173 protein-coding genes, 4 pseudogenes and 3 riboswitches (1 of these 180 only partly in view) are annotated in these 179,934 nt (G+C 35.7%); of the genes and pseudogenes, 59 read left to right on the top strand and 118 right to left on the bottom strand.

Features of this window, described 5'->3' with window-relative positions:
• Nucleotides 1-1,746: 1,746 nt before the first annotated feature.
• The gene (locus tag QA612_RS02200) at nucleotides 1,747-2,619 is read right to left on the bottom strand and encodes a nucleotidyltransferase-like protein (RefSeq protein ID WP_278282094.1); all 873 of its coding nucleotides are present in this window, start codon (nucleotides 2,617-2,619) and stop codon (nucleotides 1,747-1,749) included.
• A gap of 153 nt (nucleotides 2,620-2,772) precedes the next feature.
• Here QA612_RS02200 and QA612_RS02195 point away from each other — a divergent pair, with 153 nt between their 5' ends.
• A complete protein-coding gene (locus QA612_RS02195) occupies nucleotides 2,773-3,126 on the top strand; it encodes a YgzB family protein (RefSeq protein WP_278282093.1) in 354 nt (117 codons plus the stop codon).
• A gap of 276 nt (nucleotides 3,127-3,402) precedes the next feature.
• Here the strand turns inward: QA612_RS02195 and perR are convergent, their stop codons facing one another.
• The 7 genes from perR to QA612_RS02160 all read right to left on the bottom strand — a co-directional run bounded on the left by perR (nucleotide 3,403) and on the right by QA612_RS02160 (nucleotide 8,431).
• A complete protein-coding gene (gene perR / locus QA612_RS02190) occupies nucleotides 3,403-3,840 on the bottom strand; it encodes a peroxide-responsive transcriptional repressor PerR (RefSeq protein WP_278282092.1) in 438 nt (145 codons plus the stop codon).
• Between the two features lie 338 nt (nucleotides 3,841-4,178).
• On the bottom strand, nucleotides 4,179-4,478 hold the full coding sequence (locus QA612_RS02185; RefSeq protein ID WP_278282091.1) for a cyclic-di-AMP receptor: 300 nt from the start codon (nucleotides 4,476-4,478) through the stop codon (nucleotides 4,179-4,181).
• A gap of 33 nt (nucleotides 4,479-4,511) precedes the next feature.
• Nucleotides 4,512-5,462, bottom strand: coding sequence for a D-2-hydroxyacid dehydrogenase (locus tag QA612_RS02180; RefSeq protein WP_278282090.1), 951 nt, complete (start codon nucleotides 5,460-5,462; stop codon nucleotides 4,512-4,514).
• A 299-nt stretch (nucleotides 5,463-5,761) separates the two neighbouring features.
• Nucleotides 5,762-6,199 (bottom strand): hypothetical protein, encoded by a 438-nt coding sequence (locus tag QA612_RS02175; protein ID WP_278282089.1) that lies wholly within the window; start codon nucleotides 6,197-6,199, stop codon nucleotides 5,762-5,764.
• A 303-nt stretch (nucleotides 6,200-6,502) separates the two neighbouring features.
• Entirely contained in the window at nucleotides 6,503-7,207 is a 705-nt protein-coding gene (locus tag QA612_RS02170; RefSeq protein WP_278282088.1) for a hypothetical protein, read from the bottom strand.
• Nucleotides 7,194-8,066: an ATP-binding cassette domain-containing protein gene (locus QA612_RS02165; protein ID WP_278282087.1), complete on the bottom strand. Its 873-nt coding sequence runs from the start codon at nucleotides 8,064-8,066 to the stop codon at nucleotides 7,194-7,196. The genes QA612_RS02170 and QA612_RS02165 overlap by 14 nt, the downstream gene beginning before the upstream one ends.
• Entirely contained in the window at nucleotides 8,066-8,431 is a 366-nt protein-coding gene (locus tag QA612_RS02160) for a GntR family transcriptional regulator (RefSeq protein ID WP_278282086.1), read from the bottom strand. The genes QA612_RS02165 and QA612_RS02160 overlap by 1 nt, the downstream gene beginning before the upstream one ends.
• Nucleotides 8,432-8,664: 233 nt before the next feature.
• Here QA612_RS02160 and QA612_RS02155 point away from each other — a divergent pair, with 233 nt between their 5' ends.
• Genes QA612_RS02155 through QA612_RS02145 form a run of 3 tightly spaced genes read left to right on the top strand, consistent with a single transcriptional unit; the run spans nucleotide 8,665 to nucleotide 11,171 of the window.
• Nucleotides 8,665-9,498, top strand: coding sequence for a hypothetical protein (locus QA612_RS02155; RefSeq protein WP_278282085.1), 834 nt, complete (start codon nucleotides 8,665-8,667; stop codon nucleotides 9,496-9,498).
• Between the two features lie 24 nt (nucleotides 9,499-9,522).
• Nucleotides 9,523-10,332, top strand: coding sequence for a hypothetical protein (locus QA612_RS02150; protein ID WP_278282084.1), 810 nt, complete (start codon nucleotides 9,523-9,525; stop codon nucleotides 10,330-10,332).
• Nucleotides 10,333-10,382: 50 nt separating this feature from the next.
• Nucleotides 10,383-11,171: a hypothetical protein gene (locus QA612_RS02145; RefSeq protein ID WP_278282083.1), complete on the top strand. Its 789-nt coding sequence runs from the start codon at nucleotides 10,383-10,385 to the stop codon at nucleotides 11,169-11,171.
• Nucleotides 11,172-11,332: 161 nt separating this feature from the next.
• On the opposite strand, the gene bcp is transcribed toward QA612_RS02145, so the two are convergent.
• The 5 genes from bcp to QA612_RS02120 all read right to left on the bottom strand — a co-directional run bounded on the left by bcp (nucleotide 11,333) and on the right by QA612_RS02120 (nucleotide 14,965).
• Nucleotides 11,333-11,803: a thioredoxin-dependent thiol peroxidase gene (gene bcp / locus QA612_RS02140; protein ID WP_278282082.1), complete on the bottom strand. Its 471-nt coding sequence runs from the start codon at nucleotides 11,801-11,803 to the stop codon at nucleotides 11,333-11,335.
• Nucleotides 11,804-11,871: 68 nt separating this feature from the next.
• Nucleotides 11,872-12,282, bottom strand: a complete 411-nt coding sequence (locus QA612_RS02135) for a potassium channel family protein (protein WP_347568852.1) — start codon at nucleotides 12,280-12,282, stop codon at nucleotides 11,872-11,874.
• 89 nt (nucleotides 12,283-12,371) lie between these two features.
• Nucleotides 12,372-13,157: an ABC transporter permease gene (locus tag QA612_RS02130; RefSeq protein ID WP_278282081.1), complete on the bottom strand. Its 786-nt coding sequence runs from the start codon at nucleotides 13,155-13,157 to the stop codon at nucleotides 12,372-12,374.
• 4 nt (nucleotides 13,158-13,161) lie between these two features.
• Nucleotides 13,162-13,962: an ABC transporter permease gene (locus QA612_RS02125; protein ID WP_278282080.1), complete on the bottom strand. Its 801-nt coding sequence runs from the start codon at nucleotides 13,960-13,962 to the stop codon at nucleotides 13,162-13,164.
• Nucleotides 13,955-14,965, bottom strand: coding sequence for an ABC transporter ATP-binding protein (locus tag QA612_RS02120; RefSeq protein WP_278282079.1), 1,011 nt, complete (start codon nucleotides 14,963-14,965; stop codon nucleotides 13,955-13,957). The genes QA612_RS02125 and QA612_RS02120 overlap by 8 nt, the downstream gene beginning before the upstream one ends.
• 312 nt (nucleotides 14,966-15,277) lie before the next feature.
• On the opposite strand from QA612_RS02120, the gene QA612_RS02115 reads away from it, so the two are divergent.
• The 3 genes from QA612_RS02115 to QA612_RS02105 all read left to right on the top strand — a co-directional run bounded on the left by QA612_RS02115 (nucleotide 15,278) and on the right by QA612_RS02105 (nucleotide 23,212).
• Nucleotides 15,278-16,573, top strand: coding sequence for a glutamate-1-semialdehyde 2,1-aminomutase (locus QA612_RS02115; protein WP_278282078.1), 1,296 nt, complete (start codon nucleotides 15,278-15,280; stop codon nucleotides 16,571-16,573).
• Nucleotides 16,574-16,870: 297 nt separating this feature from the next.
• On the top strand, nucleotides 16,871-21,367 hold the full coding sequence (locus QA612_RS02110; RefSeq protein ID WP_278282116.1) for a glutamate synthase-related protein: 4,497 nt from the start codon (nucleotides 16,871-16,873) through the stop codon (nucleotides 21,365-21,367).
• A gap of 762 nt (nucleotides 21,368-22,129) precedes the next feature.
• Nucleotides 22,130-23,212 carry an aromatic acid exporter family protein gene (locus QA612_RS02105; protein WP_278282077.1) on the top strand — a complete coding sequence of 361 codons (1,083 nt, stop codon included), beginning with the start codon at nucleotides 22,130-22,132 and terminating at the stop codon, nucleotides 23,210-23,212.
• A gap of 472 nt (nucleotides 23,213-23,684) precedes the next feature.
• On the opposite strand, the gene QA612_RS02100 is transcribed toward QA612_RS02105, so the two are convergent.
• The 13 genes from QA612_RS02100 to fabL form a co-directional block, all read right to left on the bottom strand.
• Entirely contained in the window at nucleotides 23,685-24,002 is a 318-nt protein-coding gene (locus QA612_RS02100) for a hypothetical protein (protein WP_278282076.1), read from the bottom strand.
• Nucleotides 24,003-24,121: 119 nt separating this feature from the next.
• Entirely contained in the window at nucleotides 24,122-24,460 is a 339-nt protein-coding gene (locus QA612_RS02095; RefSeq protein WP_278282075.1) for a type II toxin-antitoxin system PemK/MazF family toxin, read from the bottom strand.
• Entirely contained in the window at nucleotides 24,450-24,647 is a 198-nt protein-coding gene (locus tag QA612_RS02090; RefSeq protein WP_278282074.1) for a DUF2281 domain-containing protein, read from the bottom strand. Before QA612_RS02090 ends, QA612_RS02095 begins: the two co-directional genes overlap by 11 nt.
• A gap of 143 nt (nucleotides 24,648-24,790) precedes the next feature.
• Entirely contained in the window at nucleotides 24,791-25,171 is a 381-nt protein-coding gene (locus tag QA612_RS02085) for a VOC family protein (RefSeq protein ID WP_278282073.1), read from the bottom strand.
• 45 nt (nucleotides 25,172-25,216) lie between these two features.
• A complete protein-coding gene (locus QA612_RS02080; protein ID WP_278282072.1) occupies nucleotides 25,217-25,597 on the bottom strand; it encodes a helix-hairpin-helix domain-containing protein in 381 nt (126 codons plus the stop codon).
• A gap of 452 nt (nucleotides 25,598-26,049) precedes the next feature.
• The gene (locus QA612_RS02075) at nucleotides 26,050-26,289 is read right to left on the bottom strand and encodes a hypothetical protein (protein WP_278282071.1); all 240 of its coding nucleotides are present in this window, start codon (nucleotides 26,287-26,289) and stop codon (nucleotides 26,050-26,052) included.
• A gap of 17 nt (nucleotides 26,290-26,306) precedes the next feature.
• On the bottom strand, nucleotides 26,307-26,804 hold the full coding sequence (locus QA612_RS02070; RefSeq protein ID WP_278282070.1) for a hypothetical protein: 498 nt from the start codon (nucleotides 26,802-26,804) through the stop codon (nucleotides 26,307-26,309).
• 182 nt (nucleotides 26,805-26,986) lie between these two features.
• On the bottom strand, nucleotides 26,987-27,574 hold the full coding sequence (locus QA612_RS02065) for a GNAT family N-acetyltransferase (protein ID WP_278282069.1): 588 nt from the start codon (nucleotides 27,572-27,574) through the stop codon (nucleotides 26,987-26,989).
• A 999-nt stretch (nucleotides 27,575-28,573) separates the two neighbouring features.
• Nucleotides 28,574-30,316, bottom strand: a complete 1,743-nt coding sequence (locus QA612_RS02060; protein WP_278282068.1) for an ABC transporter ATP-binding protein — start codon at nucleotides 30,314-30,316, stop codon at nucleotides 28,574-28,576.
• A 149-nt stretch (nucleotides 30,317-30,465) separates the two neighbouring features.
• On the bottom strand, nucleotides 30,466-30,993 hold the full coding sequence (ntdP, locus tag QA612_RS02055) for a nucleoside tri-diphosphate phosphatase (RefSeq protein WP_278282067.1): 528 nt from the start codon (nucleotides 30,991-30,993) through the stop codon (nucleotides 30,466-30,468).
• A 23-nt stretch (nucleotides 30,994-31,016) separates the two neighbouring features.
• Nucleotides 31,017-31,487 (bottom strand): DUF3939 domain-containing protein, encoded by a 471-nt coding sequence (locus tag QA612_RS02050; protein ID WP_278282066.1) that lies wholly within the window; start codon nucleotides 31,485-31,487, stop codon nucleotides 31,017-31,019.
• Between the two features lie 452 nt (nucleotides 31,488-31,939).
• Nucleotides 31,940-32,149: a gamma-type small acid-soluble spore protein gene (locus tag QA612_RS02045; protein WP_278282065.1), complete on the bottom strand. Its 210-nt coding sequence runs from the start codon at nucleotides 32,147-32,149 to the stop codon at nucleotides 31,940-31,942.
• Between the two features lie 103 nt (nucleotides 32,150-32,252).
• Nucleotides 32,253-33,014 (bottom strand): enoyl-[acyl-carrier-protein] reductase FabL, encoded by a 762-nt coding sequence (fabL, locus tag QA612_RS02040; RefSeq protein ID WP_278282064.1) that lies wholly within the window; start codon nucleotides 33,012-33,014, stop codon nucleotides 32,253-32,255.
• A 254-nt stretch (nucleotides 33,015-33,268) separates the two neighbouring features.
• Between fabL and QA612_RS02035 the strand changes: the two genes are divergently transcribed.
• On the top strand, nucleotides 33,269-33,493 hold the full coding sequence (locus tag QA612_RS02035; protein WP_278282063.1) for a cytosolic protein: 225 nt from the start codon (nucleotides 33,269-33,271) through the stop codon (nucleotides 33,491-33,493).
• A gap of 84 nt (nucleotides 33,494-33,577) precedes the next feature.
• On the opposite strand, the gene QA612_RS02030 is transcribed toward QA612_RS02035, so the two are convergent.
• From QA612_RS02030 to QA612_RS01970, 13 genes and pseudogenes are all read right to left on the bottom strand, one after another.
• Nucleotides 33,578-34,120, bottom strand: coding sequence for a chromate transporter (locus QA612_RS02030; RefSeq protein ID WP_278282062.1), 543 nt, complete (start codon nucleotides 34,118-34,120; stop codon nucleotides 33,578-33,580).
• Nucleotides 34,117-34,695: a chromate transporter gene (locus QA612_RS02025; protein ID WP_278282061.1), complete on the bottom strand. Its 579-nt coding sequence runs from the start codon at nucleotides 34,693-34,695 to the stop codon at nucleotides 34,117-34,119. The genes QA612_RS02030 and QA612_RS02025 overlap by 4 nt, the downstream gene beginning before the upstream one ends.
• A gap of 247 nt (nucleotides 34,696-34,942) precedes the next feature.
• The gene (locus tag QA612_RS02020; RefSeq protein ID WP_278282060.1) at nucleotides 34,943-36,556 is read right to left on the bottom strand and encodes a gamma-glutamyltransferase family protein; all 1,614 of its coding nucleotides are present in this window, start codon (nucleotides 36,554-36,556) and stop codon (nucleotides 34,943-34,945) included.
• Between the two features lie 347 nt (nucleotides 36,557-36,903).
• Nucleotides 36,904-37,911, bottom strand: coding sequence for a sensor domain-containing diguanylate cyclase (locus tag QA612_RS02015; protein ID WP_278282059.1), 1,008 nt, complete (start codon nucleotides 37,909-37,911; stop codon nucleotides 36,904-36,906).
• 623 nt (nucleotides 37,912-38,534) lie between these two features.
• A complete protein-coding gene (locus QA612_RS02010) occupies nucleotides 38,535-38,756 on the bottom strand; it encodes a hypothetical protein (RefSeq protein ID WP_278282058.1) in 222 nt (73 codons plus the stop codon).
• A 296-nt stretch (nucleotides 38,757-39,052) separates the two neighbouring features.
• Nucleotides 39,053-39,190, bottom strand: a complete 138-nt coding sequence (locus tag QA612_RS02005; RefSeq protein WP_278282057.1) for a hypothetical protein — start codon at nucleotides 39,188-39,190, stop codon at nucleotides 39,053-39,055.
• Between the two features lie 308 nt (nucleotides 39,191-39,498).
• Nucleotides 39,499-39,750: pseudogene (locus QA612_RS02000) on the bottom strand (PTS fructose transporter subunit IIA); the annotation flags it as partial.
• 184 nt (nucleotides 39,751-39,934) lie between these two features.
• Nucleotides 39,935-40,426 (bottom strand): hypothetical protein, encoded by a 492-nt coding sequence (locus QA612_RS01995; protein WP_278282056.1) that lies wholly within the window; start codon nucleotides 40,424-40,426, stop codon nucleotides 39,935-39,937.
• A gap of 25 nt (nucleotides 40,427-40,451) precedes the next feature.
• Nucleotides 40,452-40,748 carry a hypothetical protein gene (locus tag QA612_RS01990; RefSeq protein ID WP_278282055.1) on the bottom strand — a complete coding sequence of 99 codons (297 nt, stop codon included), beginning with the start codon at nucleotides 40,746-40,748 and terminating at the stop codon, nucleotides 40,452-40,454.
• 17 nt (nucleotides 40,749-40,765) lie between these two features.
• Entirely contained in the window at nucleotides 40,766-41,164 is a 399-nt protein-coding gene (tnpA, locus tag QA612_RS01985) for an IS200/IS605 family transposase (protein WP_278282054.1), read from the bottom strand.
• Between the two features lie 146 nt (nucleotides 41,165-41,310).
• Nucleotides 41,311-42,069 (bottom strand): SDR family NAD(P)-dependent oxidoreductase, encoded by a 759-nt coding sequence (locus tag QA612_RS01980; RefSeq protein ID WP_278282053.1) that lies wholly within the window; start codon nucleotides 42,067-42,069, stop codon nucleotides 41,311-41,313.
• A gap of 78 nt (nucleotides 42,070-42,147) precedes the next feature.
• Nucleotides 42,148-43,239, bottom strand: a complete 1,092-nt coding sequence (gene mutY, locus QA612_RS01975) for an A/G-specific adenine glycosylase (protein ID WP_278282052.1) — start codon at nucleotides 43,237-43,239, stop codon at nucleotides 42,148-42,150.
• Between the two features lie 65 nt (nucleotides 43,240-43,304).
• Entirely contained in the window at nucleotides 43,305-43,613 is a 309-nt protein-coding gene (locus QA612_RS01970) for a hypothetical protein (RefSeq protein WP_278282051.1), read from the bottom strand.
• 224 nt (nucleotides 43,614-43,837) lie between these two features.
• Here QA612_RS01970 and QA612_RS01965 point away from each other — a divergent pair, with 224 nt between their 5' ends.
• Entirely contained in the window at nucleotides 43,838-44,824 is a 987-nt protein-coding gene (locus tag QA612_RS01965) for a metal-dependent hydrolase (RefSeq protein ID WP_278282050.1), read from the top strand.
• A 41-nt stretch (nucleotides 44,825-44,865) separates the two neighbouring features.
• Here the strand turns inward: QA612_RS01965 and QA612_RS01960 are convergent, their stop codons facing one another.
• Nucleotides 44,866-45,132 carry a YfhJ family protein gene (locus tag QA612_RS01960; RefSeq protein WP_278282049.1) on the bottom strand — a complete coding sequence of 89 codons (267 nt, stop codon included), beginning with the start codon at nucleotides 45,130-45,132 and terminating at the stop codon, nucleotides 44,866-44,868.
• Nucleotides 45,133-45,312: 180 nt separating this feature from the next.
• Here QA612_RS01960 and sspK point away from each other — a divergent pair, with 180 nt between their 5' ends.
• Both sspK and QA612_RS01950 read left to right on the top strand, forming a co-directional pair.
• A complete protein-coding gene (gene sspK, locus QA612_RS01955) occupies nucleotides 45,313-45,462 on the top strand; it encodes a small, acid-soluble spore protein K (RefSeq protein ID WP_278282048.1) in 150 nt (49 codons plus the stop codon).
• Between the two features lie 67 nt (nucleotides 45,463-45,529).
• Nucleotides 45,530-45,691, top strand: a complete 162-nt coding sequence (locus QA612_RS01950; RefSeq protein WP_278282047.1) for a YpzG family protein — start codon at nucleotides 45,530-45,532, stop codon at nucleotides 45,689-45,691.
• A gap of 46 nt (nucleotides 45,692-45,737) precedes the next feature.
• On the opposite strand, the gene QA612_RS01945 is transcribed toward QA612_RS01950, so the two are convergent.
• The 3 genes from QA612_RS01945 to recX all read right to left on the bottom strand — a co-directional run bounded on the left by QA612_RS01945 (nucleotide 45,738) and on the right by recX (nucleotide 48,868).
• Complete coding sequence (locus QA612_RS01945) at nucleotides 45,738-46,055, bottom strand: YfhH family protein (protein WP_278282046.1); 318 nt, start codon at nucleotides 46,053-46,055, stop codon at nucleotides 45,738-45,740.
• 188 nt (nucleotides 46,056-46,243) lie between these two features.
• The gene (locus tag QA612_RS01940; RefSeq protein ID WP_278282045.1) at nucleotides 46,244-47,914 is read right to left on the bottom strand and encodes an L-lactate permease; all 1,671 of its coding nucleotides are present in this window, start codon (nucleotides 47,912-47,914) and stop codon (nucleotides 46,244-46,246) included.
• A gap of 141 nt (nucleotides 47,915-48,055) precedes the next feature.
• On the bottom strand, nucleotides 48,056-48,868 hold the full coding sequence (gene recX, locus QA612_RS01935) for a recombination regulator RecX (protein WP_278282044.1): 813 nt from the start codon (nucleotides 48,866-48,868) through the stop codon (nucleotides 48,056-48,058).
• A gap of 423 nt (nucleotides 48,869-49,291) precedes the next feature.
• Between recX and QA612_RS01930 the strand changes: the two genes are divergently transcribed.
• The 5 genes from QA612_RS01930 to QA612_RS01910 all read left to right on the top strand — a co-directional run bounded on the left by QA612_RS01930 (nucleotide 49,292) and on the right by QA612_RS01910 (nucleotide 52,017).
• Nucleotides 49,292-50,200: a TIGR01777 family oxidoreductase gene (locus tag QA612_RS01930; RefSeq protein ID WP_278282043.1), complete on the top strand. Its 909-nt coding sequence runs from the start codon at nucleotides 49,292-49,294 to the stop codon at nucleotides 50,198-50,200.
• 73 nt (nucleotides 50,201-50,273) lie between these two features.
• Complete coding sequence (locus QA612_RS01925) at nucleotides 50,274-50,399, top strand: YfhE family protein (RefSeq protein WP_278282042.1); 126 nt, start codon at nucleotides 50,274-50,276, stop codon at nucleotides 50,397-50,399.
• Nucleotides 50,400-50,457: 58 nt separating this feature from the next.
• Entirely contained in the window at nucleotides 50,458-50,619 is a 162-nt protein-coding gene (locus QA612_RS01920) for a YfhD family protein (protein WP_278282041.1), read from the top strand.
• Nucleotides 50,620-50,822: 203 nt separating this feature from the next.
• On the top strand, nucleotides 50,823-51,029 hold the full coding sequence (locus QA612_RS01915) for a PLDc N-terminal domain-containing protein (RefSeq protein ID WP_278282040.1): 207 nt from the start codon (nucleotides 50,823-50,825) through the stop codon (nucleotides 51,027-51,029).
• 115 nt (nucleotides 51,030-51,144) lie between these two features.
• Nucleotides 51,145-52,017, top strand: a complete 873-nt coding sequence (locus tag QA612_RS01910) for a hypothetical protein (protein WP_278282039.1) — start codon at nucleotides 51,145-51,147, stop codon at nucleotides 52,015-52,017.
• A gap of 109 nt (nucleotides 52,018-52,126) precedes the next feature.
• On the opposite strand, the gene QA612_RS01905 is transcribed toward QA612_RS01910, so the two are convergent.
• Nucleotides 52,127-52,948: a FixH family protein gene (locus QA612_RS01905; RefSeq protein ID WP_278282038.1), complete on the bottom strand. Its 822-nt coding sequence runs from the start codon at nucleotides 52,946-52,948 to the stop codon at nucleotides 52,127-52,129.
• A 263-nt stretch (nucleotides 52,949-53,211) separates the two neighbouring features.
• Complete coding sequence (locus tag QA612_RS01900) at nucleotides 53,212-53,754, bottom strand: histidine phosphatase family protein (protein ID WP_278282037.1); 543 nt, start codon at nucleotides 53,752-53,754, stop codon at nucleotides 53,212-53,214.
• 436 nt (nucleotides 53,755-54,190) lie between these two features.
• Between QA612_RS01900 and QA612_RS01895 the strand changes: the two genes are divergently transcribed.
• Nucleotides 54,191-54,403, top strand: coding sequence for a helix-turn-helix transcriptional regulator (locus QA612_RS01895; protein WP_278282036.1), 213 nt, complete (start codon nucleotides 54,191-54,193; stop codon nucleotides 54,401-54,403).
• Nucleotides 54,396-54,911 carry a hypothetical protein gene (locus QA612_RS01890; protein WP_278282035.1) on the top strand — a complete coding sequence of 172 codons (516 nt, stop codon included), beginning with the start codon at nucleotides 54,396-54,398 and terminating at the stop codon, nucleotides 54,909-54,911. The genes QA612_RS01895 and QA612_RS01890 overlap by 8 nt, the downstream gene beginning before the upstream one ends.
• A gap of 125 nt (nucleotides 54,912-55,036) precedes the next feature.
• Here the strand turns inward: QA612_RS01890 and QA612_RS01885 are convergent, their stop codons facing one another.
• Both QA612_RS01885 and QA612_RS01880 read right to left on the bottom strand, forming a co-directional pair.
• A complete protein-coding gene (locus QA612_RS01885) occupies nucleotides 55,037-55,597 on the bottom strand; it encodes a DUF6944 family repetitive protein (RefSeq protein ID WP_278282034.1) in 561 nt (186 codons plus the stop codon).
• A 141-nt stretch (nucleotides 55,598-55,738) separates the two neighbouring features.
• Nucleotides 55,739-56,287: a DUF6944 family repetitive protein gene (locus QA612_RS01880; RefSeq protein WP_278282033.1), complete on the bottom strand. Its 549-nt coding sequence runs from the start codon at nucleotides 56,285-56,287 to the stop codon at nucleotides 55,739-55,741.
• Between the two features lie 289 nt (nucleotides 56,288-56,576).
• Here QA612_RS01880 and QA612_RS01875 point away from each other — a divergent pair, with 289 nt between their 5' ends.
• From QA612_RS01875 to QA612_RS01865, 3 genes and pseudogenes are all read left to right on the top strand, one after another.
• On the top strand, nucleotides 56,577-58,520 hold the full coding sequence (locus QA612_RS01875; protein ID WP_278282032.1) for a glycoside hydrolase family 127 protein: 1,944 nt from the start codon (nucleotides 56,577-56,579) through the stop codon (nucleotides 58,518-58,520).
• Nucleotides 58,521-58,696: 176 nt separating this feature from the next.
• Complete coding sequence (locus tag QA612_RS01870) at nucleotides 58,697-58,897, top strand: hypothetical protein (protein WP_278282031.1); 201 nt, start codon at nucleotides 58,697-58,699, stop codon at nucleotides 58,895-58,897.
• An 18-nt stretch (nucleotides 58,898-58,915) separates the two neighbouring features.
• Nucleotides 58,916-59,218: pseudogene (locus tag QA612_RS01865) on the top strand (peroxiredoxin family protein); the annotation flags it as partial.
• Between the two features lie 302 nt (nucleotides 59,219-59,520).
• On the opposite strand, the gene QA612_RS01860 reads toward QA612_RS01865, so the two are convergent.
• The 3 genes from QA612_RS01860 to QA612_RS01850 all read right to left on the bottom strand — a co-directional run bounded on the left by QA612_RS01860 (nucleotide 59,521) and on the right by QA612_RS01850 (nucleotide 67,551).
• Entirely contained in the window at nucleotides 59,521-65,052 is a 5,532-nt protein-coding gene (locus QA612_RS01860) for a bacterial Ig-like domain-containing protein (protein ID WP_278282030.1), read from the bottom strand.
• A 578-nt stretch (nucleotides 65,053-65,630) separates the two neighbouring features.
• Nucleotides 65,631-66,692 carry a tartrate dehydrogenase gene (locus tag QA612_RS01855; protein ID WP_278282029.1) on the bottom strand — a complete coding sequence of 354 codons (1,062 nt, stop codon included), beginning with the start codon at nucleotides 66,690-66,692 and terminating at the stop codon, nucleotides 65,631-65,633.
• 97 nt (nucleotides 66,693-66,789) lie between these two features.
• Nucleotides 66,790-67,551, bottom strand: coding sequence for an SDR family NAD(P)-dependent oxidoreductase (locus tag QA612_RS01850; RefSeq protein ID WP_278282028.1), 762 nt, complete (start codon nucleotides 67,549-67,551; stop codon nucleotides 66,790-66,792).
• 896 nt (nucleotides 67,552-68,447) lie between these two features.
• Between QA612_RS01850 and QA612_RS01845 the strand changes: the two genes are divergently transcribed.
• On the top strand, nucleotides 68,448-69,833 hold the full coding sequence (locus tag QA612_RS01845; RefSeq protein WP_278282027.1) for a sodium-dependent transporter: 1,386 nt from the start codon (nucleotides 68,448-68,450) through the stop codon (nucleotides 69,831-69,833).
• 797 nt (nucleotides 69,834-70,630) lie between these two features.
• Here QA612_RS01845 and QA612_RS01840 read toward each other — a convergent pair.
• Together QA612_RS01840 and QA612_RS01835 are read right to left on the bottom strand one after the other, a co-directional pair.
• Nucleotides 70,631-70,807 carry a hypothetical protein gene (locus QA612_RS01840; protein ID WP_278282026.1) on the bottom strand — a complete coding sequence of 59 codons (177 nt, stop codon included), beginning with the start codon at nucleotides 70,805-70,807 and terminating at the stop codon, nucleotides 70,631-70,633.
• A gap of 31 nt (nucleotides 70,808-70,838) precedes the next feature.
• Nucleotides 70,839-70,976, bottom strand: coding sequence for a hypothetical protein (locus QA612_RS01835; protein ID WP_278282025.1), 138 nt, complete (start codon nucleotides 70,974-70,976; stop codon nucleotides 70,839-70,841).
• A gap of 390 nt (nucleotides 70,977-71,366) precedes the next feature.
• On the opposite strand from QA612_RS01835, the gene QA612_RS01830 reads away from it, so the two are divergent.
• A complete protein-coding gene (locus tag QA612_RS01830; protein ID WP_278282024.1) occupies nucleotides 71,367-71,558 on the top strand; it encodes a hypothetical protein in 192 nt (63 codons plus the stop codon).
• A 212-nt stretch (nucleotides 71,559-71,770) separates the two neighbouring features.
• Here QA612_RS01830 and QA612_RS01825 read toward each other — a convergent pair whose 3' ends face one another.
• The 3 genes from QA612_RS01825 to QA612_RS01815 all read right to left on the bottom strand — a co-directional run bounded on the left by QA612_RS01825 (nucleotide 71,771) and on the right by QA612_RS01815 (nucleotide 73,825).
• Nucleotides 71,771-72,415 (bottom strand): SDR family oxidoreductase, encoded by a 645-nt coding sequence (locus tag QA612_RS01825; RefSeq protein ID WP_278282023.1) that lies wholly within the window; start codon nucleotides 72,413-72,415, stop codon nucleotides 71,771-71,773.
• A 115-nt stretch (nucleotides 72,416-72,530) separates the two neighbouring features.
• Nucleotides 72,531-73,487, bottom strand: a complete 957-nt coding sequence (locus QA612_RS01820; RefSeq protein ID WP_278282022.1) for a calcium/sodium antiporter — start codon at nucleotides 73,485-73,487, stop codon at nucleotides 72,531-72,533.
• 143 nt (nucleotides 73,488-73,630) lie between these two features.
• On the bottom strand, nucleotides 73,631-73,825 hold the full coding sequence (locus QA612_RS01815; RefSeq protein WP_278282021.1) for a hypothetical protein: 195 nt from the start codon (nucleotides 73,823-73,825) through the stop codon (nucleotides 73,631-73,633).
• A gap of 450 nt (nucleotides 73,826-74,275) precedes the next feature.
• On the opposite strand from QA612_RS01815, the gene QA612_RS01810 reads away from it, so the two are divergent.
• Nucleotides 74,276-75,556, top strand: a complete 1,281-nt coding sequence (locus QA612_RS01810) for a sensor histidine kinase (RefSeq protein WP_278282020.1) — start codon at nucleotides 74,276-74,278, stop codon at nucleotides 75,554-75,556.
• Here the strand turns inward: QA612_RS01810 and QA612_RS01805 are convergent.
• Complete coding sequence (locus tag QA612_RS01805; protein ID WP_278282019.1) at nucleotides 75,547-76,695, bottom strand: M20 peptidase aminoacylase family protein; 1,149 nt, start codon at nucleotides 76,693-76,695, stop codon at nucleotides 75,547-75,549. The genes QA612_RS01810 and QA612_RS01805 overlap by 10 nt on opposite strands.
• A gap of 614 nt (nucleotides 76,696-77,309) precedes the next feature.
• Between QA612_RS01805 and QA612_RS01800 the strand changes: the two genes are divergently transcribed.
• The 3 genes from QA612_RS01800 (at nucleotide 77,310) to QA612_RS01790 (ending at nucleotide 78,974) form a co-directional block, all read left to right on the top strand.
• Entirely contained in the window at nucleotides 77,310-77,516 is a 207-nt protein-coding gene (locus QA612_RS01800) for a helix-turn-helix transcriptional regulator (RefSeq protein ID WP_278282018.1), read from the top strand.
• An 18-nt stretch (nucleotides 77,517-77,534) separates the two neighbouring features.
• Complete coding sequence (locus tag QA612_RS01795; protein ID WP_278282016.1) at nucleotides 77,535-77,903, top strand: permease; 369 nt, start codon at nucleotides 77,535-77,537, stop codon at nucleotides 77,901-77,903.
• Between the two features lie 108 nt (nucleotides 77,904-78,011).
• Nucleotides 78,012-78,974: a D-2-hydroxyacid dehydrogenase gene (locus QA612_RS01790; protein ID WP_278282015.1), complete on the top strand. Its 963-nt coding sequence runs from the start codon at nucleotides 78,012-78,014 to the stop codon at nucleotides 78,972-78,974.
• A gap of 88 nt (nucleotides 78,975-79,062) precedes the next feature.
• Here QA612_RS01790 and QA612_RS01785 read toward each other — a convergent pair whose 3' ends face one another.
• Both QA612_RS01785 and QA612_RS01780 read right to left on the bottom strand, forming a co-directional pair.
• The gene (locus QA612_RS01785) at nucleotides 79,063-79,950 is read right to left on the bottom strand and encodes a glycoside hydrolase family 43 protein (protein WP_278282014.1); all 888 of its coding nucleotides are present in this window, start codon (nucleotides 79,948-79,950) and stop codon (nucleotides 79,063-79,065) included.
• A gap of 354 nt (nucleotides 79,951-80,304) precedes the next feature.
• Nucleotides 80,305-82,020 (bottom strand): ABC transporter ATP-binding protein, encoded by a 1,716-nt coding sequence (locus QA612_RS01780; RefSeq protein WP_278282013.1) that lies wholly within the window; start codon nucleotides 82,018-82,020, stop codon nucleotides 80,305-80,307.
• Nucleotides 82,021-82,284: 264 nt separating this feature from the next.
• Here QA612_RS01780 and metA point away from each other — a divergent pair, with 264 nt between their 5' ends.
• A complete protein-coding gene (metA, locus tag QA612_RS01775; protein WP_278282012.1) occupies nucleotides 82,285-83,196 on the top strand; it encodes a homoserine O-acetyltransferase MetA in 912 nt (303 codons plus the stop codon).
• Between the two features lie 229 nt (nucleotides 83,197-83,425).
• Here metA and QA612_RS01770 read toward each other — a convergent pair whose 3' ends face one another.
• Together QA612_RS01770 and QA612_RS01765 are read right to left on the bottom strand one after the other, a co-directional pair.
• A complete protein-coding gene (locus QA612_RS01770; RefSeq protein WP_278282011.1) occupies nucleotides 83,426-84,073 on the bottom strand; it encodes a hypothetical protein in 648 nt (215 codons plus the stop codon).
• A 222-nt stretch (nucleotides 84,074-84,295) separates the two neighbouring features.
• Nucleotides 84,296-85,648, bottom strand: a complete 1,353-nt coding sequence (locus QA612_RS01765; RefSeq protein WP_278282010.1) for an aspartate kinase — start codon at nucleotides 85,646-85,648, stop codon at nucleotides 84,296-84,298.
• A 522-nt stretch (nucleotides 85,649-86,170) separates the two neighbouring features.
• Here QA612_RS01765 and QA612_RS01760 point away from each other — a divergent pair.
• The gene (locus QA612_RS01760) at nucleotides 86,171-86,773 is read left to right on the top strand and encodes a cysteine hydrolase family protein (protein WP_278282009.1); all 603 of its coding nucleotides are present in this window, start codon (nucleotides 86,171-86,173) and stop codon (nucleotides 86,771-86,773) included.
• A 223-nt stretch (nucleotides 86,774-86,996) separates the two neighbouring features.
• Here the strand turns inward: QA612_RS01760 and QA612_RS01755 are convergent, their stop codons facing one another.
• Complete coding sequence (locus tag QA612_RS01755) at nucleotides 86,997-88,190, bottom strand: aminotransferase-like domain-containing protein (RefSeq protein WP_278282008.1); 1,194 nt, start codon at nucleotides 88,188-88,190, stop codon at nucleotides 86,997-86,999.
• 284 nt (nucleotides 88,191-88,474) lie between these two features.
• Between QA612_RS01755 and QA612_RS01750 the strand changes: the two genes are divergently transcribed.
• The 9 genes from QA612_RS01750 to QA612_RS01710 all read left to right on the top strand — a co-directional run bounded on the left by QA612_RS01750 (nucleotide 88,475) and on the right by QA612_RS01710 (nucleotide 100,238).
• Nucleotides 88,475-89,158 (top strand): futalosine hydrolase, encoded by a 684-nt coding sequence (locus QA612_RS01750; protein ID WP_278282007.1) that lies wholly within the window; start codon nucleotides 88,475-88,477, stop codon nucleotides 89,156-89,158.
• A 1-nt stretch (nucleotide 89,159) separates the two neighbouring features.
• Nucleotides 89,160-89,990 (top strand): 1,4-dihydroxy-6-naphtoate synthase, encoded by an 831-nt coding sequence (locus QA612_RS01745; protein WP_278282006.1) that lies wholly within the window; start codon nucleotides 89,160-89,162, stop codon nucleotides 89,988-89,990.
• Nucleotides 89,991-91,332: 1,342 nt separating this feature from the next.
• Nucleotides 91,333-92,847 (top strand): NarK family nitrate/nitrite MFS transporter, encoded by a 1,515-nt coding sequence (locus tag QA612_RS01740; RefSeq protein WP_278282005.1) that lies wholly within the window; start codon nucleotides 91,333-91,335, stop codon nucleotides 92,845-92,847.
• Between the two features lie 88 nt (nucleotides 92,848-92,935).
• The gene (gene nirB, locus QA612_RS01735) at nucleotides 92,936-95,365 is read left to right on the top strand and encodes a nitrite reductase large subunit NirB (protein WP_278282004.1); all 2,430 of its coding nucleotides are present in this window, start codon (nucleotides 92,936-92,938) and stop codon (nucleotides 95,363-95,365) included.
• A 17-nt stretch (nucleotides 95,366-95,382) separates the two neighbouring features.
• Nucleotides 95,383-95,706, top strand: a complete 324-nt coding sequence (nirD, locus tag QA612_RS01730; protein ID WP_278282003.1) for a nitrite reductase small subunit NirD — start codon at nucleotides 95,383-95,385, stop codon at nucleotides 95,704-95,706.
• Between the two features lie 35 nt (nucleotides 95,707-95,741).
• Complete coding sequence (nasC, locus tag QA612_RS01725) at nucleotides 95,742-97,925, top strand: assimilatory nitrate reductase catalytic subunit NasC (protein ID WP_481804403.1); 2,184 nt, start codon at nucleotides 95,742-95,744, stop codon at nucleotides 97,923-97,925.
• A gap of 125 nt (nucleotides 97,926-98,050) precedes the next feature.
• Entirely contained in the window at nucleotides 98,051-98,827 is a 777-nt protein-coding gene (gene cobA, locus QA612_RS01720; protein WP_278282002.1) for a uroporphyrinogen-III C-methyltransferase, read from the top strand.
• Between the two features lie 27 nt (nucleotides 98,828-98,854).
• Nucleotides 98,855-99,616, top strand: coding sequence for a sirohydrochlorin chelatase (locus QA612_RS01715; protein ID WP_278282001.1), 762 nt, complete (start codon nucleotides 98,855-98,857; stop codon nucleotides 99,614-99,616).
• Nucleotides 99,609-100,238, top strand: coding sequence for a precorrin-2 dehydrogenase/sirohydrochlorin ferrochelatase family protein (locus QA612_RS01710; protein ID WP_278282000.1), 630 nt, complete (start codon nucleotides 99,609-99,611; stop codon nucleotides 100,236-100,238). Before QA612_RS01715 ends, QA612_RS01710 begins: the two co-directional genes overlap by 8 nt.
• A gap of 41 nt (nucleotides 100,239-100,279) precedes the next feature.
• On the opposite strand, the gene QA612_RS01705 is transcribed toward QA612_RS01710, so the two are convergent.
• The 11 genes and pseudogenes from QA612_RS01705 to QA612_RS01655 form a co-directional block, all read right to left on the bottom strand.
• Nucleotides 100,280-101,959 carry a YndJ family protein gene (locus QA612_RS01705; protein ID WP_278281999.1) on the bottom strand — a complete coding sequence of 560 codons (1,680 nt, stop codon included), beginning with the start codon at nucleotides 101,957-101,959 and terminating at the stop codon, nucleotides 100,280-100,282.
• Nucleotides 101,960-101,965: 6 nt separating this feature from the next.
• On the bottom strand, nucleotides 101,966-102,646 hold the full coding sequence (locus tag QA612_RS01700) for a DUF4166 domain-containing protein (protein ID WP_278281998.1): 681 nt from the start codon (nucleotides 102,644-102,646) through the stop codon (nucleotides 101,966-101,968).
• The gene (locus QA612_RS01695) at nucleotides 102,643-103,545 is read right to left on the bottom strand and encodes a DoxX-like family protein (protein WP_278281997.1); all 903 of its coding nucleotides are present in this window, start codon (nucleotides 103,543-103,545) and stop codon (nucleotides 102,643-102,645) included. Before QA612_RS01695 ends, QA612_RS01700 begins: the two co-directional genes overlap by 4 nt.
• 79 nt (nucleotides 103,546-103,624) lie before the next feature.
• Nucleotides 103,625-104,176, bottom strand: coding sequence for a hypothetical protein (locus tag QA612_RS01690; RefSeq protein ID WP_278281996.1), 552 nt, complete (start codon nucleotides 104,174-104,176; stop codon nucleotides 103,625-103,627).
• Nucleotides 104,177-104,227: 51 nt separating this feature from the next.
• Nucleotides 104,228-106,447 (bottom strand): PAS domain S-box protein, encoded by a 2,220-nt coding sequence (locus QA612_RS01685; protein ID WP_278281995.1) that lies wholly within the window; start codon nucleotides 106,445-106,447, stop codon nucleotides 104,228-104,230.
• A gap of 502 nt (nucleotides 106,448-106,949) precedes the next feature.
• Nucleotides 106,950-107,759, bottom strand: a complete 810-nt coding sequence (locus QA612_RS01680) for a CsxC family protein (protein WP_278281994.1) — start codon at nucleotides 107,757-107,759, stop codon at nucleotides 106,950-106,952.
• Between the two features lie 382 nt (nucleotides 107,760-108,141).
• Nucleotides 108,142-108,414: pseudogene (locus QA612_RS01675) on the bottom strand (RNA polymerase alpha subunit C-terminal domain-containing protein); the annotation flags it as partial.
• 129 nt (nucleotides 108,415-108,543) lie between these two features.
• Nucleotides 108,544-108,882, bottom strand: a complete 339-nt coding sequence (locus QA612_RS01670; protein WP_278281993.1) for an ASCH domain-containing protein — start codon at nucleotides 108,880-108,882, stop codon at nucleotides 108,544-108,546.
• Nucleotides 108,883-109,442: 560 nt separating this feature from the next.
• The gene (gene yiaK / locus QA612_RS01665) at nucleotides 109,443-110,459 is read right to left on the bottom strand and encodes a 3-dehydro-L-gulonate 2-dehydrogenase (protein ID WP_278281992.1); all 1,017 of its coding nucleotides are present in this window, start codon (nucleotides 110,457-110,459) and stop codon (nucleotides 109,443-109,445) included.
• A 22-nt stretch (nucleotides 110,460-110,481) separates the two neighbouring features.
• The gene (locus tag QA612_RS01660) at nucleotides 110,482-111,570 is read right to left on the bottom strand and encodes a Gfo/Idh/MocA family protein (protein WP_278281991.1); all 1,089 of its coding nucleotides are present in this window, start codon (nucleotides 111,568-111,570) and stop codon (nucleotides 110,482-110,484) included.
• Between the two features lie 345 nt (nucleotides 111,571-111,915).
• Complete coding sequence (locus QA612_RS01655) at nucleotides 111,916-112,701, bottom strand: AAC(3) family N-acetyltransferase (RefSeq protein ID WP_278281990.1); 786 nt, start codon at nucleotides 112,699-112,701, stop codon at nucleotides 111,916-111,918.
• Between the two features lie 213 nt (nucleotides 112,702-112,914).
• Here QA612_RS01655 and QA612_RS01650 point away from each other — a divergent pair, with 213 nt between their 5' ends.
• From QA612_RS01650 to QA612_RS01630, 5 genes are all read left to right on the top strand, one after another.
• Nucleotides 112,915-113,445 (top strand): MauE/DoxX family redox-associated membrane protein, encoded by a 531-nt coding sequence (locus QA612_RS01650; RefSeq protein ID WP_278281989.1) that lies wholly within the window; start codon nucleotides 112,915-112,917, stop codon nucleotides 113,443-113,445.
• 11 nt (nucleotides 113,446-113,456) lie between these two features.
• On the top strand, nucleotides 113,457-114,044 hold the full coding sequence (locus tag QA612_RS01645; RefSeq protein WP_278281988.1) for a TlpA family protein disulfide reductase: 588 nt from the start codon (nucleotides 113,457-113,459) through the stop codon (nucleotides 114,042-114,044).
• Entirely contained in the window at nucleotides 114,028-114,456 is a 429-nt protein-coding gene (locus QA612_RS01640) for a hypothetical protein (protein ID WP_278281987.1), read from the top strand. Before QA612_RS01645 ends, QA612_RS01640 begins: the two co-directional genes overlap by 17 nt.
• A gap of 86 nt (nucleotides 114,457-114,542) precedes the next feature.
• On the top strand, nucleotides 114,543-115,166 hold the full coding sequence (locus tag QA612_RS01635; RefSeq protein ID WP_278281986.1) for a hypothetical protein: 624 nt from the start codon (nucleotides 114,543-114,545) through the stop codon (nucleotides 115,164-115,166).
• Nucleotides 115,167-115,287: 121 nt separating this feature from the next.
• A complete protein-coding gene (locus QA612_RS01630; RefSeq protein ID WP_278281985.1) occupies nucleotides 115,288-115,590 on the top strand; it encodes a hypothetical protein in 303 nt (100 codons plus the stop codon).
• 160 nt (nucleotides 115,591-115,750) lie between these two features.
• Here QA612_RS01630 and pssA read toward each other — a convergent pair whose 3' ends face one another.
• From pssA to QA612_RS01595, 7 genes are all read right to left on the bottom strand, one after another.
• Nucleotides 115,751-116,434, bottom strand: coding sequence for a CDP-diacylglycerol--serine O-phosphatidyltransferase (gene pssA, locus QA612_RS01625; protein ID WP_278281984.1), 684 nt, complete (start codon nucleotides 116,432-116,434; stop codon nucleotides 115,751-115,753).
• A 61-nt stretch (nucleotides 116,435-116,495) separates the two neighbouring features.
• A complete protein-coding gene (locus QA612_RS01620; protein ID WP_278281983.1) occupies nucleotides 116,496-118,451 on the bottom strand; it encodes a GTP-binding protein in 1,956 nt (651 codons plus the stop codon).
• A 196-nt stretch (nucleotides 118,452-118,647) separates the two neighbouring features.
• On the bottom strand, nucleotides 118,648-119,556 hold the full coding sequence (gene garR, locus QA612_RS01615; RefSeq protein WP_278281982.1) for a 2-hydroxy-3-oxopropionate reductase: 909 nt from the start codon (nucleotides 119,554-119,556) through the stop codon (nucleotides 118,648-118,650).
• 25 nt (nucleotides 119,557-119,581) lie between these two features.
• Nucleotides 119,582-120,838, bottom strand: a complete 1,257-nt coding sequence (locus tag QA612_RS01610) for a glycerate kinase type-2 family protein (RefSeq protein ID WP_278281981.1) — start codon at nucleotides 120,836-120,838, stop codon at nucleotides 119,582-119,584.
• A gap of 30 nt (nucleotides 120,839-120,868) precedes the next feature.
• Nucleotides 120,869-121,768 carry a 4-hydroxy-tetrahydrodipicolinate synthase gene (gene dapA, locus QA612_RS01605; RefSeq protein WP_278281980.1) on the bottom strand — a complete coding sequence of 300 codons (900 nt, stop codon included), beginning with the start codon at nucleotides 121,766-121,768 and terminating at the stop codon, nucleotides 120,869-120,871.
• 41 nt (nucleotides 121,769-121,809) lie between these two features.
• On the bottom strand, nucleotides 121,810-123,339 hold the full coding sequence (gene garD / locus QA612_RS01600; protein ID WP_278281979.1) for a galactarate dehydratase: 1,530 nt from the start codon (nucleotides 123,337-123,339) through the stop codon (nucleotides 121,810-121,812).
• A 357-nt stretch (nucleotides 123,340-123,696) separates the two neighbouring features.
• Nucleotides 123,697-124,836, bottom strand: a complete 1,140-nt coding sequence (locus tag QA612_RS01595) for a CdaR family transcriptional regulator (RefSeq protein ID WP_278281978.1) — start codon at nucleotides 124,834-124,836, stop codon at nucleotides 123,697-123,699.
• Between the two features lie 405 nt (nucleotides 124,837-125,241).
• Nucleotides 125,242-125,349, top strand: a riboswitch (cyclic di-GMP riboswitch).
• 40 nt (nucleotides 125,350-125,389) lie between these two features.
• Here QA612_RS01595 and QA612_RS01590 point away from each other — a divergent pair.
• Nucleotides 125,390-125,518 (top strand): anti-repressor SinI family protein, encoded by a 129-nt coding sequence (locus QA612_RS01590; RefSeq protein ID WP_278281977.1) that lies wholly within the window; start codon nucleotides 125,390-125,392, stop codon nucleotides 125,516-125,518.
• A gap of 29 nt (nucleotides 125,519-125,547) precedes the next feature.
• On the opposite strand, the gene QA612_RS01585 is transcribed toward QA612_RS01590, so the two are convergent.
• From QA612_RS01585 to QA612_RS01575, 3 genes are all read right to left on the bottom strand, one after another.
• Complete coding sequence (locus QA612_RS01585; protein ID WP_278281976.1) at nucleotides 125,548-126,204, bottom strand: response regulator transcription factor; 657 nt, start codon at nucleotides 126,202-126,204, stop codon at nucleotides 125,548-125,550.
• Nucleotides 126,182-127,378: a sensor histidine kinase gene (locus QA612_RS01580; RefSeq protein WP_278281975.1), complete on the bottom strand. Its 1,197-nt coding sequence runs from the start codon at nucleotides 127,376-127,378 to the stop codon at nucleotides 126,182-126,184. The genes QA612_RS01585 and QA612_RS01580 overlap by 23 nt, the downstream gene beginning before the upstream one ends.
• A 251-nt stretch (nucleotides 127,379-127,629) precedes the next feature.
• The gene (locus tag QA612_RS01575; protein ID WP_481804402.1) at nucleotides 127,630-128,568 is read right to left on the bottom strand and encodes a phosphatidate cytidylyltransferase; all 939 of its coding nucleotides are present in this window, start codon (nucleotides 128,566-128,568) and stop codon (nucleotides 127,630-127,632) included.
• Nucleotides 128,569-128,793: 225 nt separating this feature from the next.
• Between QA612_RS01575 and QA612_RS01570 the strand changes: the two genes are divergently transcribed.
• On the top strand, nucleotides 128,794-129,333 hold the full coding sequence (locus QA612_RS01570) for a hypothetical protein (protein WP_481804401.1): 540 nt from the start codon (nucleotides 128,794-128,796) through the stop codon (nucleotides 129,331-129,333).
• Between the two features lie 89 nt (nucleotides 129,334-129,422).
• Here QA612_RS01570 and QA612_RS01565 read toward each other — a convergent pair whose 3' ends face one another.
• From QA612_RS01565 to QA612_RS01535, 7 genes and pseudogenes are all read right to left on the bottom strand, one after another.
• Nucleotides 129,423-130,352: an MBL fold metallo-hydrolase gene (locus QA612_RS01565; RefSeq protein WP_278281973.1), complete on the bottom strand. Its 930-nt coding sequence runs from the start codon at nucleotides 130,350-130,352 to the stop codon at nucleotides 129,423-129,425.
• Nucleotides 130,353-130,530: 178 nt separating this feature from the next.
• A complete protein-coding gene (locus QA612_RS01560; protein ID WP_278281972.1) occupies nucleotides 130,531-131,307 on the bottom strand; it encodes a polymer-forming cytoskeletal protein in 777 nt (258 codons plus the stop codon).
• Between the two features lies 1 nt (nucleotide 131,308).
• A pseudogene (locus QA612_RS01555) lies at nucleotides 131,309-131,614 on the bottom strand (DUF4004 family protein); the annotation flags it as partial.
• A gap of 408 nt (nucleotides 131,615-132,022) precedes the next feature.
• The gene (locus QA612_RS01550) at nucleotides 132,023-132,262 is read right to left on the bottom strand and encodes a glutaredoxin family protein (protein WP_278281971.1); all 240 of its coding nucleotides are present in this window, start codon (nucleotides 132,260-132,262) and stop codon (nucleotides 132,023-132,025) included.
• A gap of 55 nt (nucleotides 132,263-132,317) precedes the next feature.
• Nucleotides 132,318-135,848, bottom strand: a complete 3,531-nt coding sequence (locus QA612_RS01545) for a hypothetical protein (RefSeq protein WP_278281970.1) — start codon at nucleotides 135,846-135,848, stop codon at nucleotides 132,318-132,320.
• Between the two features lie 15 nt (nucleotides 135,849-135,863).
• Nucleotides 135,864-136,475: a hypothetical protein gene (locus QA612_RS01540; RefSeq protein WP_278281969.1), complete on the bottom strand. Its 612-nt coding sequence runs from the start codon at nucleotides 136,473-136,475 to the stop codon at nucleotides 135,864-135,866.
• 165 nt (nucleotides 136,476-136,640) lie between these two features.
• Nucleotides 136,641-136,723: riboswitch (cyclic di-GMP riboswitch) on the bottom strand.
• 166 nt (nucleotides 136,724-136,889) lie between these two features.
• Nucleotides 136,890-138,431 (bottom strand): malate:quinone oxidoreductase, encoded by a 1,542-nt coding sequence (locus QA612_RS01535; RefSeq protein WP_481804400.1) that lies wholly within the window; start codon nucleotides 138,429-138,431, stop codon nucleotides 136,890-136,892.
• Between the two features lie 648 nt (nucleotides 138,432-139,079).
• Here QA612_RS01535 and QA612_RS01530 point away from each other — a divergent pair.
• Both QA612_RS01530 and katG read left to right on the top strand, forming a co-directional pair.
• A complete protein-coding gene (locus QA612_RS01530) occupies nucleotides 139,080-140,279 on the top strand; it encodes a DUF4085 family protein (RefSeq protein WP_278281968.1) in 1,200 nt (399 codons plus the stop codon).
• Nucleotides 140,280-140,782: 503 nt separating this feature from the next.
• A complete protein-coding gene (gene katG / locus QA612_RS01525; RefSeq protein WP_278281967.1) occupies nucleotides 140,783-142,999 on the top strand; it encodes a catalase/peroxidase HPI in 2,217 nt (738 codons plus the stop codon).
• A 94-nt stretch (nucleotides 143,000-143,093) separates the two neighbouring features.
• Here the strand turns inward: katG and QA612_RS01520 are convergent, their stop codons facing one another.
• The 5 genes from QA612_RS01520 to QA612_RS01500 all read right to left on the bottom strand — a co-directional run bounded on the left by QA612_RS01520 (nucleotide 143,094) and on the right by QA612_RS01500 (nucleotide 149,141).
• Nucleotides 143,094-145,637, bottom strand: a complete 2,544-nt coding sequence (locus tag QA612_RS01520; protein ID WP_278281966.1) for a PEP/pyruvate-binding domain-containing protein — start codon at nucleotides 145,635-145,637, stop codon at nucleotides 143,094-143,096.
• A gap of 263 nt (nucleotides 145,638-145,900) precedes the next feature.
• Complete coding sequence (locus QA612_RS01515; RefSeq protein WP_278281965.1) at nucleotides 145,901-146,227, bottom strand: hypothetical protein; 327 nt, start codon at nucleotides 146,225-146,227, stop codon at nucleotides 145,901-145,903.
• A 319-nt stretch (nucleotides 146,228-146,546) separates the two neighbouring features.
• Nucleotides 146,547-147,008 carry a hypothetical protein gene (locus QA612_RS01510; RefSeq protein ID WP_278281964.1) on the bottom strand — a complete coding sequence of 154 codons (462 nt, stop codon included), beginning with the start codon at nucleotides 147,006-147,008 and terminating at the stop codon, nucleotides 146,547-146,549.
• An 801-nt stretch (nucleotides 147,009-147,809) separates the two neighbouring features.
• Complete coding sequence (locus tag QA612_RS01505; RefSeq protein WP_278281963.1) at nucleotides 147,810-148,076, bottom strand: RpnC/YadD family protein; 267 nt, start codon at nucleotides 148,074-148,076, stop codon at nucleotides 147,810-147,812.
• A 147-nt stretch (nucleotides 148,077-148,223) separates the two neighbouring features.
• Nucleotides 148,224-149,141 carry an RpnC/YadD family protein gene (locus tag QA612_RS01500; protein WP_278281962.1) on the bottom strand — a complete coding sequence of 306 codons (918 nt, stop codon included), beginning with the start codon at nucleotides 149,139-149,141 and terminating at the stop codon, nucleotides 148,224-148,226.
• Between the two features lie 304 nt (nucleotides 149,142-149,445).
• Here QA612_RS01500 and QA612_RS01495 point away from each other — a divergent pair, with 304 nt between their 5' ends.
• The 6 genes from QA612_RS01495 (at nucleotide 149,446) to QA612_RS01470 (ending at nucleotide 153,458) form a co-directional block, all read left to right on the top strand.
• Complete coding sequence (locus QA612_RS01495) at nucleotides 149,446-149,748, top strand: YfzA family protein (protein WP_347568853.1); 303 nt, start codon at nucleotides 149,446-149,448, stop codon at nucleotides 149,746-149,748.
• A 15-nt stretch (nucleotides 149,749-149,763) separates the two neighbouring features.
• Nucleotides 149,764-150,135: a GntR family transcriptional regulator gene (locus QA612_RS01490; RefSeq protein WP_278281961.1), complete on the top strand. Its 372-nt coding sequence runs from the start codon at nucleotides 149,764-149,766 to the stop codon at nucleotides 150,133-150,135.
• A 5-nt stretch (nucleotides 150,136-150,140) separates the two neighbouring features.
• Nucleotides 150,141-151,007 carry an ABC transporter ATP-binding protein gene (locus QA612_RS01485; protein ID WP_278281960.1) on the top strand — a complete coding sequence of 289 codons (867 nt, stop codon included), beginning with the start codon at nucleotides 150,141-150,143 and terminating at the stop codon, nucleotides 151,005-151,007.
• On the top strand, nucleotides 151,000-151,608 hold the full coding sequence (locus QA612_RS01480; RefSeq protein ID WP_278281959.1) for an ABC-2 transporter permease: 609 nt from the start codon (nucleotides 151,000-151,002) through the stop codon (nucleotides 151,606-151,608). The genes QA612_RS01485 and QA612_RS01480 overlap by 8 nt, the downstream gene beginning before the upstream one ends.
• 460 nt (nucleotides 151,609-152,068) lie before the next feature.
• On the top strand, nucleotides 152,069-152,653 hold the full coding sequence (locus QA612_RS01475) for a Crp/Fnr family transcriptional regulator (protein ID WP_278281958.1): 585 nt from the start codon (nucleotides 152,069-152,071) through the stop codon (nucleotides 152,651-152,653).
• 73 nt (nucleotides 152,654-152,726) lie between these two features.
• Nucleotides 152,727-153,458, top strand: a complete 732-nt coding sequence (locus QA612_RS01470) for an SDR family oxidoreductase (protein WP_278281957.1) — start codon at nucleotides 152,727-152,729, stop codon at nucleotides 153,456-153,458.
• A 164-nt stretch (nucleotides 153,459-153,622) separates the two neighbouring features.
• Here the strand turns inward: QA612_RS01470 and QA612_RS01465 are convergent, their stop codons facing one another.
• The 5 genes from QA612_RS01465 to QA612_RS01445 all read right to left on the bottom strand — a co-directional run bounded on the left by QA612_RS01465 (nucleotide 153,623) and on the right by QA612_RS01445 (nucleotide 159,474).
• A complete protein-coding gene (locus QA612_RS01465) occupies nucleotides 153,623-154,576 on the bottom strand; it encodes a Gfo/Idh/MocA family protein (protein ID WP_278281956.1) in 954 nt (317 codons plus the stop codon).
• A 492-nt stretch (nucleotides 154,577-155,068) separates the two neighbouring features.
• Complete coding sequence (rlmD, locus tag QA612_RS01460) at nucleotides 155,069-156,475, bottom strand: 23S rRNA (uracil(1939)-C(5))-methyltransferase RlmD (protein ID WP_278281955.1); 1,407 nt, start codon at nucleotides 156,473-156,475, stop codon at nucleotides 155,069-155,071.
• Between the two features lie 151 nt (nucleotides 156,476-156,626).
• Complete coding sequence (locus tag QA612_RS01455) at nucleotides 156,627-156,830, bottom strand: hypothetical protein (RefSeq protein WP_278281954.1); 204 nt, start codon at nucleotides 156,828-156,830, stop codon at nucleotides 156,627-156,629.
• A 377-nt stretch (nucleotides 156,831-157,207) separates the two neighbouring features.
• Entirely contained in the window at nucleotides 157,208-158,491 is a 1,284-nt protein-coding gene (locus tag QA612_RS01450) for a hypothetical protein (RefSeq protein ID WP_278281953.1), read from the bottom strand.
• A 104-nt stretch (nucleotides 158,492-158,595) separates the two neighbouring features.
• A complete protein-coding gene (locus tag QA612_RS01445) occupies nucleotides 158,596-159,474 on the bottom strand; it encodes a DNA-3-methyladenine glycosylase family protein (protein WP_278281952.1) in 879 nt (292 codons plus the stop codon).
• A 126-nt stretch (nucleotides 159,475-159,600) separates the two neighbouring features.
• Between QA612_RS01445 and QA612_RS01440 the strand changes: the two genes are divergently transcribed.
• Entirely contained in the window at nucleotides 159,601-159,966 is a 366-nt protein-coding gene (locus QA612_RS01440) for a GAF domain-containing protein (protein WP_278281951.1), read from the top strand.
• Between the two features lie 65 nt (nucleotides 159,967-160,031).
• Here QA612_RS01440 and pdaA read toward each other — a convergent pair whose 3' ends face one another.
• From pdaA to QA612_RS01425, 3 genes are all read right to left on the bottom strand, one after another.
• Nucleotides 160,032-160,865 (bottom strand): delta-lactam-biosynthetic de-N-acetylase, encoded by an 834-nt coding sequence (gene pdaA, locus QA612_RS01435; RefSeq protein WP_278281950.1) that lies wholly within the window; start codon nucleotides 160,863-160,865, stop codon nucleotides 160,032-160,034.
• 173 nt (nucleotides 160,866-161,038) lie between these two features.
• Nucleotides 161,039-161,239: a cold-shock protein gene (locus QA612_RS01430; RefSeq protein ID WP_278281949.1), complete on the bottom strand. Its 201-nt coding sequence runs from the start codon at nucleotides 161,237-161,239 to the stop codon at nucleotides 161,039-161,041.
• Nucleotides 161,240-161,454: 215 nt separating this feature from the next.
• Complete coding sequence (locus tag QA612_RS01425; protein WP_278281948.1) at nucleotides 161,455-162,621, bottom strand: PstS family phosphate ABC transporter substrate-binding protein; 1,167 nt, start codon at nucleotides 162,619-162,621, stop codon at nucleotides 161,455-161,457.
• Between the two features lie 580 nt (nucleotides 162,622-163,201).
• On the opposite strand from QA612_RS01425, the gene QA612_RS01420 reads away from it, so the two are divergent.
• Both QA612_RS01420 and QA612_RS01415 read left to right on the top strand, forming a co-directional pair.
• Nucleotides 163,202-163,738 (top strand): ribonuclease H-like YkuK family protein, encoded by a 537-nt coding sequence (locus QA612_RS01420; protein ID WP_278281947.1) that lies wholly within the window; start codon nucleotides 163,202-163,204, stop codon nucleotides 163,736-163,738.
• A 99-nt stretch (nucleotides 163,739-163,837) separates the two neighbouring features.
• Complete coding sequence (locus QA612_RS01415) at nucleotides 163,838-164,218, top strand: DUF3888 domain-containing protein (protein WP_278281946.1); 381 nt, start codon at nucleotides 163,838-163,840, stop codon at nucleotides 164,216-164,218.
• Nucleotides 164,219-164,281: 63 nt separating this feature from the next.
• Here QA612_RS01415 and QA612_RS01410 read toward each other — a convergent pair whose 3' ends face one another.
• From QA612_RS01410 to QA612_RS01380, 7 genes are all read right to left on the bottom strand, one after another.
• Nucleotides 164,282-164,443, bottom strand: coding sequence for a Fur-regulated basic protein FbpA (locus QA612_RS01410; protein ID WP_278281945.1), 162 nt, complete (start codon nucleotides 164,441-164,443; stop codon nucleotides 164,282-164,284).
• Between the two features lie 269 nt (nucleotides 164,444-164,712).
• Nucleotides 164,713-164,827: riboswitch (SAM riboswitch) on the bottom strand.
• A gap of 159 nt (nucleotides 164,828-164,986) precedes the next feature.
• Complete coding sequence (locus QA612_RS01405) at nucleotides 164,987-165,445, bottom strand: DUF2512 family protein (protein WP_278281944.1); 459 nt, start codon at nucleotides 165,443-165,445, stop codon at nucleotides 164,987-164,989.
• A 198-nt stretch (nucleotides 165,446-165,643) separates the two neighbouring features.
• A complete protein-coding gene (locus QA612_RS01400) occupies nucleotides 165,644-166,033 on the bottom strand; it encodes a DoxX family membrane protein (protein WP_278281943.1) in 390 nt (129 codons plus the stop codon).
• 206 nt (nucleotides 166,034-166,239) lie between these two features.
• Nucleotides 166,240-167,781 (bottom strand): fumarate hydratase, encoded by a 1,542-nt coding sequence (locus QA612_RS01395; RefSeq protein ID WP_278281942.1) that lies wholly within the window; start codon nucleotides 167,779-167,781, stop codon nucleotides 166,240-166,242.
• Nucleotides 167,782-168,129: 348 nt separating this feature from the next.
• Complete coding sequence (locus QA612_RS01390; protein WP_278281941.1) at nucleotides 168,130-168,768, bottom strand: histidine phosphatase family protein; 639 nt, start codon at nucleotides 168,766-168,768, stop codon at nucleotides 168,130-168,132.
• A 133-nt stretch (nucleotides 168,769-168,901) separates the two neighbouring features.
• On the bottom strand, nucleotides 168,902-169,225 hold the full coding sequence (locus tag QA612_RS01385; protein ID WP_278281940.1) for a YckD family protein: 324 nt from the start codon (nucleotides 169,223-169,225) through the stop codon (nucleotides 168,902-168,904).
• A gap of 96 nt (nucleotides 169,226-169,321) precedes the next feature.
• The gene (locus tag QA612_RS01380) at nucleotides 169,322-169,513 is read right to left on the bottom strand and encodes an SE1561 family protein (protein ID WP_278281939.1); all 192 of its coding nucleotides are present in this window, start codon (nucleotides 169,511-169,513) and stop codon (nucleotides 169,322-169,324) included.
• 196 nt (nucleotides 169,514-169,709) lie between these two features.
• Here QA612_RS01380 and yfkAB point away from each other — a divergent pair, with 196 nt between their 5' ends.
• Nucleotides 169,710-170,864, top strand: coding sequence for a radical SAM/CxCxxxxC motif protein YfkAB (yfkAB, locus tag QA612_RS01375; protein WP_278281938.1), 1,155 nt, complete (start codon nucleotides 169,710-169,712; stop codon nucleotides 170,862-170,864).
• 225 nt (nucleotides 170,865-171,089) lie between these two features.
• Here the strand turns inward: yfkAB and QA612_RS01370 are convergent, their stop codons facing one another.
• The 3 genes from QA612_RS01370 to QA612_RS01360 all read right to left on the bottom strand — a co-directional run bounded on the left by QA612_RS01370 (nucleotide 171,090) and on the right by QA612_RS01360 (nucleotide 173,826).
• Entirely contained in the window at nucleotides 171,090-171,896 is an 807-nt protein-coding gene (locus QA612_RS01370) for a YfkD famly protein (RefSeq protein ID WP_278281937.1), read from the bottom strand.
• A 127-nt stretch (nucleotides 171,897-172,023) separates the two neighbouring features.
• A complete protein-coding gene (locus tag QA612_RS01365; RefSeq protein ID WP_278281936.1) occupies nucleotides 172,024-173,376 on the bottom strand; it encodes an MATE family efflux transporter in 1,353 nt (450 codons plus the stop codon).
• 69 nt (nucleotides 173,377-173,445) lie between these two features.
• Nucleotides 173,446-173,826 (bottom strand): OsmC family protein, encoded by a 381-nt coding sequence (locus QA612_RS01360; protein WP_278281935.1) that lies wholly within the window; start codon nucleotides 173,824-173,826, stop codon nucleotides 173,446-173,448.
• Between the two features lie 161 nt (nucleotides 173,827-173,987).
• Here QA612_RS01360 and QA612_RS01355 point away from each other — a divergent pair, with 161 nt between their 5' ends.
• Nucleotides 173,988-175,142: an MFS transporter gene (locus QA612_RS01355; protein WP_278281934.1), complete on the top strand. Its 1,155-nt coding sequence runs from the start codon at nucleotides 173,988-173,990 to the stop codon at nucleotides 175,140-175,142.
• A 118-nt stretch (nucleotides 175,143-175,260) separates the two neighbouring features.
• Here the strand turns inward: QA612_RS01355 and QA612_RS01350 are convergent, their stop codons facing one another.
• The 4 genes from QA612_RS01350 to QA612_RS01335 form a co-directional block, all read right to left on the bottom strand.
• The gene (locus QA612_RS01350; RefSeq protein ID WP_278281933.1) at nucleotides 175,261-176,055 is read right to left on the bottom strand and encodes a VLRF1 family aeRF1-type release factor; all 795 of its coding nucleotides are present in this window, start codon (nucleotides 176,053-176,055) and stop codon (nucleotides 175,261-175,263) included.
• A 496-nt stretch (nucleotides 176,056-176,551) separates the two neighbouring features.
• Nucleotides 176,552-176,986, bottom strand: a complete 435-nt coding sequence (locus tag QA612_RS01345) for a hypothetical protein (protein ID WP_278281932.1) — start codon at nucleotides 176,984-176,986, stop codon at nucleotides 176,552-176,554.
• A gap of 96 nt (nucleotides 176,987-177,082) precedes the next feature.
• Nucleotides 177,083-178,042, bottom strand: coding sequence for an MBL fold metallo-hydrolase (locus QA612_RS01340; protein WP_278281931.1), 960 nt, complete (start codon nucleotides 178,040-178,042; stop codon nucleotides 177,083-177,085).
• Nucleotides 178,043-178,309: 267 nt separating this feature from the next.
• Nucleotides 178,310-178,741, bottom strand: coding sequence for a ferritin family protein (locus QA612_RS01335; RefSeq protein ID WP_278281930.1), 432 nt, complete (start codon nucleotides 178,739-178,741; stop codon nucleotides 178,310-178,312).
• Nucleotides 178,742-178,912: 171 nt separating this feature from the next.
• On the opposite strand from QA612_RS01335, the gene QA612_RS01330 reads away from it, so the two are divergent.
• Nucleotides 178,913-179,050 (top strand): FbpB family small basic protein, encoded by a 138-nt coding sequence (locus QA612_RS01330; protein WP_278281929.1) that lies wholly within the window; start codon nucleotides 178,913-178,915, stop codon nucleotides 179,048-179,050.
• A 94-nt stretch (nucleotides 179,051-179,144) separates the two neighbouring features.
• Here QA612_RS01330 and QA612_RS01325 read toward each other — a convergent pair whose 3' ends face one another.
• Both QA612_RS01325 and QA612_RS01320 read right to left on the bottom strand, forming a co-directional pair.
• Nucleotides 179,145-179,474: an SCP2 sterol-binding domain-containing protein gene (locus tag QA612_RS01325; RefSeq protein WP_278281928.1), complete on the bottom strand. Its 330-nt coding sequence runs from the start codon at nucleotides 179,472-179,474 to the stop codon at nucleotides 179,145-179,147.
• Between the two features lie 76 nt (nucleotides 179,475-179,550).
• Nucleotides 179,551-179,934 carry the 3' portion of a lysophospholipid acyltransferase family protein gene (locus QA612_RS01320; RefSeq protein ID WP_278281927.1) on the bottom strand. 342 nt of this gene lie beyond the right edge of the window, so 384 of the gene's 726 nt are visible here — the last part of the coding sequence; the start codon falls outside the window, past its right edge; its stop codon occupies nucleotides 179,551-179,553.

The following is a 179,934-nucleotide window of genomic DNA, read 5'->3' as shown; positions in this document are numbered from 1 at the left end:
TCATACTGTTGCGCTGTTTTACGACAGCTAATTAATCATACCAGATTAACAACTCGTCGTCAACAACTTTTTTAAATTAAATCACTTTGTTTTTTCAGCGACTTTATCAATATAACATCTTTCCAAATACTATGTCAACATCTAAAATAAATTTTTCATTTAAGAAGCATTTATTTTTTTAGCGACGTTTAATAATTTAACATCTTTATTTTAAAAAATCAATACCTAATTTATACTCAGAAATAAAAACATTTAAAAATTATTCTTCGATCTGTTCATTAGCATACTATTGCACAACTACAAAATACTTAAACGTGAAGAAACTTATTAATGTAAAGGAATGTCCAATACCTCATCGAAGCTTTCTACTATAAGATACAACATCACACTACACATGAACTAACTTATTATACATTTTATATAAATCCTTTTTTCTACCCTCAAAATAAGAACCTTTCAGGAATGGAAGGGAGACGACTCCAACGGGAAAAGCAATAGCAGAAGACCCGACAATTCGGCACGTTAGTGCGAAGTGTGGAGACTGAGGCATTGCCTGTGCAGCCAGGATTGCAGGATTACGCCATTGCCCACTGGACGTGGGCAATGGCGTAATCGATTCGCAGAAGCGGATGAACTCCTCTTAGTAAGAATAATTTCACCCTCCATGGTGCAAGTGTTTTTTCCATGGGCAGTCTACCTGATAATAAAACCATTCAATAGTGAAATGTGATGACCCCAGCAACAAGATTATGCTTCACGAATCCACTACGAGTTGTCACTACTGATGAAGCTTTAGAGAACCACTTGCACAGGTAGAGAAAGAAGCTATCTAGACGACTGGAAAGCATGTAATAAAAAAAATGCGGTAGAATAGGGAGCTTCTATCTTCCCGGAAAATATTGTTTATGTCATTTTCGGAAAATATAGAGAGCTTCTAAATGACTCCAAAGCTACCCTGAAAATACGCAGTATAAAAGTTCAACGAAGTATGTACAAAATGCTTATTTCCATCCCCCATGGTGCAAATATCAACTTGCATCGGCGGTCTACCCTGAAAATAGCTGTTATCGAACTTATCAGGATTAACAAATAAAGGGCAAGTTAATCATTCGTTGCATCCCACTTCGCTTTCCGCGGACGACCTGCCAAGCCTCCTCGGCCGTTCCACTCCCTGCGCTGTCTCGTCTAGCTCGTTCTTCCACTGGAGTCTCACGGGATTCCACTCATTCCAATTGGATTAAAATTAATTTTCATTCTCCATGGTGTAATATCCACTTGCATCAGTGGTCTACCCTGAAAATAGAAAAGGTTCAGGAGTGGAAGGCAGCGACTCCAGTGAGATCAGCACGAGTCTGAAAATCCCCTAACACTTACCGAGTAAGTGTTAGGAAGTTGAGGCCTCACCCGCGGTAAAGAAGACACTGTGAAGCATGAACAGATGTCGCACTTATGCCTGTGGTGAAAGCTGTCACCAGTAACGTATGAACCTCCTTGATGAGTATTTTTATCCCTGCATGGTGTAAATATTTTCTTGCATGAAAATTCTATCCAAAAAAATTAAAAAACCTTTCTTTATGTCTAATATAAAGAAAGGGATTGAAAATACTATTTTTATAAACAAAGAAAACAAACGAATTTCTTGCGCGAACACTATGATTCTTTCTATCACACCCATATAGTGTACATCTTCATTTGTAATGTCGAGTCTAACTGATAAAATTTAAAAATGATAAAAATTAATTACCACTACTTCTCATTCACTTGATAGTATCGATGAAATATTATCTTTCCTTTTGTTTCTTCTTTCACTACATTTATGTAACCTTTTTGAACTAGATACTCTATAAGAATCGTTAAATCTAATGAATAATCGTGCATTCCTAGTTCTTGTTTAATTTCTTCTATTGTCCAAGGGGATTCCTTTCTCTTCATTAATTCAATAATATGCGTACTACCTAGCTTTGTCTTTGTTATTAATTCAAATTCATTTGCAAGTAGCAATAGTTCTAACTTTTTTTCAATAGACTCATTCCCTGTAACTAATTCTGAATATAGCTTATAAATTTCAGGCTCTATTTGCTTTACTTGCTGCCAAACAGTTACCTCAGGATAAAAACCATGGTCTATGATAGATACTCTAGCTAAATGATGAAGCGCATGAACAATCTGATTGTATGCATCTAAATAATGTTTTTCATAAAATAATGCTTTTCCGTCTTTAAAACGTCTTATAAGTTTAGAAAACTCTACACCAATCTTTATTTTCCTTTCTTCAATTGGGAAATCTAACATCTGGTGCCTAAAGTTTGTAATGTATTCATTACGATCATATACTACCTTCCCATTCATTAACCAATCCACAATTCTTCTATTTGAGCTATTTAAAAGCCAATCTTTAATTTGTGCTGTACTTACAAGATGCATAGCAGCTTTATAGCCATTATATGTGTAGTGTTTAATTTCCCACGTAGCTTCATTTTTAGAATTTACAACTAATAGAACAACATCAAAAAAATCTGTGTTAGAGTCTACCTTTGATCGCCGATCTATTTGAATAATACTTAAAGTTTCGTCATTGTTAGATCGATCTTGATAGAGCTGTCTTAAAAAGTTATCCATGAGGAAATGCCTCCTAAAGCGTTTTTGAACATTCTTAATACCATAAGTTCGACACCTTTCATTAAAAACCTTCTTCCAATATTCTTTGTTCGATTTTCTCCATGGTTTCGTTTCATTAAAATGTGCTATACTTTCATTTTAGGAGGGTTAAATATGGGAATAAAATATTCAAATAAAATTAATAAAATTAGGACTTTTGCTCTCGTTCTTATTTTTGGCGGTATCATTATTATGTATCTTGGATTATTTTTTCAAAGAAGTGCTCTCGTAATGACACTGTTTATGCTTCTTGGTTTTCTTTGTATTATCGCCAGTACGGTAATTTACTTTTGGATAGGTATGTTATCGTCCAAAGCTGTACACGTCGTTTGTCCAAGCTGTGAAAAACAAACGAAAATGCTTGGTCGCGTTGATGCTTGTATGTATTGTAGCGAACCATTAACCTTAGATAAATCACTAGACGGTAAAGAATTTGACGAAAGCTACAATCAAAAAAAGAAGTTTTAAGAAGGAAACCCCTTTTCGTATTTTATTTAAGCGGATTGGGGTTTTTTATTTTCCGATCGGCTAGAACACTCATTGACTACCGTGTTTACCATTTGTTCTCCTTTCCGACAGACAAGAACGATTCTTGGCTACCGCATTCCCTTTGAAATTTACCTTCAATATATCAAGTCTCTCCCACACCATTCATAACAACAATCAAAATCGAATTAACCGAAAATGTGATTTTTCAATCCAAAAAAGCACAAAAAAATAAAGCTGGATAGCTCATCCAGCTTCTTAATGTTGTTGGTGTTTATTACAATCTGGGCATAATCCATAAATCTCCATGCGGTGGTCCTTTACCTTAAAGCTTGTTACATGCTCAGCTAATGTTTCCACTTCATCTAATCCAGGATAATGAAAATCTACAATTTTACCACAATCATCGCAAATGACATGATAATGATCAGAAGTATTACTGTCGAATCTGCTGGAAGAGTCACCGTACGTTAATTCTCTAACCAGACCGACATCTTTAAACACACGTAAGTTATTGTAGACAGTCGCAACACTCATGTTTGGAAATTTCCCTTCCAACGCTTTATATATCTCATCTGCCGTTGGATGACTTTTCGCATTAAATAGAAATTCTAAGATTGCATGGCGTTGAGGAGTCATGCGAACTTTAGTGCTCTTTAAAGAATGTAACGCTTCTTGAAGTCGATGGTTTTCCATTTTCTTCACCTCTTCCAAAAAACATTCTTAAATTATAATATTTATAAATAGTATACATAATGATTATAATTTTTGTCAATGTTAACACCATTTATAAATAAGTATATATCGTAAAGCGAAATTGATTCAAAAAATATAACAATTCATTTTTATTGAATGAGTTTATGATTTAGAATCCTTTTGGATCGCGGAATAAGAAAAAAGAATACTTCCATAAATAAATTAAATCTTCAATAACGATTTATTTATTAGTGTGGTTAAACAATTAACGATTTTCACCAAGACATCAATAACATCATGTGGAAACCATCCGGCTTATTTAGGTCCCAAAGGTAAGGTTATTTCAAGTGACTCAATAAAGGAACAACATCTTTCACACAAATGACAAAGGATGTAAATCGGCTATCAGTATGTTTTAGTTTCCCTTTTTTCTCTTCTACCTTTAAACAAATTTTCTTCATTTCTTCTTTTAGCGTTCCCACATCTTCGTTTTCAAGTCCAAAGAGAAAAGTTGTGTTCCCTTTTTTGAGAAATCCGCCAGAACTAGCAAGCTCCGTCATACGATACCCTTTCCCCTTTAATTGCTCCTCCATTTTCTCTGCATAGCGATTATGAACTACACAAACCATCAACTTCATTAATAATCCCTCCTCCTTATGGATGATAAATGGTTAATACCCTTTATTTAAATCTATTTTATTAATATAGTTCTCTTGCCCTAGTAAAAATTCCTTCAAATTTAATTCAAAGATATCAATTGCTCTAGGCTGATACTCGGGTGATATTCCTGAAATATGTGGTGTAACAGTCACACTTTCCATCTCCCAATAAGGGTGGTTTTCAGGTAAAGGCTCTTCATCGAATACATCTAATGCAGCATGAGCTAGTTCACCATTATTTAATGCTTCAATAAGATCCTCATCTTTAATGACGTTTCCCCTGCCAATGTTAATTAAAATGGCTTCCTTCTTCATTAATTTAAATTCATTCATCGCAAGAAGGTCGTCTGTTTCTTTCGTTTTAGGTAAAACACCTACAATAAAATCTGATTGCTTAAGAAGAGATTCCAACCCTTTATATGTGACAATGTCATCAAAGTTCTGTACTTCTCTGCCGCTACGGTTTAAGCCAATCGTTTTCATTCCAAAAGCTTTTGAAAGACGAGCAATTTCTTGTCCGATGGATCCAGCTCCTAAAATTCCCACTGTCTTTCCGTGTAGTTCAGTCATTTTTATTTTACGTTCCCAACGCTTATTCTGTTCATTCTTTATGAACGATTTTGCCTCTCGTGCAATTTGAAGCATCATCGCTATCGTATACTCCGCCATTGGGATTTTATGAATTCCACTAACATTTGTAACAAGGATGCTGCGTTTTTTTATGGCTTCGAATGGTAATTGATCAATACCAGCAGAAATAACCATAATCCATTTTAATCGAACGCATTTTTCTATATGTTTACTCGTTACATCCTCTCCATATGTAATCAATATATCAGCATCAAGTAATTCTTTTTCCGCAGCCTCTATATTTGTGTAAAAACTAAATGAAAGCTCTGGATAATTTGTAACTAATCTCTCCCTTATATCTCTTCTAATCTTTGCAGATGAGACTACCTTCATATATATCCTCCTAACAAGCTTTTAAATAATGAAAATTATTTTTACTTATCATACCACAGCACCATCTCCAAAAAACATAGTGACGCCTTACCTATTATACATGCATGATCTATTAATCCCTTCCCCACATTAAATAGAAAAGGCGAGGCTTAAAGCCTCGCCACCAAAAGAAGCACCAGATCAATAAAAGAGGGATTGTTATTGTCACCGTTCTCCCTTTCACTATATGTATCTCACTAATAAAAGTATGGACACTTGTACCGCTAATGGAAATAATAATGAAATTACCCAGTCGTCATTTAATTGCCATCTAACGGTAATCTAAAGTGAAAAAATTCAGACCTTATTTCGCCATCTTGTCGCCAATTCATCATTAATACACCGTCGACATCGTCTGACTCTAACTCTTCACAAAAATCACAAAGCTCCGAATATAAAATTGTCTCCTCAAATTCGTCCATCTCTAGATCTTGATAAAAGAATCCACCATGGTCTGTATTCACAAAAAATTCAATTGCGTCAATCACTACATCATCGCGTTCAAATTCTAAGTGTACCCCAAGGTTCGGTAGATCCTCCGAGCTTTCTTCTAAAAATATCGTCATATCCCAATATTGGGACCATCGTTCCTGCGTACTAAATGGTTCAAAGGATTCCTCTTCATAGCTATCACCGAGGAACAGCATAGCGCCCCCCACAATTACCGCAATGACTAAAAACGGGATAAATTGCTTCAATTTGTTCACTCCAAATTATTTTATCGTCCTAGTAAATTAATATATACTACGTAATTATTCTATTAATCATGTACAAAATGAGTAATGAAAGAAGCTAATTATGAAGAAATTTCATTCTTATTCCTTATTGTATCAGATAGACTACAAGTTTTGTTGTAAAAAAATCCCTTATAAAAAGAAAATATTAATCTCTAGTAATAGAGGTGTCTGTCCTGAAAATAGAACAGTTCAGTAGTGAAGGGCAGCGACTCCAAAAGAAAAAGAAGCAGCCTTACATAAGGCCACTCCTTTCTTCCTAGATTATTAGGCTGGTTTTTCCCGAGAGAAGATTTTAATTTGTTTTGTAAAAAAATACGGGAAACTCAACAAAATTACACTACATAATAAAAGGAGACTAACTAAGCTTAGATAAGAAGCATCATATATCCATAACCCAAGGTCACGCCAATATGGGTGCATCGTAGGTAAGAGAACTGATAATAGAAAAACACCTAAAATACCATAAAGGGGAATGGTGCCAATTTGATGCCATATAATAGAAAGAATATAACTTATAGACGCAAAGAACATAAATATAGCAAAATCCATCAATAGAAAAATAAAGAAGTTAGTTTGAATATTAGCGAATTCTATTACATTATTAATGAACATCGAAATCTCCATCGTTTCTAAGAAATAGCTAAAGGAAGAAAAGACAACATTATGGACGATTGCACTTATTAAACTAAGGATCGTTAAAAATGTTACGGCTCCAATATAAATGTTTTTTCTCGTACACCCAAAGGAAGATCCATATAATAGACATACTTTAAACATACGGGCTCCAGTAATAATAAGAAAAATCATAACCGGTACGTTCGTATTCCAATTCATCACACCAGGGAACGGAATGAAAACACTGAACATAATACCTAATAGAAGAAAAAATAAAAGTATAGACCAAAATATTAATGTGGAACGACTAATTTCTAAAGAAAGAATTTTCCAAACTCCTTTAAGCTCCTTCATGTAAAGTCTCCTCTCCCACTTCTCCATCTGTTTTCCTAAGCAAATAGTCTTGCAAATCAACATTTTCATCAAATTTATCTACTAAACTTTCATCCTCAATCATTAACCGAAGCATAGGACCTATCTGTTTCCTATCTAAAATATTTTCATTATTTATATAAGATGGCAGAGTTTCTTTCTTTCCGTGAATATAGCCTGTTCTCTCCCTTATCCTTTCAAGTGACTCTTGTAAAATTAGCTCTCCATCATGGAGTACAATCAATTCTTCTATATACCTCTGCAGCTCCTGAATATAATGAGTAGAGAGTATGATTATTTTGTCACCAAGGCTATGCTCATCCATCAGTAGGTCATAAAATTTTTCTCTCAAGGAAGCATCCAAGCCATTAGTTGGTTCATCAAAAATTAACACTGGGGCTCCACTGCTCAAACCAATTGTTAACGCTAATGCTGTTTTCATCCCCTTTGACATTTGATTCACCTTTAAACTATCCTGTAACTCAAAAGTTACCAAGCACTTTTTCGCCTTTTCCCAGCTCCAATTAGGGTAAAAATAACTTGCAACTTTTAATGCATCCTTTACCTTCCATAAATAAAAAAGTGGATGGTTCTCTTGAATAAAACAAATTTTCTCTAACACTTCCCTATTCTCAAAAGGAGAAGCTTCATTTAATTGAACGTAACCTTTATTTACTTTAAGTAGACCTGTTATACATCGCATTAACGTTGTTTTCCCTGCACCGTTTCTTCCCCATAAACCGTAAATGGTTCCCGATTCTAACTGAAAACGGATGTTTTTTAAAGCTTCCTTTTTCCCATGAGTGTACGATGGAACATGAACATCTAATCGGTATGTCATCATTTATCCTCCTCCATGAAAAATTTAATGATATCTTCCTTTGTCATTTCCAACCTTTTCGCTTCATACAACATCGGTTTTATAAAGTGATCTCTAAACTGTATTTTCCGTTCATTGATCAGCTTTTCTTTCGCACCTTCATTTACAAACATCCCAATGCCCCTCCGCTTAAAAATAATTTCTTTATCCACTAACACTTGAATTCCTTTAGCTGCTGTTGCCGGATTTATTTTGTAAAAACTAGCTAACTCGTTTGTTGAAGGAACTTTGTCTCCCTCATGAAATTCACCATCTAAAATATTCTCTTCGATCATCTCACTTATTTGTAAGAAAATCGGTCTACTTTCATCTAAGTTACTTTTCATCCGTTCACCACCTTGTTGGTTAGTTACTCAACTAACTAACCAACATACTATAGCATTTATTACCAACTGTCAATGGTTTTATTTCTTATCATTCGCCCATAAGGTGTAAATATTATGTTAAAATTTTACACAAGAAAACCTTAGTAAGGAAAAAGCTTTTTACTAGTAAAAGATTTCACCACATGGTCATCAGGCCATGTTTCATATAGTCTTTTGTAAAAGGAGACATAATCATGAATAAACTTTTGATACTCTTTTTTCTCTCCATTGTCTTTTTAGGAGGTTGTCAAGCACCAGATGAAGAAGAGTTTGACTTTTCTGGACGGAGTCTCGGACTAAATTATGAGCTAAATATGTTAACAATATTTATTGAAGATAATGTATACGGGGATGAATTCCAGTATTATACACATGACGATTTTAGTATTGAAGAATATGAGGTCGAAGCATACCGGGCTTTTATAACTGAGGAAACTAAATTCATTTTAGAGGAAACTGGGGAGGAGCTAAAACTTCCGTCTAGAGAAGAAATTTACATGGGAGTTACTTATTTCGATGAGCATCTCCTCTCTCTTTTCCAAGGAACAGGTCGTCAAGTTGACGTGAAAGTAGAAGAGGATTTTTCACCTAAGAAATTAACGAATCGTTCAGACTATATTGTTTTCGATCATCATTTTATCCCAATTTATACAGCTAAAGAAATTGTCCTCTCCTCGCTAAACTTTGAAGACTTTTTATCTCAATTCTTTCTAAACTCCAGAAATGGACAAAATGATTATTTTGTTACTATTATTACTGAACCAGGAAGTGATGAGGAAAGGGAGTTTCATGCGTACTACAATAGATATGCTCAGGATCTCCAATTGCCATATCATTCACCAAACATCTATCATCACATGATTGATAGTCTTTATTTTGAATCCTTTCATCCTCCAGAGGAGTATAGGTACTACCCTATTATTTTAGTAGTACATGACTCAGAAGTAATTCATCATTCTGATAATTGGGATGAAACCGTTGAATTTATTGATGATATTGTTGATGATAGTAGTGATGAAAATTTTTAATTGTACCAAAGAGGAGACATTTGAATGACAAAACGATTATTACTAGTTTCCCTAGTTTATTTTTTCCTAATAGGCTGTGAAACTACTAATGAAGATGAATATGATTTCAATGGCCGAAGCCTAGGTATCAGTCACATGGAAAATCTAGTGACCGTTTTTGTGGAAGATAATTTCATGGGGACTGAAATTGGCCCCTTTGATCAGCAAAGTTTCAATCGAGATACATATGAAGTGGAAGCGTACCGAGTTTTATTAACTGAAGATACAAGAATCATTTTAGACGAAACAGAAGAAGAAATAGACATGATTATTAGAGAGGATGAAGCTCTAGAATTAACCCGTTATAACGATAACATCGTCTCTCTTTTTACTGGAAATGGACGGGAAATTTCTATTAAAGTAGAAGAACCCTTTTCCAATGAAACAAGTAGCAACCGTAATGACTACATTCTTTATGATCATCAATTATTACCTATTTATACAGCAGAAGAAGTAAGGATTTATCCTCTTCAATTTCAAGATTTTTTATATCGGTTTAGACACTTTGGAAATCAGTACACATTGATCGGTATATTTGAATCTGGGAGCAGTGATGAGCAACAATTCAACATGTATTATAATGACTACTTGAAGGAGATAAATGATTCAGGGTCAGGAATACAACCTATTCATTTTTTTACCTTCGACAGTGGTTATTTCGAAACATTTAATCCACCTGAAGAATACATACATTATCCATTGTTTTTAATTCTGTCCGATTCTTCAGTAGAGCATTTTTACGAATGGGAGAAAGCGATTAAATTTCTTGAAGACAATAACATAGTAGATAATTAAGGTTTAAAACATCTTTATACATTCCAATGACAGGAGAAAAAGAAAATACGATGAAAAAGATAATGTTATTATTGTTTGCCTTCACTATTTTTTTAGTAGGATGTAACGACGAGACGGAAGATGAGGACACTTATGATTTTACTGGGATAAATCTAGGGAATTTTTATATGGAGGATTCTGATTTTTTAACGATTTTTGTTGAAGACACTCTCGGTGGAAATGAGTTGAAAAGTGATTATTATTACGACTATGACATACAGGATTATGACGTAGAAGCTTATAGAGTGTTACTGACAAAGGACACAGTTTTTCTAATGGAAGAAACCGGAGCAGAGCTAGATTTACATGACATGGCCGACGAGATGTGGTTCCACATTGGTGTTACCCAACGTATAGACGTAAAAACAGTGGAAAAATTTGAACAAATAATCTCCGTTGATAGAGATGAATACATTACTTTTGAGCAGCGTTTATTACCAATGTACACGGCTGAAAAAATACGTATTCCCCCATTTACATACGAAGATTTCATTTCCATGGTCTTGCCATTTAATAACGAATTTTTAACCATCCTTATGATAGTAGAAGATTATATGGATTATGATTGGGATCTATACGATGAATACCAACAAAAGCTAGATCAGTATTCTACAAGAGATTCCCCACTCTACTTGTCTAGTATTGCAAACGATGAGTATACAAGCTATTATTTGAAACCTTTAAATATCGAAGAGTATCCTACATTCCTTGTTATTGATGAATCAGGAGAATTGTTACGTTCTACAGCCTGGGATGATGTTTCATCTTATTTAGAAGAAAATTTTACAACGGTTGACTAAAATATGAAAAAACGGCAAAATTACTTAAGAAACGCTAACCTTTAAAGTGCGACTGAACTGTTTTAAGCAGTCAGTCGCCCTTCTTTTGTGCCTTACCTCACTACGGATAGTATGGTAATATCGTTTTTTCACCTTAATCATTTCCAAACTAACTTACTTACTTACTTCACACTTTCTCGTAAAAACTCCAACGCTTCCTCTACATGTCCCTTTACTTTCACTTTTCTCCACTCTTTCATTACCTTCCCATCTGGATCAATAACAAAGGTGGACCGTTCAATACCCATATATTCCTTCCCAAAGTTCTTCTTAAGCTTCCAAACACCAAAGGCTTCCGCAAGTTCCTTTTCTTCATCTGCTAGCAATTCAAATGGAAGATCATGCTTGTCTATAAATTTCTCATGCCTTGCTACTGGGTCTGGACTAACCCCTAAAATGACTGCATTCAAGTCTTTGAAGCTTTCATGATTATCTCGGAAATCACACGCTTCCGTTGTGCAACCTGGTGTCATATCTTTCGGGTAAAAATAAAGAACCACATACTTCCCACGATAGTCAGCTAAGCTAACCTCTTTCCCTTCATTTGTCTTCACTTTTACATCTGGTACTTGTTGTCCCATTTCCACTGTCATTTTACCGATTCCTCCTTTAATGGTCATTCAATTATCTTTACCATAAGGATACCCAAACGAAACCAAACCTACAAACGTTCCGGCTTCGTTTCTCTGTAAAAAACAGTAGTGACAACAAATGCAGCAGGAAGCAAATAGCCAATCAACGCCTGAACCATGGCAATCCATCGTCCAATACCTTGAGGAATGATGTCCCCGTACCCAACCGTTAATAGGGTGACCGCACTAAAGTACATCACATCCTCCACTAAGTGTGGAAAGGATTCGTATTTTAATTCCTCCCCCTCCAATAAAACGGACAATCCTAAAAGTTCTAAGCTTAAATATAAGGCACCGAAGCCAGTCATTACCGTTGCATAAACGAGCACTAATACTATAAAATTCCGTAATGAAATTCTACGGCCTTCTGGAGGCTGATTCTTTAATAATAGAAACAAGCTCATAACAATCCCTGTTAATGCTGCTATTATAATGAACAAAATAAAGAGGTTCCCCACCTACATCACCTCAATTTAACTTATGTTAAACAAAAGCGATTTAGGACAAGGAACCTCTATTTTTTTAAAGTTTAATTCCCAGCACCCCGATACCTTTTAACACCACTATTCCAAAGAATAATTGCAATGGATAAAAAGATAACTCCCATCACTGGCGTCAAAAAGGCATAACCATACCATTCCGTTCGCCCTAAGAAAAAGGCAGAAGGATAAACACCAACAAAGGCAAATGGCAAAATCCAAGTTAATACAAAACGAATAACGTGATTATAAATATCAACAGGATAGCGACCATAGTTCCCAATGTTATACATCATTGGCATAATGTCTGTCTTACTGTCAGACCAAAAGCTAATACTAGCAAGACTAATAAATATCCCTGCATAGATGAAAGCTCCACCAATGACCATGAAAAGGAAAACAAATGGATCATACCAGCTTAATTCTAATCCAAGCTGATTACCTGCATAAAACATAATCACAAGACCAGTAACAACCCCAAACATAGACTCTAGCTCCATACGTTCAATGACAATTTGAAACAAACTATGAATGGGTCTCGTTAACACACGGTCCATTTCTCCCTTTACAATATACCGATCATTAAAATCCCAGATGTTAAAAAAGGAAGAAAAAATAGCGTATGGCACTAAGAAAAATCCATAAATAAAAATAATTTCCTCGCGACTCCAGCCGTTCAATAACGTCGTATGGCCAAAAACAACCAGTATAAATACTAGATTCACCGCTTGGAATAGGAAATCACTAAAAATCTCTACTATGAGATCTCCTCGATAGGTTAACCGTGTCTTTAAATATTGCGAAGCATATTGAAAAAAGATAGAAAAATAAAACACACCATTAACCTCCTTGCACGATCAATTGTCGTTTTGCAATTACCCACAATAGCTGAATCGGAATGATCAAGAAGAAGCACCAAAATAACTGAATACCTAATGCAGAATAAATCTCAGCTCCCGTAAAGCCTTCTGTAAAAATCATAGACGGTATGTAGCTAATTGCTTGAAACGGTAAAAACCCCATAATATCTTGCGCCCACATAGGATAAAAGGAAATTGGTAGGAGTAATCCAGAAAACAAATCAATCACTACCCGTTTCCCTCGAATTAATCCCGTATTATATAGAAGGAAAAAGGTAAGAATCCCCGTTAATAGGTTCAACTGTGTATTGACGATAAAGCTAAATATAATTGATACAATAAACAACAACCAAACCGTTATGCTATTTGAAAAATCGATAGGAAACGCTAACCCTATAATGACCATTCCTGGTACAGAAAAGAATAATAGTCTAAAGAGTCCTTCCCCTAAGCCTTGCATCGTTTTGATACCAAGGTAGTTATACGGTCTAATCATTTCAATAGCTACTTTTCCTTCTTGTATTTCCTGCGCAATCTCTCTATCAATATTATTAAAATAGAAGGCACGTGCCATCCACGCAACAGCTATGTACGTGGTCATTTGTGTGACACTCATCCCTTCAATTGATTCCTGCGATCCATAAATAGCTTGCCATAGAAAGTAATACGCCCCAATATTAATGGAGTAAATGAGAATTCCACTATAATAATTTGTCCGATATGCTAGCATCATTAAAAATCGAATGCGAATCATTTCCACATAAACAGAGAAGTTACCCATGACTCATACCTTCTTCATAAATATTACGAATAATTTCTTCTGTAGAAACGTGATTGATTTTTACATCTGTTATGGAATGATTTAGCATTACCTGACTCATAAGCTTAGAAACTGTATCATCATCTCCATCTACCATAGCGATCCACTGATGACTCCTTTCCCCTTGACGCCACTTCACATCGAACTGACTACTCACCATCTCTAAAGAACCCAGTTCCACCGGATGTTGGAATTCAAAACGTACTTCCTTTCCTTCCACCCAATTTTTTTGCAACTGGTCTAACCGACCATCGTAAATAATTTTTCCTTCATCTAATAACACCACTCGATCACACAGCGCTTCTATATCCGCTAAGTCATGTGTCGTGAGAAGAATCGTTGTTTTATACTTTTGATTGATCTTTTTTAAAAACTCTCGTATTTTCATTTTCACAAGAACATCGAGACCAATCGTTGGTTCATCTAAAAATAACAATGGTGGATTGTGAATAAGTGCCGCTGCAAGCTCGCATCTCATCCGTTGTCCAAGGGAAAGCTTACGTACAGGCTTATCCAATAACGGTTCAATTTCTAAGGTTTCAATAACCTCTTTCATATGAGTTTCATAATCTTCATCAGAAACTCGATATACCTTTTTTAATAATCGAAAGGATTCTTGTACCGCTATATCCCACCAAAGCTGAGATCTCTGACCAAAAACAACCCCGATTGTCTGAACAAACTTTTCCCGTTCCTTATGTGGATTCATTCCATTCACTCGAACCTCTCCACCAGTGGGAGTTAGAATTCCTGTTAACATTTTTATTGTAGTAGATTTCCCTGCACCATTCTCACCGATATACCCAACCATTTCCCCTTGCTTCACCTGTAGAGAAATGTCATCAACTGCACGGAGCACCTTATAATTACGTGTAAATAAATCACGAAAAGCACCACTTAACCCAGATCGACTGGAGTAAGACTTAAATTCCTTACGAAGTTCCTTCACTTCAATCACATTCATCCTCAACCCCTCCTTACATCACAACTATAATAGTTTACCTAAAGGCGTTGTTCAGTTCAAGAACGGACTATTTTAGATGGAGTTAGGAGTTTTTCGTGTGCTATGAGCAGGTTTCGAGGTTCTATGAGCAAATTTTTGACTTCTATGAGCAGGTTTCCGCTTTCTATTGAGCCACTTTCTCATTTCTATGAGCCACTTTCCACGTTCTATGAGCCCCCCACTTCAATGACCAACTCCCCCCATCCATGAATACAGACGGATAAAATGATACAATAACCTTGGATTAAACAAACCAAATTGGAGGTAGACTACGTGAATTTTTCAAAATCTGAGACTTTATATAATGAAGCAACGGAAGTAATTTTAGGTGGCGTTAACAGTCCATCTCGCTCCTTTAAAGGTGTAGGTGGCGGGTCACCTGTTTTTATGAAAAAAGCAAAGGGAGCATACTTTTGGGATGAGGATGGCAATCAGTACATAGATTATCTAGCTGCATATGGCCCCATTATTACTGGGCATGCACATCCACATATTACAAAAGCAATTCAAGAGGCTGCTGAAGATGGAATTTTATACGGAACGCCTACTATTTATGAAAACAAGTTCGCTAAGATGATTAGAGAAGCCATTCCATCTATGGAACGAATTCGTTTTGTTAACTCAGGAACAGAAGCGGTCATGACTACGATCCGCGTTGCCCGTGCATACACAGGACGAGACAAAATTATTAAATTTGCTGGCTGCTACCACGGACACTCCGACCTTGTTCTCGTTGCTGCAGGCTCAGGACCTTCAACACTAGGGAATCCAGATTCAGCAGGAGTCCCAAAAAGCATTGCTCAAGAGGTAATAACCGTACCCTTTAACGATATTCAAAGCTTTCAAGAAGCGATGAACCATTGGGGAGATCAAATCGCTGGTGTACTCGTTGAACCGATTGTAGGAAATTTCGGTATCGTAGAACCGGAGCCTGGTTTTTTACAACAGGTTAATGATCTTACCCACCAAGCTGGTGCTTTAGTTATTTACGATGAAGTAATCACTGCCTTCCGTTTCCATTACGGTGGTGCACAGAACTTACTTGGAGTAGAACCCGATATTACTGCATTGGGAAAAATAATAGGGGGCGGCTTACCAATTGGGGCTTACGGAGGAAAAAAGGAAATTATGGAGCAGGTAGCTCCACTAGGTCCTGCTTATCAAGCTGGTACGATGGCAGGAAATCCTGCATCCATCCGTTCTGGTATTGCGTGCTTAGAGGTCCTTCAACAGGAGGATACTTATACAAAACTTGAACTATTAGGAGCAATCCTTGAAAAAGGAATTATTGCTTCTGCAAAAAAATACAATATCCCGATCTCCATAAACAGGTTAAAAGGTGCTCTGACAGTCTACTTCGGAGTACACAATGTTCGAAATTATGAGGATGCAGAAAATAGTAACAGTGAAATGTTTGCTTATTTTTTCAAAGAAATGTTGAAACACGGTATAAATTTAGCCCCTTCAAAGTATGAAGCTTGGTTCCTTACCATTGCACATACGGAAGAAGATATACAAAAAACAATCGAGGCAGTAGAATCTGTTTTTTCTAAATGGGACAATGCATAAATATACATTATTTTATGAGGATTATCTTAGGATATTCCTCTTTCCTTTTTAACGCACAGAATGAAAACGTTTACAGTAACGTATTTTTATTCTTTTCCAAAACTTCACATATTGTTCACATTGTATGTTATATCCGTTTTGTTGTATAATTAATTGAAATATCTTATGAAAAGTGTTATTGTTATAAGTAATTCTGATTATTCTGTAATTGCAGATTAATCTGGGCTTTTTATGTGAGGTTTTCTCCCGTAAAAATCTTATATTCTTTTTAGGAGGTGGGTCAGGTTGACCAATAAAATGACGAAGAAAGAACATGACAAACTGATCCAATCATTCAGAGGTGCCACAAAGGTTGAACATGACAGTTGTGGAATTGTGGCTTTTATAGAAAAAGAAAATAAGGCTACAAAAGAAAACATTGACAACACGATTGACGCATTAGTGAAGATGAACCACCGAGCAGGTTTCATCAACGAAGAAGGGGATGGAGTTGGTATTCATATCGACGTCCCGAAAGCATTATGGAAAAAGAAGTTAGAAGCTGCAGGTGTTTCAGCTAATTATGCTGATGAAAAAACATTTACAGTAGGGCATTTTTTCATTGATCGTGAATATGACGCAAGTAGCATTCAAGATGAAGTCCGTAAGAAATTTAGTGACAAAGGTTTATCCTTAATTTTCGAAAGTGTTAATGAAACAAATACAGAAGCTTTAGGTCCAATCGCTAAAAAAGTAGAACCTGTTTTTTGGCAAGTTGCATTAATAGGAACTAAAAACACAAAATCCGAATCTCTTGCTTCTCTTTTGTTTGATCTAACAGTTCAAATTGAGGAAAATACAGCAATTCACGTAGCATCATTAAGTAATGAGCACGCTGTATACAAGGTAATGGGGGCTGGAGACATTTTACCAAGATTCTACAATGACTTAGCTGACCCTCTTGTAGCATCAACAGCAACATTAGGACATAATCGTTATTCAACAAACACATCATCAAATTTTTTCCGTGTTCAGCCTTTTAGTATTCTTGGACATAATGGAGAAATTAATACAATTGCTAAACTCCGTGACGAAGCGAATATGCTTGGTGTACCATTAGATGGCGGCGGAAGTGACTCCCAGGATTTAAATAGAGTAATAGATACGTTCGTTTCAAGACATGAATTAACTCTATTTGAAGCATTAGAGGTCCTGTTCCCTCCAATCGTAAATGAAATTAATAAGTTTCCAAATCATTTAAGAGATTTATATAGTTATATAAGAGAAGCTTGGGGACACTTTGCTCAAGGTCCAGCTGGAATTATCTCACGTTATAAAGATGAAGCTGTATTTAGTGTAGACGCGCTAGGTCTTCGTCCAGTATGGATGCTTGAAACAGACACAAGCTATATATTCGCATCAGAGCAAGGTCTATTTACTTCAGACAATTATTTATCTGAACCTAAGCCTTTAGCTCCTGGTGAAAAAGTAGGGCTTATCCGTAACGAACAAGGAGTTATTGATGTTTATTGGCATGACAAGCTTCAAGAAGTAGTGTATGATCGCATGTCTACAAAATTAAATATTGAAAATGCTGGTAGTCGTTTATCTACTAAACTATCAACTTCAGCAGATTCCATTCAGTTCCAACAGAACATTAATCCTTCTGTCTATGCTGCAAACGGATGGGATAGAGAGCACATTCAGCTTATTGAGCAGATGGCTGAAAAAGGAGCAGAACCAATCCGTTCTTTAGGACATGATGCACCTTTAGCTGCTTTACACCCAGGTAGAAAAAATGTAGCAGACTTTATTAAAGAAAGTGTGGCAGTTGTTACAAATCCAGCTATTGACCGAGATCGCGAAATGGAACATTTCTCAACACGTGTCGTAATTGGTAAGCGTCCTTCCTTATTTAATAAGGAGCAACTAAAAACAATTGTACAGCTTGAATCCCCACTTATTGCAGAAGGTATTGCAGGGAAAGCTTTATTAGAAAGTTATAATCAGACAACTTATGAATCATTACTTGCTAAGTATAAGAAAGCAAATGAAGCACACATCCTACCAATGGTTCGTTTTGAAAATGAATCGGTTGAGGAAGCATTAAGCAGATTAAACAGTGATTCAAGTAAAGCTATTGATGATGGAAAAACATTAATTGTATTTGATGATCACGGTACACATTCTGGAGACAAGTATTGGATTGACCCACATTTGGCTATTTCAGCAGTAGACCAAGGACTTACACACGAAGAAAAACGACGTGACTGTTCTTTCGTTCTACGTTCTGGAAGTATCCGTACCTTACACGACATCGCTGTAGTATTTGGACTTGGGGCAGATTTAATTCACCCGTATGTCATGTTCTCAACAGTTGTGGAGGAAGATGGAGAGCCAGCTGTAAAATTATACAGTGCTTTAAATAAAGGTCTTGAAAAAGTTATTTCCACTATCGGTATTCATGAGTTACGTGGTTATGGACGACTTTTCTCTTCTATGGGGTTAAATGAAGAAATTGCAGAAAAATTAAACATCGTTAATTTCCTAGGCGGAAAAGATTTAAACTACAATTTTGACAACATGAAAGAAGACAGCATTAAGCGTAAAGAAGAATATGGTAATGATAAAGCGCGCCCAGGTAAAACATTCCATATCTTCCCTCGCTTATGGAAAGCTCTTGGAGACTTAGCATCTGGTAAAGCAGATTATAGTGCATTCCGAGAAAAGCTTGCTGAGCAAGAAGAAAAGAATCCTATTAGTATTCGTCACTTAACGAAATTAAAGAATGTAGAGTCTAACGTGAACCCTGAAGATGTAGATGTTAGTGTTAAAAACCATGACCTTCCATTCTTGATTAGCTCTATGTCCTTCGGTTCCCAAAACGAAACGGCATTCCGTGCATATGCAGAAGCTGCAGATCGCCTGAACATGATCAGCTTCAATGGTGAAGGTGGAGAAATTAAGGATATGCTAGGTAAATATCCTAATACTCGTGGTCAGCAAATTGCATCTGGACGTTTCGGTGTAAATGTGGAGCTAGTGAACTCTACTAATTTATTAGAAATTAAAATTGGTCAAGGTGCGAAGCCAGGTGAAGGTGGACATCTTCCAGGTTCGAAGGTAACAGATAAGGTTGCTGCTGCACGTAACGCAACAACAGGATCTGATTTAATTTCACCATCGAACAACCATGATATATACTCGATCGAGGACTTAGCACAAATCATTACGGAGATTAAAACTGCAAATGACCAAGCAAAAGTTTGTGTTAAAGTACCTATTGTTCCAAACATCGGTACAATTGCTGTTGGTGTAGCAAAAGCGGGTGCTGATTTCATTACATTAAGTGGATTTGACGGTGGTACAGGTGCGGCTCGTGTCCATGCACTTCAACACGTTGGTCTCCCAGCTGAAATCGGTGTTAAAGCAGCTCACTTCGCCCTTCTTGAATCAGGCCTACGTCATAAAGTAGAAATTTGGGCTGACGGAGGAGTGAAAAGTGCCTTAGATACTATTAAGCTCATGCTTCTAGGTGCAAACCGAGTTGGTTTTGGTACTTTATCTATGATTGCAGTAGGATGTACTGCTTGTCGTGGCTGTCATTTAGATACATGTCACGTTGGTATTGCTACACAAATTGAATCAGAGGCTCAAGCAAAAGAGCATGGTCTTCGTCGATTTGTTCCTCGTGAATTTGATTTAGCTGTGCAAGGACTTATGAATATGTTTGGTGCATTCGGTAAAGAGCTTCAAGCATTAACTGCTTCTCTCGGTGTCAAACGTACGCAAGATCTCGTTGGGCGTGCTGATTTATTAGAGCAGGTTCAAGGCTTAGATCAAATGAACTTAAGCGAATTATTATCTACACTACCGGAGCAAGATGTTGCACCATTCGAACCAGTTCCGGCTGTAGAAACAGAATCAGCACAATTAGCTTTAGCAGTTGGAGCAGAATATTTAGATGGTAACGTAGAAGAACTTACTTCTTCTCGTGAGTTTGAATCAGTTACTGCAGAGCAACGAGTAATCGGAAGTCGTGTTGCCTGTCACCGAGTTCGTGGTAAACTCGACGGTTCCTACCGACAATTACCTGAAATTGACCTTCGTTACACAAAAGGATCGATCCTTGGTAATGGACTTGGGGCTTACAACAGTGATGGTGTAAACATTCACATTACTGGTGGAGCACAAGATGGTGTTGGTAAAACCTCATTCGGTGGAAGCTTCAAGATTCTTAAATCTAAAGGTCGTCTCGGACAATTTGTAAATGGTTCCGTTGGTAAGGGTGCTGGATATGGTGCTCAAAAAGGACTATTTATTATTCAAGGTAACGCTGATGCTCGTGCAGGTATTCGCCTATCTGGAGCAGATATGATCTTCGGTGGCCGCTTGAAAGAGACACTACCTAAAGATCGTTCCTATAACGTTGGTGTTCATGCAAACCTTAAAGGCTTTGCTTTTGAATACATGACAAACGGTCGAGGATTAGTGCTAGGTGACCCTGGTCCATGGATTTGTGCAGGTATGACAGGTGGAGTTGTTTACTTGCGACATGACCCTGAAATGGGCTTAGATGATGCAGCATTAAACTCTCGTATTGCAAAAGGTGCAAAAGTAAGTGTCGAACCTTTATCTGAAAATGGTCTTGCTGATGTTACTGAATTACTATCGTTATATTACGATGAGTTACAAAATCAAGGTCAAGACGAAGAAGTTGCTTATATTGAAAACTTGCTTAAAGATCCAGCAAGTCACTTCAAACAAGTTGTACCAGTAAAACAACAAGCTGACCCAGCTGTTTCTACTGAGTAATTTCTTTCAACTATTATAAAAGTAAGTAAAAAAGTAAGATACGGTGGTGCCCCAGACGTTCATTCGTTTTGGGGCACTTTTTCTTATGGAGAGGGGGTAGAAGGATTGGGATTTTAGCTGAATGAAGGGGATTTTGTTGTTTAGAAGGGAGTTTGAATTTGCTTGATGTTTGTAGAGGGGAGATCATTCTCAGGGCTTCAGGAACTTGCTTAAAGGATCGAGCTGCTGCTTGATCCCTTCACTCTTATGATATGTTTCCTTCCGGGGGGATAGCGGCCTCCTATGTTACCGCAAATACTATTAATGTCACTTTCCGGGAAGATAGAACTCTTTTATTTTCACTTTCCGGGAAGATAGAACCCTATTATTGATCCCGCATATAGTATAGATCCTCTTCTCAACCTCCAAATTACTGTTGAACCCAGTATATTAATATCCAGCACCAACGCTGCTACTATTTCCAGATAATTAAGCTACGCTAAATCCAAAATGATTACAAACTTGTTTTACAAAAATCGTTTTATAACAATAGTTTTTAGGAGGGAGATAAAGGTTTAGCCGTTGTTTTTTGAAGGTAATAGGATAACACATTTAATTTTTTCCAATGTAATAAAATCTACCCTTGATTGTTTTACAAAAGGGGTGTATAGTCGTTTCGGTATAATAAATTCTTAACATATTAGGAAAGAATAAATTATACCTATTATATATAGATAGCTTGTTTAATAAGAAAGATATAGAAAGAAAGGGATTTTGGACACTATGAGGCTCGGAGCCCGAATTTTTAAAACTGGTTTAGCCGTTATGTTAGCACTGTATTCATCCATGTGGTTAGGCTTTGCGACACCCGCTTTTTCAGGTTTAGCAGCATTTTTTGCCGTACAACCCTCTGTGCATAAGAGCTTTATGACAATTAAAGATCAAATTCAAGGGAACGTTTTAAGTGCAATTTTAGCAATTATTTTTGTTTTAGCCTTTGGACATGAACCCTTTGTCATAGCAGTAGTTGTTATGCTCGTTATCGCCATCCATATTAAGCTAAAGAAGGAAGCTATTATTCCTTTAGCTGTTGTTACATCCATTATTATTATGGGAAGCCCTACGGATGAATTTATTCATTTTGCTACAAATCGATTTTTCTTAATTATGATTGGGGTACTTTCTGCTTTTATTATTAACTTAATTTTTTTACCACCAAAACATGAGAACTTGCTTTACCATAAAATTGCTGATACGAACGAGCAGATCATTCAATGGATCCGATTGATTGCCCGTCACGAGGCTGAGTATCGGACCTTAAAAAAGGATTTGGAAAAACTAAAGGAGTCTCTCGTAAAAATTGAAAATTTATTTTTACTTTATAAAGAGGAACGAAATTATTTAAGAAAAAATGAATATTCACGTTTACGAAAAGTTGTATTATTTCGTCAGATGGTTCAAGGTTCTAAAAAAGCCATCTCAATCCTGAAAAGCTTAAGTAAATATGAAAATGTTATTCATCATTTTCCAGAGGAGATGCAGGATGTCATTCAAACGCAGCTGGAATATTTAACGAATTATCATGAAAGAATTCTTCTAAAATATATGGGGAAGGTCAGGGCCTCTCACAGCACGACTGATCTTTTTGATGACATTGAAACTAGAAAGCAGCATTTAACAGATTTATTTTTGACCCTTCATAACGATCCAGAAATCGATCAAAGTGAATGGATTCATTTATTCCCAGTGGTTGCCTTAATTATCGAATATAGTGAAGAGCTAGAGCATCTTGACCAATTAGTCGATGGATTCTTTAAGTACCACACATCAGAAAATGAAGTGAAAATTCGAGAAAAAGAGCTTTGATTTAATCTGTATCAACGACAAAACTTAGACATTAAGGAAGACCGGGCAGAATTAAATCGTAACGGGTTTACTTGTGAGGTGCCAAACGGTAAAACATAGACAAATTCACTTGCTTAATCACACATCTATCTCAAATAAAATCACAGTAAATTCGCATATTAAAACGGCATGAAGAACTGATTCTTCATGCCGTTGTTTTTATATTTGCTTATTGAACTAAGCACACGTTAGCACAAGAAGTATTTAATTACCTTTAGGTTTGAAAAATTTAAATAAAAGCATTCCTATTCCAATAAGTACAACTATAATCGCCACTGGTACTAAAATATTCAATATCATTTCCATGCCCCTTCGCTTTATTTCTTACAACTCTTTATAAAAGCATCCTCCCGCTATGTTGAACAAGATCGATGACAGCTTTTTGTGCTAACGCAACCCGTTTGTTGAACAGGAAACCACATGCAAATTTTATTTAGAATGGATTCTCCCCTTTTAAAAAGGGAACTGCGATTATATAAATAGAACCGATAAAAAAGAGCCAAAAAATCTTTGATGTAAGAAATCGATTATAAAATTTAACTTCCTTAAATATAAAAAATCCCATAATTGCTATATAAACTACAAAGAGAAAATATGAAATACCAAACCAATTAACCCAAATATTCCCCATATATTCAATTCCGTATCTTCCGTAGAAATTACCTGCCATATTTACAGTTAAATAGAATCCTAATGCCAAAAAGAAAAATAATTCAATTGACCTACCAACATCTTTTATAAATACTTGCAAAATAACACCACCTATATAGTTCCTGCTCCTTTACTATCGCAACCCGTTTGTTTAAGTGTACCCTTTCACAAACATCCCCAATATAAAAAGAGGACTGCAATACAGTCCTTTCTGATTCTTTATTTAATTAGCTCATTAAGTTTTGTTCGAACATCTTCCAAAACTTCAGTTTTAACTTGTCCAAATTTCTTTCTGACAATATGTTTAGATAATGTATAAACTTTGTCAGCTCTAATTGCTGATGTAACTTTAAGTTCGCCTTCTTTTAAATCTTTTGACTCAATTACTACTGAATAATCAAGATTCCTTAATTGTGAAGTAACAGCTACAACAATGATGTCGTCAGTCATTTTATTATAACTATCACCTGAAATCACAAGCACAGGGCGTTGCTTTCTATTTGTTAAATCACTGAATGGAACAGGTAACAAAACGATATCACCCTGTTTATGCATCATTCCAAACCTCATCATCAATGTCATTATCCCAAAAATCTAAGCTACTTTCACTAGCCTTTGTTAAATCCTCAGATAAGCTTTTTTCCCTTTTTATTCTTAGATACTCTGCAAAATCCAGGATTTTATCCACTTCTTGTTCAGATATTTCATCAATAATCTTAAGTAAACGCTCTTTGGCTGTATTCATATTGCGTTCACCTCTTCCATGAGTAGTTTATTATATTATATCATGAAACGTTACCTTCCTCGATAGTCCAAGATTAAAATATTCTTCAAGAAACGCAACCCCGTTAATGCAATAAGAAACGTATTTCGCTTAGCTTATTTAGATTAGATATTTTCATAAATTTCTATTAGTGAATCCGCAGGGTCTCTAAAATGAGCCACTTTAATACCCCAATCCTTTTGCTCGGTAGGCTCAGTTATAAAATTTACTTTACCTTTTAATTCTTGATATTTTTCTTCGACACTATTTACTTTAAAAATCAAGGCTGTCTTATCTCTTTTATCAGTCTTAGTTGAGTATTCAGTACCTATTGCTTCAACCATTTGTTTGCGTTCAAATATCCCTAAAGTACAACCGTTGAATTTAAAGTCAGCATAATTGGAATTTTCATTTCCCCAAGATAATTCAAATCCCAATACATCTCTATAAAAAAGAAAACATTCTTTATAGTTATCAACAAGTAAACGAGTGTGTGTAAGTTCCATTCAAAAACCTCCCATTGATTTCCATTAATAATTTTTAATCACAATTCACTCATACCAAGCATTAATGGGTCTATTTTGAGGAAAACCATTCATTCCTCTGTACGCCTTTCTTTCTTCTGTAAAATCAAACCATTGTTTATTGCTCTTGGGGTCGTTTGCATAGTTAACCACACAACGAATTTGGTCTTCAACACAACTATCAGTCCATACACCCAATTCTTTTTCTAATTGGTCAAAAAGTTGAGCTGCATTCTTATCCTTAATTTGCGATAATGAAAAAAGGTACAACTTAAAAACCAACTTTTCAGCTAATTTATAACCAACGGAGGGAACAGTTTGAAATTCAGCCAGTCCCTTTAAAACATTAGCTTTTCTAAGTTTTGATTTTTCCTCATGTGTTAGTGGCAGTTTGGTATTCGAACCCAAAAACTTCCCTCCTTTATTATTAAAGATTACTGTTCGTTAGTACAATAAAAATTACATTTACTTATAGAAGTATTCTCCCCGTTCCATAACAGTTGCATCAGCTTGTGCCACTTAACTGCGTCTTTAGCACAAGAAGGGATTACTCATAGTGAACAATTACACCATATAGTTGAAGAAGAAAATGAACTTCCATTAAAACTGTATTACTAATTCATATATTTAATCTATTATCTAAATCATCTTTTTATAGATGAGTTTAAATCGTGCTCCCAGTTTAAGCCGTCAAATGATTTTTGCCAAGAACTATGTATGGTGTCTCTTGACTCATTAATTTTCCCGATAAACCGCTGACTAAATTCTAATGGTGAAAAATCTGATGTATCCCTCCACAACTTCCAAACATCATCTTCAAAACTCATGTTATATATACGAGTTACACTTCTGGAATCAAATTAGTGTTGTAAATATTTACACGTATTAGAATCATAGTCATAAACAATCGTACTACTTGGGAATTCAGGTTGATTCATAAGGGTTCGCTGAACGATAAACTTTTCTTTTTCCATCCAATCAAAAATTGTTTCTCCACAAATTGATTTTGTTTGAAAATGTGGGGGAATTACTTCTACTTCCCATTTACCAATTAAAAATCCCAATCGTATTAACGCTTCTTCACGAACTGATTTTTTCAACAATAATCTCCGCTTGTTTAATACTCTTCCATTAAACCGTCCTCAATAAGCCCTTTATCGAAATGATATAACACTAATTTATCTAACTCTTTAAAAGTTTTAATGTTAACATCTGTTTCATGTTCCATTTCGAATAAGTCTTCGTAAAAATTATTAAACCTTACATAAACATTTTTCATTTTTTCATAATCTTCATCTTCAATAATCCCGTTATCAATGATTCTTTGGTAAAACTCAGATATTCCCCAAAAATAATCAATAGGTTTATTATGAGGATGAATTCTTAATGCTAACAAAGTATTATGTGCGATGATATTTTCTCTTAGTTCCGTTAATGTTTCTATATCTGGATTATTTTTTAATTCCTCTAATAGGCATACATCATCTTTAATTCCTGATGCAAATGTACCTACAACCCTATTTTCAAGTTCTTTTTGATTTTTAAATTGATTATAGAAAAGTAGTGAAGTTATGATTAATAAACCAATAAGTATATACACTATATATTTTTTCAATCGAAACTACTCCTTTCCCATAATATTTAAGTTACTCGTTTGAAAATGATTTCCACATAAGAAATATTAATTCCTTCTTCCACACCCCACTGTTTTTAACATTATTTTCCAATTAGTAGTGTATAAAAACGAGCTGCATTTATTACAGCCCGAATTTTAACTCTTTCCCGTGACTCTAATAATCAAACAAATTCATTAAACATATATTTCTTAATTTCGTCCCATTCAGAATGGAGAATACTAAAGTATACGTCATCTCTACTTACTCCAGATGTATCTATATAATTTGCTCTAAAAACTCCTTCTTTTGTTGCTCCTAACTTTTTAATTGCTTTTTGAGAACGAGTATTTCTTACATCAGCACTAAATTGAACTCTTCTAATTTCCAATTCTTCAAAGGCGAATTTTAATAGCTCAAATTTACAAGCTTTATTTAGTCCTGTCCCTCTAAAAGGTTTACCGTACCAAGTCCAACCAATTTCTAACCGTTTGTTATTAAATTGAATATTGCCGTACCGTGTTGAACCCGCTACTTCGTTAGTTCTTTTGTCAATTATTATAAAAGGATATGAATTTCCTTCATTTCTTTGGTTTGCAGTTTGAGTAACATACTTTTCCAACTCGCCGTCACTTTTACATTCAATTGTGTAATATACTTCCTTATCATAGATAATTTTCTTAAGCTGCTCTTTGTACTTTTCTTCAAACGGAACTAACTTAACAATATGATTTTCTAATATTATGTTGTTAGAATAAAAGTCATTCATCATTACATTTCTCCTTAATCAATCAGTTTAAATATTACAATTAATATCATAATTTCTAATATGCTTATCAAACAATCCTCCTCTTTAGTTTAACATCATTTTCCAGTCAGAAGGTGCAAAAAAAGAGCTGCAACATTGCAACTCGAAATTTTACAAACGCACTCCCGTTAGTAAAAATCACCTATGTATTACGGATTACTCATGTTGAAAATTAGATTTTTAGTACCAAAACAATGTTTGCTCTATGGTTCGTCTTGGATTTTGTTTCTAAAATTAAAGTTACAACCCCTGCAAGTTTGTTTTCAACAAAAGATCCAAATGTAAAGAAATGGTCAAATTTCAATCGGTTTTCAAAATTTTCAAGAGTATATTCCTTTTCCTCAGGGTATATTTCTTTCCATCAATGTGAATAGGTGGGCGAAATACTATGTGATTCGTGTCTGTTTAACGATAAAATACTGATATAACAACAAAAAATCACATGTGATTTCTTCTGTGAAATCGCATGTGATTTTACTTGGGATTGGCTTGTTTGTACCTCTGAAGTAAACATGTTCTATTAAACGACTCGGTCTTTTGTTGTTTAAGGTCTACCATGAAAATAAGTGTTATCGAACGTATCAGGATTAACAAATACAGTTTAGGTTAATCATTCGTTCCAATTGGATTAAATATTTTCATTATCCATGGTGCAAGATTTTTCTTGCATCGAGGACTGAAAATACGAAAGCCTTGCAAAATAATGGGAAAGTGGATTTACGGAAAAAAGTAAAGGATATCGTTCCTACAAACGGTGAAAAATCACAAATACGGGATGAATGAAGCCTATATTCTTCCCGCAATCGGTGGAAAAACATAAATGTGGGCTGAATGAAGCCTATATTCTTCCCGCAAACAGTATTAGATTGGAATTGCGGGAAGGTAGTATATCTTAGATAGAAAATTATCATCCTCATGGTGCAAATTCCAATTCCATGTTTAGTCTACCCTATAATTCCCCAATCAGTTCAACTGCTGTACTTGGAAGAGGTTATGATATGCTCCTCGTTTTGTCATGAGTTCCGTATGAGATCCCATTTCTACTAGATGCCCATTCTCGATCACAATAATTTTATCTGCATGTGTAATGGTAGAAAGACGATGAGCTACAATAAATGTAGTACGGTCTTCCGCTAATCGGAACAATGATTGTTGAATTAGGTGTTCACTTTCTAAGTCTAGTGAGCTTGTTGCTTCGTCAAAAATTAAGATTTCAGGACTTTTCAAAAACACACGTGCAATTGCTATACGTTGTTTTTGTCCACCTGAAAGCTTTACACCTCGTTCACCAATGTTTGTATCATAGCCATCAGGAAGCTCCGTTATAAAGTTATGCGCATTAGCCGCTTTTGCAGCTTCAACCACTTCCTCATCAGTGGCATCAGGATTCCCCATTAAAATATTGAATCGAACGGAGTCACTGAAGATAATATTATCCTGCAATACCATACCTATGCTATCTCGCAACGAACGCATTTGATAGTCACGAATATCTTTTCCATCAATAATAATACGGCCAGAAGTAACATCATAAAAACGAGGAATTAAGCTCATGATTGTGCTTTTTCCACCGCCACTCATTCCAACAATAGCAATGGTTTCTCCTCTTTCCGCACGGAAGCTTATGTCATGTAGAACATTTTGTTCATCATCATAGCTAAAGCTTACTCTATCAAAGATCACCTCTCCCCTTGGGAAGGTATAGGGAACAGCATTTTCTTTATCTTTAATATCATATTCTTCGTCAATCAATTCGAACATCCGATCCATGGAAGCAATCGATTGGGTTAATGTAGTAGAAGAGTTCACTAGTCTTCGTAATGGATTGTATAGACGATCCATATAGGCAACAAAAGCTACCATTGTTCCTACTGTTAAGTCCGTCTGTATAACCATTGCTCCGGCAACACCAATAACTAGTACTGGTGCAATATCCGTCAAAGTATTAATAACTGCAAAGGTCTTCGCATTCCACCTAGTATGGTCAATAGCTTTATTTAAAAAATTCTCGTTTCGACTATTAAACTGCTTCTGTTCATGGTCTTCTAAAGCAAAGCTACGAATGACATTCATTCCTTGAAGTCGTTCATGTAGGTGTCCCTGTACTTCTGCTAAGGCTTGAGATCGCCTCCTAGTTAAGGACCGGAGTTTACTATAAAAATATTTTATAGAGACACCGTAGAATGGTAATAAGGATATTGCAACAATGGTTAGCCAGAAATCCATAGTAAACATTATGATAATTGCAATAATAATCGTAAACATGTCTAACCAAATATTCATCATACCTGTAATAATAAACGTTTTCGTTTGTTCAACATCATGAATAACACGAGAGATTACCTCTCCAGATTTTCTGTTAGAATAAAACTTTAAACTTAACTTTTGTAGATGGTCAAAAAGCTGCTCCCGAATATCGTATAAAATTTTACTTCCCGTCCATTGAGCAAAATATTGACGGTAAAACTCTATTGGTGGTCTTAATACAATAAAAACAAATAAGACGATACCCATCAACCAATATAATGAGGTCATTTTTTCGCTATCCGTTAAACCTTGCCCACCTATAATATCATCTATAACAAACTTTAATATGAGAGGAATAATGAGGGGAATTCCAAACTTCATCATTCCAATGATTACAGTTAAAATAATTTGCTTCCAATAAGGCTTAACAAATAATAAATACCTTTTTATACTATCCAAATATACGACACCCCCAACATTACGTAGTATTCTCAAAATTGAAGAGAGAACACAGCAGTCTAACTATCTATTTTTAACCAAAAAGAAAGAACGGTTAAAATAAAACCGTTCTCTTGTCTCTACTCTAATATAACATTGTTTGTCCATTTTTACCTATATTGAAGAAACCTTTCATACCAATACTCAATAAAACCAGGCTCAAATGGCCCCTTTTGTTGACTAACCCACGTTACTAATTCATCTACAGTTCGACGTAAAATTAATTCCACTTCATCTGGGTAGTTCATCTGTAGTTTATGTAAAGCAAACTCATCTTCATCAAGTAGCTTATACGTCATGTCTGGGAAAACCTTTATGTCTAAATCATAATCAATATATTTTAACGCTTCTTGGTCATATGTAAATGGTGTACCTAAGTTACAGTAATAATGGATTCCGTCGTTACGTATCATTCCAATTGCATTAAACCAGTGCTTTGCTGTGAAATAGCAAATGGCTGGTTCCCGCGTTCTCCAGTGTCTTCCATCTGACTCCTGGACCATAATTCTATCGTTCCCGCCGATTACTTCATTTGAAGTACCTTTTAGAATGATCGTTTCTTCCCAAACTCGATGAAGTTGTCCATTATGTTTGTAGCTATGTACTTCTATGTTACTGCCTACTTTGGGAAAACTCACTGTTCTTCTCCTTTCTATTAAAATTATCTTGGAGATCGATGTGTAACCATTCGATCGTGTTTATGCAAAAACAGTTCGAATGGAGGCTTTTCAATTAAATAATTTTTCAACTTATAATAACTAATTTTTCGATATGGATCCCCTGGAGTAATTGGTTCCTCACCCTTTTCTAAGAAATATTGATCACATGCAATTTGACAATAATCAATAAACTTAGGGTATTCCTGATTTTCAAAGATCTCAAAAGTTTCTTTGGACATATAAAATTTTTTATCAGGTTTCCCACCTAAAAAAGAGTGGAGTAAATCAAAATCAATTTCATGATTATCTAATACGATACTTCGAAGTGATACTCCTTTTTGAAGAGTTGAGGCATAATCATTAACGGCTTTTCTAACATCATCAATCGTAGCTGAAATGATAGGTACATTGTGACTGTTTTGAGAACCACTAGTGCTTTTTTTACCATTCTTTCTCTTTTTCCAAAAGAGCATCATATCCCTCCCAATTTAGAAAGGTTATCGTACTAATTTAACCAATATATGTATAAAATAACCTATTCTCTTACCTTTTCTTTCCTCTATCCATTCCATTATACTATTGATTACCTTTTTTTAAAATAAAACCTACAAAATGATTCAAACAATTTTACTACCCTGAAAGTAGCTAATCCTGATATTGATATTCTATTCATTCGCTACACCACACTTCGCTTTTACCACAAGGGTAAGTGCGATATCGGTTCTGGCTTCACTCCGTTCGCAGTCACAGAAACGGATGAATTTATCTTTGAAATAATTTTCATCCTCCATGGTGCAAATTTTTTCACTTGCATGCCTGCCAGTTCTACCCTGAAAATAAAAGTACCCCTTTTTCCGAATTAGAAAAAGGGGTACTCCGACGACACTACTGAACACTATTCGTTACGTTAGTGCAGACAACATCTTTATTGTTGTTGTCCTTTAGAAGATGCCTGTTGTTTACGTTGAGCAGATTGTTGGTTTTGTTGACGCACTTCTTGAGCATCCGTTTCAGAAGCAAACTCAAAGTTTTGTTGTTGACCTTGCTGAGCTTGTTGCCCTTGTTGAGCTTGAGCAGATTGTGCGTTTTGCTGTCTTACTTGTTGCGCATTTGTTTTAGAAGCTCTCTTTGCCATGTGTATCACCTCCACAGAAATTATGATTTCCACGAGGTGATTTTTTATCCGAAAAAAGATCAAAACATTTTTTAACAATTTAGCGCAGTGAAATCAATCACCTTTATGTTAATAATGAAATACCACCATCAACTACAAGGGTTTGTCCACAAACCATGCTTGCCTGAGGTGACAATAAAAACATTACTGCATTTGCTAGGTCATCTGGTTCTACCAATCGTCCAGCAGGGGTACGATCTATTGCATCGTTCAATAGTTCATCACGATTTGGAAAATGTGTGAGTGCATCCGTATCCACTGCACCTCCAGAAACTGCATTTACTCGAATATTAAAAGGAGCTAATTCAACTGCTAAATATCGCGTTAGTGCTTCTACTGCTGCTTTTGATACTCCTACTGTTGTATAGTTTTTTAAATAACGTAGAGAACCTAATGAGCTTAAACTGACAATTGCTCCTCCGTTATTTCCATTTTTCATCCGTTCAGCTGCCATTTGCGAACAAAATAGCATTCCTTTGTTATTAATATCCATCGTCCAATCCCAGTGACTTTCCTCCAGCTCAAGAACTGGTCGAAGTACACCTGAAGCGGCATTATTGACAAGAACATCTAGCCTTCCAAAATGTTCATCAATTAACTTAAACATTTCCTCCACTTTTTCTTTCTTAGCAATGTTTGCTTTTACTGTTAAAACTTCCACTCCTAGCTTTCGTATTTCTTCAGCCGTGTCCTCTGCTTTGCTTTTACTTCTAGCATAATTGATAACAATATTGTAATTTTGTTCCGCTAATTTTATAGCAATTTCCTTTCCGATTCCTCTACTGCTACCAGTAATCAAAGCAACTTTTTTTAATGATGTACTCATATTTGTCTCCTCACTTTTTATAGAATATTTTAATTTTGTTTTAACCTTGAATGGGCGGTCAACCATGAAAATACAACGTTTCAAATTGCTAAATTATCCATTTATCCCACTCATTCAAGAGAATATGTATTCACTACTCTAAGGATACTATATAAAGGAATGATATTTGTCAATAAGTGTGAAACGCCCTGTAAGAACAATAAAAGTAACAACATTGTTGTGTTTTAGAATTGAAGTATAAGGAGGAAATACCCATGTATGTAGGACGTGATTTTACCGAATTATCCATGACCCCTAAGACAGATTGGTCCGATAAAGAACTAGCTTATTTCCATCATAATTTACAGCAAATGGTTCCATATTTAAATTCTGAAGGGGTAACGATTCATAAGGAGATTGTAAACGAGATGATGAATCGTGGAGGATTAAACCACAAGGAAGCAAGCTGGACAAATGGTAGCCGTATTCACTATGAATAAGTATAGAAAATCCGTCATCTTTTTGTATAAAAAAATAAAGCCATGATTGGATTAGGAAAACTCCAATCATGGCTTTGTACCAAATTATGTTGATGGTGGAGCTAGAAATAATGCCCCATAAATCAGTGCCCCCAATATAACAAACGCAGGGTGCACCTTTCTCTTTTCAAGTAAATAATAACTAACTACAATTAAAAACAACGTTTGGATCCAACCGCTTTCTAAATAGGATGTTTCCACAAAGCGAACGGTCATTAAACCCAGTAAAACAGCAATTGTTGGTCGAACAATATTGGATAGCAACTTTACCTTAGGTGAATCTTTGAAGCGATATAAAAGGCTTAATAAAATGATCATTAAAATTAATGACGGAGCAACTGTAGCAAACACACCGACAAAGGCACCTAATATACCACCTTCTTCAAAACCAATGTAGCCTGCCATTTTTGTTGCGATTGGACCTGGCAAAGCGTTACCTAGGGCCAATACCTCACCAAACTCCTCTATCGTCATCCAACCAAATCGATGAACTACTTCGTACTCAATTAATGGAATCGTGGCTGGTCCACCACCGTAGCCAATAATACCAGGTATAAAAAAGGCTAGGAATATCTCCCAATAGATCATGGAGTATCACCTTCCTTTTTCGATCCTTTAGCAGTACTTTTTTTCTCTGATCTTTTAAGTAAAACAAAAAGGATTAAAGCTCCGATAACAAAAGCAGGATGCCAACCAATAATTTGAATTATGAGAATAGAAATTACGATTAATGCAATTACGTTTAACCAACCTAAGCTTACCTTCGAGCTTTTAACAAACCCCCAAGTAAGTAAACCTAGCATAACGGCTACTACTGGAAGAACACCGTGCGTCATACCTTGAACCCAGGCATACTCCCTAAATGAAGCCAATGAAGTTAAAAGAACAATCATCAGTATCACTGTTGGCAAAACAGAAGCGATAATAGCATTTAGCATACCTGTCAGCCCTGAGACACGATATCCAATGTAACCTGCCATTTTTGTTGCGATAGGGCCCGGTAAGGTGTTTCCAATAGCTAAAACATCTGCGAACTCCTCACTAGACATAAATTTATATCTCTCTACTACTTCATTATGAATTAAAGGAATGGAGGCTGGTCCGCCTCCATACCCTAACAAACCAACACGTAAAAAAGCCATAAATATTTCCCATTGTTTCATAACCTAGTAAACCTTCTTTCATAAGAAATGCGCAAGGCGCCCCAATTACGCCTAAGTACAGCCTACGTCCTGCAGGCAACGGCGTAATATCGACATCCTGTCTCCCACTGAAATGCAAATGTTCTGGCCGTTAAAAAGTGCTTTTTACTTTTTATACGGACAGGTTATTTGACACGAGGTGATGGCGCATGGAGCTAGACATCGTTCGAAAAAAATTTATAAATTCATATCTTCTAAAATAAACCTATTAATAAACAGCGATAGCTCCGTCAGTTCTTGATTCCGTTCCACCAGCCAGTACTCCAGTGTCTGGATCTCTCCAAATGATTTGTCCACGTCCAAAGCTCCCTGATTCATGCGTTACTTGTACATTGTGCCCTCGACTAGATAATGCCATTGCAATATGATTCGGAACAGTTTGTTCAAGAAGAACTTGTTTGTCCTTCATCCACTGCCACCTTGGAGCATCTAATGCTGCTTGAGGATTTAAACCAAAGTCAATGGTATTCATAATAACCTGCATATGTCCTTGTGGTTGCATAAAACCTCCCATTACACCGAATGGCCCAATTGGAACATTCCCTTTCGTTAAAAACCCAGGTATGATCGTATGATACGTTCTTTTTCCTGGTATTAATGCGTTATCATGGTCAGGGTCTAAGCTGAAATTATGTCCTCGATTTTGTAAGGAGATTCCTGTCCCAGGTACTACAAGGCCAGAACCGAATCCCATGTAATTACTTTGAATAAATGAAACCATATTTCCTTCACCATCAGCAGTAGCTAAGTATACTGTTCCTCCTTTAGGAGGCTCTCCAGCAGTTGGAGTTAAAGCTTTATCACCAATGAGAGATCTTCTCTCTTTTCCATAGCTCTCACTAAGAAGTGCATCAACAGTTGTACTCATATTATCCTGCTCGGTAATATACTTTTCTCCATCAGCAAAGGCAAGCTTCATTGCTTCGATTTGCTGATGGAATGTTTCTTCCGAATCTCTAGCAGTAAATGTATCGTTCTTCAACATATTTAACGCCATTAAGGCAATAAGACCTTGACCATTAGGAGGAATTTCCCATACATCGTAGCCTTTATATTGAACACTAATTGGTTTTACCCATTCTGGTTTATAAGCTTTTAAATCTTCCTTAGTTAAAAATCCGTCGTATTCTTGGGAGAATGCATGCATTTTATCAGCTAATTCCCCTTCATAAAAGGACTTCCCCTTTGTTTTTGCAATAGCTTCCAAAGTAGATGCATGGCCTTCCGATTTCCATAGTTCTCCTGCCTTAGGGGCTTTCCCTACTGGCGCAAAGGTTTCAAACCAGCTATTAAACTCTTCACCTTTTAAAACTTTAGAATATGCCGCTACTCCACGTTCCCAAAAGTAGGCTAATGTAGGGCTAAGTGGGTAACCATTTCTTGCGTAGTTAATAGCAGGCTCCAGCACATCTGTTAGTGGAAGCTTACCAAACCGTTCTGATAATTCTACCCATGCAGAAGGGGCACCTGGAACGGTAACCGGAATCCAACCAAATTTAGGTATTTCTTTTATCCCACGTTCTTTCAGTTTTTCTATTGAAATAGAAGCCGGTGCTGGCCCACTAGCGTTTAAGCCATGGAGCTCACCTTTTGTCCATACAAGTGCAAATGCATCTCCACCAATTCCATTGGAGGTAGGCTCAACAACAGTTAAGCATGCTGCTGTTGCAATGGCGGCATCAATAGCATTACCACCCTTCTTTAAAATATCTAATCCTGCTTGGGAAGCAAGCGGCTGTGACGTTGCAACCATTCCTTTTTGTCCGTATGTAACCATCCGCTGTGATGTATAAGGATAGTGATAGCTGTTAAACGAGACCATTATATATACAACCTCCTACTTTTTTGATAATCATATCATATTTCGATAGTCGAAGGAATGGTTTGTATGTGGTCTATAAGCAGGTTTGCGAATTCTATAATCACTCCCCTTTTCATGTAGGAATGTGTACATACGACAAAATTATGATTGGAGAGTTTTTTACGAATCGGCTATCTAGTGAGGATTCATGAAAGCCGTCAAACCATTGTGCTAATGAGTATGGCAGCTTTTAAAAACAATGTATAAGTGGACAAAGAAAACTTTATTCCAAGGAATCTATAATAAATAAAAAAAAAACAAAAACGAGAGATAAGTAACAACACCACTCGTTTCGTCATATTAACAATCTATTTTCTTTCTTCTTTCACCTTATACATCGCTTTGTCTGCATGTTTAAGTAATGAATCTACATCTTTTCCATCTCTGCCAGCAATGCTAATTCCGACGCTGCCTGCAATATTATGCTCATTTCCATTAATAGTAATTCGGTCATGAATGTGATGATGCAGCACATTGACGAAGTCTTCGATCCCTTTTTCATCATTTGCCATAATTAAAATAGCAAATTCGTCTCCACCCATCCGCGATGCATGGGAATGCTCTGGCAGGCATCTAAGAATCTGGTTGGCAACATGTTGAAGAACTAAATCCCCTGTAGCATGTCCAAAACGATCATTAATTGATTTAAATTTATCCAAATCCATAAGTACGACAGCTAATAATGAATCCTCATCTTTTACTTTATTGTTCATCTCATGAAACCGATCATAAAATAACCGACGATTTCCAAGCTCTGTTAACGGATCATGGTAGGCTAGAAATTGAAGTTTATCTTCATTTTGTTTTTTTATCGTAATATCCCTTAGAATCAGATATGCATGCTGTTTATCCTCCAACTCCATATAATTAGACTTCATTTCCAAGATAAGTGCTTTTCCATTCTCTCGCTTCAAAAACAGTATTTTATTAATTGGAATAGATGAATGAAAAAATTCTGTAAAACTTGAAATATACTTTTCACCATCATATGCTTTCAGTAATGAGACAATATTTTTCTGCAAGAGAACTTCTCGTTCCTTTCCTATCATGTTACAAAAGGAAGGGTTTGCTTCTAAAATAACACCTTTATTATTAATTAGAATTATACCATTAGAGCTGATATTGAAAAGCAGCTTGTACTTATGGTCTGATGTTACAAGAAAGTCAAAACCAACCATCGCATAACGAATAGTAAAGGCAAAAAGCAATATACCGAATGGCGAAAGAAAAGATAAATATAGCCCATATATACTTGCAATATAAACTACAACAAAGGTAATAATGATAATCAACAAAATGATTAGAATGCTTTTCATAATAAAACTGAACCGCTTTAGAACATTTAAACTTTGACCCGGTTGTTTAACATGCTTATAGCCTTTCCTAAATATAAAGATCATCCAGAAGGTTAAGTACACCAGGGCTATTGATATGGAAACTAATAAAGGTGTACTCAATGACTCGATCCGCCGGTTTCCTACTTCCGCTATTTCGTTATAAAAATGAGATGGCATAAACACGATACCTATCAAACCCAAAAGGGGAATTAAAGAAATCAAATGCCACAAAAAGGATATTTTCAGATTGCAAATAAGTAAAATAAAGTAAATTAAACAAGTCATAATAAAATATGTATTGGCATATTTGAAGTATAATACAAAGCTAGTTGCATCTTGTATAGGTAAGAGATTCATGTTGTAATCACTTAGAAATATCATACTAAGCAGGAGTAACAGAATAGCTGTTACTTGATGTACTGTACTGTTTCTTGAACGAAAATAAACCTCACACGCCATAGCAAATAAGAGAAGAAAGGGAATAAAACTTATTAGTAAGTACATATAAAACAATGGAAGCACCTCAAATCCTCACATTACATCATTCCCTGTAATTATGTATTGGTATGCACTTATTTTACCACGCAAATGGTATTTTTCGACTAGTCCTTTTTACATAAGTGATTTGGAAACTCTTGGTGCCACCACCAGTATTGTTGGTGTCTATGAACAGGTTTGCGGATTCTATGAGCAAGTTTTCCTCTTCTATGAGCAGGTTTCACCCTTCTATGAGCAACTTTCGCACTTCTATGAGCAACTTCGCCTCTTCTATGAGCAACTTCCTCCACCCTCCTATGAACACCTTCCCCCCATTCTTTAAACACCTTTCACCCTTCTATGAGCAACGCCCCCAATCCTACGAACAATAAATAAATCGAGTAGGAGGGGGTGACTAACCCCCGACCTCTCACACCACCGTACGTACGGTTCCGTATACGGCGGTTCCCAAAGTCAGACGGTCAATGAGTATTTTTTTCATTGATCGTTATGCTTTTCTGCCTCCTTGTTCACCATCCACTCTCAACACTTCTACGGTTTTCAACAGGATTCACTGTTTATTCCATAGGGAGCTCTTTACAGACATCTGTTTCTTTGAGTGAACATAAACAAAGAGATTATTTCATCCTCCTTTGGGTTCAGCCCTTCCCAGCTTTCCTGGTACTATGGCTTCTGCTGACTTCTGACAGTTCAACGGAAGTTCATACGTCCGCTTACGATAAGAGTATCGCTTCTCTGTCAGACCTCCCAGGGTAAGCACACACTCTTCCTCCCCATGTCCTTGCTTCATTTACTCTGTGTACCCTTCTGCAGTAAGGACTTTGACTTGTTTTGCAGTCTCACCCAAGTACACCTAGCCTCGTATGAAGTTCGTGTTCCTCAAGGCAGGGATTTGCCGCCGACTTCCTTCAGATTCTGAGTCACCCCAGACACCCTTGTCTTAAGCTAACTGTTACTACTGCCTTCACAGTTCGGGACTTGAACCCTAGAGAATGCGCGCATGCCTGGCGCACAAATAAATAGACGATTGAGCAAGAAAACTCAACCGTCTAACAAATGTACCCTTCTTTATTTTAACCTTTCCTCTGCAGGCTTTTTCCAATAACCAAGCATAAGTGCTGATACAACGGCACCTATGGCAATAGCTAAGAAGTATAGAGGCCAATTTTCTACTGCAACAAAAATTACGAAGGCACCACCGTGAGGAGCCATTAATGTGTTTCCAAATAGCATAGCTAATCCACCAGCTAGAGCAGATCCAACAACAATGGACGGAATTACTCGTCCTGGATCAGCTGCAGCAAACGGAATGGCACCTTCCCTGAACCTCCACACGAATGAATTCGGTGGGTTCTAAGGTACTTAAAGGCACTTCCTCTAAAACTATGGTATCTGTTTTAGAGACTAATGCTGTTCCCTTAGACTTTCATGGACAACGCTTGTCCTATTGGACTACGTTACCGTCCTGTCGGCTCGGTTCAAAACCTTATTGCTAATGAGTGGTTTATATTCCCATACTTGCCAATGTATGTTCACTTGTTCTTAATCTATCAATCTCGATGTCGTGGGAATTCTTAAAGGTTACCCAATTTTCGTTACAATCACCAGTGTCGATTTCACATAAATTATCCTTCACATTCATAATCAAAAATGCACTATACAAATCACGCTGTATCTTCATTCCGTTAAAGTCGTTCCAACGTTCACTTACTTTTTTCTTTAGGTATTCTCCGTTAAAATGATTGAACTGACTTGCTTTTACATTAAAGGTATCTATCTTTTTCAACTCATTACCAGCATATTTCAACTTGTTATCTAAAATGTTCACAAGCATGGATGGGGCTTTATTTAATAAGGACTTTCCATAACGTTTTTTACGATTTATCCTACCTGTTTTTTCGTTAATGGTTGTCTGTTTGGTTCGCCTTTGAAGTCCTTTATAGTTCATCGTTTCTACCTTTACATCATCACCAAGAGAGAGTATCCAGTTCGCCATTTTATTGTGATCTTGCTTCCTAACATCAGCTATTTTTCTTGAAGTGATGTTGCATTGGCTTTACAAAGGCATGAATAGAGTATTCGCTTAACTCATGCTTTTTTATCAACTCTCTCAAAGCCTGAGAACGTTCCTTAGATGCTTTCTGCTGTACCCAACACCTATATTCCTTCTCTTGCTTCATACGTCTATAACGCTTCATTAACCTTCCTAGACAGGCATTATACATGTTTCTAGCAATCTCTAATCGCTTGGATAATACATCTTCTTGCCATTCCTCTGTTACGAGAGGGAGAGACAAAGTATAGGATTGTTTAGCCAATGGTATCACCACCTTACTTACACATTTTTTTGATTTTTAATATACTCCTGAACCGTTTCTTCAGAAATATGTCCTACCGTACAACTGAAATAACTCCTTGTCCATAAGCTCGGCAACCTACTTTTTAGGTGCGGGTGTTTTTCCCTAAGAATTCGACTACTAATACCTTTAAAGTCTTTAATTACTTTATGAAGCATTAGTCTAGGGTCAAACTCAATAAACATATGCACATGGTCAGGCATGACCTCTAACGATTTAATAGTTACGTCTTTTTCCTCTGCAATTTGATAGAAAGTCTTTTTCAGATCGTGTTCTACATCATCAACAAGGACTTTCCTACGATACTTAGGGCAAAATATGATATGGAATTGGTTTTTATAAACTATCCCTTTTTTATGGGTATATTCTGTAGCCATTAAATCCACCACCTCTCCACAACTAATTATACCATATGATAATTATTTTGTTACACAATAAACTAATGAAGAGCTAAAAAGAATTGGCACAATTCATCCCCATCAATGAATTAAGGGGCTTTCTTGTGCCATAGTTGTAAATGGGATCAGAAGTTGGCTCTTGATTGTCCTCCATCGACATTCAGAGTTGCTCCTACAACCCATTTTGCACGTGCTGATGAAAGAAAGACAACAACGTCTGCAATTTCTTCAACTGTACCAAATCTTCCTGCAGGAATTTCACTTTCAACAAATTTTTTCATCTTCTCAGGATCTTCATCAATTCTTTTTTGCCAATTTCCACTTGGATGAAGAATAGAACCTGGTGCAACACCATTTACACGAATACCATCTTTAACTAGTTCATCTGCTAAAGATTTTGTGAAACTGATCATTGCTGCTTTTGCACTATTATATGTTGGTTTCCCCCCAGATTCTCTCCCAAAAATAGAAGATATATTTAAAATCACCCCATATTGTTGCTTCTTCATATAAGGAACAGCTAATTGGCTAAAGTGGACGGCGGATAGGTAGTTTAATTCTATTGCCTCTTCAAATTCATCTAAAGAGGTTTCCATCGTTTTACCTCCATTACTTCCACCTACATTATTTATGAGAATATCTATACCACCGAATAATTCAGTGCATGCGTCAAAAGCCTTAGCTCTTTCCTTTTTGTCCATTAAATCAGCTTGAATGATTTCTACTGGTTCTAACTCTTTTTTTACTTCTTGTAATGCTTCTTTTCCCCTAGCAATAACAGCGACTTTTGCCCCTTCCGCAAGAAAACTCTTAGCAATACCCTTCCCAATTCCCTTAGATCCACCAGTTACTAATACTCGTTTTCCCTTTAGTTCTAAATCCATCAAATCTCTCCCCTTATAACGATTTTTATGGAACTTCATTCAATTGCCTTTATATAGCAAAAACTATAACTTACACTCTTAATTATTAATAACTCCTTTCATTATTTTTTGGTGAGAAACTGGAAACGGATACTTATGTAGACTATCTTTTTTCACTAATTGAAAGGTGCTTGAATCAAAGAGAGACTTATCCTGAATCTCCATCATTTCTCCTGTAAAAATTTCAATATCCCAAACTAAATGGGAAAAAATGTGTTTTACCTGAAATAACTGCTTCGGATGAACCGTTACTTTTAATCCACCATTATTTAATAAATACTTTTCAATATCCTCATATCCTTCTGATATTACTTCGACATTTGGAAATTGCCATAGCTTTGCTAATAAACCTGAACTTGGTCGCTGTTCAATAAGCACTTTTCCTTGATTATCAAATAAAACAACTGCCTGCATCTTTTTGACTATTGGTGCAGCTTTTTTAGCTTTTATAGGGAGCTGCTCTTGTACGCCAGCATGCTGTGCTCGACAGTGAGTTCTTACTGGGCACAACAGACATGATGGCTTCCTTGGGGTACATATGAGTGCTCCTAGTTCCATCATTGCTTGGTTAAAATCAGAAGGGTACTCTTTCGAAATAATTTCCGTTACTATCTTCTCAAATTTTTTTCTAGTGGTTACTTTTGAGATATCGTCCTCAATCAATAATAATCGGGAAAGAACTCTCATGACATTCCCATCCACTGCTGGTGCTGGCTTATCATATGCAATACTTAAAATAGCACCAGCTGTATATGGTCCTACTCCTCGCAATTTTTGAACATCACTTGGTTGATCAGGAACTTTTCCTCCATAGCTTTCTTTCACTTCTTTAACGGCTTGATGTAGATTGCGAGCACGTGAATAATAGCCTAATCCTTCCCATGCTTTCAAAACAGTTTCTTCTTCTGCATCTGCTAATGCCTCTATAGTGGGAAACTTTTCAATAAAACGTTCAAAATATGGTATGACGGTATCTACTTTTGTTTGCTGAAGCATTATCTCAGATACCCAGATTTTATAAGGATCTTTCTTTTTTCTCCAAGGTAAATCTCGTTTATTTTCCCTATACCATTCAATAAGATCCTGTTGAAATCCACTTTTATTCCAAGCCTTTATTTCATCTAACGACATATAAACAAATTCCTCCTCTATCCAATAAGAAAACACAAGGCGCCCCAATTACGCTATATAATTATTCATTTTCTTTGGACAAACGCCCAGCAATGAACTTTTTTTATTCCTCCATCTACATATTGATCTAACCTTCCAAATACAGCATGATTAGAATTCTGACGCATCTCTTTAATTGCATGATAATGGGCCATTGTAGGAAGCTTAAACATCTCCACATATAGATGTTTTTGATCAGCTGCTTCGTACCAATCAACTTCTGTAGCACTATACTGTTCCAATTCAACTAATATTTCGTTCATATGTTTTTCATACTCATTAACAAACTCAGGTTTTATCTTATACTCTAAAAAAATCTGTAGCCCTTGATTCATTTCAACATTCTCCTTTTGAAATTCAGTAAATTAGGGTAATAATATGAATAGAACGTAATTTTTTAATTAAACTTGTTTTACGATTTTTTTAAGCATCTAATGAATTGTTGTATATATATAAAATATACAATAATTTTAATATGAGATAAAATTTAAGGAGATACAATCGATATTTTTAATAAAATATATTTATTATACATTCTCATCATCAAGGAGTGAAAAATATGGATACAGGAACCCATGTGGTGATGGGGGTCGCGATTGGTGGATTAGCCACTTTAGATCCTGTTGTTTCAAGCAATCCAGCTATGACCCAAGCAGTTATGATTGGTTCCATTATCGGATCACAAGCTCCAGATTTTGATACAATTTTAAAATTTAAAAATAATTCAACATACCTTAGAAATCATCGAGGAATAACTCACTCCATACCAGCCTGGTTTATTTGGCCTACTGCAATTACGATCCTTTTAGGTATGACAATGCCAGATATAAACTTCATTCATCTATGGCTTTGGACATTTTTTGCCGTTTTCCTTCATGTTTTTGTTGATATTTTTAATGCCTACGGAACAAAGGCACTAGCTCCCATTAAAGATAAATGGATTGCTTTAGGAATCATTAATATATTCGATCCATTTATTTTTTTAACTCACATAGCTGGAATTATCCTTTGGCGTTTTGGAGCTGACCCCGGCTGGACATTTTTGTATATGTATATTTTTCTCATAGGTTATTACTTTTGGCGCATACATGAACAACGGAAGGTTTATAAAGAGTTAAAGGGGCTCCATCCAGATTCCACACATATCTTTATATCGCCAACATTCAAATGGAGTTCATGGCACGTTGTCGTACGAACAAAGGAAAAAATGTATGTTGCAAAAGTTAAAAACAAAAAGGTAAATTACTTTGAAACATATCCATTCGAACCTATTCCAGATGATCCAATTATTAATTCGGCTCGAAAGGATGAAAATTTAAGTGCATTCTTATCCTTCTCCCCTGCCTATCGCTGGGAGGTTACTTTAGAAAAACATGGGTATACAGTTAAATTTATTGATCTAAGATACAGAAGTAAAGGACACTATCCTTTTATTGCAATCGTTCGACTTGACTCTGATCAAAATATACTGTCTTCGTACACTGGATGGATATATAATAATGAAACACTCCAAAGAAAATTAGAGGTCTTTCCTCAAAGTGGATAAAATAACGGCCACAGAAGGGGTCCCTTTGTGGCCGTTTGATTTTAATGATAAAATTTTTTACTTTCAAACAATTCCTTGTATTTTGGTTTTTCAAGTAAGATTTCATGTAAATGCGATCCGTATTGATCAATCCATTCAACAAGAATTTTTTCGGTCATTTCCTTCCCTTTATATTCTCGTCCTGCTTTAGCATAAGTAGTTTCAAAATCCTCCCACATTAGCTCAATCCACGTTCTTGCATCCGAATATGACATATTTTCATTTTGCTCTAACAAACGATGAGTCAAACGTTCAAAATAATCATTCATTTTTTAGACATCCCCCTTGTCAGTATTTACAATTCATTTTACTATTCAATTTACACACAATAGTAATGCTCCATTAGAAAAGATTCTTCTTTACTTGTTTTGTGGATAGTTTTTTCTAAATTACACTTTAGAAATGAAGTAACCACTTTATTTTTATTAAAGTGCTAAGGAGGTTTTCTCTTGCGTAACAAAGCAAAAGGTTTTCCACATCGTATCTCTCTTGCTGGAGAGCCGAGAGCAAAAGCTGAATTTGCATCAAGAAGAGCAAATGATACCATTAATGACCATCCAGCAGAAAGAATGCAAGCTTCCACCAAAGAAAGAGAATAGATCAAACGAAACGTAAAAATAAATTACTTTGTATGTATTTATCTCTTTTTTGAGGAGGGCACTGGTGATGAGCAAAAAAAATCTTCCACAGTCAGGAAAGTTCCATTATAAAGATCCTTTCCATGATCCTAGAGCAAACCCGAAGCACGCTTTCCACCAAGTAAATGGAGAAACGGAGCAAAGCCTCCATAACCGAGTGCTTGAGGTTCAAACTAGAAAAAGATCTTAAATTCCCCGATTAAGGAAGGGCCATTGTGCCTTTCCTTATTTGTTATTTAGTTTAACTTACTCGTCAATAATGAAATTGGTAATGCTTCTTCTTCGTTACTATTATTACGATAACCCCACGCGAAAACACCATTCATATACGAAATTTTAAAAGTATCCTCTTTTGAATCCCGTATTAGATATGTATCCCCTGAATTAAAAACAGATGGATCCATCATATATGCTTGAGCCATTGTTATTTTTCTTTCATGCACTGCATATTCGTTAACCATTCCCATTTGTTCTGCTTTTTGTGCTTTTACCTTTAAGTCACCGATTTCGTCCATTAATTCTTTTTGTGTCATTTCGCTATAACGTTTATCCATAGTCTCCACCTCGTACATCTATATGTTTGTGATTTTTATTATAAGAAATTAAAGTTAGTAAGAAAAGAAATGAGGCTTAATATAATTAAAAATATTTTATTGTTTTAGTCTTAGGTTCTGTTAATCTTCAATGTTGATTATTGCTTCTCTATGCTAAAATTACACCTATCCTTTTAACATAACTAGTCTTAAAAAATCATGATTATAATAAATCCAACAATCCCTGAAAAGAAGGCGTAGTAAAGCATTGGGACAATTGTCATTCGTATGATCATACCTTCTTTTCCAACTAGTCCTACTACAGATGCTGCCGCAACTACATTTAATACACAAATCATGTTACCTGCATTTGCACCAAGTACCTGCAAAGAAAGAATAAGTCGAGGATCTACTGCAATTTGATCTGCTACACTGGTTTGAAATAATGCAAACATCATATTACTAAAGGTTGCACTACCTGAAATAAATGATCCCAATGCACCGATTATTGGTGCAACAAGAGGCCAAGCTCCCCCCATTAAAGTAGATACTGTATTTGCTAATTCTAGAGGCATACTTTCTAGGCCACTATTGTTCATACCTGAATTAATGAATATTCGAACCATTGGGACTGCTGTAAATAGGGTAATAGCAGTACCGACAATTGACCTACTCGAACGACTAAAAGCTTCAAGAGCTTCATTTTTGTTCATTCTATGAATAACAATGGTACATAATACAACAAGAATAAATACAAAGCCCGGTAAATAAAATGGTTCAAGGTTGGCACTAATAGAAGATCCCAATATTTCTGACCATTCAACTTGAACACGTCGTAACCATTGCTTAAAAGGAAGTACCTCTAAACGAGTCAAAACAAGGAGTAAACCTACTAATAAGTATGGGATCCATGCTAAAACTAACGGAAGTTTCTTTTTTTCCTCGTCTAAATCATCAGTGTTCATTAAGTTACCAATCCAGCCTTGATGCCAATATTCCTCCTTTGGAAAATCCCACTGTTCTTTCGGGAGCAAAAATCCTTTTTTAACTGCTGGAATTACAATTACCAGTCCAATTAATCCACCAAATATAGATGGGAATTCTGGCCCTAAAAAATTGGCAACTAAAAACGCTGGAACAGTAAAGCTTAATCCTGCAAAAATGGCAAATTTCCAAATTGATAGTCCTTCTTTCCAGGAACGGTTTTCTCCAAAAAAACGTGTAAGCATCGCAACGATTATGAGGGGCATAAACGTCCCAACAAATATATCGATCTGCATTACTTGTGCTGCAATTTCCCGAATAAAAACAAAAATCCCTCCACTTGCAGCAACGTAAGGCTCTGCAATAGCTGTCACTTGTGCACCTTCTTGTAACCCTTGTTCTATTCCAACAATTACCGGAGTTCCTACAGCACCAAAGGAAACAGGACTACTATCAGCAATTAACGCTAAAACAACAGCTGCCAATGGAGGAAATCCTAAGGCAACTAGAAGTGGAGCTCCAATTGCTGGTGGTGTTCCAAATCCTGCAGCACCCTCAATAAAAGCACCAAACAACCATGAAACGATAATAAGCTGGACTCTTCGATCACCGGATATTCCCATAAAGCTAGAACGGATAGTATCTATTGCTCCAGAAGACTTTAATGTATTTAATAAAAGAATGGCACCAAAAACGATATATAAAATGGATACACCCACTATAATACCTTCAATTATGGATGCAGCCAAGATTTGAAAAGGAACCTTCCAATATATAAATGCTAGTATCGCTGTAGCTATTAAACTTATGGTCATGGCTTTTACTGCTGACATTCGCATAACAACTAGAAATAAAAGAACTGAAATAATGGGGGTTAACGCAATAAAAGTCGTCATCTTAAACGTATCCTTTCTAATTTAAAGTGTTTTAAAGGCATACTATTAAATTAAGATTGCTTAGATTATTCTTCCCATAATTACAGTTCTTATTTTATAGACAACACGTCGGCGCAAATTTTCAATTGCATAAAGGTCGGACTATTCCAACTCTTCCTCCTGTATCCACCTTTCAATAAGCTCCATTGAAAAACCTTTTTGATATAAATTCTTTTTTAGCCTTTGATTTAATTCCCATCCTTCATATTTACTTAACTTTTTCAAAGCCTTTTCACCTTGTTTTTGTATAGCAATCCATTCCCCTGCTCCATCATCATCTTCCTGCTGAAGCTCATCAATTGCTTTATTAATAATGGAAGAAGTAAATCCTCGTTGCACTAAAAATTGGTATAGTTTCTGCTTCCGTTGCTTTTGTCCCTCCAACTTATAGCTGGATTGTTTCTTTGTTATAGCTTTGATTGCATTATCAAGCTGCTCTTCTTCCGGATATTCTAGAATTGCTTTATCAATTTGTTGTTGAGAAATTCCTTTTTCATATAGCTCTTGTTCAATTAAAAGTGGCCCTTTTTTCTGTGTATTTTTTTTCGTTCTAACAAATGCTTCTGCAAAAGCTTGATCATCCAATAAGTTCAGGTCTTTTAAACGATCAATAAGTTGCTCAGCATCCTCCTTTTGCACTTCTTGATCCAATAAGTATTGAAAAATTTCTTTTCTCGATCGCATTCGGTAGGATAGATAATTCAACACCTTTTGAAAAGCTTTATCGAGGTTATCCTCTTCACGAATTAAATCTAGGTCGTCTTCGCTGAGTTCCACCCCTTTACTTAACTGTCGTTTTACCAAAACATCCTCTGAAACAGTTACAGCATATTCATCTCCATTTCCTCTATCAACATAAATATGAAAGCGATCCTTCCTTCGTTTGGCAATACTAATTTTTGAAATCTGCGGCACATTCTCCCCCCCAATACAAATACCGACTGTTTTTCTTTATCCTATCATATTAATCGAGACTTTTAGTTTGATTTTTTTAATAAAAAGGAAAATGATAGCTATAAGTTATCCTTTAAATAGTAGGTCTACCCTGAAATAAGAACGTTTCAGGAGTGAAGGGTGCTCCAACGACGTGCATATGCTTCACGAATAAACTTCGAGTTGTCTCGACTGATTAAGCTTCAGAGCAACACAGTGCTATGCTGTGGTAGAGAAAGAAGCGTTCTAGACGACTGCAAAGCTACCCTGAAAATAGATAATACTATGTTTTGCTTGCATAGGCAGTCTACCCTGTAAATTAGATGCTTCAGAAGTGTAAGACAGTCAAAGTAAGTAAAAAGACAATCCAATAGAGAATAAACAAAAGAAAGAGGAGGTATACAAATGAAAATTGCTATTGCAGGTGGTTCAGGCTTTATTGGTAGCGAAGTGACTTCAAAGCTAAATCAATTAGGACATGAAGTCTATATATTAACTAGAAAAAAGCAAAAGGAAATTGGTGATTCAAATGTCACCTATGTTCAATGGTTATCAAATGAATTAAAACCTGAGGAGGAGCTTGAAGGAATAGAAGCGTTTATTAATTTAGCGGGAGAAAACCTTAATAGCGGACGTTGGACAACCTCTAAAAAAGAGGAAATATTACACAGTCGAATAGACGCTACAAAAGAAGTTATTCGAATTATAAAAGCATTGAAAAAGAAACCAAGTGTACTCATTAATGCTTCAGCAATTGGGTTTTATGGAACTTCAAAAACAGAGACATTTGTTGAGGACAGTCCCTATAAAGGGGATGATTTTTTAGCAAACGTCGTGCAACAATGGGAAAGGGCCGCTTCTGAAGCTTCCACTGAAGGAGTCCGTGTCGTTTATACTCGATTCGGAATGGTATTAGATAAAAATGAAGGGGCATTAAAAAAAATGAAGCTTCCCTTTCAATTGTTTGCTGGCGGAAGACTAGGTTCCGGCGAACAATGGATCTCTTGGGTTCATATTGAAGATGTCGTACGGGCCATTATTTTTTGTATAGAAACTCCTGCCGTTCATGGAGCAGTTAATGTAACTGCGCCAAATGCTGTTCGAATGAATGAGTTTGGAAAAACACTAGCTAACATCCTCAACCGTCCATACTGGTTTCCAACACCTAAATTCTTATTACGAATTGTCTTAGGTGAGATGAGTATTTTAGTTGTTGAAGGTCAACAAGTATTCCCTAAAAAACTAGAAGAGCATCAGTTTCAGTTTGAATTTAAAACATTAACTAAAGCACTAGAGAATACTCTAAAAGAATAATTGTAAAAATTTGCATACTTTATAATTTTTACGATCATACTAGTTATGAAAAATACTTTAATGGGGTGAAATGATGGAAAGCAAGAAAAGAAAAGTAAAAGAAGAGAAAAAAACATTGAGTCGTACACAAGAAGTTTTATATCAATCAGAATTTAAAGCGGCTGATCGAGCTTTTAGCAGAGCTAAGAATAACTTGTAATTAATCATAGCTACGGAATTTACGCTTTCCAACACCTTTAGATGAAAGGACGAAAGAAATGGCTAACGAAAGAAATAACAACAATAAACAACAACAAATACCTGATATTCCTGAAAATCAAAAGGTGGAGTATTCTAAAGAACTAGCAGATAGTGAAGATCGTGAAGCAATCAATCGTATGGAAGAAGCTAACCAGCGTGTTAAAAATAGTGAACAATAAATAATAAAGTATGCGAAGTCTTTAATATGTTCCTTAATATTAAAGTACTTCGCCTTTTTATTTTTCCATAGAATTAACAGCAGAGTTTAATGATATGAAAAGTTAAATAATACTGAAAAAAGTGTAAATTTCTCTTTTAAGGTGGGCAAATAACAAAAAGACAGGTATCATAGAAGTAAGAGGAGAAAAAAGGGGTTTTTAGAATGGGTGATTTTTACGGAACTATTTTTATTTTTCTTCTATTTATAGGTATCCTGTTTGTCTTAAACATCGTCACTAGTATATGGGCGTACCGGGACTCATTAAGAAATGGTAATAGTAAAGAGTATAGTATTATCGTTCTTATTGGAACATTATTTTTCCCAGTATTAGGACTTATTGTTTATTTAATCATACGAAGAGATTCTTAGAGTAACATTATCTTCCTTCTTGTTGCTTTTTGTTCTAATTATCATAACCACACATCACCTCAATACATGATGAGATTTTTTAAATTTTGATTTTTGAAAGGAATGGTGAATGTTAATGAGTATACTCCCTCCGAGCTTTTTAGGAAAAAAAGTGTATATTGATAGTACGAAACAACGATATTATGTCGTCAGGTATGAGGAACCAAGTGGACTGAAAAAGGTAAATGTGCTGCTTTTCGATCAAGATGCTCCTATTATTTTTGCTGTTTTACATCACGATGGACGATTCCTAGATTCTTTTTATCTGACTAACAAAACTACCCAAGAATCAGCCAAAGCGATGGAACGTTATAAAAAAATCGCAGAAAGAAAAAAACAACATAAAGTAACGCAGGATGATTTAAGAGATGCCTTAAAGTCTGAAGAAGATGCAAAAATGAAAAATGAGAATATTTTAAAGCACCTTGTTGACGAACACCTTGAAGACATTAAACACCTTTGGCCATCACGACTACTAACTCTCCAGAAAACTGATGGGAAATCAGATAACTCCTTAATATTAATAGCCCTTGAAGAAGCATTAGACCAAGCTAATGCCACAAAGTCCTTTCAATTTTTAGTCCAACACCGTTATGATTCCCTAATTCCAGCACTTGGGAAACACTATGAAAACCATCCCAACTTATTAGATGATGTAACAAACTATTATTTAAGTCATAACCATAGAGATATTGTTGAGCAATTCTTGGATGAAGCAACAAAAAATGTTTCTATCCATGAACATGATCTCATTGAACAGCTTTTGAATACAGCTAAACGGGTTGACCATATATACTATTCAAACACGATGCGTCATTTATTAAGTAAGTTATTTAAACGGGTTAAACACGAAACAAACGAATCTCCTAAAGAATGGTTAAAAGAAACAATTCATGATAAAAAGTTAAAACAATCCATCGTGGATACATTAAAAAAGAAAATAGGATAAGCGGGTTTAGAAAAAATAACTTTTCCTCGTATCCATATATAAATGAAATAATCCCCTTGTGTCTTTTACAAACAAGGGGATTATTTATTTCGTTCATATATGCTTATTTTTATTGTCCAACGATAGTTACTTTCTTTTGTACATGCTCATGGAGTTCATCATCCTCTATATGAATAATGATGTGATATTCCCCCAATTCCTCAAATACGTGTGAAACTGTATATAAACCAGCAGTTTCTTCCTCTGCTTCTAACCAGTCATGTACTTCATCTCCTGGCTGATACACTTCATACCTTAAGCGTCCTTCTGTCCAAGGAGCATCCTGCCATTCTACAAAGGTAGCCAATTTAACTTCCTCATGTAGCTTAACCTCTTCCCCCACTCTCCAATCTACAGCCATACTCTCATGTAGTTCATGAGAATGATGGTGGTCATCACCATGTTCATGGTCGTTATGATGGTCGTGGTCGTGGTTGTGATGGTGATCTTGGTCATCTTCTTGATAATAAGGATGATCATCAGGTACATCCCCAACCATAATCTCTCTAACAGGCATTTGATGCATGCCTCTTGCTGTCACATGTGGTTGAATTAAGTAAATGTTCACTTCTGGAAATTGATACGTTATTTCATAAACCCCATCATCTTCTGTAAGATGAGCTTCAATAAAATCACTTTCTTCCTTTTGTCCATGCTTCCAAATTTCAAATAACACTTCACTTGCATCATTTACCTTTTCTTCACCTTGTGTAACAAAGGCTTGAAGGACAACATCTGTATGAGGATCAACTTCATCTGGTGCAATAATTTCTACTCCTAGTGGATCAAAGTTGATCTCACCACTAGAGGAATTATTATTCTCTGATTGTCCACAACCTACTAATAATGTACCTATTATGGTATATATAACAACTAATAAAACACGTTTCATTATTTTCACCTCAATAATTTTGTTTCTCCCCTGAAAATAGCTGATATCAAAATTTATAGTTTTAGCAAATAAAGGTCAGGTTAAACTTTCGTTACACCCCTAACGGATGAATCTCCCTTGAAATGAAAACTTTCATCCTCCATGTTGCAAAATTTCACTTGCATTGGAACTCTACCTTATATAATATAAATGAAACATGTAACAAATACGACTAAAATGCCTAATCAAGTTCCCCTTCAAAATGTATTCTCAATGCCTCTCCATTAATCGTTCCAAATCCCCTTAACATTTACCCCTTTTTTATCTAATGTTAATAAAAATACATCTGGGTTTGTTAATAGTTTCCATTGATCAAATCCAAATTGATGATCAAAATAGTTTAAAAGTAGTGCCATTAAATTCCCATGAGTAACTATCACACTTGAATCTACATCGCTTTGTACTATATCATCAATTACTCCAACAATCCTACTCAATGCTTCTTCACTTGATTCTCCACCAGGAAATTTTAAATTCTTATTATGGAACGTTTCTTCTAATTTCTCCATCCAGTCAGGTAAGTCTTCGGTGCTCAAAACCCGTTCAACTAAGCGTTGATCGATTTCTATGTTTATATCTTTTTTATTAGACAACGGTTTGATAGAATCAACTGCCCTCGTATAAGGGCTTGAAATTATTCGGTTAACAGGAATACTCGTAAAAAACTCCGCTAATTCATAAGACTGATTAACTCCTTCATCTGTAAGTCGAGACTCAGCAGGTTGTCCTTCAGCTTTGCAATGTCTAATAATATAAATTTTCTGCATGATTTAAGGCTCCTTTTAAGCAATCTCTCACAAAATAGTATTTATTAACCTTTGTCTACATTAAAAACCATTTGTAATTTCTTTACATTTCTGATTAAGTATATCATTACTTTGAATAGTATCATAATTCACAAATGAATTGTGGCTAATAGTCCATTTTTTCTTTTATTTAAAAATATGACGTTTCTTTGAATTTTACAAATCAAATTAACTATGTCTATGAAAGCTGATAGCTTGTGAATGGCTTGTTTGCACCTTTAGTCATCCCTTTCGATTTTACGAGGACTTTTTGCGCATTTAGTAGATAAAGATTATCGTTTTAATACAAATATATATTTCCCACAAATAAATTTGTTAATAATTATTTACAAAATGTTAATAATACTTTACATTATGTATATAAAGGTTAACATTATTCCTTAGGAAGGAGTTAACAATGCTTCGGAATCGAATAAAGGAATTAAGAGCCAGACATGGTTTTTCACAAACTGAGTTAGCAAAACGAGTTGGGGTAACAAGACAAACGATCGGATTTATTGAAAAAGGGGAATTTTCACCATCAATAACTTTATCTTTACGTTTAGCAAAGCAATTGCAAATAACAGTTGATGAACTCTTTTGGTTAGAAGGAGGGGATGAGGATGAATAAAAGCGACTTGCGTGTACAATTCCCATTATGGAATATTGCTTTGTGGATAATTTTAATGATTTGGACATATGGGGTTGTTTATGCAGTAGATATGTTACTTATAGATTTTAAAGGTGTTTTTGAAAACGTAAATGGTGTGTTAATCATCAACTGGCATGTACCAGAGATTCTATCTATTTATATCGGACTCCTCTTGTCCATCATATTTTTCATTGCTTATTTCATTAGAATTAAACAGCACAATAAAGAAAATCCTACTAATAAATTGGTAGGTATTAGTTTCTTAAAACCAAGTGAATTTTTAGAGGACGACGAAATGCTTCGACAAGTAACGGAAAAGGCAACAAAAAATGTGTATGTTATGTATTCTCACGGACTACCACTAATTATTTTCTTTTTAATAGTTTTTGACACCAGTCGTTACGTATATATCCTATTGCTTTTCCTATTGTTAATCATTCATAATGCATTGTTTTACCGTGAAATTCGAAAGTTTTTAAGAGGGTAGAATAATAGTTAATGGTTTTATATGAGGAGTTATACTTCAGTTAATTTAAGATTTAATTAACTTTAACCTAACCGCAAAAGGGGAATTAGCTCTGAATAGGTTCTGCCAATAAAAGCAGTTTCAGTCTAATTTCCCTCCTCTTCTGAAAAAACTTCCTTTAATCCTGGTGTTACAGAAATTGCTTGTATGACAGTTCCAAAGCCCTGGATCCATTTCCCAATATTCCTTAATTGATCTCCTCTTGTTTCTTCATCTATTAGTATATTTAGTACACCTATCGCTTCAATAATAGCCCCGACAGATTGAATAGCATTACCAAATGCTTTTGGTGGGTTTTCGTCACTTCTTGCTACAGCTGTCACATATGAACCTAATGCTTGAAAAGAATCACTTATTATCTCTATTTGATTATTTAATTTATCATCCACATATATTTCACGATGTGCAATAATTGCATTTGAGGTAGAGGCAATCCCTTGGATCACATTACCAATTTCCGCAAGTGGATCCTCCATTTCAGCCTTCGCAATCATGAAATTACCTAAACCTTGTATACTGTCTCCAATAACTCGTATCCTTTTTCCATCAATACTGTCTTGAATCTCAATACTCACACCAGCAGCAGCAATATTGGCTCCTAGTGCCTCAACCCAGTTTCCAACAATATATAATATTGGTTTTGACACTTTTATCTCCACCTAATGACCAAATTGCAAATTGTGTTCTTATATTCTACTCGTGTCAATGCACTTTTGTTAGAAAACGTTAACAGTTTAAAGCCCTTATATCTATAGGAACAAAGCTTCACAAAATTGCTGAAGCTTTGTTTATGTTAAATATTCTCTTGTAGCTCCTACAGCTTGATACGTGGTACCAAAGGATTGTAACCAACCACCTACCATTTCGATTTTCTGCCCCGCTACACTATTGGATGATATGGCGATATAAACTCCAATTCCTTCTATAGCTGCACCAATAGATTGAAGTAAATTACCATACACCAACTTAGGATTTTGACCTAACCTTTCAATAGAAGCAAGCATAGAACCAGTTGATTGCAAAACATCACCTAAAATTTCAAGATGCTGTTCTTCTAAAATATCCATATCTAAACGGTCCTTCATGCGATATTCTGCAATGGAATTTGCCGCTGTTCCTGCAGCTTGAATCCAGTTTCCTGTTTTCGCACCATCATCTTCTACATTCGCTATTGCCTGTAAGCTATTCCCTATTCCTTGTACTGCATTACCTACACTTCCAATTTGCAATCCTACACTCATTGGACCTGTTACTTGTTTTGTTTCCCCAATGGCAGCAATCGTTGCTCCAATTGACTCAACCCAGTTACCAATAACATCTAATAATTGATCTGACATCTTCCTCGCCACCTGTTTGTTGAAACTCATACTCATACCCATACACAATATATATTTATTCAATAGTTCTTAATTAGTTAAACATACAGAAGAAAAGAAACTCAATAAAATAATTCCGAGATAGTTAACCTTTTAAATCAAATATTTTATAGGAAAGTCCACTGTTCTACTTAACACTTTATGATATGATTTTCATAAGAAAGAATAGTAAGAAGAATCAAATTACGCCTAAATACCCTGTAAACTTCATTTCATTGTTCTTAAATTAAAAGAAAAGGTGAGTGATCTTTTGAAAGGGCATGCAAAAGATATTAAACCTAAAGTGACAGTAAATGATCGTTTTTGGAAAAGAAAAATTGAGGTTGTTCAGAAAGAAGTTATTCCATATCAATGGAAAGCATTAAATGACCAACTTTCTGATGCAAAACCTAGTCATGCAATAAGAAATTTTAAAATTGCTGCTGGTGAGGAAGAGGGAGAATTTTACGGGAAGGTCTTTCAGGATAGTGATGTTGCGAAATGGTTAGAGGCTGTTGCCTATAGTTTAGAAACGTTACCGAATCCTGATCTTGAAACGATAGCAGATGAAGTAATTGATTTAATTGGACGAGCACAGCAAAATGATGGTTACTTAAATACGTATTACACTATAAAAGAGCCTAATAAACGTTGGACAAATTTAAGAGACAATCATGAACTATACGTTTCAGGCCACCTTATCGAAGCAGCTGTAGCCTATTATGAAGCAACAGGAAAGAAAAAATTTCTTAACATCATGTGCAAAAATGCAGATTACATCACCTCAGTTTTCGGGCCACATAAACACCAAATACAAGGCTACCCTGGTCATCAGGAAATAGAACTTGCTTTAATTAAACTCTACAGAATAACAAATAAGGATGCATATCTACAGCTAAGTAAATTTTTTATAGAACAACGAGGCAAGGAACCTCATTACTTTAAATTAGAAGCAAAGAAAAGAAATGATGATCGACCGTTTCGCGGTGAGTTAAAGTACAAATACAACCAGTCTCATACCCCAGTTTTCAACCAAACAGAGGCTGTTGGGCATGCTGTTCGTGGTGTTTACATGTATACAGCCATCGCTGAACTAGCCTCTATCACAGGAGATAACACATTTATTGAAACTGCAAAAAAATTATGGAATAATGTTACAAAAAAGCAAATGTACCTAACTGGTGGTATTGGGGCATCCCCTTTTGGAGAAGCCTTCAGTACAGACTATGATTTACCTAATGATACTTGCTACAATGAAACCTGCGCATCAATCGGCCTTGTTTTCTGGGCAAATCGTATGCTCCAAATGGAGAAAAAGGCTGAATATGCGGACGTTTTAGAACGAGTAATATACAATGGTACGATTAGCGGGATGGATTTAAAAGGAAATAAGTTTTTTTACGTTAACCCACTCGAAGTTACACCTGAAGTAATAGAGAACCGTCATGACCATAAGCATGTGAAGCCAGAGAGACAAACATGGTTTAAAACGGCCTGCTGTCCACCCAATCTTGCTAGAATGGTCACTTCCATTGGGAAACACATTTATTCCGTTGAAGACCAACAATTATTCATTCATTTGTATATGGGAAACGAAGGAGAATTTATAATAAACGGTACACCAGTATCAATTGTACAGAAAACAACTTACCCTTGGGAAGCTACTGTGGAAATAGAGGTATCCCCTGCTCAGCCTAATGACTTTACATTGGCGTTACGGATTCCGGGTTGGTGTCAACATGCAACTATTACTATTCAAGGAGAAGTTTTTAATATTGCTGATAATTTAAAGGATGGGTATGTTTATATTAGAAGGAATTGGAAGGAAAATGATTTGATTCAATTACATTTTCAAATGGAAGTACAACGAATTAGATCAAATCCAAAAGTTAGAGAAAACGTAGGAAAAGTAGCCCTCCAGCGTGGACCGATCGTTTATTGTATTGAAGAGTGTGATAATGGAAGTGACCTCCACGGTATTGCCCTTCCGAGTGACGCTAAACTTTCCGCTACATATGACGAAAATCTACTTAATGGCGTTGTTTATATTTCTGGAGAAGGAAAAAGAATCAGTGAGACATCTGAAAAAGAAGAGCTCTATAGCACAATCCCTATGACAACCAACAAAGTAGAGCTTAAAGCTATTCCTTACTACGCATGGTGCAATCGTAAACCAGGTGAAATGAGAGTATGGATCAATAACCAACTCCAATAACATGTAAACAAATGAAAACGCTTGAATTCAAGCGTTTTTACTATTTTTTTGTTGTACTCTAAGCTTATCGTTCTCTTTTTTCCAGGCGGAAATGTTATTATTAATATTACATTAAAAGTTTAATACAATATTTCATCTCTAAAAGGGAAATTTTATATTGTTGGGAGGATTTGAATGTGAAAAAATTATTGCTTTCGTTTTTACTAATAACCCTTTCTATTATTATTATTGGATGTAGTAACGGGAATAATGATACTACTTATGAAGCGTACAATGATGAAGATTTTAATATTTCACTAATCAATATAAACGGTGAAAATGTTAACATTTCTCCTGATCAAAAAACCATATACGCATACTTTACAGGAATTGGCTGACAACTCTGTCTTTCTCAGCTAGTTGAGTTGAGCAATAATATTGATAGAATAAACGAAATGAATATCGAAGTAATTGGTATAAGTCCATCGCCACCTCAAGATCACGCAGCTTTCAAAGAAGAAAACAATCTAAACTTTGAAATCTATACTGATTATCAATACGAATTTGGTGGTCGTTTTGGATTTATTGACTTAGGAGAAAGTACAATCCACCGTGGTTACGTTGGAGTGAATCCAGAGTCAGATAATATGATCGTTGAAGTAGATTACTTAGTTGGGCAACAGTTAAATGCTGTTTTAGAGAAGATGAAAGATCTATAATATAAGAAAAGCCCAAGGCGCCCCAATTACGCCTAAGTACAGCCTACGTCCTGTAGGCAACGGCGTAATATCAACATCCTGTCTCCCACCGATATGCAAATGTCCCGGCCGTTACAAAGTGCGTTTTACTTTTTATGCGGACAGAACATTTGACACGAGGTGATGGCGCCTGGAGCTAGCCGCTTTTTTGGCAAGTTAACCACATGAGAGAATTTTATAATTATCTAAACAAAAAAGGCGAGGATCTCCTGTATTTTAGGAGATCCCCGCCTCTTATATTTATGAAAACGTACGATTAACTGTTATACTAAATTCTTCTCTCTACGTCCTTTTACGAAGAATAAAGCTAATCCTAAAGTAATTAGGGCTAAACCAATTAATAAGAAATTGTATAGGCCACTAAATGTGTTTGGAAGTTCATCTTCTTTCGTCTCTTCTTTACTTGACTCATCTGAAGCTGTATTATCCTCATTCACATCATTAGAAGCTTCTTCACTAACTTTCGTTCCTGGGTCTACATTCTCGTCTCCAGTTCCTGGATCTACATTCTCGTCTCCAGTTCCTGGATCTACATTCTCATCTCCAGTTCCTGGATCTACGTTCTCATCTCCAGTTCCTGGATCTACGTTCTCATCTCCAGTTCCTGGATCTACATTCTCATCTCCAGTTCCTGGGTCTACGTTCTCGTCTCCAGTTCCTGGATCTACGTTCTCGTCTCCAGTTCCTGGATCTACATTCTCATCTCCAGTTCCTGGATCTACATTCTCATCTCCAGTTCCTGGATCTACATTCTCAACTTCCAATACTGTATAAATACTAAAGCTGTTTGTTGAGTATGTGAATACTCCGTTTGAGTAATCTCCACCTTCTCGTACTTCCCACTCATCCGTTGCTTCATTTAATTTAGCTACTCTTAAATTGTTTACATCAGTTACGTTATCTGAATCAACTTGGAAAGCAAGAACTACTGGATTTTCTCCAAATTCACTAATAACATTTTCACCATCAGAAATGGTAAATTTGTAGATTTTTGATCTAACTTGCTTATAAGCAGGAACAATTACATTAGTTTGCTCTTGCTCTGTTACATCAATCGTAATTCCTTTACCAGAATTAAAGTGAATTGCCGGGATGGATACTTTCACGCTACTTCTATCAATTTCCACAGTAGTACCTTTTTCTACTAAAATATCTACTTGCTCACTTGTAAAGGAAACTCTAGAAACATTTGCTGCATTTACAGCTAATTTTCCTTGTGGAGCTAGTTTTTCAATTTTTTCATTTGAAACGCTTCCTGTTTCTGGCTGATCTTCATCAACTTCAACCTCTGCTTGGACTTCAATTCCCATAAACTCGTTGTAAACCGCCCAAAGGTCACCCCATTGGATTTCACCGTCTGCATTTCTCTTAACGGATACGATTTCACCTTGATCGTTGAAATTAAAGATTTGCTGCATGCTTTCAAAAATTTCTTCTGAAGGCTCTTCTCCAGCTAAGTTAGCAGTTTGTCCTGATCTAAACATATAGTTATTATCTGCATTTAAGTGTGATGGATAGTTATCATTTGCTTTTGGTACTGCATCTGTACGTAAAGATACAAATCCATCAATCGTGAAATCAGTCGGAATGTGCGCATACGTTGTTAAGCTTAAGTTTGCACCCACGTTGTTAAAACCAATGTTGTTTCTAGTAACTAAGCCAGGGTTACTGTTACTTGTAATACCGAAGTAACCATTATCAAAAGCTAAGTTATTTTCGATAATGTGTGGTACATGTACCCCTTCTCCACCAAGTTTAAAACCATTTTTACCTGCATTTCCTTCATAACCATTCGTTAATGTACCATTACCGAATGCAATGTTATTTCTTAATGTAACAACACCAATTGGACCAGTTCCTACTTTTGTATATAAGTCCCAACCATCGTCAATGTTGTTATGAGAAACGTTTCCTTCAAATACGTTTCCGTTACCAACAGTAAGCTTTGCTGCAAATCCGTCTGCATTGTTTTCAGATGGGTCACGGTTATCGAATGAAATATTATTTAAGATTAGGTTATAAGACGGCCAGTTATCTCTATTATTTTCTGTTGTGTCTGTACGGCTGATTTGTAATCCAGTATCTCCGTGCTCATATAGACTTACGTTTTCAATAATATTGTGGCTACCACCTATTGTATATCCTTTTGTATTACCAGCGGAACGTGCAAAGTCTAGACCTTTTACATGCCAGTAACTTCCGCTATGAACAACACCTTCAGATCTTCTATCGAAGTCAATCACTGGACGTGTTGTTGCGTCTGGGTCAGCAAATAAGTGCTTCATTGCATCTTCTGTTCCATCGTTAAACTTCTTAATCTCAATGTTAGAGTTACGTACATAATTACCTTCCATTACGAAGATATGTTGTCCAGGTTTTACATAATCGATAGCAGTATCAAGATTAAGTGGATTTTCTCTAGTTCCATCACCATTTGGAGTACCAGTAGGTGATACGTAAATATCTCCACCTTCTGCAAATGTTTTGTTTGATACTGTTACGTTATGAACGATTTGATTATAAGATGTTAAGAATTGCGTATCGTCCGGTAAGAATGTTGTACTAAAGTTGGTAGTACTATTTCCTGTTAGGGTTGCAGGTACTTCAAGAATTTCTCCTGCTATTACCTCTACATCACGTGCGATTACTTCTAATCCTTGTTTTACTGTTACAACACCATTAACATTTGGTCTAATTAATAGATCATAGTTTGTAAGTGGTGTTCTACTTAATGATAAATATTCAAAGTTAGGTGTAACAGGCTCTGCCGGAGGTTCTACTCTCGGTGCATCCGTTGCTGCTGCCGTTACAGTAAACTCAATGTTATTAACTTCAATTGTTGCAAGACGAGCAGTATAGAATCCTACATACATTTTTCCATCTTGTACATTTAAAATTTCAGGTTCGAAAATTGTAGTTTCTTGACCATCATTTAATTGTCCTACAAAACCACTATTTGTTTTTGCAAGCGTTAAACGATATTCTGTCTCTGGATACGTGTTATTTGCAGCAGGTCTTTCATTGTTTAACATAATACGTTGAACACCTTGGCTACCTTCACCATCAGCTGCAACTACTCCTGTACGGGCAAATAACTGTGTACCATTTGCTTCTCTTGTACCACCACTAAATCCACCGATTGCTGCAATGTTTGAAGCAAATACACTTGCATCTTGAACATCATTAACAGCATCTCTTGCCATAATACCGAATGACTCTTGCCCATCATGTGGTGTTTTAGCATACTCCACTACCTTAATATCTGCTGATAAAACAAAGTTATCTTCTGAAGCATCAAGTTCAGTATAGTAGAATGAAATACCATCATGGTCTCCAGTAATTTTTCCGCCACCTTCTAAAGCAACAATTTCAACGGTTCCACCTTTTTCGTTAACATAGTTTCTTGCATCTGAAGTAGACTGTCCAAAACGCATGGATTTCCACTCAACTTCAACCGCTTCTCTAACTGTTACGCTAAAGGAAATTGGATTAATAGAAGTATCGTTAGGGACGACTTCCATCGCATATGTTCCAGCGTTTTCATTATCAAAAGATGAAGTTTCAACTGTATACGCATCTTTAGCTAAAACTGCACGATCTTCATTATCATACACTCTTGAAATTTCTAATTCTGTTAAAGCTAATTCCTCGCCAACAACATAAGTCGTTTGCGGATAGTTTGTTACTTCGATTGCAACTAATTCTTTCACTTTTACTTCAAACGATAACGTTGCCGTTTTCCCTTTATGAGTTAACGTAACTTCTCTTTCTCCTGGTGTTGAAGTATCTAGACTTGAAACAGTGTATTCATCAGCAGTAAGCCTTACTGAATCGCCATTGCCGTATTTAGCGTAAAGACTTAATCCTGCAAGGTCTAACTCGTCACCAATGAAATAAAGCTGTTTTACAGGTAAACGTTTAATCTCTAATCCTTCAATCTCTGTATCCTTTACATATACATTAAATGTTGTTGTAATTTCAGGAGTTTCAGTAGATTGTACTATAACCTCTGTTGTACCTGCATCTTCAAATACGAACTGATTTCCTTCCGTTAACCCTATACTATTAATAGAAAACGTATATTGCTCTGCATTTAATTGCATAGATTGTCCATTATTGTAATGAGCAATAACTGAAAATCCTTGAGGGTCAAAGACATCCCCTTTAAAGTAATCTGTTTTTGCTGGGAAGTATCGAATTTCTAAATCCGTTACAGTTAGTCCCATAATATCAAGATTTACTTGTGCAGTTTTTCCATTGTAATTAATTGTAATTGTGTTTGTTCCAACTTCACTACTATTAAAGCCAGTTACAATGTAGTCAGATTGTGATAAGGCTTGTTCACTACCATCAGAGAACTTTGCTGTAACTTTTAATCCAGTTAAATCTAAGTTTTGTCCCATTAAAATTTCTGTATTCATATCACTTGCGTCAACTACTAACTCTTCTACTACTCTAGCATCTACTTTAATATCAAAGTTGCTAAAGGTAACGTCAGCACCACGAGCTACATATAAACCAGCGAAAATATTATCAGTGAATAAGTTGTCTAATGTTAATGGATCACTTTCAATACCATTTGCAGTTACAACATACGTGTCACCAGATTTTCTAATAGAAAGGTCATACACTTCATTTTCACCTGGTACTCTTAATTGTGAAAATGGATCAAGCTTTATTTGTTCTGAACCTACTTTATAAAAACCTTTCACACCAGCGATGGATTGGTTGTTCAGATCAAGTGCACCTAAAGCTACATAGTTTGCTTCATGACCGCCACTAGTACCGTGTTCACCAATTTCATCACGTAACATTAAACCGAATGAAACTTGGTTATCTCCACCATTAATACTATTTACAGTTGCTCTTGTTGTAATTTCAAAGTTTGCATCTGCTGGTACTTTTTTATGGTAAAAAGAAATTCCATCAACTGAACTAGAAATCTTTCCGCCAGTAGCAACGATACGCACTCCATTTTCAGTAACAGTTGGATCTTGGTTTCTGTCAGATGTTCTAGTGTTGTCTCCAAAAGCACTAAATTCCCAGTCTCCAAGGTCAACTTGCCCTTCCATTTCAAAGTTGATATTGCTAAACGTTACGACTGTATTTCTTGACGTGAAAAGTCCAGCGTAGTTTATTTCACCATTGTAATCTTCAATGATCATTTCTTCTCCATTTACAGAAATAATATATAGATTACCAGACTTTTCAATAGTTAAATCGTATTGTTGATCTGCTGTTGGTACGGCTGCACTTTCAAATACGTGGTCGTTTTTCTGAATTCCAGATTCCTCGTATTTATAAAAACCTTTCATGACTTGGTCAAGAGCACCTACTGCAACATAGTCACCAGTAAATGTTCCTTGGTTTTGGTTTTCTAATATGTTTCCTCTAAGCATAAGACCAAAGGAGACTTGGTTATTTGCTGTCCATGAGTCAACATGTGCTGTTGCTGATAGTTTATAGTTTGCATCTGCAGGAACATCTTCAAAATAATATGCTATACCTTCAGAACTCCCTGCAATTTTCCCTCTATTATTAATACTTTTAAGTGTTACTGTTCCATCTCCATTTTCAGTAATTTCAAAGTTGTCACTATTTATATTTGATTGTCCACCATTATCGCCCATAACACTCCCGCGCCAATCGCTTGAAATGTTAATCATCCCTTCAAATGGATCTGGTTCTGGATCTCCTTCGCTATCTGAACCTGCAGCTAAAACAGTTAGATTCATATTAGATAAAATTAATAAAAATACCATCAATGATGCAAAAAAACGCTTGTACTTTTTCAATAAAAAAACCTCCTCGTTGTTCTAGTTAGTATTATAAGAATCAAGATAAACGTTATATCCCGAAGTTCCTCCTCCCTCTAGAATAAGAAAATATAAAATCATTGAAATCTAAACAAAATTCATATGACTTAGAAAACATAATTATAGTAATCATATGCGTTTACTGTGTTTTATAGTTTTTTAAAAAACTATTAATCTGTAATCTAAATTTTATTTTTTATTACTTTAAAAATATAATTTTCATTCTTCTAAATTATATTAAGTGACATTGTCGAGATTTGTCTAATTCAATCACCACAAAATTTATTGTAATCGTTTTCATACATATAGTCAATTTATTTTTTTACCTAGCCTTATGTTAAATAATCCCTATTATAATAGGATTTATAATCTATTAATCGAAATTTCACTTTAACAAAAATCCCTCCTATTCTATGTATCTACTATCCTTCATACAAAATTTTAGCCCTATTTCCCAAGAATCCCCCAAAAGAATAAATATCTTCATTTAAATAAAAAAAGTTGATAAAACTACTGTAAAATAGTTTTACCAACCTTTTATTTTTAATCAATTCAGATTATTTAAGCTTTTTAACTCGATCAATAATAGCATTACTCACTTCAGAAGTTGATGCTTTTCCACCAACATCTGGTGTCTTTATTCCTAATTCCGTAACATCTTCCACTATTTCAATAAGCTTTGTTCCTAGCTCTGTTTCATCAAAATGATCAAGCATCATTTTACCTGTCCAAATTTGCCCAATTGGATTGGCAATTCCTTGACCAAAAATATCAGGAGCTGAACCATGAACTGGTTCAAACATAGATGGGAAGGTCCCTTCTACATTCAGGTTAGCGGCTGGACCAATACCGATGCTTCCCATTACCGCAGCACTTATATCTGTCAAAATGTCCCCAAATAAATTACTTGCAACGATAACATCAAAATCAGCGGGGCGAGTGACTAAAAAGGCAGATAGAGCATCAATATGAGTAGACCTCGTATCTACATCTACATAATCTTTTGCTGTTTCCTTAAATACCTCGTCCCAAAATGGCATAGAGTAAACAATTCCATTGGATTTCGTTGCACTAGTAACATGATTCCGTCTTTTTTTCGCTAATTCAAAAGCGTAACGAATAGCTCTTTCTGTTGCCTTCCGAGTAAATACAGCATTTTGAATGACTATCTCATCATCCCCACTGTGAATGCGGCCCCCAATTTCACTATATTCACCTTCACTATTTTCGCGGATCACAACGAGATCAAAACCATTTGCATTAGTAATTGTTGGGTTTATACCTCGTAATTGTTTGGCATAACGGACATTCAAGGATTGCTGAAAACCTCGTCTAATTTTAATAAGAAGCCCCCAAAGAGATACATGATCAGGAACTAGTTCTGGATTACCAACTGCCCCTAGAAAAACAGCATCACTTTGAGATAGCTGATCTAAGCCATTTGCAGGCATCATTTCCCCGTGCTCTAAATAATATTCACAACTCCACGGGTATTCTTTCTTTTTGAACTGAATTCCTCCATGAACTTCAGCTACAGCATCCAATACATTTAATGCATGAGGCATAATTTCTTTTCCTATTCCATCACCAGGTATTACTGCTAATTCAATCGTTTTCAACGTATTTCCCCTCTTCCTTTTACATAATGATTTATATGTATCTCTAGTCATGTTGAATGGTTCTAGATCTGTAAGAGAAACTTTAGATTGAAAAACACTATCGCATATTTACTCCACCGTTTATATCAATTGTTTCACCTGTTAAGAAGTCTGACAAATTAGAAGCTAAATATAAGACAGCTCCAGCCACATCAAAAGGAGTTCCTTCTCTTTTCAGAGGAATCGTCTTCACTGTATTCATTCGCGACTCATCTGTAGTAAAACGATCATGAAATGGCGTATCACCTATTAATCCAGGAGCTACAGTATTTACATTGATTTTATATGGAGCTAACTCTTTCGCTAAACCTTTTGAGAAAGTTGCAATTGCAGCTTTGGAAGCCGCGTAAGCAGCTGCTCCAGGACCTCCCCCATCGTACCCTGCAAGGGAAGACATATTAATCATTTTTCCTCCCTTTTCTTTCATTAACGGGATTGCTTGTTGAGTTACTAAGAACGTGCTTGTTACATTTACATCCATAACCTTATGCCAATGCTCCTCTGACATTTCTTCAATTGGTGTTCGTGAAACCTTATCTCCTGCGTTATTTACTAATATATCTAATTCTCCGTTATAGAATTGTGATACGTCCTTCATAAAAGATACAATTTCATCCTTAATGAGAACATTTCCTTGAACAGCAAAAGCATTTGATCCAAACCCTTTTATTTTTTCAACAACCTCTTCTGCTCCAGCTTTATTTTTCCCATAATGAACAACCACATCTGCTCCAGCTTCTCCTAACATTAGGGCAATCTCACGTCCAATGCCTGTTCCTCCACCTGTTACAAATGCCTTTTTCCCTGTTAAATCAATCATATTTTTACATCCCCTTACTGATTTCTTTCATTATGTATAGTATTCTTTATTCCATTAGTATACTAATAAAACCATTACCTCACAATGTGGGATATTTTACGAATGGCTGCATTTTCAAATAAGATGTGGAGGTACTTATTGGCGTAGAGAATTACCAAAGAGCATTAGGCTCTTCGGTATGCTCTTCTTTCAGCATATTCTACACATTTGAAACAAACCTTAATTTCACTTCCTTGATCATCAATGTACTTTGTAGGTTTTTTCGCTTTGTTTTTGCAGAAGTAACATCTACCTCCAAATAATCTCTCAAACATGTAAGTTACACCATCCTTCCAAAATAACAATTCTCCAAGGGCATTCTCTTTACAGCTAACATCTCATATTTTTATTTACCCTTCAATTATTACGATTTACCTTCTTCTACTTAGTAAATAATTATAATCCTTTGACCTCATCTTACTTCTTTTATGGGGAGATTGGACAAAAAAAGGTATATAACTTGTGACTATGAATATTTATTACTAAGTTTTAATATCAAGTTTTTATAACTACTATTTATGAACAAAGCTTGAATTTTATTTAGGCCATTCGTTGCGTTGTATATGAACCCACTTCCTACTAAATTCTCGCCAAAACTCACCCTTGAATTTGGATAGAAATGTAAATATAAAATATTGGAATATAAGAAATTAATCGACTTTTATTGACATTTACTAAATTAAAAATTAATATTATTCTATGTTTTCAGACTAATCTTGTTAAAGATCTATACTATAATCAACTTTTTTAAAAAAATGTCACATTTTTTTATAAAAAGACAGAAATATCTGAAAATATATGATATATTAACTATTATATATCTATACTATTTTAACGCGCTAAAGGAGGGCATTGGTTTGAATCAATTAGACACAAATCGTGAACAATGGAACACACGCTTAGGCTTTATTCTAGCGGCGATGGGTTCTGCAGTAGGTCTTGGTAACATTTGGCGTTTCTCTTATGTTACTGGGGAAAATGGTGGAGCAGCCTTTTTATTAATTTACGTTCTATGTATTATTCTTATCGGTATTCCTATATTAATGGCTGAGTTCACAATCGGTAGAAAGGCTCAAAGTGATGTTGTTGGGTCGTTTAACAAGCTTGCACCAGGAAAGCCTTGGGTTGTTGCAGGTATTTTAGGGGTAGCATCGGCATTTATTATTTTATCCTTCTATGCTGTTATCGCAGGTTGGTCAGTATTTTACTTTATCCAATACTTAATTGGAGGCTTTAGAACAACACATGCAGATGGTTACGGTGGATTCTTTGGAGAATTTATTTCAAGTCCTATCCAACCACTTTTCTGGCAATTCCTATTCATGGCTATGACTGTTGGTATTGTATATGTTGGTGTAAAGAAAGGTATTGAAAAATCAAATCGGATTTTAATGCCTCTACTAGCAATATTAGTTATTGGACTTTCCATTTACAGTATGACTCTTGGTGGCGCTTCTGAAGCATTATCCTTCTTATTTACTCCTGACTGGAGTGCCTTAACAAATGGTGAAGTTTATTTAGCTGCATTAGGGCAAGCATTTTTCTCCTTAAGTTTAGGTATGGGTGCCCTTATTACGTATGGTAGTTATTTATCGAAAAAAGAAAGCTTACCGGGTGCAGCAGTAAGTGTTGCAACATTAGACACTGCTTTCGCAATTATTGCTGGTTTAATGATCTTCCCAGCTGTATTCGCATTCGGAATTGCTCCTGATTCAGGTCCTGGTCTAGTATTTGTTACATTACCAGGTATTTTTGAAAATATCGGTGGATTTGGTCAAGTATTCGGTTTACTGTTCTTCTTCCTACTTTCAGCTGCTGCACTATCTTCTGCAGTTTCATTACTAGAGGTTGCTGTAGCATACTTCATTAGAAAGTTTGATTGGACACGTAAAAAAGCAGCAATCATTGTTGGAGCAATTATTTTCGTATTAGGTATTCCTTCTTCTCTAGGAAATGGACCATTAAATGATATTAGTATCTTCGGGCTTGAAATCCTTGATGCTGCAGATTTCCTAGCGTCTAACATCTTCCTTCCACTTGGTGGGTTAATCATTGCCCTCTTTATTGGTTGGGGTTGGAAGAAAGCAGATGCCCTCGAAGCATCTGACTTTGGAAACACTGGAATTGGAAACGCATGGGTATTTGTCTTAAAGTGGGTAGCACCAGTCTTAATCTTTATCGTATTCCTAGCATCTACAGGCTTACTTGATGTAATTCTAGGATGGTTCGGTGTAGAAAGCTAATATATTTTTCTAAACTATAACGCATTGTAAATTCAAACTAAAACTAGTTCCCTCCTATCGTTAAACCGATTAAGGGAACTAGTTTTTTTAATGAAGTCTACCCTGAAAATACGCGGTATAAAAGCAAATTGAAGTATTGACAAAAATGATTATTTTCATACCTCATGGTGCAAGTTTTTCTTGCATGGGAGTCTACCCTGAAAATAGCAACGGTTCAGGTGTGAAAGGTGACGACTCCAGTGGGATCAGCACGAGTCCGAAAATCCCCAAGCACTTACCGAGTAAGTGCTTGGTAGTTGAGGCCGTGCCCCACGGGAGTCAGGACGACGACATTACACCGTTGCCCACAGGACGTGGGCTGATCTTAGGTGTAATTGATTCGCAAGAAACGGATGAACCTCCCAAGATGTGTAATTTTCATCTTCCATGGTGCAAGTTTTTCTTGCATGGGAGTCTACCCTGAAAATAGATTAGTTCAGCAGTAATTGTTACTGCAAACGGTGGAAAAACATAGATACGAGATGATAGAAGTCCTCTATGTTACCGCAAATGGTGGAAAAGCTGAAATGCGGGTTGATAGAAGCCGTTAGATAGAATATTTTCATCTCCCGTGGTGCAAGAATATATGCATTGTAGTCTAGCCTCGAAAATTGAAGCGTTTTAGAAGCCCGGAAAGCAGGAAAATAAGCAAATGCGGCATTCTAGAAACGGCTTGCCTACCAAAAGCAGGAAAATCAAGAAATGCGGTAGCTAAGAAGCTTTTCACTAACCCTTTGCTCCCTTTGCAGGAACGCTGGCTACTCCCCCTGTTCCTGCAAACCTCTTTTTCTCTCTTTGCAGGAACGCTGGCTACTCCCTCTGTTCCTGCAAACCTCTTTTTCTCTCTTTGCAGGAACGCTGGACATTTCCTCTGTGACTGCAAACCTCTTTTTCTCTCTTTGCAGGAACGCTGGACATTTCCTCTGTGACTGCAAACCTCTTTTTCACCCTTTGCAGGAACGCTGGCTACTCCCTCTGTTCCTGCAAATCTCTTTTTCTCTCTTTGCAGGAACGCTGGCTACTCCCTCTGTTCCTGCAAATCTCTTTTTCTCTCTTTGCAGGAACGCTGGCTACTCCCCCTGTTCCTGCAAACCTCTTTTTCACCCTTTGCAGGAACGCTGGACATTTCCTCTGTGACTGCAAGCAGTGTTTATGCAATTTGTAGTATAATAGGATCAAACTAGACGACTGCAAAGTTACAAATTCATAAGATGTGATTACTGTGTATGAATATTTTCATCCCCCATGGTGCAAATCTACACTTGCATGGGTGGTCTACCCGTAAAATAGCTGCTATCAAAAATTACTGGTATTAACAAATAAAGATCAGGTTAATCATTAGTACCATCCTACCTCGCTATCGCCACAAGGAGTCGAGGAAACAGTTTTTTTGTTATTAAACAAACGAAGCATTAGTATAACTGTCTGCCACTGCCGTTGTGTCGCTATACGTGGAGTTTAATTTAGGAAGTTGTAGAAAGGATGGGGAATAACTTGAAGTATTCGCTATTTCTTCTTGGGCTTATTACTACGATTATTTTCGGTGGATTATTTTTAAGACGTTTGTTGATAGATGGTGAATTCTATATTTTTGAGTTTATTGTTGGAATTATTGGTATCATTATTTTACTGATAGGACTATTCAAAAAAGGATCAATGAAGCCCGAAAATTCCTTCTTAAAGTAACTTTAAGCAAATATGAAAAGAACGGCATGAAGATTCTTCGTGCCGTTTTAATAGGAGAATTATACTGTGATTTTACTTGTGAATTTGTCTGTATTTTCTTGCACTTCTTATGTAAACCCGTCAATGAAAAGGGATAGATTTAAAGTGCAATCACCATAGGTATATTCGGAGCAACGAGTAACAAAAAAACATGAAGGATTCACAGATCCTAATTATAAAGAGTTTAACGCCTCATCAATGGACAATTCCCCTTTAGTAAGATCAAATGAACGATTAAACGTACCTTCTTTGTCTAGTATAGCAAATAATACTTTCGCGACATCCTCACGACTAATAGAATCTCGTTCAAGATTTTCTGCAATAGATACTTTTCCTGTTCCTGGTTCGTTCTTCAAGCCACCTGGTCTGACAATCGTATAGTTTAATCCACTGTCCATCAACACTCTATCTGCATAATGTTTAGCTACATAATAATGTGGAATAGCTTCATTCCAATTCTGTCTATTATGAGCCTGAATAGCACTAACCATAATAAAACGATCAATCCCTACTTCCTTTGCTGCCTCTATTGATTTAGCTGCACCATCTAAATCAACTAATAACGTTTTATCTGCTCCTGTTTTTCCACCAGACCCAGCTGTAAAAACAACCGCATCGCAACCTTGAGCTGCTGAAGCAATTTCGTCCACTGGTCCTTCTAAATTAGCTAATACAGATTCTACCCCCTCTTCCACAAAGGCATTTACTTGCTCTTCTGATCTTGCCATTGCTCTTACAGAGTGTTTATCACTATCCTGTAATAATTGAACAAGTTGTTTACCAATCTGGCCATTTGCACCTACAACAAATACTTTCATTGAAACCTCTCCTCTCTACAAATAGCAATATTATTGTTTTATAAATCAAGCATATTTTCATGCCATACTATTTACCCTTTTGGAAACTTCTATAAACGAAAAAAATTATCTATAATTAATTTCTAAGCACGATATAAACAAAATAAGCAACATACACTAGAACTAACGTGATACCTTCATACTTCCCTACATGATAATTTGTTCTTGAGAAAATTAATAATGCAACAGTTAATAAAATCATGACAAGGACGTCTAGAAAAATGGCATTATTTACTGGTAAAGGAGTTATAACAGAGGACACTCCGAGAACGAATAATATATTAAATATGTTACTTCCAACTATATTACCTAAGGCAATTTCGCTTTGTTTTTTTAAAGCAGCCATGATGGATGTAATTAATTCTGGAAGCGATGAACCGATTGCAACGATAGTTAAACCAACTAACGTTTCACTCATTCCCATCATATACGCAATTGTCGTACTACTGTTAACTACAAAATAGCCACCTAATATGATGGCTGTTAAGCCTCCAACAGTTAATAATATATTTTTTCCCCATTCTCGATTTGTTGTTTTAACACGAACCTCCAGAGTTTTATCACGGCTATTTCTTGCCAATTCAAATATGTAATATAAAAAAATAGAAAAAAACAACAGAAAAATTATTCCATCACTACGACTTATCGTGTTATCAGTAAAAAACTGTAAATTCATATCACTCATGACAACATATAGTACAATTGTGGCTAAAAACATGAATGGAATTTCTTTTCTTATCGTTTGACTCTCTACTTTTAAAGGAAAAATAAAAGCAGTTAAACCAATAATGAATGCCGTATTAATCATATTACTTCCAACAACATTTCCTATCGTAACCTCTGTATTCCCTTCAAGGGCCGCAATAATACTCACTGTAGCCTCTGGGGCACCTGTACCAAAAGCAACAATGGTTAACCCAACTAAGATAGGCGGGACTTGAAGTAAACTTGCTATTTTGGTGGATCCACTTACAAAATAGTTAGCTCCTTTTATTAGTAAAATAAATCCAATTAACAATAAAACATAGGTCATTTTTACAACACCAGCCTCTTAATACGTTTGTCCTTACATTATATTTTACGATAAAGAATTAATTTACTCTTTTAACTAAGAACAAAAAAAACAGCATTGCTGAGAATGCTGCTTTTTATCATCATTATTCATTCACCGTATTATTAGCTTTTCATAAATTCATTTACAAGACTCATAAAGCTGTCTTCGCTTTCTCTACACTCATCAATGTAATGACGATCCGAGCAAAAAACAGTCATAGACTTACCATTTTTAAATACTTCAACACATGAAATGTAATCGGTATAAGGAAATGTTACAACACTTAGCTCCTCTGTTAACTTTATTTCTTCTCTCATTGTTAACCCTCCCCTCACCTCATGAATTTATACAAAGCTTATTTCCGTTTGTACAGGCACTCTCCATCGGTGTATTTTCAGTATATTCTGAATTTTTGTAATTATTAATATTATACTAAACATTTAAACATATTTCAAAACAAATTTTATTTAATTGAGTACATTCGTAATTTTTCTTATATATCTATAATAACCAGTAGTGACAAAAGCCAAACTAAATACCATTATTCTATATGGGACTTTTCTATGGATCTATTATTTTCCCCACAGGTGTAACTCGTGAAAATTCAGTTGGAAAGTAATTAAGAAACAGACGAAAAAGTATTAATATATTGTTTTTTTATAATCATTTTTAACCTATTTTTAACCTTTTTATTTTTGGAATAGTATATTATTATTGGTGTAGACAATTGAAATTTCTGTAGAAGAATTGGGATGAGGTGTACTTCAATGGAATTTGATATTCAAGCTCTACTACTAAATATATTAATTTTATTATTCTTTCTACTATTTATTCCATTAATTTTAGAACAGTGCAACACATCTAATAAAAAGAAAAAATTTTTTATGCTCATCTCTGTTAATTTAGCAATTATTAGTTGTATATCTTTCCCTGTCATAGAGACTGGCGGTAAAATATTTGATTTAAGGTATGTAGCAACAATAATAGGAGGACTCTATGGAGGAATTCCAGCCTCCATATCCATTTGGATTGTTACTGTTACCTACCGTATTTTCTTTGGTGGAGATGGGATAATTCTAAACGTCCTTATAGCTTCTATGCATTTTGCTTTTTTAATTATTTTATTTAAAAAATTTACATATTCATCAAAAATCAAGAAGCTTATCATTGGAACTGGCTATTCAATCGTTACTAGTATGTTAACAGTAGCTTTTATAGGCTGGTATATTAATGAAGCTATGCTATATTTAGGTTTTACTTATATGATAAGTCTATCAATTACAGTACTCCTTATTATTTACATAACAGAAATTATGAATGAGACGTCCCGGTTAAAAATCCGTACAGAGAAGATGGATTTAGTAAGTCAATTAGCCTCTTCCATATCTCATGAGGTCCGAAATCCCTTAACGGTTGTTCGAGGATTTCTACAATTAATGAGTCAAGTTGACTTAACGAAGGAGAAAAGAGACGAATATTTAAAGATTTCAATAGAAGAAATTGATCGTGCAAATAACATCATTAAAGATTATTTATCCTTCGCTAAGCCTAATTCAATTAAAACGGAACTATTAGACGTGAATCAAGAGTTATCAAGGTCACTTGATGTTATTACACCTCTTGCAAATATGAACTCTGTATCAATAAAAACAAATATCAACACATCCTTTATTTACGGAGAAAAACAATTGTTCCAACAATGCTTATTAAATATAAAAAAGAATTGTATTGAAGCAATGCCCAATGGAGGCACATTAGAAATCGAATCCAAGGAATTCTATGATCAGGTTGTGATCTCGATTTCTGATACTGGTATTGGTATGACAGAGGAACATCTTAATAGACTTGGAGAACCTTATTTTACAACGAAAGGAAAAAAAGGAACAGGACTTGGTATGATGTCAGTGTTTCGCATAATAGAAAGTATGAACGGAACCTTACATATAACAAGTGAGCTTCAGAAAGGATCAAAATTCTCTATTCAGTTTCCTAAAATAAAAAATAATGAATCCTTTGAAGTTGCAGCAACTTCAAGCGATCAATCATAAAAGCAGGAGCTTCGTTGACGGATTGTTTTCATAATAGCTAAAGTTAATATATGAACACCATTAATTAATTCTTTTTTATTAAACGTCATATCAGGATGATGTAAGCCTGGCGTTAATCCACAACCAAGACCAAGCATTGTAGCTTTTATGTTAGGGCATTTAATAGTATAGAAATGAAAATCATCGCCCCCTGTTGTTACTAACGGGGGTCTTAACTTTCCTCCTTCTCCATAAGCTTCGAGTATTGCAGCTTTTACTATTACCTTTGCATCATTATCTACTTCTGCAGCTGCTACCTCCGCCTTCGTCTCTAAATGAATGGACACCTGAAAATAATCTTGACTGTTCTCTATAATATTAGTTACTTTTCGTATGAGCTGTTCCATTACATTATTTTTTTGAGATCGCAAATCGAGACTAAATGTTGCGGATCCTGGAATAATATTCGCGCTTTCACCACCTGCATGAAAAGAGGTCATCTTTGCAGAAAATGATTCCATTGGATTCAGGTGTATACCATTTAACATATTAACTATTCTTGCTCCTACATCGATGGCATTTGTTCCAAGATGTGGTCGTGCACCATGAGTGTCGCTACTAGAAATTTTCCCGTCAATAAAACAAGCAGCTCCATGATATAACGCTGGGGTTGCTTCTCCATCTTGCAATTCTTGAACAGGACGTAGATGAACACCATAGAGGAAATCTACATCATCTACTATCCCTTCTTCTATCATTCTCAATGCACCAGTCCCTTTTTCTTCTGCTGGCTGAAAGATAAACCGGACTGTTCCTTTATTAAATTCCGGTAGTTTTTTTAATACAATGGCTACTCCAATTACCATAGCCATATGGGCATCATGGCCACAGGAATGGTTCCCTTGAAAAATACCGTTTACCTCCTGCCATAGAGCATCCATATCAGCACGAAGAGCAACCACAGGTGAGCCTTCTCCCATCTCAGCAAGTATCCCTGTATGGTTTGGAAAGGTGGTTACTCTTAAACCTATTTCTTTTAGTAGCTCAACTATATATTTAGAAGTTTGATACTCCTTCCAGCTGACTTCTGGATTTTCGTGAAGATGTTCAAAAATTTCAAGAACTTTCGGTTCCGTTTCTCTTAAAATGTCATTTAACATTATTTACACCTTCCTCTTTATAGCTTTCCACCCTTTAAACTTTCTGCATTTAAAATTAATCATTCTTAGAGTTTAATGAATCAATTGATCATCTATTTAAGCTATATTTTACCAAACTTTATGTACTTATAGTTTAATTGGCTCCCCTGAAAATAGCTGTTATCAAAATTAATAGTATTAGCAAATAAAGGTCAGGTTAATCATTCGTTCCACCCCACTTCGCTTTCTGTGGGCAACGCCTCAGCCTCCACCCTTCGCACTTATGTGGCGAAGTGGCGGGTCTTCACCTGTTGCTTTTCCCACTGGAGTCTCGTGGGATTCCACTCATTCCAATTGGTTTTATATTTTTTCATCCTCCATGGTGCAAATTATCACTTGCATTGGAGTCTACCCTAAAAATACAACGGTTCAGGAGTGGAAGGCAGTGACTCCAGCGACGAGCATTCCCTTCACGAATCCACTAAGAGTTGTTTGAACAATAATTAACTTCATTTTTGTGTACATGGTTCGATTAGACTTGGTTCAATGTACTAGCACACACAAAATGTAAAGGAACATTGACGTAAAGTTTCCTTTACACTAAACTAGTAGGTGTACATTGGAGGTGAAACTCTGTGAAAAATAATGTAGCAGAGCTAAGAAAAAAGTATGGATACTCTCAAGATCGATTAGCCATTGAATTAGGTGTTTCAAGACAAACAATCATTTCTATTGAAAAAGGAAAATACAATCCTTCTTTGCCTTTAGCCATACAAATTGCACAAAAATTTCACAGTCACGTTGAAGATATTTTTATTTTAGAAGTTGAGGACAAAAATTAAATGAGAAGGGGATGTCATATGGAACGTTATATATTCTTCATAGGTGGTGTTTTTTTCTTATTATTAACGGGTTTTATATTCATTCTCGCTTTTTTCGTTGAAGAAAACCCCAACCAACATTTGTATTTACTAGGAATGGGAATAATGGGGGTCTGTTTAGGTTATCTCTCACCTCAATTTAGACAAAATGATGAAAGAAGTAAATTAATTAAGCAGAAAGGAATAGGCATCTCTTTTATTGCATTGTTTGCTTACTTTATTTTTTTCATGGTGTCACTTGAACTTCAGTTATTCTATTTAACAGCTCAAGAATTACTAAGTATTTTAAGTGCCCTCATGATTTCAACAGTTTTTATATCCTTTGTCATATACTCAAAAATTTATTAACAAGGAGATTATTTTCTCCTTATTTTTAAAATGTTTTCATCTAAATGTGATGGCATTGTTTCTGTTAGAATAGAATTAATCATTCTTACTCTGATTGGGGAGCTACCTATGACAAAAAGGAAACTTATTATTACTAGAAACTTAAATGACACACTTCTTAATAATATTAATGAAATCATACCAGACTGGGAAGTTGTTGTTAGTAAAGATCCAAAGGCCTGGGAACATATACTGTCGGAAGCTGAAATTATTGCAGGCTGGACGAAAGAAATTGTGTCAGAATGCATGGAGAAGGATTCAAAGCTTCAATGGCTCCAGACTTGGAGTGCTGGTGTCAACAGTGTCCCGCTGCAAGCTTTTTCAAGTAAAAAAATCTCTATTACTAGTGCAAATGGGGTCCATGCTTTTCCTATTTCAGAAACCATTTTTGCCTTACTCCTTGCATTAACACGAAAAATTCATACTTATGTAAAAAACCAGCAGACAAAAACATGGGAGAATGCCGGATTAAAGCTTGAGCTCCATCGTAAAACCATCGGTATTATCGGGGTTGGTGCAATCGGAAAAGAAACTGCTAAAATAGCTCAAGCCTTTGGAATGAAAGTACTGGGAGTACGCCATTCATATAAAGAAGAAAACAATGTAGATGAAATGTATACGACAGAAGAGTTAAACCTAGTCCTCCCCCAGTGCGATTATGTTGTCATTACTTTACCACTTACTAAGGATACCTATCGTCTTTTTGGTAAGGAGCAATTCCAGTTAATGAAGAATAGTGCATTTTTAGTTAACATTGGCCGTGGTGATATAATTGTTGAGAAGGAGCTCATAGAAGCTCTTCAGAACGATATAATTGGTGGAGTAGGACTTGATGTGTTTGAACAGGAGCCATTAAGTGAGGATAGCCCCCTATGGGAGATGGACAATGTTATTATCACTCCCCATACTGCAGGTGCAACGGAGTATTATAACGAAAGACTCATAAACGATATTTTTATTCCAAATCTGAAAAGCTATGTACGAGGAGAGAAACTCCCCATCAACGTTGTTGATTTTCAGAAAGGGTATTAATACAAAACTGGATTTTATACCAAAAAAATGGCTCAGTTGAACTTAGCCATTTTTTTTGATTAACCAAACCCGTCCCACTAGTTATCTATCAGCTTAACACTTTAATGCTACCATTTTTCTCATCGACAGGTATAAATAATGGACGTTCCTCTGGAGTTTTATTAGGAGCATGTAGCGTTAGTAGTAATTTCCCCTCAAAGGTATCAAATATCATCCCATGTCCTCCATCATTTTGATAAATCGGAGTTTCATCATGTACCCATGGCCCTGTTATTTTCCGTGATACAGATCGAGAAATCCCTTGTGCGTACTGGTTATTTTTAAAACTTGCCCAGAGCATTAATAATTCACCATTCGATTCTCTGAACATATATGTTCCATCAGTGACGTAATTATGATCTGAAGTATCTTTCGGTCGTTTTAATGGTGTTGTCCACGGAGCTTCTGAGGCACTGAACAAAATAATTGGCTCTCCAATTGCTTCCTTTAAATCCTCTGTTAGCCTTATTGCACACACTTGACCATCCTCTACCTGCACCCATTCATGACAAAATACCATCCATGGTAATCCTTCATCATCAATAAATAATGTTCCATCTAGTGAAAACCATTCTTTTGGAGTAACTGGTCCATTACTATGTGGTTGAAAGGGACCTAAAAGACTATCAGAAACGAGTATCGCTGTTCCTCTCCGTTCATTATCTTTTCGCAAAAAGGTAGCAAACATATAATATCTTCCTTTGTACTCATGAACCTCAGGAGCCCAGAAGTTTTTGTTGGAGTAGAAGTCTTCATCTGGACGAAAAACTGGGTATGGCCCGTTCCAATTTTCAAGGTCTTCTCCTATGTAAACATCAAAACCTGTTCCCGGACCCCAAATATTTTTGTCCGTGCTACCAAACAAATAATATTTCTGTTCTTTTTTATTTGGAAAAATAAATGGATCTCTAATTTGAATATTTTCGTTTTTCACCATTAAACTATCTCCTTTCTACAAGCAATAAAATCTTATTCATTTCATTCGAAGTTGATACTCCTAGGCCGTTTAAAATAATTAAATTCTAACAAATACATAAAGTTAATCATTGCTTTGTAAACATAATTAAATAGTATCACAATTCCTGGATATATTTTTAGATTTTTCAGATAAAATAAGTTCCTTTAATTTTTATTTGTACAAATACTAAGATTTTTCGTTCATATCCTTATAAGAAAAGCACATCCTGTCTCCTAGAACTTACGTAGAGTGAAAATTTTATACTTTCTTTAAAAAAGGAAGCTACACCATTGATCTGGTCAGCTTCCTTTTTATAGATAACGCCTTACTTTTTTATCTTTGATACTGTACACGATGGAGGTTTGCAAATATTCCTCCCTTGTTAATTAACTCATCATGAGTTCCTTTTTCGGCTATGCCATTCTCCGTTACGACAACAATTTGATCAGCGTTTCGTATGGTAGCTAATCTGTGGGCAATAACGAGAGTCGTCCGGTTTTTCGCAAGGTCAGAAAGTGCTTGTTGAATAATCATTTCTGTTTCAGTATCGAGGGCAGAAGTTGCTTCGTCTAAAATAAGTATTGGGGGATTTTTCAAGAACATCCGTGCAATAGCAATTCGTTGTTTTTGACCTCCTGAAAGCTTCAAGCCCCGTTCTCCAATTTGTGTTTCATAGCCATCAGGTAAGGATTGAATGAAGCCCTCTAAATGGGCACGTCGAGCAGCTTCATGAATTTCCTCGTCTGTAGCTCCGAGCATACCATAGGCAATATTTTCTCGCAGCGTCCCCGTAAATAAAAATACATCCTGCTGAACAATGCCTATTTGAGAACGCAATGATTCTTTTGTCATATGACGAATATCCATACCATCAATAGACACTGACCCCTCATTCACATCGTAAAACCTTGGAATTAAGGAGCAAATTGTTGTTTTTCCAGCTCCTGAAGGACCTACAAATGCCACTGTTTCACCTGCATTGATTTGAAGATCGATTCCATTTAAGACAGTCTTATTGCTTTCGTACTGAAAGCTTACATTCTCAAGCTTGATGTCACCACGTAGGGACGATACATGGATTGCCCCTTCCTTGTTTTTTACCTCTGGCTCTGTATCGATCATTTCTGTAAAACGCTTAAAGCCAGCCATTCCCTTTGGATAGAGCTCCATTAATGCACTAATTTTATCTATCGGTTTTAATAAAACATTGACGTATAAAATAAATGCAACTAGTGCCCCTTCAGAAAGTTGTCCAGTGAAGGTTAGCCACGCACCATAAATGAGGACCGCAAGTGTAATAAAGCGTGTTAACATATAAATACTAGATAAACTAAAAGCCATTACTTTATAAGAAAGGATTTTTGCAGTACGGAACTTTTTGTTTTGCTTATTAAATCTAGAAATCTCAAATCTTTCATTCGTAAAGGACTGAACGACACGGACACCTGAAACACTATCTTCCACACGGGCGTTTACATCAGCAATATCACGAAACATTTGCTTCCATGCCTTGTTCATTTGTAAATTACAGAATACAATTAGTCCAACTAATATTGGAACAATACAAAGAATAACCAGTGCAAGTTTTACATTAATCGTGAACATAATCCAAAAAGCACCGATGAACGTCATAATGGCGATAAACATATCTTCTGGACCATGATGAGCTAATTCCCCAATATCAAACAAATCGTTTGTAAAGCGACTCATAATATGTCCTGTTTTCGTATTATCAAAATAACGGAAAGATTGCTTTTGAGTGTGTTCAAATAACTCTTCTCGCATGTCTGTTTCAATATTGATCCCTAGCTTGTGTCCCCAATAATGAACGACATATTGTAAAAATGTACTAATACCGTATATGATAAACAGTCCAATTCCTACTAAAACGATTGTAGACCAATCTCCAGTACGAAGTAAGGAATCAACAAACCATTGAACAGCTAACGGAAATGCTAATTCTAATATAGCTACCAAAATGGCACAGCTAAAATCTGCAGCGAATAATTTTTTATGTGGTATATAATATGAAAGAAAACGACGAATCAAAGATTTTCCCCCTTCGTATGTATGCGTATAGTAGGATTATAGAAGGGTTTATTACAATAATCAATAAATTTATTTCGGATACAGAAGTATTTTATTATTGGTTACCTGTATTGTCTCGTAACTAATTCCATAACGAATAATCCATAGCTACTAGAGAAAGGTAAATAATGGAATTTACCTAATTGAATCATAAATATTGAACTATTCTATACAACTGTTATAATTATGTTTATCAAAAAATTCTAATAATTGAGGGATGTACCATTGCCTATTAAAATACCTAAGCGTTTACCTACAAGAGAAATTTTAGAACAAGAAAATATTTTTATCATGGACGATGAACGAGCAATTCAACAAGATATCCGTCCGTTAAATATAGTAATATTGAACCTAATGCCGGAAAAGGAAAAAACAGAGGCCCAATTACTGCGACTATTAGGAAACTCACCATTACAGGTTAATATTACATTTTTACGGACAACATCTTATGAGCCAAAAAACGTAAGTAGTTCTCACCTGAAAGATTTTTATACTGATTTTGATAGCATTAAATACCAAAAATTTGATGGTATGATTATTACTGGAGCACCTATCGAGCATTTTCGTTTTGAAGAAGTGGACTATTGGGAAGAAATCACGAAAATTATGGATTGGGCGGAAGAAAATGTCACTTCAACCCTTCATATTTGTTGGGGTGCTCAAGCTGCTTTGTATCATCACTATGGAATTGATAAATTTGCATTGGAGCAAAAGTGTTCAGGTATCTTTAGTCATAGGATCATTGCAAAGCAAGGTATTGAACTGCTTAGAGGGTTTGATGATGAATTCATTGCTCCCCATTCAAGGTATACGGACGTTTCAATCGAGGAAATTGAAAATGCAGAGGATTTAACACTCCTTGCATATTCTGCGGAAGCTGGCCCATTTTTAATGATGTCAAAGGATAGAAAACATATTTTTGCAACTGGCCATTTAGAATACGATACTACAACCCTTGCTGAAGAATATATAAGGGATTGTACTAGGGGACTAAATGTGGAAGTGCCATCCTATTACTTTCCAAATAATAACCCAGAGGAAAAACCTATTAACCGTTGGCGTTCACATGCCCACTTACTTTTTTCAAACTGGTTAAACTATTATGTATACCAGCAAACACCGTATGAGTGGAAATGAAATCTACAATTACAAACGTCTTGTTGACGTGCCGTTCTTTCAATGCATAGGGAGCTTCCCTATGCATTGTTTTATACTTTTTTCTTTTTCTGATAAGTGATTAGAGAAGGTGCTGGTGAAAAAGGAAAATATAATAAAAAATAGTATTAAAGTAAACATTTAAAATATCAAACTGTACCATATTGACTTCTTTCAGATAATAGTATTATACCTAAGACATAACTTTGTACTAGCTTAAATCCTCACTATCAATGGAGTCGACTACCCAGTTCTCCCCATCGTAAGCTAAATGATAAATCATATTAATATGTCCTAGCATAGGCGTATCCCGTTCTTGAATCACATGATATTCTGTCTCACTAACCTTTTCTACCTCATAAGGTTCATTTTCTGCTAAATAAGTCAATCCATCCTTAGGAATGACATATAACCCATCATCCCTTTCTTCAAAATAAGTTTCAGCAAACAACCTCCCCAATTCAACAGACATAACTGAGTTTACATGCTCTACCATATCTCGTTTAGAATCAATATCTGGAATACGTAGATCCTCGTCCCTACTTTCGAAAATTGATTCTGTCGTATTTCTATAGTCAGTCAACACTTCTACCGCATCAGGCTCAGGAACAGGATCTTCATTTTCTTTGGACCCATTTTTATGGTTTTCCTTATTATCATCAGTTTCATCGTTGTGATTATCATCTTCTCTTTGACCATATCCCGTTCTATCAACATCATCATCGTTTTGTTGGGCATTATTCTCATTCTCTTCCGTTTGCAGTGTAGATTGATTCCAATTCAGTTCATTTGATAAAATCAATATTAATGCTACTATCATACCTAACGTTAAAGCTGCTAATCCTATTTTTTTATACATGTATATCTTCCCCTTTCTTTTACTATAAAAAAAATCTCCCGCTGATATTTTGTAAGAAAGCTTTAATCCGACGTTTTTCCTTTTTACTTATATAATTCACAACTAAATCTATTTTTCAAACTTTGCATCCCATTCTGTAGAAAAAAAATAGCCCTCACCCATTGTGAGGAACTATTATATATATGAGATCAGTTCTTCAAAATAGATCTCTGCTCTTGTACCTTATTTTGTGAAAAAGGCATGATAGAGGTTTTTTACAGCAAGATCTACTTTATAGGACTCTACTCCAAACATCATGCTTACCTCAGAAGAGCCTTGGTTAATCATTTTTATGTTAACCTCTGCTTCCCCTAAGGCAGTAGTAGCCTTTGATGCTATGCCTACTGTTTTAGCCATCCCTTCACCTACAACCATAACCATGGCGAGATCCCGTTCCACTTGAACGTCATCCACTAATAGTTCCGTCCGAATTCGATGAAGAACTCTCTCTTCCTTGCCATTTTCCAGGTGATGTTGCCGTACAATGACAGAAATATTATCTATTCCAGATGGAGTATGCTCAAAGGAAATATTTTCATCTTCTAAAATTTCAAGTAAGTGCCTACCAAAACCAATCTCTCGGTTCATTAAATATTTCGTTATGTTAATACTACAAAATCCTTCGTCACTAGCAATCCCTACAACAGGATACCCATTAATTTCACGTTCTGCCACAATTCTCGTTCCAGGTGCTTCTGGGTGATTCGTATTTTTCACAACAACAGGAATTTTCTTACGAACAACAGGTTGAAGTGCTTCATCATGAAAAACAGAAAATCCTGAATAGGCAAGCTCTCTCATTTCACGATACGTTAGTTCTTTGATTTCGTTTGGATGATCTATTAGCTTCGGATTAACACTATAAATGGAATCAACATCTGTGAAGTTTTCATATTCCGTTGCTTCTACTCCCGCCGCAACAATAGAGCCAGTAATGTCTGAACCACCACGAGGGAATGTAACAACATGTCCTTTATTAGAATATCCAAAGAATCCAGGTATAACTAAAATCCCGCTTCTTTCTCTTAATTGAGAAAGTCGATCATATGCTTCAGGTAATATCCGTGCCTTCCCAGGCTGATCCGTAACCATCATCCCAGCTTCCTTTGGGGAAACATAATGTGCTTCGTGACCAAGTTTATTTAAATACTCTGCCATCAGCTTAGCATTGTTATCTTCTCCGCTTGCTTTTAATCCATCCATTAAACGATCTTCATTATCTTTATACGATTCAATAATCTGAAGTAAGTTTTCACGGATTTGATTTATTAAACTTTTATCTAAAAGGAGCTCTGAGGTAATATCCTCATATCGCTGAACAACCTTTTCAAGAGATTCTTCATCATAACCAGTAGAGGTGACCGTTTTTGCAAGACTAATAAGTAAATCTGTTGTCTTAATATCTTGATCATTTCGCTTACCAGGTGCAGAAACGACAACAACTCTACGTTCAGAATCTGATAAAATAATATTTGCTACCTTATTAAATTGCTCTGCACTTGCAACTGAACTACCACCAAATTTAACTACCTTCATTAGTATTTACTTCCTTCCTTAAACCTGTATTCACAATGAGTACATTCGTCCTCAACACATGGAATTTTAAAAATAGTATACTAGAATTTTAATAGAAAGTCACGTCAATTTTTCTAAGGATCGATTCCACAAGTGGGAAATTTTTAAACTACCAATAAAAATGTTCGTTTCCAAATAGTGTTAATCTAACTCCATAAGATCAACGGAACAAATCATTTTCCTATAGTGAAAATAGTATATGAAATTTTCTTAAATGTGAACAGGTAAACACATAACGATATATTAAATTTTCAGAATATAAAAATAATATTGATTTTATTCCATGTGTCCGTTAGAATCCAAGTGAGAGTATATGGAGATAGAGAGAAATTTTGTATTTTTTGTAAGCCGTTTATTCGTTTTTTAAAATGATTAAAAGGGGGGATTAAGAAAGGTAAGTCTAATCATTTTGGTCATATGTGGCAGGTTAGGTACATGAAAATTAACTCACAATGCACTACCCTATTAAGAATGGAGGTTATCATGGAACAGAGGATAGATCCATCAAAAACAATTCTGTTGTCACTTCATATGCAGCACGATATTGTGTCAAAAGACGGGAAATTTGCTGATTTTTTCGCAGACCAAGCAGAAGAACGAGAAGTAGTGAAAAAAAGTGCAAAATTGATTAACTCTGCTCGGTTATGTAATGTTCCAGTAATTCATGCTACAGTCTGTTTTGAGCATGATTATTCTGATTTAAACCCTAACTCCCCATTATTAGCAATGGTAAAGCAAACAAACGCCCTCAGAAAAAATACGAAAGGTGCAGAGATTTTAGAAGAGGTTAAACCATTAAAAAATGAAGTAGTTATCTCACATCAACGAGTAGGTCCTTATGAGAACACTGAATTATCGACTGTCATCAAAGAAAATGGTACTGAAAACATTATTATTTTAGGAGTTGCAACAAACATAGTTGTAGAAACATCTGCTAGAATTGCATCTGACGAAGGCTACCATGTTTATGTGGTAGAAGATTGTTGTTCTACTGATTCCATCGAAGCTCATGAAGCCACTCTTAAATCCCTCAGCTTATTAACTACTATTACTACTCTAGAAGATATAATCAGTAGTTTCCGTTAAGGAAGAACTCTATTAATTTTCATTAGATTTTTTCATAATAAGTATGTGCATTCCTGCTCATTCGATGGAACATATAGTGATTAGACTATTAGACTCTTTTTTAGATCACAAAAAGAGGCTGTCACTAAGAGACATACTACATTCCTCCTGTGACAGCCTTCCCTATTTTTTTCAAATAATGATCTAGCTTCCTAATCTATCATCATCTGATAGATAAACTAATTTAAACCTCTAAATAATGCTCTTTAATAACAGAGGTTAATAACCCCATTCCTTTTCTAAGCTTTTCTGGTGTAGCGTGAGTAAAGTTTAGACGTAGAGCATTCTTTTGCACATCCTTACCAACATAGAATGGTGCACCTGGAACGAAAGCAACTCCCTTTTTTACAGCTACATTAAGAAGCTCTGACGTATCAATCCTCTCATCTAATTGAATCCAAAAGAACATGCCACCTTTTGGAACCACATAAGAAAGACCTGGTAAATCAGCCTTTTCTAATTCTTCTAGCATGATTTCCATACGAGATTGATAGACTGTTCTTAGCTTTTCAATATGCCCATCTAAATCAAAATCCTGACACATATGATACAACGCTTGTTGTGACAGTGAATTTGAATGAAGATCGTTTGCTTGCTTTGCTTGAGACATAATCCGAATTATTTGGTGTGGACCAGCAATCCACCCTGTTCGCAGGGCTGGAACAACGGTTTTTGAAAATGTACTTGTATATAGTACATGTGTCCCATCATCTAATGCGGCTATTGGTGTATATGTTTCTTCCATATTAAATTGAATGTCACCGTATGGATCATCTTCAAAAATCATAACATGGTACTTATGTGCTAACTGAATTAAGTGACGTCTTCGTTCCATAGACCAGACCTTACCTGCTGGATTGGAAAACGTAGGGACTACGTAAATACATTTCGGTTTATATTTCTTGATTTTTCTTTCAAGGTCATCTGCTAGCATTCCGTCTTCATCAGAATCAACTGGAATGATGTTAGCTTCATACGATTCAAAAACCTGTAATGCAGCTAAATAGGTAGGGTTTTCTGTTAAAATAATATCCCCTTTGTTGAACATGACTCTCGAAAATAAATCGATTGCCTGTTGGGACCCAGTTGTAAGAAGGATTTCACTAGCATCATAATTTGTAATCCCCTTACGTCCCATCCGTTCCACTAAAACCTCTCGAAGTGGTAAGTACCCTTCCGTTTCAATGTATTGCAATGGCTTTTTGCCTGTTGCGAATGTATTCTCGAAGGCTTCACGAACGCCATCTAAAGGAAATAATTCATCGTCAGGCATTCCCCCTGCGAATGAAATGACATTCCCCTTCCCCACAACCTTTAAAATATCTCGTACAGCGGATGATTGTAAATGCCGTACCCTTTTAGCAAATGCATATCTCATTATTAACACCCCAGTATGTTAGAAAAACTACAATTTTTATATTAAATGTTACTTTATTAAAAAAGAAAGTCAATGGAATTTCGTAAAAAAGTATAAATTTTCAGAAATATATTTTATTCATGAACATAAATGGTGGGACAATGGCATGATATTAACATTCATTTAAATAATAGTGCTAGTTAAAAGAAATTACCAATTAAATATTTGAATTCCGTTTCATGATTTCATGTGTATATTCATTTATAATATAGATAACTTGTACATAAAGGAGTATTTGGTAACCAATGACGATAACGGATTTAGAAAATAAAACTCATGAGAACCATCCCCACGCATTTCTTGTTATGGTTGCGGTTGATGCTGAAAAAGAGGCGGTATTGAGAGGGCTTCAGGATGATAAGAGATTTGATGTTAAATTAGCTGGTGTTGGTCCTACAGCTGCTGCAGCTAACACTTCTGTTGCATTGGCAGAGGGTAACTATGATCTGGTTATAAGCGCTGGCATCGGTGGTGGTTTTCCAGAACGGATAGATGTAGGTTGTATTGCTGTTGCAGATGAAATGATTGCTGCAGATCTTGGTGCTGAATCCTCTGATGGATTTATTCCTATAGAAGAGCTAGGCTTTGGTTCCTCTCGAATCGCTGTTCCTTCTTCTTTATCTACAAAGATAACGGAATCTATTCGTACTTCAGACCTACCTGTGACATCTGGACAAATTGTGACCCTATCCACTGTTACAGGAACAGTGGAAACAGCTGCTGCACTTACAAATAGATATCCAAATGTAGTAGCTGAAGCAATGGAAGGCTTCGGTGTAGCTACTGCAGCACAGATTCACAGTATACCAGTAATGGAAATTAGAGCAATTTCAAACAATGTTGGTCCTCGAGATCGCAATGGTTGGAAAATAAAGGATGCGTTGCAAAGCTTAGAAAAAGCTTTCTCTGCTGTTAAGGAGGTAATATAACATGAAGATTTACTTCTCCCCATGTCCAAATGATACGTTTGTTTTTCACGGAGCAGTACATGGCCTTATACCTAGTGCCCCTAAACTAGAGGTTACCTATGCAGATATTGATATTACAAATAAGCTAGCCATGAATGACAATGGTCCTGATATTTTAAAGATTTCTTACGGTGCTTTACCTTGGGTTTTAGATAAATATACCCTTATTCCATGTGGAGGTGCTTTAGGAAGAGGTTGTGGACCTTTAGTTCTAGCAAAAGAAAATAGTGACCCTACATCCTTAGCTGGTAAGCGAGTAGCAGTCCCAAGTGAACGTTCAACTGCTTATTTATTATTTCGTTTATGGGCTAAACAGCATGTTCCAAATGGTGTCGGAGAAATAGTTGTTATGCCTTTCCATGAAATTATGCCTGCTGTACGGGATGGAAAAATTGATGCAGGATTAGTCATCCACGAGGCTCGATTTACTTATCCTGAATATAACCTTACTTTGTTAGCTGATTTAGGAAGCTGGTGGGAAGAGGACACAGGTCTTCCTATTCCTTTAGGAGCAATCATTGCTCGCCGTTCATTAGATACGGCTGCAATCGAAAAATGGATTCGTGAATCTGTGGAATATGCATGGGCTAACCCAGAAGCTTCCCACGACTATGTCATGAAGCATGCACAAGAAATGTCTCCTACTGTCGCTAAGTCCCATATTGATTTATATGTAAACGAGTTTACAGCAGCATTAGGAGATGACGGTTTTGCGGCAGTAGAATCTTTACTTGGCCGCGCCTCAGCTGAAGGGTACGTTCCCAAAATTCACCTCTCTGCATTAAAAGAATAGGTATTCTGAAAATACGTATTGGTTCAGTAGTAGAATGCGGTGACTCCAGTGACGAGCATTTGGCTCACGAATCAACTACTATTTGTCTCGACTGATGAAGCTTCAGAGAAACACTTGCAGAGGTAGAGACAGGACAATGTACTTTAGCAGTATACAAAATGTATAGTGTGGAGGCTGAGGCATTGCCGGAACCAGGACGGTGACATTACGCCATTGCCCACAGGACGTGGGCTGCCCTTAGGCGTAATTGATTCGCCTGCAACGGATAAACTCCCTGATGAGTATTTTCATCCTGCATGGTGCAAATCTTCACTTGCATGGGCGATCTACCCTGAAAAAATAAGATAGAAGCCGCTTATCTGCCTGCAATTAGTGGAAAAATTGAAATGCGGGATGAATGAAGTCGATATTCTTCCCACAAACGGCGGAAGATCACAAATACGGGAAGGGAATATACCTTAGAAAGAGATTTTCATCCTCCATGGTGCAAGCCTTCACTTGCATCGGCGGTCTACCCTGAAAATAGCTGTTATCGAACTTATCAGGATTAACAAATAAGGGTCAGGTAAGCACATTGGCGACCTTCTATGGACCTGCAAATTTGCTTTTTCCCTTTTGTAGGCTCATTGGACGCCTCCTATATGCCTGCAAAGCTCCTTTTCTCTTTTTGCAGTATTATTGGCGATCTTCTATGTGACTGCAAATCTCTTTTTCCCTTTTGCAGTCACATTGGCCGCTTCCTATATGCCTGCAAAACTTCTTTTTCCCTTTTGCAGGCTCATTGGCGTCCTTCTATGAACCCGCAAATATAGGAGTCTCGTGGGATTCCACTCATTCCAATTGGATTAAAATCATTTTCATCCTCCATGTTGCAATTTTCCACTTGCATGGGCGGTCTATCCTCGTATAAAAAGTAGTTTTATATAAAACGTAGTTTAGGTCTATTTCCTAAACTACGTTTTTTCATTTTATGAACAGGTTAATGTAAATCTTTACCATTTCCAAAACACAAATGTCGTAATTTGTCGTAATGAATGTAAAAAAAGTTTCCGCACTCGAAATAGTTATCAGAAAAATGAAATTTTTTTCTGTATTTTTTATAGCGTTTACATTATTGTAATACCAATAATTTTTTTGATTTTTATACAATCATACAGACCATTAGATGTGTTAGGTTTCCTTCCACACTTCATGTTTTACCAAACAATATGTGTAACAATAACCTTAACTTACGAAACAGAGACGACTATTTTTCTTCACTTTTTAAATATTTTAATTTAAAAACTTGACCAATGTAGCAAAAAAGATAATTTTTATGTTTACAACAAAGGAGGAATTCAAGTTGAAGATTACAGACATTTTTAAATTTAAAAACGAACAAATGAAAGTTTTACACTTAACATGGATCGCCTTCTTTATATCATTCTTTACATGGTTTAATATGGCGCCATTAGCATCAACAATGCTTGAATCTAGTAATTGGTTAACAGGAGAGCACATAGCAGCATTAGCTATTATCAATGTTGCTCTAACCATACCAGCAAGAATTGTCATAGGTATGTTAATTGATCGATTTGGACCAAGAGTCGTCTATTCAGGTTTACTAATCACCATGTCCATACCTACCTTTATGTTTGCTTTCGGTGACTCTTGGACGCAGTTGATGGTTTCAAGACTATTATTAAGTAGTATCGGTGCTAGCTTTGTAATTGGGATTCGCATGGTAGCAGAATGGTTCCCACCTAAAAATGTTGGTTTTGCAGAAGGAATTTATGGTGGCTGGGGCAATTTTGGATCAGCTGCTGGGGCAATGCTACTACCATGGTTTGCATTAACCATGTTTGGTGGAGACGATGGCTGGCGGTATGCCATAGCATTTACAGGTGTCATTTGTATCATCTACGGGATCATCTATTTCCTATGTGTGAAGGATACTCCAGAAGGAAAATCTTTTGTTGTTCCCAAAAAGACCGGGGCTATGGAAGTTAGTAGCTGGAAAGATATGATTTGGCTTATTTTATGGACAATACCACTAGGTGGTGCCTTAGCTGTTTTAGCATGGCGGTTAGAAGGTATGGGCTTCCTTTCAACAAACGTTCTTTATATGACCTACACTGTAATTGGTATCGTAATGATCTACCAAATTTATAAAATATTGCAGGTGAATATTCCGATCCTTCGCAAAGGAGTTCCAAAGGATGACCAATATAATTTTAAGAATGTTGCTGCTTTAAACAGTACTTACTTTGCTAACTTTGGGGCAGAACTAGCTATTATTTCTATGCTGCCAATGTTTTTCCAACTTACTTTTTCACTTAATGCGACAACAGCAGGATTAATCGCAGCATCATTTGCATTTATTAATCTTATAGCTAGACCACTTGGTGGAATTCTGTCAGATCGTATGGGTAATCGTAAACGAGTCATGCTCATCTACATGGTTGGTATTACGTTAGGGATGCTCGGTATGGGCTTCATTGATTCTGGATGGCCATTGATCTTGGCGGTAGCCTTAACAGTATTAACCTCTATCTTTGTTCAAGGTTCTGAAGGTGCAACCTTCGCTATTATACCGATGATCAAAAAAAGAATCACAGGGCAAGTTGCAGGTATGGCAGGGGCATATGGAAACGTTGGTTCAACTATCTACTTAACACTTTATACTTTCGTCACACCACAACAGTTTTTCTTTATTTTAGCAGGGGGAGCATTCGCCAGCTTTGTCATTTGTTTCTTCTGGTTAGAGGAACCTGAAAATTCCTTTGCTAGTGATTACTATGAATCTTCAGTAGATAAGGAAAATGCAATAAATACAGATCTGGAATATGAGGTTAAAAAAGTAGCTGTTAATAAGTAAAATTTTGCATACGTACCTAAACCAACATTATTTATACAGTCGTGCTCATTTAATCTTGAGTATTACGATAAATTTGGAGGGATATATAATGGCTAAAAGAAAGTTAATTCTCGTTGGAAATGGAATGGCTGGAATTCGATGTCTAGAAGAAATTTTAAAATTAAGCCCTGATCAATTTGAAATTACCGTATTCGGGTCAGAGCCTCATCCAAATTATAATAGAATCCTATTGTCGTCTGTGTTACAGGGTGATACATCAGTAAATGATATCGTCCTCAATTCCTATGAATGGTATGAGAAAAACAATATTACCCTTTTTACTGGAGAAACGGTAACAAAGGTGGATAAAGATTCAAAGACTATTTATACAGATAAAAATAGAGAGATGCAGTACGATGAGTTAATTTTAGCAACAGGATCACATCCATTTATGCTCCCATTGCCAGGTGCAGATAAAGAGGGTGTCATCGCCTTTAGAAATATTGAAGACTGTGAAGCGATGATTAACTCCTCAAAAAACTATAAAAAAGCTGTTGTTATTGGTGGTGGCTTACTAGGATTAGAGGCTGCTAGAGGGCTATTAAATCTTGGCATGAACGTAGATGTTGTTCATATTACAGACTACTTAATGGAACGACAGCTTGACGAAACTGCTGGAAAAATGTTAAAAGAAGAGCTGGAAAATCAAGGGATGAACTTCTTAATGAGTCACCAAACAGAAGCTATCATTGGAAGAAAACGTGTAGAAAAAGTAGCTTTTAAAGGTGGAAAAACAACAAAAGCGGACCTTGTAGTTATGGCTGTCGGTATTAGACCAAATGTTGATCTGGCTAAAACTAGTGATATTGAAACAAATCGTGGAATAGTAGTGGACGATTTTATGCAAACAAGTGTCCCTCATATATATGCTGTTGGAGAATGTGCAGAGCACCGTGAAATGGTATACGGATTAGTGGCTCCTTTATATGAACAAGGGAAAGCATTGGCGAAAAAGATTTGCAAAATAGAGGCAGAAACAGGCTATGAAGGATCTATTCTTTCTACTAAGTTAAAGGTAAGTGGTGTAGATGTTTTCTCAGCTGGTGAATTTATTGATAAAGCAAATAATAAAGCTATACGGGTACAGGATGATTTCGAAGGTATCTATAAAAAAGTAGTTATACGAGACAATCGAATCGTGGGAGCTGTCCTCTTCGGTGATACGTCAGAAGGTTCAAAACTATTAAGTATGATTAATAATGGAACAGATATCTCTGAAATTGGGAAAGTAAATATCTTACAAACTGCCGACCAAGGTACTGCCAATTTAGTAGCGGAGATGTCTGATAATGAAACAATTTGCGGTTGTAACGGTGTTTCAAAAGGAGATATTGTTACTGCAATAAAAGAGAACAACTTAACAACTGTAGCAGAAATTAGAGACTGCACAAATGCTTCTCGTTCCTGTGGTACTTGTAAAGGACTTGTTGGTGATGTTCTTGCCTGTACATTAGGAGATGAATACGAACAAGTAGATGAAAAAGAAACCATTTGTGCATGTACAGATTTATCACACGCTGAAGTTACTTCTGAAATAAGAAACAAAGGATTGACACATACAAGAGAAGTAATGAACGTCTTAGGTTGGAAAACAGAGGAAGGCTGTTCTAAATGTCGCCCTGCTATCAACTATTATTTAGGAATGGTGAATCCAACAGATTATGAGGATGAACGAGAGTCTAGATTTGTAAATGAAAGAATGCACGCAAATATTCAAAACGATGGAACCTATTCTGTCGTTCCAAGAATGTACGGTGGCGTTACAAACTCCAAGGATTTAAGAAAAATCGCAGATGTTGCAGATAAATACAATGTTCCTCTCGTAAAGGTAACGGGTGGTCAACGAATTGACCTTCTAGGAATTAAAAAAGAAGACTTACCCAACGTATGGAAAGATTTAGATATGCCATCAGGCTATGCATACGGGAAATCAATTAGAACAGTGAAAACATGTGTAGGAGAAAACTTCTGCCGTTTTGGTACACAGGACTCCATCGGCTTAGGGATTGCCATAGAAAAGAAATTCGAACGATTAAACACTCCACATAAAGTGAAAATGGCAGTGTCCGCATGTCCGCGAAACTGTGCCGAATCAGGGATTAAAGACATTGGGGTAGTTGGTGTGGAAGGTGCATGGGAAATTTATGTAGGTGGTAACGGTGGAACGGAGCTTCGTGCTGCTGATCTACTATGTAAAGTAAAAACAAATGAGGAAGTATTAGAAGTAATAGCTGCCTACCTCCAATACTACCGAGAGGATGCCCGTTATTTAGAAAGAACCTCCCACTGGATTGAACGAGTTGGTTTAGAACATGTAAAATCAGTCGTCATAGATGACCAAGACAAAAAACAGTCCCTTGTAGAAAGAATGGAAATTGCACTTTCTACATTAAAGGATCCATGGAAAGAAATTGTAGAAAGCGAAAAGCACCAAGACGAATTATTTAAAAATAAGTCCTTAGAAGTTATTCAGAACTAAAAAGGAGATGAGTTTTTGTGAATCAAACGAAGGAAAAAAAACGATTGGAAGTTGCTAAAATAGAAGATCTTCCTCTTCAAGTTGGTAAAGAAGTTAACGTTGGTGATCATGAAATTGCTTTGTTTCGTCTATCCAATGGAAAAATAAAAGCAATTGAAAATAGATGCCCACATAAGCAAGGTCCTTTATCTCAAGGAATCGTAAGTGGTGAGTTTGTATTTTGTCCATTGCACGATTGGAAGATCGATGTATCTTCAGGAGAGGTACAAAAGCCGGATGATGGCTGTGTAAAAACCTATCCTGTTGAGGTCGTAGACAATATTGTTTACTTAATCATATAACTTTTAATCGACTACCGGAAAAGGTGTGAGAGAAATTGACAGACTTTTTAAAGCATTTCCGTTCAGAGCAGCTTGAAAAAAGCACCGAAAAAGTAATGAATACACAATGCCCGTATTGCAGTGTTCAATGTTCAATGGAATTAGTAGAAGAAAGAATCATCACGCGGAAACGTTTTAAAACAAAGCCTAATAAACAAGATCCTACCTCACAAGGGAGGCTTTGTATTAAAGGGGCAAATGCCCATCAGCACGCTATTAATGGTGATCGTATTACCCATCCTCTTATTAAGATAGATGGTGAGTTTGTACAAATTCCATGGATATTAGCTTATGAGTACATTGCAGATCAAATAAAAGAAATTCAACGGGAATCAGGTCGAGATTCCATGGGGGTTTATGGTGGTGGCTCTCTTACAAATGAAGAAGCATACCTCTTAGGAAAATTTGCTAGAGTTGCATTAAAAACGAAGCACATTGATTATAATGGTCGATTTTGTATGAGTGCAGCTGCAACAGCTGGAAATGCCGCTTTTGGAATTGATCGTGGTTTAACAAACAGTCTAGCTGAAATTCCAGATGCGAAGTGTATCCTATTAGTTGGAACAAACATTGCTGACTGTCAGCCAACTATCCTACCATATTTCCGAAAAGCTAAAAAAAATGGCGCTTTTATTATCGTCATTGATCCTAGAGAAACAGCAACATCTAAGCTTGCTGACCTACATTTGCAACCTAAGCCAGGAACGGACGCCCATATTGCAAATGGAATGCTGAAGGTCATTATGGATAAGGGCTATGTTGATAAAGCCTTTATCGAAGAAAGAACAAATGATTTTCATCTGTTAAAAGAAGATATAAAAGCAATTGACTTAAAGGAAATGGCACGCTTAGCCGGTGTATCTGTGGAGGAAATAGAGCAGGCAGCAGTGGAATATGGTCAAGCAGAAACAGGCTTTATTTTTACAGCAAGAGGGGTTGAACAGCATGCAAACGGCTATGAAAATGTTCGCCAATTTATTAATTTAGTCCTTGCTACAGGAAAAATAGGTAAGCATGCATGTGGATACGGCGCTGTTACAGGTCAAGGTAATGGTCAAGGGGGTCGAGAGCACGGACAAAAGGCAGATCAATTACCAGGCTATCGTTCCATCGAAAATCCTGAGCACCGCAAATATATTTCTGAAGTATGGGGTATCGATGAAAAAGAGTTACCTAGAAAAGGAGTTTCTGCCTATGAGATGATGGAAAAAGTGGACCAAGGGGATATTACAGGTATGCTTGTAATGGCCTCTAATCCCGTTGTCTCCAACCCCAATGGAATCTTTGTTGAAAAAGCCCTAAAGAAGCTTAAATTCTTAGTGGTTGTTGATATGTTCTTATCAGAAACGAGTCGCATGGCAGATATCATCCTTCCAACTTCCAGCTATTTGGAGGATGAAGGCACGATGACAAATCTGGAAGGCCGTGTTGTCCTAAGAAAGGGTGAACGTCCACTACCTGGTGAAGTAAAGCATGATTGGCAAATTCTTTGTGATCTAGCAGACTTATTAGAATGTAAATCTGCATTTAACTTTTCTACTGCAGAGGATATTTTCAACGAACTTAGAATTGCAAGTAAAGGTGGAAAGGCTGATTATTACGGTATTACGTATAGCCGCTTAAAAGAAGAAGGGATTTTCTGGCCATGTCCACATCCAGAGCATAATGGAACAGATCGTTTATTCGATCAATCGTTCGCCCATGAAGACGAAAAGGCTGTATTTTATCCCCTTCCTCAAACAGGTTCCAACGAAAGGATCTCAGAGATGTTCCCCCTCTATTTAACAACAGGGAGAATAATGGAGCATTATTTAACTGGAGTCCAAACGAGAAGAAGTACGGAGCTAAATAAGAGAGCAAGTGAACCTTTATTAGAAATTCATCCAGAAACAGCAAATCAGTATGGAATTGAAGATGGGGTTTTAGTTGAATTAACATCGGAGAGAGGGACGATGGTAATCCGAAGCAAGTACACAGAAAAAATTAGACGTGACACTATCTTTGCACCGTTTCATTGGGGTGACTCTCAATCTATCAATAGAATTACTAGTCCAACACTAGATCCCTTTTGTAAAATGCCTGAATTTAAAATAAGTGCGGTTCGTTTAACACCCTTGACGGAAAAGCTATTAGACACAAGTAACAAGAAAACAGATAAAGAAAAAGAAATTAAGATATGACAGCTGTTAAAAAATAACATAATTACTAAGTAAATAAACTATATTATTTTTATCAGATTAATAGATAATTAATGCTTAATCGTATAATATGAAAGAAAGCTTTTGTGAAAGGGGCTAAATCAATCATGAATATAGGAAAAGTTTATCTTGTGGGTGCTGGCCCTGGAGACCCTGATTTAATTACGATAAAAGGGGTAAAAGCCATTAAGAACGCTGATGTTATCGTGTATGATCGACTTGTAAATAAGGAATTATTAGAATATGCAAAACCAAACGTCGAACTTATTTATTGTGGGAAAATGCCTGATCGCCATACGATACCGCAACATGGAATCAACGAAATTTTAGTAAAGCATGCTCTAAAGGGAAAAGTTGTTGCTCGCCTTAAAGGGGGAGATCCAAGTATATTTGGTCGAGTGGGGGAAGAAGCAGAGCATTGTGCAGAATACGGAGTCCCATTTGAAATTGTTCCAGGTATTACTTCTGGGATTGCTGCAACCTCCTATGCTGGTATTCCGTTGACCCATCGTGACTTTAGTTCATCTTGCGCTTTTGTGACAGGTCATAAGCGTACAGATGAAATTAGAAAGGATATACAGTGGGATAAATTAGCTACATCTGTAGATACCCTTGTTTTTTATATGGGGGTAGGAAACATTAAAATGATACGAGAACAGCTTATTCTCCATGGCCGTTCTTCTAAAACACCTGTTGCACTAGTACGGTGGGGAACAACAGAAGAACAGGAGACGTTAGTTGGGACATTAGAGAATATTGTAGCTAAAGTGGAAGAAGCACAATTTCGATCTCCAGCAATTATCGTTGTAGGGGAAGTTGTTACCATGCGAGAAAAAATTGCTTGGTTTAAAGAAAAAAGTAGACCTATGTTAAACTTAACTTAAATATCCTCTAACTTGAAGGTGAATAGTATGACACGTAATCACATAAATAAAGGAATATTAATCATTGCCCATGGGTCTCGTAATAAAAAGTGGATTAATTATATTGATAGCTGTGTGGAAGAAGTTCAAACAGATGTCCCTATAACAATTGGCTATTTAGAGCTCGTGGAAGGACGGAGTATAGCTGATGGCGTTCGCCGCCTTGAAAAACAGCAAGTAGATGAAATTCTAGTCATTCCATTCTTTGTTTGCTCAGGAAGTACGCACCTAGACGAGATCCAGTATGCCCTAGGGATAATTGAAGAACCGCGAAAAGAAACAGAGCTAGCATTGATTCATCCTCGTGCCGAAATCATTTGGGGTAAGGCAATGGACAATCATCCAAATATACTGCAAGTTTTACAGGAACGGATACAGGAGCTTTCGGAAAATCCAGGAAAAGAAAGTTTACTCCTCGTTGCACATGGAAGTGATCGACCTTATTTTAAAACACTTTGGGACAATACATTGGAGGAAATGGTTCACTATTTCCAAGAGAAGCTTGGTTTTTCTGAAGCTAATTACGGTACCATTTTACCGGCTACGATTACAACCGTAGCCCAATCCCTTACAAAGAATGGGACAAAAAAGGTTGTAGCGATTCCTGTTTTTATTAGTGAAGGGTATTACACCTCCAAGAAAATCCCTACTAAGCTTAAAGGAATAGCTCATATTTATAATGGATCAACATACCTCCCACATCCTGCTATCACTGCATGGATGCAAGATCAGGTGAATAAATATGTCTGAATTTACACCATGTATGGTAAAGCTAGCCAATAAACGATGTACAGTAATTGGTGGTGGAAAAGTTGCTTTTCGAAAAATAGTAGCACTCCTTTCTTCTCATTGTAAGGTAAAGGTTATTAGTCCCTTTTTATGTCCAGAATTGGAAGAAATCATATCTCAATGTGAATATGAACAACGACCTTACAAAAAAGGAGATACTGAAGGGGCTTTTATTGTTGTAGCTGCTACGGACAAAAAAGAAATAAATATGGATATATATCATGATGCTATTGATCATGTGCCCTTTTTAAATATTGTAGATGACCAATCATTAAGTAATTTTTTTATTCCTAGTATACTTCAGCGGGGACCTTTACAAATTGCAATCTCTACAACAGGGGCAAGCCCAATCGTGACGAAGAAAATTTTTGATAAGCTTGCAAATACGTTCGGTGAAGAATACGAACCATACCTAAAAAAAATAAAAGAAGTAAGAAATGAAATATTGATGCATGTGAAAGATCCTGCTGAAAAAAAAGCTATGCTTAAACGGTTATCTGAGGATGAATTATTAGATGCCTTTATGCAAAAGGACGAACAACGAATTCAATCATTTATTCGTAGCGTTTGGAAGGAAGAATAACTAAGGTTATGTCCTCTATACAGAAGGTGTAATTATCATTGTTATTTCTCCATCCAAATGCTATAGTCAATGGTTAAACATGGAAATCCCCAAAGGGTCATACTATGTTTCGCCGTTAAACGTCTCTGCCCTACCTCCTTGATATGAAACGATTCAGAAATTGGTAAACGAACCGTAATGCTTCGAAAAGTCAAATAAATTCCTTCATGACCTGTCCTGTCACGCTTCCTTTTAGTCGTTAAAATGAGCCCATTGTCCTGATCATTGTTAAAACGTAAAACACCTGTCATTACTGAACGAGGTAGTGGCAAAGCAATATTCATGTACGGAATATTCTCATGCTCATAATAAGAATAAATAGCAACAAAAATGGTATGATTTTCTTCATTATCCTTCCTAATCCACACTCTCGGATCTTCCCTTCCATCCATTTTTTCTTTGATGGGAATTACCTGCCCTATCATTTCCTGCTCTTTTAGCGAAGCTCTATGAGGCTCTAAATTAAGCTGTTCTACTGAGCTAGTTATTGTATGATATAGCTTTGACAAAAAACGAAAGCCCCTATGCCATTTCGTTTTTGCTTTCATCCTATATGCCGTTGTATTCTCATAAAAGTGTTGGATTGTAGGATGTACAGCTTCAGTATGAAAAGACTCGTTTCTATATGTATGAAACTGGTCGACTAACCCACCTTTTTCTTTTGTGTCATCTATTAAGTCACTTTGTTTTATAAAACTTTCACCAATCGCTCCTTTACCTCGCAGCTGACTTATTTCCACACTATAATAATCATCTCTTGGGTCAGGCTTCACTTTTAGCCAACCTAAAACACCAATAAATGCATAGAAGAAGGCATTACCTACACCATGAAAGAGTACCATGTCAGGAATGGTTAATAGAAATGGACCAAAGGTAATCCCATAACTGTATAAAAAGGAAAGGGCCATTGTCCCTAATAAACACATGGAGGAAAAAGCGATACAATAGTTCCCCCAACTCTTAACAGAAGATGATAGCATTATCCAAATCGTTATACCCCCTAGCCAATACAAGAGAATAACATAGACAACTACTGAGATAAACTCTAAAACCCCGCCTATCGTAATTCCTGCTGCAACCAATAATGGTCCAGCGATCATTCCGTATATAATAAACGAGTACCCTCTAATAGATAGATTGTTTTGTACGATAAACCGACCTAACATCCCTGTAAAAATTAGCACAATAAAAGAAGAATAATGAAAATGAATGGCTGTTAATAATACGATGACAGATGAAAATGGTAATCCTTCTACTCCAAACTGGTGTAATACAAGCCACCCTCCACCTAACACTAAAAAAATAAACGCAGCATCAATGACTAATTCCTCATGGGGAACACCTCCCCTATATAGCAATCTCCCTAGTCCATATCCTCCTAAAATTATCGTGTAAATCAGCCAGATTAATGAAAAAAGACCAGAAATGAATCCGGGAGAAATAAAAAGTCCTATAGTAGCTAGAAGGGCACTTGGATAGTATAAAAATTGTAAAACTCTATACAATGTAAAGATGAAGCCTTCCGCTGATCGTTCAAAGGTTAATGTTAAAACGATCGGCACAAGTACAAAAAATGAAAAAGATAGCATGGCCTCTATCAGTTCAATAGGAAAAAATAGTATAATAACTAACCATGTACTAGCCCCTATGCCAATAACCTTATTAAATGTCTTTTTTTTCACCTTCATCTACTCCCGTTTTGTGTACATTTTTGGATATACATCCTTTGGAATTTCATTACTGGAAAGGGCTTCAAAAGATAGTCGAAACAACCCTTGATAATCGATTAAACAACCAAATAGAGGATGGCTGACATTAACCTGTATAGTTACCTCCTCCGTTATTCCTAGTACCTCTTCACGAATAGTCGCTATTGGAGCCATCCATTTTGGAGCTACTATTTTTACTTTACTAATCCAGAAATATGGACGGCCAGATTGAATAATTAATCCTCCCGTATTCGTTACGTGAAAGGTGAGAGGAGATATTAATCTCTGCTTATTTCCTAAATAGTCTATAATACCTCCACTTTTTTCACTAAAAACCATGGTTGCATCAAAGCCTCTCGTCACCTCTTCAAAATGAAAACGGCGAATCCAGGCCACGGTTTCTCTTCCATATGGATCTTTAAATGCTACATTTTTAATAGTAAAAGGAATATTTGAACCTCTTTCAGGATATAGAAAATTTCTCTTTGAAGCTAAATGAAAAAAAGGCTTCATCCAGCCTCTTCCCCCTTTGATTGAAAACATCGTCCCTTCACCATATGCTATTTCTTCTCGTTCACTATTCAATGAAAACTTGCGTTGTAATAATGGATGTAACTCTTTAAATCTATCTCCTAAGTTTCGTTCATAAATTGACTTCATAATTTTCTCCTTACACAATGCTGTCCTTGCGGAAGATCCTTCCCATTTAACCAGCCAATTAACCCTAAGATGATCATTCCTATGTTTAACGTTGCTGGATTAAAGGGTTGAAAAAACACAGTATAATCTGTAAAAAAGGCTCCTAATCCTAATAAGGCCACCCCTAGACTAGTAGCTATAAATATCGGTTGCTTATTAATCGGTAATAAGAATAAAATACCTATTAGTATTTCAAGCAACCCTATGCCAAACACCATTTCCCTTTCAAAGCCTGAAAAAAAGCCTGCCTGTTGTAGTAATTGCAGTTCACCTGTTTCAGGAAATAATATTTTAGGAACTAGCCCTTGATAAATCCATATAAAACAAAGGGCTAAGCAAATAAGAACATTTGACAAAAGACGACGAATGGATTGCTCTGGTGGAATACCATCTTCAATCCATCGTTTTAAAGCATCAAAGCTCCAAGCTGTTGCCCAACCAATTAAAGGGCGGAATAAGTATTTATCAATTAGAGAACCTACAACCCCAAAGCGTGTTTCATAATCATATGATGTATAGAAACGAACGTGATCCGATTGTGGTTCGTATTTCCAAAAGCCACTTCCTTCTTTAATTAAAGATATTTTTGTATCTGATCCAAACTGTAAGGATGAAACTTTTGATCCGTCTTTAAGCTCCTTGGACCCTTTACTTCTCCCTTCTCCAGCTACTGAAATACCAAAACCGATATTTGTTTGATACAAGAAGGGCTGAACGTCCCCATCCTTGGGTAAGTATGAAATACTAGAGAAACGTAAGTCCCATCTTTCGTGGATGCTAGGTGTTTGCGTATACGACCATACATCCTCGATGGAGCCTTTAATCATTGTTTCCACATATATTGGTTTTCTTTTTATCATCGTAACATCCTTTTAAATTTATTACCTTATATTAACCCACACATAGTCTAATGAGTGAGTCATGTGTTCTATATTTTCACTATTCATATGCCCCTGTTGGTTCAGGTAATTCCTTGTACTCTTCTTTCATCATAATCATTTCACGGTGAATAGCTTCCGTCAATTTTTTTAATTTGTTATCAGGTCTACTTTGACAATAGGATGTAATCCATTCTCGTTCATATGCTTCACCATCTAATGTTAAAGTAAGTTCATTTTTCTCATGAGGATCCGCACATTGTATTTCACTGGCATTCTCCGCCGAATTCAAAATATCAGCATTGACCATTTTCTCGTAAATCCATTCCCTTTCCTCATTTGATAAACTCATCCCTATCGTTATATCTTCATCCATAATCATATTTTTTGTATACGTATTTTCATAGGTGTTTATTATATTTCTAGCTTCGTAACCATATTTTAGAACAAAGTCAAAATCCTCTGGCATTTCCTTAGGAAGTTTTTCTCCTTCTTCACTGGTACTACAAGCTGCAATTAGAATTATAAACGTAATAATTATTAGTGCTTTCCATTTCCAGATCCCATTAATTTTTATAACACTTGTACATCGTTTTAGTATATGGCTTTTCATCTTAATAGCCCCCTTTTATATGTTGACGCTATCGGTCATAAAAGGTTTCACCTAATTCTCATTTTCGGAGGCGCCACTTAAGGGTAAATACACTTCAATTTTCGTCCCAACATTTTCCTTACTCTCTACCTGTAGTGTTCCACCATGGTCTTCAATGATTTTCTTACTTACCATGAAACCGAGGCCAGTACCTTTCTCCTTCGTTGTGTAGAAAGGTTCCCCTAATTTATGTAATATATTTTTTGGAATACCACAGCCTTGATCAATAAACTGTATGCGAACCTTATTTCTCTCCACTTTTTTCATATGGAGAAACAACTTTCCACCTTGTGGCATCGCTTCGATACTGTTTTTTATAAAGTTGATACAAACCTGCTTAATTTGATTCATCTCACAATAAACATAAATATTACTTCCTTCAAATTGATCAATTATTTCTACATTATTCAAAATGGCTTGTGTCTCTAATAAAACCTTAATTTCTGAAAGGATTGAAACAATATTCGCTTGTTTGTATACCACCTCTTGGGGCTTTGCAAGAATGAGTAATTCGCTAATAATCAATTCAATGCGATCAATTTCTGAGGTAATAATATCTAAATAATCAGGTTTAGCCTTATTGCCACCTCTCATTAATTGAATAAATCCTTTTATTGCAGTCATTGGATTTCTAATTTCATGAGCAATACCTGCAGCTAATTGCCCTGCTACAGACAGTTTTTCCGAATTTCTAATAGCTTCTTCTGCAATTTTTGAATCTGTAATATCTCTTATTATGACAGCCCATGAAATGAGATTACCTTCATCATTATGAATTGGAAAGCCAGATATATCTACATGTAAAACTGTACCATCTTTTTTCAACCTAGTAGTCTCTATTCGCTTTATCTTTTCTCCTTTTTTTACTAGCTTTGTGTTTCTCTTAACAATTTCTTTTCTCCCTTCTGGAATAATGGGAATATCATAGTATTTTATTCCTATCACTTCTGCTTCTTTCCACCCAAAGGTTCTTTCAAATGCTTCATTTACTTTTATAAGATTTCCACTGCAATTATAAATAACAATAGAATCTACATTGTTTTCATAAAAGGATTCCAGCTGATTTTTCGTATACTGAAACTTCATTTCCGCTTGTTTTTTTTCAGTTATATTCCTTGCAATACCATACAAACCAACGATGGTATTGTCCACTATTATTGGGATATTGGTTACATCAAAATATAGCTTTTTTCCATTTTTATTAAAACTTAAAGATTCATACCGTTGTACCTTTCCTTTCACAACTTGACTAAAATGGTATTCAGCCTCGGCTATGGACTCTTGGGCAGTAATGTGGCGAAAGCTAATATTTTTATGGATAATCTCAGATTGATTATAACCTAATATAGATTCAAATGAAGGATTTACGGATGTGTAATTACCATATAAGTCCATAGAATAGATCATATCTGGATGATAGTCGAATAGTGATCGAAAGCTTTCTTCACTTTCTTTTAAAAATAGTTCCACTTGCTTTCTACTAGTAATATCTCTAGTAAAGGCTAATATTTCTGTGCCATTTCCATACTCGTCCTTAATTACTTTACCTGTTGTTTCAAACCAACGATATTCTCCATTTTTACATTTCATCCTCACAGTCAACTTTTTTAAATAATCAGTACTTATTGCTAGCTGATAGCCTATCTTCATTACTTCTATGTCATCCGGGTGACAAAGGTCATAAGGGGATAATCCAATTAACGCTTCTGGCTTATAACCAAGTAATTGTTTTACTGAAGAAGAAATGTAACTATATGCTCCATTAAGGTGATGCCTTGATATTATATCAATTGAATTATCCGTAATAAGTTGAAAATGTTTCCCCATATCACGTAACTTGTCTTTCGTTTCTATCTGTTCCGTTTTATCTTCAAATTGAAAGATAAAGAAAGCTGGATTACCTTGTCCATCTCGAACTACTGATGCCGTTAATGCGATCCAAACTGCACTCTTATTTTTATGTATTATGCGCATTTCCCTTTGAAAGGTTTTCTCTTTACCTATAATTAAATCATGGATGCATTGTTCGTTTACAACTTTATCCTCCGGAAAGCAAAAAGAAGCTAAGTCCGCTTTAAGTATCTCTTCCTCTACATATCCTCCAATTGATAATGCTGATTTGTTCACCTTCCATAATTCTCCTTCTAAAGTTACAATGGCCATACCAATTGGAGCATATTCAAATGCCTGCATAAATAGTGAATCTTGATCTAAAAGTAATTCTTTGCTCATACACCCTATCCCCTTACATACCCCTATTTTCTCTTTCACTACTTTTCATTAGAAAATGCTCTAACTTATGAATAAGAAACCATTTTTCTTCTTTTGAAAAATTATGAAAATTTACAGCTCTAATATATTATACTAAACGAGGAAGTATTTTCCTTTAACAATTTTTTGTGTTTTTTTTATATTTATAACTAATTACCTATGAAAAATTTATCATTTATATAATTCGTAAAGCGTCGCAGGAGTCACTGCATTCACTCCTGAACCCATACTTATTTTCAGGGTAGACCTCTCATGCAAGTAAACTTCCACCATGGAGGATGAAAATAAGCACTTTATCTAAACTTCATTGAACTTTTATATGGCATATTCAGGGGTTCTTAAAAAACACCAAAAAAGAGGCTCCTAAATCTAGTCATTATATAATGACCTATATAGGATAACCTCTTTTAAACAAAGGAAATAATTTATATTCCCTACTCTTCTCTTGCATGTGGCTATTTATTTAACATTTTTTTCTAGAATCAATCTCTACCTGTTGGTCTTGGAGAACTTTAATTTTTACTTCTACAACCATTTTTTCTTCGATTTTAGTGAAAGTACCTTCTTCAAATGGTGCGTCTAATGTTTCGCCTTTTCTGTTGTGAACTCTTCCCATTTTTCTATCTAATACTTCATCTAATTCAATAAAATGACTAGAAACGATTTCACAGTAAGGAACTTCATTAAATTCTTCACCGCTAATTTGGTTGTATTGTGTGAAATCTGTAGAATGAAGCTTTTCTGCCTTAGCGCCAAGTCCATCTGGTAGCTTAGTTTTGGAAGAGTATGAGAATTCTTGAGTGTCTGGTAATAGTTTAAATTCAGGCTTATTAATTAGATCTACTTCGGTAACCGTTTTAAACGGAACATCAATAGTTAAAGAACGAATGTTAGAAACGACTGCATCCTTCGTTCCATACTTCGGTGTCGCATATTGAATATTTTTTCTAACAAAACCACTAATAAAGAGTTTATTTGTTGGTAATAGAAGACGGCATTGTGTGATTTTTAAATTCTTTTTTATCTCTTTAATTTCTAATACTGGTTCTGGAAATTCAATTTTTGGGTTTAAATCTAACTGAACTACTGATTCTGCTAATACTACTGGTACTTTTGCAGTTGCTTTTTCATTCGTAATATGAGGTTTTACTGGACGACTACCTGATTTTGGTGCAATAGCATTTTTTTGTTTCATTGGATTGTAGTTATAAAATGGCGGTGATGGTTCATTTTTTCGGCTACTTTCCTGCCTTTTCCCTTTTTTATCAGTCATAACCTTTTACACCTCCCTTGTAGTTTGTTACTAATCTATGCAACAGCTAGAAAAAGGAGTGGACAAACTAATTAATATATTCGCCAAATTTTTACTAAAACCGTGATAGCTGTTGCTAGATAGATGAACCAATTTTTAGTAGAGAGGTAGGGGAAAAAGGATGTCCGTACAACAGTATGTAGTTCTGTTCTATAGGAGATAAACAATACTATGAAAGATAAAAAATCGCCTCCTCCAAAAAGAGTTGACGCTTTCTAGGGTTAAAGTAATTTTCTTCATCTTATTAATAACCTATATTTAATACATTTCATTTCTAATCTTTCCACGTATATCATTATCCCTGTTAAAAATATAATTTTTGTACTTTTAACTACAATTTTATTTATTCATTAAATGATAAGCCTTTTTCTTTTAATAAAGTTCTCATAGTAGGTAAAGATGCTGGTCCAATACCATGAATCTTTAATATTTCTATTTCAGTATACATCGAGAGTTTTTGTAAAGTGTCAATTCCTTCGTGAATCAATGCATTCCTTGCAGGTGAACTAAGTTTAGAAAGGAAACTACTATTAAGCTTACTCTCTTTATCACAAATAGGGCAACTTGGACAAACACTACTTTTCTGATACTCATGTCCTTTTTCACAAATCCTTACGTTTTTTTTACTGTCAAAATAATTCCTCCTAACATGTTCAGTGTTAAATTTTAATGCAGTATATTTTGACCCGTATTCAATAATTCTCCCATAACTTCAATAAAGCAATCTCTACTCATTCCGTCAAACTTAATATTTTATTGTAATAGCTAATGTTCCCCAGGTCTTTTCTTGCTCTGGTGTGTATATTTCATATGTTCCGTCAACCATTTCTTCCATAGTCAATCCTTCACAACCGAAGTCCTTAAAAGGAATATCTCTATACATATCTTTGAAAGATTCATACGTTCTAAGTTCTATTACCTTTACAAGCAGCGTGTCATCTTTTTCAGGAACCATTATAAATTCAATGGTGTCGCCAACTCTAATTTTTCTTCTTTTTTCATCGTTTAGACGACACTCGACAGTCTTTTTACGATCTATAATTGCACCAAAATATTTATCATACAACCCCATTTGATGTATCACTTTTACTTCCCCTCTCTATGTCCCTTTATCCAAGTAAAATAAGATTTACTTTTGCGCTGCCTTCTGTTGTTAATCAAGAGTGAGAACTTCTCTCTCTAACGCTTCTTTTGTTGAATGAGTAATTTTTCATTTGAATTAGAGAAGATAGATTAATAAAGGTATAAGGACTAGTACTGCCACAATACTTTGAATAAATGTAATGATGATGTCTTTTTTAAAAGAATGAGGATAGCGGTTTGATACTCTTTGAAATACAAGAAAAGCGCAAGGCGCCCCAATTCCGCCTAAGTACAGCCTACGTCCTGTAGGCAACGGCGTAATATCGACATCCTGTCTCCCACCGATATGCAAATGTTCTGGCCGTTAAAAAGTGCTTTTTACTTTTTATACGGACAGGTTATTTGACACGAGGTGATGGCGCATCAATTTAACCTAAGAACGCCCACGTCCTGTGGGCAAAGGTTAAATCATCGACGTCCTGTCTCCTAGACAACTTTCAAAGTGAAAATTTTATAAATTGTTACCTTTTAAAAAAAAGATATCCTCTTTTTTAATTATTTTCACATTTTTAATACTTTTTCCCAGATAGATTCCTCTACTGGTATACCTTCCTCTAGATGCTTCTTTCTCGTAAGTATTGTTCTTTCCCCTGGATAATAAACACCATTGCTTCCTTCTGCAAGCTCTGCTTCATGTATGTATTGAATCGTCTCGTTAACAACTTGCTCTGTATAATCTGCTCCAGAAAACTTAGCTGGGTCCATTGCTATAAAGACTTGTGAAATGTTGTGACCAGAAGTAGTAGAATCTTTCTTTTTTTCATCAACCGTTACTGTAGATAGCCCACCAGATAAAGAGGCAGCTAGTAAATCTAAAAGCATGGATAAACCTGACCCCTTCCAAAGGCCCGCTGGTAAAATTCGCTTCGTTTCTTGAATTTCTTCTGGAATACGACTTAGTTCACCAGCCTTATTGTAACCACCTTCCACAGGTAACGTTTCATTACTTAACCTTGTTACTTCTATTTTACCATTGGAAAACTGAGACATTGCCATATCTAAAACAACATGACCATTTTTACTAGGAACTGCCATTACTAATGGATTATTCCCTAATTTCCCTTCTTTAGATCCCCAAGGAGGCATACATGATTCAGAGTTAGTCCAGCAAATTCCAATGCAACCAGCATCTGCTGCCTGCCATCCATAAGCACCACCTCTCATCCAATGGTTTGTATTTTTTAATGTTACAATACCAATACCGTGCTCTTTCCCTATTTCAATGGCACGATCCATACACCGTTTCGCATTTAGATTTCCGGGACCAAGGTTACCGTCATACCTTTCAATTGGACCTGTCCGATCGATCAATGTGGGCTCTCCATTTACATTGATTAAGCCCTTTTGTATGTAGTCAACAAAGCCAGGTACCCGATTTAAACCGTGTGAATAAACTCCATCAAGGCTTGATTCCGCAAAAATTTGCGCACATTCCTCAGCACGTCCTTCATCCATACCATTTTTACACAATACTCTATTAATCTCTCTTTTTAACAATTCAAATGAAACCGTTGTCATTTTCCCACTCCTTCAATAATGTTTATCTACCTTCCCACCAATGCTGACGCACTGCCTTTACTGCTTCTCCTGTTTTTATTGCTTTTTCTATCATTAATCCTAAATAATGATCTTGTGATGCTTCAGCTATGCTATAGAAATATGCTCCTCCTCGAGCATATTCCCCCATTTTTTCCAAGGCCGTCGCTATTGCAATTTCATCGTCATACAACCGAGCAGGTGCAAAAGGATTTCGATAAACCCACGTTTCTCCTGCAAGGATACCTTCTAAATAATTTCCTTCCAGGTTTTCCTCTTCCCCTTTGTTAACCCGCTTCAAGTCAAGATGTAAAGGGGTTTTATAATCAATCATTGTATTTACATGCCGATCAAAAATCTCCCCTCGTTCTCCCCGTACCGAAAGATGGTTTGACCTAATCCATGAACGATGTTGGTTTTTTGTAAAATCATATACACCAAGCTTTCCATCAAATTGGACCCATGCCATATCCCGTTGTGACATTTCCATTTTCTCTTCTTGAGGTGGACCATTGCGATTTGGTCCAGATAAAATAGGAGATTCAAACCTCATTGCCTTAATCGTCGCTTCTTCAAAGCCTATCCCCAACATTTTTCTCATTAAACTGATCCCATGGTAAAAATGAGATATGGAAATTGTAGCTTGATTAACTCTCCCCAATTTTCCTGATCGAATAATCTCTAATCTTGCTGCATGAAGTGGTTGAAAGTGATATTGTTCTGCACTCTGTATTCTCGCCTTTGTTTTTGATAATTTCTCATGAAGAAAAAGAAGTTCTTCTAATGAAGGGGCAGGTGGCGTCTCTGCTAAAGTAGGAATACCAATCTCGCCTAGTTGAATCAAAACTTCCGTTGCTGCAGTTTTGCTAACAGAAACGACAACAAAGTCTGGATTTTCATGTTGTAAAAGCTTTTCTACACTTCGATACGTGATTACATTCCATTTTTGTTCAATTTCAAGCCCTTTTTTTTCGTTTCGCACAACCATTCCACTAATATGAAAACGTTCTGGTAAGGCTTTTGCTATTCTCAAATAAAACTGAGCCCGAAAACCTGCTCCTCCAACTATACTAAATGAAAATTGTTTGGCCATCCCTTAGCCCCTTTCTTCTATCAAATACAGCTAAAACTTCTTATTACTGGTCTACTGAAAATAGATCATTCTAATATAGATACTCTATTCATTCGCAACACTACACTTCGCACTTCTGTGCCGAAGTGTCGGGTCTTCAACTGTTGCTTCTCCCACTGGAGTCTCGTGGGATTCCACTCATTCCAATTAGATTAAATATTTTTTCATCCCCCATGGTGCATATGTTCACTTGCACGGGCGGTCTACCCTGAAAATAGCTGATATCGAACTTAACAGTGTTAACAAATAGATCATGTTAATCATTCGCTACATCCGACTAAAACCAACTACCGAAAAGAAAAATAATTAGAAGTTTAAATGCTTGTATAATTCATTATCTAAAGGTTCGTTGTCTGAGAATAAATCCGGATTCACTTCTAACATTTTTGTTAAAATTTCCGTTGTTTTAACTGTATCACAAACTCGTACCTCTGCATCACCGAAATGACCTATGTGCATGGCTCCGTGTTTTAGTAGCATCTCTTCTACCTTCCAGAAATGCAGTGACCAGGAAAGTCCACAGTGTCTTCGTGATGGAACAGAGATTTCTGTACCGTCTGGTAAAACAGTATAAAGTTGTTCATGTGTATCTGTTAATCTTCCTTGTATATCTACCCATTCTTCTATTCCATGAATAAAAGTATTTCTTATTAAACTCACACCTACTAATACTATCTGAGCTTTACGATCTAATAACTTCCCCCAAGCCGATCCTCTAGCACATGGAGTATCAAACTTTTCATCTCCAGAAATAAATGATAATGCATCTTTCCCTATTGCCGCTACAGAGTGTGTAGGATGTAATGACCGGATAGCTCCTTCTCGTTTCCTAAACAAATCCGGTAAAATCCCAATACAGGAAGGTGATTCATCTACGTAATATTTTGGGTTATCTCCATTTATATATGACCAAGTATGGGTAGGAAATACGATTAGCCCTTCCTTCATATAATCAATGAAGGCATCAATGACTGTTTCTCCTCCTCCATCTACTTCACCAATGCTTTTCATTGAGGAATGAACTAACACTGTTCCAGTTGAATCAATTCCTAACTCTTTTAAATGATTCATTAAGGTTGTCTTTGTGTACATTTTCTTGTCCTCCAATAACTATACAAAACTAGTTTTATTATACCACTTTTATTTGCTTTTCTTTGAAAATACCTTACAATATAAAGTTATTCCTTTATTGGGGGTTTACTCTTTTACACTTAAATAAGACTAATAATTTGCCTAAGCTCATACATTCACCGTTTCCATTATTTACTCATAATGTATAAAAACAACCTGAAAGAGTGTTGGATAATGTTAACAAATTTAAACAGTATCATAATTGCCCATGTAGCAACCTTTTTCTTCATATCCGGCTTTATGAAAGTACTTTCTCTAAAAGCTTTTTTGCAATTCGTAATTGAATTTAAGGTACTTCCAAAAAAACTATCTATTTTAGTAGGGTCCCTTATTCCTTTTTTAGAAATAATTGCATCCATTACTTTCTTTTTTCAACAAACATGGAAATTCGGTATTGGTTTAATATTTGGTCTTATTATTATTTTTGCTTACGGCGTAACACAAGCTATACATTCCAAAAGAAAAATCCATTGTGGCTGCTACGGTAAGTGGCTTAATACTGAAGTGGATTTTTTCACATTAGGAAAACAAATGTATTTACTATTACTAGCCCTTTTTATCACGTTTTCAATACCACTACACAGTGTAGACCATTCCATTTTATCTATCATATCTGGATTTCTAATGACGGTCATTGCCATGGCAACACATTTTATTTGGCACAATTACCGCAAAAATGTTTCTTATTTGAGAAAAACTATTTAGAGGAGTTTACTATGGAAGAATTCATTTTTTACTCAATCATCTTATTATGGTGTCTTTTCCTCTTTCATTCCTTTTTATTATTTCTCCTCTTCCGACAGTTTGGTGAGATTTATTTAAGCTCGAAGGAAGGAATAGCAAAGGACGGCGTTTCTTTAGGAGCAACGCTACCTAGTGCTGAAGCCTATTCTATGATAAATAAAAAAACAGTTAATATTAAGGGAATTTCAAATAAATCATCTATTATTTTATTTCTATCCCCTAATTGCAAGCCATGTAGAGGGATAATAGACGATTGGAATAAAACTCAGATATCGTACAGTAAAGATGTAACCTTTGTTATGGTCATTGTTGGTGAAGAGAAAGAAGTATTTTATTTCAATAACAAATACAAACTGAACGGTGAGATTCTATGGGATGAATCGAAAGGACTTTTCACCCGTTTCAAAGTGCGAGTGACCCCTTTTGCTTTTGCAATTGATCGGAACGGTCTCATAAATAATAAAGGTTTATGCGGAAGTAAAGAACAATTAGACATGTATGTTCAATCAATTATTAGTTCAGAAGAAGAAGGAGGGAAAAGTGGTGATAGATATAATTAGCTTAAAAAGTAAAGTAATGTTTCATGGGATTGCGCGAATGATAAGTAAAAGTATGTATTTAGATCAGTTATTTAATGATTGCTTTTATAAACTTATAGCATTCTTTAGATTCCCTTCCTTTCGTTCTAGAGGAAAAGGTCGTGCATGGTGTGAACTAAATCAAAACCTAGGTCGCTGCAATTTACCCAACAACCAATATTGCTCGAAGGAATGTATGGAAGGAGTAGGCTTATCTACAAGATGTCCTCAAGGCTATCACCCATCTCATTCGTGGGGATACCAAGTGACAGGTTGTTGGTGTGATACATTTCGAGGCAGGAGTATTGTATGCTGTGATTGCACGCCAGTAACAAATTCTCCATATCAACCTTCTTCTGAAGACTGTGGCTGTATGCACTTTTTAAATGAATAGGGTGTGAAAACATGAATATTTATATCCTATCATTTATTGCTATTATTTCAGGGTTAATTACCCTCAAAACTGCATGAGGTATCAATGTGACTTTATCAGTCACCCCTTCAGGTGAAGGGAATAAAAAAACGCAGTTCATTACAAAATCGATCATTTATTTACTTAGTTCTTCAGTAGCTGGTGCAATCATCGGCTTTCTCATTGCTAGCCTTATCCATTTTATAACAATACCAATTACCTTAACCCCTAAACTAGTTATTTTCATCATTATGATTTCAGCTTATACTCTTAGAGAATTCCATTTATTAAACATTCCATTACTTCAAAACAAATGGCAAATTCCAACGACGTGGTTAAGGTTTTCACCACATGGAAATATGATTGTTTGGGGGATTATTCTTGGCACAGGTTTATTAACCTATAATCCATTCCCTATTTTTTTATTAAAATATATGTTTGTTGGCTTTTTTATGGAGCCTATTTCCGGAATATTTATAGGATTGATATTTGGATTGTCTCGAGCATTATCCTCCATCATTTTAGCCTATCATAACGATATGAAACAACTGACTGATTATGATGAGACAATATTTAAGCAAATATGGAATAAGGCAAAGTATTTTCAAACCCTTCATATAGTGGCCCTTATTTTACTATTCTTATCCACTATTTTCATAACCTTATCTTACCAAAATATAATTTTATTTTAATATTTGCAAAATTTTGAGGAGCAGTACTTCACTAGAAACTGCTCCTCATTAGAATTTTCTACCCGTATCATTTATAATCAAGATAATCACATGACACTTCAAAGGAGGCAATCACATTTAAATGAAATTACTTGCAAAGCAAAAGTGTATTGAGGTACACCAAGAAATTGGCTGGGTAGAAAAAAGAATTGTTGAAACATCCTTTGAAATGAAGCTTTATGATGAGATGATTACGGTGAAAGATGACCAGTACCCTATTACTGCTATCTTTGATATTTCCTATCGAAAAAAAGGAGAAGCAGGTACAATTGGCTTTATTTATTTACATACAAACCGTGGAGTCCGCACCTACTATATTAAAGAGGAACCAACAGATTTTATTGCGGCTTACCAAAAGTTAAAATCCGAACGACCTGAATTATAAGAAAAGCGCAAGGCGCCTCAATTTAACCTAAGAACGCCCACGTCCTGTCTCCTAGACATCTTTCAAGGTGAAGATTTTATACTTTTTCCTTCAATAAATGGGGCGGTTCTTGTGAATCAATCGTTAAGCAAAACGAATGATTCATGAGAACCGGCCCCATTCATTTTTTCCATTTAACAATCCATCGGTAGGCTACGTATGCAATATATAATGGTGTGGCGATGTAAATGAGATATGGAAATTGGTCATAGTAGCCACTATAAATTACGAACAGTAGACAACCTAGAAAAATAGTAACAATAGTACCATATTTCGGTAACGGCACTTCCTTTAAGCTTGGAATTCTAATCCTACTGACCATTAAAAAACAGAGTGCTGTAAAAATAACTGTTGTAATAATTTGAGGTAATATTTCTCCAAACAATGTAAGCAATGCTAAAATACCACCTGCAGCAGTAATGGGTACACCTGAAAAATAATTTTTTGACGATTCTGATGAGGTCACATTAAATCGTGCTAGTCGATATGCTCCAAATAAAGGGAATAATCCAGCTACAATTAAGCCTATAAGTCCAAATTGATGAAAGTATGTGTAATAAACTAAGAAGGAAGGTGCCACACCAAATGTAACAATATCGGCTAACGAGTCTAACTCTTTACCAAATTTACTGTCAACCTTTAGCAGTCTCGCTAGTCTTCCATCCATGCTATCAAGCATCATACCTATTAAAATTAATATAGCTGCATTATTGTATTGACCATAAGCAGCAAAGCCAATGGATAAAAATCCACAATAGAGATTCCCTAAAGTAAACATATTCGGAATCATTTTAGCTAATCGCATAAGTATCACATCTCCAACATCGTAACTGTAAATATATATTGTATATGACCTTTACTGTAACTTACAAGCAATGCATCTCTTCTTCTGCTTTTTCCCATTTTACTGTATACCCTTGTCCTTTGGAACAAAAAATTGAGGTGGATGTATACTCAGCATCTGCATTTTTATCATATCCAATCCGTTCCACAACATCTTTTTCATTATGACATGGACCATAACCAGAAAACACTAGGTTCATTGTGCCCTTACCATGAGTGATAGAAACAAATTCTGTATGGTAATCCATAAACGTTGCTACTGGTACTTCCCCCGTTATTACTACTTTTTCTCCAAATGTTTCAGGAGGATTAAAACTTCCATGGGCATATTGAATATCAGATAAAATTCTCCCCATTTGCTTCATATCTACTTTTATCTTAAAACTATAATATGGCTCCAATAAAACTGATTTGATTTTTTCCAAACCTTGCCTAATTGCTCGGTATGTAGCCTCCCTAAAATCACCACCAGACGTATGCTTATTATGAGCTCTCCCTGTCAGAAGGGTAACCTTCACATCTGTTAAAGGGGATCCTGTTAATAAACCGTGATGGTCCCGTTCAAAAATATGCTGCTGAATCAAATGTTGATTACCTATTGATAAGTCATTTGCATGGCACACATTTTCAAAAAGGATTCCCTTATTTCTTTCTATCGGCTCCATTTTTAAGTGTACCTCTGCATAATGTCCTAGTGGCTCAAAATGGCCATATCCATAGGTTTCTTCTTTAATCGTTTCTTTATATAAAATTTCTGGTTTTTCAAATGAGACATGAAGTTGGAATCGTTCTTTTATGACCTCAGTTAAAACCTCTAATTGAATAACTCCCATGACGTGGATATGTATTTCTTGTGTTTTTTCGTCCCATAGGACCTGTAATGAAGGATCTTCCCTATCTAAAAGCTTAAAAAATCCATACGCTTCTTTAATATTGATAGACGAATCTATATTTACTTTTGACTTTAAAGTAGGTATCATTTCATATTTAGCACTTTCCTTGAGATGCCCAATTCCATCACCTGGTCTTCCAGTTGATATGCCCGTAAGAGCTACTAAATCTCCTGCATGCACCTCATCAACAGTAGAATATTTATTCCCATTATATATCCTAAGCTGTGTGATCTTTTCTGAAATGGTTTCCTCTCCATCATACAGGTTAATTGATTCGCGAACCTTTAAAGAGCCAGTTAATACTTTTATGTACGTGACCCTCAAGCCATTCATTTCATGCCTTATTTTATACACCCTCCCAGAAAAGGGAAGATTATCATTAAAGGAGGTCGATGTTAACTGATGGAATTTTTCAAAGAAGCTGACTACACCAACATCATGAAGTGCTGATCCTGAACAACAAGGGAAAATCTGTCTCCTTCTAACTTGTTTCACCGATTCCTCCATCCAAACTTTATGTTCGTAGCCTTTTTCCAAGTAATAATCTAAGATTCGTTCATCCCTTTCGGCAATAAACTCAATAAGCTCATCGTCCATCTTTTTATCTACAACGAAGGTTTCCGTTATATCCACTGCATGTTCCGATAGATTTTCATTTATATCTTTCATAACTTTTTTAACATTAGCTCCTACACGATCTGTTTTATTTATAAAAATAAAAGTAGGAACATTATATTTCTCCAATAAGCTCCAAACAGTTTCCGTATGTCCTTCTACCCCTTCTACAGCACTAATGATTAAAATAGCATAATCCATAATCTGAATGCTACGTTCCATTTCTGGAGAAAAATCCACATGGCCAGGAGTGTCAATTAAATGATAGGTTACTCCTTTATATTGTATTAGCCCTTGTTCAGAAAAAACAGTAATACCTCTATTTTTCTCAATATCATGACTATCAAAAAAGGAATCCTTGTGATCCACTCTTCCTCGTTCTCGAATACTATTCGTATGATATAACAATTGCTCAGCAAATGTAGTCTTTCCAGCATCTACATGGGCTAATATTCCGATCGTTTTCTTCATATGAACACCCTCAATATATAAATCCTGTATTTAAGAAAATTGTTTATTTTTATATTATAGCAAAGGATAGATGGAAAAGATTTAATTCCATGCGAATCACACTCAACAATAATGAAAAAAGGATGTCTCGTCATTTATTTTACGAGACATCCTAACATTCATTATATAATAATTTTCATCCTATTCTTTCGGTCTATTAGCTTTTTACTTCTTCTGTGGCTGTTCTTCCCACTTCCGTATTCGCAAGCTTCTCATAAAACTTTACGATACTGGAATGGTCTTCTACACCGCTACCATCAAGCTTAATCGCTTGCATAATTTCCATTACTTGAGCTGTTAGTGGTAAAGGTACTCCAACACCATGAGATGTATCAATAACATTATTCAAGTCTTTTATATGAAGATCAATTTTGAAGCCAGGCTTGAAGTTTCTATCCATCATCATTGGTGCTTTTGCATCCATGACCGTGCTCCCAGCAAGCCCACCTCTAATGGCTTGATAAACTAAATCAGGATCTACACCTGCTTTTTGTGCCAATGTTAATGCCTCTGAAACGGCAGAAATGTTAATGGCAACCACCACTTGGTTACATAGCTTTGCAACATTTCCAGCCCCACTTTCTCCAACATACACAACAGAAGCTGCCATATCCATTAGAAGGTCGTAATGCTTATCGAATACTTCACGATTACCACCTACCATTACAGCTAACGTACCATCTATTGCCTTTGGCTCTCCACCACTTACTGGTGCATCTAGTAATTCTATTCCCTTTTCCCTTAAAGCTGCATGGATTTCGCGACTTGCTAACGGAGCAATAGAACTCATGTCAATTACGACAGTGCCTGGCTTAGCTCCTTCAATGATTCCACCTTCTCCTAGAACAACCTCTTTCACCTCTGGTGAGTTCGGTAGCATCGTAATAATAACGTCACATTGACTTGCTAATTCTACCTTTGAAGCTGCTGTTTCCGCCCCTAATCCTTTAAGCTCTTCAACGGATGCTTTATTTAAATCGAGCACCACTAATTGATGCCCTGCATTTATTAAGTTTTTCGCCATTGGTTTCCCCATAATTCCAAGTCCAATAAATCCGATTTTCATGATTAATCCCTCTCCTTAATTACAATTATTTACAAAGTAAAACGACTACATCGTTTACATTTGTCCCAGTAGAACCTGTCATAATTAAATCTTCACTTACTTTCAATGCATGATAGGAATCGTTATTATCCAAGTATACTTCAGGTAAAATATTTTCAGCCTTTAATCTTTCTACTGTTTTCCCATCAACAATCCCACCAGCTGCATCCGTTGGTCCATCAGTCCCATCAGAACCTAGTGAAAAGAGTACTGTATCCTCTAAGCCTTCTATCTCTATGGCAGCTGCTAATGCTAGTTCTTGATTGCGACCACCTTTTCCATTTCCTATAATACGTACCACTGTTTCTCCCCCTGCAATAATGGCACATGGCGGCTGAAAGGATCCTCTTCCTTTACTTGTCTCCTTGATTTCTTTTGCAATGGCAGCCATAAATTTCCCTGCCTCTTTTGCTTCACATTCCAATGTAGAAGTTAGTACTACTGAATGATAGCCTAACTTCTCCGCACTCTTCCCTGCCGCTTCACATAAAGCTGTTACACTACCTGTTATAACCGTTTCACAATTATCTATCTTTTTTGGTGTTTCTATCTTCAAAACTTCTTTAATTTTATCTTCTATGTCTAGATTATATTTTTTTATTATTGCTAATGCTTCTTCTGAGGTAGAGCTATCAAAGTGTGCTGGTCCTGATGCAATGGAATCTAATCGATCACCAATAACATCTGATAAAACAATGGAAAAAATATTTGTATGACTACATAAGGAAGCGAATTTCCCACCTTTCACAGCAGATAAACGCTTTCTAATCGTATTAATTTCCACAATATCAGCACCACAAGCAAGGAGTTGATTCGTAATATCCATAATATCTTCAAGCTCTACACCTTCCATCGGTTTTTCGAATAGAGCAGAGCCTCCCCCAGATATTAAAAAGATAACATGGTCGTCTTTAGTCAGTCCTTCAACCAACTTTAACGCTTCATTTGCCCCTTCAATAGCATTGCTGTCTGGAACTGGATGTCCAGCCTCCATTATTTGAAAACCTTCTATCTCCCCCTGAGAGTGTTTATATTTTGTAATAACAACACCCTTCGATATTTGGTCTCCTAATGAATTCTTGGTAGCATTGGCCATCGTCCAAGCAGCTTTCCCAATCGCAATTACGACAATGTTCCCGGTGAACTTCTTGTTATTTAAAGCTCTCATCACAGCAGCTTCTGGCAAAACTCCATTAATAGAATCTTGAATGATGATGTGAGCATCCTCTCTTATACTCTGCACATGACCACCTACCCTTCCATTTACATCCTATTATTTTAGTAAGTCTAAATCATTTAAGATTTCTTTAATTTCTGCTAACTTTTCCTCTGAACAATGTTCAATTGGCTTTACAGGATGACCAACCTCTAATCCCATAAGATTTAAGCAATCCTTCATAACTACAGGAAAGCTTCCGTAGTCGTAGCTGTTTCTTAGTGGTATCAATTTATTTTGTGATTCCATAGATCCTACATGATCGCCTGACAAGTATTTGTCATATATGTCTACAACTAGCTTGGGTGCTACATTCGCAGTACCCGCTACACAGCCTGCTCCACCATATGCCATTGTTCCATAAATAAAATAGTCTGATCCACTAAATACTTTAAAAGTTGGGTTATCCTTTGTAACTCGGATATATTGAATCGTTTGCACAAAATCAAAGGATGTATTTTTTATTCCAACGATATTATCAATCTTTGAAAGCTTCTCTACTAATGATACAGAGATGTTGTTCGTTGTTTTCCCAGGATTATTATAAAGTAGTACTGGTAGATTCGTACTATTTGCAATGGCCGCAAAGTGATTATACATTTCTTGTTCATTAGGTTGAATAAACATTGGTGTTAACACTGTAAGTGCATCTGCGCCTGCTACTTCTGCCATTTTTGCTAGCTTTATACACTCTTGTGTTGTAATGGAACTAGCTCCTACATAAACAGGTACTCGACCATTTACATGATTAACGGTAATTTCAACAGCTCTTTTCTGATTTTCAAAATCAAAAGCATAAAATTCCCCATTACTCCCTAGGACGAACACACCGTGAACACCTCCTTCAAGGACGTGGTCAATTACTCTTTTTAACCCTGCTTCATCTACATTTTCATTCTTATCAACTGGTGTAACAATTGGAGGGATAACTCCCTTTAAATCTTCCATTTTCAACATAGTAAGCCCCCATTATAATTTTTAGATATTTTCTTAAACGATCATGTTACTGGTGCTGGATTAAATAGGCATAGTGCATTTTCGATTCCCCAGTGGTCTGCCCAAACTTTCCTTCTACCGCTAGCTATTTCAATCATTAATTCAAACAGCTCCTGTCCAACTTCTTCTATCGTTGCCTCGCCAGTTGCTATTTTTCCTGCATTCAAATCTATTAAATCCTTCCACTTATCCGGTAAAACGGAACGACTGGATACTTTTATAACTGGTGCCATGGCTAATCCATATGTTGTTCCTCTTCCTGTAGCAAAAATCTGCATCGTTATTCCTGATGCTAGCTGACATGTCCCACACACGAAATCACTTGCAGGAGTAGCAGCAAAAACTAACCCCTTTTTCTTTGTTCTTTCTCCTGCTCGTAATACATCAACAATTGGTGCAGTACCTGACTTTGCGATTGATCCTAAAGACTTCTCAACAATGTTTGCTAATCCACCTTGTTTATTTCCTGGTGTTGGATTGGCATCTCTATCCACACTTCCTAAATCTAAATAGTTATCATACCAAGCCATTTCATCCTTTAATTTTTGACCAACTTCTTCGTTGATCGTTCTTGGAGTTAGAAGATGCACACCATCTCGAACCTCTGACACTTCCGAAAACATAACAGTAGCCCCTGCTCTAACTAATAAGTCAGCAGCATAACCTATAGCAGGATTAGCTGTAACTCCAGAGAAAGCGTCACTCCCCCCACATTGTAAGCCTACAACAAGCTCAGAGATCGGACATTCAACTCGAACACGCTGATTTAAACGATATAAAGATTCTTCAGCTTTCTTCATTATTTCTTCTACCATCATCCCAAAACCATCTTCATCCTGTAGAACAACGACATTTTCACTGTTTACGTCAGGAAAAAGTTTTCCAGGGTAGAGTTTTTCACAGCCCATACTCACCACTAGCAACTCCCCACCAAAGTTAGGATGAAGGGCAAGGTTTTTAATTGTACGAATGGGTACTTCAGCATCTGGAGAATTAATCGCCACACCGCATCCGTAATTGTGGTTTATTGGTATTAAACCGTCCACATTCGGATACTTAGGTAACAATTCTTTCTTTATTCTTTCTACCGCTAAATTCAAAACTCCCTCTACACATTGCACCGTCGTTGTAATACCTAACATGTTTTTTGTTCCAACTGTTCCATCTGGATTACGATATCCTAGAAAAGTATAGCCTTCTAACGGTGGTAAAGGTTCAGGAACTTCTGTAGCAACTGGTAAATCCTCTAGTGCTGGCGGAATTGGCAAGTTTACCTTATGTTCGTCAATCCAGCTACCTTTTGGAATGTCTACCTTCGCATAACCAATCACTTGGCCGTATCGAATAATTTCCTCTCCCACTTCAAAGTCCTTTAAGGAAACCTTATGAGCCTGTGGAATATACTCAATCGCTGTTAGCGTTTCTGAAATTTGTGTTCCAGCAGGAATACCCTCAGGATTAATAACGATTTCAACATTATCTTCTGGAGCTACCCTAATGAGTAAAGGTTGTTTTAAATTATCTTCTTTCATCCGACACACCTGATTTCTTCATTATTTTTTTCCTGAAAAACTGATTGTTGAACGAATTAATTATGTAACTCAATTATAAAGGAGCCTTTTTCATTTCCCAATGTCCGCTATGTATTAAAAAAAAGAAAAAAGTTGTACTCAATGTACAACTAATTAAGAAAAGCGCAAGGCGCCCCCATTTAACCTAAGAACACCCACGTCCTGTGGGCAACGGTTCAATCATCGACGGCCTGTCTTTCTAGACACCTGATAACTTTCGTAGCGTCAAAATTTTATAAATTCTTTTAAAAAAGAAAAGGTCTCTAGACGTCTTTAAAACATCTAGAAACCTATTGTTATATATTTTATGAACAATGTTTATTTACGACTGAAATAATAGGCTAATTCATTGAGAAACTCCCTGTGGGCAGCATTGGCAATTGGATCAATATTTAGCGCTTCCTTAAGTTTATTTATACGAAAAAGCAGTGTGTTACGATGAATATACAATTCCTTAGAGCTACTTACTACGTTGTAATTGTTTTTCCTTAAAACTTCCACTGTTTCTGCAATTTGTTTTTTTTCCTCATTACTAAATAACTCATTATACACACTAAATATATCGTCATAAGCCTTGATAGTAGCTAAATTCCGATAATAATCCCAAATATAATCGTTGAAGAAATAAACTCCCTTTTTCCCTTTTGCCTGTAATGTTAACTGCTGGGCATGTAAATAGGATTCTCTGTACTTATTAATTGACCCCTGTAATGTTCCTACAAAGATAGTCCATGTAGGGTTGTGTTTTTTTTCAGAAAGTTTTTCTAGGAAACTAGTTAAATACTCTTCAATAGTAACTCTAAAATGAACAATAGCTTCCTCCACATTCACATCAATTGCTTTAAACAAAATAATGTCATTATTTCTAGCCATCGTCACAATGTCATCATGACAGTAGCCTTCACAATTTTTTAATGCTTGAACTACTTTCTTATATTCTAAATTCCTATCATTTTTTAGAACAATACAGACTCTTAACAAGTTCCTCGATAGGCCAAGATCATCAGCCATGCTATTAGCTATAGAAAGGTCTACATGTTCATCAAAAAGGACATAATGTAAAAATTGTTCCCCACGATTTCTGTGACTTCGTTCTGCTTCCATATGAATTTCATATTCTAGCATTGCTTCAATAAATGTTTTTAGCATTTCTGCAAATACTTGGACTGTCTCTGGATTACCAGAAACACCGATAACACCGATGTGCTTATTTTTATAATCAATAAATAAATTAACACCTAGCTTTGTACCTAAATATTTTTGCTCCTCATTGACAATTCCTGATTCTATTTTTCCATTCAGCATGTTAAAGGCAATTTCATGAAAATCCCCAACCCTCGAATGGTCTTTACTAGCAATAATGATTCCTTTATCGTCCATAATGTTTACATTGTGCTCAAAATAGGCTGCAGTTTTATCAATAAACTTCTGTGATAGTGCATGATCTAGGATTGACATGAGCTTCCCCCTCCGAGACAGAACCGAATTTCAGCTTATGCTTATTTAAATTATACATGATAAATGAGAGAATATTGGCGCAGAGACGAATCGTTCATTAATTCTACTAACATAAAGCTAGAGGAACACTTTTCTCATAACATAGTTCCAATATAATTACAGTGAATTTAATCACTAAATTGTGAACAAACACATGAAAGTCACAAAACAGTCATTATTCAGTCACAAAATACAAATGACAGTCACGACATTTCTTTTTCTTATTTTCAAAATATTCATTTTAATTTATTCTATACTTAACAGTCCATTCATTGCTTTATCAGACTAATGTTTTTCATTTTTATTTATGTAGCATGAAAGTTTCATATTTTCAATTGACGAAGACCATAAGAAAAAAAGCTTCTTTCTAGAAAAAGGCAAATCTATTGAAAGATAGAGACGCAAAGCTTTAGGGTCTAAGGGAGTAGTTAAGTTTAGTCAACATACTATTTCTAAGATAGCCGAGCTACCTAGTGAGTTATCACTATTTATTTCGAAGGGAGAGCTATTAATTATGGAAATAGTATTATTAAAGGAAAAGGTATTAGACAAAGAGTGGATTGAATTAATGCAACAAGCGAAAGAGATAGGTTTATCACCATCCGACGTACGTAAATTCTTATCAAATACAAGTAAAAACTAGGCTAATAAATCCTTTTAGCCTAGTTTTTTCTAATTATCGTTGTTACCCACAACTTCTATTAATTCATCACGGTTTGTAACACCTATTTTTTTATAAATTGAGGAAGTGTAGTTTTTTATTGTTCCTACTGAGAGGAACAATTCCTGAGCAATATCCCCGTTCTTTTTCCCCTCCATTACTTTAATTAAAACCTCTTCTTCCCTATTGCTTAATGATATTTCTAATTTTTCCACCATTTTTCGAATATCATTTACTGGAGAAGTCTGCTGGTTAATCCATTTACCTATTAATTTTGATGAAAAGGATTCCGGGATAATTAATTGACCAGCAGCAGATGCCTTCAGTGCATGAATAATTTTATCTGTGCCCCAATCTTTTAATAATACTCCACTAGCCCCATTACTTAAGCAATCAATAACAACATCTTCATCAACCATGGAAGATAATATCAAGACTTTTGTTTCTTCTTTCGCATATTTAATTTCCTTTAATGCTTCCAAACCATTTTTTTCAGGCATATATAGATCCATCAATACAATGTCTGGCTTATATTTCATCACTAAGGAAATAGCTTCATTTCCATTTTGTGCAGTTCCAACAACTTCTATCTCTTTCTCTGTTGATAATATGATGGAAAAACCATCTCGTATTACTGGATGATCATCAGCGATAATTACTTTCAACATTGTATATTTCTTCTCCTTCCCTTTCCTCTCCTTTTCCACCTATAGGTAAAACAAGCTTTAAGGTGCACCCGCCAGCTTTATTTTTAGTAATATTTATAGACCCTCCAATTAATTGGAATCTATTTTTCATCGCTTTTAATCCAAAACCAGCTTCTAAGCTGGTATCATCAAAATAACCATTATCTTCTAGAGTGATTTGTAGTTCTTCCCCTCTATAGAGTAACTGATAGAAAAATTTGTTACTTTTACCGTGTTTAATGCCATTTGTAATTCCTTCTTGCAAGCTTCGATAAATAGCCAATTCTTGATCCGGACTAAGCTGAGGAAGGCTTTCATCAATATCATAAGTAATAGAAACGGAAGATCCATCCTCTGTTTCTTGTATTAACTTTATAATACTTTCTCTTATATTTACGAAGTTTTGGTTTTCATTCATTGAATGAACGATAGAACGAACGTCTTCTAAGCTTCGTTTTATTTGAACTGTGGATTTATCAAGTTGGTTAAGACCTTCTTCCAAACTCCCATTCTTCAACACATGCTTTGAAGCCTCTATACCGAACAAAGCTGTTGTTAAAGTATGCCCCACTGTGTCATGAATTTCCTTAGATAGTCTCAACCGTTCCTGGAGCATTGTTTTCTCCTTCAGTCTATTTGTAGCTTCTTGAAGGTCCTTATTTGTTATTTCTAGTTCTTCCTTTTGCAGAACAGCAAATCTAGCTATATAACTAAATCCCCAAAAGAGTATGTATTCAATAGACCGTGGAATAACATAGCTAATTTCATGAAATGGTGGGAACTGAAAGTGATATATTAATGCACCAATATAGGTAAAATAACAAATGAAGGTAAATGGAATACTAATTATTTTTTTTGAACGGAAACCAATCTCTGCAATGAGAATAAAGAAGAATACTTGAGGTAGGAAGGTTCCATCAATAGCTTGAACGAAAAATGCTATACCAACTTGAACTATTATTAATAAAATTGAAATTGGACGTAGTAATGGAATCTTATATTTGTTATATCGAAAAAATTGAATGGTTGCATAGGACAATATAAGTAGAATAAGAGGCAATCGATCGTTTGGATTATCTCCCAATAATAAAAATAACGATCCAAATATAGTAGAATATAATATTATTTCAACTAGCTTTACTTGTTTCTCCGGCATCCAGTGTCACTCCCAAGCATAGAGAATCCTAAAATTATTATGTTAATTATATCGAACAATAATTAGAATGTATATGGATTGTCTGTAACAATATTACTATGAATTATAGCCTACTTATTTAAAGCCCAATTATCTTCTTTTAAATGTTGTTGCTGATTTTTGCTGATCTACATTTACATTACGTCTAAACACAGCCAATCATCAAATAGATAAGGAGACTAGTAGACTTTATGTTTACTAAGGAATAAATACTAAAAATAAAAATAGTATACAAAATGAAAAAACAATGGTGCTGTATAGGTTAGACTATCAATTTTCTTTATAAACTTATCTTGAATACCTTCTTTCACTCCCTCATGATTAAAGGTTAAGTTTCTTCTTACAACAGAAACTACTGTCGTTCCAAAGAAACCTCCAAATCCAATTAACATTGCTGCAACAATAGAATGAGACTTACTCAATGGTGTTAAATAAGGAGCTAAAAAATAGGACATGATAATCACTGCACTAAGTCCTCCAATAAACCCCTCCCAGGTCAAATTAGGATTCGCGGACGGTATCACTTTGTGTTTTCCTAGCTTTTTTGACACTAAATAGTGAACCACATCATTCATTTGTGTTAGGACAACAACAAAGAGGACTAGCCACCCACCATATTGAACAGCTAATTCATACTCATGTTCTGATATTTCTGTTAGCTTCGGAAATAAAGCTAAGTGACTTAAACCAAACACCATTAGCATTAAACCCCATTGTGTCGTTGCAACAGAGTTTAGAAAGCCAATGCTTCCACTTTTGAATATTCTTACGAGGGGTAAAAACAAAAATACATAGATTGGAATAAATATAATAAACATTCCATACCAACCAATATAAATCCAATAAAAGTGCAATGGTATAGCAAGATAAGCCCAAATAAAAATACGTCTATCCTGCTTCCTTGTTTTCGTCATAGAAAAGTATTCTTTTAACACAAGAGTGCATAAAATTCCTAATGATACTAATGAAATAGTTGGACTAAAAATTAATGAAACACTGAAAATAATGGCCATACCCCACCAAAGTTTTGTTCTCATAACAAGTTCATCGTAATCTTTTTTCTTTTTAAAGTAATGAATCATAGAAACTACTATACTTATTGCAATAAGTACGATAAAAATAATATATAAGTATGTATAAATTTCTGTCACCAATTTTACTCCTCTCCATATTATAACTACTTTGAAATAGCTAAAACATAATATAGATTTACTAATCATTATTTAGATTGTAATACAAATTTCCATTAAACATAGTGCTAATTTTTTAGCATGGAGATCTCTGTTAAATTTTGTTGTTGTTTTGAAAATCTATAATAGCTATAAATATAGTCTTTTAATTAAACGTTTACTAACGAATAAAGGAGAAGAAAATCATTGAACAGTAAAGTATATATTTTATTAACCGATACAGGAACAATGTTCACGAAAACAATAAAACAATATACAAAGGCTCCCTATAATCACTCCTCTATTTCATTCGATAAAGAATTAAAAGAGCTATATAGCTTTGGACGAAAAAACCCAAGGAATCCTTTGTATGGTGGGTTTATCAAAGAAGATATTTTTAATGGGACATATAAATTATATCCTCAAACAACTTGTGCTGTATACGAATTAATTGTCACAGAACGACAAATTGAAAAAATGAGGAGAATTATCCTTTTATTTGAAAAGAATAAGGATAGAATGATTTATAATCTTTTTGGAGTGATTGGAGTGGCATTTAAGGAGCCATTAGAACCATGGGGGTCCTACTTTTGTTCTCAGTTTGTCTCTGAATTACTGGAACGATCCGGCATTCGATTGTGGGATAAAATACCAGCTCTAGTTACCCCAGATGACTTTCGACGATCGGATAAAATTGCACTAATTTACGAGGGCCCCTTACTAGCGTATCCATGCCTCAAACAGTAAATTCTGGAGCAGCGTGGGGACGGTTCTCGTGAGTCACATATTAGGAATTGTAAGAACCGTCCAATGAGTCAAATATATTTATCAATAATCTACACCCAAAAGGTTTCTCCCAGTGTAAGAACCTTTTGTTTGTCTTTACTTAAGTCCAAACGTTTCCACTCTTTATGAAATCTTTCTAATGCTTCTGGTCCTGTGTCATCAGCTAATCGGTATGCTCCGTAATGCATGGGAATAAATGTGTTTCCTCCCAGCTCTAAGAATGCCTTAATAGCATCCTCAGGGTTAATATGAGAGGTTGACATAAACCACTCTGGCTCATATGCTCCAATTGGCATTAATACAATATCTACTCGAAATCTATTAGCTATTTCTTTGAAACCACTAAAATAAGCTGTGTCACCAACAAAATAGACAGATTGGTTTCTTTCCTCATTTTCAATAATCCATCCACCCCAATGGGATAAGTTAGTGTCAAATAAAGTACGTTTTGTCCAATGCTGTGCAGGTACAAATGATAGTTTCATTTTTTTATTTGTAATAGAAAAATGATCCCACCAATTTGCCTCACGTATATCTTTGTACCCTCGCCTTGTAAAGGCAGATCTTAGACCATGAGGTATATAAAAGGTAGGATTTCCTTTTAATTTTCTGATAGATCTAAAATCTAGATGATCGTAATGTCCATGAGAAATAACAACAATGTCTATTTCCGGTAATTCACTTATTTTTAACCCAGGCTCTGTTAACCTCTTTTGCATTCCCATTCGATTTGCCCAAACTGGGTCCGTTAATATATTTAAACCATTCAATTGAATTAAAAACGTAGCGTGACCAATCCACGTTACGGAGAACTTCGTGCGGTTATCTTGTAGTATATCGATTTCCTTCTTACTTACATGGGATAATTGTATAGATAAATCCTTTACCTTCGCCCTTCTTTCCCGAGACCACCTAATCATATCCTTCATTGTTTTATTATCCGGTATATTATCAAAGTTTAGAAATTTCGTTCTTTTCATTTTACATCCTTCTTTCTGCACATGGGGTCGGTTCTTATGAGTCTATTTCGTAGATTCATTAATTCATTCTATAGTCTCATTATTAATATAAATGACTTTTATGAACTAAGGATGAACAATAAATACAATGAACGATGAAAATGCGAGGAAATCTGTATTCCACTTCTTTTTCTTCTTATTAAATTTTATTCTTTACTTTTACTAAAGCTTCATCAGATATTGTAAGTTCGTTCCGGTACTCCAGTAACTCTATTTCACATCCAGGTCCAATGCTTACTCTATTCCCTCTTACCGTCTTTGCTTTTGTATATTCGAGGATTATATCATCACCTTCAATTAGTTCTACGTGGAGTTCTTTACTTAACGATTTAAACAATTTATCTAAATGTAAGAATGTATGACCAACCCGTTTTACAGATATTTTTTCTCCACCAATTTCATTTACAAAGGATTTCCCGTGCAGATTAATCCCAACCTTATCTCCGTTTATTAATCCATCGATTGTAAAAGCACCATTTAAATAAGCATTTTCAACTTCACAATCTCCGTTTATTTTTACCATACCTTCAAGGGACACATTCTCCCCCTTTATTCCATTTCGCAACGAGGCATTTCCTTTAATAACTAGCCGTTCAAATGTAATTTTTCCAGAGATATTTGAATTCCCTTGTAAATCGATTACATTAGCCTCAACATTACCATACACTTTCGTATTCCCTTTAATTTCAGTTATTCTAGAAAGAATGTCCCCTTTAATCTTTGCAGATCCATTGCATTCAAATTTATCACATTCTATCTCACCATTTACCGTTCCATTCCCATTTATTATTACATTCTCAAAAACGCCTCCAGCTACTTCACCATTACCTGATAATATTAAATTACCTTTATTTTCCTGCACGATACCACTCCCTCCACCCATAATCTTCAATTTATTCCTCTCATCACTAAACATGTTAGAAACCTCCAATCATTAGTTTGTTAAGTAACTCATCTATGACATTTTCAATATTAATTAAGACAGCAACTTTTGTTTTATCATCAACAAAGAATTCACCCGTACTGGAAACAAGTAATACTGTAACGACTCCCATTTTTCTTAAAACCACTAAAGAAGGGGAGTGCTGGTCTAACCTTGAATAGTTGTCATGTAACGTTTGGATAATTTCCTTTCCATCTTCCCAACCAATTTCTCCAGTTTCCAATGTTTTGTTTAATAGGAACAAATACAGCGCTGTTTGAAATGTTACTTTATCTATAGAAGTAAGTTGTTCCTCTTAAGATTCATGGGGACGGTTCTACTGAGTCTATTCGTATATCTCATATCTCGTAACAACAATAGTGAATTGGCCTTTGGGGAATGATAGTATAAGAAAAGCCAAAGGCGCCCCAATTTCTCCTAAGAACGGACACGTCATGAGGGCTAACAGTTAAATCCTTGATGGCCTGTCTTCAAAATTTTCATAGTGTCTAAATTTTATTAATTCTTTTAAGAATAACCGTGTAAGATCCGCCTGATCCTTTATTTGAATTAGCAATAGTCGTCTTCTTTCTTCCCGCCTTCCCGCCTCTTCGTCTTTTCATTATTTACATGAACATAAAGAAAAGCAGGCTCCCCCCTTTTTCAAGGGAGAAGAGCCCGTCATGTTCTTTCAGTCATATCTACTTAATTATTCCTTAACCAATTCAATTAATTCTTTTAGCTCTGGCGTAAAGCCTTTGATCGCTTTGTCACCAAAAACTATAACTGGAACACCCATAAAGCCAAAATTTTCTACCTCTGTTCGGTATTCCTTATTGGCCATAATATCTCTCACCTCAAAAGGAACACCCTCTTCTTCTAACATTTTCTTCACATACGTACACTCTACACATCCATCTGCAGAATAAACGATTACTTCCTTCGTCATTTATATAACCTACCTTTCCGTTCGAGCCTAATTTTTTTCCATAGCTTTCCCTTTTCTACTTTTCTACTAACCTATCTGGAATTGGGACACTTATATCCTCCCACCAAACAGCATTTAACTGACCATACTTGTTGTAGCCGTTAGCTACTATAGTCCCATCTTCCATTAAAGCAATAACATGATTATCCCCTGCTGAAATAGCTATAATATTTTCCCATTCATCTACCTCGAGAATTTCGAAATAAGTATCTCCAACAGCTATTACGGTACCGTCACTTTTTAAGCCGTATGTATGAAAACCACCTGCTGCGATTGCAATAATATCTTCCCACTTACGTACGTTAGTTTGATCATACTCATGGTGACCAGTAGCTACAACGGTACCGTCCCCTTTTAGTCCAACAGTATGGTTATTTCCTGTAGCTATCATAACGATATCATTCCATCCCTTAACGTTAATCTGCCCAAAATGGTTTGCCCCAGTAGCCACAACTGTTCCATCATTTTTTAACCCTACAGTATGCCAACCACCAGTTGAAACAGAATCAATGTCCTCCCAGTTGTTTACATTAATTTGTCCATAGTTATTTAATCCAGTACCAACAACAGATCCGTCTTTTTGTAAACCAACAATGTGGTTGTTACGAGAGGCGATAGACACTATATTCTTCCAGCTACTTAAATCGATCATCTCTACCTTATCATTTAAGTTAGTAACACCACCAGCTATCTCAACCGTACCATCCTGTTTTAATCCAAGCGTGTGAAAACGCCCTGCTTCCACTGCTATAATATTTTTCCACTCTTCCACATCCAGTCGACCAAAACGATTTTCCCCAAACGCCATAACCGTTCCATCTTTATTTAATCCTACAGAGTGATAAACACCAGCATCAAATCCTCTATCTAATTGACTCAATATGACCTTTGCATTTGAATAATCACTTGCACTTATAAATGCTCTCCTTGCTAGATTGTATTCCTCATTCTCTAAATGTTGTACACCTCTAGCATACATTTCTTCTTGTTTATTACTAATGATTTCTTTGCTATCTTTATAATCCCCTAAGCTTCTAAGAATAAAAATAGAATCCTCGAAATTGCCATCTTCCATTAGTTGATTTGCCTCATTATATTTTGCATTAGGAACAATGATATTATAATTAACAAATAGTGCAATAAGTACAGCAGCTGCAATAGGAGCTACAATTTTTAGCCCTTTTTTAAATTTAGCTTTCCGTTCCTCTTTTCTAATCTCTTCAAGTCTCTTTTTCGCTTCTTCTTGACCTTGAGCTGCAGCTTTTTCATACCATCTTTTTGCCTCTTGAATATCAATAAGACCACCTTGTCCCTGATCATACATTTTCCCTATCTCGTGTTGGGCGTCTGGATCACCTTGTTTTGCAGCTCTCATAAACCAATCAAAAGCTTTATTATAATCGACATCTGTGCCATATCCCTCTAGGAACATGGAGCCGATAATTAATTGATCCTTGGCCTTTCCAAGCTCTTCCCCTAATCGCCACATCCAATAAAAGGCCTTTGTTGGATTTTCTGCTACCCCTTTACCTCGATAAAACAAATGGGGAATAATTTCTAATGCACCGTGATGATTTTGTTTCGCAGCTTCAAAAAACCAGTAAAATGCCTCTTGATCATTTACATCTACACCTTTACCACTAGTATACATGGCACCAACCATATATTGCGATTCAGGATTACCTTGCTTTGCATCTTGCAACCGTTCTAGAAAATCAATCTTTTCATTCCATATTGCACGCCATTGTTCTCGTCCTTCTTCATTATCTTCTAATGAACCGTTATGAATCCTCTCATTCATTTCTAAAAATGAAAACAGCTGTAAAAGTGGAATACGTTCGTTCTCTTCTTCCTGCTTTTTTGAAGTGGCTTGTTTACTTTTATCCAGAAGTAAATCACTATTGCCCTTTTGTTTCACAGCTTGATATGTGCCATTTCCATTCTGATTTGATAGTAAGAATTGATAGAAATAGGATTCCGAGAGGTCTAAAGTATTATTACTACACTTTGAGTAATAATGAAGTAGCTCCTTTAAACTCATATTTGGTGTGCACTTTTTTAAAACCACATTCGTAACAGTTGTCATGTTTATTGACTTTAGAAAAATTTGATATCCAGATACTAACTCTAGCGAATAGCGATCAATAAACTCATTTTCAAATGAAAAAGAATGTTCACCTAATTTTTTTTCAGAAAAATTAGTTATATATTCCATCAAATTATTTAACGTATTCGTTCGTAACTGAAATCCCTTTTCTGGAGTAATCTTCACTAACCTCTCCGTGAGATGAATATAGTTAACCACCGTTTCCAGCATTGTTGGAACCTTTATTCCATCTAATTCGTGAATATTATTGACTCCAATATTGAAATCGTTAAATAGCTTCGTATAGTAGCTGTAGCAATGCATCAATGAAGTCTCATTCTCTTTCGAACTATCAATCATTGATAAATGCTCCAGCCATTGCGTTAAAACGGTATACCGAAGTATTGCCGCACAATATCCAAGTTCCACATCATCAATTACTATTTTTCTAGCATACGTATTTTTAATAAAAAATTGTAAGACATTCTGGCTAATTATATCTGCTTCTTTAAAACTATGATTCTTTATATGTCCAACAATTTCACTCTGAATAGCCCTGTACCACGAGATTATCTTCTTTACTTCCTGTTCTCCGATAGTAAAGTGAAGTTTTCTATTTGTAAAATCAATGTCTTTCAGTTCATAACCAATATGTAGTACATCTTCCTCTATTCTGTTTATTAAACCACCATACATGGTGTAGTTAATATACAGTATCTTTTTATGCATATTCAAAAGGGAGGCTTCTAGTAGATTATGTATGTTTTCTAAACTAGAATAAATTCTTCTAATATCTTTGTTTATTCTCTCTTCTTTACTATTTGATACTTTTATGATGCTCCTTGTGGCCATTCCACCAATAGGGCCCGCGAGCATAGATCCTAGAACTCCTGCACCGAAAGAAAACAAATCTGTATCTCGACGGTGTTGCACCTCCTTTAATGTTTCCAATAGCTTAACATAGTTCCTTGAAAGCCTTTTTAATGGTTCTGTAAGCTCACTAGAATTTTCAACAAATGCATTGGAGAAAAGTTTAAATAGATCCTCAGGAACCTTATATCTATCTATTAAAAATGCAAATTCATTATCTTTAAAGCTAGTAAACGTTGCTTCATATCTCCCCTTTATTTCACTTAATCGTTCCGTGTTAAAAATATCATCGAATAATTGAACAATGTTTTTTGGTGCAACAAATTCTAGTGCTTCTTTCATATATTCTTGCCTTACTTCTAAAGTTAAATGGGGTTGGTTCAACTTCTCAAAACGTTGAATTATCCCTTCATTAAAATTTGTCCAAGGCATTCTAATGTGATCCATCGTTTCCTTTGCCTCAGACACAACAAATGCTTCTAGCTTCATTGAAAGTGATTTATTACCCTTGTAAAAAGTATAGTTTAAATCAAATAATTTACCTTCCATATTTGAAAATAAATCTTGAATGTCTATATTATTATTTTTCATCAGTCGACCCACCTATTAAAAAAGATCAAAAAAGTCAAATAGCTCTGTTGCCTCTACCGACCATATGTCCAGATTTAATGCCCCTAAGCTTTCAAATGATAAATCATTGAAGGAAGACAAATGATCACTAAATTGATGACTAGTTATAGAATGGTCCAATTCATTTAATGAGGTGAAACTAGCAGACTCCTTCATAGAAAAGTTTGTAATCTCATTCATCGTTTCCTTTGAAGTTCCCATTAAATGCATATTGCTATCATAATAGTCTCTACCAAAAAATACATTTTCTGTAGAAATCATTTCCACTTGTCCTGGAGATTGATACAAGTTCGCCCCACCGTGCACATTATCCTGTAGCAAACCCGTTTGTTGGAAATTACTATCTTGAATAAAAGTAAAATCTTGAATGGTGTTGGTAGATCCAATCATGTTCATACTTTGATCCGTTACGTCTACACCACCATGAGCATTTTCTGTAATAAAGCCTTTTGTCTTTCCCGACAAATCAGCAATTAACGTCTGCCCATCCTTAAATGGAATAAGATTAACATTATCCAAAGGAATTCCCAACGAATGCAACACCTCTCCATAGTTCTTCTGCTGATACATCAAATCCAGTAAATCCATCAACTGTTCTCCTTTCATGGGGACGGTTCTCATGAGTTTTTTCCTACACAAAAAATACTCGGACATTGCCGAGCATTAACCGTCACACTACGCCCACCCACTAATAAACTTTTAAAGCAAAAATAAACCGTCCTTAAGATAGGACGGACGGGAATCTAGGAAATAGATTGCAACTGGCTGGCTTATCAAGTGATTTAGCCCCTCTAGTTTTGCGTCCTATCTTTTCAGATAGTTTGCCAACATATAAAATTAGGTATTTATTACTAATACTAATATAATACTTAATTTATAAATTTGTAAATAGTAAGGCGGTTCCTACGTTTTTTTTACAATATTAAAATGCTATATAAGTGAATCTAACATGAATTAATTTGTAAACGCTAAAAAACAACGGGATAATTATCCCGTTGTTTTTTATCCAATAAGCTCTGGAACTTTCTTCGCTTCTTCTTTCTTCACTTCTTCTTTCTTATCGTCCACAAATCCAAGAGTATTCGCTGTTGAAGCATGGATTTCGTTCAGAAGCTCTGGGTTCTCCATTAAAGACTCCCCATAAGAAGGAATCATTTCTTTAATTTTCGGTTCCCATGATTCCATTTGTTCAGGGAAGCACATGTTTAGCAATTCAAGCATGACGGAAACGGCAGTAGATGCACCAGGTGAAGCACCGAGCAAAGCAGCGATCGAACCATCTGCTGCGCTAACAACTTCTGTACCAAATTGAAGTGTTCCTTTCCCGCCAGCTTCTGTATCTTTAATCACTTGCACACGTTGACCAGCTACTACTAATTCCCAATCTTCACTCTTTGCGTTCGGGATAAAGTCACGTAACTCATCCATACGCTGCTCTTTAGATAGCATCACTTGCTGAATTAAATATTTTGTTAATGACATGTTTTTTGCCCCTGCGGCCAACATCGTTCCTAGATTATCTGGTTTGATGGAGGTTAACAGATCAAATACAGAACCATATTTCAAAAACTTTGGTGAGAAGCCAGCAAAGGGTCCAAATAGCAACGACTTTTTATTGTCGATAAAACGTGTATCAAGATGCGGTACAGACATTGGAGGTGCTCCAACTTTTGCTTTTCCGTACACTTTTGCATTATGCTGTTCTACAACAAAAGGATTATTACAAGCCAAAAACAATCCACTTACAGGGAAGCCACCATAATTTTTACCTTCAGGAATACCGGACTTTTGTAGTAAGTGTAAGCTTCCTCCACCGCCTCCAATAAAGACAAATTTTGAAGTAATGTGTTTGATTGCACCACTTTCTTCATTAAGCACTTTCACTTCCCACAAGCCATCACTAGTACGATTCAAATCCTCAACACTATGCTTGTAGTTGATTTTTACATCTTTACTTTGTAGGTGATCAAATATCATGTGCGTTAAGGCACCAAAATTAACATCTGTTCCAGAGTCAATTTTTGTTGCTGCTATTGGCTCCTTCGAAGTACGGTCTTTCATAATAAGTGGAATCCATTCCTTTAATTTTTCAGGGTTATCGGAAAATTCCATCCCTTCAAAGAGGGGGTTATTCGTTAAGGCTTCAAAACGTTTTTTGAGAAACTCTACATCCTTTTCCCCTTGCACAAAACTCATATGTGGTAATTCTTTAATAAATTCTTCCGGATTTTGTATGAGCTTGTTTTTTACTAGATAAGACCAAAACTGCATGGAATCTTGAAATTGTTCATTAATTTTTATAGCTTTACTAATATCTATTGATCCGTCCTGTTTTTCGACTGTGTAGTTTAGTTCACAAAGTGCGGCATGCCCAGTACCAGCGTTATTCCATTCGTTAGAGCTCTCCACTCCTGCGTTATCGAGCTTCTCAAACACTGTAATTTCCCATTCTGGTACTAATTCTTTTAACATGGAACCTAATGTCGCACTCATAATTCCTGCACCAATTAAGATTACATCTGTTTTCGTTTGTCTATTGCTCATTTTAACCATCCTCATACCTAGATTTGCAGAAAAATGTACAGGTTCATCCCCACACACCACTTCTGTATCAAATATACTTATGTTCATTTTATCACTAACTTTATAAGATTTAAATATTTTTTTACTATTATGATAGTTTTAAATATTTAAGTCAGTGTTCTTGGGGACGGTTCTCCTGAGTTTTTTTAATCTGTAAGGAGTGAAAAACATTGATATTAAAGGCTATAATACACTAACATTCGTCCCCTCGTTCAAGCCACAAAAGTTAATTTAGCTTATTTGGTAATATTTCCTCACTTCTAAATTAAAGCAAAAAAAGCAGCAAACAACCTTCATATTCATTTACTCGAACATTACATGCTTTCAACCCTTCCGCTGCAACTAAAATTGAAAATTGGTTATCTCCTATCACATTCACAGTCTAACATTTACAGATTAATAGCTTTTATAAATCTTCTTCCCTCCCTTTTTTGTAATTATTCGTTTATTTTTCACTGTGTGATCTTGAAAAAAGTTTTTTGAATTTTGGACTAGGTAATACACATTACATGAAGTAAAACACAAAGATGATAAATATTACCAAAAAGTACACAACTAAATCAAAATTCTTATAGTATACTAATTTCACCAACTACTGGAGGTGTTTTTATGTGGAATATATCAAAGAACGTGAAAGAGAAATTCACCACCTGCAATCTTCTACCCATTCATGAATCCGATCGAGACTGGGAAGTAGCATTAAGAGAAGCAAATGAGGAAGGGGAAGATCTCACTGCCCGTTTAAAAGAAGAGCTTGAAGAAGTAAAAGAGAAAATATTACATATTTTGCCTACACGCTTCATTCCTTATGTGGAAAATGGAACATTAAATCAACCTACATTACCGAAAGCAGTCCGTGAAGACTACTTACAATGGATGAAAGAAGCTGACAATGAATTTGAAAAAATATTAGATAATGCATATGATCAAACAATGAATGCAGTTAGTTTTCTCCCTTCCACAGTTCAGGACGTCTTTGAGGAGAACTTGCATGATTCCACTATTAAACGAATCCAACGAGAAGGGGATGTACTTCATCTCTACATTAATACAGATGGTGGTTTTTCATCCATTTCACTTGTTCATTTTACTTTTCAACAAATTATTGCTGAAGAATCAGATAATCCAATTCAGGTTGGTCAATGGTTAATTTACGACGAACTAATGAAAACAGAAGATGGATATGCGTTCCGCGTATTGTTTGACTGCCCTGATACAGAGTGGACAATTACAATGAAAAAATTAGATGCAAACTATTATTATCGTCCCACTACATTTACCAGATTATTAGATATAGAAATGATTGATAATACAACCCTCCTAGAATACTTCGGTCAATTAAATCCTAATTTCCGTTATTTTCTAATTACACCAGACGTAACGACCCTTGTTAAAACCTTTTCAGATAAAAGTATCACTATAGATAAGGGAAGTATTAAAATTGAAAAAAATGAAATGATTGTTACAGTGAAGGACAAGCAGTTTATATATAATTTAGCAGAGTACAATCCCATTGATTTTATTTATACAGATGTATACGAAGATCCTTATGGGCATTTACACGATCAAATACCTATTGAAAAAATGGAAGAAGCAGCATTAAGTAGCGATTTAGAATTACAAGTAAATGCGTTGAATACGATGTACCTCAACCCACAAAAATCAGCTCACATTATTAATCGTGTATTAAAGGAAGTAAATATAACAGAGGAAAATGAACAGGTGATTATTCATTTTGTAAACCACTTCTATAATAAAGGTATTTTGACAGAAGGTGTGGTGGAAAAGTATAAAACTTTGCTTGATTAAAATTCTAAGATTAATTTAGAGATGTGGTCTCAATCATGAAGTGGAAAAAACTAATAAAAAATAATACTTTTTACATTTTCTATTTTAATCATTGCATGGGGAATTAAGTGTCAAATATTCTGACATTCTCATTTAAATGGTGACTATTATCAATGTTAATAAGTTAATATACTTGTTTAACACAAGTTTATTGTTCTTATTGATAATTACTCTTTTCTATCTACATTCCTTCCTCAGAATTTATTTAAAATGCATATACCACGTTAGGTTAAACGTTTTCATTTTCTTCCCCATTAATCTATGAAAAAGAAACTTTTGTGTACGTTTTGTGTCTGTTTTCACATAAAACATTTACTTTCGCAAGTCTTTTTTTTTGTAATTATAAACAGCAGTTTATTATAATGATTATAGATGTGAAATAATTATTATCTAGTTTACTAGGTTCTGAAGTGTAGATTAAATAATTATTTCCTACTTATTTTTATGGAAGGGGAGGAACAAAAATGGACGCAAAAAACAATGGCAACACTGGAGGATGCCCGTTTCACGGAGGTGCTACAAGTAACACATCTAGTGGAACATCAAACAAGGACTGGTGGCCAAACGCGTTAAACTTGAATATTCTCCATCAACATGACAGAAAATCAAATCCTATGGAAGAAGACTTTGATTATGCAGAGGAATTTAAAAAGCTAGATTATGATGCGCTTAAACAAGATCTTCATAATCTAATGACAGATAGTCAAGATTGGTGGCCTGCTGATTATGGTCATTATGGGCCATTCTTTATTCGTATGTCTTGGCACGCCGCAGGTACATACCGTACAGGCGACGGTCGAGGTGGTGGTGGAACTGGTAATCAACGTTTTGCTCCACTTAACAGCTGGCCTGACAACGCTAGCCTTGATAAAGCTCGTCGACTTCTTTGGCCGATTAAACAAAAGTATGGAAACAAAATCTCTTGGGCTGACTTACTCGTAATGGCAGGGAATGTTGCTATTGAAGACATGGGCGGACCAATTATAGGCTTTGGTGCAGGGCGCCCAGACATTTGGCATCCAGAAGAAGACATTTACTGGGGGGCGGAAACAGAATGGCTTGGTGATAATCGTTATTCTGGGGATCGCGAACTTGAGAATCCTCTTGCTGCTGTTCAGATGGGTCTTATTTATGTTAACCCAGAAGGTCCAAACGGTAAGCCAGATCCACTAAAGAGTGCTCACGACATTCGTGAAACCTTTGCACGTATGGGAATGAACGATGAAGAAACTGTTGCATTAACAGCAGGTGGCCATACGTTTGGTAAGGCACACGGAGCAGGGGACGCTTCCCATGTTGGTCCAGAACCAGAAGCAGCTCCTATTGAAGCACAAGGCTTAGGTTGGGAAAGCTCCTACGGTAGTGGTAAAGGACGTGACACCATCACAAGTGGTATAGAAGGTGCTTGGACTGCTAATCCGACACAGTGGGACAATGGATATTTTGATCTATTATTTGGATATGAATGGTGGTTGACAAAGAGCCCTGCTGGAGCTTGGCAGTGGCAGATTGTGGATCCAGATGAGAAGGATCTAGCACCAGATGCAGAAGATCCATCAAAGAAAGTTCACACTATGATGACTACCGCTGATATGGCATTAAGACATGATCCAGAATTTGAAAAAATTGCACGACGTTTCCACGAAAATCCGGATCAGTTTGCAGAAGCATTCGGTCGTGCATGGTTCAAATTATTACACCGTGATATGGGTCCAAAAGAAAGATACCTCGGACCAGAAGTTCCAGAGGAAGATTTCATCTGGCAAGACCCTGTTCCGTCAGTAGATTATGAGTTAACAGATGCAGAAATAGCAGAACTTAAAAAGAAGATCCTAGACACAGGACTTACAGTTAGCGAACTTGTCACAACTGCTTGGGCTTCGGCTAGTACTTATCGAGGATCGGACCATCGTGGTGGCGCTAATGGTGCCCGCATTCGTCTTGCACCACAGAAGGATTGGGAAGCGAATCAACCGGAACAACTTGAAAAAGTGCTTAGTGCATTAGAAGACCTTCAAAGTAAACTTGATAAAAAAGTTAGCATTGCCGATTTAATTGTACTTGGTGGTAGTGCTGCAATAGAACAAGCGGCATTAGATGCAGGTTTTGACGTAACTGTTCCTTTCTCACCTGGACGCGGTGATGCAACAGAAGAGCAAACAGATGTTGAAGGATTTGAATTTCTTGAACCAATTGCTGACGGTTTCCGAAATTATCAGAAAAAGCAGTACAGTATTGGTCCAGAAGAGCTCCTAATAGATAAGGCACAGCTCCTAAACCTTACAGCACCAGAAATGACTGTACTTGTTGGCGGTATGCGTGTTCTTGGTACGAATCACGGTGGTACTCAACACGGCGTGTTCACTGATCGCGTAGGTACACTTACAAATGACTTCTTTGTTAACTTACTTGACATGGGAGTAGAGTGGAAGCCTGTTGAGGGAGAAACATATGTAGGACGGGATCGCAATACAGGTGAAGTAGTGCGTACAGCAACGAGAGTTGACCTAGTGTTCGGTTCAAACTCTGTTCTACGTTCCCTAGCAGAAGTTTATGCTCAAGACGATAACAAAGAGAAGTTTGTCCGTGACTTTATCAATGCTTGGGTTAAGGTAATGAACGCAGATCGCTTCGACCTAAAGAAAGAAGACCTTAAGAAGGCACAACTTACAAGTAACTAATATATAAGAAAACCGCTGTCCGGTAGCGTAAGGACAGCGGTTTTTCCTATTTTAATTAAGAAAGAATGTTTCGAAATAGCAATATTTATCTTTGTCACTTACATATAAGCCTCTGAGTCACAATATCAGAGAACACTTGCAAACCATCTGTTTTTGCAATATGAATCACATCCGAGAATTTCTCCCCATCCGGTAAAAATGATGTGAGCATATTCTTCTTTTTTAAAACATATTCAGGCTGAAACTGTACATCCTTTTGTCCATTAAAGACTGCTACATAGAATATTCCCGTTTCCACAAGGTCTTGGAAAAAATGACTTCCATATGATAATTCAGGCATTAACCCTGATGTTGAGACTTCACAGATTACCGCCATATTACTAAGCTCCGTAAAATGGACAGGTACGCCGAGAGACGCTGTAGTTGTGCCCCATCTACCTGGCCCTACGAGCATGACATTTTCTCCTTTCAGAGCTCTATTGATTTTACCTATCTGTCTAGCTACTTCGTATTTTCCTTGTTCATTACGATCTAAATATGCTTCAGCCTCCACATAAACAACATATCCAATTGATAAGTGGACATTTCCACCCATAAAGTTACCTTTCGTGGAGATAAAACAATCTTTCTCATCCGTTAGTTCTGGTAGTTTTACCGAATGGCCTAACCCTCTCGTCTGTAACGGTCGACATTGTACAAGGTTCACTTTAAAATCCGAATCACTTGTAAAATTTGCAGTAAATTCAATATCCACAGGATAATCATAAACCTTTGATAATAACGTTAATATATCTTTCATAACGGTAGGAAATTCAGTCGTTTTAAGTACTTGTTCAAAATCAAGGATATAGGGCACTTTCTTATTCGTATATCCAAGGGAACGAAGTCTTCTTTCCATTTCGTAGTCCAATGTAGCAAATAACCCTTTTCTTATATTAAAATCAACACTGCTAATATCATCCCACTTTCTTGACGTTAGCTTATTTTCAGATAAAGAAAGGATATCCACATTATGCTGAGAAAATTTCTGTCTATCTTCCATATGGATTAGAGGCAAGCGTAATGGGTTATCCAAGGTCACAATTTTGGCGTAATCCTCCACCGTTCTGTCTACCGCCCTCGTACCTAGACCAAAAACGAGTCGTAACATGCCAGCATCCATATCTATATTATCATCCCATACATACAAATTAGAGGAATTCCCTACTCCTGCAAGATGTGGGAAAAATGCTTCTCCGTATTGATCTCCAGACACCCGTTGAACCAATATAGCCATCTGCTCATCTTTTTCAAACAATCCTCTGTTCATCCGATAGGCGAGAGCATCCTCATTCATTGTACTGGCATAAACTGTACGTATTGCATTTTCAAAAGCTTCATACCGTTCCTCAAGTGTCCCTTGATTAACACAAAACACACTTTCATATTTACCTGAGAAGGCATTTCCAAAATTATCCTCCAGCAATGAACTTGAACGTACAATGATAGGCGACTGACCAAAATATTCTAAAGTCTGTACAAATTGCTCCTGAATATTTCCTGGAAATTTTCCATATAACATTTTTTCTTTCAGCTTAGCGGCATATGTATAATACCCTTCTTTCGTTCTTTGTTTCGCGCGAAGCTTCCACCATCCATTTTGCACAATATATGTGTAGAAAATATCAGATCCTAAATAAAATGAATCATGGGGTTCTATATAAGATTGAAAGCGGTCCCCTCCATCCTTCTCGATAATCTTTCTAGCTAGAAGCATTCCAACACTTTTTCCTCCAATAAAGCCTGTCCCTACCTCCCTCGATGCAATTTGCAACAGATCATTTAAAGTGAAATATTTGTTACAAAGCTCGAGCATGCGGGACTCATGGCCGATTAACATCTTCATTAATTTCCTTTTCGTTTCTTCTTGCTCCTCAATAGGAAGTATTAGTTTCTCTCTGGCCTCACTAAAGATTACAGTCCAGTTATCTAACCGTTCCCCTCCTCGATGAATATTAGAAAATAACATAGCGGATTCTGCACTTGAGGTGATACTAATTGCTTCATCTCCTTTTATAAGATGTGGGAAGAACATGGTTGGAGAATAACGTTGCCACACCTTCAGTGGATGAATATAATAGTTTTCTTTTACTTTATATAGATCAAGTAATAGCTGTGTCGTTTCCCGAATACCTGCAATGCTACTGTATGTATGGGCGTTTCTTATGATTCCAAAATATGCAATTGTATCTAACTCATATAAGTAAGGACAAGTAACTTTAAAGAAATTACCAATCATCAAGTCAGAATGCCAGTATTCTAACAAATCTGTAAGGCAGTCAAAGACATAAAAAGCTTTTCTACCTTCTTGCTCCATTAAACTATGTACCTCAGTAGCAAAGCTTTCGAATCCTTTCCTTGCCTCAAGTTTGTATACCTTAACACCAATACCTTCTTCGAGAATCGGTTCGTGTTGCCCAAAACGGACGTAGATCATCTTCCGATTATCCCGCTTTGCCTGCTCTACATAAGGTTGAACCACCTTCTTATAATCCTCTATAGAATCCACTTGCCAAACAACATTATCTCCCAATCGTAGCTTATCAATTGCTTGATCAAATCCAGTTAGTCCTGTGCTTACTTTCTCATGTAGTTCCATAATAGCGCCTCCTTTCACTCCCTATCTTACTCTCATTATATTTTATTTAACAGTGAGACACACTTTTTTACAGAGGTACGCAAGAGTTCACTATCCCTATTCCATAAAAACCATAGGACGCAGTTACTTAACCACTTGTTACACTTTTATTCGAGTAAAACAGCATCCCTAGGTCCTCATAGCAATCTGATTAAGAGAATTGATGCTAATTGTATTTCGCTTATCAGTTGTTGTTGGGGAATTCAATAACAATAGTAAGAACATTAGCCAAAGAACACAGTAACACTCCCTTCTTTTTGTGCCGTAGTATAACAGTTTTGTATAAAATTCTGGATTTGTTCTAGATCAAATGGATCACAACCTGACATGAAATTACCGATATTATTGTGTAATTGTGTATAGCTATTTAAGGCATTTTCTATTTTTTCTTTATCAAAAGCAGAGCTTCTACCTAACCCACTAACTCCTCCATGATAATCCATCGAATCAAGTAAACGGTATAGTATCGTAGCATTATCATTCCACATGCTAAATCGAGCATAAGCAATTTCCTTTCCGTCTTTGTTATAACCATAAATATCATGTCCCATTAAAGCTCCTCCTTTAAAATGTTGAAATGGATATATTATGAATCGAAAGAAAATAAAGCATAAATATTACCAAATAGATTACATATTTATCACCCCTTTCAGATTTTGTTAAATATTTAACTAATTTGATGACATAAGTTTTGAGGGAAAATGGTGTTAAGGTTGGTTGATTCGTAGTTCAGCGAGAAGTCTCCTTAAAATAGGAGTGTCATTCATTCTAATTTTTCTCTTTTGGGATTATAAAAATATAGTTAAAAATGTAGTTAAAACTAAGGAGGAATAAGGGTATTTAAAGAGATGACTAAGTAACTAGGGGCTTCTATTCTTTACTAGTCAATCCATTTTTACGGCTAGAGGCTGAAGTAACAAATCTATCTCCATTAACTAATTCTTCGTAGTTATAATACACATGAGTAGGGTTACCTTTCTCAGGACGTGGTTCATGAGGAAGAGACAATTCCCACTTAAGGAGCCAAAAAACATATGGCGTGTCTGGTTTATCAAAGCCCATTTTTGACATTTTTCTATCTTTCACATAAGCGGTAATTCGTTCTTTTTCCTCCTTCCCAACGTCTTTAGTTACATAATCTATTTCATCGTGATTGGGATCAAATACTACGGCGTTCTCCACTGTGTATAAATCAGTCATTATACTATGTTGCTTTCGAAAGGTTACATAGGATTCGAGTTTGTATTTTTGGGTATTGGGAAAAGCATGAACAAGATGATCTTCAATGATTTGAAACGTTTTTCCTGCGGGGATGGATAACACTTTTGACAAATTGAAAACCTCCATATATGTCATATTTTTTTATTAATTTAAAAAATTAATGGATGATATATTTGTTACTTGCGGAATTTTAATTTGTAGTAAAGGGGGATTGTATCAAAAGAAATAGCTTGAGCTCACTAATTGTTTTTATAATTTTCTTATAATTGAGTCAATTTAATAATTCACTATTTCATTCTAAAACACAAACATTTATACAAGGAGTTTAAATTTAATTCGATTTCCGCTGCAGACGGATCAATTACTACTAATGACAGCCCACGTCCTGTGGGCAACGGCGTAATCTCGTCGTCCTGACTGCTGCGGACACGGCTTCAACTCCACACTAGACACTTTGTATACTGCTAAAGCATATTGTCCTGTCTCTGCCTCTACTAGTATTGCTCTGTTGTTAAGTGCGTCGAGACAACTCGAAGCTTATTCGTGAAGCATATGCTCGTCGCTGGAGTCGCCGTCTTCCTCTACAATCGAAAATAATAACTTTTTATTTATGAAATTCATTCAATAATGAACTTATTATAACCACCTCACTAACTAAATTTGATCAGTCATTACTGGAGCTTCACTAAGAAGAGGTCAAAAGGTCAAGAAGTTATAGATAATCGAAAAGCTATATGTTGTTGAATCATTTTTAAAATATAGGAATTAAAAATTTATAGGGGGATATACTTTGAAGTGTGTCGAGGAATAACATTTAATAATTAAGGAAAGAATATCACAAAATAATTTATGGTATGCCTCTAAAATAAGCTCACCAAAATAGAAGGTAATAAAGGGAATTTAAGGATGTTTTTATTGATCTTTATCTAATTCTTCCTTCAGGCGATCCACATCAACAACAGACAAACCCGTTAGCTCTGCAATTTCATCCACTTGCTTCCCTTTTTCTAACATCCGCTTAGCAACTTTTTCAATCCCTTTTTCAATCCCTTTTTCCATTCCTTTTTCTATTCCTTTTTCCATTCCTTTTTCCATTCCCTTTTCCATTCCCTTTTCCATTCCTATTCTTTCGTAAGAAGTGATGACTTCCATAATTCTCTCCCCTTCCTTTGGATCCATTGCTTTCACCTCTTCTTTAAATCGATATTCCTCATCATCGGTTAATTTTAAATATGTCTCGAAAAAACCAGTTAATAAGGATTCCCGAGCTTTGTCTAGTTCTAACTATAAGCCCCACCAAATAAAAATGCTTTGACCGGGTAATAATTAATCTATTCCCATCTCTTCCCTAAGGCGATCCACATCAACAATAGACAAACCCGTTAGCTCTGCAATTTCATCCACTTGCTTCCCTTTTTCTAACATCCGCTTAGCAACTTTTTCAATCCCTTTTTCAATCCCTTTTTCCATTCCTTTTTCTATTCCTTTTTCCATTCCTTTTTCCATTCCCTTTTCCATTCCTATTCTTTCGTAAGAAGTGATGACTTCCATAATTCTCTCCCCTTCCTTTGGATCCATTGCTTTCACCTCTTCTTTAAATCGATATTCCTCATCATCGGTTAATTTTAAATATGTCTCGAAAAAACCAGTTAATAAGGATTCCCGAGCTTTGTCTAGTTCTAGCCGAATAATTATTCTAAAAAATTCTTTTTTTACTTCAATACGTTCATCCATATTATAACCCATTTTACTTAACAATGCGGCAGCTACTGGGTTTTCATTCCTAATATAATCACGCCAATTTTTCTTTTTCAATTCAATGGATAAATAGTTAAAGTGAAGTATTTCTGCAAATGGGAAGTTCATTAAAAATGAATTGGGTTCTTCTCTCGGAGTATCATAGCTAAATATAGCAATGGGAAGGATTTTGCGGCGATATTTTTGATAAAGCTTACTAAAATAGATAAACATTCTTTCATTAAAATGCTTTTGAAAGCTAGCTTGAGATTCAATATGTACAATAATGAGACTATCAATCCCCCTTAATTTCGTTTCTACCAATAGATCAACTTCATGCTTGTCTCCATCTGTTACATCTGTGAATATTTCTTGAGACAAAAAATGAATGTTAGTAAAATCTAGTTGCTCGTGAGCTTGTGGGAAAAACAGCAGCATAAACTCTTCAAAAAATGTGGAAATTAATTCTTTGAATAGTCGATCATGATCAGTCCTAGACTCATCCATATCCATCACCTCTCTCTTAAAAGAACATTCGTTCCTCAATTCAACTAAATTATATTCTGAACATACGTTCTAGTCAAGAGAAAGATGTAGCGTTTAGATGAGCTTAACACGTTTAGCAGGACCGTTCCGTTCCCTTTCCTCATTCCTTTAATTTTATTCATATAGGGTTGCATGATTTTTTCACCGTGTATATAATGTGTATATAGTGTATACACATTATATAGACACAGCTACTTTTTTACTTAATATAGGAGACTGCTCTATAGATGAATCAAAAGAACAAAACAAGAGAGGAATTGTTCAAATGGTAACAACAGTAAGCAAACCAAAAATGAATATAAGCAAGCGCTGGATGTTCATCCTTGGTATATTCGTCCTTGTGCAAGTTATTTTTTTCGCGGTTGATGGTACTTCCTTTGAACCAAACATAAACGATAGTGGTAGCCTATTTGCTAGAACTGGCAGGTGGATTTTGAACTTGAAGCCCTTTACGGAATGGATTACCCCGTATTCTTTTCCATTTTTTAATTTGATTATGAGCCTCCACGTGATCACAATACTGATTCAAGCCGTACATGACGCTATTTCATTTTTCACAAAAAAATAAAGAAGAGGGATTAGGATGCAGATCATTATTTCGAACAGTTCAAAAGAGCCGATTTACGAGCAAATTATGAATCAAGTCAAATCGGCTATTTTGTCAGGTGAACTACAGGAGGGAACAGCCATACCTTCCATGCGTAAACTCGCCAAGGATTTACAAATTAGTGTGATAACGACGAAACGTGCCTATGAAGAATTGGAAAAGGCAGGCTTTATTTATTCCATTGTGGGAAAAGGCTCTTTTGTCGCAGAGCAAAATTTAGAGGTAATCAAAGAAAAGAAGCTGAAAGTCATTGAGGAGCAACTCAGTGATGTCATCACGAATAGTAAGGAAATTGGGCTAACGCTTGATGAGTTACAGGAAATATTGAAGTTCTTATACGAGGAGTGATTGAAATGGAAAATATAGTGGATCTAAAAAATGTTAGCAAAACTTTTAAAGGTTTCTCCATAGAAAACATTAATTTACAACTGAAGCAAGGCTTTGTAACAGGTTTTATTGGTGCAAATGGTGCCGGGAAGTCTACTACAATAAAAATGATGATGAATCTGCTAAAACCAGACTCCGGAGAAATTAAGCTTTTCGGTCTGAATTACAAGGAACACGAAAAGGAGATCAAAGAACGGATTGGTTTTGTGTACGATGGTAATGTCTTTTTTGAAGGGCTGAACTTAAAGGATATAAAACGCATTGTGGGGCCGGCATACAAACAATGGGATGATACTTTATTTAAACAATATGTTGAAAAATTCGAATTACCACTTAATAAACCGATGAAAACTTTTTCCAAAGGGATGCAAATGAAGGCTTCATTGGCCATTGCTTTATCACACCATGCAGAACTAATTATTATGGATGAACCAACGGCAGGATTAGACCCTATATTCAGACGGGAGTTACTCGATCTTTTACAGGAATTAATGATGGATAGTAATCGCACCATCTTTTTCTCGACGCATATAACTTCTGATTTAGACCGGATCGCTGACTATATTGCTTTTATCCAGCATGGAGACTTAGTCTTTCATAAGTCCATTCACGATGTTGCGGAAAACTATGCCATTGTTAAAGGAGCTATAGACCTACTGGATAGCGACACAGAAAAAGCATTTATTCGCGTTCGTCGGACACCAACAGGGTTTCAAGCATTGACGGATAATACGGCAACAGTGAAAGACACGTTCGGAGACACCGTAGTTATTGACCGTGCCTCTCTTGAAGATATTATGTATTACATGAAAGGAGACTATCAGCATGTTTAATTTAATCCGGCGCGATGCCATACTACAAAAAAAGATGTTATTAACCTTTATTCCTTTTATTCTAGTCTTTATTATTATAGACTCCCATCACCCTGCATTCATTTTTCTCGTCGCAAGTATTTTTATTCCCTTTAACGCTTATAGTTACGATGAAAAAGCTGAGACAAATATTTTGTTAAATTCATTACCTTACACACGCAAGGAAATTATCGCAGCACGTTATCTAGGTTCTATCCTTTATACCTTATTAGCTTTTGCTGTGACAAGTATAACATTATTTATTTTCAATAGACCTTTCACGCTAACCGATATCGCCATTGGCGGCGGCCTATTCCTATTGTTCGCTGCGTTTACATTCCCATTATTTTATATTCTTAAGCCAGGCCACATTTCAATGGTCGTCATCATTATTTTTCTCGTTCTAGCAGCATTAGGTCCGCCTATTGTCAGATTTTTAGCTGAACACTTCACCGCCATAACAATCTTTATTAACGATTTATCGACCGAAACTTTATATATGGGTACCACATTGGTTATCTTGACACTCTACGCAATCTCTTGGATAGTTACGACGATCATTTACCAGCGAAAAGCGTTTTAAGTCACGGAGAAAATGTCCCTTCTAGTGCGGTAATACTTTACTGTGGGGCACTACAATCTTTTAAATACGGAGTGAGGTTTATGTAGGCATCCATTGTAAAACTGAAAAGATACTACCTCCCTATGCTAGGAGACTGGTAATTAAAACTTTTCGAAACCTTCTTCTCTTTATACCGTATGAAAACTAAGATGATTTGTAAGGGAGAGATTCGTATGGGTAAAAAAAGAAAGCGGGACAAAGATTCTTCTGCCTGGCTATGGGTTGATATTTTGTTTGACATTGTTCTTTTTATTCCTAGAATAATTGGTAGTTTCTTTAAGTCGTACTTTTAGTGAATTATATTACATGAGAGACTGTTTCATCATTAATTAGTAACAACTTGTTTTTATCATCATAGTAATGGTTGAATTCACAAAAAATTAAAGTGTCATAAATGAAGTTCAATGAGGTGTGTCTTATAATGATTAACCCATATGAGGCATTTAAAAATGCCGTACAAGCTAATATAGATAAACCAATTGAAAACTGGGATAGAATTACCGAACAAATGGCTACACTCTCCATAAAAAAGGGAGATTATTTAATAAGAGCTGGAAATACGGTTGAAGAAGTATACTTTTGTGTAAAAGGCATTTTTAGGTTGTTTTACTTATTAGAAGATGGTTCGGAATTTATAAAGAGTTTCTGCTACGAGAATGAGTTTGTCACTTCATATGGTGCGTTAGTAAATTCTTTTGAATCGCCTTTTTCAATCCAAGCCCTTGAAGATTCTATTGTCATTGTTATATCAAAGGGGTTATTGGAGGAATTGATTCGAAACAGCAGAGTATGGGAGATGGTGGTTAGAAAGGAAGTGGAAAAACTTTATCTGAAAAAAGAAAAAAGAGAAATGGAATTTCTTAACCTTAATGCAACAGAAAGATATAACAATTTTATCAAGGAATATCCAGAATTAGTTTACAGAATACCTCAGTATTATATTGCCTCTTATCTTGGTATATCCCCCGTTTCTTTAAGTCGCTTAATTAAAGAATTAAAAAATTAACCAATGTTAATGAACGTCCTTTCCTCCACTTTTATAATTAATGACGATTAATAAAAATAAAGGAGGATGGGATGTGAAAAAAATTAATAATACCGTTTTAATAACCGGTGGAGCTTCTGGTATTGGTTTTGCCCTTGCGAAGAAATTAGTTAAGCAAAAAAATACTGTGATCGTTGTGGGAAGGGATGAGAAAAAATTACATGCTGCAAAGGCAGAAATACCTCAATTGATAACATTGAAAGCGGATATAAGCTGCGAACAAGATCGACAATCATTAGTTAAAATCATTATGAATGACTACCCTAAATTAAATTATTTAATTAATAATGCAGGTATACAAATACAAACTTATTTTGATAAAGATCAACCACCTTTAAAACAAATTGAAAAGGAGATGGATGTTAACTTTATCGGACCTGTAAGATTAACTAGTTTACTAATACCAACTTTAAAGAAGCAAAAAGAGGCTAAAGTTATTAATATATCTTCTGGTTTAGCTATCGTCCCAAAAAAAGATACTCCAATCTACTGTGCATCAAAAGCTGCACTTTCCATTTTTTCTATGAGTTTGGGATATCAACTAGAAAATTCTTCAATAAGAGTTATTGACGTTAAAACACCATTAATAGATACAAATATGACTAAGGGTAGAGGGAAGGGTAAAATAAGCCCTGATGTATTTGCTAATAATCTTCTAAAAAAGATTCAGAAGGGAAAGGTTGGAGAAATAAGAATAGGGAAGGTTAAGATTTTATACTTCCTGTATCGTTTCTTTCCTTATTTAGCCTATAAAATAATGAAGTGATTTGTACACCAACTATCAATTAATTGCTTATTTTGATTTTGTATCCTTTATTACAACAGAATGGAAGCAATACTCGTACATTATTTTACTCTTAGCCATATTAAAATAAAATAAGATACAAAAAAATCGGGGACAGGTGTGAACCACTGTCCCTTAGTCCATTATTAAAAGTATACCTTTTCTAGAATACGATCCATCACTCTTATATTTCTAAGACTTTCCTCTAATGATATTAAAGGCTCCTTACCATTTAATATAGATCTAGAGAAATCATCTACTTCTAATTGATACCTTGAGCTAGGTGGAACATAAATTTCTTCTTCCTTTTCGTCTGTGTAAAGAAATAATTTCCCTTCTTTACCCGTAAATGTATCGGGAATCTCGATACGACCCTTCGTTCCAATAATCTCGGAATAATTTCTTGGAAAAGCATTGAATCCAGCGTTTAAAGTTGCTGTTGCCCCAGATGAATACTGTAACAATACAGATGCCGAAACGTCTACGCCTTCTTTCATTTCCGAAACCACATGAATATCTGATGGTTCTTGATTCATCACCATTCCTACAAAATTTAGAGGGTAACACCCTACGTCATATAGAGCCCCTCCCCCTAACTCTGGCTGCATCTTTATGGTATTAGGACGATTTAAAAAGAATCGAAAACTGGAAGTAATATGCTTAATTTCTCCTAAAATCCCCTTTTCTAAGACTTCCTCCACTAACTGAATACGACTAGTATACTTATACATGAAGGCTTCCATAAGAATTACGTTATTTTTCTTTGATACCTCTATCATTTCTAAAGCCTCTGTTTCATTTAAAGCCATTGGTTTTTCACAAAGAACATGTTTCCCTTTTTCCATGGCTTTAATGGCCCATTCCTTATGTAGTGAATTTGGCAAAGGAATATATACAGCTTGAATTTCTTTATCCTCCAAAAGTTCTTCATAGCTTTCATAAATTCTTTTACAATCAAACTTCTCTTTACAAGCCTTTCTCTTTTCTTCGCTACTGGATGCTAATGCGTAAAATTCAGCGAAGTCCGACTCTAGCATAGGAGGTATAACTGAGTTTTCTGCTATTCTAGCATAACCTAATACTCCAAAACGTACTTTCATCCTTTTTCATCTCCTTTTAAAATTAACGCAGCGTTTATATTAAGAACCGTACTTAACGGAAAAACACTACCCTCTCAGTAAACCTTTTATTGATATAAATCTTAATGAGTAGTCTACAATTATTCTTTTCCCTACGTATTCAATATAATTACGAAAAAGCCTTCTTTTTCACCCGAATTATCCATACGCCTAGTACACAGCCTAAATGAGTTTTCAGCTACCCCACTCAGCAGGCAAATATCATTTATATGTAACACCTCTCAATATTCTTGTCTCTACCTGTAATGATTATTGAACACTTTTTTAATAAAAGTAAAGCTCCTTGTGGTTGCAACGCATCGCAACCTCTAGTTGACACATAATTTGAGAGGTTTTATTTGAAAAAGTCGATCTGTACTGAGATCAAAAATCCCCCCGAACCGTTAGGCCGAGGGAACATAAACAAACGTATATTTTCCATAAAAACATACTAAACATTTTTATCATACTAGGCTATTTCAAATCTATCAAAGCGACTACCTCCACCTGCGCCGTCTGTGGAAACATGTCTACAGGTTGTAACGATTTCAACTTATATCCGTTCTTGTCCTTCGTTAAATCATTAACGTTTTTGGCTAGAGTTGATGGATTACAAGATACGTAAACAATTCGCTTCGGTTTTACGCGCAATAACGTATCAATAAACGTTTGATCTAGTCCAGTTCGTGGTGGGTCAACGATGACCACGTCTGGATGCCAGCCTTCCTTTTCCCATCTTTGAAGCCATGTTTCTGCTTTTCCTACTACATATTCAGCATGCTCCACCCCATGCGCAGCAGCATTTTTTTGTGCATCCTCAATAGATTCACTGATAACGTCCATTCCTCGTAACTCTGCTGCTCCTTCTGCCACCCATAGTCCGATTGTTCCTACACCACAATAAGCATCTACGACCTTCTCTTTTCCAGTTAGTTCTGCTGCTCCCTTTGCTGCATCATATAGCTTCTTCGTTTGGATTGGGTTCAATTGGAAGAAGGCACGTGGAGAAAGATTAAAGCGATACTCAGACATTTTTTCTTCTATTTTTTCTTTTCCGTAAAGAACGATCGTGTCATCCCCAAACACTAATGACGTTTTCTTCGGGTTAATGTTTTGTACGATAGACGTAACATCTGGGAGGCGTTTCTTAATTTTATCAATAAATAAATTCACCTTTGGAATTTCCTTTTTCACTGTAACGAGAACCACTTGGTACTCTCCAGTTTCAAAGCCCACTCTCGTAACGATTGTTCGTAAAATACCCGTCCGCTTCCGTTCATTGTATGGATGAATATTCATGTCTTCCGCAATTTGTTTAATAACAGTAGTCACTTTATTCGTTTGTGGATGCTGGACCATACATTCACTTAAATCGATAAGCTTATGGCTGTTAGGACTATATAAACCAGCAATCACCTTACCATTATGACGACCTACCTGCATTTGACTTTTATTTCGATACCCCCATGGATCGTCCATCCCAATGGTGTCGTGAAAGTTTATTCGATCAAGGTTGATTTTCGTATACCGTTCAAATGCTTGACGAACAATATCCTTCTTCTCCTTTAATTGCCCTTCGTAGGAAAGGTGCTGTAGCTGGCAACCTCCACAATCCTCATAGACAGGACAAGGAGCTGCAATGCGATCAGGAGATTCCTTCCTGATTTTCACAACTCGCCCTTGAGCAAACTTCCCTTTAATTTTTGTCACTTCACAAACGATTTCTTCCCCTGGGAGTGCTCCAGGTACGAAGACAACTTGGCGCTTGAAAAAGCCTACACCTTCCCCGTCAATTCCCATTCGCTTTATTGTTAATGGAAAGCGTTGACCTTCCTTTATGGTTAATTGTGTTTCCTGCTGTGATCCTTTTCGTTCCTTCACTTTTTCCACCTCTAATTTATGTAAAAAATAAATATTTCACCTTGTACTGAAGCCTACTATAACACAATCTTTGTTTGATATGTAGAAGCGTAAAGTTTCCTATTCATCTCAGCTAATTATTTTTTTAAGTTAACTAGAAAAACGCCAATGGCTATTGTTTCACATTGACGTTTTTAATGGGAATATTTAATGATTTGATAGTATTTATAAATTGCACCTCTGAAAACTGTTCCTTTGGTTCAACACCTAATACATCTTCACGTCTAAAAACAGCGATGCCACGATAGAAGCCTGCTAGCTGTCGTACCTCTTCCTTTTCCTTCGTTGATAATTCACGTATAAAAGTTACTTCCATTTTTCCAACCTCCTCTTACTACTATAGCCAGAAAATAGAGTATAAATAATAGCTAAAAGGAAATTTTCCAAGTACAAAAAGACAAATACACTAAATACGTATGTTAAATTTCATAAAAGGAATCAATGATTGACTGTTTTTCTACTCTGAAAATAGGAAGTATTCTTGGTCTAGAGCCGTGCAAAGCTGAAAATTCATGAAATGTGGGATTCAAGAAGTGTTCTAGACGCCCGCAAATCAGGAAAAAACACAAATGCGGGATTCAAGAAGCGTTCTAGACGCCCGCAAAGCTACAAAATCATAAGATGCGATTGCTGTGAAAGAATATTTTCATCCCCCATGGTGCAAGTTTCACTTCACCTACATGGGATGTCTACCTAATAAACGCCATCCTTAAATTGTTCTTCAATAACATGTAAACCGAGTGTAAAGTGATCAAAGAGAATTTCTTTAACTAACGTAACCTGCTCCTCTTTACAATGGACGACGAGCATTACCTCGCCACCTTCCCCTCGTTTCTTCTTCCTCTTCATTTCTTTTTTTCGCACCCATAAATCAAGAAGGAAGCCAACTCCTAAACCTAGAAACAAACCACCAAGGCCCCACAGTACAGGCCCCCCTGGTAAAACAAATCCATACACAACCCCAAATAAGGAAAAGACTGTTCCAAATGCGAAGGTTCCATCAAATAAGGAAAAGCCGGCTCCACGGATGATTTCACTATTTTTCTTAGGCTTTTTCTTTTCTTGTAGAGGTATGGCATAAATATTTTCTTTCCCAATACCATGTTTTTCAATTTCTTTAATTGCCATTTCTATATACATGGAATGATCAAAGGATGCTATGACGTTCATATACCCATCTCTTTCTGTTAATAAATATGTATTCTTTTTAAATGCTGCTTTTTGATATTCTTTCATTAAATAAAAGCTTTGCTGCTTCGCCAATATTTTATTAAAGCTATCACATTGCATATAGGCATCATATGGCGCAAAGCAGTACATGGAAGGTAAAAATATTATCCATTGTGGATTTACAACCTCTAAGGCTGCTTGAAACTCCCCTAAAAACGTGTAATGGATTGCTTGTAGCGTTGCAGAAAAATAAAGCACTACCATAAACCAAACTAATATATAAAAGCCTGAAGGAAGTCGATTTAAATAAAGATGCCCTAATCCTGGGGTAATAAACGACCAAAATACCGCAAGCCAAGGTTTTCTTTTATCGAGATAGTTTTTTTCCAAAGAGGAATAAGAAAGGAGCTCAACCTCCGATGCTGATCCTGTCAAATCGGAAAGAAGGGCAAACTTATTTTGATCAATCGTAACTCTTCTACTATCCCAAATACCATATATGTAAACAGGTACATACAATAAAATCCAATCTGTATCAAGAACTTGGATAGCTTCATCAAACTGTCCTGTAAAGGAATATAATATGGCGGTATTTAATTTTGAGTTCACATTTACTACGAATTCCCAAACAATAAGTAAGAAGCCTTTTATATACTTCCCCAACATCACATGTCCGTAGCCTGGAATTGCAGCTGACCACCACATAACAACTGTAGGATTTCTAAATTGTGCAATATTCGCATTTGTTGGTGTAAGTGCTCCCTTTTTAAATCGAATATCTTTATAGTTTTGTCCACTCATTGTCATTCATATCCCCACTTAACTTGCAGCCTATATGTTATAGAGTTAGGTTAATTCAAAAGCTTGACAATTATTCAAGTAAATGGGGACTATTACCACTATAGTTATATTTAGTCTGTTTCAATGCTTTCCCATAAATATAGAGAAGTATAGGTTCGATATGGCTTCCATGCTTCCGATTTCTGTAGCATGTCCTCCTTTGTTGGCTTTATGTTCAATTGAAAGTATTTTTTCAGTCCGTTTTGAATACCAATATCCTGAATAGGAAACAAATCCATTCGCCCTAGGCCAAACATGAGAAAGCATTCTGCCGTCCACCGTCCAATTCCTCGGATAGCTACTAGTTTTTCAATTACTTCCTCATCTTCTAAAGTTCTCATGCTATCTAAATGAAGCTGGTTGTTGGCAATTAGCTTTGATGTATCAATAACATACTCTGCCTTCCTCTGACTAAATTGTAGCTCCCGTAACTCCTCCACTTTAAGCTTACTAACAGTTTCCGGTGAAGGGTAAAACCATACACCATCTATTTCCTGACCGAAATTCATAACAAATCGCTTCGACAATTCGTAAGCAAATGCCATATTGAGCTGCTGATGAATAATCGTTTTCATTAAACTGCCATAAAGGTTAAAATCACAGACGAATGGTGTGCCCCGGTATCGTTCAAAAAGTGCTCCCAAGTCCGTTTCTTTAAAATAGTGATACACATCTTCTAATGGAACGTCCCAATGAAAGATCCGTTCTAATTGACAGAATACTTCCGCCTCTTCCGCTTTCTCTATATTCGTAAACGTCACTATACGAAAAATTGGAGCTTCAACTGTTCCAATTTGCTGTAATCGAACAACAACCGGTTTTTCGTTAATTATAAGTGGTATCTTTATGGCCTGTTTTTCAAAATCAATGTCGTTTAAGGGATCAATCTTTAATCGTTTTAATGCTTGGAAAAAATTATAAGGTCCCTTTACTGAAATCTGTCTATCCATAGGTACACCGCCTTTCTTTGACCATATTTTATCATAATTCTTTTTCTTCCTTAACTTGGCATACCCTTTTTTCATTGACCTTTGTTAGAATAGATTTGCGAGATTTTATAAAGGGAGAGATGGATTGTGTCAATTCCAACTGATGTAGCCTCACTACAAATTATGGCTGAGGTATATAAAAAGAAAAACCTGCAGGAAATTTTAGAGAAAACGGTTAATAGCTTAGTAGAGCAAGTACCGTACATTCATTGGGCAGGTATTTATTTTTACGAAAACGTTTCAGAGGTTCGTCTTATGGCTTCTTCTGATGATGAAAATGATTTAACATGGGAATCAAACAGTGAGTTAAAATTCCCTATTAAAACAACTGATCAGGATAACTTAGGTGTTTTAGTTGTTCGTACTCGTGAGGCCATTGCCTTTGATGTAACGGATGTAACAACACTAGAAACAATTGCTGAGGCAATTGGAGAGATGGGTTTCGCCAACTAAATTGAATAAATGAAAAAACCTCCTTATATTAATTCCCAAGGAGGTTTTTCATTTATTCAAGACTCTTATTGTTTTCCAAAAATGCCTTTATTAATCGTTAAGTCATCAAGGCTTTTGAATGTGTAACCCTGCTCTTTAAGATCATCTATTACCTTTGGAAGTGCTTCAGCATTGTCACTCGAAACGGAATGAAGTAGCATTATGGCTCCTGGATGGACCCGCTTCATTATGTTGTCATATGCATATTGTGCACCCTTTTGGTTGTCTTTTTCCCAATCTTTATAGGCAAAGGACCAGAAGACATTAATGTATCCTAATTGAGATGACATAGCTAATGAACGTTCACTAAATGTCCCTCTTGGTGGTCGAAGATAGCGCATATCCGTTCGGCCAGTTAATTCCTCATATAGCTCACGAAGGCTTTCTAATTCTTTTGTAAGTCGTTCGTCCGATACTGCAGGTAGGCTTGGATGATGGTAAGAGTGGTTTCCAATTATATGTCCTTCCTCTACCATTCGATTTATTAGCTCTTGTTCATTTTTTAAATAATGTCCTGTAACAAAAAAGGTTGCTGGAACCCCTTTTTCTTTTAAGGTATCTAGTATGCTTGCTGTGTATCCATTTTCGTACCCGTTATCGAATGTTAAATATAGCTCTTTTTCTGAAGTATCTCCAATATAATAGCCCCCATATTTTGCTAACAGTTGTTCATAAAGGGGTTCTGTTGATGCTGGTTCATTGTTTTTTGATGGGTTAAAACTCCAGTGGTGCTCTTTATTACTTAGTGATTCTCCGTGGACTGTTGCTTCTGTTGTTATTGTAATACTTGATGTAAAAGCGATCGTAACTAAAATGATGGTTATTTTTGCTATTAATAGGACATGCCTTACTTTGAACATGTGTGATCACCTTCGTTTCTCCTTATTGATTCAATTCCTATTCCTTAGTTTTTATATTTACGTAAATTTCATACGTGAGGAATTGTTTTTTTTGAGAGTAAGGTGGGACGGATTATAAGCAAATAAAAACAGACTCTAAAAATTAGAGTCTGTTATGGCTTCAGTTATCATTATTATGCTTTATTTACGTTTGTTGCTTGAGGTCCACGTTGACCTTCTTCAATTTCAAACGTAACTTCTTGACCTTCGTCTAATGATTTGAACCCTTCACCTTGGATTGCGGAGAAGTGAACGAATACGTCGTCACCGCCATCTCTCTCAATAAATCCAAAGCCTTTTTCACTGTTGAACCATTTTACTTTTCCATGTTCCATCTTTTCAATTTCCTCCTTGCGTGTAGCAAATACGTTTATTGCAAAATAACCTTGCTTGCTTAATATGGACATTAAACAATTTTTTTATACCCTTAATTGGATATTCTTTCTTAACATTTATTTCAAAAGGTTGTACATAATGTGTTTACGAATGATTTCTACTACAGTTTAGAGCATTTGCATATCAATTTTTCTAAAATGCTTTATGCAAGGATCTAAAATTCCTTAACCGGTACATACCCCGTTTTTTCAATAATACGCTGCCCCTGCTCAGAAAGAATCCATTCAATAAACTCAGCAATATTAGGATTATCACTGCCCGCAGTAATTGCATAAAATTCAGCAGCAATCGGGTACTTATCACTACGAATCGCTTCTTTATCTGGATACACCTCATCAACCGCAAGGTGTTTAATTTCCCCTTCTTGAACCATTTCTGTTGAAAAGTAACGGAAGGAATAGCCTAAAGCATTTCGATGGTTACGGTAGCTAGAGGTCTGTGAAATGATCCCTCCCATTCCTGAAACAATATCTTCTGTAGGAGGAGTCATTAATGGAATGTCTCCCATTAAATTTTCTAGTGCCGTTTGACTCCCACTGTCATTTGGTCTTTGGAAGGGACGAATGGTTTCATTATTCCCACCAACCTCACTCCAATTCGTAATTTCTCCTGAATAAATCTTTTGAATTTGTTCAATGGACAGAGAATCTACTGGGTTTCTTTCATTTACAAAAAAAACAAATGCTTCTCTACCTATTGGAGTTAATTCAAGCTCTACCCCTGCTCTTTCGGCCTCCTGCAATTGTCGTTGAGATGGCCCTGCTGCAAAAATAATGTCAGCATCTCCATTCATCAGCCTTTTATAGGCTTCAGGAGTCGTACTAGATATTATCTCACTATGATACACATCATAATCTCGTTCTGGATAAGTAGCTTGGGCAAAGGCTGCATACACAGGATATAAAGCAGTAGCACCGTCTAATATTGGGATGTTGTCAGTAATTGAAAATGACGATTCTTCTAATGAAACTGATTTTGTATCCTCCTTAAAGGGCTGATATTCATACAAATTGACCCCTTGATCGTTTACAGTGGCTAAGTTTGCTTCATGAGCTTCTTTTATCTGAAAACTAATAAAAACAACAAGAAAGACTGAAAAAAAACTAATAATGGCGATTTTTAATGGCTTCGGTTTTATCAATTTGAATATACCTAATATAAAAAAGATATAAATAGCTACAAGAAGAATGATGAGTAAGATATTTAAAAATGGCTGTCCCCATACGAGTAGCGTAAAAGCAGAACCAATAAAACCAAAAATCACAAATAAGAACAGAAGTGCTATACTTAAAAATATTTTATAACCGAAACCTAGCTTCATTGTAATATTCTCCCCTCTTAAATTCATTTTTTATTTATGTATTTACTATCATTCTCACCTCTCCCTATATAGACGTTCTTGTAATGTCATTTGTTTCAAGATGACGAAAAAATAAAATTAGGCTATCTTGATATGACTTAGTTTTTATACATCTAAAATCTGCATATTTGAACTCGGTTCACTTCGAGAGCTTGAATGAGTTTGGGAAAGTATTATGTAAGCCCCCCCTTATAAAACACTAACAACGCTAATTCTATTTCCATTTACAATGGACTAACCCCCATTAAACCTTGTTTAATAATCTATATATAGGTGCATATAGATAGATCAAGTGAAACACATTCATTTTATTTAATAGGAAAAAGCAAGTTAATCCTGCACTAATTAATTGTACGAGTTTTATCCTTCACTAACTTGTTTCTGCAAACATATGATGAAGTAACAGTTTATAAAGAGTAATCAGTGTAAAAAGTAGAAGCACAATTAAAGTGTTTTTATATTTCAATAAAAAAGTGGTTTAAAATTTCAGTTTTTATCCATCCTAAATTTAACTAGAAAGGAAAGAGGTAGGTGTAGCTTTATGAAAAAGTTACAGGCTCTAAATTATTCATTTGAAAATTTAAAGGAAAAGAATATGACATTTGAAGAGGTATTTGAACGAATTGTTCAATTTATGAAAAAAGATCCAAAGGGAAATTACCGGTTAATGTTTGGAACAGATAGTCAAGTACACGCTACTTATACACGATTTGTGACTGGAATCGTCATTCAAAGGGAACGAAAAGGTGCTTGGGCATGTTTAAGAAAGGTTTCTATTCCAAGACAGATTAATAATCTTCATGAAAAAATTTCATATGAAACCTCGTTAACTGAAGAAATCGCGTCCATGTTTACAGATGAAAGGAAAGAAACATTAATTAACCTTGTATTACCACATGTGTATAAAGGGGCTACTTTTACAATTGAAGGACACATTGACATTGGCTGTAGAAGTCAAAACAAAACGAGGATGTATGTAAGAGAAATGGTTTCTAGAATCGAATCAATGGGGCTTGAGCCTAAAATTAAGCCTGAATCATTTGTGGCAAGCACGTATGCAAATCGCTATACAAAGTAGAAACTATATTCCATTAAAATTCCAATCATCTATAACTATGTTTATTTTTCGTTTATTCATCCAACACTAATACAAAACAAACAACACATGGTGATGCATATGAAAAAAATAGTTACCGTATCATTCCTGATTCAAATTTTCCTATTATTAAACATTCATACATATTCAGTAGCCAAAGGTGCTGATCCACTTTCTGATGCTTTCCTAAAAAATCTTTCTCCTTATATTAATGAAAGTTTAAATAACAATTTTGAAAATCAGGTTCAATTTAATTTATCTGAAGTAGAAATTGTTGAAGTAGAACAAATCCGACACTACTCATGGGAAAACGTAGATCGTACTTATGAGTTCGATGTCACATTAGAGGTTTTTCCATTTGATGAAAAAACGAAAAGTTCACTTGGAAAAGTTACTTTAAAATTAAATGTTAAACCAGATAATGTAGCAGTCAAATCCTTCGAACACTCAGCAACTAATTAATTTAGTATCTATAATAGGAAAAACTCGATCCTCTATTTAAATAGAGAAATCGAGTTTTTTGCATTAAACCTTTTGTTCATCTATAGCTTTTATTTCTTCCTCAAGCTGAGATAGTGTCAATTCATAAAGGTGTTGATCATCTTTTTTATATGTTCCAAGCTGTAATAATTGATTGATTAAATACTTTCTTTTTAATTTAATAGCATCTTGAATCATTTTTGACATTTATCATCCCTCCCATATTAAATATTTACATCCCTCTGTCACAGAGACTATTCCCCATGTTCCATCAGTCCTCAAACAAATACATCAACAGTGTTTTAGTTGACCTTCACCTCCAAATGTCTCATTTACAACCTTGTTGCGATTTTATTTACAGTTAATACTATGATTTTGTTCATTTAGATTCTTGTGAGATTACCTAACTATCCTTGTATAATAAATAAAAACCGCTTCTGATAAGAAGAGGTTTTTAAACATACACATGCGTACTCTCCTTATCTTTCAAGCATTCCTCTGCTTGCTGGATTTGGCACAGTGTATATAAAAAGGCATATACCTGTTGCCGAGGCTTCGTTGGGCCAGTCCCTCCACCTCTCTGGATAAGAAAATGAAAAATTATAATTTTTAGTTGTTATAAATCTACAACGTATTTAATTTAATGTCAATTAATCCGACCTAATTAAATGTCATTAGATAGAAGGACTATATAGACATAATATATGCTTCAGTGCATAAGAAATGACTATTTATTATTTTCTATAGCATTTATTTTTTATCGCCTTGATTCCTTTTTCTCTCATTATCTACTGCTGATTTCGGATCAATTTCCTCTGCATACTCTGTTCTTAATTGAAGCTGTGGCTTCCATTGTACTCGCTTCAGGTTTAACATACGATTAATGTAAAACTCATGATACAGTGCTTCTACAAAGGTTATAAAAATAGATGCAAAGAATGCATTAAAAAAACTCGTAGCTGACCGATCTACAAATGAAAATAAGATCACCCACAGTGAAATAGTATACAATCCAAGATCACCAATGGCAGCAGCAAGAGAGCCAAATCGAGGGTAAATAAACAAATCACCAATAAAATAAGCCGGTATGATCACGATTAAGGTTACAAATAAAATCCACATAACAGAGACTTCAAAAAGTGACAAAACAGATAAAGTAACAACGGAAACAATCCCAAACTTAATAAATAACGCCATTAGATGCTTCATTTCAATCAACACCTCATATATTTTTTTCTGGAACACTTTTAACAAGTTCCAGTATTCGCTTTTATAGGTTTTGTATTTATAGTTAAAATATGAGGAGATCGTTGTATTTATAAATAATAATTCTTGTGTAAAAATATATTTTTTAAGGATTGCATCTTTAACAAAAATAACATCTGACCTTTCATCCCATTCATAAACCTACATTGGTGAAGGTTTTTTCTCAAAAATACTTTTGAAGTTTTCTCCATAATAAAATAATAAATATCCATGTAGGACTACTAATAAAATTGCTAATGGTAATAAGGAATGATCGAGGAATACGTGTAGTAATAATATGTTTGCTACAATAGGTGCTAGAATTGCAAGTGCTAAAGGAACAAATCTATTTAGTAGTAATAAGATTCCACAGAGGACTTCTAATGTTTTTTCAAATACTAACAAATATTCAAATTCAAATAAGGCCATTGCTTCTGGACTAGTGGCTATAAATGGCTCTAAGTCAAAAATAACAAAATAGCCATTGATTCCAGCACCTAAAAAAATTACCCCTAAGATAACTCTGCAAAAATGTGAAATGTATTTTTGCACTTCATTCACCACCTTCTTTAGAATTTTTTTCTATTCAATTAATTATATAAAATTCTAGCAAGAGTTAACATTATATTTATTGTTTTTATTTTAATATTTATAGTAAAAGACGGTATATTTTACTACTGTCGATTATTTATTACCTATTCTGTTCATACAAAAGGGTGCCCTAGATTGCTAGGACACCCTCAAAATTCACATCTCTATTAAGCAAATACCTTCTCTTTATGATCTTGTAATCGTTCGAAAGAAGATTTGTCTACATCCTGATGTAGGCTATTCCCGTGTGAGTCCATCGTTACGATAGCTCTAAAGCCTTCAACTTTTAAATGCCACATTGCTTCAGGAATTCCAAATTCCATCAGATCTACACCTTCAACATTTTTAATACAGTCAGCATAATATTGGGCAGCTCCACCAATAGCATTAAGATAGACTCCGCCATGCTCCCCAAGGGCCTTCAACGTCTTTGGTCCCATACCACCTTTACCTATTACGGCACGAATACCAAACTTTTTCATAATATCCCCTTGGTAAGGCTCTTCTCGAATACTCGTTGTAGGACCTGCTGCTTTAACATGCCATTGGCCTTCTTTATCCTTCAGCATAACGGGACCACAGTGGTAAATAATTTGTCCATTGAGATCGATCGGTGCATCGTGATCCATTAGATGATGATGTATGGCATCACGACCAGTGTGAAGGTCACCATTAATAACGACAACGTCCCCAACTTTTAAATCACGAATTTGTTCTTCTGTGATTGGGGCTTGTAGCACAACTTCGCGTGCTTCCTCTTTTTGTTCTGTAGAGGCAGCCTCGTCCTTATCTTCCTTAAAGCTAATTTTTTCTCCCTCTTTATATAACCACTGTTGAATATCCCCTGATCTAGGGTCTAACGTTACACCTAAGCGACGGAATGCCCAACAATTATAAGCAACGGATACGAAAAAGCTTGCGGGTAAACGGTTCATTACACCAATTTTACAACCTAACAGTGTTGCTTCTCCACCAAAGCCCATCGTTCCAATTCCTAAGGTATTACCCTTTTCTAATATATAATCTTCTAATTGAGCTAATTTTTCATTTTCGTTTATGTCACTTACTTCTCTAAAAAGCTGTTTTTTTGCAAGCTCATAACCAGAAATGCGGTCTCCACCTATTCCTACTCCTATAAATCCTGCACTACAGCCCTGACCTTGAGCTTGATAGACAGAATGAAGAATACATTTACGAATACCATCAAGATCTCTTCCAGCTCTGCCTAATCCTTCAATTTCCATTGGAAGACTATATTGAATATTTTTGTTCTCACAGCCGCCACCTTTAACAATCAATCGTGCGTCAATGTAATCCTCTTCCCATTGATGGAAATGTACGATTGGTGTCCCTGGTCCAATATTATCTCCACTATTTTCACCTGTTAAAGAATCTACAGAGTTTGGTCGAAGTTTTCCATCCTTTGTTGCCTGGCGAATAGCTTCATATATTTTCTTTTCCATTTCAAGCTGGTTCGTACCAACTGGAACTTTAATTTCAAATGTTAGCATTCCTGTATCTTGGCAAATAGGTAATACATTATCATCTGCCATATCAATATTTTTAGTGATTGTTGAGAGAGACAACGCTGCTCTAGTCCCTGCATTTTCTTTTTCCTTTGCTTCACGGATTGCACGTCGCACATCGTATGGTAGGTTTGTCGATGTTTCAACGATTAAGTCGTACATGCTTTGACGAAATTTTTCCACGTGACAACACTCCTCTTTCCTCTTCTCATTACAACTCATAGTATACTATGAATCAATTAAAGTTGTCGAAATTATTTAGAAAATATAGATAAGTACAAAACTTGTTAAAAACTATGACAATAGTTTTCTTCATCTATCCTGAAAACAGAAATGGTTCAGTAGTGAAGGGCAGGGACTCCTGAGACGAGCATATGCTTCACGAATAAACTTCGAGTTGTCTCGACGCAAATAACAACAGAACAACACTTGCAGAGACAGGGCCATGTACTTTAGCAGTATAACAAAATGCATAGTGTGAAAGTTGAGGCCGTTCCCGCGGTAAAGAAGACACTGTGAAGCATCCTTACATCAGGATAATGTTTCTTTCAATGGTTTATCTTCCCCATTATCTAAATGACTAGTTTGATTCACATAGCTAAACATTACCTTCCCATTTTCTTTCAATTTCACCTTCGTAATTCCTGTATTACCAATAACAAATGGACTAGCTATTTCTCTCCACTTTTCCTTCGCCATTAAATACGTGAGGAAAATTCGGATAAATCCACCATGGGATACGAGAACTACTTTCTGACCCATGTGTTTTTCTAGCAGATGCTCATAGACAGCTGAACATCGATTTGTAATTGATTCAATTGTTTCCGTGCCAGGGATACCTGAAGTAATCAAATTTTCCCCTTTTAAATTAGGATACTTACGATATGCTTCTTTTCTTTTCAAACCTTCAAGAGGTCCTAAAGCAACTTCTCGAATATTCTCCCACTTTGTAATTGGAAGACCGTGGTGTTCCGCTATGCTCTCAGCTGTGTAAAATGCTCTAATTAAATCACTACTATATATGGCTTCAATTGGAATGTCTTTCATGGTCCATCCAACTAAAACGGCCTGCCTTTTCCCTACATTCGATAATTCATAATCCGCTTGACCTTGTATTGTCCCGTTTAAATTTGCTTCTGACTGACCATGTCTTATGAGATAAAGCTCCATATACGCACCCCCTATTGTGAAGTAATTGAATTTGATCTAATTTAAGTATAATATACATCTTTTATGAATCATAACAGAAAGCATAGAAAACACCCCAGTCCACTTATTAGACCAGGGTGTCAATTTACCATTTTTAATCTTCTTCATTTCCATTTTGTTTTTTTAATTTGTCCCATTTTGGAATGAATCCGTTCTTTTCCAGCTTACTATAATGCTTATCTAAGTGTTGCTTAATTTTTTCACCTTTTTCAGAAGTAAAAACACCGTATTCTACATACTTATTAATGATTTCCTTCTTTTTTTCTAAAACATCACTTTGAAGCTCTGACATTTCATTCTTTTGTTCTTCCGTTAATTGAATATCAGACACTTCTTCCGCACTTACATCTGTTGTTACACCTAAGGTACCAATAGATAAAAATAAAGCAGCTAACATACTTACAAATACCTTTTTCAAAATACCACTCCTTAATTTTAAAAGACTATTTATAAAGTGCGTAAAAATGGATATTTTATACACTCGGATTGGTATTGTGAAAGATACACTTTTATATTATTCGCCATTCCACTCACGACGATATTGTTGGCACTTTTTCTCTAGTTCATCTAGCATGGAAATGATACGATCAATGTCCTCCACTCCAGCTTTTTCTGGATCAATAGAATCCAGCATTGATAGTAAATTATCCATTCGCTGATGAAGAAGATGCATCTTATCATCTTTCCCTTGCATTATTTCGTCCATATTCAAACTCCTTTCTAGCTCAAAAAAACGTTATTAAATGTATGCTTCCCTATTCTATCAAAGATCTTACCTTTGTCATAGAAAAGATTACAAATTGATTTTATCCATTCTCATTCTCCAATTGATCGTGTATCATGATAATCGACATATATTAATATAATTAACAGAAATCCTGTTAATTAAAGGAGATTTTTTTATGAATAAAACGAAAATTACTCCCTCCTTCGATCCATGGGAAGCATATTTTGATATAGAGAAATACGGAGAGACCACATTAACAAACATCGAATTTACTACAACAAATTTATGTAACATGCGTTGTGAACATTGTGCTGTTGGCTATTCTCTACAAACGAAAGATCCAAAAGCTCTACCGTTAGAGCTTCTTTTAAAACGATTAGATGAAATCCCTACATTAAAAGCTATGAGCATTACTGGTGGGGAACCCATGATGTCTATTAAATCCATAAAAGAATACGTTGTTCCTTTATTGAAATATGCACACGAACGTGGAGTAGCAACACAAATAAATTCCAACTTAACAATGCCACTAGAACGATATGAAATGATCATCCCTTATCTAGACGTTCTTCACATTTCTCATAATTATGGTAGTGTAGAAGACTTTTGTGATATTGGATTTGCAGTTATGGAACGAAAGCCAACGATGAATCAACGGGTGGATTATTTTGAACGTATGGTGGAAAATAGCAGAGCTTTAGCTGAAAAAGGAGTGATGATTTCAGCGGAAACAATGCTTAATAAACGTACGTTACCTCATTTAGAAGCTATTCATGATCAAATAGTTGAAATGGGTTGTGAACGACACGAGGTTCACCCTATGTATCCCACAGCATTTGCAAGTGAGCTTACTGTAGCCTCCCTATCTGAAATTCGTTCAGGTATCCATCGTTTACTGGATCACCGAAAAAAAGATATGTGGATGCTTTTTGGAACCTTGCCTTTTTACCCTTGTAATACAAATGAGGAAGATCAAGAGCTATTACGTCGATTATACGAAGAGGAAAATGTAACTGTTCGTAACGATCCAGATGGAAGGTCCCGCTTAAACGTAGATATTTTTAATGGAAATATTAATGTAACTGATTTTGCTGATGCTGGAGTTTTAGGTCATATACAGGATACCAAGTTAGAAGATGCTTTCAAAAAATGGAAAGGATCTGACCTAGCTAAATCCATTGACTGTCATTGTTCTGAAGTGAAGTGCCTAGGTCCAAATTTATTAGTGAAAAATGCATATTATAAAAACGAGGATTTCAGTGTGAAGAAACAACAACTTGTCCCCATGGAAAAACAGGGTGGAACAACCATAAAAATGGGAATTCATTGAGAATGAAAATGTTTTTTTCTAGAGTGGTTCATCCGTTACTGGTGACAGCTTTCACCACAGGCATAAGTGCGACATCTGTTCATGCTTCACAGTGTCTTCTTTACCGTGAGGCACGGCCTCAACTTCCTACCACTTACTCGGTAAGTGAATACAAAGGAAAACGATCGTGAGTTTAACAAACTTCACGATCGTTTTATTATTTTTACTGCATAGTCTAGTCTTAAGTTATCTCGCCTGCTTCGTTGTTTGGATCCGTAAATGAACGTAGTCTTGAACTGGAATCCAGGCACCTATCCCTTGTTGTGTAACATTTTTAACATCTAGCCATTTTTTGTCGCCCTTCATTCGAAGGTACACCTCACCATAAGTCACTTTTCCTTTTTCATTAACAGCAGGTGCGTACGTATCTAGATAGCCCATTGTTTTAGGAGCTACATTATAAACACGATCTGTTTTCGTATTGTAGCCAATAACTGTAGAAAAGCTTAGTGGTAATTGAAGCTTTTCCGTTGCCTTTAAAAGCATGAGTTTTTGAACCATGTCTCCATTAGGAATTTCTGCAGTTAATCCACCTTTAATACGCTTTTGCTGTTCCTGATGGTAGTGAATCTTTTTCCCTTCATTTCCACCGCGATTATCTAGTATATTTGTGTTAACCTTTTCAAAATCCCAATTTATTTTTGATTCGTCTGATTCATAAGCTAATGGCCATTGCCCTAAATAAATGGATACATTCATTCCTATTGCTAGCTTTGAGCTTTTAATGGTTGACTCATTAAACATCTTAATTAATTCAGGGTTTTCAATTGTAATATCTGTAGATTGCAATAGCTCTTCTGCTAATTCACTTGGATGTAGCTTCGGTAGATCTTGCGTTGGATTAGGATACGTATTATCCTTTGAAATATCCATAGCTGAGTCTGGTATTAGTTTTTCCTCGTCATCTTTTTTATCTTCCTCCGCCAATGCTGGTGTAAACGTCATCATTAAAAAAATCATTGGTAGAAGAAAACAAACAATTGCTTTTTTCATTAAGTGTAGCCTCCTTCAAACACATTTGGCGTTATAAACTTCAAATCTGTACACATAGTTTTTCTTGAAGTCCAAAAATTATCCAAACTTTCCTAAATTGTTTGAAAGGGGAAAATGTCTTTTCCTACTAGTTTCGTTCTTCCTTTTCTACAACCTTTATCTCCTTCCATTTCCCAAATCTAAAATAGGCACATGCAATCACACTACTAATAACGAGACTTGCCCCCATTCCCATTGGAATCCCTTCTTCACCAAAGGAACGTGAGAAAAAGTACGTGAATGGATACCGCAGTATCCAAAAGGATATAGTATTCAGCACAAATATTTGAAACATTGCTCCAGCAGCACGAACGACACCATTTAATACAAAATTAATGCCTAAAAATGGATAGAAAAATGCTATCGTTTGTACGTACATTTTTCCAAAAGCAATTGTTTTTTCATCTTGAACAAAAAGACTGATTAGAAACTCTGCGCTGACGAAGATAATTGCGCTAATAGAAAAAGAAACGATTAAGATGAGTATGACACCATTTTTTGCTATAGAAGATACCCGATCCCATAGCTGTGCTCCAATATTTTGACCAGCCATACTATTCACTGCTGAACCTAGAGTCATTGCTGGTAGCATAATTAAGCTATCTAATCGTTGTGCAGCACCAAATCCCGCTACTACTCCTTCACCAAAACTAGTAACAACAGTCATAATGGCTAACGATCCACTTGAAATGACCATCATGGATAATCCTGAAGGTAGTCCAAGTTTAAAGATGGATTTAAAATATTCCCCTTGAGGCATTCGAGGTATCATAAAAGGAACACCTGCACGGAAAATGGAGTAAATTAGTCCATAAAAAAAGGCTGTTCCTTGTGCAACGATTGTAGCATATGCAGCCCCTGCTATCCCTAAATCAAAAACATAGATAAAGAGTGGATCAAAGATGGCGTTTAATAGAACAGCAATCATGACAAAACGTACCGGTGTTTTACTATCACCTAAAGCTCGAAGTACCGTTGCGATAAAATTATAGCCAAACAAAAAGCTTATCCCAATAAAATTAATTCTTAAATATGTAGTAGCTAAAGGTAAAATATCCTCTGGAGTACCCATCCAATGTAAAATATAAGGGGACATAAAAAAACCAACAATCCCCAATGAAATTGTCATAATTCCTAATACGACAACAAAGGCATTCAGTGATTCCTTTAAGCCTTCGTCATTCTTTGCACCTTTGTGCTGGGAAAGAATGGTCAATGTCGCGTTATTTATCCCAATAATAAAAGAAAGTATCGTAAAAATAATCGTTCCTGATATGGCAATAGCCCCTAAAGCATCTGCTCCTAAAAGGTTACCAACCCACAATGAGTCTATAAGTTGATAGGAAACTTGAAGGAGGTTAGTGAGAAATATTGGCCCAGAAAAAAAGATCATTTTCTTTAAAATACTTCCTTCGGTAAAATCGTATTGATTTTTCCCCACAAACTAACCTCCTTCTTCTCCCTTTCATTTATATCTTTGCTTCATACAACGGAAATACATTTATTCACTTTACTTTAATGAGAAGCTTTCTGTTAATTCAATTGCCCCGATTACCGATTGTGCCATTGGGCAATTTTTTTGCGCTAAAGCTACAGCTTTTTCTACCTTCGCTTCATTTAAATCTTCGCCTGAAATAGTATAGTGTAAATGTATTTTTGTAATTTTATTTGCTGCGTCGGGGTCTCGCGTAACATCTGCATCTACAGTCATATCCGAGACCTTCATCCGTTGTTTTTCCAGTACCTTTCTCAAGACACCGCCACCACACACAGCAACAGAGCTAACCATTAATTGATATGGACGAAAACCATATTCCTCATTTCCTGAAATTTGTATTGTTCCGTATTCAAAGGATGTTTCGAAACCGTTTTCCTTCATGTGAAATTTCATCAGCTACACTTCCTCTTCAATAAAATTATATTTCCTATTGTACCCTTTATAGTAGGATTTCGTCATCTTATACTACCTGTTCATTTTCCTTGAATTTAAGCCAAAACACTATACAATTGGAAGAGTGAAAATTACTTATTAATAAAAGAGGTCTAATAATAATGAATAAATTACGTTTTTGGATATTAATTATGATTGTAGCCATAAGTGGATTCAGTCAAGGGATGCTTCTTCCATTAATTGCAATCATCTTTGAAGGAGACGGTGTTTCTTCCACCCTAAATGGCTTGAATGCCACTGCTTTATATATTGGCATTTTAATCATCTCTCCATTTATGGAACATCCCTTAAGAAAGTTTGGATATAAGCCCGTAATCATCATTGGTGGTTTAATTGTTGTTATTAGCTTATTTATGTTTCCATTATGGAAATCCTTTTGGTTTTGGTTCCTTCTACGATTTTTAATTGGTATTGGAGACAACGCTTTGCATTTTGGGACACAAACGTGGATTACTTCCTTTTCTCCAAAAGAAACTCGGGGAAGAAATATAAGCTTGTACGGTTTGTTTTTCGGTGTTGGTTTTGCTGCTGGCCCTTTAATGGCTCCGTTAGTTGAAATCAATGAAGCTCTCCCTTTTATTATTTCTGCTCTCCTGTGTTTAATTGCTTGGTTTTTTCTATTTTTACTATCGAATGACTTTCCGGAACAAACAGTTGAATTAAACTCATTTATGGAAACAATGAAACGGTTTAAAAAAGGATTAAAATATGCTTGGATTGCCTTTCTTCCTCCTCTTGGGTATGGATTTTTAGAAGCGTCCTTTAATGGAGTATTCCCCATTTATGGTTTGAGAATCGGGATTGATATTTCGAGTATTTCAATTGTATTAGTTGTTTTCTCTCTTGGGGGTATTGTATTTCAACTCCCCTTAGGTATTCTTAGTGACAAATTCGGAAGGCAACGAACATTATCCATTTGTTTACTTTTCGGTGCAATCCTTTTCACTGCAGCAAGCTTTTTAGAGCACTATTATGTAGGTATGATCATAGCTATCTTTGTTGCCGGTATGCTAGTAGGGTCCACCTTCTCTCTCGGGATAAGCTATATGACAGACATTATGCCTAAAAATTTGTTACCTACAGGAAACCTTTTGTGTGGAATTGCATTTAGTCTTGGGAGTTTAGCAGGTCCATTACTTAGTGGAAGTGTTATTCAATGGAACGAAAATATTAGTTTTTTTATGATTATTAGCGTGCTGCTTTTTGTATTGTTTATATTAATAGTCACTGTCAAACGAAAAACAGATCATGTGTGACCTGGATTAATCTATAATCCAGGTTTTTTTGTGTAATATGCTTACTGTTCAGGAACTTCTGTGGTGAAAATTACACAAAAATGTGCGGAAACAGGTTCCGCACATTTTTGTGACTATATTAATCTAATACTTGGGATAGAACTTTCGATGCGTCTAGGTTATTTAAATTTTTCTTTACTAGCTTATTAATCTTTACCCTAAGTTGAGATTGGAAGGAATGAACAACATCAGGTTCCCCAACAATATATACTGCTTCCCAGTTACGATCCTTTTTCATCCGTTCAATATTTGTAGCAATTTTTTTATAAAAACGATTTCTATTTTCCTCAAAGCGTTGCTGATAATCATCAACATGATTTGCACTTGAAGCCGTTCTTTCTGTTGAAGCTAAACCATCTTTAAATTTCCAATCCTCTGTTTTTATATCAAAGTAATAAACTCTTGTGTCTTTAATTTCACCAAAATCTACATCCATGATTTTTACTTCATCCGCATTAGGCATAATAATTGCACTCTTAGGAAATTGCTCTTGTAATTCAATTAATTGATCAAGAACAGGCTTTTTCTCCCAATGGAAGCTCGATTCTACTGGAAGATTCAAGTAATGAACCGACCAAAGATCCTGCTCTTCTGATGCAAATATAACAACACTTTTCATTAATTTAGATTGATTTCCGCGAATTTCCTTTTCAACTTTTTTCCGTACCATTCTGTAGCTTTTTAATTGCTCTTCATTCCCAGATGCTATTAAGTACTCTTCAAGTCTCTTCAGACCATTCTTCAATCGAATCTTCCATTCTCCCTGCTGCTGATTTCGTTCTGATCGATCCGTGTTTAAGTATAACGACAATACACACTTCCCGTCATCACATTGGAATTTCTTCAAGGCTTCTAGATCTTTTGTTAAAGCCATTTACGTCATTCCTCCTTTAATAGCATGTACAGGTATGTATCCTTTTCCTGCAATCCTTAAACTACTTTTTATTACCTTATAATTACTTTTCAAAACATTGAATTATGCGTGACCAAAAAAAATTTTTCTAAAAAAGCTAATACTAATTCCATTTGAACATTATGAATCTAGTAATGTTCTGGCCGTTAAAAAGTGCTTTTTACTTTTTATGCGGACAGGTTATTTGACACGAGGTGATGGCGCATCAATTTAACCTAAGAACGCCCACGTCCTGTGGGCAAAGGTTAAATCATCGACATCCTATCTCCTAGACACCTTACGTAGAGTGAAAATTTTATCATTTAAAAAAAGAAAAAACTTAGCTATTCAGCCAAGTTTTCATATTTATAAATTGTTTATTATCTTTCCATCATTCTTTACTATGATGGATCCTTTTTGAAAAACTCTAGTGAAACTCTCATGCTTGTCCCGCTATTCCATAACATATTCATTTCATTTATTGTTTTCCTACTATGTCATCTTCATCTGAAGTAGACAAAAGCTCCGTAGCGCTTGATTCAATAAGTTGATTTGACTTTAACCTAGAGGATAGGGATTCAAACTCATCTTTTGTTTCCTGAAGAGCTCTTAATAAGGATTGCGTGTGCTCCTTCATATGTTTCGATGTTTCTACAAGGGTTTGAATATCTTCTGATGCATCCTCAACTACCCTTGAAATCTTATCCCCTGATTCCTTAATTTGTTGCATGAAGGGTTCACGATTCTCTTTTATAACTGTAACCCAATGTTTTGTTTGTTCTTTACAATCGGATACACTATCTACAATTTTTGTACGACATTTTTTATTAGATAGTATGTAAATCGTTGCTGCAACTGTACCTAAAACCACCCCTCGACGAAACCAATTCTTTTTATTCTCTTCTTTAGCCATATCATTTATCCTCCTATCACAATTAGAAGCTCATCTTTATTTACATTTTACCAATTATTCCAATAAACAAACAAAAAAAATGCTATAAAGTCTAAATTAGATAACCTGATAATGAATAATACCCTCAAGTAGGACTTGTCTAACCTCACCATTTTCCTCCAACACATCTAAATGACCAAGTGTCTCGGAAAACGTTAAATCAGGTTGTTGTTCAAAAATGTGTAAATATTTCCTTTTACATAATTCAAAAGCAGTGATTGGATTACGACCCATCAACTGCTTAAATTTTTGTCCTTTCTTATCCTGCTCAACTAGACGGTTTCCAATTAATTTTTTCGGATTTTCTACTGCTTTTCCATGTCCAGAATATGCTATTTTTGCATGTGCACATTTCTCTAACGATTCACGATATTGTAAAAGTGTTTTCGGACGTTCCTCATTTTCACCGTATGGGGCTTCAATAATTGCGTTAGAAGATATATGTTCAATTATATGATCTCCTGCAAGCATGACACCGTCAGAATGTCTGTATAATGAAATGTGACTTTGTGCATGACCTGGAGTTTCTATTACAGACCATTCACTTAAACCTTCTATTTCTGAACCTTCTAACAATTCTTTATCAACATGACCTCCAGAAGAAAAATGTAAATATCCTTTTTTCTTTTTTTCTATTTCTCTAATAAATTTTTCAGGTACACCATGGGACTCATATAATGTTCCATAAAACTGTAATAAGTCCTCTAAAAACTTTGGATCCTTATCTAACCAAGGTTTCACCTTTGGATGAGCATAAACCTTCGCGTGAGGTAAAAACTTTTCTAGTAGTCCAATATGATCTGGATGATGATGTGTTAATATAACTATTTCAATATCCTTTAGTTCAATACATAACTCCATTAAGTTACTTTCTAAGACTTGAAATGCCTCTTCTGTATTGGGGCCTGTATCTACTAATGTTAACGCTTGTCCTTTGATTAAATAAGTATTAATAGGCCCAACTAAAAATGGTGTTGGTAACGTTATTTTATATATATCCTTTTCTATTTTTTCCATAACAATAATACTTCTCCCTTCATCACAGGAAATAAATGAATGACTATTCACTCCACTAATTATTATTTTAACCAAATTACTTATAAATGTCATGTGTTGCTATCAAATTGGTCACAATTTAGTAATTTTTTTAGAAAATCCACAAAAATATCCACAAGGAGATATGTTGTGGATAATAATAGAGGGATATACGGTATGTTTGTATACATTAAAGGGCTTGCTTGTGGATAAGTTTATAAAAATGCTGTGGGAATTGTGGATATGTTGTTACGCACATTTGTAATCCACAATCAGATAGTTAAGTAACTGCATATGTGTTTGTTCCTTTATAATCATTGGATATATAATTGGTGCTAACATAGGAGGTAAATACTGTAAAAGTACAACATAATGTTGAAGTACATTTGACTTACGAAGTAAAATTTCTGTTAATCCGTCAACATAGCTTTCTGGAATATTAAAAACAGGTGCATCAACTTCTGGTAATTTTTGTGTAAGTTGATAATAAATTTGTTTCAACGTCTCATAATGGATCCTTTCATCCTTTATCATTTTATCTAAAATTTCCTCATGTGTTTCTAAACTAACGAGTACCTTCAAATAATCAAACAGCAATTCATCGGTACTTTCATATTTAACAATAGATAGTATTTCATCTAAAGACGTTTGGAACGGATCAGAATAGGTTAAATGATTCATAGTTACCTCCTATTTGTATTACATTCGGACTTTTATTTAACTATATGAATCCCTTAAAAAGTGTATTCATTCAGAAAGTTCGCAAATTTGTAACAGGTTTTACACCTTTTGATAGTAAAAAGTAATATAATTGAATTGAGAGAAAATTTAGATTAAAGGAATGATTATAAAATGCGCAGAAGAATTAATAAGACATTCGAAGAGTTAGTTAACGAAAATAAAGAGCTTTTACTTCAAGACGATCATGCTCTAGAAGAGATTGAACAAAAAGTTGATGAAAAATATACGAAGGAGCTTCAAAAAGCATAACCTTTTAATTTTTTATATAACTCCTTGTTGATCACTGAGCAAATAAACAAAGCCTTGTCAGATTTCTTATCTGGCAAGGCTTTGTTCTTTATTGTTATTGATATTGTTTTAGTAGGGTATTAAGTTTTAATGCTAACGATAAATCTCCTTTTACTTTTAATTTACCAGTCATATACGCTACAGTAGGATTAAGATCTCCATTTACTAACTTTAAAAAATCATTTTCCGTCAATTCTAATGTTATTTTCGGATCAAATTGTTTGTCATTAGAAAATATAGCTTTTTCATTTGAGAAATCTAATTGATAAACACCACCAGTTTCTCCTGTAATATTGAATTGATATGTAGCTTGAAAGTCCTTAATATGACTTGGGTTTTCATTCACTTTTGCTGTAAGCTGTTCAAACGTTTCTTTAATAGCCATTCGTTTTTCCTCCCCATTTATTTTCTAATTAGTTAAGTTTTCTATTTATTATTAAAAATGCTGTTTTTATATTTCTTTATTGCTTTCTTATTTTTCCTTCTATCGTTTGTTGAACAATATCCTTCAATTCATTTTCGTCCATACCATCTGCTTCTTGATGTAATCGAATTGGTTTAGAGATATAAAGATTAACATCGTTAGGACGAATAATACCACCATTCTCCTCCATAACTAAATAGGAGCCATCAATGGTTACCGGAAGGATGGTAGCTTTTGAACGAGTAGCAAGCTTAATGCTTCCTTTTTTAAATGGAGCCATTTTCTTCCCTTTACTCCTCGTCCCTTCAGGAAATATAACGAGATCATGTCCGTCCTTTAAATTATTTACTCCTTCAATAATAGCTTGTATAGATTGTCGACGATTTTTTCGATCAATAAAAACACAATGTAAATGCTTCAT

Source organism: Evansella sp. AB-P1 (assembly GCF_029688925.1).
In the GTDB taxonomy this organism is placed as follows: domain Bacteria; phylum Bacillota; class Bacilli; order Bacillales; family Salisediminibacteriaceae; genus Evansella.
Note: the sequence above shows the minus strand (reverse complement) of the source record. Positions and strands in the feature narration are given on the sequence as shown.

Bases quoted from the DNA above. Each gene is read 5' to 3' on its own strand.
- bcp (WP_278282082.1), bottom strand. From the start codon at position 11,803: ATGACAGTGGAAATGGGACAACAAGTACCAGATGTAAAAGTGAAGACA.
- QA612_RS01430 (WP_278281949.1), bottom strand. From the start codon at position 161,239: ATGGAACATGGAAAAGTAAAATGGTTCAACAGTGAAAAAGGCTTTGGA.
- QA612_RS01595 (WP_278281978.1), bottom strand. From the start codon at position 124,836: ATGTCAATCCTAGATCATGCACTATCACAGAAGTTTATTGATAAAACT.
- QA612_RS01940 (WP_278282045.1), bottom strand. From the start codon at position 47,914: ATGACGACTTTTATTGCGTTAACCCCCATTATTTCAGTTCTTTTATTT.
- QA612_RS01560 (WP_278281972.1), bottom strand. From the start codon at position 131,307: ATGTTTAGTGATGAGAGGAATAAATTGAAGATTATGGGTGGAGGGAGT.
- QA612_RS01760 (WP_278282009.1), top strand. From the start codon at position 86,171: ATGGAACAGAGGATAGATCCATCAAAAACAATTCTGTTGTCACTTCAT.
- QA612_RS01415 (WP_278281946.1), top strand. From the start codon at position 163,838: ATGAAAAAAATAGTTACCGTATCATTCCTGATTCAAATTTTCCTATTA.
- QA612_RS01380 (WP_278281939.1), bottom strand. From the start codon at position 169,513: ATGGACGAAATAATGCAAGGGAAAGATGATAAGATGCATCTTCTTCAT.
- dapA (WP_278281980.1), bottom strand. From the start codon at position 121,768: ATGTTGAAAATGGAAGATTTAAAGGGAGTTATCCCTCCAATTGTTACA.
- QA612_RS01335 (WP_278281930.1), bottom strand. From the start codon at position 178,741: ATGAATCATTTAACCTATTCTGATCCGTTCCAAACGTCTTTAGATGAA.
- QA612_RS01515 (WP_278281965.1), bottom strand. From the start codon at position 146,227: ATGGGACATGATATTTATGGTTATAACAAAGACGGAAAGGAAATTGCT.
- QA612_RS02180 (WP_278282090.1), bottom strand. From the start codon at position 5,462: ATGAAGGTAGTCTCATCTGCAAAGATTAGAAGAGATATAAGGGAGAGA.
- QA612_RS01520 (WP_278281966.1), bottom strand. From the start codon at position 145,637: ATGGAACTACATGAGAAAGTAAGCACAGGACTAACTGGATTTGATCAA.
- QA612_RS01450 (WP_278281953.1), bottom strand. From the start codon at position 158,491: ATGACAATGAGTGGACAAAACTATAAAGATATTCGATTTAAAAAGGGA.
- QA612_RS01755 (WP_278282008.1), bottom strand. From the start codon at position 88,190: ATGAGATATGCATTTGCTAAAAGGGTACGGCATTTACAATCATCCGCT.
- cobA (WP_278282002.1), top strand. From the start codon at position 98,051: ATGAATATAGGAAAAGTTTATCTTGTGGGTGCTGGCCCTGGAGACCCT.
- QA612_RS01390 (WP_278281941.1), bottom strand. From the start codon at position 168,768: ATGGAGCTTTATCTCATAAGACATGGTCAGTCAGAAGCAAATTTAAAC.
- QA612_RS01810 (WP_278282020.1), top strand. From the start codon at position 74,276: ATGGAATTTGATATTCAAGCTCTACTACTAAATATATTAATTTTATTA.
- QA612_RS01690 (WP_278281996.1), bottom strand. From the start codon at position 104,176: ATGAAAAGCCATATACTAAAACGATGTACAAGTGTTATAAAAATTAAT.
- QA612_RS01925 (WP_278282042.1), top strand. From the start codon at position 50,274: ATGGAAAGCAAGAAAAGAAAAGTAAAAGAAGAGAAAAAAACATTGAGT.
- nirB (WP_278282004.1), top strand. From the start codon at position 92,936: ATGGCTAAAAGAAAGTTAATTCTCGTTGGAAATGGAATGGCTGGAATT.
- QA612_RS02195 (WP_278282093.1), top strand. From the start codon at position 2,773: ATGGGAATAAAATATTCAAATAAAATTAATAAAATTAGGACTTTTGCT.
- QA612_RS01820 (WP_278282022.1), bottom strand. From the start codon at position 73,487: ATGACCTATGTTTTATTGTTAATTGGATTTATTTTACTAATAAAAGGA.
- QA612_RS02065 (WP_278282069.1), bottom strand. From the start codon at position 27,574: ATGATGAATGACTTTTATTCTAACAACATAATATTAGAAAATCATATT.
- QA612_RS01475 (WP_278281958.1), top strand. From the start codon at position 152,069: ATGATTAACCCATATGAGGCATTTAAAAATGCCGTACAAGCTAATATA.
- QA612_RS02165 (WP_278282087.1), bottom strand. From the start codon at position 8,066: ATGACATACCGATTAGATGTTCATGTTCCATCGTACACTCATGGGAAA.
- QA612_RS01950 (WP_278282047.1), top strand. From the start codon at position 45,530: ATGAGCAAAAAAAATCTTCCACAGTCAGGAAAGTTCCATTATAAAGAT.
- QA612_RS01425 (WP_278281948.1), bottom strand. From the start codon at position 162,621: ATGAAGCTAGGTTTCGGTTATAAAATATTTTTAAGTATAGCACTTCTG.
- QA612_RS01490 (WP_278281961.1), top strand. From the start codon at position 149,764: ATGCAGATCATTATTTCGAACAGTTCAAAAGAGCCGATTTACGAGCAA.
- QA612_RS01905 (WP_278282038.1), bottom strand. From the start codon at position 52,948: ATGAAACGTGTTTTATTAGTTGTTATATATACCATAATAGGTACATTA.
- QA612_RS01965 (WP_278282050.1), top strand. From the start codon at position 43,838: ATGGATACAGGAACCCATGTGGTGATGGGGGTCGCGATTGGTGGATTA.
- QA612_RS01445 (WP_278281952.1), bottom strand. From the start codon at position 159,474: ATGGATAGACAGATTTCAGTAAAGGGACCTTATAATTTTTTCCAAGCA.
- QA612_RS02035 (WP_278282063.1), top strand. From the start codon at position 33,269: ATGTATGTAGGACGTGATTTTACCGAATTATCCATGACCCCTAAGACA.
- QA612_RS01660 (WP_278281991.1), bottom strand. From the start codon at position 111,570: ATGGCCAAACAATTTTCATTTAGTATAGTTGGAGGAGCAGGTTTTCGG.
- QA612_RS01535 (WP_481804400.1), bottom strand. From the start codon at position 138,431: ATGAGCAATAGACAAACGAAAACAGATGTAATCTTAATTGGTGCAGGA.
- QA612_RS01420 (WP_278281947.1), top strand. From the start codon at position 163,202: ATGAAAAAGTTACAGGCTCTAAATTATTCATTTGAAAATTTAAAGGAA.
- QA612_RS01530 (WP_278281968.1), top strand. From the start codon at position 139,080: ATGTGGAATATATCAAAGAACGTGAAAGAGAAATTCACCACCTGCAAT.
- QA612_RS01360 (WP_278281935.1), bottom strand. From the start codon at position 173,826: ATGAAATTTCACATGAAGGAAAACGGTTTCGAAACATCCTTTGAATAC.
- QA612_RS01330 (WP_278281929.1), top strand. From the start codon at position 178,913: ATGCGCAGAAGAATTAATAAGACATTCGAAGAGTTAGTTAACGAAAAT.
- QA612_RS01495 (WP_347568853.1), top strand. From the start codon at position 149,446: ATGGTAACAACAGTAAGCAAACCAAAAATGAATATAAGCAAGCGCTGG.
- QA612_RS01500 (WP_278281962.1), bottom strand. From the start codon at position 149,141: ATGGATGAGTCTAGGACTGATCATGATCGACTATTCAAAGAATTAATT.
- QA612_RS02050 (WP_278282066.1), bottom strand. From the start codon at position 31,487: ATGCTCTTTTGGAAAAAGAGAAAGAATGGTAAAAAAAGCACTAGTGGT.
- katG (WP_278281967.1), top strand. From the start codon at position 140,783: ATGGACGCAAAAAACAATGGCAACACTGGAGGATGCCCGTTTCACGGA.
- QA612_RS01980 (WP_278282053.1), bottom strand. From the start codon at position 42,069: ATGGATTTAGAACTAAAGGGAAAACGAGTATTAGTAACTGGTGGATCT.
- QA612_RS02170 (WP_278282088.1), bottom strand. From the start codon at position 7,207: ATGAAGGAGCTTAAAGGAGTTTGGAAAATTCTTTCTTTAGAAATTAGT.
- QA612_RS01550 (WP_278281971.1), bottom strand. From the start codon at position 132,262: ATGACGAAGGAAGTAATCGTTTATTCTGCAGATGGATGTGTAGAGTGT.
- QA612_RS01655 (WP_278281990.1), bottom strand. From the start codon at position 112,701: ATGTACACAAAGACAACCTTAATGAATCATTTAAAAGAGTTAGGAATT.
- QA612_RS01825 (WP_278282023.1), bottom strand. From the start codon at position 72,415: ATGAAAGTATTTGTTGTAGGTGCAAATGGCCAGATTGGTAAACAACTT.
- QA612_RS01650 (WP_278281989.1), top strand. From the start codon at position 112,915: ATGTTAACAAATTTAAACAGTATCATAATTGCCCATGTAGCAACCTTT.
- QA612_RS01585 (WP_278281976.1), bottom strand. From the start codon at position 126,204: ATGTTGAAAGTAATTATCGCTGATGATCATCCAGTAATACGAGATGGT.
- QA612_RS01765 (WP_278282010.1), bottom strand. From the start codon at position 85,648: ATGAAGGTAGTTAAATTTGGTGGTAGTTCAGTTGCAAGTGCAGAGCAA.
- QA612_RS01880 (WP_278282033.1), bottom strand. From the start codon at position 56,287: ATGTCAGATCAATTATTAGATGTTATTGGTAACTGGGTTGAGTCAATT.
- QA612_RS02025 (WP_278282061.1), bottom strand. From the start codon at position 34,695: ATGAAACAATGGGAAATATTTATGGCTTTTTTACGTGTTGGTTTGTTA.
- fabL (WP_278282064.1), bottom strand. From the start codon at position 33,014: ATGAGTACATCATTAAAAAAAGTTGCTTTGATTACTGGTAGCAGTAGA.
- QA612_RS01795 (WP_278282016.1), top strand. From the start codon at position 77,535: ATGGAACGTTATATATTCTTCATAGGTGGTGTTTTTTTCTTATTATTA.
- QA612_RS01580 (WP_278281975.1), bottom strand. From the start codon at position 127,378: ATGCCGGAGAAACAAGTAAAGCTAGTTGAAATAATATTATATTCTACT.
- QA612_RS01370 (WP_278281937.1), bottom strand. From the start codon at position 171,896: ATGAAAAAAGCAATTGTTTGTTTTCTTCTACCAATGATTTTTTTAATG.
- QA612_RS01565 (WP_278281973.1), bottom strand. From the start codon at position 130,352: ATGAAAAGAACGAAATTTCTAAACTTTGATAATATACCGGATAATAAA.
- perR (WP_278282092.1), bottom strand. From the start codon at position 3,840: ATGGAAAACCATCGACTTCAAGAAGCGTTACATTCTTTAAAGAGCACT.
- pssA (WP_278281984.1), bottom strand. From the start codon at position 116,434: ATGCGATTAGCTAAAATGATTCCGAATATGTTTACTTTAGGGAATCTC.
- QA612_RS02150 (WP_278282084.1), top strand. From the start codon at position 9,523: ATGACAAAACGATTATTACTAGTTTCCCTAGTTTATTTTTTCCTAATA.
- QA612_RS01540 (WP_278281969.1), bottom strand. From the start codon at position 136,475: ATGGATTTACTGGATTTGATGTATCAGCAGAAGAACTATGGAGAGGTG.
- QA612_RS01995 (WP_278282056.1), bottom strand. From the start codon at position 40,426: ATGGCGAACTGGATACTCTCTCTTGGTGATGATGTAAAGGTAGAAACG.
- QA612_RS01895 (WP_278282036.1), top strand. From the start codon at position 54,191: ATGCTTCGGAATCGAATAAAGGAATTAAGAGCCAGACATGGTTTTTCA.
- QA612_RS01790 (WP_278282015.1), top strand. From the start codon at position 78,012: ATGACAAAAAGGAAACTTATTATTACTAGAAACTTAAATGACACACTT.
- QA612_RS01915 (WP_278282040.1), top strand. From the start codon at position 50,823: ATGGGTGATTTTTACGGAACTATTTTTATTTTTCTTCTATTTATAGGT.
- QA612_RS01590 (WP_278281977.1), top strand. From the start codon at position 125,390: ATGGAAATAGTATTATTAAAGGAAAAGGTATTAGACAAAGAGTGGATT.
- QA612_RS01930 (WP_278282043.1), top strand. From the start codon at position 49,292: ATGAAAATTGCTATTGCAGGTGGTTCAGGCTTTATTGGTAGCGAAGTG.
- QA612_RS02020 (WP_278282060.1), bottom strand. From the start codon at position 36,556: ATGGTCTCGTTTAACAGCTATCACTATCCTTATACATCACAGCGGATG.
- QA612_RS01455 (WP_278281954.1), bottom strand. From the start codon at position 156,830: ATGGAAGTAACTTTTATACGTGAATTATCAACGAAGGAAAAGGAAGAG.
- QA612_RS02155 (WP_278282085.1), top strand. From the start codon at position 8,665: ATGAATAAACTTTTGATACTCTTTTTTCTCTCCATTGTCTTTTTAGGA.
- QA612_RS01700 (WP_278281998.1), bottom strand. From the start codon at position 102,646: ATGAAGTCAATTTATGAACGAAACTTAGGAGATAGATTTAAAGAGTTA.
- QA612_RS01920 (WP_278282041.1), top strand. From the start codon at position 50,458: ATGGCTAACGAAAGAAATAACAACAATAAACAACAACAAATACCTGAT.
- mutY (WP_278282052.1), bottom strand. From the start codon at position 43,239: ATGTCGTTAGATGAAATAAAGGCTTGGAATAAAAGTGGATTTCAACAG.
- QA612_RS01645 (WP_278281988.1), top strand. From the start codon at position 113,457: ATGGAAGAATTCATTTTTTACTCAATCATCTTATTATGGTGTCTTTTC.
- QA612_RS01410 (WP_278281945.1), bottom strand. From the start codon at position 164,443: ATGTCAAAAATGATTCAAGATGCTATTAAATTAAAAAGAAAGTATTTA.
- QA612_RS02120 (WP_278282079.1), bottom strand. From the start codon at position 14,965: ATGAATGTGATTGAAGTGAAGGAACTTCGTAAGGAATTTAAGTCTTAC.
- QA612_RS02095 (WP_278282075.1), bottom strand. From the start codon at position 24,460: ATGATGCATAAACAGGGTGATATCGTTTTGTTACCTGTTCCATTCAGT.
- QA612_RS01815 (WP_278282021.1), bottom strand. From the start codon at position 73,825: ATGAGAGAAGAAATAAAGTTAACAGAGGAGCTAAGTGTTGTAACATTT.
- QA612_RS01325 (WP_278281928.1), bottom strand. From the start codon at position 179,474: ATGGCTATTAAAGAAACGTTTGAACAGCTTACAGCAAAAGTGAATGAA.
- QA612_RS01345 (WP_278281932.1), bottom strand. From the start codon at position 176,986: ATGGCTAAAGAAGAGAATAAAAAGAATTGGTTTCGTCGAGGGGTGGTT.
- QA612_RS01480 (WP_278281959.1), top strand. From the start codon at position 151,000: ATGTTTAATTTAATCCGGCGCGATGCCATACTACAAAAAAAGATGTTA.
- garR (WP_278281982.1), bottom strand. From the start codon at position 119,556: ATGAAAATCGGATTTATTGGACTTGGAATTATGGGGAAACCAATGGCG.
- garD (WP_278281979.1), bottom strand. From the start codon at position 123,339: ATGAAAGAAGATAATTTAAAACAACCTTTACTCATTAGGGTAGCTCCA.
- QA612_RS02015 (WP_278282059.1), bottom strand. From the start codon at position 37,911: ATGAAAAGCATTCTAATCATTTTGTTGATTATCATTATTACCTTTGTT.
- QA612_RS01770 (WP_278282011.1), bottom strand. From the start codon at position 84,073: ATGTATAAAAAAATAGGATTAGCAGCTTTAACGTTAGGTATGATAGTA.
- yiaK (WP_278281992.1), bottom strand. From the start codon at position 110,459: ATGACAACGGTTTCATTTGAATTGTTAAAAAGAGAGATTAATAGAGTA.
- QA612_RS01805 (WP_278282019.1), bottom strand. From the start codon at position 76,695: ATGTTAAATGACATTTTAAGAGAAACGGAACCGAAAGTTCTTGAAATT.
- QA612_RS01355 (WP_278281934.1), top strand. From the start codon at position 173,988: ATGAATAAATTACGTTTTTGGATATTAATTATGATTGTAGCCATAAGT.
- QA612_RS02105 (WP_278282077.1), top strand. From the start codon at position 22,130: ATGAGGCTCGGAGCCCGAATTTTTAAAACTGGTTTAGCCGTTATGTTA.
- QA612_RS01405 (WP_278281944.1), bottom strand. From the start codon at position 165,445: ATGAAGCATCTAATGGCGTTATTTATTAAGTTTGGGATTGTTTCCGTT.
- QA612_RS02160 (WP_278282086.1), bottom strand. From the start codon at position 8,431: ATGAAAAGTAACTTAGATGAAAGTAGACCGATTTTCTTACAAATAAGT.
- QA612_RS02110 (WP_278282116.1), top strand. From the start codon at position 16,871: ATGACGAAGAAAGAACATGACAAACTGATCCAATCATTCAGAGGTGCC.
- QA612_RS01545 (WP_278281970.1), bottom strand. From the start codon at position 135,848: ATGAAAAATAATAATATAGACATTCAAGATTTATTTTCAAATATGGAA.
- pdaA (WP_278281950.1), bottom strand. From the start codon at position 160,865: ATGTTCAAAGTAAGGCATGTCCTATTAATAGCAAAAATAACCATCATT.
- QA612_RS01890 (WP_278282035.1), top strand. From the start codon at position 54,396: ATGAATAAAAGCGACTTGCGTGTACAATTCCCATTATGGAATATTGCT.
- tnpA (WP_278282054.1), bottom strand. From the start codon at position 41,164: ATGGCTACAGAATATACCCATAAAAAAGGGATAGTTTATAAAAACCAA.
- QA612_RS01340 (WP_278281931.1), bottom strand. From the start codon at position 178,042: ATGGAAAAAATAGAAAAGGATATATATAAAATAACGTTACCAACACCA.
- QA612_RS02090 (WP_278282074.1), bottom strand. From the start codon at position 24,647: ATGAATACAGCCAAAGAGCGTTTACTTAAGATTATTGATGAAATATCT.
- QA612_RS01960 (WP_278282049.1), bottom strand. From the start codon at position 45,132: ATGAATGATTATTTTGAACGTTTGACTCATCGTTTGTTAGAGCAAAAT.
- QA612_RS02085 (WP_278282073.1), bottom strand. From the start codon at position 25,171: ATGGAACTTACACACACTCGTTTACTTGTTGATAACTATAAAGAATGT.
- QA612_RS01465 (WP_278281956.1), bottom strand. From the start codon at position 154,576: ATGAAAGTACGTTTTGGAGTATTAGGTTATGCTAGAATAGCAGAAAAC.
- QA612_RS01485 (WP_278281960.1), top strand. From the start codon at position 150,141: ATGGAAAATATAGTGGATCTAAAAAATGTTAGCAAAACTTTTAAAGGT.
- QA612_RS02185 (WP_278282091.1), bottom strand. From the start codon at position 4,478: ATGAAGTTGATGGTTTGTGTAGTTCATAATCGCTATGCAGAGAAAATG.
- QA612_RS02200 (WP_278282094.1), bottom strand. From the start codon at position 2,619: ATGGATAACTTTTTAAGACAGCTCTATCAAGATCGATCTAACAATGAC.
- QA612_RS01750 (WP_278282007.1), top strand. From the start codon at position 88,475: ATGACGATAACGGATTTAGAAAATAAAACTCATGAGAACCATCCCCAC.
- QA612_RS01900 (WP_278282037.1), bottom strand. From the start codon at position 53,754: ATGCAGAAAATTTATATTATTAGACATTGCAAAGCTGAAGGACAACCT.
- QA612_RS01850 (WP_278282028.1), bottom strand. From the start codon at position 67,551: ATGATTGATTTAACAGGGAAAAAGGCATTTGTAACAGGTGGAGGAACA.
- QA612_RS01745 (WP_278282006.1), top strand. From the start codon at position 89,160: ATGAAGATTTACTTCTCCCCATGTCCAAATGATACGTTTGTTTTTCAC.
- QA612_RS01710 (WP_278282000.1), top strand. From the start codon at position 99,609: ATGTCTGAATTTACACCATGTATGGTAAAGCTAGCCAATAAACGATGT.
- QA612_RS01630 (WP_278281985.1), top strand. From the start codon at position 115,288: ATGAAATTACTTGCAAAGCAAAAGTGTATTGAGGTACACCAAGAAATT.
- QA612_RS01785 (WP_278282014.1), bottom strand. From the start codon at position 79,950: ATGGTGAAAAACGAAAATATTCAAATTAGAGATCCATTTATTTTTCCA.
- QA612_RS01945 (WP_278282046.1), bottom strand. From the start codon at position 46,055: ATGGATAAACGTTATAGCGAAATGACACAAAAAGAATTAATGGACGAA.
- QA612_RS01695 (WP_278281997.1), bottom strand. From the start codon at position 103,545: ATGATAAAAAGAAAACCAATATATGTGGAAACAATGATTAAAGGCTCC.
- QA612_RS01620 (WP_278281983.1), bottom strand. From the start codon at position 118,451: ATGAAGAAAACGATCGGAATATTAGCCCATGTAGATGCTGGAAAGACT.
- QA612_RS02145 (WP_278282083.1), top strand. From the start codon at position 10,383: ATGAAAAAGATAATGTTATTATTGTTTGCCTTCACTATTTTTTTAGTA.
- QA612_RS01685 (WP_278281995.1), bottom strand. From the start codon at position 106,447: ATGAGCAAAGAATTACTTTTAGATCAAGATTCACTATTTATGCAGGCA.
- QA612_RS02030 (WP_278282062.1), bottom strand. From the start codon at position 34,120: ATGATCTATTGGGAGATATTCCTAGCCTTTTTTATACCTGGTATTATT.
- yfkAB (WP_278281938.1), top strand. From the start codon at position 169,710: ATGAATAAAACGAAAATTACTCCCTCCTTCGATCCATGGGAAGCATAT.
- QA612_RS01970 (WP_278282051.1), bottom strand. From the start codon at position 43,613: ATGAATCAAGGGCTACAGATTTTTTTAGAGTATAAGATAAAACCTGAG.
- QA612_RS02125 (WP_278282080.1), bottom strand. From the start codon at position 13,962: ATGGGTAACTTCTCTGTTTATGTGGAAATGATTCGCATTCGATTTTTA.
- QA612_RS01350 (WP_278281933.1), bottom strand. From the start codon at position 176,055: ATGGCTTTAACAAAAGATCTAGAAGCCTTGAAGAAATTCCAATGTGAT.
- QA612_RS01680 (WP_278281994.1), bottom strand. From the start codon at position 107,759: ATGACTGATAAAAAAGGGAAAAGGCAGGAAAGTAGCCGAAAAAATGAA.
- QA612_RS02045 (WP_278282065.1), bottom strand. From the start codon at position 32,149: ATGGCAAAGAGAGCTTCTAAAACAAATGCGCAACAAGTAAGACAGCAA.
- QA612_RS01715 (WP_278282001.1), top strand. From the start codon at position 98,855: ATGACACGTAATCACATAAATAAAGGAATATTAATCATTGCCCATGGG.
- QA612_RS01505 (WP_278281963.1), bottom strand. From the start codon at position 148,076: ATGGATCCAAAGGAAGGGGAGAGAATTATGGAAGTCATCACTTCTTAC.
- QA612_RS01910 (WP_278282039.1), top strand. From the start codon at position 51,145: ATGAGTATACTCCCTCCGAGCTTTTTAGGAAAAAAAGTGTATATTGAT.